This is a genomic window from Peribacillus cavernae (assembly GCF_003989135.1).
GTDB classification, from domain to species: Bacteria; Bacillota; Bacilli; order Bacillales; family DSM-1321; genus Peribacillus; species Peribacillus cavernae.
Genome location: NZ_RYZZ01000005.1, coordinates 1 through 230,686 on the forward strand (window position 1 = coordinate 1; position 230,686 = coordinate 230,686).

The 230,686-nt window shown below is 41.8% G+C and carries 209 protein-coding genes, 6 pseudogenes and 1 riboswitch (1 of these 216 cut by a window edge); of the genes and pseudogenes, 34 read left to right on the plus strand and 181 right to left on the minus strand.

Translation table 11 applies throughout. From position 1 onward, the window contains the following. Nucleotides 1–361: 361 nt before the first annotated feature. The 22 genes and pseudogenes from ELQ35_RS03235 to secA all read right to left on the minus strand — a co-directional run. Nucleotides 362–484 (minus strand): annotated as a pseudogene (locus tag ELQ35_RS03235) (ABC transporter ATP-binding protein); the annotation flags it as partial. Between the two features lie 101 nt (nucleotides 485–585). Beyond that, complete coding sequence (locus ELQ35_RS03240; RefSeq protein WP_126863402.1) at nucleotides 586–1,314, minus strand: cytoplasmic protein; 729 nt, start codon at nucleotides 1,312–1,314, stop codon at nucleotides 586–588. Between the two features lie 13 nt (nucleotides 1,315–1,327). After that, complete coding sequence (locus tag ELQ35_RS03245) at nucleotides 1,328–2,047, minus strand: polymer-forming cytoskeletal protein (protein ID WP_126863403.1); 720 nt, start codon at nucleotides 2,045–2,047, stop codon at nucleotides 1,328–1,330. Nucleotides 2,048–2,061: 14 nt separating this feature from the next. After that, nucleotides 2,062–2,685 (minus strand): YhbD family protein, encoded by a 624-nt coding sequence (locus ELQ35_RS03250; protein WP_126863404.1) that lies wholly within the window; start codon nucleotides 2,683–2,685, stop codon nucleotides 2,062–2,064. A 463-nt stretch (nucleotides 2,686–3,148) separates the two neighbouring features. Then, nucleotides 3,149–4,126 carry a glycosyltransferase gene (locus ELQ35_RS03255; RefSeq protein ID WP_126863405.1) on the minus strand — a complete coding sequence of 326 codons (978 nt, stop codon included), beginning with the start codon at nucleotides 4,124–4,126 and terminating at the stop codon, nucleotides 3,149–3,151. A gap of 498 nt (nucleotides 4,127–4,624) precedes the next feature. Next, nucleotides 4,625–5,290, minus strand: a complete 666-nt coding sequence (locus ELQ35_RS03260) for a membrane lipoprotein lipid attachment site-containing protein (protein ID WP_126863406.1) — start codon at nucleotides 5,288–5,290, stop codon at nucleotides 4,625–4,627. Between the two features lie 83 nt (nucleotides 5,291–5,373). Continuing rightward, entirely contained in the window at nucleotides 5,374–6,687 is a 1,314-nt protein-coding gene (locus ELQ35_RS03265) for an alkaline phosphatase (RefSeq protein WP_126863638.1), read from the minus strand. Between the two features lie 555 nt (nucleotides 6,688–7,242). Further along, the gene (arsC, locus tag ELQ35_RS03270; RefSeq protein WP_126863407.1) at nucleotides 7,243–7,662 is read right to left on the minus strand and encodes an arsenate reductase (thioredoxin); all 420 of its coding nucleotides are present in this window, start codon (nucleotides 7,660–7,662) and stop codon (nucleotides 7,243–7,245) included. Nucleotides 7,663–7,693: 31 nt separating this feature from the next. Next, entirely contained in the window at nucleotides 7,694–8,992 is a 1,299-nt protein-coding gene (locus ELQ35_RS03275) for an arsenic transporter (protein WP_126863408.1), read from the minus strand. Nucleotides 8,993–9,013: 21 nt separating this feature from the next. Then, nucleotides 9,014–9,361: an ArsR/SmtB family transcription factor gene (locus ELQ35_RS03280; RefSeq protein ID WP_126863409.1), complete on the minus strand. Its 348-nt coding sequence runs from the start codon at nucleotides 9,359–9,361 to the stop codon at nucleotides 9,014–9,016. Nucleotides 9,362–9,687: 326 nt separating this feature from the next. Further along, nucleotides 9,688–10,866: an MGDG synthase family glycosyltransferase gene (locus tag ELQ35_RS03285; RefSeq protein WP_126863410.1), complete on the minus strand. Its 1,179-nt coding sequence runs from the start codon at nucleotides 10,864–10,866 to the stop codon at nucleotides 9,688–9,690. A 22-nt stretch (nucleotides 10,867–10,888) separates the two neighbouring features. Continuing rightward, a complete protein-coding gene (locus ELQ35_RS03290) occupies nucleotides 10,889–11,461 on the minus strand; it encodes a DedA family protein (protein ID WP_126863411.1) in 573 nt (190 codons plus the stop codon). Continuing rightward, nucleotides 11,458–12,192: a polysaccharide deacetylase family protein gene (locus ELQ35_RS03295; protein ID WP_185861645.1), complete on the minus strand. Its 735-nt coding sequence runs from the start codon at nucleotides 12,190–12,192 to the stop codon at nucleotides 11,458–11,460. Before ELQ35_RS03295 ends, ELQ35_RS03290 begins: the two co-directional genes overlap by 4 nt. 728 nt (nucleotides 12,193–12,920) lie before the next feature. Then, entirely contained in the window at nucleotides 12,921–14,114 is a 1,194-nt protein-coding gene (locus ELQ35_RS03300; protein WP_126863413.1) for a PDZ domain-containing protein, read from the minus strand. Between the two features lie 158 nt (nucleotides 14,115–14,272). Then, nucleotides 14,273–15,751 carry a S41 family peptidase gene (locus ELQ35_RS03305; protein WP_126863414.1) on the minus strand — a complete coding sequence of 493 codons (1,479 nt, stop codon included), beginning with the start codon at nucleotides 15,749–15,751 and terminating at the stop codon, nucleotides 14,273–14,275. 290 nt (nucleotides 15,752–16,041) lie between these two features. Then, complete coding sequence (locus ELQ35_RS03310) at nucleotides 16,042–17,418, minus strand: murein hydrolase activator EnvC family protein (protein ID WP_307364693.1); 1,377 nt, start codon at nucleotides 17,416–17,418, stop codon at nucleotides 16,042–16,044. Nucleotides 17,419–17,518: 100 nt separating this feature from the next. Then, complete coding sequence (gene ftsX / locus ELQ35_RS03315; protein ID WP_126863415.1) at nucleotides 17,519–18,412, minus strand: permease-like cell division protein FtsX; 894 nt, start codon at nucleotides 18,410–18,412, stop codon at nucleotides 17,519–17,521. Then, entirely contained in the window at nucleotides 18,402–19,088 is a 687-nt protein-coding gene (ftsE, locus tag ELQ35_RS03320) for a cell division ATP-binding protein FtsE (protein WP_126863416.1), read from the minus strand. Before ftsE ends, ftsX begins: the two co-directional genes overlap by 11 nt. 660 nt (nucleotides 19,089–19,748) lie before the next feature. Then, complete coding sequence (cccB, locus tag ELQ35_RS03325) at nucleotides 19,749–20,093, minus strand: cytochrome c551 (protein ID WP_126863417.1); 345 nt, start codon at nucleotides 20,091–20,093, stop codon at nucleotides 19,749–19,751. Between the two features lie 54 nt (nucleotides 20,094–20,147). Then, nucleotides 20,148–21,011: a YitT family protein gene (locus tag ELQ35_RS03330; protein WP_126863418.1), complete on the minus strand. Its 864-nt coding sequence runs from the start codon at nucleotides 21,009–21,011 to the stop codon at nucleotides 20,148–20,150. A 311-nt stretch (nucleotides 21,012–21,322) separates the two neighbouring features. Then, nucleotides 21,323–22,424 (minus strand): peptide chain release factor 2 gene (gene prfB / locus ELQ35_RS03335; protein WP_126863419.1). Its coding sequence is split into 2 segments (ribosomal slippage): nucleotides 21,323–22,351 and nucleotides 22,353–22,424, totalling 1,101 coding nucleotides; the frame shifts between segments, so codons are not numbered across the junction. 246 nt (nucleotides 22,425–22,670) lie between these two features. Next, on the minus strand, nucleotides 22,671–25,187 hold the full coding sequence (gene secA, locus ELQ35_RS03340) for a preprotein translocase subunit SecA (RefSeq protein ID WP_126863420.1): 2,517 nt from the start codon (nucleotides 25,185–25,187) through the stop codon (nucleotides 22,671–22,673). Nucleotides 25,188–25,566: 379 nt separating this feature from the next. Between secA and ELQ35_RS03345 the strand changes: the two genes are divergently transcribed. Further along, nucleotides 25,567–25,908 (plus strand): helix-turn-helix domain-containing protein, encoded by a 342-nt coding sequence (locus ELQ35_RS03345; RefSeq protein WP_126863421.1) that lies wholly within the window; start codon nucleotides 25,567–25,569, stop codon nucleotides 25,906–25,908. 215 nt (nucleotides 25,909–26,123) lie between these two features. Here ELQ35_RS03345 and ELQ35_RS03350 read toward each other — a convergent pair whose 3' ends face one another. The 9 genes from ELQ35_RS03350 to flaG all read right to left on the minus strand — a co-directional run bounded on the left by ELQ35_RS03350 (nucleotide 26,124) and on the right by flaG (nucleotide 34,036). Beyond that, the gene (locus ELQ35_RS03350; RefSeq protein WP_126863640.1) at nucleotides 26,124–26,294 is read right to left on the minus strand and encodes an anti-repressor SinI family protein; all 171 of its coding nucleotides are present in this window, start codon (nucleotides 26,292–26,294) and stop codon (nucleotides 26,124–26,126) included. Between the two features lie 35 nt (nucleotides 26,295–26,329). Next, nucleotides 26,330–26,418: riboswitch (cyclic di-GMP riboswitch) on the minus strand. 828 nt (nucleotides 26,419–27,246) lie between these two features. Next, nucleotides 27,247–27,777, minus strand: coding sequence for a chromate transporter (locus ELQ35_RS03355; protein ID WP_126863422.1), 531 nt, complete (start codon nucleotides 27,775–27,777; stop codon nucleotides 27,247–27,249). After that, nucleotides 27,774–28,349, minus strand: a complete 576-nt coding sequence (locus tag ELQ35_RS03360) for a chromate transporter (protein ID WP_126863423.1) — start codon at nucleotides 28,347–28,349, stop codon at nucleotides 27,774–27,776. The genes ELQ35_RS03355 and ELQ35_RS03360 overlap by 4 nt, the downstream gene beginning before the upstream one ends. A 69-nt stretch (nucleotides 28,350–28,418) precedes the next feature. Beyond that, on the minus strand, nucleotides 28,419–30,029 hold the full coding sequence (locus ELQ35_RS03365; protein WP_126863424.1) for a gamma-glutamyltransferase family protein: 1,611 nt from the start codon (nucleotides 30,027–30,029) through the stop codon (nucleotides 28,419–28,421). Nucleotides 30,030–30,614: 585 nt separating this feature from the next. Continuing rightward, entirely contained in the window at nucleotides 30,615–31,166 is a 552-nt protein-coding gene (gene hpf, locus ELQ35_RS03370) for a ribosome hibernation-promoting factor, HPF/YfiA family (RefSeq protein WP_126863425.1), read from the minus strand. Nucleotides 31,167–31,397: 231 nt separating this feature from the next. Then, complete coding sequence (gene fliT / locus ELQ35_RS03375) at nucleotides 31,398–31,745, minus strand: flagellar protein FliT (RefSeq protein WP_126863426.1); 348 nt, start codon at nucleotides 31,743–31,745, stop codon at nucleotides 31,398–31,400. Continuing rightward, nucleotides 31,745–32,146, minus strand: a complete 402-nt coding sequence (gene fliS, locus ELQ35_RS03380) for a flagellar export chaperone FliS (protein ID WP_126863427.1) — start codon at nucleotides 32,144–32,146, stop codon at nucleotides 31,745–31,747. Before fliS ends, fliT begins: the two co-directional genes overlap by 1 nt. 21 nt (nucleotides 32,147–32,167) lie before the next feature. Then, nucleotides 32,168–33,676 carry a flagellar hook-associated protein 2 gene (locus tag ELQ35_RS03385; RefSeq protein WP_126863428.1) on the minus strand — a complete coding sequence of 503 codons (1,509 nt, stop codon included), beginning with the start codon at nucleotides 33,674–33,676 and terminating at the stop codon, nucleotides 32,168–32,170. A gap of 15 nt (nucleotides 33,677–33,691) precedes the next feature. Further along, nucleotides 33,692–34,036: a flagellar protein FlaG gene (gene flaG / locus ELQ35_RS03390; protein ID WP_126863429.1), complete on the minus strand. Its 345-nt coding sequence runs from the start codon at nucleotides 34,034–34,036 to the stop codon at nucleotides 33,692–33,694. A gap of 363 nt (nucleotides 34,037–34,399) precedes the next feature. Between flaG and ELQ35_RS03395 the strand changes: the two genes are divergently transcribed. Further along, the gene (locus ELQ35_RS03395; protein ID WP_126863430.1) at nucleotides 34,400–34,591 is read left to right on the plus strand and encodes a hypothetical protein; all 192 of its coding nucleotides are present in this window, start codon (nucleotides 34,400–34,402) and stop codon (nucleotides 34,589–34,591) included. A gap of 114 nt (nucleotides 34,592–34,705) precedes the next feature. On the opposite strand, the gene ELQ35_RS03400 is transcribed toward ELQ35_RS03395, so the two are convergent. After that, nucleotides 34,706–34,912 carry a hypothetical protein gene (locus ELQ35_RS03400; protein ID WP_126863431.1) on the minus strand — a complete coding sequence of 69 codons (207 nt, stop codon included), beginning with the start codon at nucleotides 34,910–34,912 and terminating at the stop codon, nucleotides 34,706–34,708. A gap of 308 nt (nucleotides 34,913–35,220) precedes the next feature. Continuing rightward, a complete protein-coding gene (locus ELQ35_RS03405; RefSeq protein WP_126863432.1) occupies nucleotides 35,221–36,165 on the minus strand; it encodes an Rpn family recombination-promoting nuclease/putative transposase in 945 nt (314 codons plus the stop codon). Between the two features lie 256 nt (nucleotides 36,166–36,421). On the opposite strand from ELQ35_RS03405, the pseudogene ELQ35_RS03410 reads away from it, so the two are divergent. Beyond that, nucleotides 36,422–36,670: pseudogene (locus ELQ35_RS03410) on the plus strand (transposase); the annotation flags it as partial. A gap of 493 nt (nucleotides 36,671–37,163) precedes the next feature. Here ELQ35_RS03410 and ELQ35_RS03415 read toward each other — a convergent pair. From ELQ35_RS03415 to ELQ35_RS03435, 5 genes are all read right to left on the minus strand, one after another. After that, nucleotides 37,164–37,457 carry an Rpn family recombination-promoting nuclease/putative transposase gene (locus ELQ35_RS03415; RefSeq protein ID WP_126863433.1) on the minus strand — a complete coding sequence of 98 codons (294 nt, stop codon included), beginning with the start codon at nucleotides 37,455–37,457 and terminating at the stop codon, nucleotides 37,164–37,166. Between the two features lie 266 nt (nucleotides 37,458–37,723). Further along, complete coding sequence (locus ELQ35_RS03420) at nucleotides 37,724–38,308, minus strand: tyrosine-type recombinase/integrase (protein ID WP_126863434.1); 585 nt, start codon at nucleotides 38,306–38,308, stop codon at nucleotides 37,724–37,726. Nucleotides 38,309–38,709: 401 nt separating this feature from the next. Further along, nucleotides 38,710–38,970, minus strand: a complete 261-nt coding sequence (locus ELQ35_RS03425) for a hypothetical protein (protein ID WP_126863435.1) — start codon at nucleotides 38,968–38,970, stop codon at nucleotides 38,710–38,712. A gap of 1 nt (nucleotide 38,971) precedes the next feature. Further along, the gene (locus ELQ35_RS03430; RefSeq protein WP_126863436.1) at nucleotides 38,972–39,283 is read right to left on the minus strand and encodes a hypothetical protein; all 312 of its coding nucleotides are present in this window, start codon (nucleotides 39,281–39,283) and stop codon (nucleotides 38,972–38,974) included. A 15-nt stretch (nucleotides 39,284–39,298) separates the two neighbouring features. Next, nucleotides 39,299–39,751, minus strand: coding sequence for a JAB domain-containing protein (locus ELQ35_RS03435; protein ID WP_126863437.1), 453 nt, complete (start codon nucleotides 39,749–39,751; stop codon nucleotides 39,299–39,301). A 667-nt stretch (nucleotides 39,752–40,418) separates the two neighbouring features. On the opposite strand from ELQ35_RS03435, the gene ELQ35_RS03440 reads away from it, so the two are divergent. Continuing rightward, nucleotides 40,419–41,834, plus strand: coding sequence for a tyrosine-type recombinase/integrase (locus ELQ35_RS03440; protein WP_126863438.1), 1,416 nt, complete (start codon nucleotides 40,419–40,421; stop codon nucleotides 41,832–41,834). A 255-nt stretch (nucleotides 41,835–42,089) separates the two neighbouring features. Here ELQ35_RS03440 and ELQ35_RS03445 read toward each other — a convergent pair whose 3' ends face one another. The 16 genes and pseudogenes from ELQ35_RS03445 to ELQ35_RS03520 all read right to left on the minus strand — a co-directional run bounded on the left by ELQ35_RS03445 (nucleotide 42,090) and on the right by ELQ35_RS03520 (nucleotide 56,185). Beyond that, the gene (locus ELQ35_RS03445; protein ID WP_126863439.1) at nucleotides 42,090–42,329 is read right to left on the minus strand and encodes a hypothetical protein; all 240 of its coding nucleotides are present in this window, start codon (nucleotides 42,327–42,329) and stop codon (nucleotides 42,090–42,092) included. A 454-nt stretch (nucleotides 42,330–42,783) separates the two neighbouring features. After that, a pseudogene (locus tag ELQ35_RS03450) lies at nucleotides 42,784–42,897 on the minus strand (flagellin); the annotation flags it as partial. A gap of 349 nt (nucleotides 42,898–43,246) precedes the next feature. Continuing rightward, on the minus strand, nucleotides 43,247–44,320 hold the full coding sequence (locus tag ELQ35_RS23395; RefSeq protein WP_126863440.1) for a flagellin N-terminal helical domain-containing protein: 1,074 nt from the start codon (nucleotides 44,318–44,320) through the stop codon (nucleotides 43,247–43,249). Between the two features lie 152 nt (nucleotides 44,321–44,472). Further along, on the minus strand, nucleotides 44,473–44,706 hold the full coding sequence (csrA, locus tag ELQ35_RS03460) for a carbon storage regulator CsrA (protein ID WP_126863441.1): 234 nt from the start codon (nucleotides 44,704–44,706) through the stop codon (nucleotides 44,473–44,475). Continuing rightward, nucleotides 44,706–45,155 carry a flagellar assembly protein FliW gene (fliW, locus tag ELQ35_RS03465; RefSeq protein ID WP_126863442.1) on the minus strand — a complete coding sequence of 150 codons (450 nt, stop codon included), beginning with the start codon at nucleotides 45,153–45,155 and terminating at the stop codon, nucleotides 44,706–44,708. The genes csrA and fliW overlap by 1 nt, the downstream gene beginning before the upstream one ends. A gap of 13 nt (nucleotides 45,156–45,168) precedes the next feature. Further along, the gene (locus ELQ35_RS03470; RefSeq protein ID WP_126863443.1) at nucleotides 45,169–45,744 is read right to left on the minus strand and encodes a DUF6470 family protein; all 576 of its coding nucleotides are present in this window, start codon (nucleotides 45,742–45,744) and stop codon (nucleotides 45,169–45,171) included. A gap of 46 nt (nucleotides 45,745–45,790) precedes the next feature. Then, nucleotides 45,791–46,654, minus strand: a complete 864-nt coding sequence (gene flgL, locus ELQ35_RS03475; protein WP_126863444.1) for a flagellar hook-associated protein FlgL — start codon at nucleotides 46,652–46,654, stop codon at nucleotides 45,791–45,793. A gap of 12 nt (nucleotides 46,655–46,666) precedes the next feature. Continuing rightward, entirely contained in the window at nucleotides 46,667–48,253 is a 1,587-nt protein-coding gene (flgK, locus tag ELQ35_RS03480; RefSeq protein ID WP_126863445.1) for a flagellar hook-associated protein FlgK, read from the minus strand. A gap of 110 nt (nucleotides 48,254–48,363) precedes the next feature. Then, a complete protein-coding gene (locus ELQ35_RS03485) occupies nucleotides 48,364–48,852 on the minus strand; it encodes a flagellar protein FlgN (RefSeq protein WP_126863446.1) in 489 nt (162 codons plus the stop codon). Between the two features lie 75 nt (nucleotides 48,853–48,927). After that, complete coding sequence (flgM, locus tag ELQ35_RS03490) at nucleotides 48,928–49,188, minus strand: flagellar biosynthesis anti-sigma factor FlgM (protein WP_126863447.1); 261 nt, start codon at nucleotides 49,186–49,188, stop codon at nucleotides 48,928–48,930. Nucleotides 49,189–49,788: 600 nt separating this feature from the next. Continuing rightward, a complete protein-coding gene (locus tag ELQ35_RS03495) occupies nucleotides 49,789–50,199 on the minus strand; it encodes a TIGR03826 family flagellar region protein (protein WP_126863448.1) in 411 nt (136 codons plus the stop codon). 69 nt (nucleotides 50,200–50,268) lie between these two features. Further along, nucleotides 50,269–50,970 (minus strand): ComF family protein, encoded by a 702-nt coding sequence (locus tag ELQ35_RS03500; RefSeq protein ID WP_126863449.1) that lies wholly within the window; start codon nucleotides 50,968–50,970, stop codon nucleotides 50,269–50,271. After that, the gene (locus ELQ35_RS03505; protein ID WP_246025956.1) at nucleotides 50,963–52,093 is read right to left on the minus strand and encodes an ATP-dependent helicase ComFA; all 1,131 of its coding nucleotides are present in this window, start codon (nucleotides 52,091–52,093) and stop codon (nucleotides 50,963–50,965) included. The genes ELQ35_RS03500 and ELQ35_RS03505 overlap by 8 nt, the downstream gene beginning before the upstream one ends. Nucleotides 52,094–53,184: 1,091 nt before the next feature. Next, nucleotides 53,185–54,030 (minus strand): DegV family protein, encoded by an 846-nt coding sequence (locus ELQ35_RS03510; protein ID WP_126863451.1) that lies wholly within the window; start codon nucleotides 54,028–54,030, stop codon nucleotides 53,185–53,187. 271 nt (nucleotides 54,031–54,301) lie between these two features. Then, entirely contained in the window at nucleotides 54,302–54,985 is a 684-nt protein-coding gene (locus ELQ35_RS03515; protein ID WP_126863452.1) for a response regulator, read from the minus strand. 57 nt (nucleotides 54,986–55,042) lie between these two features. Further along, nucleotides 55,043–56,185, minus strand: coding sequence for a sensor histidine kinase (locus tag ELQ35_RS03520; RefSeq protein WP_126863453.1), 1,143 nt, complete (start codon nucleotides 56,183–56,185; stop codon nucleotides 55,043–55,045). A 690-nt stretch (nucleotides 56,186–56,875) separates the two neighbouring features. On the opposite strand from ELQ35_RS03520, the gene ELQ35_RS03525 reads away from it, so the two are divergent. Both ELQ35_RS03525 and ELQ35_RS03530 read left to right on the plus strand, forming a co-directional pair. Continuing rightward, nucleotides 56,876–57,508: a YigZ family protein gene (locus tag ELQ35_RS03525; RefSeq protein WP_126863454.1), complete on the plus strand. Its 633-nt coding sequence runs from the start codon at nucleotides 56,876–56,878 to the stop codon at nucleotides 57,506–57,508. Between the two features lie 313 nt (nucleotides 57,509–57,821). Further along, nucleotides 57,822–58,634 carry an LCP family protein gene (locus ELQ35_RS03530; protein WP_246025957.1) on the plus strand — a complete coding sequence of 271 codons (813 nt, stop codon included), beginning with the start codon at nucleotides 57,822–57,824 and terminating at the stop codon, nucleotides 58,632–58,634. Nucleotides 58,635–58,769: 135 nt separating this feature from the next. Here ELQ35_RS03530 and ELQ35_RS03535 read toward each other — a convergent pair whose 3' ends face one another. The 14 genes and pseudogenes from ELQ35_RS03535 to ELQ35_RS23645 all read right to left on the minus strand — a co-directional run. Further along, complete coding sequence (locus tag ELQ35_RS03535; RefSeq protein WP_126863456.1) at nucleotides 58,770–59,453, minus strand: hypothetical protein; 684 nt, start codon at nucleotides 59,451–59,453, stop codon at nucleotides 58,770–58,772. Nucleotide 59,454: 1 nt separating this feature from the next. Continuing rightward, nucleotides 59,455–60,927, minus strand: coding sequence for an O-antigen ligase family protein (locus tag ELQ35_RS03540; protein ID WP_126863457.1), 1,473 nt, complete (start codon nucleotides 60,925–60,927; stop codon nucleotides 59,455–59,457). 83 nt (nucleotides 60,928–61,010) lie between these two features. Next, nucleotides 61,011–61,721 (minus strand): acyltransferase, encoded by a 711-nt coding sequence (locus tag ELQ35_RS03545; protein ID WP_126863458.1) that lies wholly within the window; start codon nucleotides 61,719–61,721, stop codon nucleotides 61,011–61,013. Nucleotides 61,722–61,739: 18 nt separating this feature from the next. Further along, on the minus strand, nucleotides 61,740–62,852 hold the full coding sequence (locus tag ELQ35_RS03550; RefSeq protein WP_126863459.1) for a DegT/DnrJ/EryC1/StrS family aminotransferase: 1,113 nt from the start codon (nucleotides 62,850–62,852) through the stop codon (nucleotides 61,740–61,742). Nucleotides 62,853–62,881: 29 nt separating this feature from the next. Then, on the minus strand, nucleotides 62,882–63,991 hold the full coding sequence (locus tag ELQ35_RS03555) for a glycosyltransferase family 4 protein (RefSeq protein WP_126863460.1): 1,110 nt from the start codon (nucleotides 63,989–63,991) through the stop codon (nucleotides 62,882–62,884). Nucleotides 63,992–64,016: 25 nt separating this feature from the next. After that, the gene (locus ELQ35_RS03560; RefSeq protein ID WP_126863461.1) at nucleotides 64,017–65,234 is read right to left on the minus strand and encodes a glycosyltransferase family 4 protein; all 1,218 of its coding nucleotides are present in this window, start codon (nucleotides 65,232–65,234) and stop codon (nucleotides 64,017–64,019) included. Nucleotides 65,235–65,252: 18 nt separating this feature from the next. Then, nucleotides 65,253–66,302, minus strand: a complete 1,050-nt coding sequence (wecB, locus tag ELQ35_RS03565; RefSeq protein ID WP_126863462.1) for a non-hydrolyzing UDP-N-acetylglucosamine 2-epimerase — start codon at nucleotides 66,300–66,302, stop codon at nucleotides 65,253–65,255. Between the two features lie 76 nt (nucleotides 66,303–66,378). Further along, on the minus strand, nucleotides 66,379–67,713 hold the full coding sequence (locus ELQ35_RS03570) for a nucleotide sugar dehydrogenase (protein WP_126863463.1): 1,335 nt from the start codon (nucleotides 67,711–67,713) through the stop codon (nucleotides 66,379–66,381). Nucleotides 67,714–67,742: 29 nt separating this feature from the next. Next, nucleotides 67,743–68,759, minus strand: coding sequence for a Gfo/Idh/MocA family protein (locus ELQ35_RS03575; RefSeq protein WP_126863641.1), 1,017 nt, complete (start codon nucleotides 68,757–68,759; stop codon nucleotides 67,743–67,745). Between the two features lie 111 nt (nucleotides 68,760–68,870). Beyond that, on the minus strand, nucleotides 68,871–69,782 hold the full coding sequence (locus ELQ35_RS03580; protein WP_126863464.1) for an NAD-dependent epimerase/dehydratase family protein: 912 nt from the start codon (nucleotides 69,780–69,782) through the stop codon (nucleotides 68,871–68,873). A 26-nt stretch (nucleotides 69,783–69,808) separates the two neighbouring features. Beyond that, complete coding sequence (locus ELQ35_RS03585; protein ID WP_126863465.1) at nucleotides 69,809–71,137, minus strand: oligosaccharide flippase family protein; 1,329 nt, start codon at nucleotides 71,135–71,137, stop codon at nucleotides 69,809–69,811. 12 nt (nucleotides 71,138–71,149) lie between these two features. Continuing rightward, nucleotides 71,150–72,382 (minus strand): glycosyltransferase, encoded by a 1,233-nt coding sequence (locus ELQ35_RS03590; RefSeq protein ID WP_126863466.1) that lies wholly within the window; start codon nucleotides 72,380–72,382, stop codon nucleotides 71,150–71,152. Between the two features lie 69 nt (nucleotides 72,383–72,451). After that, nucleotides 72,452–73,513 (minus strand): glycosyltransferase family 4 protein, encoded by a 1,062-nt coding sequence (locus ELQ35_RS03595; RefSeq protein ID WP_126863467.1) that lies wholly within the window; start codon nucleotides 73,511–73,513, stop codon nucleotides 72,452–72,454. A 283-nt stretch (nucleotides 73,514–73,796) separates the two neighbouring features. After that, a pseudogene (locus ELQ35_RS23645) lies at nucleotides 73,797–73,919 on the minus strand (hypothetical protein); the annotation flags it as partial. Between the two features lie 258 nt (nucleotides 73,920–74,177). Here ELQ35_RS23645 and secA2 point away from each other — a divergent pair. Together secA2 and ELQ35_RS03605 are read left to right on the plus strand one after the other, a co-directional pair. Continuing rightward, entirely contained in the window at nucleotides 74,178–76,565 is a 2,388-nt protein-coding gene (gene secA2 / locus ELQ35_RS03600) for an accessory Sec system translocase SecA2 (protein WP_126863468.1), read from the plus strand. Further along, nucleotides 76,549–77,442 (plus strand): accessory Sec system S-layer assembly protein, encoded by an 894-nt coding sequence (locus ELQ35_RS03605; protein WP_126863469.1) that lies wholly within the window; start codon nucleotides 76,549–76,551, stop codon nucleotides 77,440–77,442. The genes secA2 and ELQ35_RS03605 overlap by 17 nt, the downstream gene beginning before the upstream one ends. A 243-nt stretch (nucleotides 77,443–77,685) precedes the next feature. Here the strand turns inward: ELQ35_RS03605 and ELQ35_RS03610 are convergent, their stop codons facing one another. Beyond that, a complete protein-coding gene (locus ELQ35_RS03610) occupies nucleotides 77,686–77,946 on the minus strand; it encodes a hypothetical protein (protein ID WP_307364736.1) in 261 nt (86 codons plus the stop codon). A 471-nt stretch (nucleotides 77,947–78,417) separates the two neighbouring features. On the opposite strand from ELQ35_RS03610, the gene ELQ35_RS03615 reads away from it, so the two are divergent. Next, entirely contained in the window at nucleotides 78,418–80,295 is a 1,878-nt protein-coding gene (locus tag ELQ35_RS03615) for an LTA synthase family protein (RefSeq protein ID WP_126863470.1), read from the plus strand. 86 nt (nucleotides 80,296–80,381) lie between these two features. Here ELQ35_RS03615 and ELQ35_RS03620 read toward each other — a convergent pair whose 3' ends face one another. From ELQ35_RS03620 to ELQ35_RS03630, 4 genes are all read right to left on the minus strand, one after another. Then, nucleotides 80,382–81,491 carry a hypothetical protein gene (locus ELQ35_RS03620; protein WP_126863471.1) on the minus strand — a complete coding sequence of 370 codons (1,110 nt, stop codon included), beginning with the start codon at nucleotides 81,489–81,491 and terminating at the stop codon, nucleotides 80,382–80,384. Nucleotides 81,492–81,874: 383 nt separating this feature from the next. Further along, nucleotides 81,875–84,652 (minus strand): Ig-like domain-containing protein, encoded by a 2,778-nt coding sequence (locus tag ELQ35_RS03625; protein ID WP_185861646.1) that lies wholly within the window; start codon nucleotides 84,650–84,652, stop codon nucleotides 81,875–81,877. A 709-nt stretch (nucleotides 84,653–85,361) separates the two neighbouring features. Continuing rightward, a complete protein-coding gene (locus ELQ35_RS22500) occupies nucleotides 85,362–85,502 on the minus strand; it encodes a hypothetical protein (protein WP_185861647.1) in 141 nt (46 codons plus the stop codon). Between the two features lie 201 nt (nucleotides 85,503–85,703). Beyond that, nucleotides 85,704–87,035, minus strand: a complete 1,332-nt coding sequence (locus tag ELQ35_RS03630) for a hypothetical protein (protein ID WP_126863473.1) — start codon at nucleotides 87,033–87,035, stop codon at nucleotides 85,704–85,706. A gap of 453 nt (nucleotides 87,036–87,488) precedes the next feature. Here ELQ35_RS03630 and ELQ35_RS03635 point away from each other — a divergent pair, with 453 nt between their 5' ends. The 3 genes from ELQ35_RS03635 (at nucleotide 87,489) to ELQ35_RS03650 (ending at nucleotide 93,284) form a co-directional block, all read left to right on the plus strand. Further along, entirely contained in the window at nucleotides 87,489–88,595 is a 1,107-nt protein-coding gene (locus ELQ35_RS03635) for an acyltransferase (protein WP_126863474.1), read from the plus strand. Nucleotides 88,596–88,975: 380 nt separating this feature from the next. Further along, a complete protein-coding gene (locus tag ELQ35_RS03640; RefSeq protein ID WP_126863475.1) occupies nucleotides 88,976–90,025 on the plus strand; it encodes a C40 family peptidase in 1,050 nt (349 codons plus the stop codon). A gap of 418 nt (nucleotides 90,026–90,443) precedes the next feature. Beyond that, entirely contained in the window at nucleotides 90,444–93,284 is a 2,841-nt protein-coding gene (locus ELQ35_RS03650; protein ID WP_185861648.1) for a YhgE/Pip domain-containing protein, read from the plus strand. Nucleotides 93,285–93,641: 357 nt separating this feature from the next. Here ELQ35_RS03650 and ELQ35_RS03655 read toward each other — a convergent pair. Next, nucleotides 93,642–94,247 (minus strand): annotated as a pseudogene (locus ELQ35_RS03655) (DNA alkylation repair protein); the annotation flags it as partial. A 333-nt stretch (nucleotides 94,248–94,580) separates the two neighbouring features. Between ELQ35_RS03655 and ELQ35_RS03660 the strand changes: the two are divergent. Then, nucleotides 94,581–96,314 (plus strand): phospho-sugar mutase, encoded by a 1,734-nt coding sequence (locus tag ELQ35_RS03660; RefSeq protein WP_126863478.1) that lies wholly within the window; start codon nucleotides 94,581–94,583, stop codon nucleotides 96,312–96,314. A gap of 53 nt (nucleotides 96,315–96,367) precedes the next feature. On the opposite strand, the gene ELQ35_RS03665 is transcribed toward ELQ35_RS03660, so the two are convergent. Both ELQ35_RS03665 and ELQ35_RS03670 read right to left on the minus strand, forming a co-directional pair. Beyond that, nucleotides 96,368–97,795, minus strand: coding sequence for a PAS domain S-box protein (locus ELQ35_RS03665; RefSeq protein WP_246025958.1), 1,428 nt, complete (start codon nucleotides 97,793–97,795; stop codon nucleotides 96,368–96,370). A gap of 274 nt (nucleotides 97,796–98,069) precedes the next feature. After that, nucleotides 98,070–100,082, minus strand: coding sequence for a penicillin-binding transpeptidase domain-containing protein (locus ELQ35_RS03670; RefSeq protein WP_126863480.1), 2,013 nt, complete (start codon nucleotides 100,080–100,082; stop codon nucleotides 98,070–98,072). A 289-nt stretch (nucleotides 100,083–100,371) separates the two neighbouring features. Between ELQ35_RS03670 and ELQ35_RS03675 the strand changes: the two genes are divergently transcribed. After that, nucleotides 100,372–101,847, plus strand: coding sequence for a methyl-accepting chemotaxis protein (locus ELQ35_RS03675; RefSeq protein ID WP_126863481.1), 1,476 nt, complete (start codon nucleotides 100,372–100,374; stop codon nucleotides 101,845–101,847). Nucleotides 101,848–102,309: 462 nt separating this feature from the next. On the opposite strand, the gene ELQ35_RS03680 is transcribed toward ELQ35_RS03675, so the two are convergent. From ELQ35_RS03680 to ELQ35_RS23400, 3 genes are all read right to left on the minus strand, one after another. Beyond that, complete coding sequence (locus ELQ35_RS03680) at nucleotides 102,310–103,767, minus strand: magnesium transporter CorA family protein (RefSeq protein ID WP_126863482.1); 1,458 nt, start codon at nucleotides 103,765–103,767, stop codon at nucleotides 102,310–102,312. Between the two features lie 424 nt (nucleotides 103,768–104,191). Further along, entirely contained in the window at nucleotides 104,192–104,503 is a 312-nt protein-coding gene (locus ELQ35_RS03685; RefSeq protein ID WP_126863483.1) for a hypothetical protein, read from the minus strand. A gap of 250 nt (nucleotides 104,504–104,753) precedes the next feature. Further along, nucleotides 104,754–104,882, minus strand: a complete 129-nt coding sequence (locus ELQ35_RS23400; RefSeq protein WP_281278098.1) for a hypothetical protein — start codon at nucleotides 104,880–104,882, stop codon at nucleotides 104,754–104,756. A gap of 197 nt (nucleotides 104,883–105,079) precedes the next feature. On the opposite strand from ELQ35_RS23400, the gene ELQ35_RS03690 reads away from it, so the two are divergent. From ELQ35_RS03690 to ELQ35_RS03700, 3 genes are all read left to right on the plus strand, one after another. Then, nucleotides 105,080–105,967: a helix-turn-helix domain-containing protein gene (locus ELQ35_RS03690; protein WP_126863484.1), complete on the plus strand. Its 888-nt coding sequence runs from the start codon at nucleotides 105,080–105,082 to the stop codon at nucleotides 105,965–105,967. Nucleotides 105,968–106,231: 264 nt separating this feature from the next. Beyond that, nucleotides 106,232–107,848, plus strand: a complete 1,617-nt coding sequence (locus ELQ35_RS03695; RefSeq protein WP_126863485.1) for an SWIM zinc finger family protein — start codon at nucleotides 106,232–106,234, stop codon at nucleotides 107,846–107,848. Beyond that, complete coding sequence (locus ELQ35_RS03700; RefSeq protein WP_246025959.1) at nucleotides 107,838–110,801, plus strand: DEAD/DEAH box helicase; 2,964 nt, start codon at nucleotides 107,838–107,840, stop codon at nucleotides 110,799–110,801. Before ELQ35_RS03695 ends, ELQ35_RS03700 begins: the two co-directional genes overlap by 11 nt. Before the next feature lie 86 nt (nucleotides 110,802–110,887). Here ELQ35_RS03700 and ELQ35_RS03705 read toward each other — a convergent pair whose 3' ends face one another. Further along, complete coding sequence (locus ELQ35_RS03705) at nucleotides 110,888–111,364, minus strand: hypothetical protein (protein ID WP_126863486.1); 477 nt, start codon at nucleotides 111,362–111,364, stop codon at nucleotides 110,888–110,890. A 335-nt stretch (nucleotides 111,365–111,699) separates the two neighbouring features. On the opposite strand from ELQ35_RS03705, the gene ELQ35_RS03710 reads away from it, so the two are divergent. Beyond that, on the plus strand, nucleotides 111,700–112,098 hold the full coding sequence (locus ELQ35_RS03710) for a helix-turn-helix domain-containing protein (RefSeq protein ID WP_185861649.1): 399 nt from the start codon (nucleotides 111,700–111,702) through the stop codon (nucleotides 112,096–112,098). Nucleotides 112,099–112,260: 162 nt separating this feature from the next. Here the strand turns inward: ELQ35_RS03710 and ELQ35_RS03715 are convergent, their stop codons facing one another. The 9 genes from ELQ35_RS03715 to ssb all read right to left on the minus strand — a co-directional run bounded on the left by ELQ35_RS03715 (nucleotide 112,261) and on the right by ssb (nucleotide 123,372). Next, on the minus strand, nucleotides 112,261–116,013 hold the full coding sequence (locus ELQ35_RS03715) for a S8 family serine peptidase (protein WP_246025968.1): 3,753 nt from the start codon (nucleotides 116,011–116,013) through the stop codon (nucleotides 112,261–112,263). A 284-nt stretch (nucleotides 116,014–116,297) separates the two neighbouring features. Continuing rightward, nucleotides 116,298–117,206, minus strand: coding sequence for an ABC transporter permease (locus ELQ35_RS03720; protein WP_126863489.1), 909 nt, complete (start codon nucleotides 117,204–117,206; stop codon nucleotides 116,298–116,300). A gap of 11 nt (nucleotides 117,207–117,217) precedes the next feature. Beyond that, nucleotides 117,218–118,222, minus strand: coding sequence for an ABC transporter permease (locus ELQ35_RS03725; RefSeq protein WP_126863490.1), 1,005 nt, complete (start codon nucleotides 118,220–118,222; stop codon nucleotides 117,218–117,220). A 120-nt stretch (nucleotides 118,223–118,342) separates the two neighbouring features. Beyond that, entirely contained in the window at nucleotides 118,343–118,492 is a 150-nt protein-coding gene (locus ELQ35_RS22505) for a hypothetical protein (RefSeq protein ID WP_185861650.1), read from the minus strand. Between the two features lie 169 nt (nucleotides 118,493–118,661). Continuing rightward, a complete protein-coding gene (locus ELQ35_RS03730) occupies nucleotides 118,662–120,260 on the minus strand; it encodes an ABC transporter substrate-binding protein (RefSeq protein WP_126863491.1) in 1,599 nt (532 codons plus the stop codon). 56 nt (nucleotides 120,261–120,316) lie between these two features. Continuing rightward, nucleotides 120,317–121,285, minus strand: coding sequence for an ABC transporter ATP-binding protein (locus ELQ35_RS03735; protein ID WP_126863492.1), 969 nt, complete (start codon nucleotides 121,283–121,285; stop codon nucleotides 120,317–120,319). After that, nucleotides 121,266–122,270, minus strand: a complete 1,005-nt coding sequence (locus ELQ35_RS03740; RefSeq protein WP_126863493.1) for an ABC transporter ATP-binding protein — start codon at nucleotides 122,268–122,270, stop codon at nucleotides 121,266–121,268. Before ELQ35_RS03740 ends, ELQ35_RS03735 begins: the two co-directional genes overlap by 20 nt. Nucleotides 122,271–122,584: 314 nt before the next feature. After that, complete coding sequence (locus ELQ35_RS03745) at nucleotides 122,585–122,962, minus strand: hypothetical protein (RefSeq protein ID WP_126863494.1); 378 nt, start codon at nucleotides 122,960–122,962, stop codon at nucleotides 122,585–122,587. A gap of 47 nt (nucleotides 122,963–123,009) precedes the next feature. Then, nucleotides 123,010–123,372: a single-stranded DNA-binding protein gene (ssb, locus tag ELQ35_RS03750; RefSeq protein ID WP_126863495.1), complete on the minus strand. Its 363-nt coding sequence runs from the start codon at nucleotides 123,370–123,372 to the stop codon at nucleotides 123,010–123,012. 337 nt (nucleotides 123,373–123,709) lie between these two features. Here ssb and ELQ35_RS03755 point away from each other — a divergent pair, with 337 nt between their 5' ends. Further along, nucleotides 123,710–124,147: a YwpF family protein gene (locus ELQ35_RS03755; RefSeq protein ID WP_126863496.1), complete on the plus strand. Its 438-nt coding sequence runs from the start codon at nucleotides 123,710–123,712 to the stop codon at nucleotides 124,145–124,147. 121 nt (nucleotides 124,148–124,268) lie between these two features. On the opposite strand, the gene ELQ35_RS03760 is transcribed toward ELQ35_RS03755, so the two are convergent. The 8 genes from ELQ35_RS03760 to spoIIQ form a co-directional block, all read right to left on the minus strand. Then, complete coding sequence (locus ELQ35_RS03760; RefSeq protein WP_126863497.1) at nucleotides 124,269–124,598, minus strand: hypothetical protein; 330 nt, start codon at nucleotides 124,596–124,598, stop codon at nucleotides 124,269–124,271. A 174-nt stretch (nucleotides 124,599–124,772) separates the two neighbouring features. Continuing rightward, a complete protein-coding gene (gene fabZ, locus ELQ35_RS03765) occupies nucleotides 124,773–125,207 on the minus strand; it encodes a 3-hydroxyacyl-ACP dehydratase FabZ (protein WP_126863498.1) in 435 nt (144 codons plus the stop codon). 115 nt (nucleotides 125,208–125,322) lie between these two features. Then, a complete protein-coding gene (locus ELQ35_RS03770; protein ID WP_126863499.1) occupies nucleotides 125,323–125,574 on the minus strand; it encodes a DNA-directed RNA polymerase subunit beta in 252 nt (83 codons plus the stop codon). 52 nt (nucleotides 125,575–125,626) lie between these two features. Next, a complete protein-coding gene (locus tag ELQ35_RS03775) occupies nucleotides 125,627–126,472 on the minus strand; it encodes a flagellar hook-basal body protein (protein ID WP_126863643.1) in 846 nt (281 codons plus the stop codon). A 52-nt stretch (nucleotides 126,473–126,524) separates the two neighbouring features. Further along, nucleotides 126,525–127,361, minus strand: a complete 837-nt coding sequence (locus tag ELQ35_RS03780) for a flagellar hook-basal body protein (protein WP_126863500.1) — start codon at nucleotides 127,359–127,361, stop codon at nucleotides 126,525–126,527. Between the two features lie 152 nt (nucleotides 127,362–127,513). Beyond that, entirely contained in the window at nucleotides 127,514–128,515 is a 1,002-nt protein-coding gene (gene mreB / locus ELQ35_RS03785) for a rod shape-determining protein (protein WP_126863501.1), read from the minus strand. A gap of 306 nt (nucleotides 128,516–128,821) precedes the next feature. Then, nucleotides 128,822–129,091 carry a sporulation transcriptional regulator SpoIIID gene (gene spoIIID / locus ELQ35_RS03790; RefSeq protein WP_126863502.1) on the minus strand — a complete coding sequence of 90 codons (270 nt, stop codon included), beginning with the start codon at nucleotides 129,089–129,091 and terminating at the stop codon, nucleotides 128,822–128,824. Between the two features lie 514 nt (nucleotides 129,092–129,605). After that, nucleotides 129,606–130,580 (minus strand): stage II sporulation protein SpoIIQ, encoded by a 975-nt coding sequence (spoIIQ, locus tag ELQ35_RS03795; protein ID WP_126863503.1) that lies wholly within the window; start codon nucleotides 130,578–130,580, stop codon nucleotides 129,606–129,608. 202 nt (nucleotides 130,581–130,782) lie between these two features. Between spoIIQ and ELQ35_RS03800 the strand changes: the two genes are divergently transcribed. Beyond that, complete coding sequence (locus ELQ35_RS03800) at nucleotides 130,783–131,202, plus strand: VanZ family protein (RefSeq protein WP_126863504.1); 420 nt, start codon at nucleotides 130,783–130,785, stop codon at nucleotides 131,200–131,202. 36 nt (nucleotides 131,203–131,238) lie between these two features. Here ELQ35_RS03800 and spoIID read toward each other — a convergent pair whose 3' ends face one another. The 46 genes from spoIID to ELQ35_RS04030 form a co-directional block, all read right to left on the minus strand. Then, nucleotides 131,239–132,273, minus strand: coding sequence for a stage II sporulation protein D (gene spoIID, locus ELQ35_RS03805; RefSeq protein ID WP_126863505.1), 1,035 nt, complete (start codon nucleotides 132,271–132,273; stop codon nucleotides 131,239–131,241). Nucleotides 132,274–132,434: 161 nt separating this feature from the next. Then, a complete protein-coding gene (gene murA, locus ELQ35_RS03810; protein ID WP_126863506.1) occupies nucleotides 132,435–133,736 on the minus strand; it encodes a UDP-N-acetylglucosamine 1-carboxyvinyltransferase in 1,302 nt (433 codons plus the stop codon). Nucleotides 133,737–133,768: 32 nt separating this feature from the next. After that, nucleotides 133,769–134,518 (minus strand): YwmB family TATA-box binding protein, encoded by a 750-nt coding sequence (locus ELQ35_RS03815; protein ID WP_126863507.1) that lies wholly within the window; start codon nucleotides 134,516–134,518, stop codon nucleotides 133,769–133,771. Nucleotides 134,519–134,716: 198 nt separating this feature from the next. Next, nucleotides 134,717–134,953 (minus strand): DUF1146 family protein, encoded by a 237-nt coding sequence (locus ELQ35_RS03820; protein WP_126863508.1) that lies wholly within the window; start codon nucleotides 134,951–134,953, stop codon nucleotides 134,717–134,719. A gap of 145 nt (nucleotides 134,954–135,098) precedes the next feature. Further along, complete coding sequence (nuoN, locus tag ELQ35_RS03825; RefSeq protein WP_126863509.1) at nucleotides 135,099–136,613, minus strand: NADH-quinone oxidoreductase subunit NuoN; 1,515 nt, start codon at nucleotides 136,611–136,613, stop codon at nucleotides 135,099–135,101. A 6-nt stretch (nucleotides 136,614–136,619) separates the two neighbouring features. After that, a complete protein-coding gene (locus tag ELQ35_RS03830) occupies nucleotides 136,620–138,140 on the minus strand; it encodes an NADH-quinone oxidoreductase subunit M (protein WP_126863510.1) in 1,521 nt (506 codons plus the stop codon). Next, nucleotides 138,137–140,011: an NADH-quinone oxidoreductase subunit L gene (gene nuoL / locus ELQ35_RS03835; protein WP_126863511.1), complete on the minus strand. Its 1,875-nt coding sequence runs from the start codon at nucleotides 140,009–140,011 to the stop codon at nucleotides 138,137–138,139. The genes ELQ35_RS03830 and nuoL overlap by 4 nt, the downstream gene beginning before the upstream one ends. A 173-nt stretch (nucleotides 140,012–140,184) precedes the next feature. Beyond that, nucleotides 140,185–140,499: an NADH-quinone oxidoreductase subunit NuoK gene (gene nuoK, locus ELQ35_RS03840; RefSeq protein WP_126863512.1), complete on the minus strand. Its 315-nt coding sequence runs from the start codon at nucleotides 140,497–140,499 to the stop codon at nucleotides 140,185–140,187. Further along, on the minus strand, nucleotides 140,496–141,017 hold the full coding sequence (locus ELQ35_RS03845; protein ID WP_126863513.1) for an NADH-quinone oxidoreductase subunit J: 522 nt from the start codon (nucleotides 141,015–141,017) through the stop codon (nucleotides 140,496–140,498). The genes nuoK and ELQ35_RS03845 overlap by 4 nt, the downstream gene beginning before the upstream one ends. Further along, nucleotides 141,014–141,433: an NADH-quinone oxidoreductase subunit NuoI gene (gene nuoI / locus ELQ35_RS03850; RefSeq protein WP_126863514.1), complete on the minus strand. Its 420-nt coding sequence runs from the start codon at nucleotides 141,431–141,433 to the stop codon at nucleotides 141,014–141,016. The genes ELQ35_RS03845 and nuoI overlap by 4 nt, the downstream gene beginning before the upstream one ends. Nucleotides 141,434–141,529: 96 nt before the next feature. Further along, the gene (gene nuoH / locus ELQ35_RS03855; protein ID WP_126863644.1) at nucleotides 141,530–142,537 is read right to left on the minus strand and encodes an NADH-quinone oxidoreductase subunit NuoH; all 1,008 of its coding nucleotides are present in this window, start codon (nucleotides 142,535–142,537) and stop codon (nucleotides 141,530–141,532) included. Further along, nucleotides 142,537–143,637, minus strand: coding sequence for an NADH-quinone oxidoreductase subunit D (locus tag ELQ35_RS03860; protein WP_126863515.1), 1,101 nt, complete (start codon nucleotides 143,635–143,637; stop codon nucleotides 142,537–142,539). The genes nuoH and ELQ35_RS03860 overlap by 1 nt, the downstream gene beginning before the upstream one ends. 3 nt (nucleotides 143,638–143,640) lie before the next feature. Beyond that, nucleotides 143,641–144,252 (minus strand): NADH-quinone oxidoreductase subunit C, encoded by a 612-nt coding sequence (locus ELQ35_RS03865; RefSeq protein ID WP_126863516.1) that lies wholly within the window; start codon nucleotides 144,250–144,252, stop codon nucleotides 143,641–143,643. A gap of 2 nt (nucleotides 144,253–144,254) precedes the next feature. Beyond that, entirely contained in the window at nucleotides 144,255–144,767 is a 513-nt protein-coding gene (locus tag ELQ35_RS03870) for a NuoB/complex I 20 kDa subunit family protein (protein WP_126863517.1), read from the minus strand. After that, the gene (locus tag ELQ35_RS03875) at nucleotides 144,758–145,132 is read right to left on the minus strand and encodes an NADH-quinone oxidoreductase subunit A (protein WP_126863518.1); all 375 of its coding nucleotides are present in this window, start codon (nucleotides 145,130–145,132) and stop codon (nucleotides 144,758–144,760) included. The genes ELQ35_RS03870 and ELQ35_RS03875 overlap by 10 nt, the downstream gene beginning before the upstream one ends. Before the next feature lie 297 nt (nucleotides 145,133–145,429). After that, nucleotides 145,430–145,834, minus strand: coding sequence for a F0F1 ATP synthase subunit epsilon (locus ELQ35_RS03880; protein WP_126863519.1), 405 nt, complete (start codon nucleotides 145,832–145,834; stop codon nucleotides 145,430–145,432). Between the two features lie 25 nt (nucleotides 145,835–145,859). After that, the gene (gene atpD / locus ELQ35_RS03885; protein ID WP_126863520.1) at nucleotides 145,860–147,257 is read right to left on the minus strand and encodes a F0F1 ATP synthase subunit beta; all 1,398 of its coding nucleotides are present in this window, start codon (nucleotides 147,255–147,257) and stop codon (nucleotides 145,860–145,862) included. Between the two features lie 132 nt (nucleotides 147,258–147,389). Next, a complete protein-coding gene (gene atpG / locus ELQ35_RS03890; protein WP_126863521.1) occupies nucleotides 147,390–148,247 on the minus strand; it encodes an ATP synthase F1 subunit gamma in 858 nt (285 codons plus the stop codon). Between the two features lie 35 nt (nucleotides 148,248–148,282). Further along, nucleotides 148,283–149,791, minus strand: a complete 1,509-nt coding sequence (gene atpA / locus ELQ35_RS03895; RefSeq protein ID WP_126863522.1) for a F0F1 ATP synthase subunit alpha — start codon at nucleotides 149,789–149,791, stop codon at nucleotides 148,283–148,285. A gap of 25 nt (nucleotides 149,792–149,816) precedes the next feature. Further along, nucleotides 149,817–150,353 carry a F0F1 ATP synthase subunit delta gene (locus tag ELQ35_RS03900; RefSeq protein ID WP_126863523.1) on the minus strand — a complete coding sequence of 179 codons (537 nt, stop codon included), beginning with the start codon at nucleotides 150,351–150,353 and terminating at the stop codon, nucleotides 149,817–149,819. Then, nucleotides 150,350–150,871, minus strand: a complete 522-nt coding sequence (gene atpF / locus ELQ35_RS03905; RefSeq protein WP_126863524.1) for a F0F1 ATP synthase subunit B — start codon at nucleotides 150,869–150,871, stop codon at nucleotides 150,350–150,352. The genes ELQ35_RS03900 and atpF overlap by 4 nt, the downstream gene beginning before the upstream one ends. A 163-nt stretch (nucleotides 150,872–151,034) precedes the next feature. After that, entirely contained in the window at nucleotides 151,035–151,247 is a 213-nt protein-coding gene (gene atpE, locus ELQ35_RS03910) for a F0F1 ATP synthase subunit C (RefSeq protein ID WP_126863525.1), read from the minus strand. Between the two features lie 63 nt (nucleotides 151,248–151,310). Then, complete coding sequence (gene atpB / locus ELQ35_RS03915) at nucleotides 151,311–152,006, minus strand: F0F1 ATP synthase subunit A (RefSeq protein WP_126863526.1); 696 nt, start codon at nucleotides 152,004–152,006, stop codon at nucleotides 151,311–151,313. A gap of 22 nt (nucleotides 152,007–152,028) precedes the next feature. Continuing rightward, nucleotides 152,029–152,397 carry an ATP synthase subunit I gene (locus ELQ35_RS03920; protein ID WP_126863527.1) on the minus strand — a complete coding sequence of 123 codons (369 nt, stop codon included), beginning with the start codon at nucleotides 152,395–152,397 and terminating at the stop codon, nucleotides 152,029–152,031. Between the two features lie 473 nt (nucleotides 152,398–152,870). Continuing rightward, entirely contained in the window at nucleotides 152,871–155,093 is a 2,223-nt protein-coding gene (locus ELQ35_RS03930; RefSeq protein WP_126863528.1) for a S8 family serine peptidase, read from the minus strand. A gap of 203 nt (nucleotides 155,094–155,296) precedes the next feature. Continuing rightward, the gene (gene upp, locus ELQ35_RS03935) at nucleotides 155,297–155,926 is read right to left on the minus strand and encodes a uracil phosphoribosyltransferase (RefSeq protein WP_126863529.1); all 630 of its coding nucleotides are present in this window, start codon (nucleotides 155,924–155,926) and stop codon (nucleotides 155,297–155,299) included. A 236-nt stretch (nucleotides 155,927–156,162) separates the two neighbouring features. Next, on the minus strand, nucleotides 156,163–157,404 hold the full coding sequence (gene glyA, locus ELQ35_RS03940) for a serine hydroxymethyltransferase (RefSeq protein ID WP_126863530.1): 1,242 nt from the start codon (nucleotides 157,402–157,404) through the stop codon (nucleotides 156,163–156,165). 252 nt (nucleotides 157,405–157,656) lie between these two features. After that, nucleotides 157,657–158,250 carry a TIGR01440 family protein gene (locus tag ELQ35_RS03945; protein ID WP_185861651.1) on the minus strand — a complete coding sequence of 198 codons (594 nt, stop codon included), beginning with the start codon at nucleotides 158,248–158,250 and terminating at the stop codon, nucleotides 157,657–157,659. A gap of 36 nt (nucleotides 158,251–158,286) precedes the next feature. After that, nucleotides 158,287–158,733: a ribose 5-phosphate isomerase B gene (rpiB, locus tag ELQ35_RS03950; protein WP_126863531.1), complete on the minus strand. Its 447-nt coding sequence runs from the start codon at nucleotides 158,731–158,733 to the stop codon at nucleotides 158,287–158,289. 59 nt (nucleotides 158,734–158,792) lie between these two features. Continuing rightward, entirely contained in the window at nucleotides 158,793–159,236 is a 444-nt protein-coding gene (locus ELQ35_RS03955) for a low molecular weight protein arginine phosphatase (protein ID WP_126863532.1), read from the minus strand. A gap of 181 nt (nucleotides 159,237–159,417) precedes the next feature. Then, entirely contained in the window at nucleotides 159,418–159,963 is a 546-nt protein-coding gene (locus tag ELQ35_RS03960) for a manganese efflux pump MntP (RefSeq protein ID WP_246025960.1), read from the minus strand. 85 nt (nucleotides 159,964–160,048) lie between these two features. After that, nucleotides 160,049–161,095, minus strand: a complete 1,047-nt coding sequence (locus ELQ35_RS03965) for an L-threonylcarbamoyladenylate synthase (RefSeq protein ID WP_185861652.1) — start codon at nucleotides 161,093–161,095, stop codon at nucleotides 160,049–160,051. Between the two features lie 260 nt (nucleotides 161,096–161,355). Next, a complete protein-coding gene (locus ELQ35_RS03970; protein WP_126863534.1) occupies nucleotides 161,356–161,796 on the minus strand; it encodes a GNAT family N-acetyltransferase in 441 nt (146 codons plus the stop codon). A 159-nt stretch (nucleotides 161,797–161,955) separates the two neighbouring features. After that, complete coding sequence (gene spoIIR, locus ELQ35_RS03975) at nucleotides 161,956–162,753, minus strand: stage II sporulation protein R (RefSeq protein WP_126863535.1); 798 nt, start codon at nucleotides 162,751–162,753, stop codon at nucleotides 161,956–161,958. Between the two features lie 134 nt (nucleotides 162,754–162,887). After that, complete coding sequence (gene prmC / locus ELQ35_RS03980) at nucleotides 162,888–163,757, minus strand: peptide chain release factor N(5)-glutamine methyltransferase (RefSeq protein WP_126863536.1); 870 nt, start codon at nucleotides 163,755–163,757, stop codon at nucleotides 162,888–162,890. Next, nucleotides 163,750–164,820: a peptide chain release factor 1 gene (prfA, locus tag ELQ35_RS03985; protein ID WP_126863537.1), complete on the minus strand. Its 1,071-nt coding sequence runs from the start codon at nucleotides 164,818–164,820 to the stop codon at nucleotides 163,750–163,752. Before prfA ends, prmC begins: the two co-directional genes overlap by 8 nt. 84 nt (nucleotides 164,821–164,904) lie before the next feature. After that, nucleotides 164,905–165,360 carry a hypothetical protein gene (locus ELQ35_RS03990; RefSeq protein WP_126863538.1) on the minus strand — a complete coding sequence of 152 codons (456 nt, stop codon included), beginning with the start codon at nucleotides 165,358–165,360 and terminating at the stop codon, nucleotides 164,905–164,907. A 392-nt stretch (nucleotides 165,361–165,752) separates the two neighbouring features. After that, entirely contained in the window at nucleotides 165,753–166,373 is a 621-nt protein-coding gene (locus ELQ35_RS03995; RefSeq protein ID WP_126863539.1) for a thymidine kinase, read from the minus strand. 204 nt (nucleotides 166,374–166,577) lie between these two features. After that, nucleotides 166,578–166,724, minus strand: a complete 147-nt coding sequence (locus tag ELQ35_RS22510) for a hypothetical protein (protein WP_185861653.1) — start codon at nucleotides 166,722–166,724, stop codon at nucleotides 166,578–166,580. 230 nt (nucleotides 166,725–166,954) lie between these two features. Further along, entirely contained in the window at nucleotides 166,955–167,155 is a 201-nt protein-coding gene (rpmE, locus tag ELQ35_RS04000) for a 50S ribosomal protein L31 (protein WP_126863540.1), read from the minus strand. 145 nt (nucleotides 167,156–167,300) lie between these two features. Beyond that, nucleotides 167,301–168,578: a transcription termination factor Rho gene (gene rho, locus ELQ35_RS04005; RefSeq protein ID WP_126863541.1), complete on the minus strand. Its 1,278-nt coding sequence runs from the start codon at nucleotides 168,576–168,578 to the stop codon at nucleotides 167,301–167,303. Between the two features lie 363 nt (nucleotides 168,579–168,941). After that, nucleotides 168,942–169,904, minus strand: a complete 963-nt coding sequence (gene glpX, locus ELQ35_RS04010) for a class II fructose-bisphosphatase (RefSeq protein WP_126863542.1) — start codon at nucleotides 169,902–169,904, stop codon at nucleotides 168,942–168,944. A gap of 99 nt (nucleotides 169,905–170,003) precedes the next feature. Continuing rightward, nucleotides 170,004–171,287, minus strand: a complete 1,284-nt coding sequence (locus ELQ35_RS04015; RefSeq protein ID WP_126863543.1) for a UDP-N-acetylglucosamine 1-carboxyvinyltransferase — start codon at nucleotides 171,285–171,287, stop codon at nucleotides 170,004–170,006. A 227-nt stretch (nucleotides 171,288–171,514) separates the two neighbouring features. Then, complete coding sequence (gene fsa / locus ELQ35_RS04020; RefSeq protein ID WP_126863544.1) at nucleotides 171,515–172,165, minus strand: fructose-6-phosphate aldolase; 651 nt, start codon at nucleotides 172,163–172,165, stop codon at nucleotides 171,515–171,517. A 187-nt stretch (nucleotides 172,166–172,352) separates the two neighbouring features. Then, a complete protein-coding gene (locus tag ELQ35_RS04025) occupies nucleotides 172,353–173,213 on the minus strand; it encodes a class II fructose-bisphosphate aldolase (protein ID WP_126863545.1) in 861 nt (286 codons plus the stop codon). 308 nt (nucleotides 173,214–173,521) lie between these two features. Beyond that, nucleotides 173,522–173,893 carry a response regulator gene (locus ELQ35_RS04030; protein ID WP_126863546.1) on the minus strand — a complete coding sequence of 124 codons (372 nt, stop codon included), beginning with the start codon at nucleotides 173,891–173,893 and terminating at the stop codon, nucleotides 173,522–173,524. Between the two features lie 302 nt (nucleotides 173,894–174,195). Here ELQ35_RS04030 and ELQ35_RS04035 point away from each other — a divergent pair, with 302 nt between their 5' ends. After that, nucleotides 174,196–174,735, plus strand: a complete 540-nt coding sequence (locus tag ELQ35_RS04035) for a DUF2529 domain-containing protein (RefSeq protein WP_126863547.1) — start codon at nucleotides 174,196–174,198, stop codon at nucleotides 174,733–174,735. Nucleotides 174,736–174,931: 196 nt separating this feature from the next. Here the strand turns inward: ELQ35_RS04035 and ELQ35_RS04040 are convergent, their stop codons facing one another. The 9 genes from ELQ35_RS04040 to ELQ35_RS04080 form a co-directional block, all read right to left on the minus strand. Then, complete coding sequence (locus ELQ35_RS04040; RefSeq protein WP_126863548.1) at nucleotides 174,932–176,539, minus strand: CTP synthase; 1,608 nt, start codon at nucleotides 176,537–176,539, stop codon at nucleotides 174,932–174,934. A 329-nt stretch (nucleotides 176,540–176,868) separates the two neighbouring features. Further along, the gene (rpoE, locus tag ELQ35_RS04045) at nucleotides 176,869–177,456 is read right to left on the minus strand and encodes a DNA-directed RNA polymerase subunit delta (RefSeq protein ID WP_126863549.1); all 588 of its coding nucleotides are present in this window, start codon (nucleotides 177,454–177,456) and stop codon (nucleotides 176,869–176,871) included. 493 nt (nucleotides 177,457–177,949) lie between these two features. Further along, nucleotides 177,950–181,216: a fused isobutyryl-CoA mutase/GTPase IcmF gene (icmF, locus tag ELQ35_RS04050; RefSeq protein WP_126863550.1), complete on the minus strand. Its 3,267-nt coding sequence runs from the start codon at nucleotides 181,214–181,216 to the stop codon at nucleotides 177,950–177,952. A 74-nt stretch (nucleotides 181,217–181,290) separates the two neighbouring features. Beyond that, a complete protein-coding gene (locus ELQ35_RS04055) occupies nucleotides 181,291–181,923 on the minus strand; it encodes a TetR/AcrR family transcriptional regulator (RefSeq protein ID WP_126863551.1) in 633 nt (210 codons plus the stop codon). An 86-nt stretch (nucleotides 181,924–182,009) separates the two neighbouring features. Then, nucleotides 182,010–183,152 carry an acyl-CoA dehydrogenase gene (locus ELQ35_RS04060; protein WP_126863552.1) on the minus strand — a complete coding sequence of 381 codons (1,143 nt, stop codon included), beginning with the start codon at nucleotides 183,150–183,152 and terminating at the stop codon, nucleotides 182,010–182,012. A gap of 171 nt (nucleotides 183,153–183,323) precedes the next feature. Further along, on the minus strand, nucleotides 183,324–184,460 hold the full coding sequence (locus ELQ35_RS04065; RefSeq protein WP_126863553.1) for an acyl-CoA dehydrogenase: 1,137 nt from the start codon (nucleotides 184,458–184,460) through the stop codon (nucleotides 183,324–183,326). A 21-nt stretch (nucleotides 184,461–184,481) separates the two neighbouring features. After that, entirely contained in the window at nucleotides 184,482–185,336 is an 855-nt protein-coding gene (locus ELQ35_RS04070; RefSeq protein ID WP_126863554.1) for a 3-hydroxybutyryl-CoA dehydrogenase, read from the minus strand. A 34-nt stretch (nucleotides 185,337–185,370) separates the two neighbouring features. Continuing rightward, entirely contained in the window at nucleotides 185,371–186,561 is a 1,191-nt protein-coding gene (locus tag ELQ35_RS04075) for an acetyl-CoA C-acetyltransferase (protein ID WP_126863555.1), read from the minus strand. A 306-nt stretch (nucleotides 186,562–186,867) separates the two neighbouring features. Next, a complete protein-coding gene (locus tag ELQ35_RS04080; RefSeq protein WP_126863556.1) occupies nucleotides 186,868–188,979 on the minus strand; it encodes a heterodisulfide reductase-related iron-sulfur binding cluster in 2,112 nt (703 codons plus the stop codon). Nucleotides 188,980–189,301: 322 nt separating this feature from the next. Here ELQ35_RS04080 and cls point away from each other — a divergent pair, with 322 nt between their 5' ends. Continuing rightward, the gene (gene cls, locus ELQ35_RS04085; RefSeq protein WP_126863557.1) at nucleotides 189,302–190,504 is read left to right on the plus strand and encodes a cardiolipin synthase; all 1,203 of its coding nucleotides are present in this window, start codon (nucleotides 189,302–189,304) and stop codon (nucleotides 190,502–190,504) included. 234 nt (nucleotides 190,505–190,738) lie between these two features. On the opposite strand, the gene argS is transcribed toward cls, so the two are convergent. The 4 genes from argS to speE form a co-directional block, all read right to left on the minus strand. After that, nucleotides 190,739–192,409, minus strand: a complete 1,671-nt coding sequence (gene argS / locus ELQ35_RS04090; protein ID WP_126863558.1) for an arginine--tRNA ligase — start codon at nucleotides 192,407–192,409, stop codon at nucleotides 190,739–190,741. Between the two features lie 4 nt (nucleotides 192,410–192,413). Then, a complete protein-coding gene (locus tag ELQ35_RS04095) occupies nucleotides 192,414–192,854 on the minus strand; it encodes a YwiB family protein (RefSeq protein ID WP_126863559.1) in 441 nt (146 codons plus the stop codon). A gap of 276 nt (nucleotides 192,855–193,130) precedes the next feature. Then, a complete protein-coding gene (gene speB / locus ELQ35_RS04100; protein ID WP_126863560.1) occupies nucleotides 193,131–194,009 on the minus strand; it encodes an agmatinase in 879 nt (292 codons plus the stop codon). Nucleotides 194,010–194,028: 19 nt separating this feature from the next. Next, entirely contained in the window at nucleotides 194,029–194,856 is an 828-nt protein-coding gene (speE, locus tag ELQ35_RS04105) for a spermidine synthase (protein WP_126863561.1), read from the minus strand. 293 nt (nucleotides 194,857–195,149) lie between these two features. Between speE and ELQ35_RS04110 the strand changes: the two genes are divergently transcribed. After that, complete coding sequence (locus ELQ35_RS04110; protein WP_126863562.1) at nucleotides 195,150–197,219, plus strand: transglycosylase domain-containing protein; 2,070 nt, start codon at nucleotides 195,150–195,152, stop codon at nucleotides 197,217–197,219. 155 nt (nucleotides 197,220–197,374) lie between these two features. On the opposite strand, the gene ELQ35_RS04115 is transcribed toward ELQ35_RS04110, so the two are convergent. Beyond that, on the minus strand, nucleotides 197,375–197,899 hold the full coding sequence (locus ELQ35_RS04115; RefSeq protein WP_126863563.1) for a YwhD family protein: 525 nt from the start codon (nucleotides 197,897–197,899) through the stop codon (nucleotides 197,375–197,377). Nucleotides 197,900–197,936: 37 nt separating this feature from the next. Beyond that, nucleotides 197,937–198,605: a site-2 protease family protein gene (locus ELQ35_RS04120; protein ID WP_126863564.1), complete on the minus strand. Its 669-nt coding sequence runs from the start codon at nucleotides 198,603–198,605 to the stop codon at nucleotides 197,937–197,939. A gap of 221 nt (nucleotides 198,606–198,826) precedes the next feature. On the opposite strand from ELQ35_RS04120, the gene ELQ35_RS04125 reads away from it, so the two are divergent. Further along, on the plus strand, nucleotides 198,827–199,012 hold the full coding sequence (locus ELQ35_RS04125; protein WP_126863565.1) for a 2-hydroxymuconate tautomerase: 186 nt from the start codon (nucleotides 198,827–198,829) through the stop codon (nucleotides 199,010–199,012). Between the two features lie 215 nt (nucleotides 199,013–199,227). Here ELQ35_RS04125 and ELQ35_RS04130 read toward each other — a convergent pair whose 3' ends face one another. Further along, nucleotides 199,228–199,737: a YwgA family protein gene (locus tag ELQ35_RS04130; RefSeq protein ID WP_126863566.1), complete on the minus strand. Its 510-nt coding sequence runs from the start codon at nucleotides 199,735–199,737 to the stop codon at nucleotides 199,228–199,230. A gap of 67 nt (nucleotides 199,738–199,804) precedes the next feature. Then, nucleotides 199,805–201,112: an HD domain-containing protein gene (locus ELQ35_RS04135; protein WP_126863567.1), complete on the minus strand. Its 1,308-nt coding sequence runs from the start codon at nucleotides 201,110–201,112 to the stop codon at nucleotides 199,805–199,807. 339 nt (nucleotides 201,113–201,451) lie between these two features. Here ELQ35_RS04135 and ELQ35_RS04140 point away from each other — a divergent pair, with 339 nt between their 5' ends. Beyond that, nucleotides 201,452–202,204, plus strand: coding sequence for an RsfA family transcriptional regulator (locus tag ELQ35_RS04140; protein WP_126863568.1), 753 nt, complete (start codon nucleotides 201,452–201,454; stop codon nucleotides 202,202–202,204). 491 nt (nucleotides 202,205–202,695) lie between these two features. On the opposite strand, the gene lipL is transcribed toward ELQ35_RS04140, so the two are convergent. Both lipL and pta read right to left on the minus strand, forming a co-directional pair. Further along, the gene (gene lipL / locus ELQ35_RS04145) at nucleotides 202,696–203,535 is read right to left on the minus strand and encodes an octanoyl-[GcvH]:protein N-octanoyltransferase (protein WP_126863569.1); all 840 of its coding nucleotides are present in this window, start codon (nucleotides 203,533–203,535) and stop codon (nucleotides 202,696–202,698) included. 63 nt (nucleotides 203,536–203,598) lie between these two features. Next, a complete protein-coding gene (pta, locus tag ELQ35_RS04150; RefSeq protein WP_126863570.1) occupies nucleotides 203,599–204,576 on the minus strand; it encodes a phosphate acetyltransferase in 978 nt (325 codons plus the stop codon). A 349-nt stretch (nucleotides 204,577–204,925) separates the two neighbouring features. Here pta and hemQ point away from each other — a divergent pair, with 349 nt between their 5' ends. Together hemQ and gerQ are read left to right on the plus strand one after the other, a co-directional pair. Beyond that, nucleotides 204,926–205,669, plus strand: a complete 744-nt coding sequence (gene hemQ, locus ELQ35_RS04155) for a hydrogen peroxide-dependent heme synthase (protein ID WP_126863571.1) — start codon at nucleotides 204,926–204,928, stop codon at nucleotides 205,667–205,669. Between the two features lie 162 nt (nucleotides 205,670–205,831). Next, nucleotides 205,832–206,374 carry a spore coat protein GerQ gene (gene gerQ, locus ELQ35_RS04160; protein ID WP_126863572.1) on the plus strand — a complete coding sequence of 181 codons (543 nt, stop codon included), beginning with the start codon at nucleotides 205,832–205,834 and terminating at the stop codon, nucleotides 206,372–206,374. A gap of 72 nt (nucleotides 206,375–206,446) precedes the next feature. On the opposite strand, the gene ELQ35_RS04165 is transcribed toward gerQ, so the two are convergent. The 3 genes from ELQ35_RS04165 to ELQ35_RS04175 form a co-directional block, all read right to left on the minus strand. Continuing rightward, complete coding sequence (locus ELQ35_RS04165) at nucleotides 206,447–206,815, minus strand: DUF423 domain-containing protein (RefSeq protein WP_126863573.1); 369 nt, start codon at nucleotides 206,813–206,815, stop codon at nucleotides 206,447–206,449. A 41-nt stretch (nucleotides 206,816–206,856) separates the two neighbouring features. Then, nucleotides 206,857–207,171 (minus strand): YwdI family protein, encoded by a 315-nt coding sequence (locus ELQ35_RS04170; RefSeq protein ID WP_126863574.1) that lies wholly within the window; start codon nucleotides 207,169–207,171, stop codon nucleotides 206,857–206,859. A 201-nt stretch (nucleotides 207,172–207,372) separates the two neighbouring features. Further along, on the minus strand, nucleotides 207,373–208,053 hold the full coding sequence (locus ELQ35_RS04175; RefSeq protein WP_126863575.1) for a uracil-DNA glycosylase: 681 nt from the start codon (nucleotides 208,051–208,053) through the stop codon (nucleotides 207,373–207,375). Between the two features lie 161 nt (nucleotides 208,054–208,214). Here ELQ35_RS04175 and ELQ35_RS04180 point away from each other — a divergent pair, with 161 nt between their 5' ends. Beyond that, the gene (locus tag ELQ35_RS04180; RefSeq protein ID WP_126863576.1) at nucleotides 208,215–209,660 is read left to right on the plus strand and encodes a phospholipase D family protein; all 1,446 of its coding nucleotides are present in this window, start codon (nucleotides 208,215–208,217) and stop codon (nucleotides 209,658–209,660) included. A 134-nt stretch (nucleotides 209,661–209,794) separates the two neighbouring features. Next, nucleotides 209,795–210,124, plus strand: a complete 330-nt coding sequence (locus ELQ35_RS04185) for a YflT domain-containing protein (RefSeq protein ID WP_126863577.1) — start codon at nucleotides 209,795–209,797, stop codon at nucleotides 210,122–210,124. 328 nt (nucleotides 210,125–210,452) lie between these two features. On the opposite strand, the gene ELQ35_RS04190 is transcribed toward ELQ35_RS04185, so the two are convergent. From ELQ35_RS04190 to mobA, 4 genes are all read right to left on the minus strand, one after another. Continuing rightward, entirely contained in the window at nucleotides 210,453–211,472 is a 1,020-nt protein-coding gene (locus tag ELQ35_RS04190) for a thiazole biosynthesis adenylyltransferase ThiF (RefSeq protein WP_126863578.1), read from the minus strand. Nucleotides 211,473–211,509: 37 nt separating this feature from the next. Further along, the gene (moaD, locus tag ELQ35_RS04195) at nucleotides 211,510–211,743 is read right to left on the minus strand and encodes a molybdopterin converting factor subunit 1 (RefSeq protein WP_126863579.1); all 234 of its coding nucleotides are present in this window, start codon (nucleotides 211,741–211,743) and stop codon (nucleotides 211,510–211,512) included. Continuing rightward, nucleotides 211,736–212,200: a molybdenum cofactor biosynthesis protein MoaE gene (locus ELQ35_RS04200; protein ID WP_126863580.1), complete on the minus strand. Its 465-nt coding sequence runs from the start codon at nucleotides 212,198–212,200 to the stop codon at nucleotides 211,736–211,738. The genes moaD and ELQ35_RS04200 overlap by 8 nt, the downstream gene beginning before the upstream one ends. A 150-nt stretch (nucleotides 212,201–212,350) precedes the next feature. Further along, a complete protein-coding gene (mobA, locus tag ELQ35_RS04205; protein WP_126863581.1) occupies nucleotides 212,351–212,986 on the minus strand; it encodes a molybdenum cofactor guanylyltransferase in 636 nt (211 codons plus the stop codon). A 309-nt stretch (nucleotides 212,987–213,295) separates the two neighbouring features. Here mobA and ELQ35_RS04210 point away from each other — a divergent pair, with 309 nt between their 5' ends. After that, nucleotides 213,296–214,384, plus strand: a complete 1,089-nt coding sequence (locus tag ELQ35_RS04210; RefSeq protein WP_126863582.1) for an N-acetyltransferase DgcN family protein — start codon at nucleotides 213,296–213,298, stop codon at nucleotides 214,382–214,384. Next, a complete protein-coding gene (locus ELQ35_RS04215) occupies nucleotides 214,381–215,478 on the plus strand; it encodes an alanine/ornithine racemase family PLP-dependent enzyme (protein WP_126863583.1) in 1,098 nt (365 codons plus the stop codon). The genes ELQ35_RS04210 and ELQ35_RS04215 overlap by 4 nt, the downstream gene beginning before the upstream one ends. A gap of 9 nt (nucleotides 215,479–215,487) precedes the next feature. Here the strand turns inward: ELQ35_RS04215 and ELQ35_RS04220 are convergent, their stop codons facing one another. The 5 genes from ELQ35_RS04220 to ELQ35_RS04240 all read right to left on the minus strand — a co-directional run bounded on the left by ELQ35_RS04220 (nucleotide 215,488) and on the right by ELQ35_RS04240 (nucleotide 221,177). After that, on the minus strand, nucleotides 215,488–216,459 hold the full coding sequence (locus ELQ35_RS04220; protein WP_126863584.1) for an ABC transporter ATP-binding protein: 972 nt from the start codon (nucleotides 216,457–216,459) through the stop codon (nucleotides 215,488–215,490). After that, nucleotides 216,434–217,480, minus strand: a complete 1,047-nt coding sequence (locus ELQ35_RS04225; protein ID WP_126863585.1) for an ABC transporter ATP-binding protein — start codon at nucleotides 217,478–217,480, stop codon at nucleotides 216,434–216,436. Before ELQ35_RS04225 ends, ELQ35_RS04220 begins: the two co-directional genes overlap by 26 nt. Before the next feature lie 14 nt (nucleotides 217,481–217,494). Beyond that, nucleotides 217,495–218,502: an oligopeptide ABC transporter permease gene (opp3C, locus tag ELQ35_RS04230; RefSeq protein ID WP_126863586.1), complete on the minus strand. Its 1,008-nt coding sequence runs from the start codon at nucleotides 218,500–218,502 to the stop codon at nucleotides 217,495–217,497. Beyond that, entirely contained in the window at nucleotides 218,499–219,431 is a 933-nt protein-coding gene (gene opp3b / locus ELQ35_RS04235; RefSeq protein WP_126863587.1) for an oligopeptide ABC transporter permease, read from the minus strand. Before opp3b ends, opp3C begins: the two co-directional genes overlap by 4 nt. A gap of 96 nt (nucleotides 219,432–219,527) precedes the next feature. Next, nucleotides 219,528–221,177 (minus strand): peptide ABC transporter substrate-binding protein, encoded by a 1,650-nt coding sequence (locus ELQ35_RS04240; protein ID WP_126863588.1) that lies wholly within the window; start codon nucleotides 221,175–221,177, stop codon nucleotides 219,528–219,530. 381 nt (nucleotides 221,178–221,558) lie between these two features. Between ELQ35_RS04240 and ELQ35_RS04245 the strand changes: the two are divergent. From ELQ35_RS04245 to bshB2, 3 genes and pseudogenes are all read left to right on the plus strand, one after another. Then, nucleotides 221,559–221,917: pseudogene (locus ELQ35_RS04245) on the plus strand (bifunctional hydroxymethylpyrimidine kinase/phosphomethylpyrimidine kinase); the annotation flags it as partial. 366 nt (nucleotides 221,918–222,283) lie between these two features. Next, a complete protein-coding gene (locus ELQ35_RS04250; protein ID WP_126863590.1) occupies nucleotides 222,284–222,631 on the plus strand; it encodes a YojF family protein in 348 nt (115 codons plus the stop codon). A gap of 97 nt (nucleotides 222,632–222,728) precedes the next feature. Then, nucleotides 222,729–223,400: a bacillithiol biosynthesis deacetylase BshB2 gene (gene bshB2, locus ELQ35_RS04255; RefSeq protein WP_126863591.1), complete on the plus strand. Its 672-nt coding sequence runs from the start codon at nucleotides 222,729–222,731 to the stop codon at nucleotides 223,398–223,400. Nucleotides 223,401–223,679: 279 nt separating this feature from the next. On the opposite strand, the gene ELQ35_RS04260 is transcribed toward bshB2, so the two are convergent. From ELQ35_RS04260 to ELQ35_RS04290, 7 genes are all read right to left on the minus strand, one after another. Then, nucleotides 223,680–224,738: a PQQ-dependent sugar dehydrogenase gene (locus ELQ35_RS04260; RefSeq protein ID WP_126863647.1), complete on the minus strand. Its 1,059-nt coding sequence runs from the start codon at nucleotides 224,736–224,738 to the stop codon at nucleotides 223,680–223,682. A 114-nt stretch (nucleotides 224,739–224,852) separates the two neighbouring features. Beyond that, a complete protein-coding gene (locus ELQ35_RS04265) occupies nucleotides 224,853–225,722 on the minus strand; it encodes a Cof-type HAD-IIB family hydrolase (protein WP_246025963.1) in 870 nt (289 codons plus the stop codon). Nucleotides 225,723–225,976: 254 nt separating this feature from the next. Continuing rightward, entirely contained in the window at nucleotides 225,977–226,876 is a 900-nt protein-coding gene (locus ELQ35_RS04270; RefSeq protein ID WP_126863593.1) for an aldo/keto reductase, read from the minus strand. Nucleotides 226,877–227,023: 147 nt separating this feature from the next. Continuing rightward, on the minus strand, nucleotides 227,024–228,127 hold the full coding sequence (locus ELQ35_RS04275; protein ID WP_126863594.1) for a PRK06851 family protein: 1,104 nt from the start codon (nucleotides 228,125–228,127) through the stop codon (nucleotides 227,024–227,026). 148 nt (nucleotides 228,128–228,275) lie between these two features. Then, nucleotides 228,276–229,508, minus strand: a complete 1,233-nt coding sequence (locus tag ELQ35_RS04280) for a benzoate/H(+) symporter BenE family transporter (RefSeq protein WP_126863595.1) — start codon at nucleotides 229,506–229,508, stop codon at nucleotides 228,276–228,278. A gap of 170 nt (nucleotides 229,509–229,678) precedes the next feature. Continuing rightward, on the minus strand, nucleotides 229,679–230,413 hold the full coding sequence (locus tag ELQ35_RS04285; RefSeq protein WP_126863596.1) for an ATP-binding protein: 735 nt from the start codon (nucleotides 230,411–230,413) through the stop codon (nucleotides 229,679–229,681). After that, a protein-coding gene (locus tag ELQ35_RS04290) for an ECF transporter S component (RefSeq protein WP_126863597.1) crosses the window boundary here: on the minus strand, nucleotides 230,410–230,686 show its 3' portion. Its footprint extends 218 nt past the window's final position; 277 of the gene's 495 nt are visible here — the last part of the coding sequence; its start codon lies off the right edge, out of view; it ends in the stop codon at nucleotides 230,410–230,412. Before ELQ35_RS04290 ends, ELQ35_RS04285 begins: the two co-directional genes overlap by 4 nt.

Here is a 230,686-nt window from a genome sequence, read left to right on the forward strand (position 1 = left end):
CTTCCACACTCTATGCGACTGCCCGTCGCACAAATAGCTGCCTATAAACAGGCAGCTGGATTATTATTAAATATACTATTAGCTGAGTCAACCAGCATTTGCATCAACACCCTTTAAAGTGTTGGTTTATAAAAAAGTTTGATCATTTTCTGTCTGTGTTGTTCCCACACTTTACTACTTTAATACATGATTACGATTCCTGCGTTCTTTGTTTGATTTCTTCCCATATAGATCCTGCAAACCAACGAACATCCCAACAATGGTACTTACAGCGACAAACATAAATACAAGCCCCCCACCATTGGCGGAAGGAGGGGCGGTTCTGGAACAACACTCCGAGGATCTGCTACCACAGCCGGACGGAACCAAGCAGGGCAAAGATACTTCCCTTTTGCACAGTAAAATCGACTTTCTTAAGCACTTTCAGGTTTTTATAGGACTTTTCAAGACCATTGACAGAAATAGCTGTATCAGTTTGTATCATATTTGCATCCTCCTTGATTAAAAATGCTTGAGAATCCAACCCCAAATCCGATGACAATCATATAAATGATCAATAAGGCTCTGCCCGATTACGATCCTTCGCTACCATTTTGTATCGCTGCCTTTCTGTTTGATTTTTGTTTTCACGGTCGAACCGTCGCTTTGTGAGAAATCAACGGAGTATTCAACCAATCCAATTTCACAGCCAGGGCCGATTTTTACAGTATTTCCTCTGACGACTTCTGCTTTGGTATTTTCGAGGTAGATTTCATCACCCTCTATAACCTTGGCGGATAATGTCCCCTCTTCCTTTACAAATGGAATAAGCGATGCTTTTTTCTTTACGATTATTTTTCCTCCGCCAATTTCTTCTGCTGAGCTACAGCCATATCTGAGCCCAATTCTAATCGTCTCTGCATTTAGCAATCCTTTAATCTCAAAACTTCCTCTAGAATAAAAGGTGTCATACTCAACATCACCCTGAACTGATAAACTCCCTTTAATATCAGCCTTTTCACCCGTTAATCGTCCCCCTGCATCCAGCATCCCGCGCATCTTCAATTGTTTTATTTGCACTTTTCCAGAAATGGACATTGTTCCCAAAACATGTGCCTCTCCCGAATCGATATTACCCTTTATTTCGGCTTCGCCATATACACTAAGGCAATCGGCTTTCACATTTTCCAATGATTCGCTTGTTCCATATATTTTAAAAACAGAGCATTCCACATCACTAATGATGGTTCCTTCGCCCCTTATACTGATTTTGTCGTAACTCCCCCCTGGATAACTTCCAGAACCATTGATAATCAGGTTTTGATTTTTCACCATGAATTCCCCCTCCCTAAATCTTTCTGCTTTCTTCAATGATGGATTTTTTATCTTGTGTTAACGTTTCTGTATACTCTACAAGGCCGATTTTGCAATTTGGACCTATCGTTACATCGTTGCCTCGGACTACTTTCGCAGCTGTATTCTCCAATTCAATATGATCGCCCTCAATAAGCTCAGTTTCTAACATTGTTTGAAAAAGCGGCTTGAATAGCTGAGCAAACAAGGATGATTTTTGTTTGATCTTAATAGTTTGCCCGCCAATCTCTTGTGCATGGCATTCTCCATAGATTTTGACGTCGACCAGATCCACATTTAAAAGTCCCCCAATTGTAAACTGACATTCTGCTTTGAATACATCCGCTTCACAATCTTTGTCAACCGTCAGCCTGCCGTGCACCTTCATATCTTCACTTTTCACACATCCATTAATGGAGGCACTGCCTGAAACTCGGAAATTGCGAGCCGAAATATCCCCGTCAACCATTGCGCGACCTTCTACTTTTAGTGAATTTGAGGTGATCTTGCCAAAAAATTTCCCTTTCCCGCTCACTTTTGCATTTTTCGAATAAAGATTCCCGTTTACAAAACCTGTTCCGTTACACTCGAAGTCCATACATTCAACATCACTATTAATCGTTCCTTTTCCATTTATGATAACGCGATGAAACTGGCCGCCGTTCGATGCCCCGTACCCATTAATGGTCAAATCGCCTCTATTTTTCGTTTCCAATCGTCCATTCTCCTCTACCATAATTTCGCCTTTATTTCTTCTATACAATTCAGCAAAGAAAGCCGGGATACCATTCTTGTTCCTTTATCAAAATGAACAGCTTCCGCATTTACAAGCAATAAACAACTAGAAACACCCAGCTTTCGGACAATGATTAATTCACAATCTTTTTGTTTAATTAAGGATCCACTCTCTTTTAAAACCTGCAAAAGCATTTTCCCTTCATCCAAATTAATATCTCCTGACTGAAGAAGCTTTTCGAGAATAAATATCTCCAGGATTCTTGAAAAATCAAATTGCGGCCCACCTTTTTCATTTTCCAAATAAAAGGTCAACACTTGTTCTGAAACAATGTTACGTTTTATCAATTCATCTTGACCTAAGCTCAGCTCCGTTACATTCGGTGAAAACATATTTGCCAGCTCGTCTAATGAAAGGTTTTCCTTCATTGTTTGAATTTTATTGATTCGTTCAATGATTTTCTCTTTTGGAAAAAAGGTTTCTTGTCCTGTAAACGCCGATTTCCTGACAAACCATTCTTCCGGAATCAAATCCTTCCGTTTCCATCTATAAAGCTGGCCATAGGAGATCCCCATCAACTCTAACAGTTCTTTTTTCGAAATTAATTCCTCACTCATTTTGAAAAACCCCTTTTCTGTAACTAATGTAACATAACATTGTTATGCAGTAAAGTTACTTTTATAAATAGGCCGCTTTATGGGATTGTTGTGCCATTAATATGTAAAATGACCTGTTCACAAAAAGTGAACAGGTCATTTTACATTCTTATTTTACTCCTCTCTTTCCATTCCATCCGTTGGATAATGCTTGAGGCAATAAACAAGCGATTGCAGAAATGAAATTATAATAAAGGTAAAAAAAGCAGATCAGAAGAAGTCTCCCGAGGGATTTATATCTGTATCTGATTCACTGTATTAATCAAACGTTTGATTAATGGACTCTTTTCAAATATGTTTTCAAAATTTGCATCATACACGAAAGTGACTGTGTTATCATTTTCGTCAACGATTGACGGAAGAAGTCTTTATTCTCCGTCAATCTATACTCTTTTTTTATGATTTCAGTTATCTTACCGCTATATTATAAATGTTTGTACAAGTTTAAATAGCTATCGGCCTCTTTTTCTGCTGAATAATGTTCAGTAACCCATTCTTTTGCTTGATGAACCACCTTTTCCCGTAAGGAGACGTTCTCTACAATTGAGTGAACTCCCTCTGCAAATCGATCCATCGTTTCATAAAGCCAGCCTGTTTGTTCATGTCGAATTAAATCTCTATTCGCTTCATTTGCTCTCGCGATGACAGGCCGCCCTATCGCCATCGCTTCCATAAGAGCAAGTGACTGTCCTTCAGATTGGGAGGTGTTAATCACGATTTGGGATTGATCGTACCAGATTTTCATAACCTCATAAGGAACTACTCCAGCATAATTCATCCATTTACGCTGCCCAGCCTCTTTTTGTACCTCTCTATAAACGTCATTATCTAAATTCGCACCAAGAATCGTAAAACTCATATTCGGATATTCATAAATTAACCTATCAAGTGCAGGAAGAATATGTAGAACATCTTTAACCGGACGTAAACCAGCGGGGAGAAGAATACGCGGGCTAAATTCCTCTTTTCTGGTTGATATACTCCAAGGCAGCCAAATACCTTGAGGAATCACAACGGTTTTATCCATCCATTTTGCTGACAATTTTTCAACCTTCTCTTTTGCATCTTCCGTAAAAACGGTAATATAGTTGGCGTTATTTAAGAAGGTCAACATTTCCTCATCTATACTTTCCTGCAAATCCAAATTAATATCCGTACCGCCCATGGTAACTACATAGGGACGGTTTAAGCGGAAACTCTTTTCCTCGGCCCACTGTATAAATCGGGTAGCGTGCAAGATGTGAAATAGATCAGCATCAGGGTAATTCCAATTATCATCCTCTAGGTAAGGAATGACAGAAGTGCTTATACTTTGCTGTTGTAAATAATGAACGATTCGCTTGATCGTTGTTGAGTTCCCTCTGGGTTGATTAAAATAGGGAGCGAAAAATAAAATATGCATGGTAATCACCCTCTTCCTACCTTCTTAAAAGCTATTTCCGTCAAAGTATTATATGGACATTGTTATGTCAAACAACGAATTTTGAATGATTCGACTACCCCCTGCAGTATACCATCGTGGTACAACCCTTATGCAACGGGAGTTCTTCAGCAGTCGCAATCCCTTCCCGCTTTCCCCTGTATTAATTGCAATACAAACTAGCAATTATCGGCAGTCTAGTCATAATTAAGAGGTAAGAGTCTATTAATCAAACGTTTGATTAATTGGCTCTCTTCAAATTTTACTAGATAATTAGAGCATACTAGTGAATGTAATACTTATTTATGAAAGTAGGGACGAGTTCAGTTTCCTAAACAATGAGAAAGGCCCAAAAGAGATTCTTTCTCTTTTGGGCCTTCTTATCATAAAAAGGTAGTAAGAACACAAATGATCTAATCACAGTCAACACGAAATAATGACTAGTTGCTCCGGAATCATTTATACTTATTTTTACGACCATCAAAAATCAATTTTGATCTTTCTACCTTTTTCAATACTTTTTCCATTTTTATCAACAGCATCACTCGTTAACAGCTCTACACTTTTTATATCTTCTGTGTTTGTGTCAGTAAGAATGAAACCTATATTCCCTTTGTTATCGCCGTTTTCCGCAATTTCTCCATTTAGTTCCTCTAAATAAATGTCATCTTCCCACATTTTATGTTCGCCGCTGTTCATCTTTAATTGAGCGATAGGAGTAAATTTCACTTTCTCCTTTGAGGTATTTTTGAATTCAACTCCTATCTTTACAACATCAAATTCTTCTTCCTGGGTATAGGAATGGAAAAAGTCAATCATGCTGTAATCAGGTACAAAATGCATCACCTTTACTTCTTTTACAGTTAAGTCCATCGGTCCTACCTTAATCGGTTCGTTTACTTTTTTATACGCCTTTAAGGTAAGCTTTCCTTTATCATCCGAAATCGTTTGTCCTGCTTCCGTAAGCTTGAGGTCGTCTGTTATTTGCGGATTTGGGACATATACCTCATCTTTTACTTTAAGTTGCGGCTTTTCTGTTGCCACTTTTTCTGCATGTTCTCCAGAAGCCTGTTGTTCTCCACCGTTTCCTGAACTGCATCCGGCAAGGACATTCAGTAAAATAAAGATAAAGATAATCTTTTTCAAAGTAATCCTCCTTCTTTCACTCGTAATAAAAGCACCCGTTGCTTATCAAGCAACGGGACTATTATTTTTTCAATCGCATTCATTTATTTTCTTTTTTCATCTGCTAAAAGATCAAAGATAATTTCTGCGTGGTCCGTATTATCGACTTGGCCGGCAAATCGTTCTTTATTAGGGCCAAACGCGTATACAGGAACGTCTTCGCCAGTGTGGCCGCCCGTTGTCCATCCAGTATGGGAGCGCTTGTTAAAGATGTTTTCAATGGCATTATCAATATCTGTAACCTGTTTCTTCTGTGCTGCATCCTTCACGGACTGAATTTCTTCGTTTGTTAACGCTACCTTAGTTTGGTCGATATATTTTTTTAGCGTTTGTTCAACGTCTGCACCCTTTGCAATTTCATTAGCCATGAAATCCGGCGTGCGTTTTGCTGCTTTAATTGGCTCGCCGAACCAGTTATAAATGCCGTCTGCACCGATGGAGTATCCGCCGGTTGAGTGGTCGGCCGTTGCGATCACTAATGTATTCTTATCCTTTTTGGCAAACTCGATGGCTGCTTTATAGGCTTTCTCAAAGTCTTCCATTTCACTCATCGCAGACACAATGTCATTATCATGACCGGCCCAGTCAACCTGGCTTCCCTCGATCATGAGGAAGAATCCGTCTTTGTCTTTATTAAGCCGCTCTACTGCTGATTTCGTCATTACTTCTAAAGAAGGAGTATCCTCTGTACGGTCCATCATCTTCGGAAGGCCGCCAGGAGCAAACAGTCCAAGTACCTGCTCATTTTTATCCTTTAAAAGCTGCTGTTTATTGGTAACATAGCTGTATCCATCTTTTTTGAAAGCTTCAGGAAGATTGGCATCGGGACGCTCAAAGTTTGATTTTCCACCGCCGAGAAGAACGTCAATTTTATGTTTGCCGTTAATTAATTCTTTGTAATAGTCGTCTGCAATGGAATTCATATTCTTTCGGTTTTCATCGTGGGCTCCGAATGACGCAGGTGTTGCGTGGGTGATTTCCGAGGTAGCCACAAGCCCGGTTGCTTTACCCTTTTCTTTTGCAGCTTCTAATACAGTTTTTACCTCGGATTTATCATTATCCACCCCGATCGCTGCATTATACGTTTTTACACCGGCAGACATTGCGGTTGCTGCTGAAGCAGAGTCCGTAACGTTTTGGCCGGGATCTTCAGGATAAGTCATCTGCTGGCCGACCAGATATTTATCAAATTCCGTTTTCTCCGCAACAGGTGTGGATGGATTATCTTTCAAGTAACGATATGCGGAAGTATAAGAAACACCCATTCCATCCCCGATCAGAAAGATAACGTTTTTAACTTCTGAATCGTTGCTTTTTGCTTCTTTTGCTTGTACATCTTGAGTTGCTGCTGTCCCCATCAAGCTTCCAAACGCCACCGTGGACAATACCGCGATTGGCAAAATTCTTTTTTTAAATGTGTGCTTAAACAAAAGAATAACCTCCTCAAGTAGTTTACGATTCTATAAGTAAACTATAGATCGAAACTATTAAGCTGTTATTAAGGAAATGTTAAGATCCTTCAAGATTATACTGCATTTTGCAGAACTTCTGAATCGTTTCCCAACGATATAGTTATACATAGCCGGCACCAAATCTTTGGAAAAAATCCGCTCATTTCGTAAACGCCTGTCCATTCAAATAGTACAAGAAATCATACACTAGTTAATGGATGCTGCAGCAACCTTAACTTTTAAATAGAAGTAGATTTTATAAACACGATTAGTCTTAATTTTAGCTGGTTCCTTTTTTCTTAAAACTTGTACAGAAAAAAAGGGGAAAAGGATAATATAAACCTGCATTCCTTCCCCCCCCCCGCTTAAAGCAAGGAATGTCTCATATTATTTAGCGTTTTTTACCCATTAATATAAATACCCCCATAAAGAATAGCCGGTATTTCTCCCGGCATTTGTATGTTATTTCCCCATTTCAGCAAACTGCTTGATACGTTCTCCTATTTCATCACGTACACGCTGGAAGACCGTCCATTTCTCTTCATCCGTTCCTTCTGCTTTTGCAGGGTCGTCAAATCCCCAATGGTCACGTTTAACATGTGGAGGTGTCATTGGGCACTTATCCGCTGCATCTCCGCATAAAGTTACAACAAAATCAGCGTTGTTCAGAATTTCAGTATCAATGATGTTTGATGTTTGACTGGAGATGTCAATGCCTACTTCTTTCATTGCCTTAACCGCATTTGGATTTAGACCATGCGCTTCGATACCAGCACTTAGTACTTGCCACTCGCCCGCTAAATATTTCTTTCCCCATCCTTCCGCCATTTGGCTCCGACAAGAGTTACCTGTACATAAGAAGTAAATTGTTTTTTTAGCCATGTTGAATTTCTCCTTTGTTAGTAAAGTTAGTTTAATGAATAATCAGTAACCATATATATAATCCAACTAATGTAATAAACAATGTGGGGATGGTTAAAATAATTCCTGTTTTAAAGTAGGTGCCCCAAGAGATTTTCACACCTTTTAGTGATAATACGTGCAGCCATAATAAGGTCGCTAAAGAACCAATTGGAGTAATTTTCGGCCCTAAATCCGATCCAATAACATTGGCATAAATAAGTGCTTCCTTTATCACTCCGGTTGTATTCGTATCTGAAATTGCAAGTGCGTCAATCATCACTGTTGGCATGTTATTCATGACGGATGAAAGAATAGCTGCAATGAATCCCATACCTACCGTAGCGGTAAATAACCCTTTATCGGCTGTCAGTTGAATTAGATCAGCTAATATATTCGTTAACCCGACATTACGCAAGCTGTAAACAACTACATACATTCCAATCGAGAAAAAGACGATTGCCCAAGGTGCTCCTTTTATAACCGTTTTAGTGCTAACCGCATGACTTCTTCTAGCCATCAAAAGGAAGAAAATAGCGACAATACCTGCAATGATTGAGACAGGAATTCCTGTAAATTCACTAGCAAAATAACCAATAAGCAGAACTCCTAATACAATCCAAGATAAACGAAACATCTTTTCGTCACGAATGGCTTCAACTGGTTTTTTAAGGTGGGATACATCATAGTTCTTCGGAATGTTCTTACGGAAAAAGAGATATAAAACCAAAATACTAGCTCCAAGTGAAAAGAGGTTTGGAATGATCATTCTTGAAGCAAACTCGACAAATCCAATTCCGAAAAAGTCTGCTGATACAATATTCACAAGGTTACTAACAACTAATGGAAGTGAAGTTGTATCTGCAATAAAACCACTGGCTATGATAAATGGAAAGACCATTTTTTCACTGAAATTCAAGTTTCGAACCATAGCTAATACAATTGGTGTAAGAATAAGAGCAGCACCATCGTTTGCGAAAAAAGCAGCAACGATTGCTCCTAGAATACTTACATACACAAACATCCTTACTCCATTTCCTTTTGCTGCTTTAGCCATATGCAATGCTGACCATTCAAAAAACCCTATCTCATCTAAAATAAGGGATATAATGATAATTGCAACAAATGCTAAAGTTGCGTTCCACACAATGGATGTGACGTCTATAACATCTTTAAAATCAACTACACCAACAAGCAGAGCCAATATTGCTCCACCACATGCCGACCAGCCAATTCCTAAACCTTTCGGCTGCCAAATAACTAGGGTTAGTGTGGCCAAAAAGATAAGAATGGCTAAAGTAACAGAAATCATTATTGTTATACCTCCATGTTGTTAGTCACAAGATATACGTTTACCTTGTACTTCTAATTCTTCTAATTTATATTGTTGGCTTGGCAGCTCACTGATAATAGTTGTAACAAAGGAGTAGTATGGATGCATTGGATTTAACGAGTAAAAAATCCATTGGCCTTTTCTGGATTCTTTAACTATTCCACTATCTTTTAACTTCCTTAAATGCTGACTAATTGCTGGCTGGCTCATCTCGAAAAGAGCAACAAACTCACAAACACAACATTCGTGCTCAGCCATAATTTTAACCATCGTTAAACGCGTTTTGTCCCCTAAAAGTTTAAGGATGCTTGCGGCGGTTTCCACATCTATATCTTGTTTGGTTTCCATAAACAGACCTCCTGTTTTCATTATAAGGAAGGTAACTACATCGCCTGCTGTATTTCCTTCTTATCATCTTATAAGTATATTCTTATATATGCAAGTGAAAAATATTCACTAAAAAAGCCATCCTCATAAACAACAAGAAGATGGCTTTTTATAATGTTTGTATATACGTTGGAAAAAAACAATCTACGGCTAAAATCATCTTTCGGGCAATCATTTCAATGATAGCAAGAGATTATTGGCATTGCTCACAAGTTCAAGCGAAAAGCATAAGATTATCGCAGTAACGTTTTTTATTGGTAGTTAATGGATTATCGAAACTACTTATCCTAAATAGATAGCCCTTTTTGTTTAATCCTATATTCATGTGAAATAAGACTACTATTATGTTTGTATGTTTTGCCGTCAAGTAATGATTCGATAAGAACGAGTATACCCTGTTCATTGACTTCAAATTCCTTGTGATAGGATTCCATTTGTTTATGACAAATAGACAGCTGTTTTTGATTCGCGATTTTCTTAAGCAATTGAATTTCAATGGGTTGTTCATGATCAATTTCAAAAACCAGGCCTCTATTTGTTAAAAATGTTAAATTCACTTCTTCTTGGCCTGGCAGGGCTGAGTGAATAAAGATAGGAAGTTTTTTCTGGATCACTTCGCTGATTGTCACTCCGCCCGGTTTCGTAATGATCGCATCCACCTGCTCATATAAAAGATTCATTTCGCTTCTTGATGTAAGATATTGGATTGGTTTAATATGGGAAAGCTTCCACGAACTGATTTGGTTAAACAGCTTTTGATTGTTACCGCAAAGCACGAGATAGTCAAACCTTTTAGATTTCTTGAATTCTTCTAACAAACTGGAGATCTTTCCCAAACCACTGTTCCCTCCGGAAATTAAGATTCTCTTCCGGGATGAACGTATTTGATCTTTGGTTGTAAACAAAAACTCTTCATGAACAGGAATACCGGTTACATGAATGTTTCTTTCCGGAACTCCAAACTCATGAATTAACTCCCATCTGATTTCCTGATTAGGAACCAGATGTACATCAATCCCGTTTTTGCCCCACATATCATTAACGAAAAAATCTGTATAGACGTTGATAACCGGGATATCTAATTTGCTTTTCAGTTTTAGTTGATTAAGCAAAAAAGAGGGAAAACCATGGGTACAAATGATTAAATCGGGATTTTCCTCCTGTAATAATAGCACCATCTTTTTTATGAAAAGCTTTTTGTATAACTTTAGTAAACCTGATTGATCAGAATGGGAATTTATAAACCGTTTATAGACCTGTTCATACGTGCCGGGCGTATAGCGAATCCATTTTAAATACATACTTGTTACGATTTTTTCCAGGACATCGCTTGTATAACTCATGATATCCATTTTCTTGATCTCAACATTTTTATTTTGTTTTTCAAACATATTTATTAAAGCTTCGGCCACCTGATGATGCCCTGATGGCATTCTTAAGAGAGGCATGACTACTATTTTTTTCATTTTTTCCTCCGAATAAGAGTGACTATACTGCTTTTTTATCTTTGACCCATTTTACAAAAACGAACACTAATAAAAGTGCTGCAATCAATCCTATATAAGCAATGTCGATCTGATCTCCTAAGAAGTATCCCAGGGTAATAAATATCGTAACCCATAAACCGCTGCCGATTATGGAAAGGAATAAATAATAGTAGAACGGATATCGGCATGCTCCCGCTATATACGGGTTTAATTGTCGTAACCCAGGTAAATAAAATCCCACTATTAGTGACTTGGTTCCATGTTTACGAAACTTTTTATCGACTCTGTCCCATCGTTCAGGAGTAATTTTAACATAGCGGCCGTATTTATGGACGAAGGGTAATCCAACTTTTTTACCGATCCAGTAAGCGGTTAGCATACCGACTAATACCCCTATGATTGCCGCACCCGTACTGATTGAATAGCTTAACTGATGCTTGGCACACAAAATACCAATAAATAACAGAAAAGTTTCTTCTGGAGCAGGGATTCCGACAATCCCACAGAATAAGATGAAAAATACTAACCAATATCCGTATTGCTGTATATATGGTGTTACATTTTCTAAGCTCATATTAACCTCTTTAATCCTTGCTTATTACTCTTTTCAACAAGTAATTGATCAAGTGAAATGAATTGGTAACCTTGTTGCTTCAAGATGGGGATCACTTCCATCAATGTTTCTATCATTGTCCCTGGTGCTGCGGAATCAGCGCCCATCGTATCACCGTTATCGTGCAAAAGGTAGATGGTTCCATCTCCCGCATCACCTGCCAGCCGGCTGGCCAATCTCTCTTTTTTTAGCTGTTTCCAATCCTTGGAGATCGAAGACCAAAGAATAACTTTATAGGGTCTTATAAACAAAAAAGAAAAAAGGTTAAAGTGCCCCCATGGAGGCCTGTAATACAGTGGCTTATGATTTGTCAAAGCTTGAATCGTGTCCGAACAAGTTTGAATTTCTTTTTTTAATTGCCACGGAGATAACATCCAACTGCTCACATGTCTATTATGATGGATCCCAATATGGTGTCCCTCGTTAACCATACGTTTTAACAAATCAGGGTTCCGGGCAGCTAATTCGCCTACTACGAAAAATGTTGCTGGTACTTGAAATTTTTTTAAGATATTCAATAATTGTTCAGTGTATAACGGATGAGGTCCGTCGTCGAATGTGAGGGAAACACCACTTGGATGCTTTCCTCGTTTAATAATATTCCATGATAGTTTTCTAATGAACACGGTTGGAATCGGTCCGTAGAGCACCAAAAACAATAATAGGGATGACAATATAATGAAAGGGACCATGACCATTCCTCGCTTTTTTACCAAGCAATCCTTGTACAATTTTAGTATAGAGAGTGTAACTAAATTTCGATGTAAAAAACAGTAAAATATCTTTAAAACGAAACTAGTAGCAAGGCATTTCTACATTTCAGGCAAGAATAATTCATTACACCCCTTTAAGCTGGTTTTAGAATCTCCTGGCTTAATGACAGTATATTAATAGATTTGAGTTCAAGGATTCAAGGATATTTGCCTCTATACCTAATATCGTACAAAATGTAAGGATCGAAATCAATACATCCTTGGCAGATGTAATGCAGCATTTCAATGATTCAGCAATGCAACTAAGCATTGCTTAAGGGTAGTGACTCAATAATTCAAAATTTAACCCTAACCAACAGAACTTTTTGTATTATTTTTGTTTTTATAGTATCTTCTATAGTGATAGATTAGGATCACAGGAAATTAGGGAGAAATTATGATTAAAACCATAGTTGTTAATAAAAATTATGAGTTGATTACAAACCTGAAGATATCCGAATTAGTTTAAAGGAGACTATATATGGTTCTGGGTTGATCTTTATCAACCAAATAAGGACGAAATCAAATTGTTAAAAATGCCTTTAACTACATCATTTAGCAAAGGTGATTAACCGTCAGCCCCGATAAAGCCTCCTCAGATACTGTGTTGCTTCAGAGTAAAAAGGAGAGTGACTAGACCTCTCCTTTTCAATACTATATCTTTTCGCCTACACTGCCCATTCCTTCCCTGCCTTCATGCCCTCGACAAAAAGGATGCCGAGTTCATGATGCTCCCCTTCAAAAAGCGCGCGCTGGGCAAAGCGAATTTGGCCGTTGTTGCCAACGACTTCAAGTTTGCAATGGGCGCGGTTTTTTTGAAGCGCTTCATAGAATTCCCGCTCGTCGCGGACAACGACTCCGTTCATTTTTGTGACGACCTCTCCCATTTCAAGCCCCATCTTATCTGCTGGGGAGTATGGAATGACGCCTAAAATACGGACGCCGAGCTTGCTTCTTGAGAAATAAAAAGGCAGATTTTCATCAGCTGCGTTTGTAAAATAAGTGATCAGCTCTCTGCCGAGCATCGCGATTATAACAGCTATTATCGATAGAATGGGATACCAATTCCCGATCACTGAAAGGACGGTAATCAACGCTCCAAGGAGCAATACCTTCTTTCCATAGACCCTAATTTCCCGCTGAGGCAGCGTGCCCTTAATCTCACGGGAAAAGCCCAGTAAGAATGGTACAAATAAAGGGGACACATAGGTACTTCCCGCTGAAAATACGGGCCACCACTCAAATGGCGCAGGCAGACTGCCACCCGGGACAAGGACAAACATCGGAATCAGCCAGATCTTACTAGAAACATAGGAACCAACTGTAAAGCCCCGTTTGGAAACGGTCAGTTTGGGTGATACCTTCTCAGGGCCATTCCTGCCAATCAGTGAGCCTTCAGCAATCAGCAGAAGGCCGAGCAATAAGGAAAGCCCAGCATACACTGGCCGGTCGAGGTTCGCAAACATTTCTTTGAAAAAAGGAAGCTCGACATCACTGCCATGCAAAAAGAATAGGATAAAAAAGGCCAATCCAAAGCTATAGGCGGGTGAGAGCAGCCGGAAATGGAACGTGACGGCCAGCAAAATGGTTAAAACGCCAATCAACAGCAACGAAGCGAAGGGGATAACAAGGCCTGTCCCGATCGTAATCAGCGAAAGGATGAGCCCCCAGACAATTCCCTGCGGAAACAAAAAGCGCAACTCCTGAAACATATCATGGATTCGGACATGAAAATCGTTTCTCTCCCGTTTTATCCGAAGATACCCGGTAAGGATTGATAGGAAAACAGAAAAATAAAAAACAGGATGAAGAAAAATAGTTGCCAATCCCTTTAAACATGCCTGCAGCCAATCTTCAATCAAGATCTGTTCACCATCCTCTATCTATTTTCGGCAAGATTGCGTATGTTCTCTAAAAAGTTAGCTATCCTTTATTTTAACAAATAGACCGTGTCCTGCCTACGTATCTCTAAAAAAGAAAGAAAAAGTCTGACACAAAAAGCGAGTGCCAGACTTTTTCTTCATTTCATGGAAGCACTCGACTTGGCGATATAGAGGAGCGCTGTCTTTAATTGAACGTCGTTATCTTCATCGCGAACTTTCTCGATAATGGCATCTTCTAATTTTGCCGCCGTTTCTTGATCTATTTCTCCAGTAACTTTAAGGTTCTGGTCTTGCTGAAAGGCCTTAATGGCAATCTCGGTTTTAAGGTCATAATAGCCGTCATTTCGTCCCGGTTCAAACCCGAGACCCTTTAACATTCTTTGGGCATGCTGGATTTGGCCATTTGTCATATCACGCTTGAATGTTTTATCAACTTGCAGCGGATGGGCGTTGAAGTAATCTGGCTGATGTACCTCAATGGTCGGTTCTATTCCTTTTTTGTGGATCCAATTTCCCTCTGGAGTGAGCCACTTAAATAACGTCAGCTTGATGTTGCTGCCATCTCCCATTGGCACAGCCTGCTGGACCGTACCTTTACCAAATGTTTTTTCACCAATCAGTGCATAATCTCCTGCCTCATTCAATGCACCGGCAAGAATTTCTGCTGCTGAAGCGCTGCCCTTGTCGGTCAATACAGCAACCGGGTATTTCTTTTCTTCTTTTAAATTCGTAAAAAATGTCTGTGTTTCTCCGTTACGCTGAGCAATTTGCAGATATGGTTTATCTTTTGTGATGAATAGGCCGAGGATCTTTTCAACGCTTGAAAGCAAGCCGCCCGGATTGCCGCGGACATCGATTACAAGCCCCTTTATCCCTTTTTTCTCCAATGCTTTAAGCTGCTTCTTGAAGTCAGCTGCTGTCCCTTCTGAAAAAGTCGTTAATTCAATATATCCGATATTTTCACCGTTTTCTTCCTTTATAGAAGAATAGACCGTTTCAACCGGAATCTCATCGCGGACAACCTTTAGGGTAATCGGTTCAGAAGCTCCCGCACGTTTGATTTCAAGCGTTATCTTGGAACCCTTTTTGCCGCGTATTTTCAGGCTGGTCTCATTTAAATCGAGTCCTTCGACGCTTTCCCCATTTACCTTCAGCAACTGATCCTTAGGTTTCAGGCCGGCCTTCTCTGCGGGAGAATCTTTATAGGGAGCTACAATGATAATCTTGCCATCCTCCATGCCTATCTCCGTGCCAATTCCTTCAAAAGAAGAATCGAGCGTCTGGCTGAATTGCTTTGCCGTTTCTTCATTCATATAGGTCGAATACGGATCCTTTAGCGTGGACAGCATGCCCTGGATGGCCCCTTCCACTAACTGCTCTTTTTTCACCTTTTCGACATATTGATGACTGATTAGGTCGTAAGCTTGCTCTACTTTTTCCAACTTTATGTCTGTCGCAACGCTTTCCTTTCTGTCAGGATTCGCTTCGTTTTCTGTTCCCCACAGCAATTGCTTGAAATTATCACCCTGTGACTGCGAGGTTACAAATACTCCCCCTGCCGCTCCGGTTGAGAGCGAAAGGACCACGACCAAAGGAAATACCCATTTTTTACTCATCTTTTTATCTCCTTTTTCCTTAAGGAATCGCCATCGATTGGTATTCACTACTTGAGGAAGGCCAACCCCAGACCGTGCAATGCCTCTGTTTTACTCCATCATATGAAGAGCTTGTACGAAATATGCACTGCTCTTTTTTCAGAGTTCTGTTGTCAAATAGGAACAGGCTATTAAGAAGAAAAAAGACAGTAAAAAAACAGCCAGGTTAAAAACACCTGGCTGCCATTTAAATCTACGAAAATATGCTTATCACGCATATCTTTCTTATATTCCGGGTATAAATGAATAGATTACATAGAGATATAGTTTAATGGATTTGCAGCATTTGTTTTAGATACATTCCAAGGCCCTTTGTGAAGCTCGAAATGCAAGTGCTGTCCGAAAGAATTCCCTGTATTTCCCATATAACCAAGCTGTTGGCCTTTCGCAATAACTTGTCCGGTGCTCACATTATAGGATCGTAAATGCGCATACACGGTAGTATAAAGCTGACCGTCAATCGAATGGGTAATCATGACACAGTTGCCATAAGAACTGGATTGATAAGCGCGCATGACCACTCCATCAGCTGCAGCCACTACAGGCACGGTACCGCTTTTGGCAATATCGATTCCGGCATGGAATTTATTCCAGCGTGATCCGAGCTGAGAGGTTAGAACACCTTGTGTCGGCTTCGTGAAATTCCCAGATGAAACGGCAGGTGCCGCACTTGTGTTTTCACTCGGGCTGCTTTCGCCAGCGTTTGAACTCTGGTTGTCTACGGGAGCTTTGGTGCTTGAACTCTGGTTGTTTATGGGAGCTTCGATTACAGGAGCTTTGGCCTTGGCTTCTCGTGCTCTTTCTTTTGCTTCAGCCGCAGCACGCTTTCTTGCCGCTTCAAGCTCCGCTTGGCGTTTTTGTTCCAATTCAATCGCTTTTTGAATCGTTGCTTCCTGGGCTGCAAGTGTTTCTTCTTCTTCCTCGAGGCTCATTTTTTCGTTATGTGTATGCGCTTCTTCAGCCTCTAATTTTGCCATCAAAGCATCTTTTTGCTGCTTTTGCTCTGTAAGCTGCGATTTCATTTCTTCAAGCTCAGCAAGCATATTTTGTAAATCAGCCAATTTTTTCTCAACAGCTGTCTGCTTTTCTTCCAGCTCTTTTTTATCCAGTTCATGCTGTTTGAGGATTTCCTGGTCAGCTTCAACAATCGTCGCTACCGCATTTACCCGCCCGACAAAGTCACCGAAGCCTTTGGAGTCCAGCAGCACTTCCAGATAACTCACGTCCCCGCCGCTTTCCTGAAAGGAGACAGCACGTTCCTTAAGCAATTCGTTTCTTTTTTTTATTCTTTCTTTTAAAATAGCAATCTCTTTTTCTAATTGGCTAATCTCAGCTTGTGTCTCTTTAATTTGGATGTTTTTCTCCTGAATCTTCTGGACTGAATCATTAATCGCCATTTCAATGCGTGAAATCTGGTCTTCCAGGCTTTCCTGCTGGCCTTGTAATGTTTCAATTTCTTTTTCTGCATTATGTATCCCGGATTGGACACCGGATCGCTTCTCTTGGATTGCATCTTTCTTTTCCCTCATATCCTGGACAGATTCCGCATTGACACCCGGAATCGCAAAAACGCTGCTAAGGCCCAGCATAATCGTTGTGTTAAGCACTATTAGTTTTTTCTTCAACATGCCTTTTCCCCTTCCTTCTCCCCGTAACTTTGATAATACATGGCCTTCCCTGCAATGGTACTTATAAGAGCAGATGCAAAGCCGGGTATCCCGGCCTGCCTTAAATCTTTAAAAACTTTCTGACTGTCATCATGCTGCCCCAAACACCGATTAAAGCGCCCAGCAACAGCAGAATCGCTGAAACCTGGATGATAAATGGATTGACCGACAGCAACTCAACAAACTTAATATCAATACGCGGACTTACCGTTTCATATAAATAGTAATAGCCTGTCCCGATTAAGATAATTGGCAAGACAGCTCCAAGCATACCAAGCCATAAGCCTTCCAGGAAGAACGGCCAGCGGATGAAGCTGTTTGTCGCCCCTACTAGTCTCATAATCTCGATTTCTTTTCTTCTTGCGACAATGGTGATCTTAATTGTATTGGAAATGAGAAACATAGCGGTAAATAAAAGGCCAAGGATTAAGATAATCCCTATGTTTCTCGCTACATTTACGACATCGAATAACTTCTCCACGTAGCCCTGGCCATAATTGACTTTTTGGATATAATTAAGGCCTTCCACTTCCTTTGCTACCTTTATAACATCCTGCGGGTTTTTTGTTTTGATGATATAAACATCACGGAGCGGATTATCCTGTTCAAACAGCTTAAAAGCATCGCCATCTTCCCCTAAGTCTTGAATCAAATTGGTCAATTCCTTTTCTTTTGGGGAGAAACGGGAAGTGTCAACCTCGGGGATTTGCTCTATTTTCCTGCCGATCATTTCCCTATCCTGATCATTGGCGGCGGAATCAACATGTGCCCTGATTTCCACATCTTTTTCGACATTGCCGGCTATATGGTTCAAGTTCATCATGATGACAAAGAATACACCGACCAAAAGCAATGTTACGGTAACAGCACTGATGGATGCGAACGTCATCCATCCGTTACGGCCAAGATTTTTGCCACTTTCGCGAAAATGGCGGCGAAGTGTATTAAATTTCATAACCGTATTCACCTCGTTGCTCATCGCGAACGATTCTTCCATTTTCAATGGCAATTACACGATGTTTCAAATTATTGACAATATCCTTGTTATGCGTCGCCATAACGATTGTTGTATCCCGCTTATTGATTTCTTCTAGAGTGTTCATAATTTCCCAGGAGGTTTCCGGGTCGAGGTTTCCGGTTGGTTCATCAGCAATGACCACTTTCGGAGAATTCACGATCGATCGCGCAATCGATACCCGCTGCTGCTCTCCGCCTGAAAGCTCGTCAGGTAGCATGCGGACCTTATGTTTCAATCCAACTAAATCAAGAACCTCCATGACACGGCGCTTGATCTCGACTGGATGCTTTTCAATAACTTCCATGGCAAATGCCACATTTTCATAGACTGTCAGTGTGGGAAGCAATTTGAAATCCTGGAATACAACACCGAGATTTCTGCGGAACAAAGGCACCTTCGTATTGCGAATCTTGGAAAGGTTGATGCCATTGACTGTAATGCTTCCTGTCGTCGGCTTTTCTTCCCTGTACATCATTTTTATAAAAGTAGTTTTCCCGGAACCGCTGGGACCTACAACATAAACGAATTCACCTTGCTTGATTTTGACATTAAAACTGTTAACGGCAACTACGCCATTAGGGTATGTTTTACTGACTTCGGACATTTCGATCATTAAAAAACCACCTAATTAGCTTTTAAAAGTTCACATCTCTCAGAACGTCGATCTTAAAAGCTGGATTTCGACATTACTAGACAAAAAGGGCGAAAAAATAGCAGGTTTTTCACCCTGTTTAAGTACAGAAACATTATAACATCAAAATTTGTCAAAATAAGATTAATTTTATTACAGTTTCATTTCAACTAGATCAGAAAATTCAGAATAGTCATGAGGAAAAAGTTTTATTTTTATAAAAAAAAGTCTTCTATATAAATTGAATTAACCGGTTCCAATTTCGGTTAAAGTTTTGTCGTCTGTTTTTCTATTTTGTCGTCTCTTTTATCATTCAGGTTTAAAAGGTTTATATGTCTTGGTTAGACCTTGAACGATAAACTCACCAAAGTCCTCTAAAATGGCTGACACAGAGAGACAGGATATTTAGATGCAGTGGAGACCAAAGCCATCGCTTCCTCATTGGGGTATGCTTGAGTTATTAAATATGTTTTGTATCCTAGTCCAGCTTGATCTAGTAACTGCTTCCATGTCTTATCAACTAAAGTACGATGCGCTGCGAAGCGCATAAAAAATGCCGATATAAATATCGGCATTTTTAGCTTGTTCATATTTTAAATTGTCTTTCAGCGTCTTTCGGACGTTATTCGATCACTCAGGATATTATTTCTTTTGAGCCAGCCAATCAGCTACTTGTGAAGCTTCGTCTCCCTGTATTATACCTGCAGGCATTGATCCTTTTCCTTCAGCAATGGTTGTTTCGATTTCGTCTTTAGACAACCGAGATCCTGCATCGCTTAATTTAGGGCCGACTGCGCCTTCAAGGTTTTGCCCATGACAGCTTGCACAATTGTTTTTGTAGATTTCTGCTGCATCCCCGGCATCTGCGGTCGATGTTTCATTATTATTGTTCGCCGGCTCTTTATCAGCATTGTCGTCATCACCGCCACCGCAGGCAGCCAGTACAAGTGATGTTCCCATCAATAATGCCAGTAGCTTCTTCTTCATTCAAAAAACCTCCTTAAAGCTAATCTTTGAAGATACTTGGATATTATACCATTTTCATGCATGTTTAAAACCTTCACCCAAAACCTCTGAAGCATCCATAACGATGACAAACGCCCTTGGATCAACGGCTTTCACCAATTGTTTCAATCTGATGAATTCCGACTGGTCAATCACGCACATCAGGATAGGCCGGGTATCATCGGTGTATCCTCCAAAACCTGATAACCTCGTTACCCCTCGATCTATCTCATGTATAATAGCATGCCTTACTTCGGGTTCATTATTCGTAATAATCATCGCCATTTTCGAACGGCCTATGCCAATTTGCACCAAATCGATCGTTTTGCTGGTCACGTATAGCCCAATCAAGGCATACAATCCTCTTTCAATATCAAAGACAACAGCAGCGCTCAGCACAATCAAGCCATCGATCATCGCCACACATGTGCCAAGCGAAAGGTTCGTATACTTATGAATGATCTGAGCCGCCAAATCCGTGCCGCCAGTCGATGCTTTTCCTCTGAATACAAGTCCGAGTCCAAGCCCGATACCGATACCGCCGCAGATCGAACCAAGCAAGGCATCGCTTGTCCAAGGTTCCCAATGCTTTGTCAAAAATACGATGAACGGCAGGAACACTGTGCCAACAAGTGTTTTGGCACCAAACTGCATTCCCAGAAATAGCAGCCCGGCGATAAATAGCGGAATATTAAATGCCCACTGCACATAGGCGGGCTCAAGTCCGATCGTTGCATCAAGGATCGTACTGATCCCGCTTACCCCTCCAGAAGCAATCCGATTAGGCAGTAAAAACACATTAAATGAAACTGCGACGATCGCTGAACCGATCAGCACTATTCCATATTCACTCATCTTTGTTAAGATTGGATGCTTTGGCACCCTGTATCTCTTTTTCATAGAAGATCTCCTCTGGTGTATTGCTACTGTGGAAAAATGAGTTCCAGTCTCTTGTTTCAACGTGTCATAAACAACCCAAAGTAGTATAGCACCATAAATCATATAGTGTAAATGCCACTTAGATAAAGCATTAAAGCGAAACAATACCCATAAAATATTCTCGTTGCCTCACATGGTTATTTTTTGTATGTTTTGTCTGATTTACTCAAAGAAAGGGATTTGGGGTTGTAAAATGGAGAGATAATGATTTTAGAAAAAACAAATGGATAGTCTTTAATAGGAGTCAGACCCCTTTAAAGACTATCCTGCTTTTAGTTTAACCGTGAACGTAAGTACGCATCGATGAACGGGTCGATATCGCCGTCCATGACTGCCTGCACGTTACCAGTTTCCGTGCTTGTACGGTGGTCTTTAACCATTGAATAGGGATGGAACACATACGAGCGGATCTGGCTGCCCCAGCCAATCTCCTTTTGCTCACCACGGATTTCATCCAAATCTGCCTGTTGTTGTTCAATTTCTCTTTGATACAGCTTTGCTTTCAGCATATTCATTGCCTGAGCCCGGTTTTTAATCTGAGAACGCTCAGATTGGCAAGTTACCACGACGCCGGTTGGAAGGTGGGTAATCCGGACCGCTGAATCGGTCGTGTTTATATGCTGTCCGCCGGCACCGCTCGCACGGTACGTATCAATTTTGAGATCTTCTGTCCGAATGTCGATCTCAATCTCATCATTAAACTCCGGCATGACTTCACAGGACACGAACGAAGTATGGCGGCGGCCTGAAGAATCAAACGGGGATATACGCACCAAGCGGTGGACACCTTTTTCCGCTTTCAGATACCCGTAGGCATTGTGCCCTTTGAAAAGAAGCGTAACACTTTTGATTCCCGCTTCATCGCCAGGAAGGTAATCGAGTGTCTCCACTTTAAACCCCCGCTTCTCTCCCCAGCGGGTATACATACGAAGAAGCATCGAGCCCCAATCCTGTGACTCGGTACCGCCAGCACCCGGGTGCAGCTCCAATATTGCGCTGTTCTTGTCATACTCCTCGCTCAACAAAAGTTGCAGCTGAAAGTCATTCATCCTTTGGGAAAGCAGAACGATTTCTTCTTCTAATTCCGCTTGCAGCTCGGCATCGCTTTCTTCCTTTACGAGTTCATACGTTAAATCAAGATTTTCAAACGTTTCATTCAATTCTGTTAACTGGTCAACCTGTTCTTTCAGCGCATTTGTTTCATTAATGACCGTTTGCGCCTTTTGCTGATCGTTCCAGAAATCGGGATCCGTCATGACGTTTTCCAGTTCCGCAATTCGGGCTTCCTTCTCTTCTAAGTCAAAGAGACCCCCTAAAGTCAGCTAAAAGCTTAGCTGTTTTTTCAAGTTCATTCCTGATATCTGCCAATTCCATTTTCTTCACCTCAAAGTATTAGAAAAAATTGCTCATATAATTAGACTATTTTATTTCCCTTATAAAAGTGCAAGTATTTTCAATGTAATAAAACTCTGCTGCAACACCGAAAGTGTAGCAACAAAAACCAGGATCTCCGCTGCCAACTTGCAGCCAGCAGCCATTTATCTGATAAAAAACACGAAAAGAGGCGGTAAAACCAGGTGTTCTACCGGACCTCTTTCGCATGTCCTCTTTCCTTTTTATTTATCCTTCTAAGTGGCCATGACAGTTTTTGTACTTTTTGCCGCTTCCGCATGGGCAAAGGGCATTACGTCCGACATCGGCTTTTTTGCGGGCAGGCTTTTTCTTAACGGTTTCTCCATCTTCCTTTGGATTAACCGCCTGTCCTTTCGCGACTTCCTGGCGTTCAAGGTTATTGCGGATTTCTGCTTTCATGATATACATCGACACTTCGTCTTCAATCGAAGTGATCATCGCCTCAAACATCGCAAACCCTTCATGCTGATATTCCTGAAGCGGGTTGATCTGTCCATATGCGCGTAGATGGATACCCTGGCGCAGCTGGTCCATCGCATCGATATGGTCCATCCATTTGCTGTCAACAGCACGGAGCACAATTACTTTTTCGAATTCGCGCATTTGCTCATCGGAAAGCTGCTCTTCTTTGGCATCGTAGTGATCCTTGACCTTTGCCAGGATAAAATCAGCAATTTCCCCGGAATCCTTACCCTTGAGATCCGTTTCGGTAATGTCCCCTTCATTGAGAAGATTTCCGTTAATATAGTCGATGAGTCCCTGCAGGTTCCAGTTCTCTTCTTCCTCATGCATCGGAGCAAACGAATCGACGCTTCGGCGGACAGAGGAATCAAGCATTCTCTCGACAATGCTGCGAAGGTTCTCGCTGTCCAATACCTCGGAACGCTGTTTGTAAATGATTTCGCGCTGCTGACGCAATACATCATCATATTGAAGAAGCTGTTTACGTGCGTCAAAGTTGTTGCCCTCCACGCGTTTTTGCGCGGATTCAACTGCCCTGGTCACCATCCGGCTTTGAATAGGCTGGGAGTCATCCATTCCAAGCCTTGTCATCATCGCCTTCATATTGTCGGAACCAAAACGACGCATCAATTCATCTTCCATGGAAAGGAAGAATTGAGTGACACCCGGGTCTCCCTGACGCCCGGAACGTCCGCGCAGCTGATTATCGATACGGCGGCTTTCATGGCGTTCTGTACCGATAACGGCAAGTCCGCCAAGCTCTACGACACCTTCGCCAAGCTTAATATCTGTACCGCGGCCGGCCATGTTCGTCGCAATGGTAATCGAACCCTGTTCACCGGCATGCAAGATGATTTCTGCTTCACGTTCATGGTTTTTCGCATTTAAAACATCGTGGGGAATGCCTTTTTTCTGAAGATATTTTGAGATGACTTCAGATGTTTCGATTGCCACTGTACCAACAAGCACAGGCTGTCCTTTTTCATAGCGCTCGGCAATATCCTCGACAACCGCACGGAATTTCCCATCCATGGAAGCATAGATTAAATCAGCTCTATCATCCCGGACTATTTCTCTGTTAGTCGGAATAACAACTACGTTCATATTATAGATGTTGCGGAATTCTTCTTCTTCCGTTTTCGCTGTACCTGTCATGCCGGAAAGCTTTTCGTACATACGGAAGTAGTTCTGGAACGTAATCGTCGCTAACGTCATGCTTTCATTTTGGATATCGAGGCCTTCCTTCGCTTCAATTGCCTGATGCAGCCCGTCACTGTAACGGCGTCCCTTCATCAAACGGCCTGTGAATTGGTCAACGATAATGATTTCGCCGTCCTGAACTACATAGTCGACATCATTGAACATTGTAACGTGCGCTTTCAAGGCCTGATTTATATGGTGGTTCAGAGACACATGGCTGATTTCGAACAGGTTCTCAATATGGAAGGCACGTTCAGTTTTGTTGATGCCTTCTTCAGTCAGCTGCACGCTTTTCGTTTTTTCATCATACGTATAATCCGTTTCTTTCTGCAGCGTGCGTACAAAGGCGTTTGCCTGCATGTAAAGCTGCGTCGACTTTTGCGCTGAGCCGGAAATGATCAGCGGTGTACGCGCTTCGTCGATCAAGATCGAGTCAACTTCGTCAATGACGGCAAAATAAAGCGGACGCTGAACCATTTGCTCATTATAAAGCACCATGTTATCCCGCAGATAATCAAAGCCAAGCTCATTGTTTGTACTATAGGTGATATCAGCCGCATAGGCTTCCATCTTTTCTTCCTTGGACATGCTGTTCAAGTTAAGGCCAACCGTCAAGCCAAGGAACTCATAGAGCTTGCCCATTTCAACAGCATCGCGGCTTGCCAGGTATTCGTTGACGGTGACGACGTGAACACCCTTGCCGGTAATCGCATTTAAATAGACCGGCAGTGTCGAAGTCAATGTTTTACCTTCCCCGGTCTTCATCTCGGAGATGTTGCCGTCATGAAGCGAAATGCCGCCCATGAGCTGTACATAGAACGGATACAACCCGAGTGCACGCTTTGCGCCTTCGCGAACGACCGCAAAGGCTTCAACAAGCAAATCATCAACCGTTTCCCCATTCTGGTAGCGCTGCTTGAATTCTTCCGTTTTGGCACGCAATTCTTCATCCGATAATGCTTCCATTCCGGATGCCAGTGCCTCTATTTCATCAGAAAGCTTTTGCAGGCGTTTAACCTCACGCTTATTCGGATCAAACACTTTATTTAATATATTAAGCATTCACAAACGCTCCTCTTAAAAAAATAAACTCACAAATATCTGTCTACAGTCTGCAAAAAAACCAATAATTGCACATCTGCAACTTTAGAGTGTAAATTTATATATATGTGCATTCTTAATATTACCATTTCTAATGTATAGGTACAACTTCATCTCACTCGAAGGAAGGCCGGGTTCGACAAACAGGAAAATATCCTGATCGGGATGGATGATCTTTAAAAAGACTGTCTATACTGAGTAAGAAGGCACAATTTCTTTAAAGTGATAGATAAATGACTAGTAAAACTGGTAAAATGTAATATAGTACAGAAATTATACACATATCGTGTGTTTTGCCGATTCAATTATAATAAAAGAACAGATTCAGGATGTGGTATTGATGATAGGGGATCGCGTTAAAAAGCTTCGGGAAGAAAGAAAAATGTCGATGACCGAACTTGCCGATAAAGCCGGCGTAGCTAAATCTTATTTAAGTTCGTTAGAGAGGAATTTACAAACAAACCCTTCCATCCAATTTCTCGAAAAGCTTGCAGCCGTGCTGCATGTTCCGATGGATTCCCTTCTGCATAACCAGGTTGATAAAGAAAGCCTTGATGCAGACTGGCTAAAAATTGTTCAGGAAGCAATGGGTTCAGGAGTCTCCAAAGAAGAATTCCGCGAATTTATTGAATTTAATAAATGGAAATTAAAAAACCAGGAACCTCAAGACAAGGAGAGCTGATTTCTCCCTGTTCTAAGGTGTCTCTTTTCTAATCTTATAAAAAAATCCCCTTAAACAGAATGGCCTGCAAGCAAACAGCCAGGTTTAGGGGTTGACACTATCTAATGAATCCCTTCCCTTTTACACCTTACATCCTCATCCCTTCCTTTTTATCCTGGTACAAGATACAATCTCTTGGAAAAGAGGCTTGCCAACAAACCTCATTGTTTAAAAGATCACCCTTTTCTTTTTTGATTGTATGTATCCTCGTAGGTTTCGGTCACATCTCTTTGCCGCAGAGGTGATTGAAAGAACGCTCTGACTTCTTCTGCATGGATTCCAAGTTCCTTTGCTTGAATAATTAGCTTCAGCCATTCTTGGTCGAGTTCACGATTTACCATTTCCATAATCACCCTTCATCCTCCTAAAATACCAACGTATTTCAGGTAGTCCAGCCATCATAGTGAGATACCCAACCTTAGACCCGTGACTTTGCGTCCTTATTTTTCAATAAGTTTGCCTTTTTCTGTTCTTTCTATTAGAAAAGCTTGTGCTATATAGTGATTATAAAAGAAGGATATGGATATTTTTGCTGTTTCTTGTCAGACGAAGAAAAAAAGATTCGTGATTTATTTACATATTCAGACACCTTTTTGTCAATAGATAGCATTTGCATATTTTAAAGTCAATAAAAGGAGATTTTTGGAAGGGGGAAATTAGTAGCAATATAGAACCATTCAGAAATTACCTATTTCTTTTACCTTCCCCAAATTTATACAGTCCAAACGTCCTATTCATCTTTTCGAAAGCCATTGCGTCAAATATTCTCTGATTTGTTAAATCTGAGCCGCAGGTCGGGCACAGCCACTCTCTGCTCTCGGAACTGCTGAAAGAGGGCCTATGGCATTTATAACAATTTTTCCGAAACATAACATAGACTCCTTTCTACGTTTGAAGAGTACTTTAGACATCTTTTAGGAGAGTACTTACATAAAAATCCGAATATAGAAGACTGGATCTTATCAGTCACTTTGAATTTGTTGTTTTCTTTCAAGAACAGTTTATTTTTCAAAAGGCTTATTCGTTCTTTTTAAAGAACTTATAAATTGAGTATAGTACGGAAATTCGATAATTGGAAAACGCTAAATTGTGCTGTTAGTTCTATAAAAGAGACAATTTTCGTTCTTTATCTAGAATTATCTAGCTTATTCTCACTTTTATACTTTTTCGAGAACAAACTGTTCTATATAAGATAGCTAGAGAAAATGAAATGAATGCAGTAAATAATAGAAGGATCTTGTTTAGCGGACAGAAAAAAAGCCACCGATAAAATTGATATCGAAGACTTTCATTTAGGGACTATGCCAGTACAAACCCGCCGTAAACAAGGGCACCTGCTATTACGTATGCCGGATGGACCCTTGCCTTTTCCATCAAAAAGAAACTGATCACACCAATCAAAACCGTCTGCAGCCAGCCCACACTTTCATAAGAAGAAAATAAAAAGTCATACGTCATGATACCGAGCAGCACTGCAACAACAGGGCGGACGGCCATCGTCATTCTTTTCACCCGCGGTGACTCCTTATGCTTCATCAACAAGCTGAGCAGGGCAATCATTAAAATCAGAGAAGGCCCAACTGTAGCGAATTCGGCTACAATCACCCCCAGAATACCGCCCTGCTGATAGCCGATATACCCTGCCATTTTGGTTGCGATAGGGCCTGGAAGGGAATTTCCCAGGGCCAGAACCTCACTGAACTCGTTCACTGTCAGCCAGCCATACCGGTCTACCACTTCATTTTCAATTAGTGGAATCGAAGCAGGCCCGCCTCCATAACCGAGAATGCCAGGAATAAAAAATGCCCAGAATATTTGTAGATAGATCATGTTTTCATTTTCCCCTTTTGTGCCTCCCCTTTGAACGGAGAACTTCCCTTCACAAGTGCCCCCAGTAACAAGGCAAAAATAATGATCGCGGGATGAACATGGACCACTTCCATCAATACTAAACTGACCAAAACAAAAACAAGGCTCCAGGTCCAGCCCAGCGCAGACTTTGTCGATTTTTTAAAAAAGTCCCATGTCATCGTTAATAGCATGACCGCTACTACCGGAACCACAGCCGCAGCCATGCCTTTTACCCAGGGCTTATCTTTATAGGAGTTCAATACATTTAAGAGGACGATCATGAAAACGATTGTCGGGATCATTAGCGCAAAAAGTCCGTTTACCATGCCCCATAGCCCGCCGACACGAAATCCGATATATCCTGCCATTTTGGTAGCAATCGGCCCCGGCATTGCATTGGCAAGGGCCAGCACATCGCCAAATTCCTCCGAATCCATCCAATGGTATTTCTCTACCACTTCTTTTTGTACCAACGGAATAGCGGAAGGACCCCCTCCAAAACCAAGCATCCCAACCCTAAAAAAGGCCATAAAAATATCCGCCTGTTTCACCTGTTTCACCCTTTCTCACAAACACGATATAAATGCCTGTACGGCAGACACCATCTATTCATACTTTTTTTACCAGGCTGCAACGCTTCCGTCAGTTCTCGGCTCGGTTCCGCCCATCAAGACGCCTGTTTCCGGATTGCGCCAAACGATCTGGCCCCGGCCGAAGCCACCTGTATCAACCGCCACTTCCACTTGATGGCCTTTCCGGCTGAGGGCCTGAGCGATATGATTCGGAAAATGAGGCTCAACCTGTACCGTCTTTCCGCTGATCCATTGCCATCTCGGCGCATCGAGCGCAGCCTGGGGATTCAACTGGAAATCGACTGTATTCATGACAACCTGCATATGACCCTGCGGCTGCATATACCCGCCCATGACCCCAAATGGACCGACTGCCTGGCCAGCCTTTGTCAGGAAACCCGGGATGATAGTGTGATACGTCTTTTTCCCAGGCTTTAAGGCATTCGCATCGCTTGAGTCCAATGAAAAGTCATGGCCCCTGTTCTGAAGCGAAACCCCTGTCCCAGGCACGACAATTCCTGAACCGAAGCCCATATAGTTACTCTGGATAAAAGAAACCATGTTTCCCTCGCCGTCAGCCGTTGCGAGATATACGGTTCCCCCTCCAGGCGGCTGGTAAGGCCGGGCCTCTATTGCCGCTTCACTGATTTCATTGCGGCGTGATTCACCATATCCCTCTGACAACAATTCCTCTGCTGTAACCTTCATTTCAGACGGATCTGTAATAAACGCTTTGCCATCTGTAAACGCAAGCTTCATCGCTTCAATTTGTTTATGGTATGTATCCACACTTTCCTTTTCCGCAAAAGAAAAGCCTTTGGCAATGTTGAGGGCAAGCAGCGCAACAAGCCCCTGTCCGTTCGGCGGGATCTCCCAGACATCATAACCTCTATAATTCACGCTGATCGGGTCGACCCACTCTGCCTTAAAGCCAGCCAAATCCTCTTTTGATAAAAACCCGTTGTATTTTTCAGAAAAAGCCGCAATCTTATCGGCAATTTCTCCACGGTAAAAGCCTTCAGCGTTTGTTTCTGCGATTAGCCTTAACGTGTCGGCATGACCCTGCGACCGCCAGATTTCCCCAACTTTCGGCGCCCTGCCATCGGGGGCAAACGTTTCGAACCAGTGCTGGAATTCATCAGCAGTTAAAACCTGTTTATATCTTCGGTATGCATTCTCCCAATTCTTCCCCAGTATCGGCGTTAACGGATACCCTTTCTCAGCGTAGTCGATCGCTGGCTCAAGCACTTCCTTGAGCGGCAGCTTTCCGAATCTCCGGGAGAGCTCTGCCCAGGCCGACGGTGCACCGGGAACGGTTACCGGAATCAAGCCATGTACTGGCATCTTTTCGTATCCTCTCGCTTTCACAGCTTCAATAGAAATCGATTTCGGAGCAGGGCCGCTCGCATTCAAACCATACAGCTTCCCCCTTGTCCACACCAGCGCAAATGCATCCGAGCCGATGCCGTTTGAGGTTGGCTCAACGACCGTCAAAGCAGCCGCTGCCGCAATGGCTGCGTCTATTGCGTTACCGCCTTTTTTCATCATGTCCAATCCAGCCTGTGCTGCTAAAGGCTGCGACGTTGCAACCATGCCATTCCGCGCAATTACAGACGAGCGCTGTGAAGGATACGGGTGGTAATGATAGTCAAAGTTCATGAAAAACACCTCGTTTTTTAAGGATATCTATTAGTATAGTAATAGTATAGTAAAGTTTGCTATTTTTTTCAGAATCATGACTACTCCAAGGAGTTTCAACTGTATTTATTTAAACCAAGTAACGTATAATGAACCTGTGCCGGTTATCATTACTTTATTCTCATGAAATATCGAAACAAGATTGCTATAGTATGGGTAGTAATATTTACCATGATCGTTGTGATGTCAACTTATTTACTTTTTCCCAAAAACAGAAGAAAGGAATCCAAATGTTCTATCCAACTTTTGAAAGTAAAAACAACCATGTCGTACATATAGTCAAGGATCAAAACAACTGCTTATGTGAACTTAAACACAACTCCTTCTATGAACTGAACAGAAAAGACTTACGGAACATCGTGTTCAGACCGGTTAAGGACGTGACATGTGAAAGCTGTCTGGATAAGTTAGATGAGATCAAAGACCTCTTGTAATGGCGTTGACCTCGATTTATTCCTTCGGTTTAGGGATACCCGGCGGCCGGATAAAATAAAACGCAGTTCTGAAGTCCAGAACTGCGTCGGTGGGTTTTTATTTAAGCTGTATTTAGCTTGGCTCGATTAAACCATAACGGCCATCTTTACGGCGGTACACCACATTGGTTGTATTTGTTTCTGAATTTGTGTATACGAAGAAACTATGGCCAAGCATGTTCATTTGCAGGATCGCTTCCTCACTATCCATAGGCTTCAAGTCAAAGCGCTTGTTGCGGACAACTTCCAAATCACTTTCTTCTTCAAAAGGAACTACCTCTGGTTCTTCAACCGCCACGGCAAACATCTCTGCAGTGCTTCCGGTTGACCTGAATTTACGGTTTACTTTCGTCTTATGTTTACGAATCTGGCGTTCAAGCTTATCGGTGATCAAGTCAATCGCCGCATACATATCTTCATTTTCCTCTTCAGCACGCAGCACCAAATTTGTCATTGGAATCGTCACTTCTACTTTGGAGGTGTTGTTATTAACCTTCAAATTTACATTTGCATCAGCATTTGGCGTGTTGTTAAAATATCGTTCCAGTTTTCCGATTTTTTTCTCTACATACTCTCGAATTGCTGGAGTCACCTCAATGTTTTCACCGCGAACGTTGTAATTCATAAACGTAAGTCCTCCTTTGAATAAGACTATAACAGTAATATTCTACGATACCCTTTACAAACCCTTCACAAACAATTAATAAATTACCTCGAATCGTTGAAAAACAGGTCAAAAATCGGAAACATGGAATGGTATCGCATTTACATTATTATAACAATTCATATGACTAAAGAAAACCAATCATGCTTTGAAAAGGATGATTGGTTTCATGAAGGATTTATTTTTGTCTGCCTATTTCCGTTTATCATAAAACATTCCGTCGTTTGAAAGCGCTTGGTAAGAGTTCATGTACTTAGCTGTAGATGTCTTTTTTGCACTTAACTGTTTGATATCTTTCTGAATGTCTATTTTTTCCCTGTTTAAAAGGATTGTGACCTTTTGGTTTAACTCAATTAACTGCCTTCCAAACTCTTTCTCTTCATCTGAAAAGGGAGGCTGCATTGTGCTAAGCAAATTCTCCCGTTGAGAAAGCAGTTTTTCTACAATACGAACTCTTTCGTCCCGTTCCTGAGGCTTTTTGCACTCGAGCAGATCAATCAGCTTTACTGTAGTTTCATGAAAAGTTTGGACGGGGCTCACTATATTTGACCAGCCTGGGAATATTGCTTTTGGCGATTTAGCTGGACGACTTCCTTCCAGGTATCACGGAACTCCGCCACAAAGCCTTCAACCTCTTCAATGATTGTCTCATCATTTTGCAGATTGGCTTCTACCAATCTGCGGTATAAGTAATCATACAAAGACAGCAAATCCTTTGACACAGCGATATCCATATTTAAAGTAACCATCAGTTCCTGGATGATGTTTTGCGCTTTTTGGATATTTTTATTTCTTTCTTCAATGGAACCTGTCTCGATTGCCTTTTTAGCCTGTGATAAAAATTTTAAGCAGCCGTTATAAAGCATAAGGGTCAGTTCCCCTGGGGATGCGGTGTTTACAGAATTTTGCTGATATGCTTGATACGGATTGCCAGTTGCCATATAAAACCCTTCCTTCTTTTATTAAGCTCCGCCAAACTGCTGCATTAAATAATTCATTTGCTCATTAGAACGCTGGATCGCCTTTTCCATCGCGGTGAATTGGCGCCAGTAACGGTCTTCAGTAGAAACCAATCGATCTTCAAAATTAGTAATCTGCTTGTCAAAACCATCTAAGAGGCGTCCAATGGTAAATGTATTATTAACACTTGATGCCTTCCCTGCCTTACTTTCAATATCCGTCATAGTTGTTTTAATCGTATCTCTTAACCGCCGGGCCAAACCCTTTTCTTCTGTTGTTGCACCGTCTTTTTGAAACAGTTCATAAACAGCATTGGGATTCTCCGAAATAGCTTTACGGAGATCCTCTTCGTTAATAACCAGCTTTCCACCTTCCAGGTAATTACTCGAAGTAGTAATCCCGATATCGCCGAGCTGTTTCAATCCCTGGCTGCTTGTAACCGGGTTGTATAGATTCATGCGCATTTTATTAAGACTGCCGGACAAGATAGAATTATTTCTGAGAGTACCGCTCTTAGCCTTTTCCTCCCAAAGCTCAATATCTTTTTCATCCATGTCCTTTTTCTGCTCACTGGTCAACGGCTGAAAATCACGATATTTTTTCTCATCCAACTCACCTCTGATTTTTTCAATCGTCTCGTTATATTTAGCAACGAACTTTACAACCGTATCCATAATGGCATCGACATCCGGCGCGGAAGAAAAAGTAACATTATTACTTGTTTGCTGCTTTAGCGTTAACTCGACACCATTAATCTGGAATGTATTGGATGGACGAGTAAGATTAAGACCATTATAGGTGAATTCTGCATTGGCACCTAAAGAACCAGTCTTAGGTATTCTTGCATCTGCAGCGACGTTGTCTAAATCGACATTTAATACATTTGTAAAAAAGTCCCCGGTCAGTTTAATTTCAGGGCCGCCTGATACATCCCCTGTATTTTTCGCTGTCAAAGAAATTTGTTTAGTTGTATTATCATAAAACGCAGTGACTCCGGAGTTCGCATTAATCTTTGAAAGAATGCTGTCCAGTGTATCAGTACCTGGGACGATGGTAAGTTTAAAAACTTTGTCCGTTGCTTCCAAACTCCCATCTTTGGTAATGGTTTGGATCGTAATATCTTTCGAACCAGTAAAATCAGACAACACTTGTGATGAATCCGAAATGCTTGCTGGAGTGTAACTATATATCGAAGCCGCTGTCGCCAGCTTGCCCACTTTGACTGTCCCTGAAAAATCTATAGTAGAGTTAATGTTTTTTACAGAAACAGCATCGGGGTCAGAAACCGTAACCGTCTTTTTTATAAAAGATCCTTGTTTAGAAACCCCATCAAAAATAGACTTATCAAGATCAAACAATAATTTGTTCATTTCCCGAAAATCGTCCCGTTGCCACTCCGTGTACTGCTTCTTTTGACTCACCTTATCTAAGGGGATGCGTTCCGCTTTCATCATATCGCTTACCAATTGATCGATATCCATCCCGCTTGCAAGTCCGCCAATACGTACCATTTCTATATCACCAACTTATATCTTTTTATCGACCATTAATCCGACAAAATCAGTCATAGCTGCATACATATCAAGCATCTTCTTTGAAGGGATTTCCTTGATCACTTCATGTGTTACATCATCCACAATCGTTACGTAATACTCATTCAATTTTTCATGGAGCTCAAATTTCAGCGACGTGTTGGAAGGCTGAAGAAACTCATTCATGCTTTCGACAATCTTATCGAGCTTTTCTTTTTTGTTATGATCTGTATTTGGAAGAGTGTCCTGATTGTTGCTAGCGTTTATATTCTTGTTACCTTCTAATGGTGCAATTCTGGTTGAATAGGAGACAATTGGTTCTGAAACCCTTTCGATCATCAAGGTTCCCCCCTACTCTTTGGTTATCAATGTTTATATCGGATGTTTCAGTGGAATTTTCAGTGTTTATGAAATTATGTTAATACCTCTTAGGGAGTATAAGTATTTATTCAAAACTCTGATAAGCATTCATATGTTGGGGGCGAGGCCAACTTTTAAACCAATTCTTCCTTTTGCACTTATAAATGAAGAATCCGAGAAAGAAGAGTACTAACTAGTATTCCAATCTAATGATAATGAGATGAGAATACATAGTGCATATTTCCTTGCAATTAATCTCACTTTTTAAACTTTAAAAGGTAAAATGGTAAAAAGAAGCGAAAAGGAAGGTGCATATTACCGCTTTATAAAGGGGTAGATATTATGCTATGGGATGTTTCCAAGTTGATATTTGAAAACTATGGAGAAAAAAGCACATTAAGCAAGGAAGAGTTAAGTTCGCCAGATGATAGAAAATTCCCGATAAAGTACCCGAGAGAATTTGAAAACCGTGTCAATTGGGAGGATGTAAACGAATTGATGGCCGCAAAAATTGCGGTATTGTTAAAAACCTGAAGACTGTAAAAGCTAAATAACGTACCGGAATGGAAAAAGAGGCCGTTTAATGCTTAACTTCATTAAGCAATCTGATGCAGACTATGGAATTTCGGATGGGGATAGGTATGATGACTACTCTTTTCCCTTTAACTTTATCACTTCTTCAATAGAAAGTTTTACATATTTAGCCACAAGTTCTGCTGGCATACCGTCTTTTAAAAGTTCGAGAGCAACCAGCATTTGACCTTTTTCTCTTCCTTTTTCTCTTCCTTCTTCTCTTCCTTCTTTCAGTAACTCTCCGAAAGTAGGCGGCAAGTTTTTTCTATCTAGGTACATCATCTCAGTTTCCTCCTTTGAAAGGCTCATTCGTTTCTCAACTTTCTTGTCAAGTCGATTGGAATTTGTAGTAAATAGTCAATGAAGTAAATAAGTGTGGAAATATAGATGCGACGCTCTTCTTGGGGGAAGACATTTTTTTGTAGAACCAATCGCATTAAATTCCGCTTAAAGCGATAGCGTTTTACCGTATCACTTTTTGCCTCATTGGCAAATTTTGCAGCCAACACTGCAATTAGAGAGAGTGTGTATAGCGTATAGATTCTGGTGGCTGACATGCACCTTAAATCCCAAACTTACAGGTCCCATTCTTATGACTCCTTCAAACGCTGAATCTGCTCAACAGGTAAACCAGTCAAGTCCGCTATCAGACCAATATCCATTCCTAACGAAATCATCTTCTTCGCTACATCCGCTTTTCCTTCCTCTTTTCCTTCTGCTTTTCCCTTCTCCAATGCCATCTGCTCTCTTAACTCCGCTTCTCTCTGCGCTGAATACCGGTCAAGCACTTCCTTCAACCGGATTTCATAGGCAAGCCGCGTCTCTTTGTCGGCACTCAATTGTTCCCAATCTTGAAACGCTTCCCGCAAAATTGGATCCTTCACAGCAATCTCCTCCAGTTCATGATAAATATCTTCATACACATGATGATTTTTCCGGTCGACAATCCCGAGCATCAACAGCCATCTTGCAAGTACATCATCTCTTGGATTCAACTTTCCTTGCTTCCAGTCACTGAGAAGCTTTGGCATTTCCACAAAGTTCATCTCCAGCACGTTCGTCAGCTTAAATTGATCATCATCTTCATAAAGATGGAAGGTAGTATGGAACTTGTTTGTTTCCGTCTGGAAAAGATTAAAGTTGAGAATATTAATTGTGATGACTGGCTTAAGTTCCAGATAGCTTGATCCCGCACTCATCGGCTCTTTGTATAAATGCGACCAGTAAAAAAGAGAACGTTGGACCATATCATATTCATTAGAAAATTGAATTTCGATGTTGACGATTTCACCTTTATTCGTTTTTGCACGCACATCAAGCCGCGATTGCTTGTCACCGGGGTATTCACCGACGATCTCACTGTTTTCATAAGTGATCTCTTTAATCTTTTCCTCCCCTGTCCGTTTAAGAAGTGCATTCAAAAATACGATCGTCATATGTTTATTGCTGTCACTTCCAAACAATTGCTTAAAAGCAAAATCAATTTTCAAATCAATAAGTTCATTTAAAGGCAGTCGCTTGAGTAAACGTTCCATGGCCATCACCTGCTTCTTTTACCTTCATTATAGCACGCTCTACTCTGTTTTAAAGAATGAGCAAACATGCCTATGTGCAAAAAAGTTAATTGTCTTTTTTCGAAAAATGAAGCTGTAAAATTCGGATGATGACTGGCACGAGAATCAATGCATATTTCTCATTCTCTGAAATATATTCCTCGACAGAAACATAGCGAAACTCTGTGGAGCAGTTTTGTGAAACAAGATTATTCGGGTGGTGACAGGCACGGAGACTAACTGGGCGATTCGTTCTCAATTGGAACCTATAGTGAAGATGGCTAAAAGCTTAAAAAAGCATGAAGGTGGAATTTTACGCTGGTTTGAATCTAAGATGACCAATGGATTGTTGGAGGGAATTAACAGCCTCGTTCAAGCTGCCAAACGAAAAGCAAGAGGCTATCGTACAACCAAAAACTTTATCGCTATGATCTACGCAACAGCGAACAAGTTAAGTATCCGAGTCGAGCCCCATCGACTAGGGTAGGTCCTTCTTAGCTTACCGTCGCACTATTCATTTCAGGGGTAGGCTGTCAAGTGCTTTCCTTGACGGGCTATCCCTGTAATGAAACTCTATCAAAAGCTAAGAAGGACTACATCTTCACTTGGCCTGGGATTAGACTAGGACACTAACTTTCCCACACTAAATGGCGAGGAGCCAATCTCCACTTGTTTCTTCAAAACTTGTTGGTTTCTTAATTCGGTCTTTTTCATTCATCCCAGTACTCATAGTTTACCCCATATAAATAAAATGACCCACCGTGGTACGCATTGTTAAGAGACGTGGTGGGTACTGTTATTATTATAATACCTTTATATGGTAGCTAGTCAATGAGTATTTTGCAGGCAATTTGGATAATATCCAGTATGTAATACAGAACTATTTTGTATTCTGAAAATAGCATCACACATTTTCCCTAGAAAGTTACTCACTAAATGTCCTTTCCCATCTATATTCAATATACCATGGTTTGAAACCGTCAGTACACTGTTCGGGAGTGACAGGCACGGTAATTTAAAAGCTCTAGGGTGATCATAATCCTAGAGCTTTTTGGCTCTTTGTATAAATGCGACCAATAAAAAAGAGAACGTTGGACCATATCATATTCATTAGAAAGTTGAATTTCGATGTTGACGATTTCACCTTTATTCGTCTTTGCACGCACATCAAGCCGCGATTGCTTGTCACCAGGGTATTCACCGATGATCTCACTGTTTTCATAAGTGATCTCTTTAATCTTTTCCTCCCCTGTCCGTTTAAGGAGAGCATTCATACGATCGTCATCTGCTTATTGCTTTCACTTCAAACAATTGCTTAAAAGCAAAATCAATCTTCAAATCAATAAGCTCATTTAAAGGCAGTCGCTTGAGTAAACGTTCCATGGCCATCACCTGCTTCTTTTGCCTTCATTATAGCACGCCCTCCTCTGTTTTAAAGAATGAGCAAACATGCCTAGGTGCAAAAATTCATTTGTCTTTTTTCAAAAAATGAAGCTATAAAATTCGGATGATGATAGGCACGAGAACGAATGCATATTTCTCATCCCCTGATAATATATTCCTCGACAAAAACATAGCGAAACTCTGTGGAACAGTTTTGTGAAACAAGATTATTCGGGTGGTGACAGGCACGGAGACTAATGTCCGCTAACTTGATATTGATTAATTCCGATACACGAACTCCTGTGTACAACAACAGATAGCCGATTAACTTATTTCTGATGCTTACTTTTGTATGGTCCTCAATGTAAAAAAGAAATCTCTCAACTTCTTCTTCGCTTATAGCTGTAACCACATGCTCACTTCCAGCAGCTATTTTGATGCGATCACGTTTTAGATAAATGTAATTTTCTTCAACGAGCCTTTTCTTTTGTAAGAAATCGTTATAGACCTTTAAGCTGTTGATCTTTTTATTGATAGTGGCAACGGCAAAATTCTGATCAAGAAGGTGCTGTTTATATCTGACAAAAGAAAAGCGGGAAAGCGGCTGTTGTTCATTAGCTGCCTTCTCACTCAAATATTTCTGAAATCCCTTTATATCACTGACATAGGATTCAATCGTTTTAGGTGCTCTACCTTCTTCGAAGAGCCAGTTTTCAAATTCTTGTGCTAATAAATCATCCAAAACCCTCTCTCCTAACGAAAAAGAGCCATGAACGCTTGATTTGCATTCATGGCTCTTAATTTTTAATGATATCGATAATCCGTTTAATTGTGCATTGGATCGTACAAGGTTGATTACATGGACACGGACAAATTTTCATTGACGAATTCCTCCTTCCTAATTATTTATCTTTTGATAATTCTTTCACTACTTCGGTTGCCACCGCAATGATAACAGATACGATGATTTTCTCCAGCATCCATTTCACCTCCTTTCTAGTCAGCTCACGACAGTTATATAATTAAGGCGTGAGATTTTCGTGTCCTAAATAGGCTGGATTGTATGGTATTATTAGGTTTTACATTACTTTACTTTTCCTTATTTAGTTTTGCCGTAAGCTTCTAGAAAGAAATGTCGTGAGTTTATTCCAGTGACTCCACCACAGCCTCAAGATAGTTGATGTAGTTTTGGACCATCTCTCTTTGGAAACTGGAAGGGATGCAGTTAATCACTCGTTCAATCACTTCCTTATCGATTTCAATAATTGAACCTATCGCATCTTCTAGTAATCTTTCTACTAACTCCTTCTCTGTTAACATTTCATCCTCGTAATATCCCGTGGTTTCATCAAAACCTCTGTAATATACTTGACCATTCAAAATGATCTTATGGTAATTTGGCATCTTAAAATTCCTCCTTATCTAGTCTTTTTCTTAGTACGGGGTCGCCATTCTTAAGGATCACCTGCAAGTACCATTCCCTTGTATCTAAATCCATCGCCACCATTCCAAGCCATTCTGTTTGATCTTTTCCTTCAAACAACATTGTTTCAAAAAGAAGTGATTCAGGTAATCCTTCTACCATTTCAGAAGGAATTAAAGATTCATCAATTTCATCTAGGTAAAGCTCATTACCTTCATAGCTGATTTGATTTCGATCCACTTCTACCTTAAACTCATCTTCAAGCTTCTTTACAAACCAATCTAATTCCTTCACCTTTTCCAACTCCTTTCAAATGTAGCCCTTTTCCTTGAGGGAAACGTACTCCCCATCACCTAGCACGATATGGTCAAGAAAATCAATGCCTATGATTTTACCTGCTTCTACTAATCTCTTAGTCACTTCTACATCTTCCCTGCTTTCAGCACTTTTGCCGCTGGGATGATTATGACCGACAAGGATTGACGCTGCATTACTCAAAATAGCAGGCTTAAAGCATTCCCTTGGATGTACGAGACTAGCATTTAGGCTTCCAATGTGACAGATGTTGATGGCTGTTGGCTGAGTCTTTGTGTCTAAACAAACAACGACAAAGTATTCCCTATCCACGTCTCCTAAGAACTGCTTCAACAATTGATAGCCATCTTCTGGACTACGAACACAGCGATTCTTGTAAAGCATGCTCGATTCCTTCACTAGCTTTAGGCTAACGATGTTCACACGTTTTGCAGATTGATTTTTCATGATTACGATTCCTCCTCCAAAATAGAAAAAGGACTTCCCTCCGAAGAGAGAAGCCCTAATTTGATGAACATCATGTACATGTATGTTCAAGTATATAATATATACTCATATCTTTTTTCATTACCTTTATATGTAAAAGAGACCCTAGTAAAACTAGAGCCTCTTGTAAATAATCTAAAATTAACGAAGAAGTTGAAGAACTCCTTGTGGTAATTGGTTGGCTTGCTTTGCCGCTATGTCTTTCGAGCACAGAATAGACTATATTTTCATCCATGTTTTCATGGAGCTGGGCACTTCGAACAGCTTTTTTCTACCTTATGAGATTCATAGTCATGGCTTTCTCCTTAGACCGTATTCCTTAGTCTTTGAACCCTTTTCAGAGTTTCTTCACAGTAACTTGGCTATTGATTGCCAAAGAAAAGCATCATGGAACATTTTGTGAAACAAGTTTTTTCATAGTGTCACAGCAACACAGACTATTTAATAACAGTAGAAATTAAAGAAAAACTTTTTATAACATAAGTTAAACCGAGTTTTAATTATCTATTTCATCCCTATGCAAATAAGATAGATGATATAATATTCATTAAATGGTGATTTGAAATAAAGTTCTAACTATTAACATAAATGATGTAATAAATAATTATACTTTTGGCAGGTGTGCAAGTTGGATAAAAAGTTACAGGTATTTGTTTCTTCAACCTATTTAGATTTAATTGTAGAAAGACAAAAAGCTGTTGAGGGAATATTAAGATCAAGGCATATTCCAGCTGGAATGGAGCTATTTATCCCAAGCAATAAAACTCAATGGGAGATAATTAAAGAATGGATTAAAGATTCTGATTTGTTATTACTAATATTAGGAGGAAAATATGGATCGATTGAACCAGAAAGCGGAAAAAGTTATACCCAACTAGAATATGAGTTTGCGTTATCTAATAACATTCCAGTATTTGCAATTGTCTTAAACGACCAATTTTTGGCAAACAAAAAGGCTCAAGATATATCATTAAAAGTATATGAGCATGAAGTTGAACATCCTTCTTTAGAAAAGTACAATTCTTTTAAAAAATTAGTAATGTCAAATTTAGTTAGTAAAGTAGAGGATGTAAATCAAATATCAACTGAGGTTTCTTTAGCACTTCAGGAGTTTATTAGGAAAGATGAGAAAGAATATTATTTCAGAGGATGGATAAGAGGTAAAGAGAAGCCAAGCCCTAAAGAAATGTCCGTTGAAAATAATATTCTGAAATTCATTGAAGACAAGCAAAGACAAGGACTTGTAAAAATTACAATAGATTCATATATGGTTGAGCTTCGTATATTTCAAAACTATTTTAATGATATGATGATATCAGAGATTGATACAGCTAATATTAAAGAGTTCCTCCGATTTAGAGAGGACAATTATTCTGTTAAATCAACAAATACAATGGAAAGAGTGCGAAGTATTTTAAATTTATTTTTTGATTGGCTTGTGCAGGAAAATATTATTCAAAAAAACCCAGTTACTAAGGTGAGGCATTTTAAATATTATAAAAAAGGAAACGTTGGGTTAAATGATACTGAATTGCAAGAACTTCGAAATTTCTGCAAGACTACTAGAGAACGAGCTATAATAGAATTTTTTCTATCTACTGGATGTCATTTAGCTGAATTACAAATGATTCATTTACGTGATATTGATTGGTCTAATAAAACTATAAACATAAATTCCCAGAAAAGACCAAGAGTTGTTTTCTTAACAGAAAAGGCAGAAAAGTATCTAAAAGATTACCTTGATGAACGGAATGATAATTTGGATAATCTTTTTGTTACAGAAAGGAAGCCATATAGACCATTAGGTAATAGAGCTATTCAAGATGAAATTACTAAGATTACCAAAAGAACAAATATATCTAAAAACATATCACCACGAACTCTAAGAAATACTTTCGCAAGAATTATGTTTCAAAATGGAATACCATTGAATGTTATACAATGGCTATTAGGCTATCACTCTAAAAAAGTTAGATCTGAAGCATACTTTAACATTACAAATGACAATATTTGGGATATAATTCAAACACGTCCAAACTTTTAGGTATTTTACGATTTAAGAGCACTCTAATAATGTGTAACAATTGTAATCCACCAGCAACTTGATATGTTGTCACATACAATTTGGACATGTGGAAGTGTATGCAAAGATAGTGATAAAAAGGCAACTAACTTAAATTGTTGCCTTTTATGTTTCTCATAATAGATCAAAAAGATCAATTAAATATGGATAGCCCCTCATTAAAATTGCTGCTTTCCTAAACAGACAGTATTCATGAAAACGCCATCCTTTCTCCTTCTAATGGACAACGGAGTGTAGCTGCTTCTCTAAAAAATGAACTTCACTTTCCAATTCCTTTAATTGGTCATTCAACTGATTGATTTCTAGCGGAGTAAGTCTATATTCGAGAGAGTATTGGGCTATCTTTTTCATTTCACGAGGCTTCATTTCTATCTCTTCTAAAATACGATCCTGTTCTTTATACCACTCAAGCTGTTGTTCAAGAAACTTTTTATGATCTTGTTCGTCTTTATTCATCTAGCTCCTCCTCAAACAGCTTTATACCGATTTAATATGGAAAAAGACTCTAGTAATAAAACTAGAGCCTCTTTCATATCTAAAATTAACGAAGAAGTTGTAAAACTCCTTGTGGTTGTTGGTTCGCTTGCTTTGCGACTGTATCTTTCGAATACAGAATAGACTATATCTTCATCCATATTTTCATGGAGCTGGGCACTTCGAACAGCTTCTGCTGCCCTACGAGATTCATAGTCATAGCTTTGCCTTAGACCGTATTCTCTAGTCGTTGAACCTTCTCCAAAGTTTCCTTACAGGAGCTTGGCTGCTGATTATCCATTGTATCATCCTCATCATTTTCAAACCTTTACGCTTACCGTTTCCAGTTACGTTGTGGTTGATGAAGCTTTAGGAAGTTCCAGCAATTCACCCAGTTATACTCTAGCTCGTTACCAAGCTAGACGCCCTTTAATCATTATCTCAAAAGTTGTAATACTCCTTGAGGCATTTGATTAGATTGAGCCAACATTGCTTGTGCTGCTTGACCAAGAATTGAATTCTTAGTTTGGTTCATCATTTCTTTCGCCATCGTGCGAACATTTACTTTCATAAATGACTAGACTATATCTTCACCCTCTAGCAATCTAGTAGGGGTCGGGCACTTCGGATTCACAATGCTGATGTACATTGTTTCACCTATGGATTTCATCACCATAGCTTTCGCCTTAGATGGTCTATCCTAGTCGTTGAACCTTCTCCACTCTTTCGAGACAGGAGCTTGGCTGCTGATTGCCCAATCTTTTCTTTTTTCACGACCATCACGCTTGTCGTTTCCAACTACGTTGTGGCAAGAAAAGCTCTAAGGGGTTTCCAGCAATTCACCCGATAATACTCACTAGCCGTTACCAGCTAGGACGACTGTGCTTGTTACTGCTTTTTTAAGCAGCTAAAGCATAATCTACATCACGAACACGTGATTCTGCAGCAGTTAAGTTTTCAGAAGAAGTGCTTAGGTTGTTAATTGTATGCTCTAAACGGTTTTGGTAAGCACCAAATTTAGAACGTTCAGCCGATACTGATTTAATTGCATTATCGAATGCTTTAATTGCAGTTTCAGCATTACCTTGTGTCAATACTCCTCCTGTTGAAACAGCAGCAGGGTCAACTTTAAGGGTATTAAGCGCAACACCAGTTGCAGTACCAGATTGTGCAACAGCTACTGCTGCTCCACTAGTAGCAGCTCCAAATGCAGCTGCCGCTCCTGGAGTACCACCATCAGTTACTGTATAAGAAAATGCACTATTGCTAGTCATAGTAATGTTATTTCCGTTATTTGAAAAAGTAACTCCTTGGGATGATTGGAAAGCTGAGTTTAAATCGGAAACTAACTTATCCATTTTACCAGTATAATCCTCATTAAGAGCAAGTGTATTATCTCCAATTTGAATCGTACCTGTAGTAGTTGCAAAATTTGGTGCAATAGTTTTTGTTACTGTAGCAGACCCACCAGTACCCATATTTGCTGTTCCCATGGCAGTTAATTGAATATCCATAGTTTGACCATCATTAGCTCCAATATGCATTTTTAAAGTTTGGCTACTACCTAATAGTTTTGTTGTATTAAACTCAGTTTGTGTTGAAATACGGTCAACTTCTTCTAAAAGTTGATTTACCTCTTTTTGAATTTCTTTTCTATCATCTAGTGTTGCAGTATCATTCGATGCTTGAACAGCTAATTCACGAGTACGTTGAAGAATATCATGCGTTTCATTTAAAGCACCTTCAGCAGTTTGAAGTAAAGAGATGCCATCTTGAGCATTTTTAGAAGCTTGGTCTAATCCACGAATCTGTCCACGCATTTTTTCAGAGATTGCTAGACCAGCTGCATCATCTCCAGCTTTGTTAATACGAAGACCTGAAGCTAGTTTCTCCATTGATTTAGATTGCTGTGTTGAAGCACTATTCAACTGACGATGTGTGTTAAGCGCTGCGATATTGTGATTAATACGCATTAGTTTTTTCCTCCTTGATTTTCGATTCCCACATCCATGTGGTTATTGTTTGAACAGCTATAAAGTCGGCCGCCTTTATTCACTATTCAGCATTACAATAGTAATATCGACTTTTCAAGGAGTTACTTAATAGAGGAATATAACTTTTTCACTTATTTTTTGGATTGGAAGAACGAGTTTAGACTGTCAATTGCATTACTTTCAATTTTCACAGCTTCACTATTCTCATGCTGGATGGATAAATAGATTTCTTTCCGATGTATCTCAATATTTTTAGGTGCTTTAATACCCAATTTGATTTGTTCACCATCTACAGCCAGGACAGTCAGTTCAATGTCATCACCAATCATGATCGATTCATTTAGCTTTCTTGTTAGTACAAGCATTATTTTACCTCCTGTTGCTGACGGGCTGGAGGTTCGACAATAATATGCCTTGAAGTATAATTGCTGTTATTTATAATGTACTGTTTGCCCTGTTTGTTTTTTTGATTAATGATTATTGGAGCTTGCAAGTTAGCTGTTGTTTTATTAAATGGCTCTTTCACTGTCAAAATCACAAAGACTGCTACATCCTTTTCAGTTTGAATCTTCAATGATTCTTTTACTTCTTGCGACAAATCAAATTCATAATCCGTAAATAAGCTAAACGGATCCGTAATAATGAAAGCAACTTCCTTAGTTGCAATTGATTGCAGTACATTTAAAGGGGTATCCTCCAGCGGCAGTATGTAAAATTCCTTTTCGTCTAAAAAGCCCGGAATACCTGCATTAAACTTAATAATTTCTTCAACATTGATTTCTTGCTCACCATGAAATTTTGTCTGTATTTTCATCTAGGATCACCACTTATTCGTTGTTTTCCGGAAATAGATTGATAAAATCGATAACCAGTCTGTTCTTTTCTAAAACTTCTATACTGGTTTTTCCCGGGGTATATTCATGTATTGGTTTTCTAATTTCTGCGTCGATAATCGGTTTTTGCGGTTTAACGTTGATGTTGACCTTAGCGGGTTCATATTTAGTTTTCACACTGAAATGGGATGGAATCCAGCCTATGTTAAATGGGATCATAGGCTTTTCACTGTTTTCCTTTGCCTGTGTTGCAAGTGGATTTCCACCGTTTTCAATCTTCATTAATTCATTCCCTTGGGCGGCCCTTCTTTCAAGTCCTTTTAACCAATCCTGATAGCCGTTTTGAGCAAATTCTTCAATCCTTCTCCCAATGCTTTTCAAATCCATATCTTCACGGGCTTTTGTTTGGTCGATTGTCAGCTTTCCCGGAACCGTTTCAATTTCTAATACAGCGTGTGGCTGTTGGATGGATTGTTCAGCATGCGGCTGATCAATCTCCTGTATTGGCTTATCAATTTGCAGGCCTGTCCGAATGAAGTTCGATTGAAGCCTGATTTGCGGAAGTTGCATTTATTTCACCTCACTATAAAAATAAAGCTATCCATAAAAGATAGCTTTATCTCAAAAAGTCCACTAAACTCGGTTGAATGATTCTGGAACCGACGCTTAGTGCTGCACGGTGTACACTTTCCTGGGTTGTTAATTCCATGATCACTTTTTCAACATCAATATCTTCGTTGTCAGAGAGAATGCGAGTGGAGAAAACCTCTTGCTGGGAAAGTCGGTCTTCCATAAGGTCTACCCTGTTTTGTTTGGCACCAATTTGTGCCCGGGCCGAAAGGAAATTGTCGATGTTGCTGTCAATTGTATCGAGCATATCGCCGATGCCGGATTCATTGTTCTCCAGTTTAGTAACTAATTGTTGAATGTCTCCATTAGCACCAAGCATATCGCCAAAGAGTTTCTCTCCTGATGTATTCACTTGAATTTTAATTCCGGAGAATACTTCAAGATTAATCTCACCAGAATCGAAGACTCCGCTTTCTGACGGCCGGACATTGGTTTTCTGGCCGTTAAAAATATATTGTCCACCCACTTGTGTATCGCCGATATCCTGCAGATGTTCTTTTAATTGTTTGATCTCTTCGGCAATGCTCTTTCGCTGATCGCCTTCCAGTGTGCCGTTATTGGCTTGGACGGTCAGTTCGCGGATACGCTGTAGGGCAAGTATGCCTTTATCCAGTGCATCATCGGTGCTGTCGACCCAGTTTTTCACTTCGCCGATGTTCCGTGTGTATTGTTCAATACGATTTAGATCGGTACGGTAGTTCATCCCCATCATTGCCGATACCGGATCATCAGATGGCTTGGTGAATTTTTTCTGGGTGGATAACTGGTCCTGGAGCTTCCCCATTCTGTTATAGCTGTTGCTCAGGTTGCGGAGCATGTTATTTGATAGCATCGATTGCGTAACACGCATTCATTTCACTCCTTATCGTCCGACAACGCCCATGCCGTTAATGATTTTATCTAGCATCTCATCAATCACTGTGATATTTCTTGCCGAGGCATTATAGGCATGCTGGAATTTGATCATGTTCGTCATTTCTTCATCCAGGGAAACGGCGCTTACGGATTCACGACTTTTATTGACTGAATCAGCTAAAATGGCTGAGTTGCTGTTGTTTTTCTGAGCACTTTGAGAGTCGACACCGAGCTTGCCAATGATGCCTGAATAGAAAGAGTCTAAATTTCCGGTTAAACCATCTGGCAGTACAAAATTTTTCGTTGGGTTACTGCCCGGAATCGGTTTGCCGACAGATTCATAAGCAGTAAAATTTCTTTTTTTCAAATCAGCCAAAATTTGCGCATTGCCATTATCTCCTGAGGCTCCGCTGCTCAATCCTGCAGCAATAAGTTCCGGCTTATCAAGTATTGCTTGATTCATCGCTATCGTTTTTGCAGCGTTCCCTGTTGTGAATGAAAAAAACGGCAATCCTGATTTTCCTGTTCCTCCAAGTGAGTATCCCTGGCTATGAACGTAATTAAACTCATTTGCAAACGCTTCGGTCATTTTATTCAGGTTGTCGATCATCGCAGGGAAATGCCCCTTATTTCCATCTGTTGATTTGTAGCCGTAGCTTTCGATTAATCCAGCCAGTTGGCCGGAAAAATTTATTCCTGGTATAGGAGGGCCATTTTGGAGTTTTACTTCTGTTACTACTCCATCAGCTTTTACTACTTCAAGTTCATTCGTTCCGATACTTCCAGTAGTTTTATCAACTGATATCAGATTTCTGGGCGGGTCATAAGAAGTTCCATCTTCCTGGACAACTTCGATATTATATAACCCCTCGGCCATTGATTTGACGTTTCCATATTCTGCAGGGATCACATTTGTTACTTTTACATTGATTAAAGAAGACAAGTTATCGACTAGCAAATCTCTTTCATCGTAGAGATCGTTTGGCAGATACCCATGCGGCTCGACTTTAGCAATCTGCTTGTTAATGTTGTTGATTTGCGAAACAAGCGCATTGATCTCTTTTGTTTTTACGTCTATTTCACTGCCGATATCATCCTGCACCCGGTTAAGCGAGTTATAGTAATAATTGAGTGTATCCGCCACCATTTGTCCGGATGCTGCCACCACATCACGGGCACCGGAGTTTTCTGTATGGCTCGAAAGGTCCTGCAAGGATTTCCAAAACTTCTCCAATGTTGCATGCAAACCGCTGTCGGTAGGCTCATTCATAATCTCTTCCATCTTCGTCAGAGATTCGCTAAGTGTTCCATAATAACCAATTTTGTTATTTTCATTACGATATTGCGTGTCCAGGAAGCTTTCCCTGATTCGCTGTACCGACCCGGCTTCGACACCTGTTCCCGTTTGGCCGGGAAGGTAAGGGCTGTTCATGCCGATTGTAGGGTACGGAGTTGTTTGGGTAAAATTAACCCGCTGCCGCGAATATCCCGGTGTATTTGCATTGGAAATATTATGTCCCGTCGTATATAAAGCACTTTGCTGGGTAAACATCCCGCGCCGTGCTGTCTCTAGTCCCATGAAGGTTGAACGCATACTAGTTCCTCCGTTCGAAAAATGTTAGCGCCTCCTGTTTGCCCCGATAGTTTCCGCAAAAGGATTGGACTATGAATCCGAGCTCTAGCAAAGCGTTTATTTTTTATTGCCTAAGCTCTTGAATCAAACATACTGTTCGAGCCTTGCTGCTTCTGCCGGGCAGGTTTCTCGTAGTTGAACGGCTGGTTTTGCGGCCGTAGCATGTCCAATGTGATGTTGACGAATTGCAGTGATTGATAGACCAACTGCTGATTTAACAAATTTTGCTCTTTTAATTTCCCTGCTTCTTCGATAAGTTCATCTTTCAATCTATTTAAAGCTTCCGCGTCAGTTGGTGATGATAATTCTATGACTCTTGTAATCGACGATGGATCTGCTTGCTGACCTTTGTTTAGCAAGAAGGCTGTTACAGCTTTTTGCCTTTCTTTTTCCGTCGTCTCGATCGCTTTTATATGTGCTTGCTCGTCCATCAGCAGCTGGTTGAGGGCTTCGGTGTCTCCTTGCTTGACGATTTCCGTTTTTCTGTTTGCTAGTCCATTGAGGCTTTTATGAAGTGTGAGCAGTTTTTCAAGTGAAATACGTATTTGTTCGGCGGGCATTCCGTTACCCCCTCCTGGTTCGGTACCATATGAATGGACGGTTACTCCTTTTTGGATAACCGCCCGTTCTTTCAATTATTTTTTAAAATAAAAATCGATAATGCTTTTGGCTGTTTCGCGCGAATTCACTTTATAGTTGCCGTTCTCAAGCTGGATCTTCAATTCGTCGACCTTGGCCTGCCGTTGTGCAGGAATTTGCGACTGCTGCAGTTCTTTTGCGGTTGAGGAAATTTCAAGCTTATCAGTTTTCTTTTCGACCGCTTTCGTATTTTCAACTTTGTTGTATTGGCGATTGTAAGGGTTAACCCCTGAAGAACCAATGTTATTAATTTTCATTTTGCAACCCTCTCTTTCGACCGAATGACCTTCACTGTTTATTATATCGGTTGTGAATCAATTACTTTTATTTTTAGGTAATTTTTTTAATTAACAAGTTTTGCATGAAATTTGTCGATGCAGGGGCTTTTATACTATTTCGGAGTATGGCTGAACATTTATGGATGTTCAATGTGCATGAAAAAAAGTATGGAATACCCATACAGCTTTTTTATTTGACTTTTTCAAGTAAGTTCATAGGTCTTTTTCTCTGTTTCTTCGAATTCACTTGAATGATATGATGCATACCAATATAAATCTATTACTTTTAAAACTAATTATTCATCTGAAGAGGTGTGATTACCGCGAAAGCTCTTCATTTAAGCGAAAATATCGATAATTAAGCGATAACAACCATGATTTAAGCGAAAAAAAAGATAATCAAGCGAAAACTGTTCACATTTAAGCGAAAGGCTAAATTCTTAGACTATACACTAGGTTTTTTGATGAGTCACAACGAAACTATTGTACCTTATATTACCAAACGGTTTTTTGCAAAACAATAATCTGCTGCATTACATCCTTCAATTGTTTTATCTGCCTCACCATTCCCTAAGACAGCTAGCTTTTATGCGTAAAATACGTAGTCCTTTTTTCCTTTATTTCAATTTCGCGGCGGCGTGCTTCTTCCTGTTCATGCAAATTTAACTCAGAACGCAGGCTTGTGCTACAACTATTGCATAATCTGCCTTCGCGGGTAAGGGTTCCGCATTGCTCGCATAGTACTCCAAGGTTTGGGAATTGCGAGGTCCGTAGTTTCCCAGTTTTCACAAATTTAATGATTAAACTCTCATCGACACCGGTTGCCTCGACAACCTGCGATATCATCGCCATCCGGTTTTCCCGTTTCCTGATATATTGGTAAACTGTGTCGAATTTCTTTTCTTCTTCTTTATAACAAGCATCGCACACATCACGGAATTTTGTTTTCGCGAACAGTGCATCGCAATTCGGACAGTTGGTTAATTCCATTTGCTATTCCCCCTCTTATAGTCATTATATCGAACATAGAGCAGAGGAAATGAAGGGTTATTTTGAAAATTAGCGTGCAAGTGTCAAGGAGGTGATTTCTGTTGCACCTGATTGTTTAAGTGCTTTGGCCGCATGTCTCAAGGTGGAACCTGTAGTATAAATGTCATCAATTAAGAGGATCTTTTTTCCGTCAACTAATTTTGTATCTTTCACCTGGAAAACTTGAGCCAGGCTGATCCGCTCTTTTCTTGATTTCTTCGATTGCTTTTCAGTATGGATACGCAATAAGGCATCAAAGGTTTCCAAAGTCGCTGTTGCGGCTATTGCTTCGGCCTGATTGAACCCGCGCTCTTTTAACCGTTCATCGCTAAGAGGGATAGGGATCACTAAATCAAAATGGTCATCCCGCAATTTTTCCTTAACGAATGGAGCGAACACCTCGGCAAGCGCATAATCACCGCGATATTTAAATTTGGCGATTACTTCTTTTAAAAAATCATTATAGTGGAAAATAGAGGTATTCTTCTCCAAATACCCGCTCCATTCTTTGTCATTCTCCCACCTGACACAATCCAAACAAAGCGGACCCTGTCGATATTTATCATGGAGAACCCGCGAACAATACTGACATGCTTCACCGGTAATCAACGAAAGCTTGCCATTGCAATCTTCACAAACCTTCTCATCCTCCGTGCCCGTCCATATGCTTTTCCAGGTAAAAGGAGATTGAATTTCCTCATCGCAAATGATGCAATTTCTCCGCTTAAACATCAAGAAGCCCTCGCTTCCCTGCTTCTTCATTCATATTCTGAATATGCCTGATAGCCTCTACCATGTCGCTGCTCTTTCCATAATGAAAAAAAGTAACATTGCCCGTGGGATCATTTGCGCTCCTGCCCACCCGGCCTGCGATCTGGACAAGAGCACTTTCACTGAAAACTGTATGTTCCGCGCCAATTACCGCCACATCTAGCTTCGAAATTGTGACACCGCGCTCCAAAATCGTTGTTGTCAATAAACCCGGGAGCAGTCCTTCCCTGAGTGAAATCACCTTTTCTTTTCGCTCGGCATCCTGTGAGTGGACGGACTGCAATCCACTGTTTAGGTTTTGAAATAAAGGGAGGGCTAGGTCCATCACTTTAATACTCGGGAAAAATAATAATATCGGGATTTGGAGTTGGGTTCGCTCCTGTATCCAATCTGTAATGACAGGTGGAATGGTTTTTTTCTCGAATTGTTTTTTCCAGTTGCCACACCATTTCATGAGTGGCACCGGAATTGGCTGACGATGAAAGCGTGCGGGAATGGTGACAGCTTGAAGCTTGCCACTTTCATGGGCATGCTGCATTCTTTTAGAAGGAGTTGCGGTTAAATAAATCGTAGCGGAAATAGCCTTTTTTGCTTTTGTAACAGCGAATTGAAGCGACCTATCCATAGAATAAGGAAAGGCGTCTACTTCATCAATGATGATGGTATCGAAAGCGTTTTGGAATCGGAAAAGCTGATGAGTAGTGGTGACTATGAGAGAAGCCACGACATGCCGATCCTCGCTGCCGCCATAAAGGGCACCCACCTCAATTTTCGGAAAGGCTTTTTTCAAGCGCGGAGCAAGCTCGAGAACAACATCTGTACGCGGTGTGGCAATGCAGACTCTTTTTCCTGACAGCAGGGCAGCTTCAATCCCTTTAAACAGCACCTCCGTTTTACCGGCGCCACATACCGCCCAGACAAGCAGCTCTTCATTATCGTGAATAGCGGAAACCACCCTTTCTGAGGCTGTCCTCTGGCCTTCTGACAGAGTGCCTCCCCAGGCCATTACATCTTCAAGAACGTTAAAATCAAAGCCTGGGCCGTTCCAGGAATAAAGCAGGCTGCATTCGCTGACCCTTCCCATCATGATACACGCTCGGCAATAGGCGCATTTTTGCCCGCAGCGGCTGCAGGGAAAACGGTAAAAAAGCGAAGGTTCACTATTACCACATCGTGTACACTCGTATTGACCATCTATCTTTCTAATCCCGGTAGTGGTGGAAATATAGCCGCTTTGGAGATGTTCATCTAATAGTTCTTCTTCAAAGGGAATTTCTTCGGGAAGTAATAAGCGACCATACTGGAACTGCTGGAGTTCGGTAGAAAACGAATAGGAAGGGTTGATCGGTGCAGAAACAGTAGAATCGAAAACAGGTGAATAATTCTGGGGGGAGAAAACATTTTTTAATAGAGACAGGGTAAGAACCTCCTTTGTAAAGTTTTTCAGGATACCACTTTCAAGCTGGGAATTTAAATAATCACTTCCTTTCCTTTTACTAGATATTCTATAAAGAGTATGCCAACTCCTTCACGCATTTCTGAGCTGCTTTTTTAAATTTTTCAGCTAAATTTGGAAATGATCATCCAAACAAGGCTGTAATTCAACGAAACACGTTAAGAATTCAACCGATTACGAAGTGTTTTCAACCAAACCCGATAAGAATTCAATCAATTCATAAAGACCCGGAAGATTTCAACCAAACTTGAGTGTAATTCAACGAAACTCATATATAATTCAACCGATTACGAAGTGTTTTCAACCAAACCCGATAAGGATTCAACCGACTCATAAAGTTCCGGAAGATTTCAACCAAACGGAAGTGTAATTCAACGAAACTCATATATAATTCAACCGATTATGAAGTGAATTCAACCAAACCCGCAATAAATTCAACCAACTCATAAAGATCTGAAAGATTTCAACAAAGTAAAACTTCCATCAGTGGGGTTTTCTTTCCCCCACTGAAGATTAGTTGAACAAATCGGGAATTTCGGCGCACAGGATGTGCTAATGAAGACGTTGCGACAGAACAGGACGTCGCGTATTTAGTCTTCATTCCTCTTAGAGTCCCCCCATTCAGGATTTGAAGTCTCTTCCAAATCTTAAAGTGGAGCCTTACTGTTCATTAATGCGCAATAAAAAACGCTCCACCACAATGGCAGAGCGCTGTAAAACTACTTAACCTTATACCATCCCAACCCCATCGCGCCTTCACCGAGATGGGTGCCGATAACGGGTCCGAAATAGCCGATATCAAATTCTACGTTAGATAAGCCCGCTTGTATTTCATCTCTCCATTGCCTGGCTTCTTCTTCCCGTTTGGCGTGGATGATGACTGCTTTATACTGACCGTCGCCTACAGTTGCTTTAGTGAGCAATTCAACGATGCGTTTCATCGCTTTTTTGCGGGTGCGGATTTTTTCGAATGGGACAATCACTTTATTTTCAAATTGAAGCAGCGGTTTAACCTGGAGAAGGCTTCCGATCAGGGCCTGGGCGCTGCTAAGGCGTCCACCTCTCTGCAAGTTGGAAAGGTCATCTACCATGAAATATGCCTGTATAGTTTTCTTCATTTCATCAAGCCTCGTAATGATTTCCGCAGGCTCTTTTCCGTCCAGTGCCATTTGGGCGGCTTCGATGGCGTAAAAACCTTGGACCATACAGCTAATTTCCGAGTCGAACGCATACACTTCAAGTTCTTCGACCATCTCCCCTGCCGAAATCGCACCCATATATGTGCCGCTTATGCCGCTCGATAAATGGACAGAGATGACTGCATCATACTCCTTTGACAGCTCCTCAAACAATTCAGCAAACTGGCCGATCGACGGTTGCGAAGTGGTCGGCAGCTTGTCCGCTTTTTTTATCTCTTCATAAAAATCATCTGCTGTTAAATCGATTTCTTCCCGGTATGCCTCATTTCCGATGATCACATTGAGAGGAATCATATGTATATGATACTTTTCGCGAACTTCCTTAGGTATATATGCAGTACTATCTATTACGACTGCCGTTTTCATAAAGTAAAACCATCCTTATTTAGAGTATCACCTAGATACACAGTCTATATGAAAATACTCCAATTTGCATTAATTAGTTTATGACAAGCCATTTCATAAAGCAGCTACTCATATTTTTTAAAATACGCTACATTTCAGATATCGGGCATATATCCAAAATTGATTAGCTAATTAATCGATGTATATGCCTTTGCCATATTAATCTCTCCATATTTTTTTTAAAAAAAGAGAGAGTCTCGCAATAAAAATGTGAGGCTCTCTCCTTTTATGATTATTTGACTTCAACCCAGCCATTTTTGATTGCAAGCACGACGGCCTGGGTGCGGTCGTTTACGTTCATTTTTTGCAGGATGTTGCTGACATGGTTTTTCACTGTTTTTTCGCTAATGTATAAGGATTCGCCGATGCCGCGGTTGCTTTTTCCGTCTGCCAGCAGTTGAAGCACTTCACATTCACGGCGTGTCAGTAAGTGCAGCGGCCTTCTGATTTCTGGCGTATGCTGTGCATCGCCGCCCGTCTTTTCATCGGCCGCCAATCTGCGGTATTCCCGGACGAGGTTGTGTGTCACTTTCGGATGCAGGTAGGAGCCTCCGTCAGCGACAACTTTCACAGCTTCAATCAGTGCGTCCGCATCCATTTCTTTTAATAGATAGCCTGAGGCACCGGTTTTTAATGCATGCTGTACATAATTTTCGTCATCATGAATCGACAGGATGATTACTTTCGTTTCCGGATAACGTTCTACCAGCATTTTAGTAGCTTCGACACCGTTAATGTTCGGCATGTTGATGTCCATGATGACGACATCCGGGTTATATTGTTCAACAAGGTCCATTGCCTCGCTTCCATCATCGCCTTCTGCGGCGACTTCAAAAGATGATTCGAACTCCAAAATCCGTTTTACGCCTTCGCGAAAAAGTTGATGGTCATCGATAATGATGATACTTGTTTTCAACGAGTCCGCCCCCTAACTTCTCTAGTATCCCGATTTTTAGTTTTTAGAACTAATCCATTATTCCTTAAATGGTACTTGAATAAACACCAGCGTACCAGCCCCGGGATGGGAATCGATTGTCATTTCTCCATCAAGGAGTTCGACTCTTTCTTTCATCCCCATCAGGCCGAATGATCCTTCCTTTTCCATAGTAGAATCAAAGCCTTTTCCGTTGTCTTTTACCGTGACTGTAATCATTTCCTTCATCATAGTTAATTTGACCTGTATATGCTCCGGATTCGCATGTTTTAGGGCATTTTGCACAGCTTCCTGAACGAGCCGGAACAGTGCAACCTCCATTTCGGAGGGCAGCCTTTTTTCCTCGCCAAGATTCGTGAAGCTGAGATGCACGCCGCTATTATATTCTTCGGTCGTTTGCAGATATTTTTTGAGGGTCGGAATCAGGCCTAAGTCATCTAGTGCCATAGGGCGCAGGTCGTAAATTATTCTGCGCACCTCATATAAGGCATTTCGGACCATTGTTTTCAGGCTGCGAATTTCATCCAGAGCTTTGTTTGCGCCACGCTCGCGGTACACCCGTTCTATCAAATCGGAACGCATCATCACATTTGCCAGCATCTGGGCTGGCCCGTCGTGGATTTCCCTGGAGAGCTTCTTTCTTTCCTCCTCCTGGGCTTCGATGATTTTCAAGCCAAAGTCCTGTTTGCGTCTCGCATCTTCAAGAACCTCGCCCACCTGCCTAAAATCACTTGTCAGGTAATTTAAAACGACTGATATTTGCGAAACAAGATTCTCAGCCCGGTCAATCGTCTGCAGCAGTCCCCTTAATCTTCTTTCCAGATCATCCCGGCGCATCCTCAATTGTTTTTCAGACTGGCGATTCATCTGCAGGTCGATCTGCAGATTGTGAGCTCTTTCATAAGCAACACGGACCTGGGCTTCAGAGAATTGATTGAAATGCATACTCACTTCAGATAATCTCTTTCTGGCAAAGCGCCCTTTTACTTCAAGGGCATCTCCTTCATCAATAATGATGGCAACTTTTATCCTGATCTCTTCCAGTTCTTCTGTTAATTCTTCATAGTCACGGCGGCATTGCTCTTCAATTTCAAAGATTTCATACTTACTTTCGCCAACCGTGCTCACCATCGTTTCTAAAATAGCGTCCAGGGCCTTTGCATCTACTTTTTTAATGGCCATACAGATTCCTCCGTTTTGATCCAACAGGAGTCATGAATATAGTATGTTTTCATAGATTGTTGGTTTGTAAGGAGCACCAAGGGCCGCCAGCTTATGTATGCTATGGATCTGGACAGGACTCCCGTGCTTACAGCTGACTTTACACCAATTTATATATCAGATTGCAGGTAAAAGGTTTTCCCGCGTTATATGCAGCAAATAGTTAGGCAAGAAAAGTTTCTTGACGCCAGGCTGCAAAAACATTGATTTAAATAGTTAATTAGCTAGTATACTACTATCCTAAACAAAACATATCTCTTAAGCAAACGGCGGAAAGCTTCTTCTTCCCGCAAAAACGATACGGATACTTTGAGAAAGGCTTGCCAAACCCTCATAAACCCTGCAATAATGGTCTTTAGCGTATCAACACAGGGAAAAATACAAGCATTTCTTATAAAAAATATTCTTTTAAGCATATGTTACCATTATAAAATAGTTCTAAATACACCAAGAACAGTACCAATTATAGCATGAAGGTGGTTATTTTATATTAAGATTATTTTACAGCACCTTACTGTTTTGTTACGAAAGTTGAGTATACCCGATATTTCATTTATATCTAGGGTGACTTTTCCCTTAAAAGATAGCCGTTAGGCAATTTGTCTACTATTAGAAAGCAGCAATCCTTCGCGGTTGCAGAGGGGGTTCACGATGCTTCCAAGTTATTTGACAGTCAAGGGAGACGGCGGGCATGAAGTCATTATCCAAAAGTCCCGGTTCATCGCTCACGTGGCCCGTACAGAAACAGAAGAAGAAGCGCAGGGCTTTATCGCATCCATTAAAAAGAAACATCGTGATGCTACCCATAATTGCTCAGCTTATATGATCGGTGAACATGACCAGATCCAGAAGGCAAATGATGATGGCGAGCCAAGCGGTACGGCCGGGGTTCCCATTTTGGAGGTCATTAAGAAAAAAGGGCTCAAGGATACAGCAGTCGTCATCACCCGTTATTTCGGCGGTACCAAGCTTGGAGCAGGCGGCCTGATCCGCGCTTATGGAAAAGCTGCCTCAGAAGGAATCAATGCAGCTGGCATCGTCGAACGTAAGCTGATGCGTGTCATGCATACGAAGATAGATTATACCTGGCTCGGGAAGCTTGAAAATGAGCTCCGTTCCTCGGTATATGCCATGAAAGAAATCGAATACCTCGATAACGTAATCATCCAGACATATGCGGCAGAAAGCCAGAAACAGAAGTTCATCGACTGGATGACGGAAATGACAAATGGGCAGGCTGTCATTATCGAGGGAGATATGGTTTATTTGGAAAATGACTACTAGTTTTCTAAGTATATATCATTTACTTCAATATTGATTTCCCTTACAATTATTAAGTTGATTCGATTTTTAATTGTATGGATTTTTTGACATCTTAATTCAACCTATAAAAGTGAGGAATAAACTAATGCCAAAAACTCGGATAATAAGAACGAGGAAAAGGAAGAAAAATAGGGGTTTAAAAGTTTCCTTCCTTACAGTCCTTTTATTATTAATTGGGGGCTGCGGATATTTTGCATACGATGTTATTAATAGCTCGAAAAATATCTCGAATAATATATATCAGGAATACTTTCCGGGACACCGGGATGAAGAAGTGAAAATTTCAAAAGAGCCTTTTTCCATCCTCCTTGCTGGAATCGAAAATCAAGATGGCAGTAAAGGAAGAGCGGATGTTCTTTTACTTATAACTGTAAACCCCAAGACTGAACAAGTTTTTATGATGAGTATACCCAGAGACTCCAGGGTGTACGTTCCAGAAAAGGGTTATAACACGAAAATCAACCATACCTATGGCTATGAAGGCGGAATTGAAAGCACGATCCCGATCGTTGAAGAGATGATGGATGTTCCTGTGGATTATTTTGTAACAACAAACTTTGAAGGCTTTGAGGATATTGTGGACACTTTGGGCGGTGTTAAAGTTGACGTTCCGTTTACTTTTAGAGGCCAGTTAACCGGCTCTCATAGGTATAAAACCTTCAATAAGGGACCAATGGAGTTAAATGGTAACGAGGCTCTTGCTTTCGTTCGAATGAGGAAAAGTGACCCTAAGGGCGATGCAGGAAGAAATGAGAGACAGCAGCAAGTAATTAAAGCCATTATTGATAAAGGAACTTCCTTTGGCTCAATAACGAAAGTTGACGATTTAATGGATGATCTCGGCGAAAATGTCAAAACGAATATTCGACCTTCAAAAGTCGTTAACTTCGTTCGGCTTTACTCAAAGTTAAAAAACACGGAAGTACAAAATATTCAGATTGAAGGAACAAATGAAACAATAAACGGTGCGTCCTATTTTATTCCTGATGAAGAATCGATTCAGCAAAACGGCGATATTATGAAACAGGCATTACGTGGAGAAAAAGTAGACTTAAATAGTGAAAACAGCAGCAGTTCACCTGAATAAGGAATTTTTTAAAATCCGGTTCCAAAGCCTCCTCTCCAGCCGGGGCTCCCGGAGCGAAAGCACCGATGATAATACTTCAACAAAGGATTGAAAAAAGCACTTCTTGTCATGCAAAGACAGGAAGTGCTTTTATTATTATTTCCTGAAAATTTCAGGCACGACCAATATAGTTAGACTTAAAAATAATCCTAACAGGAAACCCAGAAACGCTTTGTTCGCAGGTGAAATTAAGCTTACTGGAGACGATGAAACTTCTTCTAATAAATAGGAGTTCTTTGAATCAGCCCGTTCCTTTCCTATTTCAAGTAATTCTTTTTGAGCAGTAGCATATCCAGGGTGTTCCGGTGGAATTTTGTCTAACTTTTCGAAACTCTCAATTTGCAAATTTTGTTTTTCCTTATATACCGTTGTTCCTTCACTGAGAAAGGCACTTGTTATTTTGTCTAAAGTTTTTTCTAGATCGGCGCTGTTTCTGCCATCTAAAGAAAAGACAATTGTTTTTTTCACCGCACCTTCTGTCACTGTAAGGCTGCTGCTGAGTTGTTCTGGGTTAATATCCAAATCATATTTATTATTTAAGCTTGTTAAATAAGGTTCTGATGGGATCTCATTACTTAAGTAGGCAGGGTCTGTGAATCCTTGTGTATTCTGAAAATTACCTAACTTTATAGTACTGCTCGTTTTATAAGAAGTCGGGGTATTTGCTGAAAGAAAATAGGCAATTCCCGCTGTTAAAATAGGCAATAGGATTAGTAACCATAATATTTTTTTTCCGCGTCTTCTAATGTTGTGTAAATATTGCTTGAATGAGTTATACATTCTATATAGCTCCTTCTGGTTTTTGTTTTAAATCATTTTTATAACGAAAGTTGATATAACCTATTGCAAAAGCCCAAAGAACCCATGAATAATTTAATGTCATAATAGAGCTTGGGCTGATGCTCGCTAGAGAGAAAACAACAATCGTTGTACATAATGCTTCCGATAATGAGCGGTCTTGATTGTTCGTTGATTTAAAAAATAGTTTCAATAAGGTTACAATCATCCATATGTAAGTAATCACATATCCTGCAAAAGCAATAAACCCATATTGAACTAGAATCTCAATCCACCAATTGTGGAGGTTTAAGGTTCCCATTGTAGAATATTTTGCATGAGAATTTATAAAATGTTCGATATTGCCTGCCCCGATACCAAAACCAAAGGTATTCGAAAGAAAAAGCAAGGCATTCTTAATTAAATTTACCCTAATATCGTTTGAATCGGAAGGATTTTGAGAGGGCTGAAATAGGCTAAGTATCGTTTGAAAGACATCATTGAATAGAATTAAGAATCTGTCTGCAAATAAGACCATTCCTACTATACCAACCACAGCAACTGCATACAAGGTGTATTGTTTTTCTTTTTTTGTTGTAAAAAAGAGAAACCAGAATAAAGCACCTATTATTACCGCAAGCAAATTTGCCCTCGACAAAGTCAGGTTAATTAAATATAAGCTTGACAGCAGCATGAAAACTGCAATTAATTTCAGCATCCACCTTTTGCTATAATGCAGGAATGGCAGAAGTAAAAAGACACTCAATGCAAGAAAGCTTGCAAGGTCATTTTCGTTCTTAAATACAGCTGTCGGTCTGCCGCGTATATAAAGGGGCGCATCATACATCCTCGAAACTGGTAAAGCCTGTTTCGTAAAATGGTTCCAAAATCCAAGCACAATGATGAATAATAAAGCTGTAAGCCATATGTATAAGACTATTGTATAATCTTTTCGATGATTGAAAAATGTTGTAAAAAGAAGAATCAGAAATATTCCCAGGCCCAAAAACACCAATTCTTTGATTCCGTCTATTAGTGATTCAGCCCAAAGTAAACTTATAAATCCAAAACACAACCAGCCTAATAAAAAGAGCAGTACAGGCTTTACTGGCTGCCTGTTTATAATGGAATGTTCTTCTTTTTTAAATAACCAATAGTAAAGTGCCGCAAGCATGGCAACCGGCAGTAATATCCTGTAAGGAAAAAGAGAAATTGGACCGACTCTAAAACTTATTATTCCAGGCCCTAAAAAGGAAGAAAAAACAAAAAGGTAAATAATTGGTTTGCCAAGAGAATACCTTTTTATCAATTGTTTAAAGGCAAAAGGGACCAATAGGAGCAATATCCCTGCTGCAAGTAAGCTGATAGATACGATTACAGCATCGAAGTGATATACTACACCCCATCCTAGTGCAATCGATAAAATGAGCGCCACGAACATCTGTTGTATAAATTTCATTGGCAGTACATTTCCCATGATCTTTCTCCTTTTAAAAAATACATAAACATTTTTATATCTTAAAATAGGAGGATGAATTATTCATCCTCCTGTCTTCGTTTTTATTGATTCCTCAGTAATTGTGTCTCAGGGACCTGGCGAAGTACCCTTGCAGGAGTGCCGACTACAAGTTGTTCTTTTTGGACATCTTTTGTTACAATACTGCCAGCACCGACTGCTCCATCTTCTCCAATCGTTTTACCTGGTAAAACTGTTGAGTTAGCGCCGATTCTTCCGCCATCTTTAATGGTAATTCCTTTAAACTTATCGTATCGTTCCTTCGAGCGTGCCATATAATTATCATTCGTGGTTACAACACCCGGTGCAACAAATACTGAATCACCAAGTTTGGAGTAAGCAGTAATATAGCAGTTTGTTTCAAGCTTACACTTTTGCCCAATTTCACAATCGTTTTCAACCGCTACTCCACGCCCTACAATTGTTTTTTCACCGATTGTAACCCGCTCTCTAACAGTAGCTAAATCTGCAATAAACACATCATTTCCAATATCCGCATTCGCATAGACAATGGACGATGTCCCTATGGTACAACCAGATCCAATGTTGGCAGGCGGTAAGGTTTTTACATCGGGAAGAATTGAATTTTTTGCTCTGGCTGGTTGTTTGCCAATCACAACATTGTCCTGAATCATCACATAATCACCTATTACCGTGCCATCATAAATAATGACATTATGTCCAATTGTTACGTTTTCTCCAAAGGTTACATTCTTTCCTATTACAGCGTTATTTCCTTTTACAGAAGGCTCCATGAAAGATAATCTCCCTTCTTATTTGTTATAGAACTCAGCAATTTTCTTCACAACATATTCCTGTTGTTCTTGCTTTAATTCTGGATACATTGGTAAGGAAATCGCTTCCGCACATGCTTTTTCTGTTTCAGGAAGGTCGCCCTCTTTATAGCCTAATTCTTCAAATACTGGCTGTAAGTGTAATGGCTTGGGATAATAAATCATTGTCGCTACTCCATGCTCTTTTAAGAAAGCTTGCAGCTCATCTCTTCTTTGAACTCTTATTGTATATTGATGGAACACATGCTCATTATGCTCCTCAATGAATGGAGTTACTACGTTATCTTTGAGGGCTTCATTCAACAGTTGTGTATAAGTATTTGCTTTCTCCCTGCGCAGCTTGATCCAAGTATCTAAATGAGGAAACTTCACATTAAGAACCGCAGCCTGAAGCTCGTCCAAACGGCTGTTATACCCTAATACATGGTGATGATATTTGGGTTTGCTGCCATGAACACGGATTACGCGCATTTTTTCTGCCAGCTCAGTATCATTTGTCACGATCATACCGCCGTCTCCATACGCTCCAAGGTTTTTGGTTGGGAAGAAACTGTAAGTTGCGGCGGTTCCTAATTCACCAACAGTTTTGCCTTTATATTTAGCACCGATCGCTTGTGCCGCATCTTCAATAACTGCAAGATTGTGTTTTTTGGCAACTGCTGCAATAGCGTCCATATCAGCCATCTGGCCATATAGATGAACTAAAACAATCGCTTTTGTTTTATCCGTTACCGCTTTTTCAATACTGGCGGGGTCAATATTAAACGTCCGTGGATCAATATCGGCGTATACAGGAGTTGCACCCGCCCTTGCGACTGCTCCAGCGGTTGCAAAGAAAGTAAAAGCTGGAACGATTACTTCATCACCAGGTCCCACTCCGGAAGCCTGTAAAGCAATATGTATTGCATCACTGCCGTTGGCAACACCAATGCCATGATTTACGTTACTGTATTTTGCTACATCGCTTTCTAACTTCTTAACATTATCGCCCAGAATAAAATGAGCCTTTGACATAACATCATCTAAAGCTTTTAGCATTTCATCACGTAAGCCTTGATATTGTTCGGTCAAATCTAACATTGCCACTTTCACGATAAAAAACCTCTTTTCAAATGTAATTGTTATAATGATTGATAAAGTTGAATTAATTTTTCACTTTCATTTTCCCAATTATAAATAGATGTAACCGCGTTTCGTCCGTTTTCGCCCATTATTCTGGCTTCTTCTGGATTTGAAAGAATCCATTTTATTGCTTCTGAGATTTCTCCAATGTTTAACGGATCGACACATAACCCGCATTGATTTTGTTCGATAATTTCCTTCCATAGCGGAAAGTTAGAAGCAATAACTGGTAGACCAGCTGACATGTATTCAAACATTTTGATAGGCATAGAAACGGTAAATCTCGGTTCAGGATGCAGTAATACAAGTCCCATGTTTGCTTCTGATAGTATTTTTTTTACCTGCTTTCGGTCTAAGAATCCAAGATAGTCGGTAAACTTAAATCCACTCATCCCACGTACTTCCGCTTCAAGGCTTTTTGGGGCAAATTCACCTGCCAGTGTCAGCTTGCAATCAAAATCCTCGTTTACCTTCTCCACAGATTGTACCATTTCTTTAATTCCACGGAGTATATATATCCCCCCAATATAAATGGAATTATTTTTGGAAGAATCACTCACATGGCTGCTATCAGCTGCCAGTTCATCTAGCAAAGGATAATTATGAAGGGTTACTGTCCGTTGGTTGTATGTTTGAAAACGGTTTGCGATATGGGGTGTCGCGGCTACTATAGCATCAAATTTTCCTGACGCATATTTCTCGTAGCGTTTTATCGCTTTTGAAATCGTTTTCCGCATTGGCTTAGGAATCCATTCCTTAGATAATATTTGTTCTGGTACATCTTCATGGACATCATAAATCACTTTTTTCCCATGTGACTTAAGTTTAAGTCCAATTGGAATCAATTCAGGATCGTGAAAATGGTACACATCCGCATCAACTTCCAATGCTTTTTGATATACCTTTTTGGTTGTATTCCGCATCCTGTCCAGTTGTCCGTTTATGTCGGAGATTACGTTTAGGATCTTGATATCATTTCGGACAGTTTCTTCAGTGTTTGGGACTACATAGTATACATCATGGCCTGCTTTACTCAGAGATTGGCTTTCTTTAATAAATATCCTTGTGTCATTTGCTGAATGTACAGAGGTAATATGACAAATTTTCATTTTTTCACTGCCTCTTTAAGAAAAGTTAATGATTAATATTTTTTAATAGATCATCCACGATAAGTTTCCAAGAGTATTCTCTTTCAACCCACTCACGTCCGGCAGAAGAGAGCTCATGATATTCATTTTCATTCATCGAAACACACTTTTTAAATGCTTCAGCTATGGAATCGGGATCTTCGGGTTTGGCAAGTACACCACAATGATTATTCTCGATAAGCTCTGCACTTTCACCTTCTCCACAATACACCACAGGAACACCGCTTGAAAGAGCAGGGAAGATCTTAGAAGGACGAGCCCCTTTAAATAATTCAATGTTTTTTAACGAAACAACGGAGAAATTAGTAAAGGAAAAGACAGTTGGCATTTCAGAAACAGGAACTGCATCATGAAAAACAAGGTTTTTGAGATTCAACTTTTCTTTCAATGCAATTAAATTTTCTTTTTCTGGTCCCTCACCAATTATTAAAAACTTCGCTTTAATATCTTCCATCTCGAGGATTTTCGCGGCCTTCAGTACAGAGTCTAGTCCCTGGGCATAACCAATCCTGCCTGCAAATGTGAAAACCATATGGTCTTGAAAACCTAATCGATCGATCCATCTTTGATCAGGTGCCTTGGGGGCAAAGGTTTCTGTGTTTACCCCATTAGGAAGCAGAAATACATCCTCTTGCTTTTTTCCTTGTTTAACCATATATTGCCCGATCCCATCGGTTGCACCAGCAATTTTCCAAGAACGTTTATAAAGCCATTGCTCAAGAATTTCAGCCATTTTTATGAAACGTTTATTAGTGACAATACCCAGTTCAACTGCAGATTCAGGCCAGACATCAGCAACATTAAAAACAAATTTGGCTTTCTTCATTTTTGACGCGAAATAACCTGTTATCCCCAGAAATAACGGTGGTGAGATACAAATAATAACATCGGTTTTTTTGGCCTTCAATACTGAATAAAAGGCACTGAAAGTGAAGGAAAAGTAAGAAAATAGCCTTTTCCAAAAGCTCCCTTTTGGACTTGGGTAAATCCACGATCTATGAACAGGGATTCCTTCATAGTATTCAAATTGATAGAATTTCCCCCGGTACACATCTGGGATAATCCCATTCGGGTGGTGGGGAAACGCTGTAAGCACTTCTACCTGGTACCCTCTATTAATCAGTTCTTTACTGACCTCATACAGTCTAATTTGCGGAGCACCCGTTTCAGGCGGGAAGTTCTCGCTTAAAAATGTAATTCTCATCTTATATCAACCCCATTATTAAAAATGCTCCAGTATTTTTTTGGAAGCAAAACCGTTGCCAAAATAGTCCTTATAAGACGGGGTTACATTTTTTTGCACAGCATCCATAATATTAAAAACATCTGTGCCAACTAAGATATTGGCGTTATCTTCAAGTGTTTCTATCCATTCGGTCTGTTCACGCAGGGTTATACAAGGTATTTGCAGGAAGTATGCTTCTTTTTGCATACCGCCAGAATCGGTTAATATCTTTTTGGCGTTGCCTTCTAAAGCTAAAATATCTAAATAACCGACAGGGTCTATTACCTGAAGTCCAGGTATTGATGCTAAATCAATGCCCATGTTGCTCAGAATTTGCTTTGTCCGCGGGTGAATAGGCCACACTTTTTTCCCTTCAATCTGAGAAAATGCACTCAATATATTTTTAATATTAGTTTCATTATCAGTATTTTCCGCGCGGTGGATCGTAATCAAATAATAAGAATCCTTTTCCAGCCCAAACTTGTTTAAGATATCAGACTTCTCTTCAGACAATGCCCTATTGTAGCTGACAGCGTCAAACATAACATCCCCTACGTTTATAACCTTTTCGTGAATGTTTTCATTATGAAGATTCTTCACGGCCGTGTCAGTTGGACAGAATAAATACTCAGAGATATGGTCTGTCATAATCCGATTTACTTCTTCAGGCATCTTTTTGTTAAAGCTTCTCAAACCTGCCTCTACGTGAATAACAGGGATATGAAGTTTTGCGGCAGCGAGCGCTCCTGCTAGTGTGGAATTCGTATCACCGTATACCATCAGGTAATCCGGTTTTTCGTCCACAATTATTTGCTCAATGCCATCGAGCATGGATGCAGTCTGCTTACCGTGAGAGGAAGATCCAACATTTAAATGATAATTCGGCTTTGGGATATTCAATTCTTCAAAAAAGATATCACTCATATTTTTGTCATAGTGTTGGCCTGTATGAACATAGATTTCTTTATGTAAGCTTCTTAATTCTCTTGAAACAGGAGCTGCTTTGATAAATTGTGGCCTAGCGCCGATTACGGTTAAAAATTTCATAACATCACCTTAACCTGTATAAGAATAAGCAGCATAGAAGAGTGTCTCCTATGCTACTCGATGACCCACTATTGTTTTACAGTTTTACGTATTTTTCTGGTTTTGTGTAGTTCTTCATGGCATTTCTCGTATCGAAGACCACTTTATTGCCCCTGCTAATTAATTCGTAATCAAATTCGCTATGATCTGTCGTGATTAAGATTAAGTCTGCTTCATTAAGAACTTCTTTAGTAAGGGCGGAAGTTTCCAATACTTTCCCATCCACTTTAAATGATTTAACATGCGGATCGCAGATTGTAAGATTGGCTCCTTCTTTAATAAGCATTTCAATAATCGGAAGTGCAGGAGATTCCCTTACATCATCAATATCCTTTTTGTATGCTACACCCAATACCGCAATTTTGGAACCGCGCAATGCAATACCTTCGCTATTTAAGCTGTACATTGCTTTATTAACCACGAATTCAGGCATTCCATTGTTAATTTCTCCTGCAAGCTCAATTAAGCGTGTGTGGTAGTTATATTCTCGGGCTTTCCAAGTTAAATAGAACGGATCGATAGGGATACAGTGTCCGCCCAGTCCAGGACCGGGATAAAACGGCATAAATCCGTAAGGTTTTGTTGCCGCTGCATCAATTACCTCCCATACATCAAGCCCCATTCTGTTACATAGAATAGCCATTTCATTTGCTAATGCAATATTGATATGGCGGAATGTGTTTTCAAGAATCTTTTCCATTTCTGCTACAGCCGGGCTAGACACCTGGTGTACATCGCCTTCGAGGACGTTCTTATAAAGAACGGCTGCGATATCTGTACAAGCAGGGGTAATTCCGCCAACTACTTTCGGTGTATTTTTTGTATTATACTGCTTATTGCCCGGATCAACCCGCTCAGGTGAATAAGCAAGGAAGAAATCAGTTCCCGCTTTTAAGCCGGTGCTTTCCAGGATTGGTTTTAATACTTCTTCTGTTGTTCCAGGATATGTTGTACTTTCTAATACAACAAGCATTCCTTTATGAAGATGTTTTGCAATCTCTCTTCCTGAGCTTTCTACATAAGAAGTATCCGGTTGTTGATACTTATCAAGCGGTGTTGGTACACAAATAGTTACCGCATCAACATCTTTAATTAATAAATAATCCGTAGTCGCAATCAATTGGCCTGACTCAGTGATTTCAGCCAACTCCGCATCAACAACATCACCAATATAGTTAATCCCTTCATTCACTTGGTCTACACGGCTTTGCTGAACATCGAAGCCAATTACTTTATAACCAGCTTTAGCCTTTTCTACAGCTAGCGGGAGACCAACATACCCAAGACCTACAACTCCAATGGTCGCTTGTCTGCTTTCAATTTTATTTAATAGTTCTTTTGCTGTTTGATTAAGTTCACTATTTATAGTCATCAGGTTATCCTCTTTTCTCCTATTCTTTCTTAACCTATTATTATAGGTTGCCGGGATGCTGCAGATTCATACAGAGATATGACGAGCTGCAGGGCCCTTTTACCATCTTCACCTGTTACAACCGGTTCTCTTTCTTCTTTAATGGCCAAGACCATATCTTCCATAATGGCTTGATGACCTGGTTTCCCAAACGGATCATCCTTAATTTCAGCTTTTAATGCCTCCACATCTTCTTCTGTAAAACCTTCCATAACAAGATGCTCTATAAAGTTTGCATTTTGTCCGCCGATCTTAATTGTGCCTTGTTCCCCAAAGATGCTTATAGACTCTTCAAAGTTTTTGGGATAAATGGTTACAGCCGCTTCCACGACACCTAACGCACCATTTTTAAAGCGAACGACTCCTGCGGATACGTCTTCCGCTTCAATATCCCGAAGGCGTGTTGCATCCATACTAAAGACTTCCTCAACATCACCCATTAACCAAACTAACAGGTCTAGGTTGTGGATAGCCTGGTTCATGAGGACACCGCCATCTAATGATTTTGTTCCTCTCCATGGAGCCTGTTCATAATAAGCCTGGTTTCTGTTCCAACGGACTGTCGCATTAGCATGGCTTAACTTGCCGAACCGTCCTTCTGTCATTAAATTCTTCAATTTAATAAGCGCAGGACGGAATCGATTAGGATGAACCACAGCCAATTTTACATCATTTTCGTTGCACGCGTTAATAATTCTATCTGTATCTTCAATTGTTAGTGCAATTGGCTTCTCAACAACGATATGCTTTTTAGCTTCAGCTGCCTGTACAGCTATATTTGCATGATAACCGCTTGGAGTGCAAATGTTGATCACATCTACCTCCGGATCTGCGAGCAGCTCGTCGAGGCTTGTATATCCCTTAATATTAAATTCTTCTATAAAAGGCTTCATTTTTTCTTCAATCGTATCACCTACCGCGATTAATGAGGCACCTTCACTATTCATAATTGCTTCTGCATGTTTTTTGGCAATGTGACCACATCCTACGATTGCAAAACGAATCATGTCTTTCACCTTTGCTTTCATGTTTTTTCTCTTAATTACAGGATTATCTTACACGAAACTTATTATAAGTTAATAATGTAAATATTGCATTCCCGTTAACATTCAATGGTTCTACTTCTCAATAAAGGCATCATATGTTTTTTTCAGCCCTTCTTCAAAGGAGTACCCAGGTCTCCAAGAAAGAGCTTTTGTAATTTGGCTATTGTCGAGACAACTGCGGTAGATGTCTCCTTTCCGCGGCTCGGTATACTGTTTAGAAATAGAGTCATTCGATAATTTTGTTAACACATCGACTAATTCATTTACTGATATTTCGGTATTCGTACTGACATTATATACGCCGCCAGAATGATTTAATGCTGCCAAATGGGCAGAAGCGATGTCCTCAACATAGATAAAGTCTCTTGTTTGTCCACCGTCACCATAGATCTGAAGCCTTTCGTTTTTGATTAGTTTATCTATGAAAATTTTAATGACTCCTCCTTCGCCATCATTAGACTGCTTGGGGCCGAACACATTGGCATAACGGAGGATTGTTGCTTCGATCCCATATTGCTTGCATAACAGTTGTACATATTGTTCCCCGGTCATTTTAGATAATCCATATGGCGAAGTCGGTGCTAAAACTTCCGTCTCCCTCAATGGGCAAGAAGGGTTTTCTCCATAAACGGCTGCAGAAGATGCAAATATAAACTTTTTAACATATAGACGATTGGCCAGCTGCAGCATTTTTACGGTTCCCTCAATATTTTCACTCACATCATAGACTGGGTCATCTACCGAAACCGGTACACTGGTTTGAGCAGCAAGGTGGATAATCGAATCAATTTGATAGTCTTTCAACTCCTCGTATAACCCTTCATCCCTGATATCTTTCTCAACCAGAATATCATCGTTTTTAATATTGTTTTTATCTCCGGTTACATAGTTATCGACAAGAATCACTTTATACCCATGCTCTTTTAATACATTTTTTGTAAACGTACCTATGAATCCGGCTCCCCCGGTAATCAAAATAGACATCGCTTGACACCTCAACTACATTTTATTTAAGCAGGTTTTCTTTTCATCTTTTTCGCTAAGTCCAATATCATTTTAATATCTGAGCCTTTAATAAGCAAAAATTCTTTAATTGGCTGCTTTGTAACATTCTTGTAGATAATGACTTTAATAATAAAACTGACAATATAAGTAAGAGAAGAAGCAACAGCCGCTCCTTGTACACCAAATTCAGGTATTAACAGTAAGTTAAGCACAACGTTTAATCCTACATTGACGAATGACACATACATATTTAGGTCTGGCCGCCCTCTGCCAGCTAAATCATTGGATAAAATTTTTTCTACTGCCAGAACGGTAAGTCCGGGCAAAAGCAATTGTAATATAAGGGAACTGGCACTATACTCTTCTCTAAATACAGAAAAAATCAAGTCTGAAAAAAAGTATATGGCAATACCCACACACAAAATAAACAACATCATTAACCGGCAGACTAGCGCTGTTAATTTATTACGGTCTTCTTCAAGGTTGGATGAAGCAATTCTCGGCAGCAAGACTTGCGAGAACGACTGTGAAAATATCGATATTTTTTCTCCGAGGTTAACCGCTACTGTATAAATCCCTACAGAAGCATCTGAAAGAAACATTCCTATTAACAATACCCCTAACCGATAATTTAAGAACGTCATGATATTACTTATATGTGCTTTAAGTCCGTATGAGATTGCCATCTTAAGGTATTTCCACGAAAAATAGCGCAATGAGAAATCCATTTTGTACACTCTAAACAGCATGATAATACTGTAGAGAACAGATAAAAAATAACCCAAAATAAATGAGAGTATGGCACCCTCCAACTCTAAGTTAAAGATAAATAGGAGTATAACCAGGGAAAACAGAGTACCAAATTGCTGTACAACAAGAACAGAATTAAACAATTTAAAATTTTGGATCCCCTGGAAGATTGTTTGTAAAAAAATCATTAGAAACATGAAAGGTAAAGCAAAAAGGCTTAGATAAAGCAAACTGGAATCTATGGCTGAAAATTCACTGTCTCCCATAATGAGTACAGCGAGGATTCCTATTCCCACACTAATAAGGGCAAGAAAGACCGCTGATAGTATACTGGTAACGAAAGCCTCTTTAAGTTCTAGTTCCTTTTTACTAACAAAATATATGGTAGATGTATTTAAACCCAGGTTTAGAAATGTCATAAGCATAAGCGGCAGGTAAGTGATTAATGTATATTTCCCCTGCCCGCATGGCCCAAGCGCATTCGCTATAATAAGGAGCAAAAGTATCCCTATCACAATACTTACAACCTGTCTGGTTAAGGTAATAATGCTGTTAGATAAGAAAGTATTTTTCTTTTCACTCATTCAGGAAAACCTCTAATCCTTTAGCAAAGTTGCAAACTTAGTATAATTCTTGTCTGCATTATAAGAGTTGTTCCATGTCGAATAAGCCATTTTTCCTTTAACGGCCTTTTCTTCTATTTGCATGCTGTAAAAGTTTGTTAACTGTGTCGCTATATCCAATGGCTCAATATCTTTTTGCAATAAAATCCCATTATCAGCATTCACAACCTCAGAAGTACCGCCAACATCTGTTGCCAATACTGGAATTCCAAAGCTAAACGCCTCCATGATCGTTACCGGAATTCCTTCGCTTTCACTAACGTTGACAAATAAATCGAACTCATGTGTACGGTATAGCTCCATTATTTCATCATTTGTTTTATTTCCCAACATTTTTACTTTAATCTGTTCAGGAATAGTTTTAACAACTCCTTCGATTTGTTCACGTTGCGGTCCATCCCCTATATGTGTCCATTCAACCGGAAAATGGCAATGTTTCAATGCCTCGGCTAATAAGTGAATCCTTTTCACAGGTTTTAAGTAAGAACAGCTCACCACCCTAAGAGAGTCTGATTGTTTATTCCAGTTGATTTGGGCAAAGTCCAGCGTAGGTTCCGTCCCCAGCCTCTGGACTAAAAGTTTATTTTCCATCCCACTATGTTTTTGAGCCAAATATTTCAAACCATTTTCGGAAATGGGATAAGTACGATCAAGAGCCGAAATGACCTTACCCTGAAACGGAATATAGGCAGGGCTATGCCGTTCAGCATATAAATCACCGCCATGAACCCTTGAAATCGCTCTTGTAATCTTCCCTTCCTCTTTTAGTATTGCCAAAGCCAGTGCGGAAGGAGTTAACCAGTATGAATAATAAATAAAATCCTGGTTTCCACCGGTTATGTTTTGAAGTTTGTTCTTAATCTCACAAGCAAGGGCAAGGCGATTCAGCATAATTAATGGAGCTTTTATTCCATGATGCAAAGAATGGGACAATTCAGCTCTAAACCATCTCATATTTATGGGACTCTTCAAAATGTCCATAACCCTTGAGAATGAAGTCCGGTTATCCCCTTCAAACAAGTGTATGACTTCAACATTTTCAGGAATATCCCTGCAGTTTTTTTGATCATATATAATATCACGATTTGTCGGTATTAGAAGAATCTTCTCGAAATGGTTAGAAAGTACATCCAATTCCGCCTTAAGAAATTCCTCACCAGGGATATATGGATATCTGTTAGATAGAATAACGAGAGTTGAATTCATAATAACTCCTTATTGTTTCTCCAAAAGTTGTTTAAATAAAAAAGCTGTAGGTGATTAATTACCTACAGCTCAATTGTTTCTGCCTCCAAATTTCTTGTAAGCCTTAAGGAATGGTTTATATCTTTCGTTTACCAAGCCTATTGTTTCAGCTATTAACGATGTGACAAGCAGCAAGCCTACGATAATAAATATCGAACCCCATAATGTTGCTTTGGAAAATATAAGCGCACTTGCACTAAATATTATTCCCAAAGCATAAATATATAGCACGGTTGCGCGATGGGAAATGCCAAGCGCCATTATTCTATGGTGAAGATGTGATTTATCCGGTGCTGAAATCGGTTTTTTATTCACAATTCTTCTTATTATGGCAAAGCTTGTATCAAAAACCGGAACACCGAGTATAATAATAGGGACTACAAAACTAAATAAAGTAACACTTTTATAAAGTCCTAATAAAGACAGGATTGAAATGATATATCCAAGGAACAACGACCCGGCGTCTCCCATAAATATCTTCGCCGGATGAAAATTGTAAAATAGAAATCCAAGTGTGCTTGCTAAAACAACCATCGCAATTGTAAAGATAAGTATATTTCCATTCATGGCTGCCATAAAAGCTATTGTTCCAATACATATGGAAGAAATTCCAGCTGCCAGGCCATCCAACCCATCAATTAGATTGATTGCATTGGTAATGCCGACAATCCAGATAATTGTGAGCGGAATAGATAAAAAACCGACATCGATTTTATCTACAAAAGGTATATAAAGAAAATCGATGGTAAGCCCGGATTGTGCGATAAGAAAAGCCACTATAATCTGCCCGGCCAATTTTATCCTAGCGGATAATTCATATTTATCATCGAGTATACCGAGGGCAATGATAAGAACTCCGCCCAAAGTGATGGAGTATATATGTTCATTGTATAATCCTGATATAAAGTAGCCTACAGCAACACCAATGAAGATGGCTAAACCACCTAGTCGCGGCATAAGTTTTGTATGAACTTTCCTGGAGTTCGGTTTATCAGTGGCTCCGATTTTTACAGCTAATTTCATCACAAACGGAGTTACAAGAAGGACAGTGATAAAAGATGCAAAAACCGCAATTATTAAATTCTTGTCCATGCTTAAAACTCCTTAATTTTTAATAAAAATCATCTTTTTTTAGTGTAACACAAAAACAACAACATTCAACAAAATTTATTGTAACTAGCTGTGTAAGATATTGGTTATCTGTAGTTTGTACTTCTTCCTTATTTAATTCGACGTTAAAAAATGACAATAAATTTTGTTTTTTTACAAAAAATGCAACGGACATGCCATTTACTTTTTATTCATTCAATAATTTGCTAAGTGCGTTTTGAGTCATTATTTCAATTTTAAGCCTGATAAGTATTTGTAGCGATTACTACCCCAATCTTTTGCGTAGGTTCAGGATCTTCAAAACAAATGGAACATAACTCTTCTTCAAATCCGTATTAACCATTTTGACCACATAGAAACCTGATTCCCAATTCTCCGGAACTTCAAACTCATATGACTCCTTTCAGCCTGCATCCAGTGTTTCGGGATTTAATTTTTTTCTTGTATGGAATCCGGTACAGGACCAAAATATTTTTTAGATTCTGCACTTTTTCATAATAATATCCCAAACAATAGATTTCCAGATATAAAGATTTCAAAATATTTTTAATAGGAAAAAACTGTTTCCGGAATAAAAAAATAGTAGTTATGTTATAATTTATCTGGTTAATAGATTCATTTAACTACGGAAACAGGGGAGAACAGAATGATATCCAAAGTGAAGAAAATCTTTGATGATAGTGCGAAAGATTTAAATCGGCTCACTAAAATGGCAAATAGAGTTAATGAACTGGAAATAAGGTATGAAAAGCTTTCAAATGAAGAACTAAAACATATGACTATTTCTTTTAAAAATCGATTACAAAACGGGGAAAGCCTTTCGGATATCAAAACAGAAGCCTTTGCAGTAATCCGAGAAGCTTCTAAACGCGTATTAGGGCTTAGACAATATGATGTTCAGTTGATCGGCGGTTTTGTCCTCCATGAAGGATCCATTGCGCAAATGCAAACCGGGGAAGGTAAAACTCTTGTCGCCACCCTCCCCAGCTACCTCCATGCTCTGGAGTGCAAAGGTGTTCACATCATTACAGCTAACGAATATTTAGCGCGACGTGATAAAGAACAAATGGGGAAAGTTCATGAATTCCTTGGACTAACAGTGGGATTGAACATTTCTGAAATGCAGCCGGATGAAAAACAATCCGCGTATGCATCTGATATTACCTACGGAACAGGAACTGAATTTGGTTTTGATTATTTGCGCGACAATATGGTCACAACCAAAGAGGATAAAGTACAGCGGGGCCATCATTATGCAATTGTGGACGAAATCGATAGCATTTTGATCGACGAAGCAAGAACCCCGCTTATCATTGCAAGCAAATCCAACCAAGGCGCCGAGTTGTCAGAAATCACTGCCCAATTGATAAAAACCTTTAAAAATGAAAAAGACTGCGAATTATTCCCGGAAGTGAAGCAGGTCAATTTAACAGATCAAGGAGCTTCAAAAGTCGAGGCAGCCTTCGGAATTGACAATCTATATAATGAAGAGAACCAAGTACTGCTTCATAATGTCATGCAAGCGCTAAGAGCTCACGCGGTCATGATCAGAGATGTCGACTATATTGTAAAAGGAAACAAAGTACTGATCATTGATAAGTTTACCGGGCGGGTAATGGAAGGAAGGACATTCAGCGATGGCCTTCATCAGGCGATTGAAGCAAAAGAAAGTCTGGAGATCACGGAAGAAAACGAAACCCAGGCAACGATCACGATCCAAAATTACTTCCGAATGTATAAAACGCTTTCTGGCATGACCGGAAGTGCCACGCCTTCCAAAAAGGAATTCTATGATACATACCATCTGCCCGTAATAACAGTACCAACAAATCGTCCAATTCAGAGGGTTGATATAGAAGACAAGGTCTTTTATGATTATGAGTCCAAGGTCCGGTATATCGTTTCAGAGGTCAAAAGGCTTCACAAAGAAGAAAGACCCGTTTTAATAGGAACAATTTCAATCGAGCAATCAGAGAAACTATCAGACTACTTAACAAAGGCCCATATCAAACATCAAATCTTGAATGCAAAAACGGAAGAAGATGAAGCCCGGATCATCTCCATGGCTGGACAAAAAGGCCAAGTTATGCTGGCGACCAACATGGCAGGAAGAGGAACCGATATCCTTCTTGGTGAGGAAGTCCGTGAATTAGGCGGCCTTCATATTATCGGTACCGAGAGACATGAAAGCAACAGGATTGACATGCAGCTTAGAGGACGTGCAGGCCGTCAGGGCGATTCCGGATCATCTCAATTCAGTATTTCGCTTGATGATGATTTGTTCACCTATTATGACGAAGATGATTTCGCACGATTCAAAAAGAAGGTAAAGATAAACGAAGAGGGAATTGTTATTTCTCCTGATCCTTTGAAATTTGTGGAAAAGGTACAGGAAACGATTGAAAGCAATCATTTCTCTGCCCGAAATCATCTGCTAAAGCTTGATAACACAGCTGACCAACAAAGCAAAATCATCTATTCAATGAGAGACCGCCTTCTTGAATTAGAAGGTCCTGAACTTTTCGCTGAATTACATGGATATATGCATAACTTTTTTACAAAAACGATGGAGATATATTGTACTGCTAATGAAGAGGAATGGAATGTTAAAGGCATGATTGAGGAATTACCATTTCACGATTGGCGTGAAGAGGAAATCCAGGAAATGGAACGCGAAGAGATTTCCGATAAAATTATTACGGAATTTGAAAAACTGAAAACGAATACCTTGGAGCTTAAAGATGACGAAACCATTGTCTATCAGCTAAAACGTTTAATGCTGCAACAAATAGATAGTAATTGGATTCAATACCTCGATGCAATGACTGAATTAAAAGAAGGAAACGGTTTGCGCGGCTATGCACAAGAGGACCCTTATCGAATATTTGAATTTGAAGCATTGGAAGGATTTAACCAGCTGCTTCATAAAATCTATTCAAAAATAAGTATTCAGTTTATCGAGAATATAAGAAGCCAACATGAACTTAATATCACTACTGAGGAGGAACTCTTCAATCATGGCACTATTTCGTAGGGGAAAAAAAGATCAGCAAGACCCAATTGCTGTGACCATAGAGGAATCAGTAGAACAAGAACTTACTCAAGCAGGGGTTACTACCGTTCTTTCCTTTCATCCCGAATGGGAAGAGGAGCCTCAAGAACGGTTTGTCTATCAATATCACCACCAACAACTTCCTAAATTGAAGCCAAATCAGATATCTATCAGTGGAATTAAATTAATAGATTATGAGGAAGGGTTTGTTGTGGTTGCCTTTTTACGAAATACGCTTTCAAAGCCGATAAAGTTTGAAGCTGTAGATCTTTTTCTTTTAGATGATAAAGGCAACCCTTTTGCCAAACGCCAATTCGAGCTTGATGAAATAGGAGAAATTCCTCCCTTTTCCTGCAGACCATGGAGGTTCTTGTTTGAGAAAGAAGATAAGTTAACAGAAACAATACCTGTTAACGATAACTGGAAAATTGCGTTTGAACTACAATCACACTCATCAGAAGACACTACCCATAATCTCGATTTGGAATCTACTTGGGAGAACAAAATATCTCCTGCACAGCGACAGCATCTTGAGCAAACTGTCCATAATCTTCCTAAGTTATCTCATGGAGAAATTAACTTTATGGGGATTGAAGCAACCTTCGTTCAGGATGGGGCTTTTGCGGTAACCATATTAATTAGAAATGGAAGTAATAAAAATATTCAATTGGAACAAATTCCATTAGTTGTCGAGGATGGAGATGCAGACATCATTTGTCAGGGTGGGTTTCAGCTGAATAACTTTGAAGTGAAAGCAAATACAAGTAAACCATGGACATTCATCTTCCCTGCGGAGCTTGTCCAAAAACCTGAACCTAATATGTCAAGATGGAAAGTATACCAACCAACGCAACAATAATTCAAAACAACAAAAAAGAGCTGAAACAGTTTAAGCTCTTTTTTCTTCTTCTTTATATACAAATTTTACATATGCTATCCACATTTGAATCCTACTAATTTCAAAAGCTAGGCTGGGAGCGTGCTCAATGAAATACATGAGCCGTTGACAGCTTAGTTTTTATATGTCGATCAGATAGGATAAGGTTAGTAGGAGTAAGGTTTATTCCATTATGAAAAATCAGGCCAATTTTGCTAAAATTCGTCACCCTTCAAGAGTACGGTATTTAAAAGGAATCAAATCATTTTCTGGTTTCCGGATAAATTCCTTAGCAATCTCATATGGGATCAAGCTAAACTGATCTTCTTCCCCTACAATAAGATATGCTCCTGCAAGTTGGCCATTATTGTTCATGTCCAATGTTAAAAAGGACGGATAATAGATCCCATCACTAGCCTCAAGAACTGCTTTTGCTGTAATAGTATCATTTTCGGCCTCAATCGATTCATTACTGCTCTTATCCAAAACTTTTACGGCCCACCCTTGTTTTTTTTATAACCTCCAATAATCTTTGGAGAAGTTTTTTTAAGACTTTCAATTATTCTATTAAATTCTACTTCATTGTTCATGATACTTACAGACTCCCCCCAAGCAGTTAATAGCAGTAAACAATGTATATGAATTGTTCATTTTTACAAATATATACAATTTATTGTTCTTATATATTATCATACATCCAACTATCTCTGCAAATTTCCGCCATTTTTAAGCCCAAAATTCTAATAATACTTACATTCGAATTTTTAGAAAGTTAGTAAGTGGAGCTTTAAATATGAATATATAAATGCTAATGTTAAAATATTGTTAATTAATTGAAAATTTTTTGTTAAAATAAAGTAAGGAATTTTACAGTTTCCTATAGAATAATAATTCTATGACTGACTATATAACCTAAAGTTTTCGCTAGAAGCCATTTGTTAAATGAGGTGAAAAAAATTGTTACTTCCATTTTCGAAAAATCAAAGACATACGATTCTATTATTTTTCTTCACTGTAGGATTTATTAGTTTATGTTGGGTTTTAAAAACGCTGTATTTCATTCATGAGATAGAGTTAGCGCCGCATAAGAAATTATTGCTATTTTCTTCAAGCGGCCTTGGCCTTCTTATAGGGGGGATCCTGGCTTCCGGAAAATCTAAGTTTAAGTTGAGTTTTGCTTTTCTGCTTTATTTAATAGTTTCATTCCTTTTATATGCGGATGTTCTTTATGAGCGTTATTATGATTCTATTCTACACATCGAATTATTGAGCCAGGCAAATCAAGTGGGAGATGTAAAGGACTCAATTGCTACTCTAGTATACAAAACGGATTATTGGTATTGGATAGACATTGTTCTTGTGGCGATGGTTCTCGTTCTTTTCTATAAGAAAAAAGACAAAGAGAAAACTCCGATAAGAAGTCTTACCGCTCTCGTTGTAGGTATGGCGTTTATTTTAACCGCTGCTTTTTATCCATTAAAAGACAACTTCTCAGACCAATATAAAGTCGCTCTAACTGGTATCCTTCCTGCCCATATTCATGATTTATCGAATACTATCTCGAAAAAAGTCGAAGCGGAAGAAAATGCTCTCCAGCAAACAGGAGAACTGAAAGAAATAAGAAAATATTTAAAAGAGAATCAAATATATCAAAAAAGCTCCCCTTATTATGGGAAATTCAACGGAAAGAATATTATAATGATTCAAGCGGAATCGCTGAACACTTTTCCATTAGGACTGGAAGTGAAGGGTGAAGAAGTGACTCCCAATATAAATAAGCTGATTAAGACGAGTCATTACTATCCAAATACTTACCTGCAAATAGGTCATGGAAACACTTCAGATGCAGAGTTCGTTGCCAATAACTCAGTGTATCCTATGGCGGAAAGAGGGATTTATAAGCAATACCCCACGAATGATTATCTGTCTTTAGCGAAAGTATTAAAAGGAGAAGGCTACAGTACAAGTGCTACCCATGGGAATAAACCTGACTTTTGGAATCGAGAGCTAGCTTATCCGAAGCAAGGGTATCAAGCCTTCTACCATATTAATCATTCAAAGCTGAAACGAGATGAAATCATTGGTATGGGTATATCAGATGAAAGCATCTTCAAACAAATGGTCAATATATACAAAGAAGACAAAAAACCTTTTTATAGTTTTATTGTTTCTTTAACAAACCATAGACCTTTCGAGATGCCAAAGGATTATCAATTCATGAATTTGCCTGATTCATTAACCGGTACACCAACAGGGAATTATCTACAAAGTATACGCTATTTTGACCAGGCTCTCGGTATATATATCGATTTGCTGAAAAAAGAAAATATTTGGGATGATACTATTTTCATTGTCTACGGAGACCACTATGGTTTATTGCCGAAGGATAAATCAGAAGTGAAGAAACTGCTTAATGTTACCTTTGAAGAAAAAAGTCGCTTTAATATTCCTTTGATTATTCATCATCCTAAACAAAAGACGGGTGAAACTCATGATATTGTTGGCAGCCAAATGGACATTTATCCGACTTTAACGTCGCTGCTCGGTATCGACCGCCCTCTTGTCCAATTTGGAAAGCCTCTAGACATTGAACGAAAAGGGTATGTTGGATTTGCTTATGAAACAACCCGTTACTCATTTTATTCAGATGATTACGATTATATCGCATCTCATGATGGTATCTTTTCGTCAGGTAAGTGCATCAATAACGAAACGAAAAAACCAGTAAATGTAAATGCCTGTCAAAAAGGTTACAATAAGGTTTTAAAAGATACAGAGATTTCTTCGTTTCTACTTAAAAACAACCTCCTGCCTCAAGTTTTCCCGCAACAATAAAACTGTCCCTACCTGGGACAGTTTTATTTTTTAAAAAAAGCCTAATATTCTTCATTCTTAATTGTTGAGTTTTGGCTAGTTTTTTCCTATTTTACTTTAAATATTTTGGTTATATCTCTACCAACATAGACATTCCCTTTGCTGTCAGCAACAGGAAGAGTTACATTGTTTCCTGAATAGGACCATTTCGTTTTCCCATAACTATCAATTAGGGATAGTTTTTTATACTTATAATATTTATGATCCTGGCGTTGCTCTCTTAAATAAAGCTGGTTATTTTGCACTGTTAAAAGACCTTCCATATAGCCTGGAGAGTATCCTTTATGCCATTTTTTCTTTCCATTATTGAAGTAGGATGTGATCATTTTATTTTCCTGGTTATTAATAAAAAACGTTCCCGCACCGACTGTTAAAAAGGTATTAACCTCGATACCATACATTTCTGGCGTCTTACCAATTACTTTTCCGTCATAACCAATATTTACAATCCTGAAATAATGTCTTTTATTAATATTCTCTTCCCTTAATAAAAGGTTATTCCCCCTTCCCTGTGTAATCTCTGAAAATTTCCCAGGGTATGTCCAACGGATTTTCCCAGCTTTAGTGGTTGACTCTATCTTTCCATTATCTAGCTTATAATAATTGTTGTCTTTGCCCTCAATTTGGTTTATTTTAGCGGTCTCTGAAATCTTTTTACCTGTAGTACTATTTAACGTGACTGTCTTGTAATCAGAATACCAATTGTCCGGGTCTGGGTCGTTCCCGTTCCCTGTCTCCGAGAATAATACATTTCCTGCGTTAGTAATAATCGGCTTGGAGATTCCTTCCCTGTGATGATTATAAACCCAACGTACCTTACCGGTATTCGTTATTGAATGGATAAAATACCAACTGTCTGCATATATGTTTCCTGCCTTGTCGAAAGTCACATTGCTTATTTCGCGGTAAGGAGTAGCATATCTCCATTTTTTCTTGCCTGCCCATGAAATAGCTTCTAAATCTCCACTTTCATTTGCATACACATTACCACTTGGATCAGTATAAATTACGGGTTCATTTAGCCACTTAGAATTCGTGTAAAAAGGGGTCTCAATGACTCTTGCTTCTGCACTTTTCTGACCCGGCAACAAAATTAGTAACATGATAATAAACGTAGTACTAATTAAGATAGTAATATGATTTTTGTTTGTCATCATCTTCTTATCCTCCTCTTTTTCCTAATTATACTATGCCTAGGTTTACCTTTCATGGTATTTTATTCCTATTTTATTTTTCGGCACAAATATAACTACTTAACACCTGGATGGCACCAAGTATTTATTAGCGTAGCAATTTACTATTTTAATCAATCGTTTGATTAATTTTAAAACAGGGATAGCGTCTTATTTCGTTGCATTTTTATCATCTTACCCTCTTTGCACTTCAAACTTTTTCAGCAGAAAGCTCCCGGCGAATCGCCGGGAGCTTTCTCAACAAATTTTGTATAACTTACAGTAACTTTTTTAGAGTAACTACAGCATTAGCCTTTACATATTTTCGCTAGAATACTAGCTTATAAAGTAACGTTTCGTTTATTTTATTAAGGAGTTGTAACAGGTACTTCTACTTCAATTACTTGAGTAGCAACAACTTTACCACTTGAATCTTTAATGGAGTAAACAAGTGTACCCTTTGAACCAGCAGCTACTGTATATGTAGTACCCACTGGAGCTCCAGCTAAGTTTTCTGTAATACCTATAGTACCTATTGGAGTTTCTTTATCTTGTTCAAACGTTCCAACCATACTTCCTGTACCAGCTGGATTATCTAAATAAAGCTTTCCTGTAGCTTCATCTAAACGAACAACATTTGTAGAAGATGTAGTTAAAGTAAGATTTTGAACAGCTCTATCAATGTTTACCCCTTCAGAAGGTTTTAATGAGAGTACGTCATCTGCCTCAACAGCTCCAGCTCTAGTTACTTTATTAACTTCTTTTAAAGTTATAGTTTTAAGAGTTGGAGTTGAATCAGTTACATTAACAGTTACTCTTGCTCTTTCTACAGAACCTTCTTTTACAATAATATTAGTTGAACCATTATTTACTCCAGTAACAGTGATAGTACCATCTGCTGTTACTCCGACGCTTGCTGCAGCTGGATTGGAACTAGAAACTTTATAAGTTCCGTCGCCATCTGCTTCAGTAATGTTATCTTCTGCACCAAGTAGATAGCCGGATGCATTATATTGATTATATTTAAACATAACAGTAGCGTCGTCTTTTTCTGTGAACAAGTCCAATGTAGTATCTTTTGCAGAATCAGCTAATTCAAATTTACGATTAGCGACAGCTATTTCTTTAGATACAGAAACAGTTATTGTTTTTAGTACTGTATCTCCGGATTTAATTTTTACAGTTCCAGTTCCTGCAACCTTTGGAGATAATGTTAAGGAGGCTTTTCCTTTTTCATCAGTTGTTCCGCCTACTACTGCTACAATTGGTTTAGCTTCGCCATCAACAGAAACAGTTGAAGCTTCATATGATAGATTAGCAAGATTAAAACTATCAACCAATTCGCCATATTGGTCTTTTACAACTACACCAACAGTTGCATTAGAACCTGCTTCTACTAATCTAACGGAAGAAGTGCTTAATGTTAGGTTTGAAACTTCACGAGCTTTCGAAGCTATTGTTAATGTAAATGTTTTAGTTGCTTCACCAGATTTAATTGTGATTGTAGTTGTACCAGGTGCTACCGGTAAAATAACACCCATAGAATCTACAATAGCAACATTTTTGTTAGATGAAGAGTATTCTACTAAACCAGTTATATCAGTATTGTTAGTACCATCTGCTTTGTCGCCGACAACACCTTTAATCTGTACTCCTTCTTCGCTCGCTACTACTGTGTTGCTGCTTAATTCCAAGTCACCTTTTACTAATTTAAAGCTATCAATCGATTTAATTACATTTGATTTGTCAACAACTTTTACCTCAGTAAGGTTTGATTCAGCTACCTTTTTTCCATCCATATCGGAAATAACAACTTTGTAAGCAAATTTTTCTGGTAAATCACTGCTTGCTAATACACCAGTATCAGAGTTACTGTTACCGTTAGCAAATACTGCACTTGTAGCTTGGAATTCAACTGTGTATCCAGCAGCTTTTACATAAGCTAAATCTGCATCAGAAACATCTTTGTTAAGTTTGAAAGTTAATGATTGGTTGGCAGTGTCGTTATCCACTATTAATGCATTAGCTGAAATAGCTTCGATTGCTAATGTATAAGTGAATTTGAATTCTATAACTTTGTCAGCTTCGCCCTCTACTTTTTCAGTTAGCTTAAGAACTTGCTCTTTTCCAGATGGAACGACAGATTCAAAAGTCAGCGTTCCTTCACCAGTTTCAGCGTTGACCGTAAACGCAGTCACTTTGTTCCCTTCTAATGAGAAGTTTTCAGCTTTTAACTTATCAAGGAAAGTACCAGTTACTTTAACAGTTTTAGAGTTAATCGCACTTACATCAGTTACTTGTGGAGCAACTGATTTAACTTCAACTTTCACAGTAGCTTCTAGGTCTGTATCATCTATATCGCCTTTTGCTTCGTATTTACCAGCTTTTTTGGTATCTACTTTAGATGTGTCCCACTTAACAGCTTTTTGAGCCTTTTGTCCGTTAACAAGAGTAACTTCAACTGTTTCAGGAAGAGTTAAAGTTTCGCCTTCGTTGATTGCTTTATCAGCACTTGCGCTTACTTCTTTAACTTTAAGTCCTTTTTGCAACTCAGCGATACTTTCATCAGCTATTACAATTGCATCGTCGTAAGCATTTTTAGCTTCACTCTTGACATGGGCTTTAATGCTGGATTCAACAACCTTGCTTAGCTCTCCTTGTTGGCCATCGTATACTTTTTTCAACTCTGCTTTTGCGGCATTAATCGCTTCTACTGAAGTAGCTTTTTCTACATTATTTACTAATTTTGCAGCGGCAGGTTCAACTACTAGCTCAAGAGCATTCCATGACTTTATGTAATTCAATGAGCGTCCAAGCAAGTACTTAGTGCGTACATTTGCAAGTTCAGTTAAAATTCCAGTTCTTTCTTTAGCAGGAGCATATTTTTTCACATAGTTGACTGCATATTTGTATTGTGCTTCACCCTTTTTATATGCAGCATAAGCTACAGTACGGTCTACAAGTTCATCGGTAGCAAGCCATGGTTTGCTGTATGCATACATTGCGTCATACATAACTGTTTTTGCTCTGGCAACTTCACCTTTTACGTTGACAGCAGCATCTGTTTGAGTAGGAGCTGCAGCTACAAAACCTGTAGCAGCGATTGCGGAAGCAGTAGCGATTTTAATTGCTTTCTTTTTGTTCATCTTTTTAAAGTTCTCCCTTCGATATCTAAAGTAGTCCATCGAATGTTTGACAATTGATGACAATTTTCGATAGCTATCAAACTATAGACTATTATACTAGTGAGTGTAGGAAATAACAGCCTTTTTTGCCATTTATTTCTTATCAATAGTAATTAAGTCTCCATTACACAAGATTGCATTGAAAAATTTCCAAGTCTTTCTTGTAATACCTATATTATTATATGTAATTAGGAAATTCTAGCTTTTTTTGCAATTATTTCGTAATTTATTTTTGTAATAGTTTCTATTTTTGTATAAAAGGTGAAGTAAACCTTTCATTTGTAATAAAATTGAAATCATTAAGTAATAATCGGCATTGATAATATATGTAAAAATAGCAATAAAATTGTATTTATTAGTTAAATAGTTTGTAAAACTTTAGTTTCATTATTTTTAAAAGTCATTCAACCATTTGTAAAATTTATATACAGCATGAGATCCTCGATTAGATCACTGTATACTATTAAAAAAGCTTTGGACGATCATACATTTGGAAATTGCAAACAAAAAAAGGATACGCCTATGTACGTATCCCTTACTATATTTGAAATTGGATGGGTTTTATGTTCTTCTTATCTTGTTAAACATTTTGAACAGTGATGCTTGATACTTCAGATATTAAAGTTTCAGAAGTCCTTTTATGATTGATTAAGCAGTAAAGTAATATCCCTTATTCCTTTTCAACTAAACCGGTTAATTCTCCTTTAAGTTCCTGCATAACATCCTTTAGGCTGACATTATTACCAGCTGTACCTATTTCATAATACTTTTTTAACACTTTATAAAATTTTTCTTTTTGTTCTTCACTCATTATGAAATTTCTCCTTATGCTAATACACCCATAGTCGTTTTCCCTGCATAATAAAATACTACCTGGTCCCATATTCATCATATTAGTATTTTTGAAGACTGTTTACAAATCTATTTATCTCTAACTTTCACTTTATTTTCTAATACAAAAAATAATAAGAGGCGTTCAGCCCAAAGGGTTGAACGCCTCTTATCCATTTTTTTACTGCTCATTTATGGTTATTGTCGTATTCGCTTTTAATAAGTTGCGGTTTGGTGATTTGTCTACAGACACTGTTGTAGCATTTGTTCCAACAGTAAATTCATTTAATTGGGCAAAGGAATCGGAAAAACCCAGTAAAAGATCCCGATCACCGAATCCGTCTACCCTGTCCATTTCTATGTAATATTGATCCCAGATATCCGCTTGTTGATGAATGGTAGAATCTAAACTAACAAGATCTCGTCCTGTCGCCTGTCCTGACTCATTGAGCTCGGGAGTTACACGAATTTTTGATGTAGGGATTGTTGTACCATAGACCGTCATCTTTATATCAGACTGTTTAATTGGAGTTGCTAGAGGCTCACTATACGAAAAGATCAATTGGTTTGGTTGGGATTCATTAATTTTCACTTCTTTTAGGACAGGACTGACATTATCAGTCAAATTCACTTCATTCGTTCTTGTTTCATTCATAACAAAACCATATTTATCCTTTAAGCTTGAAACAGCTATAGAATAAGGCTTTGTTTCCAATATAGTTTCTTTCGGCAGGGTTATTTGAACGGTAGACTGATGTTTACCTGATTGTAAAACTTTAATTACAGAGTTGGTTGGAATCACTTTCCCGTCAATTTTATAATTATTTTTATTCATTGCCACGGCAGTATTTAAGCCTGAAACATCGAATAAAATGATGTTCATTACGTTATACTTAGTTTCTGTAACATCTTCTACAAGTGGATATAACGTATCGTCCAGTATCCGGTGCAATTCATCTGAAAAGAAGTACACGGACAGATACTTATTCTCAAGATCATATTGCACTTTGCTACTATATAGTTTATTAATGGCATTTCGCATAACTTCTGTCAAACTTTTCAGTTTGGTCAACTCGGTTCTTAACTGGTTTCGATTTAGGGTATCTCTTTTTAATATCTCTTCTAGATAGCCAATATGCTTATATACATTCGAGGCAGCATAAAGCGCATTATTAAAGTTCGTAGCGCGATCTAAATATCCTTTCACCTTTTGCAAGCGTTTGAGAAGGTCTGTTTTTGTGCTAGATGAGGGGAGGCTATTAACGGCCTTTAATGCGGATGTATATTGGGATTTGGCAGCCGTAAACTCAGTGGTTATCACATGATACCTTCCTACGGTTGTATAAAGAGTGTGTAAACGGTAAGCAGCACTTTCCGCTTTGGAAACAAGACTTTTAGCGGAACTTGTACTAACAGCTGCAGATGCCGGCTGTGGAGCTATTGAAACGAACCCACTGGAAACAAGAGTAGCCGCGGACATTGCTGCAAACATTTTCTTTTTGTTGATGCGCATTTCGGATATTACCTCCCGCTTTTTATGAAAAATTTTTATCAATACAATGATTCTCTCTTATTGTTTATTTTTCCTGTAATAGATTTAAAAATAGGTAATATGGAAGATATATATTTGTACCTTTCTTGTTCCTCATCATAATGCCCCCTTTAAATTTCTTATCTTCTAATAATTTCTCTTAATTATTGTAAATCCTTCTTCAATAAAGTTTGTTAAATATAAAGTAATAGGATTAATTACATATAAAAACGTAATTATTTTACAATAATTGTATTCATCTTTTAATCCAAGGGTTCTATCACTCCTCTTTTAAAAATGGTAAGATAGTAAAGGTGTTCAAATCTACATTTCTCGAAGTTCTTCAGCATCTTTATAGTTTATTTATTTATCTGATGCATACAGAGCTCGCTGAAAGATAATTTTTCTAGAAAAATTATTCAGGAGGTGTATTTTATGAGTAATCAAAGAAAACATATAACTGAGATTCATTATCTCAGGGCTCTGGCGTGTTTAATGGTGGTGTTAGTCCATGTATCAGCAGCTTTCTATAATAATCAAGGAAAGGTATGGAATGACTTTACTTTTTTTATTAATCAAATCAGTCGCTTTGGAACTCCAATCTTTGCGTTGATTAGTGGATTTCTTCTATTCTATCAAGTAAGGAATAAAGGATTTAAATTTAATAAGTTCATTACTTCTCGTTTTACCAAAATCGTCATTCCTTTTTTCTTTTGGAGTGTTTTTTATTTAGTGTTTATGTATCTAATGGAGGGACAGAACCCCCTGCAAGCCGGGGAAAAACTGTTTTTGGTGAATTTTATATTTGGTAATTCGTTTTATCATCTTTATTTCATGTCGATTGTTTTTCAGTTTTATTTAGTTTTTCCTATCTTTCAGCTAGCTCGTTCACGAAAAAGCTGGGTTGTTTTATTAGGGCTGGCTATTATTGTTAACCTCTACTTTTTAACCTCTTATACAACTGGCCAGTTTGAAAGCTTGTGGAGAACAATTCTTAATCAGAGAGCCTTTTTACCGAGCTGGATCTTCTATTTCACGTTCGGAGGATTCCTCGCTTACTTTTGGGAACCAATAGCTAGGCTTTCCAAAAAGTATGTTCATGTTTTTAGTGTTCTTGTTGTAATAATAATCGCCCTTGCAGTATATGAGTACAAAATTGTAGGTTCCATTCCGTCTAACAGGGCTACAAACATGTTAAATATACCATTGCTTACATTATTCGTAATAGGTATTACCGAGCAAATAGTAAAGTTTAAGTGGTTAAAAGGGTTTTTGACTAGTATCGGGACACTTTCGATGTCTATTTACCTCGTACACCCGTTTGTACTTTATTCCTTTCAGCAGATCGCACCTGACTTTTTCTGGAATACAGTTCTTTTTCCAGTCGTTTTTCTTATAATTCTTGGAGGTTCAATTCTAACAGTTCGAGTCACCCAATTATTGCCTTTTAATCAATATATTTTGACGATACCAAAAGCAAGGACTCAAGTTAAACAAATTAATCAATCTACACAACACAAACAAAGAAGTATCACTCAATAGGTGAAGGCGAACCGACCCATACGATTACACAAAGTAATTTATGGTGTCGGTCTTTTTTTATTTCTTTCAGAAGTATGAAATTTATCTGATACATCGTTACGGCCATCATAGCAATATTTAGAAAATTTCACATATGAGGCACTACTTTCGCATCCTGAGCTCCACTTTTAAACTTGTTGATATAAGAAAATGAAAATGGCTAGTCTATAAGGAAGTTGTACAGCAATTGATCATCGGCTGTACAACTTCCTTATTTCTATGCAAAAGCCCCTATTTTTCAACAAATTAACTAGTTTATCGCGTTTTGTAATGAAACTGTAATATTGATAGAGGATATATTTGGTAGAATGGTGACAAAAGATGTATAGAGGTGAAAGATTTTGAAAAAACATATTGTCACTATTTCGACAGCAGCAATTCTTTCTTCAGCATTTGCTTCATCCACCATGGCCAGTACATACACCGTTAAAAGCGGAGACAACCTCTCAAAAATAGCAAACACGCATCATACCACTGTCAGCAAGCTAAAGCGGCTGAACAATCTAGCTTCCGACTTAATACATACCAATCAAAAATTAACCATCTCGGAGAACGCCAAAACAGCTGCTTCACAAATTACTGTCGAAAAAACGAAGACAACGACCTATACCGTAAAAAAAGGCGATTACCTCATTAAGATTGCAAATAAGTACGGCATTAGCCTTGCGGAATTGCAGAGCTGGAATAAGCTGAAAGGCCATCTAATCTATCCGGGACAAAAACTCACTGTTTCCAAAAATGGCAACAAGACGATAATTGAACTTCCTAAAAATGACGCTCCAACCATAAACAATGAAACGTCAACAACACAGACCCCTGCTGCAGTAAGTACATATATCGTCAAGAATGGCGACAGTCTATGGGCAATTGCCAACAAATCAAGCGTTTCTGTCACTGACTTAAAATCATTAAACAACTTAAAATCCGATGTAATCTATACCGGGCAAACTTTAAAAATCGGCAAATCTACATTAAAGCCTTCAGAAGCTGTTGCAACTTCTGATAGAACAGAAAACGCAGATAAGCGAGTAGACAGGGTAATAAGTGAAGCAAAAAAACAAATCGGCGTCCCTTACTCTTGGGCTGGATCATCACCTTCCGGATTCGATTGCAGCGGCTTTGTTTATTACGTATTTAAAAACGCAGGCTATCAAATTTCAAGACTATCATCCTCGACTTATTATGATCTTGGAAAGAAGGTAACTTCCCCAAGACCTGGAGATCTGGTTTTCTTTTCACCGAACGAAGGCAGCAAATCGGTCATCTCACATATGGGGATTTATCTTGGAGACAGACAGTTTATCCACGCCAGTTCAAGCAAAGGCGTGAGAATCAGTTCAATTGATGAATCATATTTCAAAAAAAGGCTTATTGGTTTTAAACAATTATAATTTGAAAGAACTCATCATCTTCCAAAGGTGTCAGCATCGCGAGCCTTAAAAATTCATATTGGAAACCGAGATTCATTGGTTCTAAAACGCTATAATCATATTTACCCAAATTACTAGTAAAAGAGCAATTCTCCTGTAAAAGGCGGATTGCTCTTTTCTATTATTTTACTGTCAAGGTAACACAATTAACACGGCTGTAACTATTTTCGCTTATTTATCCTAACCTGCTGATTGCTTCCCAAGCTGATACTCCATATTTACTCTCTTTTCGTCAAAACCAAGCAAATTTTTTAAATTTAGTAATAAATAAGCAGTAGTTTAGTAGTGGATATCAAAATATATAGAATAGTAAAATGACTGAAGCTTCATTCAGCCATTTTTTATATAAATTATTATGAAAATGAACAGGAGGAAACATATGAAAGGTCTTGGTTTACGTACTGGCCGCATAGGTGAGAGGAGAGGATTCATCCTTGCGATTATTGCTGCTTTATTAGTGCCGCTTATCTACGCGGTAATCATCCTTACCGCAGACTGGGGTCCGTATGACAATTTGGACAGCCTGCCAGTAGCCGTGGTCAATAATGATGCAGGAGGAATGTCTGGGGGAAAAGCAATAAACGTCGGTGATGATTTAGTTACTGATTTAAAGAAGGGCAAAACGCTTGGTTGGGAGTTTGTTGACTCTAAACAAGCACAAAAGGGATTAAAAGATAATCACTATTATATGGTCATCGAAATTCCGAAAGATTTCTCACAGAAGGTAACTACTGTAATGGACGAGAATCCACAGAAGCCTGAATTGAAATTCACCCAAAATGAAGGCTTACACTTCATGGCGGCGCAGGTAACAAACAATGCTGCTGAAAAGATTCGCTCACAATTAGCTGATAAGATTACCGAAACCTACACGAAAAATGTGTTCACAAGTCTTGGAGATGTTGCAACCGGCTTCAAAGATGGTGCTGACGGCGCTGAAAAATTAAATGAAGGTGCCAATGAGCTTCATAAAGGAACAGGCCAAATATTAGGGTCACTTGAAGAAAAAGCGCCCGATATTGACAGGCTCGCTAATGGCTCTAAAGAATTGAAAGCGGGTACAACTACGCTTTATGGTTCTTTGATTGGCAAACAGGCAGATATTGCAAAGTTGGCAGATGGTGCGAATCAGGTAAATGCAGGCACCCATACAATTCTTCAAAATCTACAGCAAAAATCTGGAGATATCACTAAGCTTGCTAACGGTACAGGTCTTCTTTATAACTCTTTACGGGGCGGCTCGGGTAGTATTCAACAGTTGGCTGTCGGCTCTAAAACTGTGGATGATGGTGCAAAAAAGCTCGCTGCCGGTTCTAATAACCTGAATGACGGAGCTAGAAAGCTGGCTGACGGAACTAAAAACGTGGATGATGGTGCCAAACGGCTCGCTTCCGGCTCTAAAACCCTGAATGACGGGGATACTAGGCTTGTTGTTGGCTCTAAAAGTGTTGATGATGGTGCTAAACAAGTCGCTACTGGGGCACAAGGAGTAGTTGATGGAGCCGACAAACTTTCAAAAGGATCTTCAAAAGTACTGGAAGGTCTGAACTCTGCAAAAGCAGGTAGTGAGAATCTCAAAAACGGACTGGTCGAAAAGCTTGAACCGGGTAGTAATGAACTTGCATCCGGTCTAGCTACAGCAGATGATAGTGCAAAGAAGTTATCTGTAGGTGCCCAGCAGGTGGCAGATGGGATAGATAAACTTGCCAAAAAGATCCCTTTACTTCAGGCGGATCCTGAGTTTCAGCAACTAATGAAGGGCAGTAAAGAGCTATCTGCTTATATGGCTGAGTTATCCAAAGGAACTGGACAGCTTAAAGAAGGTGCTAACAATCTTGCGGGAGGTTTGGATCAGGCGGCCCCAGGAGCTACAAAAATTGATGAAGGACTTAATGAATTAATAAAAGGGCAAACTGAACTTAATACTGGCGCTTTAGCGTTGGCTACAGGAGCAGGTGCTCTATCTAAAGGTGCAAATACTCTATCGGCAGGTGCAAGCGAATTAGCCACAGGCAGTAATTCTTTGGCTGCTGGTACGAATGAATTAGCCACAGGGAGTAACTCTTTGGCAGCAGGCACTGACCAATTAGCTGCAGGCAGTAATTCTTTGGCGACTGGTACGAATGAATTAGCCGCAGGCAGTAATTCTTTGGCTGCTGGTACTGGAAAAATAGCTGCAGGGAATGCTTCTGTTAATTCTTCATGGGGCAAAGTAACAGACTCTGTTGCATCCATTAACGGAGGAAACCAATCTGTTGAAGAGGGCTGGAAAACTCTGACCTCAGGCGTAACCAGACTCTCAGATGGAACAAACCAAGTAGCAGCCGGGAACCAAACCGTTAAAACTGGGTGGGGCACACTAACTGACGGTGCCAACAAACTTGATAACGGTATGAATCAGGTTAGTGACCGTACTCAAACGGTAAAAACAGGATGGGGTTCGTTAACTGATGGCTTAGGCAAGGTGGATGACGGCGTCAGCAAAATTGAAAGCGGTTCCAATGAGTTAGCAAGCGGTCTTTCAGGCGGTGCTGAACAGGCAGGGAATACTAATACAGGGAATGATAATCTCTCCCAGTTCTCCTCCCCTGTGAAATTAGCCGGTGAAACAATCAATAAGTTCCCGGAATATCGTTATGCGAACGCACCTTATATCTTATCATTGGCACTTTTTGTTGGTGTATTAATAGTATCGCTGCTCTTTGATCTGAGAATACCAGCTGTGATAGCTGTTTCACCGTTCAGATGGTATGCTGGGAAATTCGGCTACATGGCCGGTGTTGCCACAGCACAGGCATTAATCGTTTCATTCTTTGCTTCGTTCTTTTTAAAGTCAAATTTCACAAACGGTCTCAGCCTGATTCTTTTTTCTGTATTTGTTAGTTTAACGTTCCTGACGATTATATTCTTCCTGGTAGCATCGGCTGGAAATATCGGCCGGTTTGCAGCTTTTGCATTCCTTGTGCTTCAGTTGTCAACGACAGGATCTGCCCTGCCAATCCAAATGCTTCCGGATAATCTGCAATCGCTAAGCAGGTTCTTGCCATTGACATATTCAATTAGCGGCTTTAAGTCGATTATTTCGTTAAACGATTATAGCTCGCTATGGGCAAACGTTGGAGCATTACTTATGTTCCTGATCATTTTTGCTGGCTTGACTTTAGCTGTAATTTTGATCCGTTCCAACAGACGTGTGCAGCAGGCAGATGCTGCGGCTTAATTAGCCGGAAGCCTCTCAGGGAATTTTCCTGGGAGGTTTTTATTTCAACCTTGTTTTCGCTTGATGATGCCGTCTGCTTCAAGGGGGTTCCAGCTTTACTCCTATCTTTCGCTTAATTTAGAGCCTGTTTCGCTCGATTCCCAGTTTTTTCGCTTGAATCCCTATCGTTTTCGCTCGATTATCTGTTTTTTCGCTTGATTCCAGGATTTTTTCGCTTAATGTCTACATCTGTTTCAAATAAGGTTCCAGCTAACGTCCCTCCCTTCGCTTGATTCCCAATTTTCCCGCCTAAATCAGCTTACAACCCTATTGTTTCCACTCGTATTTTGGCTTCTGTCCCTGTTGTTGCGCAAATCGTTACAAATATTTACTGCCTTCCCTCACACTCAACCTAGCAAGCGGGTTGCTAGCGATAAATTCCCTCACTGATTCCGGGTTTGTTTTCGAGTATTCCCGCAATGACCAGCCGATTGACTTTTGGATGAAAAATTCCTTGCTGTCAGCATTCCGTAAAATGTACTTATAAAGGAGGTTTTCATCTGTGCTTTCCTTATACTTCAACTGAAACAGAATCGATGTCCGGCGGAGCCAGAGATTATCGCAAACACTCCAGTCTTCTATTTCCTCAATGATCACTTCGGGGTGGTCTTCCGCAATTTTACCAACTGGCTTCGAGGCCAGCATATCGACTGTATCCCACCAAGATTTGGTTATTATTAATTCCTTCATTAAGAAAAGATCTTTCTTTTGCAGTTTTTTGAGGGACCTTTCTAGATAATCCAGTGCAACATATTGATACTCCCTTTCCCTCTTCTTCCAGAGCATTGTGACAAATCCCGGCTGAAAATCTTTCTTTAAAATACCGCTCTCCAGGAAAAACTCTTTCGTTAACTCTTTTCTTAGCGGTGACTTGATGCCAAGAAACAGAAATAAGTCTTTCATGTATTTCTGCATTGGCTCTGCTTGGTCTTTATTTCAATGACTTTCAAATTTTCTTTTTAAAAGTTCGATATGCATTCAATCTCACTCCTGTTGAATTGGACTGTTTCATTTTTTATACCAATGAGAAGAAAGTACATAAAAACAGGAACCAGAACATCAATCGCCGGTCCCTTGTTTCATAGTATTATAATTTAACAGTCGTTGCTATCTGATTCCGTTTCTTCTTCTGCTGGAATTCCACTTTTCTCATATTCTATCTCCCTAAAAAAATGATATAATCAAAATTATCTATAGCCTATACTCAAAAGGCTGACTTAACTAAAATGATGTTCAGACTAAGGAGGGGTTTATTGTATGCATTGGAAAGATGTGTATCGTTCATGGAGTGACTATAAAGATATGGATGAGGAACTTGCATCTGCCTTGAAACAGATGAGCAACGATGAAAATAAAATCGAGGATGCCTTTTATAAAAACTTGGAATTCGGAACAGGCGGTATGCGCGGAGAGCTGGGAGCCGGAACAAATCGGATAAATATTTATACGATCCGAAAAGCTACAGCTGGTCTTGCAGGATACGTTGACTCATTTGGAGCAGAGGCAAAGCAGCGCGGGGTCGTTATTGCCTTTGATTCCAGGCATAAATCGGCGCAATTTGCTATGGAGGCTGCCAAGACCCTAGCTACAAACGGCATTAAAGCTTATCTGTTTGATGAGCTTCGTCCGACGCCGGAGCTATCATTTGCTGTACGTGAATTGCATGCATTCGCCGGTATTGTCATTACCGCCAGCCATAACCCTGCTGAATATAACGGATTTAAGGTATACGGGAAGGATGGAGCACAGCTTGGTCCAGAAGCAGCCGACGTTGTCATTAGTTTTGTAAACAAGATTGATGACGAACTGCAGATTCAGGTCAATGATGAAGACACTTTAAAACAAAATGGATTGATCACAATAATTGGTAAAGAAATAGATGCAGCCTATAATAATAGATTGCTCACGCTCCCTCTTAATCCATCTCTGCCAAATGAAACCGAAGTATCAATCGTCTTTACTCCCCTTCATGGTTCGGGTAATAAACCTGTACGTCGGGCGCTTAGTGATTTAGGTTACCGTAATGTCCATATCGTCAAAGAGCAAGAACAACCAGATCCGGACTTTTCGACTGTTGCCTCTCCCAACCCTGAAGAGCGTGCTGCATTTGAAATGGCCATCAATTTGGGCCGCCAGGCAGGGGCTGATTTACTGCTGGCAACCGACCCCGACGCAGACCGTTTAGGGATTGCTGTTAAAAATAATACCGGGGATTACATTCTTCTTACCGGAAATCAGACGGGGGCCTTACTTTTAGAGTATTTGTTATCCCAACAGCAAGAACAAGGGAAACTTCCTTCTAACGGGGCCGTTCTAAAAACAATCGTAACCTCTGAAATAGGCCGGGCGATCTCGGAATCTTACGGCTTGCAAACGATAGATGTTTTAACGGGATTTAAATATATCGCTGAAAAAATAAACAGCTTTAACGAAACGGGCGAGCATAGCTTCCTTTTCGGCTATGAAGAAAGCTATGGCTATCTGATCAAAGATTTCGCTCGGGATAAGGATGCCATCCAGGCCGCCATTCTAGCGGCAGAGGTTTGTGCATACTACAAAAAGAAAGGTAAGACTATGTATGAGGGCTTACTCGAAGTTTTCGCCAAATACGGGTTCTATCTAGAAGGTCTGCAATCCCTGACACTAAAAGGGATTGAGGGATCAAGAAAAATCACTGGCATCCTCAATGAAATGAGGGAAAATCCCCCTCAGCAAATTGCTTCACAAAAGATTATCACAATTGAAGATTATAATACTCGTATCCGTCACGATCTTGTCTCAAATACTGAAGGACAAATTACATTGCCTGCCTCCAATGTGCTTAAATACTTTCTTGAAGATGACACCTGGGTATGCCTGCGCCCATCTGGAACAGAACCGAAGATTAAATTCTATTTTGGTGTCCGGGGCAGCTCAATGGCAGAGGCGGAAAAAAAACTTGCAGCAGCCATCGACGATTTTATGAAGCATATAAATCAGCTGATCGGATAATTAAAAAAGCCCCTCTGATCCGTTTTATCGTTGCGGTACAGGGGGGTGATGTGCTATTTTTCATATAAAGGAAGGAGAATTATTAAAGTTGTACCTTCATTTTCTTTACTTTTTATATGCAGGTTGCCGCCATGGTTTTTTATAATCCTGTTACATATCATTAATCCTAAGCCAGTTCCTTTTTCTTTTGTACTAAAAAAAGGCTCCCCAATCTTGGATAACCGCTCTTCAGGAATTCCAACCCCTTCATCTTGAACTCGTATTAATGCGAAATTTCTGTCCTTTTTAACACTGACTATGATTTGTCCTCCTTCCGGCATTGCCTCAATTGAATTCTTTAGTACATTAATAATCACCTGTTTTATTTTATCAATTTCGCAGCTTATAATAAGTTCTGACTGGTCATGTTTTACATCAATTGTAATATTAGAAATCAAAGCTTCAGAGTTAAGGAGAACGACAACACTTTTTACGACGTTTATGAGATTTACCTGTTGTAAATTATTTGATTCCGGTTTTGCTAACACCAATAAGTCATTAACAATTCCTTCTATCCTTTCCAGTTCATTTAGAATAACTTCACCATAATGGCTGGACTTATCCTCCGTTAGAAATTGAGCAAAACCTTTTATCGCTGTTAAAGGGTTGCGTATTTCATGTGCGATACTAGCAGCCAACTGGCCTACTATAGATAACTTTTCTGCATTTTGCAATTGTTCTTCCGTTTTCTTTTGCCCTGTAATGTCCTTAATGATGATCTGAAAAATCTTTCTGTTTTTGAAAACAGTGGGGATTAGCTGAATTTCCACTTTTCTCATATCCCCATCACTTCGGGTCAAGTTTTTTTCAAAATTGATACTTTGTTTGGCATTGAGAAAGTTTCTCAAAACAGTATGATCAGAGGGGGAGATATAATCATATAAGGACGTCCCCACTATTTCGTTGCTGCTTGTAAATCCTAAAAGTTTCTTCCCTTCATCATTAATATACGTCCATACCCCTTTTTCAGTCATCATCCCGATCGTGTCTTTCGAGAACTCCACTAATAAACGATATTTCTCTTGCGTCTCCAGTATTTCTTCCTCTGTTGTCATTTGCTCCGTAATATCCCGGGATATGCATATCATTTGTTGTCCATTATTGATGCTGGAACAATTCATTTCCAGCCAAATATAATCCCCTTCTTTTCTTCTAAAACGGAATCTGATTCTCTCATCGCCACTTTGTGCATATTGCTCAAACCTCTTCTTCAATTTCTCTTTATCAATGGGATGACAGAATGTAAAAAGGCTGGTTTTATGTAATTCATGCTGGGAATATCCAAGCATTGAAGTAGTCGAGGGAGAAACGTATGTAAAAATACCATTTTTATTATGTATTGAAATTAAATCTTTAGAATAGTTGAGAGCCAAGTGAAGATTTGTATCTTCGTTTTCGTCAAGAAATACGTCTAAAGAGTTGTCGTTACCAGTGAAGAGCACTAGCTTATTCCTCCCTTGTCCCCTATTTACGCCTCTACTCATTTCCATTATTATACTTAATCTCATTGGTTTTCAAAAGGGAAAAGACCTATTTATTTGAAAACTGAGCGTTTACTCATAAAGTTTGCAACCCCAAGTAACGGTACGATGAAGAAAGCAATAAGCACCAATTCACAAATAAAACCCAAACACAATTTAAAAGACACATTTCTTGTAGAATGAAAGGAAAAGCAATCCATTCAAAGAAAAGTGTCTTCTATAACAAACTACTATTTTATTTCTTAAGATAATTCTTCAACACCGGCTCCATTTTTTTCACTACATAAGGAGAGCCGCCTTTTCCCTTGATGTCTTCCATCATCCACGCCATCAAGAGGCGGGGATTTTCCGTGTTATAAGCTACAAACCAGCCGTTTTCGACCCCATTTTCATCTTTCGTTTTTTTCAATTCTGCTGTCCCCGTCTTGCCGGCAAGCGGGATCCCGAGCTTGCTTGCGGAGTGCGGTGTTCCATTTGGATCCGAGACAACCCGCGTGAGCATGTTTGTGATCTGTTTGGCATGGTCAGCAGATACAGCATTTTCCTTCCATACTTTCTTCTCCGTTTTGTCGCCGATAATTAACGACGGGGCAAGCACGTTTCCTTCGTTCAGGAAAGCTGTGTAAGCAGCGGCTGCGTGCAGGGTGCTCATTTGCGTCTGACCCTGTCCGTAGCCGCTGTCGGCGAGTCTTCCTTCGCTCTCAATCGTACCAATATTAGAAGGAGTGATTGGATAATCGAACGGGATCTTTTCTTCATAGCCGAAAGCCTTCAGACCGTTCGAGAATTTTTCGGTTCCCAGCTCGAGCGCTCTCTGCGCAAAGTAAATATTGTCGGAGTAAATGAGCGCCTCGGCCATACCAATCGGTTTGCCAGGATCCTGTACCCTTGTGATGGAGTGATCTTTCCAGTTTTTCTTGCTCCATTGCTTTCCGGAGATGTCCATTGTCTTCTTCGGGTCTATCCCGTTTTTCAAAGCTATCGCAGCTGTCAATGGCTTCATTGTTGACCCCGGTGCGTAAACAGAACTGAAACGATTCAGCAGCGGTTTTTTCGGGTCGTTTTCAAGTGCTTTTCGTTCCTCGCCCGAGAGGCCGAGGACGAATTTATTCGGATCAAAGGACGGGCTGCTTACAAGTGCAAGTGTTTCTCCAGTAAGCGGGTGGATGGCTGCAGCCGTTCCGCTGTCTTTCTTATATTGGGCAAAAACATTTTTCTGCAGCTCGGCGTCAATCGTCAGCATGATTGTATCGCCTTCTTTGGCCGGTATTTCAGCCACAACCGTATCTCGGCCACTTTCTCCTTTGATGAAGATCTTAGTTCCTGATTGCCCTTTCAGGCGTTCCTCTAGCACCTGCTCAAGGCCGCGCTTTCCGATTACATCGCTGGCACTGTAGCCTTTGCCTTTTAGCTTTTTCAACTCTTCCGCGGATACTGGTCCGATGTATCCAATCAGGTGGGCTGCTGCTTCTTTATAAGGGTATACACGTTCTTCAATGTCCTGGACCGCTACAGAAGGAATTGCTCCAAGCTTTTCAGTCAACGCAGCTTGAGCTGGATCCACCTTTTTAATCGGAACGCTCATATTGGGCTGTACCCAAGGCTGATTGAGCTTCTTTTCTATTTCTTCTTGGGACATATTTAGTAGTTTGCCAAGCTGCGAGAGTATCGCAGCTTCATTTCCTGACATTTGTTCGGGCACAAGCGAAACCTCGGCAACACTGCCGTTCATTGCCAGGCCGCGTTCGAAACGGTCCACGATTTCACCGCGGATCGCGGGCTCGGTTGTGATACCGATTTTATCGTTTTCCTTCATTCCGGCAAATATGTAGCCAGGGTTCCATTGGACGTACCAGTTTGTTTTATCATCTCGCTCTTCTTTTACGAGCTTCGCCTTCTGGTCGAAACTGACGGATCCAGCCATTGTATCCATTTTAACCGAGAACGGCAGGCTCACATCCTTTGCGTCATTGTGATCTTTAGGCTCCTCCGGTTTTTTATAGGTCACCTTCAGGTTATTGACCTCGACATCGTTATAGATTTTTTTATAGCGTTCCGTGAAGTCCTTTTTACTCAGTTTTTTCTTTACATCGGCTGACAAGTAACCATACATTTGATCGAACTTTTGTTCATTCCAGAGCTTCGTATAGGCAGCAAGCCGATCCTCCGGTGCTGGTTCTTTCTCACACCCGGCCAGCAGAAGTACACCAGCTAGCAAAATACTAAAAACCAAAATCAGTTTCTTCATACTTCCTCCCTCTCTTTTTCCCTATTATTTTACCAAAATGAATGGATAAGAGTTGTATATAGGCAAAAAACCGCCATTCCCAAAAAATTATCGCGGTACGTGGTTCCTTTTTCCATTATATACAACCATCGAAAAAAATGAAAAGCATGTTGACCTAAAAAGAGGTGATAATGTCCTATTTCTTAAATGATAAAGTTGAGTTTTCGCTCCCAGATCCATCCTCGATGTGCTATTATTGGTAAATAGGACAGTTCTTATGAACTACTAAATCATAAAAGGGGAATTACTCATGCCTGCCACTACTTATGAAAAATTAAGTTCGAAGATTCTTAGCTACATCTTAATGGGATTGCTCATTACCTGCGTTCCCCTCGTTCTGATTCTTGCCTTCATCCATATGGTGACAATGAAACAGGCTGTTACATTATGCATCATTATTCCGTTTCTGGTCGCCGGGATTTATTTCATTTACCGCAAGACACATCTATCAAAAAACGGGAAACAATACCTATCAACGGCTACCTTTTTTATGTGTTTTATTTTCATGTGGTTTGTCCCAACCTATGAAATTTGGGTTGTCAGTATTCTTTGTCTGATTCTCTGTTTAGCCTATCTGGATTCAAAAGTGATCGTGCTGGTAACTGGCTTTGCACTTTTGGTGCATACTGTTCACGTGTTATTTAACCCCTATTTCCAGATGACAAGCTTGATCGACTATATCGTGACATACATCGTCATTACAATGATCGGGATTGTTTCGTATGGTGTAACCATGCTTGGCAAAAAAATGCTGCAGGAAGTAACGGAAAAGGAACAGCAGGTGAAAAACCTGCTGCAGGATGTTTCCAAGTCCGTCGAAGTAATCGATGAATTTGGGAAAAGACTAACAGCAAACATTAATCAGACTAACGGAATATCGCAGCAAATTTCAGCAGGATATTTTGAGATTACCCGCGGGGTCGCAGCTCAAGCAAGCGCCATTTCCGAGATCAACGAAAAAATGTTTGGTTCAAATGAATCCGTTCTCGCCGTAACAAAGCATGCTGGACATATGAAGGATCTGTCCATTTCTACCGTAGACCTTACAGACCAGGGAAATGAAAAACTTAAGAATTTGCAGCTGGCCATGAACAGTGTCAATCACATTCAGCAAGAGACGATGAATGTCATGAGTGACCTGCAGGAACATACAGCAAATATCAGCAGAATTGTTGCTGCGATTGAAGAAATTGCCAATCACACAAACCTGTTATCGCTCAATGCCTCCATTGAAGCAGCCCGTGCCGGTGAGCATGGAAAAAGCTTTGCTGTCGTGGCAGGTGAAATCCGCAAGCTTTCTTCAAATGCAGGCGCAGCGGCCCAGAGCATTGGTGAAATTCTAAAAAATATCGAGGAAAAGGCGCAGGCTGTATCGGTTCAGCTGGAGAGAGGGAAGGAAGCAATCGGTTATAGCAGCAAAGATGTACAAGGCTCTGGCGCATTGTTTACTGAGATAACCGATAATATGACCGCCCTCATGTCAAAAGCAGCCGAAGTTGAAAATATGCTGCAACAGGTTGAGCGAAATTCGATTGACACTTCAGCTGAAATATCCAATATTTCAAGCATAACCGAAGAATCCAGTGCCTCATTGGAGCAGATGACGGTTGCACTTGACAGCCAAAGAGAGCGAATTGAAGCGATTGCGGAGCATTTTGGTGATCTGGAAGGGAAAGTCGTCTCCCTTCACTCGCTGGCGAATTCCGGCTCAGCAATAGCAGAATAAATAAAACCTAACTCATAGCAAGAGCAAGGAGCAGATATGCATCCTTGCTTTTTTGTTGTTACTAGTGAATGACCACAATCAATCATTTTCTATTTTTCATAGATTACTAATGAGCAGTTTTTCTAAAGAATTTTAATGATGTGGAGGTGAATATATACTGTTTTATCCACCAAATCGAAGACAAAGACCATTCAATAGAAGATCCTCTGGACGGCCCGCCAATTTTATGCCACGCCCGCAGCCGAGAAAAAGTCAGTCTCCCTCTTCAAACAAGGGATTTGATCTTTCAGGAAATGCAAACAAAATCATGTCGCATGTAGGCACTGTACAGAAAGGGATCAATATGGCAAGACAAGTCGGCTCCATATTATCTATGTTTAAGTAATCATGGCCTTTAATATGGAAATTTCATACAAGCCCTTTCCCTAAGAAAACCCTGAGCGCAATCCCCAGGGTTTTCTTTTATATAATCTTCTTTTTTTGGTTTCGATGCTCCTTGATCCAGTTCCGCAGTGCTACAAATCCTAAAATGGACGAAATAAGAATGCCGGAAAGGGCAACAAATAAGGAGATATATTCAAAAAAACTGTAATCAGGAATTTTGGACCAGCGGGTTTTCCCCTTCCAATCTTCAATCACCAGGTTCATTCCGTAAATTCCGGATACCACGGTATAGATGGTCAAAATTTGCAGCAAATAGTTATTCCGGTTCGCCGACATATTATCCTGATTCTGATATAGGCTTGACAGTGTTTTTTTGACATCCTCATAAAGCCGGTCGATTTCAAACACTTCCTTGATGATCTTGAAAATCTCTTTTCCGGAGGTTGAGCTGTTTACTTCCGGGAATAGATATTTCGATGAGAATACCGTAATCATCATGATTAACTGCTCTGTATCAGACTGATCTTTATCAATATCGATCTTTGAGTGCTCGTGCGTCAGCTTCAACAGGACAATTTTATAGTAGAAAAAAAGCAGCAGACCATAATAATGCTGGCCGTACATCTGGTTTGCGAGCAGCTCTTCCAGCTCGCCGGATGCCTTCGTCACACAGGCAAAGTTATACTCGCTTGTGACATAATACGTCTCGTCCCCCCAGCGGTCATAGACGTTTTTTTTGTAATAACGATCGATGTAATCAGGATTCAGCGCTCCGGCGAATGGCTTGCCATCACGGTCATAGCCATTCAGCTGCCCTGCACGGTACAGATCGGTTTTTGTAATCGTGCTGTTTTCAGGAACGGAGATATGGCTAACGACATACATCCGCTCATCGATAAAGAACGGCAGACTTCCAAAATAGGAGGAATCTGCTTTCTGCTGGTCAATGAAATCCTTCATAATCGGCGCCAATGCTGAAAAGATAAAATCTTTTACTTTGGTGTAGGAACCCTTTTCGCAGCTAATTTTGGTGTTTTCCTCTTCCTGAACAATCGGTTCCATTACACGAAAGGTATCGGCAAAGTAGAGGACATCTGTATAGTCGAGCCCCTCAGGCAGGGTCACTCGTATATTCATCATCCCAATATTGAAAGGGCAAAATAGAATATCAAACGAGTTGATTGTAAAATCTGTCGTTAAATGCGGCGATTGAAAAGCTGCCGTCAAATCCATACTTTTTGTGAAACGGCGGAAGCCTTCAATCGATCTTGGGCTGCCCGGGAATAAAATCGGTTCGATATTCGGCAGAAAATATTGTTCAAGCGTCCTGTGATTAATCTGCGAGCCCCCGTAAAAGGCATCTTCCTGTTCCATATTCTTTAGATCGAAGAAAACAAAGTTGTCATCTAAAAGCCGATGTGCAAACTCCTTTGTCTTTTTATTCTCCAGCATAAAAGGAAAAATGAACTGCAGCATCGACCGTTTTGTTTTCAAGCCGTGTGTTAAATTTCTGTTTTCTTCTTGAAAATTAGTCATGCTTCCATTCCTCCGCAACCAAGTACTGCGCCCCAGCTTCATGTAATCATTATAAATGGTACCCTACTTACGAACTTTTCAAACAAAGTCTATCAGGTCGAAAAAAATCCCACAGGCATATGTCCCGCCTGTGGGCCATCGGGAACACACCTACCAATGTGTCCGCCAATTTCGGTACTAGATACTGAGGATTTTGTTATAACGAAATGACTTTCTCTTTCCGATATAACATAAGCTTAGTTCTATTTAACCATAAATTATGCTTTGCATAAAACATTTGAATCCGGCATATTTCTTGAAAAGGGCCGCTTAATCCCTATTTTACTAAAATTATAGGTCTATGTCATATCAAAATATAACTATAGGAATATTTTTGTCTTCCGTATGATAAAGTGAACCTTCCATCAGTGGAGGTTTTTTGTATTCAATTCATGAGATTGTCGAGGTGCATTGTCTGAGTGATGCACTTCTTAATGCCAATAACATTCAAAAACTCTTTTATTTTCTTAAGTGAGACATCTTGATATTCTTTCACAATCGAAAACTCTTTGACGAAGGCGATTTTTTCCTTATTCAAGCTGTTGCCGCCTTGCAGCGTCACCGGATTTTTTTCCTCACATGTATAGACGACTGCTTCGCCAACCTCCCCTACTGCAGCATCAAAATAGAAGGAAAACACAATGGCACATTCTTTATCAAAAAAAGAGGGCTGGACCTTCATGTTAACATCGACCATTTATTAACACCTCTTTCCAATTGTTATTTACACTATAACAAAATAGAGAAAGAATCAAATTCCTGATTACAGTCTGAAAACAGGCGAAAAGCGGACTTTTCCATCTAATTATCACGAAAATCACCAAAAATATAACTATAGGAATATACCCCTGGAATTATTGAAACAGAAAGAAATATACCTCTATTGCTAGAAGTATATAAAGGTTGAAGTATTTGAGTTAATGATAAAGGGTATAGTGAAGTAAGTCTTAGAATAAAGTTGGTAATTCCGTTGTTCCAACATTTCCAAATAAGGTTGGTAATTCTGTTGTTCCAATTAATGCAAATCCGGAAATTAGAAAAAAAGCGACTATAAATCCAGATAATCTCTTTTTCATAGGTAAATCCTCCTTTCTTTTGAAAAAATATTGGATTTAATAGAAATAAATTCTATATTTATATTTAACCATAACCTACCTATACGTTAATCTCTAGCTATAGACGTCTGCGTTTATTTACAAAGGGATTAATCAACTTTTTCTTTGCTTTTAAACAAAAATTATAACTATAGGAATATTTTTTGAGGGGAATTTGTATGGATTTTTCCTTAATAGGACAAAAAATTAAAGAACTTCGTAAGCAAGCAGGCCTTTCTCAGGGTGAACTAGCGAAGGGAATATGTACACAGGCACAGATTAGCAAAATAGAAAGAGGTGACGTGTATCCGTACGCTTCCACTCTTTATCTGATTTCGCAACGTCTCGGTGTAGACGTTAACTATTTCTTTGATCTTGGCATGACACCTCGGCTTGATTATGTCCAGGAAGTAAAGAACCAACTTACGATAGCTCGTTGGAATATGAATTACACAGAAATGGAAGAAATCGTTGAGACGGAAGAAAATAATCCACTTTTTAAGCAAAATAAACGTAATTACCAACTGTTGCTCTGGCATAAAGGAATATATGAATATACGATATATAAAAAAGCCCAAAAAGCGATGGATACCCTTAAGGGAGCGATTTTATTAACCCAGTCGACGGATAAGATTTATTCCGAACGGGAAATAGAGATTCTACTTAGTATCGGTTCCATTTACTTTGAGGAAAAGATGTATAAAAAAGCTTTTGTTACATATAAAACGTGCAATGATTACTTGTCGATGCTACCTTATCTTACTGAAGGCACTGTAAAAACACATATTTACTACAATATGGCCCGTGCTTTAACAAGGTCAAACCAGTACAGAGAGTCTAACACTTTCTGCGAAGAAGCAATAAAATGGTGCATTCATAAAAGTAGTCTTTATCTATTGGGCGAGTTGCATTATCATATCGGCTATAATTTCGAGCTAACCAGCGATTTTTCATCCGCTAAAGAGTATATGGAAAAAGCGAAGATGATATTTGAACTCCAAAATGAAAAACGCTATATTCCTTTCATCGAGAAAAAACTCAAGAAGTGGGGTTACAAAACAAAATAAGTAGTGAATAATGATAACCATCTCCTTCTAAAGGGATGGTTTTTTTATTTTCCCTAACGAGATGTACTTGTTTTTACAAAACCCCGGCGTGCTATTCAAATTTACCGGCTAAATGAAGTATAATAATAAGATGGAAAAAATTCTGCCAGGGTGATCCCCTGTTATAAATATCGTGAAGCATCCATCAGGGGGGTTGTCCCCCACTGATGAATAACCTAAAGATGAGTATATGTTCATGGTTTTTCTGGCTTTGGGAGGTTAATTATGAGTAATGAGTTGATATTTTTTTCCGAACAGCTAAATAAGATGTTAGATCCAAACGTTAAAGAGGAACTGGAGAGCGTTCAAAAAGGGCTGATGCTGTATCGGCAGGAGCTTGTATACCAGAAGCATGAAACAGAAAAAAGGATTACGGCTACTGTCCAGGATGTCGTTCCTGTACAGGTCGAGCTGGATCTGCTGGCGGTTGCCTTTAGCACCTGCGGGTGTAAAGAAGATTTTTTCTGCCGCCATCGGATGGCCGTGTTTTTTTCCTCCTATGCCGACGTCGCCAGTGTAATCGAGTGGGTTCAAAACTGGAGAAAAAAAAGACCGGTCGTTGAAACACCGCCGCCAATCATGCTTGCAAATGACCTTTTAAAAGCGAAGACAAATACTGTCCTGGAGAAAGACTATTCTGCCTGGAAGACATTTTTCACTTCTGCCTATGAGGAAGTTATTGAAGCTAACCTTCATCTTCCTCCCTACTTAGTTAATGAAAAAATCAGGTTGTATCTGCAAAAAGTCAGATCGAAATCGCCTCTGGAAAGAGAATGGAAAAACCTATATTCATTTGTAGCGGACTTTACGAGCCTGCTGCTTACTATGAGGATGATAAGGGAAGACAAGATGAAATCGGAGGTTATCCGGTTCTTTCATTCGCTGGCAAACGATCTTGCCGAAGAACTTCATACGTCGGTGCAGCATCTGAGCAGACAGGCCCGTCCCTTTGCTTTTGACCCTTTTTTGGAAGGCATTCGTGAAGATGTAACGGACCTGCTGGATGGGATGGACGTGCTTAAATACGAAAAGATTGATGTCTATCGAGCCATCTGGAGTTTCTTGTTGACCAATCCCGTTTGGAGACGGCATGAACTTGAACGAGTCCAGGAAAAACTGGCCTCTGCAACACTGCAGCCCGCTGAGGAATCATCATACCAGATTGCTGATATCCACCTGTTGATCCTGACCAATCATGATGGAGAAGCAGCAGCCCTTCTCAACCGCCTGGATATCAATGTCATTCCTTATTTGTTTTATTGGCTGAAAATGTTTTCAGACCATGATATGGATAATCGAGCCGCTCCGTACATCGATTTCCTGAATCGCAAAGTCCGCAGCTTTCTAAAGGATCTTTCTAGCTATTACCAGGCTTCTGACTTTGTGAGAACCTTTTCGGGTCCGGTAGGCAGATACTGCTATAAGATGAACCGGATGGATGTGCTGGAAAGGTTCTACCGTGAATGCATGCCCTACAGCTACTGGAATTATGCCAACTTCCTGTTCGAGCAGGAGCAGTACAAGAAATGGGTGGAGATGCATATTTATACCGATATCAGCATCGATGTCATTGGCACGGAAAATCTCAAAAGAGTAGCCGCTCAGGATCCAGCTTTGGTGCTGCCGCTGTACTATCATGCTGTCCAGCAGACGATAAGCCTAAAAAACCGTTCAGCCTATAAACAGGCAGTACGTTATTTAAAGAAGATGCGGACCCTGTATAAAAAAATGAAAAAAGAAGACGTATTCCTCGAATACATGAAGTACGTTACGGAATCGACAAAACGATTGCGCGCTTTTCAAGAAGAATTGCAAAGGGGCAAGCTAATCGATGCAAAATAAAGGAAAACTCAAGGTCAACACGACTGCATTAGAGAACGGAACATATGCCATTGCCGTCTCTGATGAGGATAACCAATATATGAACCCGCAGTCCATCGGCAAGCTGCTCTTTACCTGGGATGAAGCAAGTTTTTATGGGACCCGGTTCGTGACGGACACCCTCGATGGCGTTCCCGTATTCGTTCTTGATGCCTGGGGGCTGCTTAACTTGTTTGCGGCAGAAGGCTTTAATTCTTTCATTGATTGGGAATGGTCTGAATTATCTTCACTTTGTTTATCGGCAGCGCCCATCCTCCATGAAATGATTAGTAGCGGAGTCCAGGTGCCTGATTTTGAAAGCTTACAGCAAGGACGCGTCGCCTGGAGGCTTCCTGCCGAAGTCGAAGATGAATTTTCTCCTTCCTTTTGGGAAGAAATGATTCAATCGACCGAAAACGGCGATGAAGATGTAACCGTTCGATCATTTATCGGTGATTGGTATAACAGTGCTGCCAATGTGTTTCTTGAACGCTATTCTCCGATGAAGGAAAATTGGCAGAATGCTGTCAATGCACTGAGAGAAACCAGACTATCTCCAGAGGAACTGCAGGCCTTTTTCGACCGTGACAGCTGGCTTTCCTGGCTCGGGATAAAAAAAGATGCCAGGCCGTTTACGATTGGGCTCAGGTTATCGGAACCTGTCGACGGAGAAGGACCTTGGAAACTCGAAGTTATCCTTCGTTCAAAGAAAGATGAAACAGAAATTGTCACACTTCCTGAAAAAAGGCTGCCGCGCGGTTGGAATAAACATGCAGGCGAGATAGAGAAAATGATGCAGCGATGGCTGACTGTCGTTCCATGGCTTGCGGAAAACAACTCTTTCAAAGAGGAGCTCTCTGAATTTGAAGCGTGGGAATTTTTGACCGAGGCCAGCGAGAAGCTAATGTTTCTCGGTGCTGAAATCCTATTGCCTTCATGGTGGCTGGCACTCCGGGAATCCTCGATGAAAATCAAGGCAAAAGTGAAAAGCCAGTCTACTCGCGGCCAATCCTATGTCGGCCTGCAGGCACTGATGGACTTTGACTGGAGGTTTTCCATCAACGGCGAGGAGCTTTCTGAGGATGATTTCCAGAAGCTTGTCGAGGATAAACGAAGGCTTGTGTATATCCGCGGCCAGTGGGTAAAGCTTGACCCAACATTTATCAAGCAGATTCAAGAGTTGATGGAGGAGGCCAATAAAAAAGGACTGCAGTTGAACGATCTGCTGCATCAGGAATTCATCGGTGAAATCGATGAGGATGACGAGGCCGATGAAGGCAAAGACATGCTGAAAGTTCAGTTTGAACTGAACCGGGATTTGAAGAGAATGATCGCCCGACTTCGCGAAACAAGGGATATTCCGATTCTGGAAACGCCGGCATCCCTTCAAGGAGAATTGCGTCCTTATCAGTCACTCGGTATGAGCTGGCTTCTGTTCCTGCGAGAAAACGGTTTTGGCGCCTGTCTCGCCGATGATATGGGGCTTGGGAAGACGGTGCAGATGATTGCCTACTTGCTGTATGTAAAGGCGCAGGAAAAGCCTGGGGCTTTCCAAGCTATAGACCATGTGATTGTCGGAGAAGAAGACGACCGCGGCACGCCTCTGCCATATGACAAAGACAGCAGCAGCGAAACCATTTCCGGTGATGGTTCCGCTCAACCGGCTGTAGGGGCTTCACTCATCGTCTGCCCGACTTCCGTACTCGGGAACTGGCAACGCGAGCTCGAACGGTTTGCACCCGATTTGAAGGTTCACCTTCACTACGGTCCGAACCGCAACAAGGGGGAAAAACTTGCGAATCTTGTGACAGATTATGATGTTGTGCTTACGTCATATGGCCTGACCTATCAGGATGAGGATCTGCTAATGTCAATACACTGGAACAGCGTCATTTTGGACGAAGCGCAGAATATCAAGAACGCTCAAACGAAACAGTCTCGGGCCGTCCGCAAGCTAAAAGGCAGGCATCACGTAGCACTGACCGGTACACCAATGGAAAACCGTCTAAGTGAATTATGGGCGATCTTTGATTTCATTAACAAAGGGTATCTCGGCACGCTTGGGAAGTTCCAGGAAAAATACGTGACGACGATTGAACGTGAAGAACAAAAAGGGAAAATCAAAGAGCTGCAAAGCTTGATACAGCCGTTCCTGCTTAGAAGAACGAAGCGGGACAAAGAGGTTGCCTTGAACCTGCCTGATAAACAGGAGCAAAAAGAGTTTGTCCCGTTGACGGCTGAGCAAGCGTCGCTATACGAACAGCTGATCAAAGACACCTTTGCTAACATCGAACAGCTGTCTGCGTTTGAACGGAGAGGCATCATCCTGCAGATGCTCGGAAAATTAAAGCAGCTTTGCAATCATCCAGCCCTTTATTTAAAAGAAGGTTCCTCCGATATCCGCGAGGCGCCGAAACGCTCCGGGAAACTCGAGAAGCTGGCTGAGCTCGTGGATGCGGTGCGGGAGCAGAATGAAAGCTGTCTCATATTCACCCAGTATATCGGCATGGGCAATATGATGAAGGAGCTCCTCGAACAGCGTTACGGGATAACGGTTCCTTTCTTGAACGGAAGTGCCGGAAAAAAACAGCGCGATGACATGATTGCAAAATTTCAGAATGATGAATTCCCGATTTTTATCCTATCCTTGAAAGCAGGCGGAACAGGTCTAAACCTGACTGCTGCGAACCATGTGATTCACTTCGACCGCTGGTGGAACCCCGCTGTCGAAAATCAGGCGACCGACCGCGCCTACCGGATTGGCCAGAAACGGTTTGTTCACGTTCACAAGCTAATTTGCACTGGTACGCTCGAAGAAAAAATCGACGCAATGCTTGATAAAAAGCAAGCATTGAACGACGAAATCATCTCAAGCGATAATTGGATTACCGAGCTCTCTACAGATGAAATCAAGGAATTGGTTGCCCTTCACTAGAAAAGAGCAAGCGCCTAGATAGCAGTACTCATTGAAAAAGTTATCCTTTTATTTCTTTTAAAAAAGTGCGAGTTATTGCAAAAGGATCACCGTTTTGGCTCTCGTTTTACCCGGGCAGCCAGATAACGGTGGTTTTTTTCCTTTACAGGAACTTTTGATTTCTGCGGAAAAACGGTAAAGAAAGAGAATGTGTTTCCTTTGATCACTCCAAAATTCTGCAATACATCAAAAAGATTATCCGCATTGGCAGTATAGTTGCCTGCTTCTTCTTGAATGGTGATTTTGTCCCGGCTTGAGGCAAAATTGATTGTGATTACTTCTGAGGTGGAGGATGGATTTAACGTAAAGCTTATATCTTCGCTGAGGGAATATTCTTGGTAGGCTGGCTTAGTAAAAGACAGGGCGGAAACTTCTATATTCTGTGTATACTGAAGAATGTCATGGAAGGAAATTTGCGACAGACTAGCATACCCGGTACTCTTATCTTCCGTGCTTATAATAATGCGCGGTTTTTCTTTTTGCATCCTTCCCTTGGATATTGCTTTCAAATAATAACGTTTCATGTCTTCCTCCTTTTTCAATCTAGGAGTATATCCCTATATTTTTGGCTTACTTTATTTTACAAAACCCCTTTCCTTTCCTGTAAGTGTTTTTTTTGGAAACCTTGTAGTTTTTACGAAACTTGTCATGTTTTCATTTTTCCCCTTTTCCCAAATGTTCTCTATAAAAGCTTATATAATCATAATTAATTCACTTTTTGAACGAAAAAAAATAGTTTTACGCCATTCATAATGTGCTAAATAAGATCACTATAAAATGTTCTCAATCATTGCATTGCCTCTTTTTTTCTTCATGTAGTTGTACGTTTAAGTAAATGAGAGAAAACGAGGAATTCGTGATGGCCCTACCAAATACATTAAAAAAGCTGCGTATCCAGAAGAACTGGACACAAGATTATGTCGGCAATAAACTGAACATCAGCCGGACAACGATCAGCAAATTTGAAACCGGGAGGCAGGTTCCGGCGATTGAAGTGCTGATGAGATACGCAGAGCTTTTTCGAATCGAAGCAGATTATTTAATTTCGGAGTTGACTCTCCCCGGCCAAAGCATGGAGAAAAAGACCCCCTATTTAGTGAAGGGAAAAGATGATGACTTTCATCTTTTACAGGATTTATTCAGAAAGAATCCCAAGCTGAAAAAACTTCTTTTGGAAATAGATAAGCATCCGCCCAAAGAGCAGCAACGAATCACTGATTTTCTTGAAACGTTCATCAAGGGGCTGAAAAAAAGATGAGAATGCCTCCTGCCAAACACCGGTTGGAACCAGGTCAGGCATAAGCACAGATTATGATGCTATTATGTAAAGACATCGTCCAACGTTATAGTTTCATATATAGTCGCTCCGTTCCAAAAAGGCAGCCTCCGAGTTGACGGAAGCTGCCTATTATTTCATGTGTTATTTTCTACTTTTTCTCTCTTTCGTGATTGTCACTTCTTTTGTTGTTTTATGGCCGCCGAGGTCCGTTACTTCAAACAGGAATGTATTTTTTCCAGGCAGCAGCGGCAATTCAAGATCTTTGATTGTTTTCTTGAATCCTCTCATCGCGAAAGGTTCTTTGAATTCGTTATAGAATACTTCGTTTCCATTCAAGTAAAATCGGATGTCATCAAAGTTATCAGCAAGAGTGACATCGACCAGCGGATTGGCTCCCTTTGCAGGAACTGTATTTTTCTTAGGAAGCCCTGTAACAGTTAATGTTGGGCCCTTTCCATCAACCATGAATGTACGCTTGAATGAAATGCTGTTTCCGGCGGTATCTGTCGCTTTTACGATAAAAGTTTGGACACCGTCTGCAAAGTTTTTCGTTAGCGAGAATTCATAGCGCTTTTTTTCGGCATTGTAAGCAGCCGTTACAGTCTTGCCATCGATCGTGAATTCCCGCAGGCCTGATGGCTCTTCAATATAGCCGTTGATTGTGATGTTGTTTGCGCTTGAAACGCTTAAGGCTTCCGGGCTTTCAAGATAAACGGAAGGAACTGTTTTGTCTTCTTCCGGCGTATCGGCGTTCAAGTCATATTCCGCTGATTTTTTATTGCCTGCAAAATCTACAGCAATTACTTGAACTTTTTGTCCTGTGGTATCAGGAAGTGTATATTCCTTCGTTGTCGGGGCAAGCGGGCTTTCGATTACCGATTTGCCGTCGATTTGCACATCATAATAAGCAAGTCCCGACCCGTTTGCATTGTCTGAGCCAGTAAGCGCCAATACTTTGCCTTTTTTGGCGAATTTCACGCTAGGTACTGTTGTATCCAGCTTTACAGGAATTTTGAAGGTTTGCCATTCAGCACCCTCGTAATCGACCATCGCTTTGATCTGATAGAAATACTGTCCGTCTTTTGCCAGGGCATTGTTTAGTTTTCCATCCCATTTGCGTGCAGGCTGGAGTGAATATTTTGCACTTTTTCCGCCGTCAAAGTAGTTTTTTGTGACATTGTTTTCGGTGCGCAGTTTGCGGAGCTCTTTCCAGCTTGAGTCCACGACACTGTATTCCACTTTTTTCGCGTTTCTCAGGAATGATGGCAACGGAATGAAATCATCCTGAGTTCCATCCCCATTTGGCGAGAATGCAATCCAATCCTTATTCGTTTGCGTTCCGGTAACCGGATCGACTCCTAAGTAAGCGAAATCTTCACCTTCTGTAGATAAAGCACCAGCCGCTCCGTAGAAGGAAGAATTGTCATAAATCGTTCCGTCGAGGATAGGCGCCTTGTCCCATTTCCCTTTAAAACCGACATACGGCACATGCAGCTCAGGATTCGTATCACTTGGATCCTTCAATGTTATATACCCTTCGACAAAGTAGCCGTTCGGGAAGACAGTGTCGACAGCCGCCGGTGTTTTTAGGTCATCTGCCAGCACTTTTGCATTGGAGAGGTCGACAGTCACTTCAAATGTGACAGAACCTTTTGCAGGTACTGTAATAATAGTAGAATCAGAGCCTTTTACTTTAATAGAAGCGTCAAGAATTTTCTGGGCTTCCAGTATGTTTGCGCTGTAGCCAAGCCGTCCTTTGGTCGCAAAATCAGTTTGTATATTGCCTTTTACATCATAGTCTACAGCCTGGTCACTGAAGTTCTGCGCTTTCAATGAAAATGCGAACGTATTGCCTACTTCCTTTAAGGCAACCTTCGCTTCGTTCTTAAATGCCTCCGTCACCACTACTGGTGTTTTCAATGCAGAGTGAAGCTGCACCACACCTGATCCCTGGCGTCTCGGAGAATATGGCAGGTCCCACTTGTTCGCATTATTGGCGGTACCCTTATCAATTAAAGGCTTCGATGTATTCATCATGATATTTTTCGCAAGGTTTACACGGTTAAAGCCGGTTAAACCAAAATCTTTATCGACTCTTTGCAGAACAAGCGCCGAACCGCCGGAGACATGCGGAGCGGCCATCGATGTGCCACTCATCATCCCGTATTGGTCATCGTTCAAAGTAGAGTAGATTTGTCCGCCTGGTGCCGTGATCTCCGGTTTAAAATCAAGGTTTGGAGTAAGGCCCCATGAACTGAAGGCGCTCATTTTGCCCGCTTCCGGGTTAGCGACTTTCGCTTTTTCTCCATCATTAAACGAAACAGTTACCGGTTTACCTGCAGAAACAGCCTGCTGCAGTCTGTCACCATCAGACTTTAGCATCGATAGCTGTGGAATCGTGATGCTTGGCTCTGTCGCCATGGAAAAGATTCCATCGGCATTATTATAAATGATGACCCCGATCGCACCGGCAGCCTGGGCATTCTTCGTCTTATCGACAAAGGTAAGCGTGCCGCGCTTAATCAATGCGAACTTACCCTTTACATTTGCATTTGTAAGCTCCTCAGGCATACCGAGGCCTGCGTATGCAATTTCATATGGTTTCTTGTCAAGGTCTTTAGGATGAACGCTGCTTGCGGACATAAACGGAGCTTTGCCTGCTGTCCCATCGATATTATAATCAAGCGCCTCCAAATCTAAGAAACTATTTTCAAGGGATGCTACCTGGACGGAATCATAGGAAAGTCCAGGTGCACCAGAAACGCCTATATCCGGGTTCGTTGCAAATGGATTAGCTGCACCGTTCCCGAAGTGGGCAGAGTTCCCTGCAGAAATGGACATTACGATGCCATTATCTACTGCACGGGAAACTGCCTGCTGCTCCGGATCATTAGCGCTGACGAATCCAGCAGTTGAACCCAAGCTCATATTAAGGACATCCGCGCCAAGAGTGATGGCTTCATCAATTGCTTTTACATAAATATCCCCCCAAGTGGAAGGCATGTTCGGATCGTTCCCAAATACCTTCAGTGCCAGAAGCTGAGCTTCAGGGGCAACCCCTTTGATGCCTTTGCTTTTGTTTGCTTCATCACCGTTAGCACCTACTGTACCGGCAACGTGCATGCCATGCATGGATGCACCAGGTCCTAAATCGCGGATTTCTTCGTTATCGTCCATATAGTTGTAGCCATATGGAACTTTTTCCGTGTAAAATTTACCGCGGAGGTTGTTTGCCGTTTTTAAATCGGCAACCATCCCCTGTGTTAATTCATCATTTGTATCTCCACCAAGCACCATGTCACGATGCGTGGGATCGATGCCTGTGTCGATGATTCCGACAATCATCCCTTCCCCCTTATAGCCGTAATCGCGCCAGGCTTCCTGAGCTTGTACAAGTTCTTTGCTGTAAATCATCTCCGGCTTTTCTTCAGGACGCTCATATTCATTAACGACGTGGACGGCTGCCACTTCAGGAATTGCTTCGAAGCTTTTGATGTCTCCGAAGGCAATCTTGGCACTGAAGCCGTTGACCACAGTCGTGAAGTTTTCCAACTCTTTGAATGTAATATTCTTCTGTTTTGCTTTATCTTTAACCTTTTTATGGCTGGTGAGCTTTTCTGCCTTCAGCTCTTTTTTCTTGCTGTTCGGCAAGTCCTTGAACCTTTTCTTCTGTTTTTGCGCATAGGATATCGCTGGATCTTCCTTTAACTCTACAAGAACACGGACTTGGTCATTGCTGTCATATTTCTTGTCCAAAGACTGCTTCTTCAATTTTGTTAGACTTTGCTGACTTTTCTTGCCTCCGCTGCCCTTCTGCGAATCGAGCGGTGCTGCTGAGATAGCTGCGGTAAAGGTAAGTAGAAAGATACATAGAATGGCCAGGCTGCGTTTCATTAACAAAACTCATTTCCCCCTCTAACAATTCAGAATATTCCTGTTTAGAATAAAAATAGCATATTCCCTTATTTTTACACGAGGGAAAATAGTCTTTATTATCGAAGGAAATGATAGGTATAAATAACCGTATTTTCATAAAAAAAATACTTTTCTTCTTGTATCTGCAAATTGAGAGAGAATGCGAGTTTTTCTGCATAAGGATGGGAGAATGAGAGGAATAAAAATCCCTGCCTTAATTAAATTTGAATGGCAGGGATCCAGAACACTTTTTCAATAAAGTATTAGTTTTTCATACGCGGATCAAGTGCATCCCGGAGGCCGTCACCCATTAAGTTAAATCCTAGTACCGTAAGCATGATGGCAAGGCCAGGGAATAAAACGGTCCACGGGGCTTGCAGGATGAACGCACGGGAGTCTGCCAGCATTTTTCCCCATTCCGGAGTCGGAGCCTGAGCCCCCATTCCGAGGAATCCAAGTGCTGCACACTCAATGATCGCTGTCGCAATTGCCAGCGTTCCCTGGACAATGATCGGTGCCAGGCTGTTTGGCAGGATATGATGGATTAAAATCCGCGAATCTTTCATGCCGATTGCCTTTGCAGCTGTTATGTACTCCTCTTCTTTAACGCTTAATACACGGGAGCGGAGCAGGCGGCCAAAGGTTGGAACGTTAATAATTGCAATCGCCACAAGGGCGTTCTGTAAAGAAGGCCCTAATACTGATACTACTGCAATCGCAAGCAAAATGCTGGGAAAAGCGAGGATGATATCAAAAACCCGAGAAATGATGGTATCGACCCACTTTCCGTAATAGCCGGCGATGATGCCAAGAAATGAGCCGGCAAATACAGAGCCGGCTACCGAGATAAAGCCGACCCAGAGGGAAATTCTTGATCCGTAAATAATACGGCTCAAAATGTCCCGGCCGAATTCGTCTGTTCCGAACCAATGCTCTCCCGAAGGAGCAAGATGTTTATCTGACAGCTTTTGATCCGCAAATTCGTAGGGAGCGATCAAAGGGGCTACGATTGCAAGCAAAACGAAAAATGTGACGATCGATAAGCCTACAATGGCCAGCTTATTCTTTTTAAAGCTTTTCCATGCCTCTTTCCAGGGCGATATGGCTGTTTCCTCTGCCACCGGTACCTGCTCGGGCAGTATGGGAGGTATGTTACTTGCGATTTCTGCCATATTTCTTCCTCCTATTTATACTTGATCCTCGGATCAATTGCTGCATAAAGCAAATCGACGACCAGATTAATCAACACAAAGATCGTTGCAATCACAAGAATTCCCGACTGAATGACCGGATAATCCCGGGTGCCAATCGCATCATAAATATAAGTACCAATGCCCGGCCAGCCGAAGATCGTTTCTGTCAAAATCGCGCCGCCAAGCAAGAGCCCTGTTTGAAGACCGATAACTGTCACCACTGGAATCAGGGCGTTTTTGAGAGAATGCTTGTAAACAACCCAGAACATTCTCATCCCTTTGGCACGCGCTGTCCGGATAAAGTCAGAGCGCATAACCTCAAGCATCGACGAACGTGTCATCCTGGCAATGATCGCCATTGGAATTGTTCCGAGCGCAAACCCGGGCAATATCAAATGCCTGATGACTTCGATGAATTGATCGAACCTTCCTGTAATAAGCGTATCAAGCAAATAAAGATTGGTGATCGCTGTGACAGGATCACGGATATTATCCCGTCCCGTTGTTGGCAACAGATCCCACTGGATAGCCACTACATACTGTTCCATCAAACCCAGCCAGAAGATCGGCATCGAAACGCCAATCAGAGCAAGGACCATAGCTGAATAATCGAACCAGGAGTTCTGGAACCACGCGGAAATAATCCCAGCATTCACTCCCACTATAACCGCGAAAAGCATCGCAACCAGAGACAGTTCAAGCGTGGCTGCCAGATACGGCCAAATTTCCTCAGCAATGGGAGTGCCTGTTTTCAACGAAACTCCTAAATCCCCCTTTACAATGCCACCCAAATATTCAAAGAACTGTGTAAACCATGGCCTGTCCAGCCCGAGCTCAGCAGTGAGCGCTGCTATTGCTTCCTTCGATGCCTGCTGTCCCAGCATAATTTGGGCAGGATTCCCGGGAATCGCACGGATCATCATAAAGATGATGAAGGCCATTCCCAGCAAAACCGGAATCAGCGATCCCAACCGCCGTACCGTATATGAAAACATAATGTCACCTGCTTCCTTAGTCTAAGCTTTCAGAACAAAAGCGCAAGCGCCTAAAAGGAACGTCGACTAACATCCGCCACGTCCTGTGGCGAACGTCGACGTCAGCACATCCTCGAAAAGCTATCGCTTTCCTTCGTGCGATGTAATGCTGACGAAGCGTTCCTTGTCCTGTGCAAGTCCGACAAGCATAAGACGAGCAGCTGTATGGGGAGCGGTTTTCTCCCCATCAGATGATTGGCTTATGACCTCGAGTCCGACTAAAATTGCCACGTCCTCATGTCTTCGTCGGCACTAGCACGTCCTGTGCGTCGGGGCTAGGCGCTGGAGCTGGATGCAGATAATCAAAATTAAGTTATCTACATAAAATTCAATCTATAGCTTCCTTTACAGTAAAAAACGGGAGTATGCATGATCCATACTCCCCTTTTTGTACCGGCGATTAGTCCAAGGTCACATCCTGGAATGATTGTGATCCCTTTGGATGCGGGACAAACTCTTTAATTTTGCTGGTGCCAGCCAGCAACGGTGTTGAGTGTACAAGTGGAACCCATGGTGCATCTTCATGGATGATCTGCTGTGCTTGTTTATATAATTCATTACGTTTAGCTTCATCAGGAGTCGTCTGCGCTTCAATCAACAGCTTATGAACTTCATCATTGCTGTATCTTGAATAGTTATTAGATCCGATGTTATCTTTATCGAGCAATGTGTACAGGAAGTTATCGGCATCACCGTTATCCCCTGTCCAGCCCAGCATAAACATTGGTGCTTCACCAGCTTGAACCTTTTCAAGGTAAGTACCCCACTCAAAAGTAACGATTTTCGCTTCAATGCCTACCTCTTTCATGCTTGCCTGTAAAGCTTCTGCCACTTTTTGTCCGTCCGGCATGTATGGACGCGGAACCGGCATGGCCCATAGATCCATTTTAAATCCTTTTTCAAGTCCAGCTTTCTTTAGCAATTCTTTTGCTTTTTCTACATCGTATTCGTAATCTTGGACGCTGTCATCATATCCGGCGATAGAAGGAGGCATCGGATTCTTAGCTGGTTCTGCCGTTCCTTCATAGAAGTTTTTGATGATATCGTCTTTATTCACCAGATGGTTAATCGCCTGGCGAACTTCTTTTTTGTTGAACGGTTCTTTTTCAACGTTAAAACCAAGATAACCAACGTTCATGGAAGGACGCTCAAATAATTGAAGCTTGCTGTTGTCCTCCACCTTGCTTTTATCGCTTGGGTTTACACCGTCTACTAAGTCGATTTCACCCTTGATTAAAGCATTAAGTCGGGCAGAGTTGTCTTTAATAACTTTGAAAGTAACACCGTCAAGCTTTGGCAGCTCTTTATTCCAGTAATCATCATTCTTTACAACTTCGATCGTATCGCCTTTTTTCCAATTTTTAAATTTGAAAGGTCCTGTACCAACTGGATTTTCACCGATTGCATCAAATTTCGCAGGGCTCGCAATCGCGAACGGGCTCATCGCCAAATTTTTCAGAAATGGCGCCTGTGGACGGAACAGGGTAAATTCAACTGTCTTCGGATCTACCGCTTTCACTTCTTTAATGACGTGTCCTTCGTCCCCTTCAAAGCCTCCGAACATGGAAGCATAATAGGCGAATTTCGCTTCATCTTTGCTCTTTGCCCAGCGCTCAAAGTTCTTTACAACAGCATCTGCATTAAATTCTTCACCGTCATGGAATGCAACACCATCACGAAGGGTAAAGGTGTATTTCAAGCCGTCTGGTGTAACCTCCCACTTTTCGGCAAGGGCCGGTACAATTTCCGTGCTATCCTTTTCAAATTCTACGAGCGTTTCATACATTTGTTCTGTGACAATATATGATTCCCCATCTGTTACAATAGCCGGATCAAGCGATACTGCGTCCCCGCCCTTTCCGTAAATCATAACATCTCCGCCTTTTTCACTGCCGCCACCGCTGCTCCCTTTTTCAGAAGAGCCTGAGCACCCGGCTAGGACGAGAGAAAGCACTAAAACACAACTTAAAAATAGCCACAACGACTTTTTCTTTTTCATGTCTGTTCCCCCATTAATCTTTTTTAAATTTTCGCCTTATTTATTTGTACGCACTGTCACTCATATAAATGACAAGCTGCGTAGTGGCCTGGTTCAATTTCTTTCAGAAGCGGTCTTACCGATACACACGTATCCATTGCCTTTGGGCATCTTGTATGAAAAGGGCAGCCCTTTGGTGGATTGGACGGGCTTGGTACTTCTCCTTGCAAGATGATTCTTTCCTTTTGATACTCCACATCAGGAATCGGAACGGCCGACAGGAGTGCTTGTGTATACGGATGCTTCGGGTTTTTATAAAGCTGTTCACTGTCTGAAAGTTCAACAATATTTCCAAGGTACATCACGCCAACACGGTCGCTTATATGCCGGACAACACCCAGGTCATGGGCGATGAAAAGATAGGTTAAATCAAATTCCTTCTGAAGATCCTGCAAAAGGTTCAAAACCTGTGACTGGATTGAGACGTCCAAAGCAGACACCGGTTCATCCGCGATTATCAATTTCGGATTGACGGCCAGGGCCCGGGCGATCCCGATCCGCTGACGCTGCCCACCGCTAAATTGGTGCGGATACCTCTTCGCGTGATAGCTGCTTAGCCCGACAACCTCAAGTAATTCCTTCACACGTTTTCTACGTTCTGCCCTGCTCTTCACACCGTGAACTAACAGTGGCTCTTCCAATATTTTCTCGACAGTATGCCGTGGATTCAGCGAAGCAAACGGATCCTGAAAGACCATCTGCATTTCCCGGCGCTTTTTTCTCATTTCTGCAGATGAAAGAGTGGTAATGTCTTCTCCTTCAAAATAAATTTTGCCTTCACTCGGTTCCAAAAGCCGGAGAAGGATCTTGCCGGTTGTAGATTTTCCACAGCCGCTTTCGCCGACCAGCCCCAAAGTTTCTCCTTTGTTAATGAAGAAAGAAACACCGTCTACTGCTTTTACTTCACCGACCGTTTTCCCGAGTAAGCCTCCCTTAATCGGAAAGTGCTTTTTTAGGTTCTCTACCTTAACTAAGACTTGAGTCATGGAAGGTTGCTCCTTTCCCGTCTTCATAGAGCCAGCATCTAACCTGCTGTCCGTTTTTGAATGCCGAAAGATGCGGATCTTCACTCAGACAGCGCTCATGCACATGGGCACAGCGAGGGGCAAATTGGCAGCCAAGCTTAAGCGCCCCCGGCTTGGGTACGTTACCCGGAATCGAGTATAGCCGATCCACTCTCACTCTCATATCCGGCACGGATTGAATCAGGCCGACTGTATATGGATGTTTCGGGTTTTGGAAAATCGTTTTAACATTGCCTTCCTCAACCACTTTTCCAGCGTACATGACGACAACCCGCTCACACATTTCTGCGACTACGCCAAGATCATGAGTAATCATCATGATTGCGGTATCAGTCTCTTTATTTAACTTTTTCATTAGTTCCAAAATTTGTGCCTGTATCGTCACGTCCAGGGCGGTTGTCGGCTCGTCAGCAATCAAAAGCTGTGGCTCACAAATCATCGCCATCGCAATCATGACCCGCTGCCGCATTCCGCCTGAGAGCTGATGCGGATATTCGTTCACCAATTCCTCTGCCCGCGGCAGCCCGACCAGCTTCAGCATTTCCACAGCCTTTGCAAGCGCTTTCTTTTTGTTCCACTTTCTATGTATCCGTAAGGATTCTATCAGTTGCTCCCCAATTGTAAAAACAGGATTTAAGCTTGTCATTGGCTCCTGGAAGATCATCGCTATTTCATTTCCGCGAATCTTGCGCATTCTGGCTTCGGATGCTTGTACCAGATTTTCTCCCTTAAAAAGGATTTCCCCTTCCACTTTGCCTGTTGCAGTTGGAACAAGCCCCATGACCGACAGCGCCGTGACACTCTTTCCACACCCTGATTCCCCAACGATTCCAAGGACTTCACCGGGTTTTATATGAAAGTCAATATTGTTTACGACCGGTATTTCGTCATCATCCGTCAGGAAACTTGTCCGCAGGCCTTTAACATCGATAATTCGACTGTTCATAGAAGACACTCCTCTCTTGATGGTACCCTGATTCGTCTTGAGGTCATCTTGAATTATGCCATTTATCTCATAATATTACAATATGTAATTCTAAAAATAGTATGAATACTGAATCTTCTTAGAAGCAGGAAGAGTATCCCCCCTCTTAAAAGAAAATGGCTGCCGGAGCGGCAGCCTTATAATGAGGTGGATGTGAGGAATGATTCTCTTTATATTGGGGCACGCAGGAGGCTTTTCAAGCGAGGTTCTTTACTTAATAGCAGCGTTAATAGTAACAGTACATCCCTTATTTGCATAAAAAATAAAATAGTTTGTCAAGGTGAAGGTTGCAGAAGCGCCGGTGTAATCTGGGGAACCCTTTTCCCACCCTCCATAACAAAAGATTGCTTTCTTCCCGTTTTATCATCCTGACGGCTTTCCAGATAGGCCAGCCTCAAAAGGATGGATTCATTTTTTTCCTGCAAAGATTTGTATTGAAACTCCAGGCGGGCGAGGATGAGCTCAAGCTCTGCTAGCTGAGTCTCTCCATTTGCTGTCTTTACATTCGTTCTTGCTATGAAGCGGATAAGGTCACCGAGCAACTCCTCCATTTTTTCCAGACGCTGATACGCTGCGCTCTGATTTGCAGTCGAACATACCACGGCCACATCCCTCGATCCGCAGCGGGAACAAAGACTTTCTCTGTCTCCCATGCCTTCACCTCCTTGATATTTAGACAGTACTGATAAATTGCCATACGTTATATTCCGATGGGACTGAATTCCTCCTCTTTAAGATTCGACTGTTTCGGGCCTACAAAACGGACAGATTCAGCTACGACTTCCGTTACATACACTCTCTTTCCTTCCGAATTGTCATAGCTCCGCGTCTGGATTCGCCCTGTGACCCCAATAATGGATCCTTTCCGGCAGTATTGCACAGTGTTTTCAGCCGTTTTCTTCCATAGGGTGCAGTATACAAAATCAGCATCATATTGACCTTCATTATTGCGGAAGTTCCTGTTTACTGCTAACGTTATATTTGAGACGGCCTTTCCCTCAGGTGTATAACGCAGCTCAGGGTCCCTGGCCAGCCTGCCGACCAGTGTTACTTGATTTATCAAATAACCAGCTCCTTTCTGTCTTCATCATACTGAATCGGCTCCATACAGTAAAACAGACAAAATCATAAATGACTCGGTATTTTTAGCAATAAAAACTTTCTAATCCGCCAGTAAAATTGTCATTTTGTACACACATTTTCATTCATAAAACCCATTTGACTTTTTTTTATCTTTTTTCTAATTATTTTATTCTTCATAATTTGGTCCATATGCACCCAGCACTTTTTACTTTCTTAACTGGATCTATTTCAGTTATGCTATTAAGTAGAAAATAACGGAGTAAATGAGGATTACAGGAAACGGTATGGGTAAAAATAGGTAGAATGGAGGGATCCGCATGAAAACATTTAAATTAATATCACTGCAAATTGTGACAGAAAAAAAAGATCACGTTGATATCAAATTGACAGATGGACTCATCATTAACAAAGAAGATGACAGCAATACATGGATTATCGAGGCTTTTGTTTCAAACAGCTGTTTCAGCACCTTTGAAGGGTTTGTCGCTACAGGTAAAGAAGTTAATGTTCAGGCAGTCATCACAAAAAAAGAGAATGATCCAGCAGCCTTTAAAACAGTAGTCAATACGCTAAAGAAAGTGGATGGCCATGTTATCCTCCTTCTCGAAGGACATCTCCAAAAAACGCGTAGTAAATATGCTGAACTTCTCCTTGAAGATTTGGTTCAGCAGGGTATGGATGGCAGCTCCTTAATTGAGCAATTTAAAGATAAAATGCGATCCCGCCCAAAGCTTGTCACGTCGAACAAAAAATAGAATAAATAAAAAAGGCTGGCCTCTAAAAAGTTGGAAGAACAAGAGGAAAAACTATTTCCTATACCTGTTCAATCATCTTCCATTAACCAGTCTTTTTTATATTTGAGATGTTCGCTGTTTCTTACTTATTCTTATCGTTGTCATCGTCTAAACCTGTATCATCATCAATCATGTTATCATCATCCGTATTGTTATTGTTATCTGTTGGATTGCCATCTTTGACATCGTTCATATCAGCATCGTGATCGACACCGTCGTTTTGATCGTTCAGGTCGTTTTCAGCACCATTTTGGTCCTGATTCAGATCTTGATTTCCATTATCTTGCTGGTCTTCTACATTATTATTATCTTCCGGCGGTGGATTGTTATCATCATTATTCATGTTACATCCAGCCACTAACATCGCAGACAATAAAGAGCCACCAATGAGAGCCATTAACCGTTTTTTCATGGAAAGTAACCTCCCTTCGCTATATAGTGGACTATAAATTGTGTCCTGTTGGTATTTTGCCCGGAACGGATGAATTATTGCATTATTAGTAAAAACTTTTAAGATCTATCCTAAAAAACCAGCCAGGCAAAATGCCTGACCGTTCAGAAAAGATAATAAAAAAGCGGTTTAAGGTTATGATTCTTTATCGCCAAATGCAAACATGATTTCCGTTTCACATGCCAGTTCCCCGTCGACCGTAGCCATCGCTTTGCCTTTACCGACGGAACCGCGCATGCGAACGATTTCGACTTCAAGCCGAAGCTGGTCTCCAGGCTTTACTTGTCTTTTAAAGCGGCAATTATCAATTCCTGCAAAAAAGGCAAGCCGGCCTTTATATTCTTCTTGCTTTAGCATGGCAACCGCACCAACCTGGGCAAGTGCCTCCACTATCAACACACCCGGCATTACCGGGTAATCAGGGAAGTGTCCATTAAAAAACGGTTCATTTACTGTCACATTTTTAATGCCGACAGCCTTCTTTCCATCCTCGACCTCGATAATCTTATCCACCAGCAAAAATGGATAACGATGCCGGATAATTTCCTTAATTTGCGTTACGTCAAGCATATTTTTCCCTCCAGTAAAATCATTATGTAACCAATGATACCATGAACTCTTTGAAAGATACTATTAAGCATGAAACATGACAAAGGGCCTGACTCGGCGTTCAGACCCTTTTAAATCATATATCTTTATTCACAAGGTCAACGATATGAGTCCATGTTGACTTTTTAAAGACATCAGACGCTTTGCCGCCGCCAATGACACTGTAGCCGATCATAGCACCTGCTGATATACTGGCGGCAATCAGCACGATTACAATAACTAGTCTTAGCCAGATAGGCAAAAGCCTGATACGTATCCGTTTTTTTACATTTTCTGTCTGTTTTCCCTGCTGCCTGTATTCTTCCCTGGTTACTTGTTTTTCTTCCATGCTAATGTGCGAAAGCCCCTTTTACTGTGTATTAATTGTCCGTAAGAATTATTTAACGGATCCCATTTATCAATCCAAGCATTTGGTCTGCCATTGTCACTGATTTAGCATTGAACTGGTATTGTCGCTGCGCATTCATTAGATCTGTCATTTCTTTGGACAGATCTACGTTTGAACTCTCCAAAGCTCCCTGATTCAAGGAAATTCCTTCCCTTAATCCACCGGTCAGAGATGTTAGTATATCCTCTTCCTTTATTCCAAGCTGATCGAAATTAGCCGGCAGCCCTAAAAGGTTCTCGCCGATTTGTTCCAAAAGTTGCGGCTTTTTTACGGATATGATGCCTAGATTAAAGATTTGTCTATTTCCATTGTCCGCTTCAGCCGTAAGCTGACCTTCTTTTGAAAAAGTAAGGTTCTTGATACTTCCATCGATGATGATTGGATTATCATTTTCGTCAAGCACCGGATATCCTTTACCAGTAACCAGCATCATTTGCTCAGGATTATTGGAAACCGGATTTAAGTGAAAAGCACCATCCCTTGTGAAGCGAGTGTCTTCTCCTTTGTCATCGGAAACACGGACACGGAAGTATAAATCCTCTTTCTCCAGCGCATTATCCAGGTTGCGGCCAGTACTTTTTATGCTTCCCTGGGAGTTAATCAGCTGGGACTGGCTTATTCTTGCACCTGTTCCCTGCCTGATACCTAATGGGGTTAATCTGCCTGTTTCGTTTTCCTGCTTTTGGTTCTTGAACTCCTGGACGAGCAGATCATTGAAATAAGATTCTTTCCGTTTATACCCATTCGTTTGAATATTGGATATATTATGGCCAATGATATCCATCTTATGCTGAAGCTGGCCCAGGGTATTCGTTGCGGTGATCATCGTTCTATTCAGACTTATTCCTCCTCTTGAAGGACTTGCAAAAGACAAGGAAAGGCTTCGGGCTCTAGCCAATCCGGCCGATTTCATTGACTGCCTTTTCCATGCTTCTGTCGTATGCTTGCAAAACTTTCTGGTTTGCTTCAAATGAGCGGTATGCTGACATCATGTCTGTCATGGTCCGTGAAGAATCAATATTCGATCCTTCTATGAAGCCTTGCTGCAGTTTGAAGCTTACATCTCGTTCATTATAAGCATTGATAAGCGGTTCACCAGCCTTACGAAATAGGCCGTCACCTTCTTTTAGAAGCGTATAAGGATTATCGGAAAATCCAATCCCAATACGGGCAACCGACCGGTTATTCTCCATGATCATCCCATTCTCGTCAACTGTGAAATTCTCGCTGTTTAGCTGAATCCGCTTATTGTTTTCATCAAGAATATAATAGCCCAGCGGAGTTGTCAAAAAACCCTGTTCATCTATTGTAAAGTTGCCATTTCTTGTATAGCGAAGCTCTCCTGCCGCATTTAATGCCGTAAAAAGTACCGTTCCTTTCAAGTCCTTTTCTTGTCCGGAAGGCATACTTCCATCAACAAGCGCAATATCAGTATTCCGTTGTGTCTGCTGAATGTCACCCTGCAAGAACTCAGGTGCCGCTTCCTGCATGTATACCCCGGTGTTCAAGGAACCCACTCGGGAATGGATTGGCAGATGGAGCCCTTTTTCAGTAGGAATGGACTTTGAACCGATCCGATCCAACAGCATTTCCGGGAATGCCCTCACGCTGGACTGATCTGCTTTAAACCCCGGAGTATTGGCATTGGCCATATTATTTGTCAGCATTTCCGTCCGCCTTTGCTGAGCAATCATTCCGGAGGCAGCCGTAAAAAACCCTTTAAACATATTCTTCACCTCTATTAAAAGCGTAAGCGCCTCGTGATAATGTAGAATTAAGGAGTATGTTTGCTTTGATCCATTTGAAGAAGCACAGGAATCCTATTAAATAAACACTGCTCATTATTTTTAAGACTGAAGTGTTTGCGCGGAGAACCCGCTCAGCTAAATTTCCTTCTCGGAAGTCTGTCCATATTGTCGAGCATGATTCCGGTGCCGATCGCAACGCAATCCATCGGCTGCTCTGCAACCAATACTGGTACCTTCAATTCCTCAGCAAGTAATAGATCGACGCCGTGCAATAATGCGCCGCCGCCTGTTAGTATAACGCCCCGGTCGATAATGTCGGCAGAAAGCTCAGGAGGAGTCCGCTCCAGAACACTTTTTGCAGCATGAACTATCACAGCAACCGATTCACGAAGTGCTTCTTCAATCTCCTGTGAGTTAACAGAAATGGGCCTTGGCAAACCTGAAACCATATCGCGTCCGCGGATTTCGATTTCTACGTTTCGGGAACCCGGAAACACAGTGCCAACCTTAATTTTTACGTCTTCCGCTGTTCGTTCACCGATCAACAGCTTATATTTACGCTTGATATAATTAAGGATTTCATTATCGAACTTATCACCAGCCATCTTGATGGAAGATGAAGTCACAATGTCACCCATGGAAAGCACCGCGACATCCGTTGTTCCGCCACCGATATCGACAACCATGTTACCGGACGGCTGGAAAATGTCCATTCCGGCACCTATTGCTGCTACCTTAGGCTCCTCTTCAAGATAGATTTTCTTACCACCGCTCTTTTCAGCTGCCTCCTTGATTGCCTTTTGCTCGACGCTGGTGATGTTCGTCGGACAGCAAATCAAAATACGAGGCTTGGAAAGGAATCCTTTTACATTCAGTTTATTAATGAAATGCTTCAGCATGGATTCCGTCACATCAAAATCTGCAATGACCCCATCCTTCAAAGGACGAATGGCCACGATATTTCCTGGAGTACGCCCTACCATTTTTCTGGCTTCTTCACCGACTGCAAGGACGCGGTTAGTATTCTTGTTAATGGCCACAACGGATGGCTCATTTAATACGATTCCTTTGCCTTTGACATGTATCAACACATTGGCAGTTCCGAGATCGATTCCAATATCTCTTGCAAACATTTTCCCTATTTCCTCCTTGAATACCTCTCATTAAACGTACTTCTGTCCTAATTGTTTATTTTACCATACGGAATAGGCCCGAAGTAAGAGCGAATCGTAATTTAAGTAGAATTTTGCATATTCCTGTCGAAATGTAGAAAAAAGCAAGAAACAACATTGGGCTTAAGAGACGCTTATGATAAAAAGTCATTTTTACAAATTAAAACCGGGACAATCAGTGAAGGCTGGCCGTTCCAATCAGGATGCCCATTTCTTCACTGTAGAAGCCCGGTTTTTTCGCATTCATTATTCTTTTGTAGCGACGGTCTATTTCACAACCTCTTCTCTTTCTGAACGCTTGTATTTCAACTTTGTAGCTTCCCCGCCCCGCAAATGGCGGATTGATTTATGATAATCCAAGATATCCTTTACTTCATTTGCAAGATCGGGATTGATTTCCGGCAGTCTTTCTGTTAAGTCTTTATGGACAGTACTTTTGGAGACACCAAACTCCTTCGCGATAACGCGAACCGTTTTTCTTGTTTCCACGATATACTTTCCTATCTTGATAGTTCTTTCTTTGATGTAATCGTGCACACTACTCGCCCTCCCTAAATTGGATGTGAGAAGTGTGAAATGAGATTCGCTTCCGGCTTAAATACCGCTTCCCCAGACAAAAAGAAAATATATTCACAACTAAATGTATGATAAGTAATAAACGACCACTCACCTCAAACACTCTCTTAAGTATGGTTTTGTAACAGTTTATTAGCTTGGATCAAGATATATGCACAAATTACTGAATAGGGGTATATATTTCCTTAATTTTCTGAAAGGTTATTAGTATTCTTTGATTTCAGACAATTGTGCTGTGGCTTCTTCAGCCTGAAATATACATCTTATCCTATCCTCAATATTTCCTGAGAAATATGTCGAGTTCCCAGGAACTTTGTAGAGTAGAAAACAGGAATTAGATTAGGGACTTTCATCCTATAGCGTAGCGTGCTGCCACACACAAAAAAAAACCCGTGCAGAGACGGGTTTTTTTGCCAAATTTTCAGTTGTTGTTAATGGGCACGTAACATGATTTATTTGTTTTGTATAATTTGATTTAATTTTGTGCAGGCTGCTGGTAATTATTTTGCATATCACTGTTTTTTTCATCCTGCATGCCGGAATCTTCAGGCTGATCTGCATTTGTGTCTGACTCTGTACCTTTTTCTTCATCTGCCGGCTTATCAGATTGCTGATCGCTCTTTTCTTCCTTGGCTTTGTTGTCGGATGAATTAGCGGCATCATCATCTTTAGCTTTGTCACCTGATTGAGCACCATCTTCTTCGGCTGCTTTGTCAGGATCCGCTGCATTCTCGTTTTCAGTGCCAGTGTTATCTGTTTGCTCATTTACTGCTTCGATTGAAGAAAGCTGCTTGTCAATCAAGTCAATTGGATTAAGGGCAACATTATCTTTTCTAATTTCAAAGTGGACATGTAAACCTGCTTCTTCATTCAACAAGCTTTGACCAGCCTTTGCAAGAGCTTGTCCTTGTTCGACTTTATCGCCCACCGCTACTGCTACATCTTTTACGGATTGATAATGTGTAACGACGCCATTATCGTGCTCGATTGTGATTTCATTTCCAAGCAATGCGTCTTCTTTTACGTTCTTAACAACTCCGCTTAAGGAAGCTACTACATCAAACGTCTTGCCATCTTCCATTGCAATGTCGATCCCTTTGTTTGGTTCGTATCTGTTATTGTAAGATACAAGAGCTGCTTCTTGCTCTTCCTTTGTTCCGTTGACATCATAGAATTGCTTTTTGATCACTGTTGCTTCGCTATCTGCTGCAGGCATTTTGATATTTTCAAGCTCGCTGTTTACTTCCACAGCTGGATCTTTGAAATTCTTGCCTGTTTCTGACTCCTTGGCAGGGTTCGCCGAATCATCAAAACCGTTTTGCACGAACAGAGCTGCTGTCAAAATGATTGCTGCACTTGCGATATAGATGGCTGGTAATGCCCAACGCTTCTTTATTATGCGTCGGAATGTAGATTTTCGAGAAGTTTGTTTCTTTTCTTCCTCTCTCATGATTATCACCTCAGCAATCATTCTGAACACATCGCAGGAATTATATACCTTAGAAAAAAATTTTTTTAGAATTATCCTTTGTTAAGAGCTCGCTTTTTATGCATTTATCTATCTTAGCAGATGAAGATCGGCCTCTCCGGCGTTTTCCTTTGCCTTGTTTCCTGTTAAAATAAGCTTATCTTACCTGAAAGAAGTTGTACCGATGAATAAGCTGTTGCGCATCATTGTTTTTGTTTTGCCTTTTATTTATATGGCTGGTGTCTGGATTTTGTCCAGATTACCGGATACTGCTGTAGTGGAGTTGCCGGATCGTTCACTGGACAGCTTTTTTAAAGAAGCGATGCATTTGGTGGAATTTGCGATTCTTTATATGCTGTTTGCTGCGGGCTTGGCTGCTGCAGGAAAGTTAACACCGGCTCTCAGCCTCCTGGCAGCTTTGGGTGCAGGCTTATACGGCATCACTGATGAAATTCACCAGTCCTTTGTGCCTTACAGGAATGCCAGCTGGATTGATATTTTAAAAGACTGGATCGGTGTCGCAGCCGCTTACTTCCATGTCCGATATCATTATTTCAAACATAACCGGGGCTTTTTGACACAGATCAGTAAACTTGTCCGATAATAGAAAGAGATGGAGCCTGGGCCCCATCTCTTTCTATTATCGCTTGGCGGTAGTGGTATTTAATAGATTATTGGAAGATTGAATTGTTACTCCCTTATAATAATATTTAACGATATCCTCGTAGTTCTTGCCTTCCAGGGCCATACCGTTTGCCCCGTACTGACTCATTCCCACTCCGTGGCCATAACCTTTAGTAGAGATGATGATGTTGTTTCCTTTACGTTCCCAGCTAAAATCGGCTGATTTCAAATCAAGCGTTTCACGGATTTCTTTTCCGGTTAGCTTTTTACCGCCGATTGTGATGGTCCCCACCCGTTTTCCGGGCGTTCTTGCTGTCACCGTTCCAATACTCTCCTCGTTTGAAACCTTGACGCCAAGCTTTCTTTCAAAGTCAGTAATGGAAAGGACGGTTGTATTGTAAAACTTCGGCGAGATTTTATCCCATGGGCTCGAAACACTTTTTAAATAAGGCCTCACACCTCCCCAGTACGCTTCAGAGTTTTCCGTGTAGCCGTTGCTCGTAGAAAAAAAGCTAGCCGTTATTGGTTTTCCATCATATGTTAAAATCTGGCCGTTTGTATCTTCTACCGCCTTGGTAATCTTTTTGATTTTCCATTTATAATCGGAACCCCATATTTGCTTTAGTTCATCATTGTTTTTATATACCTGGTGATTGACCGTATCTGTGACATTAGCACCATTTGGCAGTTCTTTGGCATCCTTGGCCAGCAGCTGATTTACAATGTATGTGCGTGCCGTCAGAGCTTGTGCTTTTAAAGCTTCCAGTTTAAAGTCTGCCGGCATTTCAGCAGCAACTACGCCAACAATATACGTTTCCAGCGGCAGCTTTTGAATGTTCTTGCTCACAGAGCGGTAAACGGCCACCTCAACAGCCGGGGAAGGGATCGTTTCCATTTGTTCACCTTTCTTTTTAGCTGGTTGTACTAGCTTTTCTGATAATTTCCCATCTGCTTTATCCGTGGAAAATGGAAGCACAAGCATTGCTGGAATCATTATGATGACAAATGATGTTACGATAAATAGTGTGATTATCGGTTTAATCGTTTTCAATACTCCAGGGCCTCCCTATACGATTTTTCTACCAAGATGTAATTGGTATCTCTATAAAAATGTATGGGAGCGGACAAGCATTTATGACTGAGTGATAAAAAAACCGGCTCCCGAGACAGTAAATGTTACTGTACAAGGGAACCGGTCTTATAAATGTTTCATTATGCATTTAAATCAGCTGCGATTGTTTCTTTTTCAGCTGTTTCTTCATTAATACGTTCCACATCGGCTCCAAGAGCGGCAAGCTTTCCGTGAAAATTTACATAGCCCCTGTCAAGGTGCTTCAATTCGGTGACGCGTGTGATGCCTTCTGCAACCAACCCGGTCAGAATCAATGCTGCAGCTGCCCGCAAATCAGTAGCCGCCACTTCGGCACCCTGTAAATCAGACGGTCCGTTCATGATGACAGAGCGTCCTTCAATTTTGATGTTTGCATTCATGCGCCGGAATTCTTCCACATGCATAAAACGGTTTTCAAAAACGGTTTCGGTAATCATGCTTGTTCCTTGTGCACGGAGCAATAGTGACATCATTTGCGATTGCATGTCTGTCGGGAAACCAGGGTGAGGCATCGTTTTGATGTCTACAGCCTTCAACTTTTCCCGTCCAATGACACGCAAGCCGTCTTCTTCCTCCGTGATTGAAACACCCATTTCTTCCATTTTTGCAATTAAAGAAGTTAAGTGCTCAGGAATTGCGCCTTTCACAAGGATATTACCCTTTGTAAGCGCTGCGGCTACCATGAATGTACCTGCCTCGATCCGGTCAGGAATAATCGAATGCTCAGCGCCATATAATTTATTTACACCTTCAATTTTCAGCGTACCTGTTCCTGCACCTTTAACTTTTGCACCCATTTTATTCAGGAAGTTAGCAAGGTCGACAATTTCAGGTTCTTTTGCGACATTTTCAAGGATGGTTGTTCCTTCGGCAAGGCTTGCTGCCATCATGATATTTTCAGTGGCGCCAACACTTGGGAAATCCAGGTACACTCTTGCACCTTTTAATCTTCCATCTACTTCTGCTTCGATAAAGCCGTTTCCGACCTTAACCTTTGCACCCATGGCTTCAAAGCCCTTTAAGTGCTGGTCAATCGGACGGGAGCCAATTGCGCATCCCCCTGGCAAGGCTACGCGAGCCCGGCCGTTTCTTGCCAATAGTGACCCCATAACCAAGACAGAGGCACGCATTTTGCGAACATATTCAAACGGTGCTTCATCCAATAGCTCTTTTGATGCATCTACAGTGACTGTATTATCATGAAAGGCAACCTCAGTGTTAAGGTTACGCAGAACTTCATTGATTGTATATACATCGGAGAGCGTAGGCACGTCTTTAATGATGCTTTTTCCATCACTTGCTAATAATGTTGCAGCGATAACCGGCAAAACGGCGTTTTTTGCGCCTTCGACTTTAACTGTTCCGCTCAGCCTTCTTCCGCCACGGACAATGATTTTTTCCAAAAGTATTCCCCTCCGCGTCCATTTTCTCTATATTAATATTCAATTGTGATGATTGGTGTGCCAACTACAAAGGCTGTCTTTTCACCCAATCCTTCTGTTCTCATGGCAAGTTGCAGGTTCAACGGTTCATTTGTAAACGTTTGGTCAAACAATGCTGTCTGCGCAGAAACGGATTTGAAATTCTTTTCTTCTATACTTTCCATTTCCTGCGCTTGAAATAAATCTAATAATCTTGCAGTCTCTTTGCTTAAAACCGTATCAATATTACCATTGAAAACGCCTTTAATACAAGAAAAAATCGAAGGATTTCCTCGAAATATGTCCTTTATCCTGTTTTGAAAAGCATTTTCAAAAAAAGAAGAATACCGATTGTCCCATAAGCGGCCTTTTACCTCATATATGATATACGAAACAGGTTCCGTTTTTTCGTGGGTCATCATCAAATTTATTGACTCTGTCAATCCGGTATCAACGTTCGTAAATACGGTATGTGCCTTCCATTCATTGCCCTGTTTCTCGATTTCCCATTGAGAGCGAGGAAAAACTTCACGTAGTTTCCTTACTGCTTTGTTTAAATCATTTTCATTTCTTATTTCACTGTTCTTTTCTCTTGCGTAAACAGACCATTCTTCTATATTTACGTTCTTATCATGCTGTAAGAGCTCGGTCATTGTTACTATATCAGCCTTGCTTTTTGCCACAATCGTACTATTCCCAAACATAAGCCCGATGAAACTAATCAATGCTATGTACGGCAATAACTTTCTCATTTTATTTTTCATGTGTACAGCCCTCCCCTATCTTTATTTTTTCCAGATAGGCAGGAAGCATACTCAAACTTTTTCGTCAGTAAGCGACAGAATTCACGCGCACGCATACAAACGGAAAAATAAATGAAAAACAGGATGATATCCCTATTAATCTTTCGTTCGTTACAAATTTCACAAACCATCTTAATAAAAAAGAATCAGCAGCTGTCGTTAATTAAACATAAGCGGTAACTGTCCTGACCAAGAGAGGTAATCCAGGAAGAAACTGCTGACAGCCGAACCAATGGCAATCGTAAGCAGAATGTATAGTACTCTAGCTTTCACCACTGAATTAGACCTTAGCAGTTTATCAAAATGCAAGGCCTGCAGTGCCCACCAGGTGACGGCGATAAAAAACAAATGTGCGACAATCCCGGTAAGTGCCTGTTGGCCGATGGTTGAAAACATAAAATGACCTCCTTAAAAAACAACCCAACGTTTATTTTACCACAAACCCGACTATAAATTGGTATAAAAAAGAGGAAATATTTAAATAAAACTCTCAAACTAAAAAGGAGCTAAAAAGCCCCCTTGGATTAGCTGGTTCATTATTTCATTCAAAGAAGTCTGAGAAGTCCCCGAAATGCCCATGAAGAAAATCGAGCGGCAGGTTTGGCGCAATCCCGAATAGTACGGTACCAGCAGCACAAACAGTCAGCACAACAGCGATTCCTCCAGGCACCTTCATTTTCTCATTAGTAGCGGACGGCCTGAAAAACATCTGCGTCATGATGCCGAAATAATAAAAATAGGAAACGACCGTCACCCCCATCATGATCGAAGCTAAAACGTAATGGCCTGGTTCAGCAGCAAAGGCTCCAAGGATAATGTTCAGCTTTCCGATAAAGCCGGCGGTCCCCGGAATTCCTGCAAGGGAAAGAATGAAGATTGCCATCGTAACCGAAAGCACCGGCGAGCGTTTATAAAGGCCGGAGAATTCCGAGACATCCTCTGATCCGGACCTATCAGTCAGCAGCTGGATTACCGCGAGCGCTCCCAGATTCATCAGCAGATAAGCCAGTAAATAGAACCAGACAGTATCGAATAAAAACGCCCCTCCGCCCAGGGTGGCTACTGCGACAAGCACATAACCGGCCTGAGCAATGCTTGAATATGCAAAAAGACGTTTTATATTCCGCTGCCGAAGTGCAATTACATTCCCGGTTATCATTGTGATTCCGGCAATGAATGCAAGATATACTCCGTTTTTTTCAAGGAAAGTAAGTGCTCCGATACTATCGCCAGGTGCGGTGATGTATAGCGAAATGAGGATGCGGTAGATGATTACAAAACCGGCCGTTTTTGAAATGACGCTTAAAAAGGCTGTGACTGGTGTTGGTGCTCCCTGATATACATCCGGTGCCCACATATGGAATGGGGCCGCAGCTATTTTAAAGGAAAGGCCGACCAGGATCATGAAGAAGGCCAAGCCGAATAAATATTGAAATTGGCTGTCAAAGACACCAACCATGCCTTCACTCATTTCCTTTAAATTCGTCGTACCCGTCAATCCGTAGAGATAACTCATCCCAAACAGGGTGACCGCCGTAGAAATACCGCCATTAATGATATATTTCATCGCTGATTCATTTGATTGGAGATTCTTTTTTCTCATACCAGCCAATATGTAAGAAGAAATCGAGAGCAGTTCGAGTCCGACGAACAATGTAATTAAATCGCCGCTAGAAGACATGATCATCGCGCCAAGCAAGGCCGCCAGGAATAGATAGTAAAATTCTCCGCGATACTCCTGCATGCCTTCTTTCGGTTCATAGCTATGGGCTAGCAAAATCACCAGTGCGCTGCCTGCCAGTAAAAGCAACTTAAAAGCGATTGCAAAAGAATCAAGTTTAAAGGTGTCATAAAGAATGCTGATTGTCTCTTGGCCCATTAAGCTAAGCAGACTGACAAAAGCCAGAATGATGCCTGTCAGGCCAAGCAGGGCCAGCAAACGCCTGTTGAACTGCTTAGGAGCGAATAAATCGAAAATCGAGAGCAGTACGGCTGTGCCGAAGATGATGAACTCCGGTGTCATCGCTCCCCAATCATAAGAAAGCATTGTTTCCATCTTTCATCACCCTCCTATTCCCAGCATAATGGCTTCCAGCGTTGCTTGCAGCGGTTCACTCAGGATTGCCGGATAAACACCAATGCCTACAATCAGTCCAAGTAAAACTAATACCGGCGCAAATTCAATTCCTTTTATTTCAGAAATCCCTTCAAATGACATGCTTTTTGTCTTTCCGAATGTCATGCCCAGGACTGCCCTCAGCAAGTAAACTGCGGTTAAAATGATGCCAAGTGCACCAACGGCAGCAAGGACCGGCTCTTCTTTAAACAACCCCAGGAAAGCCATGAACTCGCTGACAAACCCGGACATTCCAGGCAAACCGAGGGACGCCATCGCTCCTGCAAGCAGGAACCCCGAGGTGACCGGTAAGATTTTTGCCAGCCCTCCCAAATCATTAATTTTCGACGTTCCGAACCGTTCGTGCATAACACCGACCAAAAAGAATAGCAATGCGGCAATCAAGCCGTGCGATACCACTTGAAATATCGCTCCTTGAATACCCGCTTCATTCAGCGCCCCCAACCCGATCAGAACAATGCCCATGTGGGAGATGGATGAATAAGCGAGGACCATTTTGAAATCTGTTTGAATCAGCGCTAAAAAGGCACCATACAGAAGATTAATGACGCCAAGAACCGCAATTATAAATGCTATATCACGGAATTGCTCAGGAAATATCCCCATCCCAAAACGGATCAACCCGAATGCTCCTATTTTCAACAGCACGCCCGCATGGATCATAACAATCGAAGGTGGGGCCTGAACGTGTACCCGCAGCATCCACGTATGGAACGGAAAAATGGGAAGTTTAATACCGAATGCCGCCAAAAGGGCAATGAGAAGCGCATATTTCATGGGATCAGAAATCGGTGCAAACAATGAAACGCCGCCAACAGTCATGATATGCCTCAAGGCTTCAATGTTGCTGGTACCTGTACGGGCAAAAAGAATCATGATAACAATCAACAGGATCGCCGAGCTCAGTCCGTTATAGATTAAGAAGCTGTACGCCGCTTTTTCTTTCTCCAAATAGCCCCATTTTCCAATCAAGAAAAACATCGGAATCAAGGTAATCTCAAAGAAAATAAAGAAGAGAATGAGATTTTGCGCAGTGAAGACGCCGAGCATGCCAATTTCCAACAGGAGGAACAGCATGAAGTAGCCCTTCCATTCCTTCTTGATATACATCGAAGCAATTGCCGCAAGCGTCGCAAGTATCGAAGTCAGCAGCACCATAATCAGCGAAAATCCGTCCACGGCAAGTTCATAATCCACCGCAAACAAATTAGGATCATAACTTTTCAGATTTCCAAATCGAAACCAATCCACTTTGATTGAAAATCTTGAAAGATCTGTTCCTGTTGCATATTGAATATACAGATACAGCGAAATCAGCAAGGCCGGTACGGTGCTGAGAAAGCCGAGCATTTTCAGGTTTTTTTCATCCGTTTTTGGGACAAGGAACATAAGCAGCATTCCTAGGAGGGGGGAGAATACCAACAGTGTCAGTAATATCGTGTTCATCCGAAATACCCCCCTGTTAAGGCAAATATGGCCATCAAGACGGCTAACCCGAAGAAGGCAATGGTGCCGTATAGCTGAACCTGTCCGCTCTGGAGCCTTGAACCAATCTTGCCGAGACTTTGTACCGTTGCCGTCACAGCACTTATAAGTCCGCCAACTATGAATCTATCAACATACGATAAGAACAGGCTGATCCACCTGGTCAGTGCAACAATCGAAAACTGATAGGTTTCGTCGATAAAATACTTATTATATAAAACTGTATAGACGGTTGAATTTGCCCCGCTTAATCCTTCTCTTGAAATCCTGCGATTGCCGTATATGAGATACGCAAGCAGCATGCCGGCCAGCGAAACGGCTGTTGCGGCAATCATGATCCAGCCAGGCGCTTCCATATGGCCTGTGGCAGCAAGGTATTCATTCCCCTCCGTCAGCCAATCACCAAGGAATGTCCCGAACCACGGAGTGTTCACGTACCCGCTGAGAATTGCAAGGATTCCGAGGATAACCATTGGCAACGTCATGACCGCCGGTGCCTCATGTACCTTCGTCTGCTGACTTCTCGATTCCCCTGTGAAAACCATGAAAAACAAACGGAACATATAGAAAGCCGTGAAGAAGGCTGCAATCAATGCTACCCAGAATAGTCCATGGTTTCCGTGTTCCCAGGCAGCAGTAAGGATTTCATCCTTACTGAAAAAGCCAGACAATAACGGAACGCCGGAAATGGCCAATGTACCAATCAAAAAAAGTGGTCCAGTAATCTTTAGCTTCTTCCAGAGTCCGCCCATTTGTTCAAGATCCTGCGTATGGACCGCATGGATGACACTGCCTGCTGCCAAAAACAGCAACGCCTTGAAGAAAGCATGCGTCATCAGGTGGAAGATACCGGCCACATACCCTGCAGAGCCTAGAGCAAGCATCATATAGCCGAGCTGGCTCACAGTCGAATAGGCGAGGACACGCTTGATATCCTTCTGTACCAGTCCAATGCTTGCCGCAAAGATAGCCGTGAAGCCTCCCGTTACCGCCACTACAGTCATTGCTGTTTCACTTGCGGAAAACAGCGGGAACATTGCAGCAACCAAATACACCCCAGCGGCTACCATTGTAGCGGCGTGAATTAAAGCGGATACTGGCGTCGGTCCTTCCATGGCATCAGGAAGCCATGTATGAAGCGGGAATTGCCCCGATTTCCCGACAGCCCCGACAAAAATCAAGATCGCTGTCAACGTGATCATTTCCGCCGATATGCTTCCTGACTGAACAGCCTGAAAGATCTTATCATATTCAAAGCTGCCCACCTGCCAGAATAAGAGAATTATTCCGATCAATAATCCGACATCCCCGATTCTTGTCATAATGAAAGCCTTTTTTGCAGCTCTTTTTGCTTCTTCTTTATAAAAGTAAAAACCAATCAATAAGAAGGAACCTGCCCCAACAAGCTCCCAGAAAAAGTAAAGCTGCAGCAAATTAGGGGCCATAACAAGCCCGAGCATGGCAAATGTAAAGAAACCTAGGTATGCATAGTAGATCGGGAGCCGCTCATCGCCCTGCATATACCCTTTGGAATAGATATGTATCAACAAACTGACCAGCGACACGACCACTAACATTAAAGCATTTAGCTGGTTAATTTCGATTCCCGCTGTTAATTGTACATCCCCTATTGTCAGCCAGCTGACTTCAGATTTATAGGTCGGTGCCTGAAAGCGATCAAGCAAAGTAAACACAGACCAAACGAAAGAAGCAAATGTGAAAACCATTCCCATATATGAACTGCCCGCTTCTTTCAAACGTTTACCGAATAGAAGAAGGAACAAGAACGAGACAAGCGGGAAAAGCGGTATTAGCCACGCACTCTCCATCATCGTATCAATCCCCCTTAGAAAAGCGTAAGCGCCTTGTTCAGCCCCGACAAGCATAAGGCAAGCACAGAAAGAAGGCGTTCTTTCCTTCTTACTGTGATTGACTTATGACCTCGAGGGGCTAGGCTGCTTGCGCTAGACATCATAGAAAAGCGTAGGCGCCTTATCTCTCTAAATTAATGCTTCATGGAATCCATTTCATCAATATTAACCGTTTTGCGGTTACGGTAAAGCGCCATCAGGATGGCCAAACCGACCGCTGCCTCCACCGCTGCTACTGTGATGGCGAACAGGGAAAAAATTTGGCCGGTTATCGATGGGGTCATTCCATATTTACTAAAAGCAACAAGGTTGATATTCACAGCGTTCAACATCAACTCGATGGAAATCAGGACGATGATCGTATTTCTCTTGGTTAAAGCTCCGTATAGCCCAATGCAAAATAGCACGAGTGCCAGGACGAGATAGGCTGATAAAGGTACAGATGTCACGAATTATCACCCTCTTCTTCATGGTCCTTTTTCGCCAGTATGATCGCTCCCACCAGGGCAACCAACAAAATCACAGAGGTGACCTCAAACGGAATGATATACTTGGAGTATAGCTCTATCCCGATTTGCTCCGTATTTGCTTCATGCAATGTGGTCGGCTTTTCAGGTATATCCAAATTATAGATTCCGATATATACAACAAATCCGAAACCAACAATGGCCAGAAGCAAAATCAGTCTTTTCCAAGTATTCGTCTTTATATCCTCTGTATCATGATGGCGGGTAAGCATGATCCCGAACAGCATAATGATGGTAATCGCACCAGAATATATCAAAACTTGCACAGCGGCGATAAATTCGGCAGAAAGCAGCACATAAATCCCGGCAATGCTGATAAACGAAAATACCAGCGCGATGACCATGTGGACGACCTTTGTCAGATTCAATAAAAGCACACCGCCGATAATCGCAACAAGCGATAGAACGATAAATGCTAAAAATTCGCCAGACAGGCTCATACTTTGTTCACCTTTCGAATATTTTCGTCGTTTTCATCAAGCCACTCCAGATTTTTGAATAGCTCATCACGACTATATTCAGCAAGCTCAAAGTTATTCGTCATCACAATCGACTCCGTTGGACAAACCTCTGTACAAAGGTCACACAGAATACAAATCTCAAAATTGATATCGTATGTATCAATGAGTTTACCTCTTTTCGTCGGATCCGGATGTTTTTTTCCGGTTAATTGAATACAGTCCGTCGGGCAAATATTTACACATTGATTACAGACAATGCATTTTTCAGGATAAAACTTTTGGATTCCGCGAAACCTGTCCGGTAGCGGAAGCGGCTTGTTCGGATAGTCATAGGTTACTTTTTTCCGGGTCAGGTTTTTCATCGTATATCCTAACCCTTTCATTAAACCAAGCATTCCCTCACCCCTTCTTTCAGTAAAATCAATTTTCTTATAAAGAAAACAATACTGACCCTCCACCCTCCGTATTTCCAAACAGTTCTTTCTTGATGTTTAAAACATACTGAACAGTTCTTTTAAAAGTGCAGTTACGAATATATTTGCAAGTGCAACCGGCAGCAGCACCTTCCAGCCAAATTCCATTAGCTGGTCAGCCCGGAGACGCGGAAAGGTTACACGGATCCAAATCAACAGATAAATAACCAGGCTGAATTTAAGGGCGAACCAGACTGCTGCCGGAATGAAGCCCAAAAACGGCAGTGGGTGCCATCCCCCTAAAAATAATATGGTAGTTAACGATGCCATTGCAAACATATAGACATATTCCGAAAGCATGAACATCGCCCAGCGAAAGCCCGAGTATTCCACATGATAACCGGCGACGAGCTCGGATTCAGCTTCAGGAAGGTCGAACGGCACCCTGTTCAACTCAGCTACAGAGGCAATCAGAAAAACAATAAAAGCAACAGGCTGCAGGACGATATACCAGATGTTCTTTTGGGCCTCAACAATCTCATTCAAATTAAGGCTGCCAGTTAACAGTACGATGCCGACTACCGACATGACCAGCGGGATTTCATAAGAAATCATTTGCGCTGCGGCACGCATCCCCCCAAGCAAGGCATATTTATTATTCGATGCCCAGCCGGCTGTCACAATTCCAACTGTCGTGATGCCTGAAACGGCGATATAATAGAGCAGGCCAATGCCCATATCGGCAAATTGAAACTTATCAGTAAACGGAAGTGCCGCGAGAACCATGAATGCCGGCGCAAAGGCGATGACCGGAGCAATGATGTAAAGCGGTCTGTCAGCGACCTTAGGAATCGTATCTTCCTTGATTAATAGCTTTAGTACATCCGCTACCGTTTGCAGAAGCGCCCACCTGCCGCCCACCTGGTTGGGCCCAATCCTCATTTGCATAAAGCCCATTACTTTACGTTCGGAGAGAATCCCGTACGTTACAAAGCCTAAAACAACAAAAAGCAGAAGGACAGCAAGCAGAGAAAAAATTCCAAGGTTTAACAGTCCGGGAGAGGATTGCAACAATTCTTGGATCATCAACCGTCCACCTCCCCTAGTACAATATCAATGGCGCCCAGGATGGTAATTAAATTAGCCATATTTTCTCCCTTCAACAGCTTAGGAAGGATTTGCAGATTATAAAAGGACGGTCTGCGGAATTTCAGACGATACGGCTCTTTCTTTCCATTGCTGGCAATATAGCAGCCAATCTCGCCCCGGGGGGATTCGATGCGGACGAATGACTCCCCCTTTGGCGGCTTAATGATTTTCGGAACTTTGGCGAGGATCGGCCCATCCTGGGGGAATTGCTCCACTGCCTGTTCCAGGATTTTAAGAGATTCCTCTATTTCTTCAAGACGGCAATGATAGCGTGCCCATGCATCACCATCCTGCCGGACCGGAATATCGAAATCGAAACGGTCATAAATCGAGTATGGTTCATTTTTGCGCAAATCCCATTTTACTCCTGTACACCTTAAGTTTGCGCCGCTTAATGAGTAATTAATGGCATCCTCCTTTGTGTAGGAACCGATTCCTTTTACACGGCTCATGAAAATTTCATTTCCGGTTACAAGCTGATGATATCCTTCCAGTTGCTCTCTCATGTATGGGACAAAGTCGTGCACCTTCTGTATCCAGCCTTCTGGGGCATCCCACTTCACACCTCCGACACGCATGTAATTAAAGGTGAGCCGGGCTCCTGACAATTCATTCAGCATGTTGATAATCATTTCGCGCTCCCTGAATGCATACAGGAATGGGCTCGTTGCCCCAATATCAAGCAAATACGTGCCCCACCACACGAGGTGGGAGGCAATTCGCCCCAATTCCATCGCAATCACCCGCAAGTATTCGGCACGATCCGGTGCGATAATTCCTGCCATTGTCTCCACTGCATGGCATAATACATAGTTATTGGTCATTGCTGCTAGATAATCCATTCTGTCTGTATACGGAATGATTTGTGTATATTGCAGATCCTCAGCCAATTTTTCCGTTCCCCTGTGAAGATAACCAATGACGGGTGTAGCTTCCTTGATGATTTCTCCGTCAATTTTAATCACCAACCGAAAAACGCCATGTGTACTCGGGTGCTGCGGACCTACATTGAGAAGCATTTCTTCTGTCCGAATCATATGCTACACCTCCACATCATACGGCTCGTAATCTTTTCGGAGAGGATACCCAATCCATTCTTCCCCAAGCAAGATTCTCTTTAGATCAGGGTGGCCGGTAAATCTGATCCCGAGGAGATCGTATGTTTCGCATTCGGGCCAATTCGCTCCTTCCCATAGTGGAACTAGGGAAGGAATTTCCAGGTTACTTCGCTCTATCTTCACTTTTAAAGCGACAGCCTGCTGATTAGTAAATGAATATAAATGAACATATACTTCCATATGCGTTTCAAAGTCGCCGCCATGCAGCTCCGATAGATAATCAAAGGCAAGCTGTTCATTATACTTTAATAATTCAGCCACTTTTCGATATGTATCCGGCTTTGCAACCAGGGTTGGGATATCTTTTGACAGTCTATTAATATATGAGTCTTCAAGGATTTCTTTGCCTAGATGGTTTTCAATTTCCTGTACGTATTTATCGAGGATGTGCTGATTAGGTGATGGTTTAGCTTTTTCTGCCGGTTCTTCCTTCACTTTGGCCGAAGCAGCCCCTTTTTCCCTCGCGGCAGCGGCCGCTTTCGCTTTTTCAGCTGCTTCTTTTTTTAGTTGTTCGAGACCTTTTTCCTCAGCCACGCCTAGATCACCTTCTTCCCGGTTTTAGCTTCATGGCGAATCTTTTCTTTCAATTTATTGATTCCATAAATGAGAGCAGCCGGGTTTGGCGGACAGCCGGGTATATAGACGTCTACGGGAACGATCTGATCAACGCCTTTGACCACCGAATACGATTTGACGTACGGCCCGCCTGCAGTGGCACATGATCCCATCGCAATCACCCATTTAGGTTCAGGCATCTGATCATACAGCCGTCTTAAGATCGGGGCCATCTTTTTCGTAACCGTGCCGGAAACGATCATGACATCCGATTGTCGCGGGGACGTCCTGAAGAATGAGCCAAAACGGTCTAAATCGTAATGGGAGGAACCAACACCCATCATTTCGATGGCACAGCAAGCCAGTCCAAATGTCATCGGCCATAAGGAATTGCTTCTGGCCCAGGCCTTGACCTGCTCGAGGGTCGATAAAAAAACACTCCTGCGCAGTTCTTCCATTTCTAAGCTTGAAATTTCGTCTAATTTCAATTCCATTCTAACACCTTCTTCTTCCATGCATAGATTAATCCGATCACTAGCATAAGTACAAAAATCAGCATTTCAACCAGTGCGAAAATCCCAAGCTTCTCGTAAGCAACCGCCCAAGGATATAAAAACACGGTTTCTAAATCAAAAATGACAAACATCAGGCCAAAAATGTAGTAACGTACATTGAATTGAACCCTGGAATCATGGAATGGTTCAATTCCGCTTTCATATGTGGTGTACTTCGCTTCAGTCGGCTTATATGGCCGAAGCAGTTTGCCTAGAGAAACAGCTACCACTGGCAATAATATCCCTAAACAAAGAAACACAAAAACTATCAGATAATTATTCTGATACATATGTAATGCTTCCATGCCCATTCCTCCCTGCCGGATTTAAAACGCTAATTCCGATCAATAAAGCCTCTTCGATAATCCCTCGTCCGTTGGCGGCCGCAGATGATAAAAATATTGATATTAAGGCTATGTAAACGTGTTCATTATATCATTGTATACCGATAAAGTGTAGGGATTGTTTGGAAAATCTAGCTTTTTTACACTATTATAATATGTTAAGAAAACGAATAATATTTTTGTTTTCTGAAGCTGGGATAGAAATAAAAAGAAAAAGCACTATCCAAGAGATTTTCATCATGGATAGTGCTTTAAAGTTTAAAAGTTATTTTCCGCAATGGAGATGCGGTTGACGGCACGTTTTAAAGCAAGTTCTGCTCTTTTCGCATCAACACTGTCTTGTTGATCCTGCAAACGTTTTTCAGCACGGACTTTAGCATCCTTGGCACGCGCTACATCGATGCTTTCTGCTCTCTCAGCTGATTGAGCAAGTATGGTAACAACATCAGGGCGTATTTCAAGAAAGCCGCCGTTTACTGCAAGATATTCAGTTTGTCCGTTGTTTTTCAACCGTACGGCTCCAATTTGCAGTGGAGCAACCATCGGGACGTGGCCCGGTAAAATACCAAGCTCTCCGCTTTGTGCTTTTGTGCTTATCATTTCGACTTCAGCATCATATACTGGGCCATCGGGAGTAACAACACTGACTTTAACGGTCTTCATTTAAATACCCTCCTTGGTCCCTTCATTAAGCCAACTTTTTTGCTTTTTCAACAACTTCTTCAATTCTTCCTACCAGACGGAATGCATCTTCAGGAAGGTCATCGTGTTTACCGTCAAGAATTTCTTTAAATCCATTAATCGTTTCTTTAACAGGTACATAAGAACCTTTTTGGCCGGTAAATTGCTCAGCTACGTGGAAGTTCTGCGATAAGAAGAACTGAATACGGCGGGCTCGTCCAACGACAAGCTTATCTTCGTCACCAAGCTCATCCATACCAAGAATCGCGATGATGTCTTGGAGCTCTTTATAACGCTGTAATGTTTGCTGTACTTGACGGGCAACTTCATAATGCTCTGCGCCGACAATTTCAGGAGACAACGCGCGTGATGTTGAAGCAAGCGGGTCAACCGCTGGATAAATACCCATTTCAGAAAGCTTACGCTCAAGGTTCGTTGTCGCATCAAGATGCGCGAAAGTTGTTGCTGGAGCCGGGTCAGTATAGTCATCCGCAGGAACATAAATCGCCTGGATGGATGTTACGGATCCTGCGTTTGTTGATGTAATACGCTCTTGTAATTGTCCCATTTCTGTTGCAAGGGTCGGCTGGTAACCTACCGCTGAAGGCATACGCCCTAACAAGGCAGAAACCTCGGAACCAGCTTGTGTGAAACGGAAAATGTTATCGATGAAGAACAATACGTCCTGCCCTTGCTCGTCACGGAAATACTCAGCCATTGTTAATCCAGTCAAGGCAACACGCATACGTGCGCCAGGCGGCTCATTCATTTGACCGAAAACCATTGCCGTTTTCTTGATAACGCCAGAGTCACTCATTTCGTAGAAAAGGTCATTTCCTTCACGGGTCCGTTCTCCAACCCCGGCGAATACGGAAATACCGCCGTGCTCTTGTGCGATGTTGTTGATAAGTTCTTGGATTAGAACGGTTTTACCAACACCCGCTCCGCCGAACAGGCCGATTTTCCCACCCTTTATATATGGGGCCAGAAGGTCTACTACCTTAATACCAGTTTCAAGAATTTCTACTTCAGTAGATAGATTTTCGAAAGTTGGTGCCTGTCTGTGGATAGGATCTCTGCGAGAATCAGCCGCAAGTGGTGTATCAAGGTCGATGTTTTCACCAAGTACGTTGAATACACGTCCAAGGGTAACGTCACCTACCGGTACAGAGATTGGGGCGCCGCTGTCAATAACAATGGCACCGCGAGTCAAGCCGTCAGTGGATGACATTGCAACAGTACGAACTGTATCATCGCCTAAGTGAAGGGCTACTTCAAGAGTTAAACCAGTACCAGACGCTGTTTTTTCGATTCTTAACGCATTATAGATCTGAGGAAGTTGACCGCTTTCGAATTTCACGTCAACAACCGGACCCATAACCTGGGTAATGCGTCCTTTATTCATCTTGTTCCCTCCTAACATTACTTGTAAATGATGTCTATAAAATCGGCATAGAGAGACTGTAACGACTTTGCCTCCACTAGCCTCTATATTTATAAAATTATTAACTTTTACAGGGCACTTCCGCTTCTCTAATTACTCTAACGCTGCGACACCGCCGACAATTTCGGTGATTTCCTGCGTAATTGCAGCCTGGCGGGCCCGGTTATAAACCAGTGACAGGCTGTCGATTAGGTCAGCTGCATTATCCGATGCATTCTTCATTGCTGTCATTCGCGCAGCATGCTCACTTGCTTTGCCATCTAATAATGCACCATAAATCAGGCTTTCGGCGTATTGAGGAAGAAGCACTTTCAAAATATCTTCTGCAGACGGCTCAAATTCATACGAAGTGAGCTTACCGGAAGTCGCAATATCGGTTAAAGGAAGGAGTTTCTTCTCTGTAACATCCTGCTGAATGGCACTGACATAGTGGTTATAATACATGTAAAGTTCGTCATATGTTCCTTGTGAGAACAAACCGACCGCAGACTTTGCAAGTTCACTGATATCAGTAAAGGACGGTTGGTCAGAAACACCGACGATTTCAAGTTCTACATTCATTTTACGGCTTACAAAGAAGTCGCGGCCTACTCTTCCGATGGCAATGACTGCGTATTCATCCTCGGATTTATGGCGTTTCTTGATTGTTTGGAAAACATTGCGCAGGACACTGCTGTTATAGGCTCCAGCCAGGCCGCGATCCGATGTGATTACCAGATAGCCGGTTTTTTTAACAGGCCGTGTTGCCAGCATCGGGTGTGAAGCATCCGTGCTGCCGCTCGCGATACTGGAAACCACTTCCTGGATTTTTTCCATGTACGGAACAAATGCCTTTGCATTTGATTCGGCACGGCTCCACTTCGAGGCGGAAACCATCTGCATCGCTTTCGTAATCTGGCTTGTTTTCTTTGTCGAGTTTATACGGCTTTTAATATCACGTAATGATGCCATTCGTTTTCACCACCCTTTTACAAATTTTAGACCGATTACTCAGAGATAACGAAAGACTTTTTGAATTCGTTAATTGCAGTAACAATTTCATCGCCCTTAGGCAAGTCGCCCTTTGTACGGATCTGGTCTAATACTTGCTGATGGTTACGGTCTAGCCAGCTCAGGAATTCTTCTTCAAAACGGTTAATGTCCTTAACAGGAATATCATCTAAATGGCCGCGGGTCAATGCAAAAAGAATCATAACCTGCTTTTCTACCTTAATTGGCTTGTTCAAATCCTGCTTAAGCACTTCAACTGTACGTGCACCGCGGGCGAGCTTAGCCTGAGTAGCCTTATCGAGATCAGATCCGAATTGGGAGAATGCTTCCAATTCACGGAAAGAAGCCAGGTCAAGACGAAGAGTACCTGCAACCTTTTTCATCGCTTTAATCTGTGCGGACCCACCTACACGGGATACAGATAGACCGGCGTTGATCGCAGGGCGCACGCCTGAGAAGAACAGATCGGACTGCAAGAAGATTTGTCCATCAGTGATGGAGATAACATTTGTTGGAATGTAAGCAGAGATATCCCCGGCCTGAGTTTCAACGAACGGAAGAGCTGTAATAGAACCTGCGCCGTGAGAATCGTTCAGCTTAGCCGCGCGTTCCAATAAGCGGGAGTGCAAGTAGAAAACATCCCCTGGGAACGCTTCACGGCCTGGCGGACGGCGAAGCAATAGGGAAAGTTCACGGTATGCAGATGCTTGCTTAGAAAGGTCATCATACACAACTAAAACATGTTTGCCGTTGAACATAAAATATTCGCCCATCGATACACCTGCATAAGGCGCTAAATACAGAAGCGGTGCCGGTTGGGAAGCAGATGCTGTTACAACGATTGTGTAATCTAAAGCACCATGCTTACGAAGAGTCTCGACAGTACCGCGAACCGTAGATTCTTTTTGGCCGATTGCCACATAGATACAGATCATGTTTTGGTCAGCCTGGTTCAAGATCGTATCAATTGCAACGGATGTTTTACCGGTTTGGCGGTCCCCGATGATTAACTCACGTTGTCCGCGCCCGATTGGAACAAGTGCATCGATTGCTTTAATCCCTGTCTGCAATGGCTCATGAACAGATTTACGGTCCATTACACCTGTTGCCGGGCTTTCAATTGGACGGGTTTGCGTAGTGTTGATTGGGCCAAGGCCGTCTACCGGCTGTCCAAGCGGGTTCACTACACGCCCGATTAATTCGTCACCTACAGGAACCTCCATGATGCGTCCTGTACGGCGGACTTCGCTGCCTTCACGAATCTCCTGGTATGGTCCAAGAATAACGATACCGACGTTATTCTCTTCAAGGTTTTGTGCCAAGCCCATGCTGCCATTAGAGAATTCGACCAGCTCTCCAGCCATGACGTTATCCAGACCATGAACGCGCGCGATACCGTCACCGACAACGAGTACAGTACCAACGTCGTTTACCTTAATTTCCGACTGATAATTCTCAATCTGCTTTTTAATCAGCGCACTGATTTCTTCAGCTTTGATGCTCATGAATTTCACCCCTATCTAAAGAATGTTAACCTAACAGTTCTTTTTCCAGGCGTTCAAGCTTGCCGCTCACGCTTCCGTCATAAATACGGTTGCCGATGCGAAGCTTAATTCCGCCCAAAACACTGCGGTCTACAATATTTTCAATTCGTAATGTTCTTTTTCCAACTCTCGCTGCGAATGCAGAAGAAACGGCTTTCCGTTCTGAATCGTTTAACAGGCGCACAGAATACACATGCGCTTCAGCAACCGATCTTTCTTCATTGGCAAGCTCAATAAAATCAATTGCCATCTGTGAAATGACATCTGTACGATGGCGGTCAGTCATCAGCAGTAATGTATTTTTGACCTGAGTTGAAAGACTTGCGAACGCTTCTCCAATGACCCTTTTCTTCTCTTCTACTGATACCTTCGGATGCTGCAGGAAAGATTGAAATTCATTGTTATTTGAGAATACTTCTTTGATTGCACGGAGCTCTTCTTCTGTAGAGTCCAGAAGATTCTGCTCTTTGGCAATTTGAAAAAGAGCTACCGCATAACGCTTAGCTACCGACGTATCGCTCATCGCTCTTCTCCTGCCTCTTTAATGTACTCACTGATCAATTTTTCCTGATCCGCTTCGGAAAGTTCCTTTTCGATTACTTTAGATGCAATCAGAACAGATAAGGAAGATACCTGTTCGCGCAATGCCGCAACCGCTTTTTCCTTCTCCTGAACGATTTCACGTTTTGCTGATTCTTTTAAGCGATCAGCTTCTGCTCGTGCCACTGTGATAATATCTTCACGCTGCATCTCGCCTTGTTTCTTTGCGTTTTCGATAAGTTGTCCCGCTTCAGTACGTGATTGTTTTAACAATTCACGCTGTTCTTCCAGATAATTGCTGGCTTCTGCTCTTCTCGCTTCAGCTGCTTTAATTTCATTTGCTACATGTTCTTCACGTTGTGTCATGATCCCCATTAACGGACCCCACGCATATTTCCTAAGTAACGCTAACAAAATGAGGAATATGACAAGCTGGAATAAAATATCTCCGCCATTAAATCCTCCGCCTGCTGCACCCAGTACCAAACCACTTGTTAACACATCATTCACTCCCTTCAGAAGCTATTTATACACCGATTAAAGGCTACCTGCTATCGGCTGTTTATTAAATACTGTAATAGGATATACAGTGATTAAGGGCATAAAGGAATGGCGAAGGTTCACATGGAACGCACTTCGCCATTTTTGAACTTTTAAGGTTCTATTATTGACCTAATACTATGAACGCAATAACTACCGCGATGATAGGCATCGCCTCTACTAAACCTACCCCGATGAACATTGTTGTTTGAAGCATGCCGCGAGCTTCTGGCTGGCGGGCGATCCCTTCCACTGTCCTTGAAACGATAAGACCGTTACCAATACCTGCACCTAGTGCTGCTAAACCAATTGCGATTGCTGCTGCAATAAGACCCATTATAAATTTCCTCCTTAAGTTGCTTACATTTTTTTATTTTACAGTTCTTAAATGAACTTATATTTAATGGTCATCACTGACTTTATGAGCCAGATAAACCATTGTTAACGTAACAAAAATAAACGACTGGATAGCGCCTACGAAAACACTGTAGCCCATCCAAACTATTGTAGGAACAATCGCCCCTATCAAGCCAATAATTCCGCTCGCAGCCAATGTTCCTGCCAGTAAACTTAACAGGACTTCACCAGCATAGATATTACCGTATAAACGCAAACCGAGAGTCAGGGTATTTGAAAACTCCTCGATTAATGTCATCGGATTTTTATAAGCTTTTGCGTAACCTTTGAAGCCTTTCATTTCTATACCGTAATAGTGCGTTAAACCCATAACCAAGACTGCAAGAGTCAATGTTACAGCCGGATCGGCTGTTGGTGATTTCCACCAGAGATAATCATCATAAACAACCGCAAATGGAAGCCCCAGCATATTCGATACGAATATGTACATGAGCAAGGTCATGCCAAGCAATTGGAAACGGCCACCTGTTCTCCAATCCATCGAATTGCTAATCATGTTTTTAACGAAATCCATGACCCATTCCATGAAATTCTGCATGCCGGTTGGTTCCATCGCAAGTTTACGTGTGCCAAGGACAGCGATTAAGAAAACGACCGCACTTGCCACAGTTATCATTAAAATATTACTTAAATTAAAGGTTAAACCCATGAAATCAACTGTTGGTGCTAAATGATTCAACTATATTCACCTCTCTTCCCCACTATCGACGTTTTAAGTGAATGAGAAAATCTATAACAATGACAATATAAGCTGTCATTAGTCCCAATACTACACTAATGAGATTGAATTGTTCGGGGTACTCAAGGGCAATAATCGCCGCAAGGGCAGCGGACGCCAATCTGGACATCGTACCTAATGACCTGAACTTCTCCCCCGAGTTAATAGCCGCTTCAAACGCACGCATCCTCCGGTTGATCAACCATAAATTAAACACACCGAAAGCGGTGCCGAGCGCCAATCCTGCAAAAACATCCTGATAATCGGTAAAACCCCAGCCGAAGGCGCAAATCGCCAAAAAGTAAAGAAGATATTTAAGATGTCTTTTATACGTAGTTTGCAAATCTGGCATTTTACGGTTAGTCTCCCGAGAAATATTGTTGGACAGTACGGAGCATAGATTCCTACTGCAAGTCCTATGAGAAGGCCGATTATTAAAGATATCGGCTCGACATCAAGTGTTCTGTCCTGTCATCAACAGTAATTATGCCAATCAAAACTTGATCCGATAGTTGGGAAATAATGGCAGACATTAAAGCCGTGGTCTAAAAGGGGTTCCGATTTTTTTGACGCATATAGCATCCTCGCGGTTGATTAGTAGAGGATATAAATTATTACTTTCATTGTGCAAAAGTAGTAAAAAAAGATGTAGCGAGGATTCTGAAAACCCTCTCATTTATATCCTTTGTTAGCATACAATAGGCTCCCTATTAATGTCAACGAATCCACCGTGAAATTTGCCCCTTTTGTGAAATAGTTAACTAAATGTTCACATTTAATCTATGATCCATGTTTAATCGATATTTTTACAGACCCAAACCTTCTTCATTCGAGCAAAATACTTGTTTCGATCCTATCCTCTTTTCCTGCCTTCTTCGCAAAGATTACCGCTTTGTATATTCCCTTAGAAGGAAGCCCATCTCTTGGAATTTCCTTTTCGACCATTCCGCCTGTCTTATTCCTTCCCCAGTCCATGAATCCTGCAAATTGCAGGCTATCGATGTCGTATAGAGCGATCCCATATTCATCAGCTCCGCGCGGCAAATACATTTCATACCGGTAAAACCCTTCTTTATCGCCTTCTCCAAAATCAAAGCCCATCACGCGCGGATAATCCGGCTCTTCTTTTACATACAGAAATGGCATGCTAATGCGGTTAGTTCCTTCCATAAGTGTAAGGTAGCCATCGTAAATCCCTTTTTTCATTACTTTCGGGTTGGCCTGCAGTCCAATAGAGAGATGTTTTTTCTCTCCCGGCTTCAGCGTAAAAGACGAGGGAAGATTCCAGGTAATTCCTTGTTCACTTCTGGGAATTTCAAACGAATAATGCTTTGGCACTTTTCCGCCATTTTCAACCGTCACTTTATCCTGATGCTCATCAATTCCTTCCTTTTTTTCATACATGCCAAAGGATAATGAGCTTGGAATCAACAGGGAATCCGCCTTAATCGCTTGTTCTATTTGCAGCCTTCCTGCTCCCTGCTCAAAGGTCCGGTATAATTCCCGGCTGTTTTTTTGCAGCGGTTTGGAGGTAGACATCAGCGCGGCTTTAACCTGCTCCGGCTTCCAGTCAGGGTGTGCCTGCAAAATCAGTGCACAAGCACCGGCGACATGGGGTGCTGCCATGCTGGTCCCCTGCAACGATAAATATCCCGAAGGAACCGTGCTTTCGATCGCTACTCCCGGAGCCAGGAGATCGGGCTTTATCCTCCAGGTAACCGTAACCGGTCCTCTTGAACTGAAATCGGCTAATTGATCCTCTTCCTTCCTGTGAATAAATCGAACGTTGTGAATTTTTTTCATAGTGATTTGCTCTTTTAATGCTTCCCCTGCTTTTTGATGGATCGATACAGCAGGGATTTTTGTTTTTTCCTCAAGGGAGCCAGTGAACCCGCCCTTTGTATTGTTATAGATGATGACAGCTTTCGCCCCAGCCTTTTCTGCGTTTCTCACTTTCTCGGCAAAGGTAAGTTTTCCGCGTTTAAGCAACACTACTTTATTTTTGGCTCTTCGCAGTTCATCCCTGTTTCCGATTCCGCCGTATGTCATATTCTCTGAAAAGCTGAGGTCCCACTTTTTTGAACCCTGAAGAGGGAACAGTCGGACTTCCTGTCTATGGCCGCCCAGCCCTGTCAGAAGAAAGGGGATTTCAAGCGGCGGGGTTGAAGCTCCTACTGAAATCGCTTTTTCCGCCGTGCCTGGAGACCCGACCGTCCAGACATCCGGGCCTGAGTTTCCAGTTGATGTTACGGCGACAATCCCACTTTTGACCGCTTTGTTTAACGCCTGGGAAATGGGAAGGTCAGGCCCGTTGATGTTATTGCCTAGTGAAAGATTCAAAACATCGACTTTATCTTTAATGGCTGTATCAATAGCAGCCAGTACATGCTCGGTGTTACCAACACCGCCGGGGCCTAAGGCACGGTAAGCAATAATCTCTGCTTCCGGCGCCACCCCTTTCATTTGTCCATTGGCCGCGATAATGCCTGCGACATGGGTCCCATGGACAGTGGACAATCCGCCGCGTCCCTTTGTTTCCATCGGGTCAGTATCTCCATCTACAAGATCGCGCCCATAACGGTAAGACCTGCGAAGGTCAGGATGTTCATAATCTATTCCTGTATCTATCACTCCTACCTTGATTCCCTTACCGGTAATCCGCTGATGTTTTTTGTCAAACAAATGGCGTATTTTATCGCCGCCGATAAAAGGAACGCTTTCGTCTATCTCAGCGTGATAAAAAGCCACTTTCGAGACATAGCCGATGGCGCTTTCTTTTTTAAGCATGGCAATTTCTCTGGATTTTCCCATGACCGAAAAACCAGATAAAGCATATTGATAAATATGACGAACCTTTAAGGAAGGGTATTTCTTAACAAGTTGTTTGATGGATATTGGATCAGCCGGCCCTTTTAAAGTAACGATGGCTGTCGTTGTTTCCGATGGAGTGATCTTCGGAAGCGGAGGAATGCGAACAGCCGAAAACGTCGCTGACATCGGTGCAATCAATAACAATAACAATAAAAAAAAACTGATTTTTCCTCTCATACTGCTCACCCCCTTTTCTTACTAGGTTTTCACAGCCGTAATAAGCTATGCAACAAACATGAGAAAAGGAGAAAACCGCCCATAACGGACGGCTGAAAGATCAATCTTTTAATGGATTATACACGTTGGCGGAACATCAGTTTGTTATAAAAAGCAACGGATTGTTCCTGCAATATGGTTCTCTGATTTACCTCACTTCAGGCTTATTTTGTTCCAAACAATCGGTCACCCGCATCACCGAGGCCTGGGATGATGTAGCCGTGGTCATTCAGCTTTTCGTCAAGTGCTGCAATATAAATATCTACATCCGAATGCGCAGCTTGTAACGCTTCGACTCCCTCAGGGGCGGCAATTAAGCACATGAATTTAATATTCACTGCCCCGCGCTTTTTAATGGAATGAATCGCTTCAATCGCCGATCCGCCTGTTGCAAGCATTGGATCCACTACAATACATTCCCTTTCTTCTAGATCGTTTGGAAGCTTTGCATAATATTCGACGGGCATTAATGTTTCAGGGTCACGGTAAAGGCCGATATGTCCAACTTTCGCTGCCGGGATCAACTTCAGGATGCCATCAACCATTCCGATTCCGGCACGAAGGATTGGAATGACTCCAAGTTTTTTTCCGGAAAGCATTTTTACAGTCGCTTTTTTGACCGGTGTTTCAATTTCCACTTCCTCGAGCGGAAGATCTCTTGTAATTTCAAAAGCCATCAAAGTTGCGACTTCATCCACCAGTTCGCGGAATTCCTTTGTTCCTGTATTAATATCTCGTATATACGCCAATTTGTGTTGAATTAATGGATGATCAAACACATATACCTTTGCCATAAGAAGGATCTCTCCTTTTTCCTTTATTATTCTTTTCCTGCTGGAAACGACTTTTCATTCCAATCACACTTCACTCATTTTACAGAAAAAGAAATCATAGTTCAATAAAGAAAAGCGGAAGCCCTTTTATTAAGTAGCTTTATATCCTGTGCGATGCTGGAGCTAAACGCCAGTCATGCTCTATTTAAAATCTATTATATAAAAAAGCCGTCTCCACACCGGGAAACGGCTTTTGTTTAGAATGATGGATACAGTTCGTATTTCCCTGAAAGAGCTTCTACACGCTGTCTGGCTTCCTCCAGTTTTGATTCATCCTCATGGTTTTTGAGAACCAGCCCAATAATCGCTGCTATTTCGTCCATATCTTCCAACCCGAAGCCGCGCGTGGTCACAGCTGCGGTACCGATACGGATGCCGCTCGTCACAAACGGACTTTCCGTGTCGAAAGGAATGGTATTTTTATTAACAGTAATTCCGATATCATCTAGTGCTTTTTCGGCTATTTTGCCTGTCAGTTCAATCGAACGAAGATCCAATAATAGCAGGTGGTTATCTGTACCGCCGGAGACCAGGTCCAGACCTTCCTTTGTTAAGGCTTCGCCCAAACGGTTTGCGTTCTCGATGATCTGCTGTGAATATTGTTTGAAATCGTCCTGTAAAGCTTCGCCAAACGCGACAGCTTTAGCGGCAATTACATGCATCAATGGACCGCCCTGGATTCCAGGGAAAATCGATTTATCAATTTTCTTTGCGAATTCTTCTTTGCATAGAATCATTCCACCGCGCGGGCCGCGCAGAGTTTTATGAGTGGTTGTCGTCACAAAGTCGGCAAAAGGCACTGGGTTTTGATGAAGACCTGACGCGACAAGTCCAGCAATGTGGGCCATATCCACCATTAGATAAGCGCCGACCTCATCCGCAATTTCCCGGAAGCGTTTAAAATCGATCTCACGCGGATAGGCGCTAGCTCCGGCAACAATTAGCTTAGGCTTATGCTGGCGCGCTTTTTCCAGCACATCGTTATAGTCGATTAACTGTTTTTCCTTGTCTACCCCGTATTCCACGAAATTATATTGAACGCCGCTGAAGTTAACCGGGCTGCCGTGTGTTAAATGGCCGCCATGCGAAAGATTCATGCCAAGAACCGTATCCCCAGGTTCAAGAATCGTAAAGTATACGGCCATGTTTGCCTGTGCGCCTGAGTGAGGCTGAACATTGACGTGTTCTGCACCGAAGATTTTCTTTGCACGGTCACGGGCCAAGTCTTCAACGACATCGACATATTCACAGCCGCCGTAGTAGCGTTTGCCGGGATAACCTTCTGCATACTTATTTGTTAAAACAGATCCTTGAGCTTCCATTATGGCTTCACTTACAAAGTTTTCAGAAGCAATCAATTCGATCTTGCTTCGTTGGCGGCCTAATTCATCTTGGATAGCTTTAAAAACTTGTTCATCTTGCTTTGCTAAACGATTCATTGGAATCCTCCTTCTGGTTTTCAGGTTTTTTATGTATATTTTTTAAAGGGAAAATACGTTGATAACCATTTTCCGAAAATTCTTCTCTATTTTAACACGTTCGTTCTGGTAACGGTAGTGGAAAAATGATGATTTATTCGAACATTATAGGAGAGTTATTTTTAAATCGTTCGTTTTTAGCGTGTATAAAATCATTTTCTGAGCGTCAATTGTGTTTTTTTTACTAAAAAACCCTCTTCAGGAAAGGGCTTTTTACATACAGCTTTCGTTATCTTTTTGTTTTTCATAGACAGCCCTTAATCCGCCAATCAATTTCGGCCGCGTCTTCGCCATTGTCACATGGGCATGCCCAACTTCTTTAATCGTACTTCTGACCGGAACAGCTACCTGTTTGAGATGCATCCCGATGAAGGTATCGCCGATATCAATGCCGGCATCTGCTTTAATATGCTCTACTACGACGGCATCTTCAATATGATTATAAGCATAAGCAGCCATCGCACCCCCGGCTGTCCGGACTGGAACGACCGATACTTCCTCATATCCCCGGTTTTCTGCGATTTTGCGGGGAAGCACTAACGCCCGGTTGATATGCTCGCAACACTGAAAAGCAATTTGCACCCCTGTTTCCTTCTGCAACGAGATCAGTTCTTCGTAAATCATCCCCGCTACTTCCAGGGTTCCGTTTGTACCAATACGTTTTCCAGCCACTTCACTTGTACTGCAGCCGATCACCAACAACTTCCTGTCCGTTAATTGAGCTTCCGATTGAAACTCATGCAAAAGAGCATGAAGTTGTTCCTTCCATACCGCCAGTTCATTTGAAATAGATGTTTCGATCTCCATGAAAAACTCATCCTTCCTGGGATCATGTATAAAAGTTTACAGATTCTTTTCCTCATAATCAGCTATTTTGCCGATCCGATTCGCATGCCGGCCAGCCTCGAATTCAGAAGTTAGCCATGTTTGGGCGATCTCTCTGGCAAGGCCTGGTCCAATGACCCGTTCACCCATCGCAAGAACATTGCTGTCATTATGCTGGCGCGTTAATTTTGCGCTATAAACATCATGGACAAGCGCACAGCGGATTCCCTTTACCTTATTTGCAGAAATGGACATGCCGATTCCTGTTCCGCAAATTAAGATTCCTTTATCAAACTCGCCTCGAGCCACTTTTTCAGCTACTGGCAGTGCATAATCCGGATAGTCCACTGAGGTTTCACACTCACAGCCGAAATCCTCATATTGAATGCCAAGCTCGTCCATCAATTTCTTGATTTCCTCACGAATATTCATCCCGCCATGATCAGATGCAATCGCTACCTTCATAGATATGCTCCTCCTTTTGAACCCGTCCAGTTTATTTTATCATACCTTATTTAGCTTCTTCAAAACGTTAACTTTTTAATTAGCTGGTTAATCAAACCAGTAAGCTCTACGAAAGTTTCATTATAGGTTTTCTGGGATCCTCCAAACGGATCGGAAACGTCTCGATCTTTTATATCAGGAAAAATAAATTCTTTTAAGGTAAACATTTTTTCAATTGCTTTTGGATAGGAAGCCATAACCAGCGATTTGTGCGCTTCCGTCATTGTAAATATATGGGTAGACCAATCAATATTGTTTTCTGTTAAGGGCAACGATGAGTGATGGTGCCTGATTGAATTCTCCGCTAACACGTTTTTTGCATATAGCGAGGCATCCTGGCCGACTGCCGCGAACACGCCAGCGGATTTCACTTCAATGCCGGGAATATTCCTGTTCTTCAAAATCGCTTCCGCCATCGGACTTCTGCACGTATTTCCTGTACAAATAAATAAAACTCGAATCATGAAGTTCTGCCTCCTTTCTGCCCATTATAATTCAAAAGCTGCAAATTCTATAGCCATCTTTTGTTGTTCCGATCTAAAGGATCAGATCATATCCTTCATGACTCAAGAAAATTTCCGCAACGGCCTTTTCCTGTTGAAAAAAACTAACCTATGGAAAAAACCCCAAAAAGGGGCCTTAAAATTAAACAGTAAATAACAGCTTCAGCCCGAATGCAAAAAGGATACTTCCGCCCAGCACTTCACTGTACACACCGAAAAGTCCTTGTACCTTCCTGCCGGCCAGTAGCCCCAACCATGTTAGAATAGTCGCTGCAAAACCAAAGCACGCGATCGAAAGTACCGTTTTTGCTCCATAAATCCCAAGCGTTAAACCAACCGAAAAGCTGTCCAAGCTTACACTAAGGGCAAAGATAAACAAGCCCATTCCGACTGGAGCAAGCAGCGAGCCTTCATCGCCCTTGATACCCGAAATAAACATTTGCAGCCCAAGGATTAAAAGCAAAATACCGCCGGCGTAAGACGCAAAGGTTCCAAACTGGCTTGAAAGAAAGCGGCCGGCCACGATCCCAAGCAAAGGCATCCATATATGAAAAAAGCCGACTGTCAATCCAATGAAGAAGACCTGTTTAAGCCTTAGTTTAAACATCCCCATTCCTAGTCCAACAGAAAAGGCATCCATTCCAAGCGCAAACGCCATCAGCATTAATGTAAGCAATTCTCCAGCCATGTACTAAAACCTCTCTTCCCTTGGACGTGCTCACTTCATGTTATGCATGTCCACTGGGAAATAGAAGTTGATGGAAGAAAGTCGACTACATCTGTTTTACCACCTCGTGTCCCGCTGCCTTTAGCAGTCTGTTCATGATCGCCTCACCGATACCCGTCACCGGGAAAACCTCGCCAAAAATGAAATCCGCCTCGAGTTCATCGAATTTCCGCAATGTATCGTATAAGCCCGTAGCTACTGTGTATAAATCACTCGACGTACCGGGTGCTAAAATATAATCTGCCTTGATCTCATTTTCATGTTCTTTTGCGATAAATACTCCGACCTTTAAGCCTTGTAATTTCTTTTCATCAATCAATTCCTGCATGAAGGATAGATTTCCATCCACTAATATAAAGGGCGCCTTTGGTGCATAATGGGTGTATTTCATGCCGGGCGATTTTGGAGCGGCGGCCTTATTTTTTAAAGCTGCATCTACTCTAACCTCGCCAATCACCGCCTCGATTTCTTCCCGGGTCACACCGCCTGGCCGAAGGATGACCGGGGTATTCTCTGTACAATCCAGCACGGTCGACTCGACCCCGATTCCCGTTGCCCCTCCGTCTACTATCGCCGCAATTTTGCCGCTTAAGTCATCCTTCACATGCTGGGCAGTTGTCGGGCTTGGCCGTCCGGATGTATTGGCACTGGGAGCGGCAATTGGAAGGCCGCTTTCCTGTATGAGACACAAGGCCACCGGATGATCCGGCATCCTGATAGCGACAGTTTCAAGGCCTGCTGTTACCAGGTCCGATAACTTCCCTTGTTTTTTATTAAAGATCAAGGTGAGCGGTCCCGGCCAAAAGGCCTCAATTAATCTCTCAGCTTGTCCGGGAACATCCTCTACCAATTCATCAAGCTGTGTTCTGGATGCAATGTGGACAATCAACGGGTTATCGCCCGGACGCCCTTTTGCCATAAAGACTTTTTTTACCGCTTCATCACTTTTCGCGTTTGCGCCAAGTCCATATACCGTTTCTGTCGGGAACGCAACCACTTCATTTCTTATTAACATCTGTGTGGATTGTGTAATTTGCGGGTAATTTCGTAAGTTATCCACATTTTTATCCACTGTCCAGAATTCCGTTTTCACTATAGACACCTTCAATCACTTTCATGTTACTGGCGGACCAGAAACCCTATATTATCATAACAATATAATCCTTATTCGATATATCGCAGAAAGCTTCTTAGGAAAGTATAAAATAAGGAAAAAGTGAAAACAAGTTTTATCCACAGATTGTGGGTAAAACAATACATTCTGTGGATAAATTTGTGGATATATTAATTGTTTTTACTTAAACGGAAAGATATCTCCAACCTTTACCTTTTGTGTCAAAAGATAAGTAGTCATCATAGCGGGCGGTACAGAAACTGACAGTCATCCATACCTATCAACTTCTTTCCGTGCTCAGAAGCGTAAAAGACTGTCGGCAGCTCCAGTGGCTCTACCTTCTTGAAACCAAGTGCTTCAAAGAGTTGAAGAGAACTCTGTTTCGTGGCTAAATAGACGCTGTGAAGCTCATGTTTTTTCGCGACCAGCAAAATCTGCTGCAGCAAGGCAGGGATTTTTTCATACGGAAAAGATGGATTGAAAACGAACGACCTGAGCAGCCCAATATTTTTAATTGGTTCAATGCCTACCGCAGCAACCATCTTTCCTTCCGCATCACGGGCCAACAAGTAATATTCAAATTTACTTTTTACTCCTTCTGTGCTCACATTCGCTCCTGCCAAAAACTGCACCAGTTCATGAACATCCTTTTCTTCCGCTTGTTGAAAATCAGATGCCATAGTCTATCATCTCCCCTATTTTCTATCATCTCTAGTAATAGGTATATGAGAGAGACTGTGGTCTAGAACATTTTTATTGACGGAATTTGTGGATAAATTGTGGATAAATATACTCATTAATTAATGAAATGCTCTTGTTTACTAAAAAGTGACATTGCATTAAAAAATCTCGGAAAATAGCTCCGCCACGAATGACTTCACGACGACTGGCGATTCATCTCGGCTTACATAAATCTGTTTTTCCTTTTCTGAATTCCGTTCTAAAATCCGTTCTGATTCCAGTTCCGCTTGCTTCGCGTTTGAGACTATTACTGGTTCACTGTTTTTTTTACTTTTTACCGTTTTGACCTTTGCTTCATCTTCTTTAATAGCGTTTTTCTTTTCTCCGTTTTGTTGCTCTGAGTGGATTTCATTTGTATTTTCCTCCTCATACGGGCTCTTGCTTACTGCTGTTCCGTTTGAAAAATCCAGGAAGCAAAGGGGCGGGAACAATACACACCACCAATTGGCGCCTTCCCCTTTACCGAGGGTTATCACGATCGCTTCATATTCACCAGCCGGATAAAGATATTGCCCGTAGAGCTTTGTCGGGAACTCCGCTTTGCCGAAATTCACTTTCACCTTCTGGTCAATACCCTGTTCATCAACAATTTTTTCCGCTGTTTGCTGGATATCTGGCAGATGGGATTTAATGACTTTTTTGGCTTCTTTCAATGAAGTCAGGTCTTCCACCCAGCCTGTAATATTTTGATTCACTTCATCCCTGATCAGGCGTTTGACATCCTGATCTGCTTTTTTATCGCTGTTTGCGAGGATGCGAAGCCGGATTGCTTCTTTAGGAATGATTACTGTCTCTTCCGTTTTTGCGGCACTTTCAACTTTTGGCATATATATACTTAAAATCGTCCCGATTGTTAAGATTAATAGATAGGCAATCGATAAATACTTTTTATTCATGTCAATTCTCCTCCCCTGCACAAATACAGTCTCGCCAGCTTGCCTGTATCCTAAACTAGTAAAATCATTTATTTTAAGAAAAGCGGCCTAATAAAAAAGGATTTGGCCCCCGAAGAGGACCAAATCCTTTTTCATCATCTTATCTCTGCAAACACCATGCGGTCTTTTCCATTTATGTCAAATTCAATCGACACAGCCGCACCTGGAAAAGTATCCTGGAGCATATCGGCGACAGCCTCTCCTTGCCCTGCTCCTATTTCAAATCCTATCAAGCCGGGCTGCTTGACCACCTGCGGCAGTTCTACCATGAAACGCCGGTAAAAATCGAGTCCGTCTGTTCCGGCAAATAAAGCCATGTGCGGCTCATGCCCGGTAACCACGACAGACATTGATTCCTTATCAGAATCAGGAATATAAGGCGGATTGGACAATATGATATCTAGCTTACGGTTGCTTTCGATAAAAGGCTGCAGCAAATCACCCTGTACGAAAGTCACGTCAGCTTCAAGCTTTCTTGCATTAAGCCGGGCGACATCAAGAGAAACTTCGGCAATATCTGTTGCCATGACAGTCAACAAATCCGGTTTTTCAAGCTTCATCGTAATTGCAATTGCTCCGCTCCCTGTCCCTATATCGGCTAATTTCAGTCTTTTTTTACTGGGCAGTTTTGAAACTTTCTTAAGCGTATGGTAAATGAGCTCTTCCGTTTCCGGACGCGGAATCAGTACTTGTTTATTCACGATAAAAGCACGTCCGTAAAATTCTTCTGTGCCAATAATATGCTGGACAGGCGTACCGGATACATGGAGCTCTACCGCCTTTTGAAATTCTTCGGCGGTTTCCGCAGGAAGGATGGTCTGTAAATTAGCAAATAGCTGTGACCTGTTCATGTTCAATAAGTGCTTTAACAAAATCTCTCCTGCATTTTCATCCCTGTCGTTTGCCATTAAAAAAGAAGAAGCCCATTTCAGGGCTTCGTATACCTTTGTGAACGAATTATTCATCCGCGTTTTGCAGCCTGGAAGATTGATCTTCAACAATTAAGGCGTCAATGATTTCATCAAGCTTCCCTTCGATAATCTGATCGAGCTTTTGGATCGTCAGACCGATACGATGGTCAGTCACGCGGTTTTGCGGGAAGTTATAAGTACGAATACGTTCCGAACGGTCTCCTGTCCCAACAGCAAGCTTGCGGTTTTGGTCGTATTCTGCCTGGGCCTCCCGCTGGAACTTATCGTAAACACGGGCGCGCAGGATCTTCATTGCTTTTTCTTTATTTTTGATCTGTGATTTTTCATCCTGCATGGATACGACCGTCCCGGTCGGAAGATGCGTAAGACGGACGGCAGACATCGTTGTATTAACACTTTGGCCGCCCGGTCCGCTGGAAGCGAATGTATCCACACGGATATCCTTTTCATGGATTTCCACTTCCACTTCCTCAGCTTCAGGAAGCACCGCTACTGTCGCTGTCGAAGTATGAATGCGGCCGCCTGATTCCGTTTCCGGTACACGCTGAACACGGTGTGCACCATTTTCGAACTTCAGCTTAGAATAGGCACCGTTCCCGTTTATCATGAAGATGATTTCTTTAAATCCGCCCAAACCGGTAGGGTTCGAATCCATCACATCAATTTTCCAGCCCTGTACCTCCGCAAAACGGCTGTACATTCGGTAAAGGCTTCCTGCAAAAAGGGCTGCCTCGTCCCCGCCGGCTGCTCCGCGAATTTCCATGATTACGTTTTTATCATCGTTAGGGTCTTTTGGAATAAGAAGGATCTTTAGCTTTTCTTCGAGCGAGTTGATGTTCTCCTGGAGCTCATTCAACTCTTCCTTGACCATTTCACGCATGTCCGGATCCAGCTTTTCTTCAAGCATTGCTTTGGCATCCTGGTATTGGTCGTGCACTTCCTTATATTCCTTATACGTTTGTGCGGTCTCCTGGATATCAGATTGCTCCTTGGAGTAATCCCTTAGCTTTCTGGAGTCGTTAATAATCTCAGGATCACTCAATAATTCATTCAATTTTTCATATCTATCTTCTACAGCCTGTAAACGATCTAACACGTTATTCACCTCGTCGGTTTAAAACTTATCCATAACATGTTAATTATAGTATAGGTGAATGAACAACGTCAAAGCCATTCAAGATTAATCTTCACCAGCAGGTTCCATGTTGACTTCAATGTTATACCTCGGAAGCGCTTCCGTAAGCATGCGCTTTATCCGCTTTCTCTCTTGTTTTCTTTGTTCATCGGAATCAATTTTTCCATTGTCATGGATAGTGACACTAAGGCTATTGCCCTTCTGCCAGACTCCTCCTGCTTCATATTCTGTATTCGCCTCAATAATCTGTCTGGCCTTCTGCACTTCAGATCCGGTGTTTGGCGTGACATTCGAATTGCTTCCAGGAGTATTTAACAGCTGGTCAGACGGTTGTTCGACAGCATCGTTATTGTCGTTTACTGCCCTTCCCGGTTTATTGGAAATGAGAGTTGTCCCATTTTTCGTTTCCTCTCCATAGCCTGCTTCTCTATCTTCGTTCGTGCTACAGCCTGCTATCACAGTTAAAATGACAGCCGCACAAAATAGCATCCCTTTTCTCATATGGATTGCACCTCCTGACATTAGCATTCCCTATTCAAAAAGGATGTTGCAAAAATGTCAGGTCCGGATAAACTTCCTGCATCTATTCTGGACTTCGAGCAGCGGCCTCAGGTTATGGTGGGTTCTTGATTTCGGTGACAAAAAACAAAGTTTCGGTGATAAGAACAAAAGCGCAAGCGCCTTGTTCAGCCCAGACAAGCATAAGACGAGCATCTGTATGGGGAGCGGTTTTCTCCCCATCTGATGATTGGCTTATGACCTCGATGGGCTAGGCGCTGGAGCTGGATGCAGATAACCACAATTAAGTTATCCACATAAAATTAAATCTGTAGTTTCCTTAGTTTTCTATAAATAAAAAAACTGCTTAAGACAAGGTCCTCAAGCAGCATGCATTACAATTCGGATAACTTTAACGCTTCTTCATTTATATTGCTATTTTTCCCCGGTACCTCATGATGATGTCTGCAGCGGGGCTCATATGATTCGGAAGCTCCCACGAGAATGACGGGATCATCATAGGAAGCGGGGGCTCCGTTGATTAACCGCTGCGTCCGGCTCGCAGGCGACCCGCACACGGCGCACACCGCTTGCAGTTTTGTGACTGATTCAGCCAATGACATTAGAAAAGGTACGGGGCCGAATGGTTCACCACGGAAGTCCTGGTCCAGCCCTGCCAGGATGACGCGATAACCGCTGTCCGCAAGATGCTGGGCAACTTCTACAATTTCCTCATCGAAAAATTGCACCTCATCGATCGCAATGATATCTAATTTCTCATCGAGATATTTAAAGATATCTGTAGAATGCGAAATGGATCTCGCCATTATCGAGGTGCGGTTATGCGATACAACAGCTTCTTCCGCATAGCGATTATCTAAGGCAGGCTTAAAGACGGCTATTTGCTGTTTCGCAAATTGAGCACGGTTCACCCTTTTAATCAATTCCTCGGATTTGCCGGAAAACATGCTGCCGCAAATAAGCTCAATCCAGCCTGATTGTTTCATTTCGTACATTGAAACAGCCTCTCCCTTCCACAAATCGGTCCTTCTCATCGACAAAAAGGACATTCTTATAATTACAGGATACGTCAAAACATTTCCGATTGTTCCCCCACTGGATACCAATAACGTCCCCAACAATAGAAAAACAAACCTAAAAAGGCATATGCCTGATAGGCAACAAAGAACAAAAGCGCAAGCGCCTAAAAGGAACGTCGACTAACATCCGCCACGTCCTGTGGCGAACGTCGACGTCAGCACATCCTGTGCAAGTCCGACAAGCATAAGACGAGCAGCTGTATGGGGAGCGGTTTTCTCCCCATCAGATGATTGGCTCATGACCTCGAGGCCGACTAAAATTGCCACGTCCTCATGTCTTCGTCGGCACTAGCACGTCCTGTGCGTCGGGGCTAGGCGCTGGAGCTGGATGCAGATAATCAAAATTAAGTTATCCACATAAAATTCAATCTATAGTTTCCTTTACAGTAAAAAAAACAGGCAAGGAAATATGCTTGCCTGTTTTTTTAGAACACTTCAGCAGTGAGTGAAGGATAAATAAAACTCCCATCCAGAGATGGAAGTTTCATCTAATCAAATTACTTTATGCCGTATTTTTTGTTGAAGCGATCAACACGTCCGCCAACTTCAGCGAACTTTTGACGTCCAGTATAGAATGGGTGGCATTCAGAGCAAGTCTCAACACGCACTTCATTTTTCACAGAACCTGTTTCAAAAGTATTCCCGCAAGAACATGTAACTGTTATCTTTTTATAATTTGGATGAATTCCAGCTTTCATTCTTTTCAGCTCCTTCTGCCCTGAATCATTCGAAACAGAGTTATATACTTCAAGGGGGGAAATAATCCCTCACCTATTTTGTAAAAACACATTGTGCTAATTATAGCAATTAGAAAATGTTTTTGCAACAACTTGTTAGACATTACTAAGCGCGCTTTGCTGTTGCACCTTTTTTCATTTCTTCTTCCAGCTTGCTGAAAAATTCTTCATTGCCACTAGTTTGTTTTAAGCGGCGCAGGAATTTCTCGGCAAAATCCGGGGAATCAGACATTGTTTTACGAATCGCCCATAGCTTATCAAGATGTTCTTTTGGAATAAGCAGCTCTTCCTTGCGCGTTCCGGAACGCCTGATATCGATGGCAGGGAAAATACGTCTCTCCGCCAATGAGCGGTCCAGATGAAGTTCCATATTACCTGTCCCTTTAAATTCCTCGTAGATGACATCGTCCATACGGGAACCTGTATCGACTAGGGCTGTCGCCAGAATCGTCAGGCTTCCGCCTTCTTCAATATTCCTTGCTGCCCCAAAGAACCGTTTTGGCCTATGGAATGCAGCCGGATCAATCCCTCCGGAAAGCGTTCTTCCGCTTGGCGGAATTACCAGGTTATAGGCACGTGCCAGCCGGGTGATGCTGTCCATCAGGATGATGACATCACGCTTATGCTCAACAAGGCGCATCGCCCTTTCTAGCACTAGCTCGGCCACTTTAATATGGTTTTCGGGCACTTCATCAAACGTCGAGCTGACAACATCACCTGCAACTGAACGTTCAATATCCGTTACCTCTTCCGGACGTTCATCAATCAACAGAACGATAAGCTCTGCTTCTGGATGGTTTGTTGTGACTGCGTTGGCAATCTCCTTTATCAGCATCGTTTTACCCGCTTTTGGAGGGGCCACGATCAAACCGCGCTGTCCAAAACCGACCGGAGCCAAAACATCCATGATCCGCGTAGATAAGTTTTTGTGGACGGTTTCCAATTTAATTTGCCTGTCAGGATACAAAGGAGTCAGTCCTGGAAAGTGAACCCGTTCTTTCGCTGATTCAGGGTTATCCCCATTTACCGCTTCCACATGAAGTAATCCGTAATACCGCTCGTTTTCTTTGGGCGGCCTTACCTTGCCTGAAACCTTATCTCCGTTTCGCAAATCGAATCTGCGGATCTGCGAAGCTGAAATATAAATATCCTCTGAGCTTGGAGAATAGTTAATTGGACGCAGGAACCCGAAGCCCTCGGATGGGATGATTTCCAGTACCCCTTGCATGAAGAGCAATCCATCTTGCTCTGCCTGCGCTTTTAAAATCGCAAAAATAAGTTCCTTTTTGCTAAGTTTGCTGTAGTAGGATACTTTATATTCGCGTGCGTGCTCATATAGATCCTTTAGTTTCATGTTTTCTAAATTTAAAATGGTTAAATTCATTATGACACCACACTTTATTTAATTAAACGTTTTCACCCATACTGAACAAAAGAAATAGGATATGGACGAAACCATATATCCGGACAAGGGTATTCTTTTTTAGAAAGGATGATACATTCTTTGGGTAAAGAGAAAATAGTTGAAGGCTTCCTTGAAGTTTTGGAGTAGTATTGCAGAATGATCTCTCTATCTTTTATTAAAACAAGCTTAATTGTACTTTTTTTATAAGAAATATTCAACTTAAATTTATTTATAGCGAAAGCGAGCGATTATCGCCCGCTTTTAGGGCCTTGTAAAAAGGTACCCATCATTCCAAATTCACAGTGCTAAACTTTTTAATAATGAATAAAAAGAAAAGCTCTTCTACCTGATAACCAGGTTTGGCTTCTTCTTCAGGCTGTGCCGGCCTTCAATGAATCGGACGGTTCCCGATTTTGCACGCATGACAAGAGAGTGTGTCTCTCCATAATTACCTTTAAACTGGACGCCTTTTAACAATTCTCCATCTGTCACACCAGTCGCGGCAAAAATGGCGTCATCACCACGGACAAGGTCTTCCATTCTAAGAACGCTGTTCAAATCTATGCCCATCTTATGGCAGCGCTCCGCTTCCTGGTCATTTTGCGGAAGGAGTTTGCCCTGAATCTCACCGCCGAGGCATTTAAGTGCCACCGCAGCAATCACTCCTTCAGGTGCCCCCCCTGTGCCGAACAAAATATCCACACCGGTCTGGTCAAAGGCTGTATTGATGGCACCGGCGACATCGCCATCATTAATTAATTTAATTCGTGCGCCTGCTTCACGGAGCTCTTCGACTATTTTCGAGTGGCGCTCGCGGTGTAATACCGTCGCGACAACATCCTGGATATCTTTATTCTTTGCCTTTGCCACTGCTTTCAGGTTGTCCAAAACAGAAGCGTCAATATCGATTTGCCCGACTGCCTCAGGCCCAACTGCAATCTTATCCATGTACATATCCGGAGCATGAAGGAGGTTGCCGTTATCAGCGATGGCTAATACCGCTAAAGCGTTCCATCCTCCTGAAGCAACAATGTTCGTTCCTTCCAGAGGGTCAACCGCAACATCTACACGAGGGCCATACCCGGTACCAAGCTTTTCGCCGATATACAGCATCGGCGCTTCATCCATCTCGCCTTCCCCGATCACGACAGTCCCTTTCATCGGTACTGTATCGAAGACATCCCGCATAGCCGAAGTAGCCGCATCATCTGCTTCTTCTTTTTTTCCTCTTCCCATCCAACGCGCTGAAGCCAAAGCGGCTCCTTCCGTTACGCGCACCAGCTCCATAGATAAGCTTCTCTCCATTATTGGTTCCCCCTCAGTGCTACTTAACTATAATTACATAATAATTAGTATAACACAATCTCTTCATTATCGTAACACATTAAGGCACTGGGACTATATTCAATTTTTCAACTGCTCTACTTCCTCTTCGGACATCTTTTCTCTCCAGATCGTTGCACCAAGACCGGAAAGTTTTTCGGCAAGATGGCTGTAACCCCGGTCAATATGTTCCAGGCCGGTTACCTCCGTGATTCCCTCTGCAATTAACCCAGCTATGACAAGTGCAGCTCCTGCACGGAGATCACTTGCTTTTACCTTGGCTCCCTGAAGCTGGATTGGGCCGTTGATAATCGCGGATCTGCCTTCTACTTTAATATTGGCATTCATCCGCCGAAGCTCGTCTATATGTTTAAAACGGGCCCCGTATATCGTATCGGTTACAACACTGGATCCTCCTGCCCTGGTCAATAATGAAGTGAATGGCTGCTGCAGGTCGGTAGGAAAACCAGGATAGACGAGCGTTTTTATATCAACGGACTTAAACTCAGCACCGGGAGAAACGAAAATCTGATCATCCCCTGCTTCGATGTTGACACCCATTTCCCTTAGTTTAGCTGTTAGAGATTCTAGATGCTGGGGAATGACATTATCAATCAAGATGCCTTGTCCGACAGCTGCAGCCAGAATCATGAACGTCCCTGCTTCTATCCGGTCAGGAATGATTGTGTGTTTGCACCCGCTTAAGTTCTCAACGCCGTCGATGCGGATGACATCTGTTCCGGCCCCTTTAATTTTCGCTCCCATATTGGTCAGCAAAGTAGCTACATCGATAATTTCCGGTTCTTTTGCAGCGTTTTCAATGACTGTCCTTCCTTTTGCCAAAACAGCTGCAAGCATGATATTGATTGTAGCGCCTACACTGACAACATCGAGGTAGATACGCGCGCCCCTAAGCTCGTCCGCACGCAAATAAATCGCACCCTGCTCATTTGTCACCTGTGCACCTAGTGCTTCAAACCCTTTGATATGCTGGTCGATTGGACGCGGCCCTAAATGGCACCCTCCTGGGAGACCAATCACCGCTTTTTTGAATTTCCCAAGCATGGCACCCATTAAATAATAGGAAGCACGGAGCATCTTGACTCGTCCATTCGGCAATGGCATTGAAATCATCTTGCTGGGATCGACCGTCATTTCTCCATCATGAAAAGAAACCGTTCCGCCTATCTCTTCAAGGAGGCCCTTTAAAATTTGCACATCCGAGATATCAGGCAGACCCTCGATTGTAACCGGAGAATCAGCAAGTATAGTAGCAGGTATAAGAGCAACTGCGCTATTTTTCGCACCGCTTACACGGATGCTGCCTTTCAACGGATAGCCGCCTGCAATTTTAAGCTTTTCCATAATAAACTCCCTTCTACTCTGAGCAGTTAAAAAGACATCTTTGACATACACCCATTCATTTAGGAATTATTTCCCAAGACAAATGTATATAATCCGACATTATTTTCTTTCCATTTTATTAGTTTACACAAAAAGAGAAAAGTCATGTAAAAATTTTGAAAAAAATTTAAAAATGGGCGAATAGCCACAGCTGTTCTTTGTATGCAGAAGTAGGGAGAAAGTTCAGATTATGCTTCCTCGCGGGCATTCCAGTCAGCAAGGAAAGCCTCAATGCCTTTATCGGTCAGCGGATGCTTGAATAGCTGCATCAGCACCTTATATGGGATCGTGGCAATATGCGCCCCATTTAAAGCAGCTTCCGTAATATGCATAGGGTGCCGAATCGAAGCCGCGATAATTTCTGATTGAATATCGTGAATCGCGAAAATATCGGCGATATCCGAAATCAAATGCATGCCATTGAAGCCGATATCATCAAGGCGGCCCAGAAACGGTGACACATACGTCGCTCCCGCTCTTGCAGCAAGCAATGCCTGATTCGCACTGAAAATTAACGTAACGTTTGTTTTAATGTTTTCCTTTGTTAAAGCCGAAACAGCTTTAAGCCCGTCTGGGGTCATCGGAACCTTAACGGTAATGTTCGGCGCAATCGCGGAAAGCACTTTCGCTTCCTTCATCATCCCTTCAAAATCAAGAGATATTACCTCTGCACTGACTGAATCCTGCACCAAGCTCGTGATTTCTTTCAAACGGTCATGGAAGGAAACGTTCTTTTCCTTTGCGACAAGTGACGGATTCGTTGTTACGCCAGCGAGAACGCCAAGTGCGTGGGCCTCGCGAATTTCATCAATATTAGCGGTATCAATAAAAAATTTCATCTTAAAACCTCCATCTCTTTTTCAACTATATAAGCATACTTTTGTGAATGGTGTAAATGGCGAATTTGTAATTGTCAATAAATATAAGAGAAAAGGGCCTTTACCCATGACATAATGCCGCCTTTTCTAGGGTGGGCATTTGCTTTATGGAGAATCAGACCCTTATTGGGATATATCTAATTTTAGATTACTCAGCTTTTCCGTTTGAACCAAATTCGCGGATTTTGCCGACAACCGTTTCCTTAATTGCATCACGGCCCGGTCCGATATATTTACGGGGATCGTATACGTCAGCATCTTTGTTCAGGACCTCGCGGACAGCCTTTGTGAAAGCGATCTGGTTTTCCGTATTTACATTGATCTTGGAAGTTCCCAGTGTTACTGCCTTTTGAATATCCTTAGTTGGAATGCCTGTACCACCGTGTAATACTAACGGAATTCTTGTTAAATCACGTACTTCTTCCATTTCTTTAAAGCCGAGGTTAGGCTCGCCTTTATAAGGTCCATGGACAGAACCCAGGGCAGGTGCAAAGCAGTCAACACCTGTGCGTTTGACTAATTCTTCACACTCTTTTGGATCAGCATAAATAACACCATCGGCTACTACATCGTCTTCCTGTCCGCCAACAGTACCTAGTTCAGCTTCAACAGAAACTCCTTTAGCATGGGCATATTCGACAACTTTTGAAGTTGTTTCGATATTTTCTTCCAAAGGATGGTGAGAAGCGTCGATCATAACGGAAGTGAAGCCCGCATCAATCGCTTCCTTACACTTGTCAAGGCTTGAGCCATGGTCAAGATGGATTGCCACAGGGACAGTGACCTTCATATCTTCCAATAAACCTTGAACCATCATGACAGTTGTTTTAAAACCGCCCATGTGACGTGCTGCACCTTCTGATACACCAAGGATGACCGGTGATTTTTCTTGCTCTGCAGCAGCTAAAATCGCCTGAGTCCACTCCAGGTTATTAATATTGAACTGGCCGACTGCATATTTACCCTCAAGGGCTTTATTAAGCATATCTTTCATTGATACTAAAGGCATTTAATTTCCTCCTAGCAAATGTTCTCCTGCAAATGCAGATTCTCTCTAGAATTTCCCCTTAAATATGCAGTTACATACCACATGGATTTCCGGGAAATTTCAAAATCACTCTTAGCATATCAGGACAGAAAAAAAACAGCAACAAATTCAAACGAAAGTCGAAATGACCCGTTCTCTTAAATCATAAAAAAATACGGCTTATATTTCAGGAGATAAGCCAGTCCTGAAATACGGCCGCAGGGTTATATTCAATATTTGCGAGAGTACATTTCATTAATATGAATTACAAGTATGAATGACCATTATTATCATGACTTTCGCACGAGCAAATAATCTTTAACCGCTTTTCGTATATCATCAATATCAAAAGGTTTAGCAAAATGAGTCATGGCCCCTAAGTCCTTGGCTTTTTGAATCATATCTAATTCGCCATAGGCAGTCATTATAATGACTCGAATATCCGGATCAAGCTGCTTCATGCGTTTCAAAATTTCTATGCCGTCCATTCCCGGAATCTTCATGTCCAACAGAACTAAATCAGGAGAATGTTTTGTCACAATATCCAGCGCTTGCACACCGTTAGCGGCTTGGAACGTATTATACCCCTCTTTGTTAAGCACTTCATTGAGCAAAATTCTGATTCCAAATTGATCATCTACAATTAATATTTTTCCTGCCATTCTCGCACCTCTTCCTAATCTGAAGAAATAAATAGCTGTACACTTGAAAAACTATCATGACTACCATCTGCCCAGTCTATGTATGTATGGTATATAACCCTGAAGCCAGCCGTGTTTCCCCTGTCAAACACATAAATAAAGCTATTTTTATATATTCGCTAAATATTTCCCGAAATCCTGCTTGCCGGGCGGAAACAATTTGCAGATTTTATTTCCCGGCAAGTGTTCCCCTATCGTTCGCTTTCGGGAATTCATTGATTTATACTAAACGGTGACGATAATTTTTAAAGGAGTAAAACAACATGTTAAAAATGTTTTCGACCCAGATAAGCGGGTTGTTTAAAAAGATAATGGACGGAGAAGAGTTTTCGTTTGAGGACTGTGCCCGATTGCTGGCCCAAGCTTCCATCGGAGACGGTACCATTTACATACATGGTTTTGGAGAAATGCAGGGAATCCTTGCAGAAGCATTGGGAGGTGCGGAACCGTTCCTGTCCGCTATGCCTCTATATGATGCTGGAAATGAGCTGGCTGCGATTACAAGCGCGGACCGGGTTCTGGTTTTTACCCGGCATTCGAACGACAGCGGAGCTTTGCAGCTTGCCCGGCAGCTTCAGGAACAAGGGATCCCTTTCACCGCAGTGTCCACCCTCGTTCCATTTGCCGAACACTCACTGGACAAACTGGCAGATGTGCATATGGATTTACGCCTTCAAAAAGGGTTGCTTCCGGATGATAGCGGAAACAGGGTTGGCTTCCCAACGTTGATAGCGGCTTTGTTTGTTTATTATGGGATCAAATTTACTTTGGATGAAATACTACAGGAGTATTCGGAAGAATGATCGACAGTAATTGATTTAGTCTGGATAGTATACGGTGCGTTTTAGAAAGTAAATCGTCCGGGTTGGGTAGTAGTTGAAATGATTTGGATTGTAAACCATAAAGTCCGAAAAAAAGTTGAAAACGCCTGGATGGCTATTCCTATCCAGGCGTTTTTTTTATCCAAATTACGACATGTTTGTTTCAAAGCTGATTCATTTAAAGTTTTTCGCTGCACTTTAGAGAGGCTTCAACAAAGTCACGGAACAACGGCTGGGGCCGTGTCGGTCTTGAAATAAACTCCGGATGGAATTGTGAAGCAACAAACCATGGATGATCCTTGATTTCAATGATTTCCACAAGACGTCCGTCCGGGCTTGTACCTGAGAAGGCAAAGCCTTCAGCTTCCAAAGCCTTTCGGTAGTGGTTGTTGAATTCAAAACGATGGCGGTGTCGTTCATAGACTACTTCATCCTGATAAGCAGCATGGGCTTTTGTCCCTTCCACTAGCTTACAAGGATATAACCCTAGCCGCAGTGTTCCCCCGAGATCTTCTATATCCTTTTGCTCTGGAAGCAAATCGATAATTGGGTAAGGAGTCTCCAGATCAATTTCTGTTGAATGGGCACCTTCAAGCCCCAACACGTGGCGGGCATATTCTATGGAAGCAAGCTGCATGCCCAAACAAATGCCGAAGAACGGTTTTTTATTGATACGCGCATATTCGATAGCGGAAATTTTCCCTTCAATGCCGCGGTCACCGAATCCGCCCGGTACAAGGATTCCGTCAGCATCCCCTAGAAGATCTGCCACATTTTCACGGGTAACATCCTCTGCATTGACCCAGTTGATTTTGATATCGGCGTCAAATGTATAGCCTGCATGCTTCAGTGCTTCTACTACAGAAATATATGCATCCTGGAGTTCAACATATTTTCCAACTAATGCAATGGTGGTAGTTTTTGAAAGGCTGGTAACTTTTTGCACCAACTCTTTCCACTCATCCATATTCGCTTCACGGCAGTCAAGCTTTAGATGGTCACAAACGATTTGATCCATCTTTTGCTCTTGCAGTGCCAGTGGAACGGAATACAGCGTATCGGCGTCCTGGCATTCGATTACAGCTTTCGTATCTATATCGCAAAATAATGCGATTTTGTCTTTCATATCCTGGGAAATTGGCATTTCCGTACGGACGACAATGATGTTCGGCTGGATGCCCAGACTGCGCAGCTCTTTCACACTGTGCTGTGTCGGCTTCGTTTTCATTTCGCCGGCTGCCTTAATATACGGGACAAGCGTACAATGAATATACATCACATTATCCCGGCCAATGTCACTTTTGATTTGGCGAATGGCCTCAAGGAATGGCAATGACTCTATATCGCCTACTGTTCCGCCGATTTCCGTGATTACAACATCTGCATTCGTTTCATGCCCGGCACGGAAAACACGCTCTTTGATTTCGTTGGTAATATGGGGGATAACCTGTACCGTTCCTCCTAAGTAATCACCGCGGCGCTCTTTTCTTAAAACAGCAGAATAGATTTTACCCGTTGTTACGTTACTGTGTTTTCCGAGATTAATGTCAATGAACCTTTCATAATGGCCCAAGTCCAAATCGGTTTCAGCACCATCATCCGTTACGAAAACTTCTCCATGCTGATACGGACTCATCGTTCCTGGATCGAGGTTAATATACGGATCGAATTTTTGAATCGTTACATTCAGCCCCCGGTTTTTCAAAAGCCTTCCAAGCGAGGCAGCAGTAATCCCTTTGCCTAATGAAGAAACCACTCCGCCTGTCACGAAAATATATTTTGTCATGTCTTTTCCCCTTTTTTAATCTTTTTATCTAACTATCACCCAGGCCGAACCATTAAAAGTCCAAACCTGATCTGTTTCCCCATGTAGTTTTTCCCTTTAACGAGAAATCATTACAAGGTTAGCATTAAGGAATAAAAACAAAAAAATGATGTCCGTTTTGAATGTGGCATCCAAAATTCATCATTTTCCCTGTTATCTCTACAAAAAAACAAAAACGCCCCTCTTACAAAAGTAAGGGAGCGTTGTATTTTATCAACGTGTCCATGTTTAAGGAGCCCAAAAATGATTTTACAAATTCCGCTTTAAAAAGTCAAGCATGGATCAGGAACTTATCGATTTTCTTCCTTGTCGATTTCTTCCTCGTCCTCTTCCTCTTCAAGCTCATCGTCCTCTTCGATTATATCTTCTTCAAGGTCATCCTCGAATTCTTCTTCATCTTCATCCTCATCATCATCGGCGTCAGCATCAAGCAGATCGTCATCATCGTCATCATCTGGATCATCGATAAGATCCTCTTCTTCCTCTTCTTCATCAAGATCGTCGAGGTCCTCATCTTCAAATTCATGATCCTCGTTTTCAAGATCTTCCAAGTCCTCTTCGACCGCTTTCTTCGCTTTCTTCTTCTTCGGTTTAGCAACGTGTACAACTTCCTCTTCAATCTGATCGACAGGGTACCATGTTTTCAGGCCCCAACGGTTTTCTCCAAGGGAGGTAAACCGGCCGTCGACATTCAGGTCTGTATAAAATTGAGAGATTCTCTTTTTCATTTCTTCATCTGAAAAACCCTGCAATTTTCGGATTTCATTCATTAATTCTTTAAAAGAAACTGGTTGCTTTTTCTCTACAAGCAATTCATAAGCAATTTCAAGCATTGACATTTCTGCTAATTGCTCTTTTGAGTATTGTTTTAAACTCAAGGCCCGCACTTCCTTTCTCTATTCCAAACACTTCATAATCGGCATTTTTTACATAAAAAAATAATCTAAACAAGTATTCCGCATGACAAAATGCAATTCCTGCAAGACATATTCATTATAAACATTTAAAATAGGTTTATGCCAGCCATATCTTAATCTTATGAAATATCAGTGTCGCCTTTTTCACTAATAATTATAAGCGAAAAAAGCTATTTTCCTGGAAAAGTACTTTTTTTCTACACAAAAAAGGGTATTGAACTTGCTTTTCAGTCAGCTCAATACCATTTTTGGCGGCGTTCCTTTTTTCGTTGTCTAGCTCCAGCGCCTAGCTCGCTGTGCAAAAGACCACTTGACCGCAGAAGGCAAAAAGCGCCTTCTGGGTCAAGTGCCTATTTGCTTCACGAGCTGACCAAGGCGCTTCCGCTGGGCCAACAGGATGCGGGTTCTGGCGGCGTTGCCACAGGACGTGGCGTCCAAAGCCTGAGTTCCTTAATTACATATTCCTTCTGTATTGTCCTCCGACTTCGTAAAGTGCATGGGTGATTTGCCCGAGGCTTGCCACCTTTACGCACTCCATTAATTCCGCAAAGATGTTTTCCCCGTTCACTGCTGCTTCCTTCAAACGTTTGATCGCTGGTTCGTATTGAGGCTGGTTCCGCTTTTGGAATTCGCGGAGGTTTTGGATTTGTCCTTCCTTTTCTTCTTTCGTCGCACGGGCGATTTCCATTGTGTTCAGTGCTTCCTCGGAAGGGGGATTTGGATTCAAATAAGTATTCACACCTATAATTGGCAGCTCTCCTGAATGTTTTTTCATTTCATAGTACATCGATTCATCCTGAATTTTACCTCGCTGGTACTGCGTTTCCATGGCACCGAGGACACCGCCGCGGTCATTGATGCGGTCGAATTCCTGAAGCACCGCTTCTTCCACTAAATCAGTCAACTCCTCAATAATGAAGGTTCCCTGAAGCGGATTTTCATTTTTGGATAATCCGTGTTCCTTTGTAATGATCATTTGGATCGCCATCGCTCTGCGTACTGATTCTTGTGTAGGCGTGGTAATTGCTTCATCATATGCATTCGTATGGAGCGAATTACAATTATCTTGAAGTGCCATAAGCGCTTGAAGAGTGGTGCGGATATCGTTAAAATCAATTTCCTGGGCATGCAGGGAGCGCCCGGAAGTCTGAATATGATACTTCAGCTTTTGGCTGCGCTCGTTGGCACCGTATTTATCACGCATGGCCGTAGCCCAAATTCTTCTTGCAACACGCCCGATTACACTATATTCTGGATCAAGACCATTAGAAAAAAAGAATGAAAGATTCGGTGCGAATTCATCAATATTCATCCCGCGGCTTAAATAATATTCGATATAAGTGAATCCATTGGCGAGTGTAAAGGCCAGCTGCGAAACGGGATTAGCGCCTGCTTCGGCAATATGGTAGCCAGAAATAGAAACAGAATAATAGTTTCTCACTTTATGATCAATGAAATACTCCTGAATATCACCCATCAACCTCAAGGCGAATTCCGTAGAGAAGATACACGTATTTTGCCCCTGATCCTCTTTTAAAATATCAGCTTGGACGGTGCCGCGTACGGTTTGAAGCGTATAGGCGCGAACTTCCGTAAATTCTTCCGGTGTCAATACCCTGCCGAGCTCCGCCTCTTTATTTTGCACCTGCTGGTCAATGGCCGTATTCATGTACATCGCCAAGATGATTGGTGCAGGTCCATTGATTGTCATCGAAACGGATGTGGAAGGCTGACAAAGATCAAAGCCCGTGTAAAGCTTTTTCATGTCGTCCAGTGTGCATATGCTGACTCCACTTTCGCCAACCTTTCCATAAATATCCGGTCGGTAATCCGGATCTTCCCCATATAAGGTTACCGAATCAAAAGCCGTGCTGAGACGTTTTGCAGCATCATCCTTGGAGAGATAATGGAAGCGGCGGTTCGTCCTGTCAGGCGTTCCTTCTCCCGCGAATTGGCGCTTTGGATCCTCGCCCTCGCGTTTAAATGGGAATACTCCAGCCGTATACGGAAAATGTCCTGGAACATTATCACGGTACACCCAACCTAAAATCTCGCCATAGTCAACAAACTTTGGCAGCGAGATTTTCGGAATCATTAATCCGGAAAGGCTTTTCGTTTTCAATTCAGTTTTGATTTCTTTATCCCTGATTTTCGTGACGAATTTCTCGCCCGAATATTTTTCCTTAAACGCTTCCCATCCATCAAGGATTTTTTTCGACTCCACTGACAGCTTGGAAGCAGTTTCGTCTTTTAATGCCTGAAGCGAAGACAGAATTTCTTCATTTATTTCTTTTTCCTTAACTGCCTCAATTGCTCCCTCAAGCTGGAACAGCCTCCTGGCAAAGCGGACTTGATCTTCGGCGTTTTTATGATAATTACGGACCGTATCCGTAATTTCGCGTAAATAATAACGGCGGTCGTTTGGAATAATGATATTTTGTTTCTTGACGTCTGCCTCTTTCGAGAACGACGTTTCCCACTCCGTGCCGGCTTTTTCATTTATCTTTTCAATCAGTGCTGCAAATAAAGCATTGGTTCCCGGATCATTGAACTGTGAAGCGATTGTGCCGTATACAGGCAGCGCATCAGCATCCTGTTCAAACAGCATATGGCTTCTTTGGTATTGCTTTTGAACCTGCCGTTTTGCATCTTCTGATCCTTTGCGTTCGTATTTATTGATGACAATCAAATCGGCATAATCGATCATATCGATTTTTTCCAGCTGGGAAGGGGCCCCGAATTCACTTGTCATCACATACATGGACACATCACAAATATCGGTGATGCCAGCATCTCCCTGCCCGATTCCGCTTGTTTCAACAACAATCAAATCAAAGCTGGCCGCTTTCACAACGGAAATGGCATCCTTAATCGCAAGCGATAGCTCACTCTTGGAAAGCCGGGTTGCAAGGCTTCTCATATACACCCGGTCCGAAAAAATCGCATTCATCCGGATACGGTCACCCAACAGCGCCCCGCCCGTTTTTTGTTTGGTCGGATCAACGGAAAGGACGGCGATTTTTTTTCCCGGGATTTCATTGATAAACCGCCGGATTAATTCGTCAGTCAATGAGCTTTTCCCCGCCCCGCCTGTGCCCGTTATCCCGATAACCGGTACATTCTTTTCAGATGTCTTGATTTGTTCAAGAAGAGTTTCAACCGCAGCCGCAGCTTCATCCCCTATATCAAGCCTGTTTTCGGCTAGTGTAATAAATTGCGCTACCGCTCCCGTTTCTCCGGAAAGCAAATATTCGAAACGTTCCTGAATCGATGACTGCACCGTCGAGAAATCACATTCCTCGAGCATCAAATTGATCATACCCTGGAGGCCGTTTACCCTTCCATCCTCCGGCGAAAAAATATGCGAAATCCCATAATCATGAAGTTCCTTAATTTCGCGGGGGATGATGACTCCGCCTCCACCACCGTAAATCCGGATGTGGGTTGCCCCTTTTTCTTTCAATAAATCATACATATATTTGAAATACTCTACGTGGCCGCCTTGATAGGACGATATCGCAATACCCTGGACATCCTCCTGGATCGCTGCATTAACAACATCTTCAACAGAACGGTTATGGCCCAGATGAACCACCTCAGCCCCGCTCGATTGCAAAATACGGCGCATAATGTTGATCGATGCATCATGGCCGTCGAACAAGCTGGAGGCGGTTACAAAACGGATGTGATTTTTGGGTTTATACATCTCCATTGTGCTCATTTCGCTCCTCCTTTTACCGTAATTGTGTCGTCTTTTGATTGCTATATAAAGTGAAACTTCCATCAGTGGCGGGCTTACTGTCCGTTAATACGCGGCAAACTGATGACCAGCAACTCTGTTTGCAGTTGGATATATTCGTCAAGCGTATACATTTTTTGCAGGGCCCAGCGGCGGAAGCTCCACATTTGGCCCTGCACAAAAATGTTATGCGCGACAAGGCCGATATGGTCCTCTGATAAATCAAATTCCCCATTTTCCACACAACGTGAGATTACCAGCTCAAACATATGAACCATTTCCACTTCTTTTTTCAATACATAAGGAAGAGCATCCTTTGTCAGTGACTTGGCTTCCTGATACATCACCAGCACTTCATCCTGCATGTCGTCCATTACCTTGAAAAAATAGGAAATCGTAAGCTTCAGGCTTTCAAGAGTGCCGCTATTCTGTTCCAATTCCATTTTCAGCCTGTCTTTTACCTCGTCGTAAATAAAATCGCAGACTAAATATAAAATATCATCTTTGGTGCGGATGTATTCATAGAGCGTTCCAATGCTGAAACCGGCTGCCCTGGCAATTTCCCGGGTCGTTGTCCGGTGGAATCCCTTTTCTTTAAATAAACTCACGGCTCCTTTAATCATTTGATTACGCCGCATGCTGACAAGCTTCTCATCTTTTACAGAAGCATGGACCTCTCTTTTTTCCATACATCACCATCCTATAAGAAAAGTGCAAGCGCCTTGTAAAAAGGAACGTCGAACCAAAACTTAATCGTTCGTTTGGATTCTAATTTTTAATCTTTTGTAATCATTCTGGAGATAACCAGTTTTTGAATTTCCTGAGTTCCTTCATATATTTGCGTGATTTTTGCATCTCTCATATAGCGTTCTACCGGATAATCCTTGGTATAACCGTAACCCCCGAATACTTGGACTGCTTCTATCGTTACCTTCATCGCCGTGTCACCGGCAAAAAGTTTCGACATCGCAGATTCTTTTCCATACGGAAGCCCGGCAGATTCCAGCCATGCAGCCTGATAAGTCAATAATCTTGCGGCTTCCACGCTTGTTGCCATGTCAGCAAGCTTAAAGCCAATCCCTTGCTGTGCGGCAATCGGTTTCCCGAATTGGACACGTTCTTTCGCATAACCCACTGCTGCATCAAGCGCCCCTTGAGCAATTCCAACAGCCTGCGCCGCAATGCCATTCCTGCCGCCATCGAGGGTCATCATCGCGATTTTGAAGCCATCTCCCTCTTTGCCAAGCAAATTTTCTTTTGGAACCTGGCAATCTTCAAAAATAATCTCTGTGGTTGGCGATGAACGAATGCCCAGCTTCTTTTCCTTTTTTCCTACGCTAAAGCCTGGAAAGTCTTTCTCAACGATAAACGCGCTCGTGCCCTTTTGTTTTGATTCCGGGTCTGTCAACGCAAAGACAACATACGTATCGGCCACTCCACCGTTTGTGATGAATATTTTGGAGCCGTTTATTAGATAGTGATCCCCTTCTAATCTGGCAGTTGTTCTCATCCCGCCTGCATCGGAGCCCGAGCTTGGTTCTGTCAGACCATAGGCGCCAATTTGTTCGCCCTGTGCCATCGGTTTCAGATACTTCTGCTTTTGTTCTTCTGAACCGAATTTATAGATCGGCCAGCCTGCCAGGGAGGTATGGGCTGATAAAGTCACCCCTGTTGATGCACAAACCCGCGACAATTCTTCAATCGCGATACAATAAGCTAGATAGTCGCTGCCAATGCCGCCGTATTCTTCCGGCCAAGGGATGCCTGTGAGGCCGAGTTCAGCCATTTTATCAAAAATGACCCGGTCGAAGCGTTCTTCTTCATCCCGTTCGGCGGCTGTCGGAGCCACTTCATTTCTGGCAAAATCACGAACCATTTTCCTGATCATTTCATGTTCTTCGGTAAGTTTAAATTGCATGATTGATTACCCCTGTCTCTTATTAATAAATGTACTTGACGATTCGAGCGAAAAAAACGGTGTTTTAAGCGAAAACTTTCATAATTAAGCGAAAAATCACCGAATTAAGCGAAAACACATAGTATTTAAGCGAAAGCCCGGATTCCCTTCTACAAGGACATGTCACAAAGCCTAGTTATAAAGATGCTTACTGATGACGATTCGCTGGATTTCGCTTGTGCCTTCATAAATTTCTGTAACCTTGGCATCACGGAAATAACGCTCCACCGGGTATTCCTTTGTATAGCCGTAGCCGCCAAACACCTGGATTGCTTCTGATGATACTTCAACAGCCGTTTTGGAAGCCATTAACTTTGCCATCGATGCTTCTTTACCGCACGGAAGCCCCTCTGATCTTAAAAAAGCGGCCTGGTAAACTAACAATCTGGAAGCTTCGATTGCCGTTGCCATTTCCGCCAGTTTAAAGCCTATTCCCTGCTGGGATGCAATCGGCTTTCCAAACTGGACCCTTTCCTTTGCATAGCGGACAGCATGCTCAAAAGCGCCTTCAGCAATGCCAAGGGCCTGCGCCGCAATTCCGATTCGTCCCGAATCCAGATTGGCTAACGCTATCTTGAAGCCTTCCCCAACGCTACCAAGCAGGTTTTCAGCCGGAACCATCATATTTTCAAATGTCAGTTGTACCGTTCTTGAACCATAAAGGCCCATTTTGTGCTCATCCTTGCCAATGATTAAGCCAGGTGTATTCTTTTCCACGATAAAAGCCGATATGCCTTTACTGCCAGCTCCTGGATTGGTTGAAGCAAAAACGATGTAGATCTCTGCTTCTCCGCCATTGGTAATGAACATTTTCGAGCCGTTTATTTTATAAAAATCCCCTTCCTTAACAGCCCTCGACTTCATGCTTCCAGCATCCGATCCGGAACTCGATTCAGTCAGACAAAATGCGGCTAGATACTCTCCAGAAGCAAGTTTTGGGACATACTTTTGTTTCTGTTCCTCTGTGCCGAAATAAAGGATCGGATTCGTTCCTACCGATGTATGGACGGAAAGAATAACACCAAGAGCAGGGCTTACCTTTGAAATTTCGTGGATGGCAATTATATAGGACATAAAGTCCATTTCCGAGCCGCCATATGCTTCAGGAACCGGAATTCCCATCAACCCGAGCTCGCCCATTTTTTCCAGTAAAGTCCGTGGAAATATCCCCTCTTCCATTTTTTCGACAAAGGGAGCGATTTCGCTTTCTGCAAAATCACGTACCATTTTACGCATCATCTTTTGCTCGTCATTCAATGTCAGTTTCATAGAGTGGCCTCCCGGATGTTTTTACAAGCTGTATTCGTAGAAGCCGCGGCCGGATTTCTTCCCGAGCCAGCCCGCTTTCACATATTTCCTAAGCAGCGGGCAAGGCCGGTATTTATCATCACCGAAGCCTTCGTGGAGCGTCTCCATGATATAAAGGCATGTATCAAGCCCGATGAAATCAGCAAGCGTCAGCGGTCCCATCGGATGGTTCATGCCGAGCTTCATCACTTCGTCGATTGCTTCTTTGGAAGCCACACCTTCATATAACGTATAAATGGCTTCATTGATCATCGGCATCAGAATACGGTTGGAGACGAAGCCCGGAAAGTCATTCACTTCTACCGGAACTTTACTCAATGTCCTGGACATTTCTGCAATCACCGCATACACTTCATCTGCTGTAGCAAGCCCACGGATAATTTCAACAAGCTTCATAACAGGAACTGGATTCATGAAGTGCATACCGATCACTTTTTCCGGACGCCTGGTCGCCGCTGCAATTTCAGTGATTGGCAGCGATGAGGTATTGGAAGCCAAAATCGCATGTGCCGGCGCAATTTCATCCAGTTCACTGAACAGCTTTGCTTTGATGTCCATGTTTTCTATGGCTGCTTCAATCACCAGATCTACGTCAGCTGCATTTCTCAAATCAGTGGACGTTGTCAATCTTGCCAGTGTACTGCGCTTATTTTCTTCTTCCATTTTCCCTTTTTCCACCTGGCGGGAAAGATTTTTGTCAATGATTCCAAGGCCTTTGTCGACAAACTCTTGCTTCAAGTCATGCAATATAACCTCATAGCCGCTCATCGCACAGACCTGGGCGATTCCTGAACCCATTTGCCCGGCACCGATCACCATTACTTTTGCAATGTTCATGAAAGCTCCTCCAATCTGCTGCCCATATAATCTATTAAACTTGTTTTGGAACTTCGATTAAAACGGCATCTCCCTGGCCGCCGCCGCTGCAAATCGCCGCAATGCCCAGACCGCCGCCGCGCCGTTTCAATTCGTGCATCAGCGTGATGATAATCCGTGCACCGCTAGCCCCAATCGGATGTCCAAGTGCTACCGCCCCGCCGTTCACGTTTACTTTTTCAGAATCTACGTTAGCCAGTTTTCCGCTTGCAAGGGCCACCGCCGCAAACGCTTCATTTATTTCAAATAAATCGATTTCTTCTATCGATTTTCCCGTCTTTTTCAGAATCCTGTTAATAACAAGTCCTGGAGTCTTTGGAAAATCCTTTGCTTCCACGGCAACTTCGGCATGTCCGATCATATAGGCAAATGGGGTTTTCCCTTCTTTTTCGGCTCTTTCCTCACTCATAAGCACAAGCGCTCCTGCCCCGTCATTTACTCCTGGGGCATTTCCGGCCGTAATCGTTCCTTCGTTGTTGAATGCGGGACCTAATTTAGCAAGCTTTTCAATGGATGTATCTTTTCTCGGAGCTTCATCGTGTTCCACGATTACCGGTTCCCCTTTACGCACAGGAACCTCGACAGGAATGATTTCCTCGGCAAACACTCCGCCTTCGATAGCGGCTATTGCTTTTTGTTGGCTTCTAAGTGCCCAGTTATCCTGGTCTTCGCGTGAAAGTTCCAATTCTTCAGCTGTACTGTTCCCATATGTGCCCATATGTGCTCCTGTAAAGCTGCAGCTTAATCCGTCATGAACCATTACATCTTTCATCACCGCGTCACCCATGCGAGCTCCCCATCTCGCTTTTGGCATAATATAAGGAGCATTGCTCATGGATTCCATGCCGCCTGCAACAATGATTTCCTCATCGCCTAAGCGGATGATCTGGTCAGCCAGCGTTACACTTCGCAGTCCAGAGGCACAAACTTTATTGATCGTTTCTGTTTTCACTTCCCACGGAATGCCCGCATGTCTTGAAGCCTGGCGGGATGGGATTTGTCCCTGGCCTGCCTGAAGCACATTTCCCATGATTACTTCATCTACCTGGCTGCCATCTATTCCGGCCCTTACCAGAGCTTCCTTGATTGCAACCCCGCCAAGCTGAGATGCAGACAAACTGCTTAACCCTCCCCCAAATTTCCCAAAAGGTGTCCTTACTCCACTAACAATGACTGTTCTAGCCATAAAGCTCCTCCTTTTATTACCTTTTTATAGATTGCTGTTTAATTAAATACACGCAAATCAAGTTGACTGAACGCTCGCTCATAATAAGGGCATAAAAAATGCTCATCTAAATAATGTAAGCGCTTTACTATATCTTACATGAAAAGGCGCAAAATTTTAAATGTTATTTTTACTTTTTGGAAATTTTTCATAAGAAAAGGTTAAGCTTTCTTTTTAAAAAAGGCCTGCTCCCTTCAAATAAATATTTTATTTTGGAAGCAGGCTTTATAGTATTATGCAAGTTCTATGAGGTGGCTGATTGGATTCTTAAGAGGCAATTGCTGGTTTTTCACCATATATTGATTTTTCCAATAGCTCAGCCACATCATATGTCTTTACGTCTTCTTCCACTTCTTTTGCTTTTGTGCCGTCTGTAATCATCGTCAAGCAGTAAGGGCAGCCGGAGCTGATTACCGAAGGACTTACAGCTAACGCCTGCTCTGTACGAGCTACGTTAACCCGGTGTCCGGTTTCTTCTTCCATCCACATGAGTCCGCCGCCGGCACCGCAGCACATTCCATTTTCCCGGTTGCGTTCCATCTCCACAAACTCCGCGCCCGGAATCGCCTTCAGGATATCCCTAGGAGCGTCATATACTTCGTTGTAGCGTCCTAAGTAACAGGAATCATGAAATGTAATCGTTTCGTTTACAGCGTGCTTCGGAACCAGCTTGCCTTCTTTAACAAGCTTGGCCAACAATTCGGTGTGATGATATACTTCCGCTTCCAAACCGAAATCGGGATACTCATTTTTGAAAATATTGTATGCGTGAGGATCGATCGTTACAATCTTCTTTACTTCGTTTTTCTCAAACTCTTCAATGTTCTTGGCTGCAAGCTCCTGGAAGATAAACTCGTTGCCCAGACGTCGCGGAGTATCCCCGGAGTTCTTCTCTTTGTTTCCTAAAATCGCAAATTTCACGCCAGCTTCGTTCATCAGCTTAGCGAAGGATAAGGCGATTTTTTGGCTTCGGTTATCATAGGAACCCATGGAACCGACCCAGAATAAATATTCAAATTCCTCGTCCGTCTTTTTCATTTCCTTGACGGTTGGAACGTGAACATCATCGCGGATTTCTCTCCAGTCTTCTCTTTCTTTACGGTTAAGGCCCCAAGGGTTGCCCTGGCGTTCAATGTTTTGCATCGCGCGCTGTGCATCCGGGTTCATTTTGCCTTCTGTCAGGACCAGGTAACGGCGCATATCGATGATTTTATCAACGTGCTCGTTCATGACTGGACATTGATCTTCACAGTTACGGCAAGTCGTACAGGCCCAGAGCTCCTCTTCAGTGATGACTTCGCCGATTAACGCCTGGTTGTATTCAACCGCAGCCGCAGATTCCTGTGCACCTTGTCCGGCGCTCGCAAGTGCAATCTGGTTGCCCTGTGTATTACCGAATACGAATGTTGGTACCCAAGGTTGTTTTGCGGTAATCGCAGCACCTTTATTCGTCAGGTGATCACGCATTTTGATGATGATATCCATTGGAGACAGCATTTTCCCTGTTCCTGAAGCAGGACACATATTTGTACAGCGTCCGCATTCTACACAGGCATATAAATCGATCAATTGAAGCTGGGTAAAGTCTTCTATTTTTCCTGCTCCGAAGGATTCCTGCGACTCATCTTCAAAGTCAACCGGCTTCAGTTTTCCGGGATTATCCAATCTGCTGAAATATGTGTTAGCAGGGCCTGCGATTAAGTGAGCATGCTTCGATTGCGGGATATACACTAGGAAAGTAAATAAGAAAATCGTGTGAATCCACCAAGCAATATAGAATACTACAGTTGCTGCGGTTGCGCCCATCCAGCCGAAAAGAGCGGCAATACCTGAAGCAACAGGCTCGGTCCATGTAGCTTCATGTCCGTGCCAGATCATGCTCATTCCATTTCCTAAAAGAACGGAAAGCATTAATCCGCCGAGTAAAATTAGGACTATGCCGGATTTAAAGCCGCGCTTTAAACGGACAAGCTTTTCAATATAGCGGCGGTAAAAGGACCACGCAACCGCGACAAGAATGGTCAGCGTGATGATTTCCTGGAAAAACGTAAACGCAGGATACAAAGGTCCGAATGGTAAATGGGCACCCGGTTTGATTCCCTTTATAATAAAATCAATCGCACCAAACTGAACGAGAATAAAACCATAGAAGAACACAACATGGATGGTTCCGCTCTTCTTATCCTTTAACAGTTTCTTCTGGCCAAATACGTTGACCCATATCTTTTCGAGCCGTTCTTTGACACGGTTATCGAATTCCGTTTTTTTACCAAGCTTGATATAAGCCACTCTTGTCCTGATCAAATAGACAAATAAGCTGATGGCGTAAGCGGTTACAAGCAAAAATGCAATTAAGTTAATCCATAGCAACCCGTTCATATTACTTGAGCCCCTTTCTGATTTAAAGTGCTAAAATGTCTATCTCCATTTTAATGTGAAATACAATTAGAAACAATGACATTTTTCTGAATTTGTTTAATTCTATTATATAATGAATGAGCATTCAGTCAACTTTTTTCTTTGTATTTTCTCTATTTCCCCCCACATTCTTACCTGTCTTACCGGTTTTTACGAGTCTCCACCCTGCAATATGTAAAAATTACCACACTTATCTTGTTGCGGTTTATAGTGACAACAAGGATTATAACAGAGACTTTGAGCAAAAATAACGGAATAAACCATAGCTGAGGAGAGGATGAACATGATAGTTGCAGTGACGATCGGAATCGTTATTTTATGTCTCCTCATCTGGTTGCCCATCGATTTTTATTTCGGGCGGAGAAGCCATATAAACAATGTTTTCAAACGGGATTATCCCAAGCGCAATAGCGACATTCAACTATACACGAGCGGAAAAGCACTTTTTCGGGATTTATTTACAGAAATTCAAAATGCAGAAAGGCATGTACATATCCTTTTCTTTATTGTTTCCAATGACCGTTTTAGCCAGGCGTTTCTCCACCTTTTGAAAGAAAAGGCGCAATCCGGTGTTGAAGTGCGGTTAATGGTCGATCGGATTGGAAGCCATAAGATAAATAAGAAAACAGTTCTCGATCTAGAAGCATACGGAGTGAGTTTCAACTTCGCACGCAGATTAAAATTCCCCTATCTATTCTACTCTCTTAATGAACGAAATCATCGCAAGATCACGATTATTGACGGAAAAGTCGGTTATATAGGCGGCTACAATGTCGGCAAGGAATATATCGATCAAGACTCGAAGCTAAATCCATGGCGGGACTATCATTTAAAAGTTGAAGGAGAGGGTGTCCGGGATCTTCAAGACGAGTTTTTGGCGGATTGGTACCATTCTTCAGGGGTTGATGACCGAAGCAATCGTCAGTATTTCCCTCCGTTAAGAAAAGGAAAATGCCTTCATCAGCTCATCCCCACGGAAGGCATCTTCCTTGAAAAGACCTTTTCCCGGCTCATCTCAGGAGCAGGAACAAGAATCATCATCGGAACCCCTTATTTTATTCCAAGCAGGCAGCTTTTTCTGGATTTAAGAACAGTGTTATCCCGTGGTATTGATTTGACTATTATCGTTCCAAAAATGGCAGATCATCCTTTCGTTCAAGAAGCGTCCTACCCATATTTTCGTCTCCTTTTGAAGGAAGGCGCAAAAGTGTTACAGTACGATAGAGGCTTTTATCATTCCAAAATTATGCTTATAGATGATAAGATCTGCGATATCGGAACCGCTAACTTTGACAGGCGTTCTTTATTTTTAAATCACGAAATGAATTGTCTGATCTTTGACCCATTATGTATCGAGATGATAAAGAAGGAATTAAAAAGCGATATAGATGATTCCACTCCTTTAACGCTTGAAATGCTATCAATGCCGAATCCCATTCGCAGGATCAAAGAGTCGATTGCCTTTGTGATCTCGCCCTTTTTATAAAATTGACACACCTTGGGAAAGGTGACGAATGTAGTAGCGTTAATCGGATTAATTGTTCAAATAATCGTTGCAATAACAAAAGGTAACCCACCTCGTCGACCAAAACAGAGTGGATTACCTTTTTGTTAAAATTTCACTTTAGAAAACAATCGTTATTCCGATTCTGCAGTTAAAGTGCTGACCGATATTAATACGAGATTTTTGTTTTTACCTTTTTCAAGCAAATCAAACTACTTACATCCTCTCCGGTGCCGATACACCGATTAAGGCCAGTGCATTTTTCAACGTGATTTGCACCGATTTTACTAAACCCAGGCGCGCTATGCTTCTTTCGGGGTTTTCCGTATCCAATACTTTGTCAGCGTTGTAGAAGCTGTGGAAGACGGATGCCAGGTCAAAAATATAGTTCGTTATCCGGTGCGGCATGCGTTTTTCAGCAGCTTCCGCAACTGCCTGCGGAAATTCCCCTAGCTTCTTCAAGAGCTCGATTTCTTTTTCTGAAGAAATCTGCGAGAAATCCGCTGTGCCTTCATAACTGATATTTTGTTCTTCACCCTGGCGCAGAATGCTCGAGATGCGGGCATGGGCGTATTGGGCATAGTAAACCGGGTTATCATTGGACTGTGATACCGCCAGGTCAAGATCGAAGTCCAGATGTGTGTCCGCACTTCTCATCGCAAAGAAGTAACGTGTTGCATCGAGTCCTACTTCATCAATCAGGTCGCGCATCGTCACCGCTTTTCCGGTGCGCTTGCTCATTTTCATCTTCTCGCCGTTCTTATACAGATGCACAAGCTGAATAATTTCCACTTCTAATTGCTCACGCTGATAACCGAGCGCTTCAATCGCTGCTTTCATACGCGGAATATAACCGTGGTGATCCGCTCCCCAGATGTTGATCAGCTTCTCAAAACCGCGCTCAAGCTTATCTCGGTGATACGCGATATCAGGTGTTAAATAAGTATAAGAGCCATCCTGCTTAATGAGGACACGGTCTTTATCATCACCCAATTCGGTGGACAGAAACCATGTGGCACCATCCTGCTCGTAAATGTGGCCGCGCTCTTTTAACGAAGAGAGAGCCTCATCGATCTTTCCATTTTGATAGAGGGAAGTTTCGGAATACCAGACATCAAAGGGAACCCTGAAATTTTCGAGGTCTTTTTTTAGCTTTTCCATTTCATATTTCAAACCGTACTCACGGAATAAGTCAAAGCGCTCTTTTTCATCGGCGTTAACATATTTGTCCCCATGTTCCTCTGCGAGCTTTTTGCCGATGCCAATGATATCTTCGCCATGATAGCCGTCTTGCGGCATGTCTTTTTCGAGACCGAGTGCCTGGAAATAACGGGCTTCGATAGATAAGGCAAGATTGTTAATCTGGTTTCCGGCATCGTTGATATAATATTCACGGGACACGTCATAGCCTGCTTTATCAAGCACATTACATAAAGAATCACCTACTGCGGCGCCGCGGGCATGACCAAGATGAAGGTCGCCTGTCGGATTGGCAGAAACAAACTCAACCTGGACTTTTTGATTATTGCCAAAATCACTTTTGCCATAATGGCTGCCAGCTTTTAAAATCGCTGGAATCAACTCTGTTACATACTCATTGTTCATATGAAAATTAATAAAACCAGGGCCGGCGATTTCAATTTTTTCGATAGATGCTTTTGAACGGTCAAAATGTTCAATAATGCTTTCTGCAATCGTCCGTGGAGCTTTTTTAGCGACTCTCGCAAGCTGCATCGCCATATTGGTCGAATAATCACCGTGGGATTTCTCCTTCGGCAATTCTAAAATCACAGCCGGAATCTGTTCTTCTGAAGCCAACCCTGCCTTGATCACAGACGCTTTGATTTCCTGTTTTATTTTTTCCTGAACCTGCTTCACTACGTTCATCGTATTATGCTTCCTCCTTATAGGCTATCACCATTTCATATTGTCCAAGCAAGTCTCCCTGCATGAAAAGATCATAGTCAAATAAAAATTTCCCTTCGCGTTTTTCCACATTCCATATATGGCTGACTAACTTTGTTCTCGTTTGCATGGCCATTGTGCCGTACATGCTTTCATAATGCCCATTCGTGATTTCCGCCAGGCTAAAAACCTGTCGCATTTTCACTGCACCGCTGCGCATCAACAGCGTTTCCGATTCTTTATATTTAATAGTTGTCTGCGTTTTCCCGTTCTCGCTTTCTTCGGTATATTGCAGATAAAGCGCATTTCCTTTACTGAATTTCGTTCCAAAAGCCGTTAATTCAAACGTATCTGTTTCAGAACCATTATCTATTGTCGTACGAAGCATCACTTTAATATTTTGTTTTTCAGTATTTTGTAGAGACAAATGCCACACTTCCTTACATACGTCCTATAACTTTATAAGTATAAGTATTCTTATCTTAAGTTTCAACTTAACATACGGTGGGAGCAAAGTTTTTTTGTTTCAGAGCATGTCGAATGAAGTGCTTGACAGGAAATTAAACTGAATTGAGGTGGAATTCACCATTTTTGTTGAGAATTCAACCAAAACGAGTGAGAATTCAACGAAGCCGAACAAAATCCTCTTGAATGAAAAAGAGACTGTCCCCATAAATTCTGGGCAATCTCTTTTTCACGCTTTTTATCGTTTTTGAACCCAACCTAGAATCATCTCGCGAATCAGTTTGCTTGCGGTATTGGCTGTTTGTTCGGATACATCATAGATTGGAGCGACTTCCACTAAGTCGCAGCCGACAACCTTAATGTCCGATTTAGCGATTTCATGGATGGAAGCGAGCAATTCTTTCGAAGTAATTCCTCCAGCGTCCACCGTACCTGTTCCCGGTGCATGGGCCGGATCCAGGACATCGATATCGAGCGTCACATAAACCGGGCGCCCAGCGAGCTTCGGCAACACTTTTTTAAGCGGCTCCAGCACTTCAAATTTGGAGATGTGCATTCCATGTTCTTTCGCCCATTGAAACTCTTCCTTCATGCCTGAACGGATCCCGAAAGAATAGACATGCTCCGGTCCAATATGCTCGGAAATTTTTCGGATTGGCGTGGAGTGGGAAAGCGGTTCCCCTTCATAGCTCTCACGCAGGTCAGCATGGGCATCCATATGGATAATCGCAAGATCCGGATATTTTTTATAAACGGATTTCATCACCGGCCAGGAAACAAGATGCTCACCCCCTATTCCAAGCGGAAACTTGCCCGCGTCAAGAATCTCGTCGACGAATTCTTCAATCAAATCCAGGCTGCGCTGGGCGTTTCCAAATGGGAGCGGAATATCTCCAGCGTCATAGTATTTTACCTCTTCCAATTCACGGTCAAGATAAGCACTGTATTCTTCAAGGCCAATCGATACCTCACGAATTCTGGTCGGGCCGAAACGGGAGCCGGGACGATAGCTGACCGTCCAATCCATCGGCATCCCGTATATAACTGCTTCAGAATTTTCGAAATCAGGATGGCTGTTAATAAACACGTTGCCTGAGTAAGCTTCTTCAAAGCGCATAAAATGGTCCTCCGCTTTTTTATTTTATTAAATCCTGAACAAATTTTGGTAGTACGAAAGCAGCTTTGTGGAGCTCCTTCGTGTAATACTTCGTTTCAATCTCATAGAACCGCTCATCGCTCACTTCAAGCGGATCATATTTTTTAGATCCGATCGTAAATGTCCATAAACCGCTCGGATAGGTCGGGATATTTGCCAGGTACAGTTTTGTGATCGGGAAAATTTCTTTGACATCTCTTTGCACTTCTGTGATCAAATCTGCTTTAAACCATGGGTTATCAGTCTGAGCAACAAAAATGCCGTCTTCCTTCAATGCTTTGGATATGCCGGCATAAAAGCCTTTTGTAAACAAATTGACGGCCGGACCAACCGGTTCAGTGGAATCAACCAAGATCACATCGTATTCATTCTCGCTGTTGGCAATATGCATAAACCCATCATCGATCTTTACTTCGACACGGGGATCCTCAAGTTTACCGGCGATTTCAGGAAGGAATTTCTTTGAGTACTCAATTACCTTTCCATCAATATCCACTAATGTCGCCTTTTTAACGCTCGAATGCTTTAAAACTTCACGGATCACGCCGCCATCCCCTCCACCGACAACAAGTACATTTTCCGGATTTGGATGCGTGAATAACGGAATATGGGCAACCATTTCGTGATAGACAAATTCATCTTTCTTAGAGGTCATGACCATATCGTCCAGAAGAAGCATATTTCCCCATTCTTCTGTTTCTACCATATCAAGCTTCTGAAACTCGGTTTGTTCTGTATGTAAAGTACGATTCACTTTCATCGTAATTCCAAAGTCTTCTGTCTGTTTCTCTGTATACCAAATACTCATTCCTATCGCTTCCTTCCTCTTTTCCTTGCCCTACTCTTTGTTTCTAAATTAAAAAAATAACTTTTTCAACATGAACTGGTGTCTAGCGCAAGCAGCCACGCCCCGATGCACAGGAAGTGGCGATCTTAGTCGGGCTCCTGCTCTTAGAGTTCCCCAACAACTAGAAAAAGTATAGTCGAATCACGCGAAAATGCAAGAAAAATATTTTCGTTTTTTTCCTGGGGGATGTTTAAAACGGAGGATTTATTTTCATACTGAATAATAATATCTTCCAGGGGAAAGAGGTGTAAACAGTGGAATTGATTACAGGCCAGCGGTTTAAAAGAACGTCAAAATATATACGGGCAGTCATCATCTTAACGGGACTGGCGGTGTTACTGGTTTTTTTATTGTTTGCTTCCCTTGTACTATTCTCAAAGGTACTTGGAGCTCCGCCATTGGCTGTTCCTCAATCTACCCTTTTTTACAGTGATGATGGAGAAGTAATCGGCGAAAATGATAATGGCCAGAAAAGGTACTGGGTGAATTTAGCCGATATCTCCCCTGCTTTGATAGATGCGACCATTGCCGTGGAAGACCGCCAATTCTATACACACAATGGTTTTGATCTGAAACGGATTGCTGGTGCTGTTGTCGCAGATATACGAGCGATGTCAAAGGTCCAGGGCGCGAGCACGATTACCCAGCAATACGCCAGAAATCTTTATCTGGGCCACGATAAAACATGGAACCGAAAATTCAACGAAGCCTTCTATACGATTCGACTTGAAACAAATTATTCAAAAAAAGAGATTCTCGAAGGCTATTTAAATACGATTTACTACGGCCATGGGGCATACGGGATCCAGGCCGCCAGCCAGTATTACTTTGGGAAGGATGCCAAGGACTTGACCGTATCAGAGGCCAGCATGCTTGCCGGAATCCCGAAAGGGCCGTCAAGCTATTCCCCCTTCTTATATATGGAACACGCGAAAAAGCGTCAAAAAGTGGTGTTGCTGGCGATGGCGAACGAAGGGATGATTCCAGAGAAAATGGTGAATAAAGAAATCGGGCGCCAGCTGGTTTTTAATCGAGGGCACAAGACGTCTGATAGAAAAGCGGCCCCCTATTTTCAGGATGCCGTTAAACAAGCGCTAAAAACGCAACTCCATCTGGATGAAAGCACCGTTGAGATGGGCGGCTTAAAAGTATATACCACCCTCGATACAAAGGAACAGGAGATTGCAGAAAAGACATTCAGCGATGTGATCACGGAAACATCAGAAATACAGGCCGCATTGGTCGCCATGAACCCAAAAACGGGAGAAGTCAAGGCGCTGGTTGGCGGAAGGGATTATGAATTGACCCCTTATAACCGCGCCATCCAGGCCATCCGGCAGCCTGGATCGACGATTAAGCCGCTGCTTTACTATGCTGCACTCGAAAAAGGGTTTACCCCTTCTTCGACATTGAAAAGCGAGCTGACTACTTTTTCATATGATAATGGCAAATCTTCCTATACACCGCATAATTTTAACCATCAGTATGCCGATTCTGAGATAACCATGGCTCAGGCAATTGCATTGTCTGATAATGTGTATGCTGTGAAAACTCATTTATTTTTGGGTGAAAAAGCATTGATTGACACAGTCCGCCGCTTTGGCTTGGAAACGAAAATGGCACATGTCCCATCGCTTGCACTCGGTACGTCAGGCGTGCGGGTGATCGAGATGGTTAACGCCTACAGTATGCTTGCAAATGGCGGAAAAGAAGTCAAACCCGTATTTATTAAAAAAGTGGAGAACCACAAAGGCGAGGTTATTTTTGAACAACAGACAGAAAACAAGCAAATTCTCGACCCGGCGCCGGCTTATGTGATGACCCAAATGCTCACGGGCATCTTTGATAAAAAACTAAACGGCTATACAAAGGTTACCGGGAGTTCGATCGCTTCACAGCTGACGAGGAAGTATGCCGGTAAGTCCGGGACAACGGAAACGGACAGTTGGATGATTGGCTATACGCCCCAGTTGGTAACCGGGGTTTGGGCAGGATATGATAACCCCAAAAACATCGCCGTGCCCGCTGAAAAAAGATATGCTAAAGACATCTGGGCACAGTTTATGGAAAACAGCCTGGAAGATAAGCCGGAAAAAAAGTTCAAGGAATCCAAAAACGTAGTCGGCGTTTATGTCAACCCGGAAAACGGCAAGCTTGCCACTGAATATTGTCCTGTCAAAAGATTGACCTATTATGTAAAAGGGACGGAACCAACTGAGGTCTGCACTGAGCATCTGGCGGAAAGCAAACCTCACAAAAAAGCACCAAAGAAAAGCGAAAATGGAACCTGGTATAAACGGCTGTTGAATCTTTGGGGAGACTGATCCTGCAGACAAGAAAAACCTCGAGACTTCCTGTCTCGAGGTTTTTCTTGTCCTAGCTTTATAGCGTTACATGCTGTAAGCAGTTTACTTATTTTATGAACGATGAATAAGTAGTCTCTACTACAGCTTGTAATGTAGCGGAAAAGGCGTACACTTTACTTGCCGGATCCGTCCACCTTCAATCCCTGTTTCAATTCATCTGCTGAATTATTCCACATGTCAACGTTATGATTTTTCAAAAAATCAGCGAGCACTTTCTTGGATTTGTCGTCCATATGATCAACAATGATATGGCGTTTCATTGATTTATCCATACGGTTTACATGTTCAGGCAATGATTTATAACCTCTTCGGATCGAACGATCAACCGTCATTTCACAGGCTGTTACTCCGGCATATAGCGGCCCTTCCTGGGTCGTTTCGATCGTCACCCATACGAGCCAGTACGGTTTTCCATTGGGAACCTCTTCTTTCGTTTTGAGGAATTTGATTCCGCGCTCAACCGCGCTTCGCGCATGCAGGGCACCAATCTCAACAGTTGCCTCTCCTGCGTCCACGTCAACAATGACAGGCGATATATTATCCAGCGTTAATACGCCTGAGCCAAAACCTCCGTGTCCTTCCGTGGGATCATTTTTTATGATATTAAAACCAAGCTTTTGTTTAGGCTGATTCTCCATCAGCTTTTTCCCTCCTTTAAAACTATACGTTTATTTATTAAAGAAATAATTGAGCAAAAAAATCATTCAGTCCGTTTATCACAAACGGCAAAACAATCTGGAAAATCGGCTGGATCGTGTACTGATACAGGGGTGTAATGATCAAGATTAAAAAAATCAGCACCCCGTACGCTTCGTACTGTGTCATTTTTGCCCTGACATTAGCAGGCACGAGATCCTGCAAGATACGATATCCATCCAATGCGGGAAAAGGAAGCATATTAAACACAAACAAAACAATGTTTATCTGGATAAACATATCAATAAAAGTATATACATAGACCGGCATATTCACACCTAGCCCCGCCGCAACCAGGCTGTACCAAATAATCAATCCGGCGATCGCAAGAAGCAAATTGCTCAAGGGACCGGCAAAAGAAACAAGAACCCCTGCAAGTCTGGGCCTTTTGAAATGAAAACGATTCACCGGAACAGGCCGGGCCCAACCGAAACCCGCAATCAACAGAAGCAGCGTACCGAGCGGATCGATATGGTGGATCGGGTTTAACGTAATCCGGCCCTCGTTCTTGGCAGTCGGATCACCAAATCGATAGGCAACATAGGCGTGGGAAAATTCGTGTACCGTAAATGCAATTAATAAAACAACTATCACATATGGTATCTTTTCCAGGTCATACGCTAAATAACGGTTTAAAAAGTTCTCCACTTTGCTTCTCCCCAATCAGTTACTACCGTAAGTATACCTGAAAATGCAGCATAAGTTAAAATAGGCTGCGTTTCAGGATCCTGTACCTTCTATTTCTTCGGTTATTTTAGCCAATCTTCTTCCCATATACGTCAAGGATAGCAAAAGGTTTCGCTTATCTTGCAATTTTCCTGTCCTTATGAAACACTACAATCAAAGAATATGAATGGAGGTTGGGAGACATGCCATATATTACTGTAAAAATGCTTGAAGGAAGATCTGATGATCAAAAAAAAGCGCTTGTGGAGAAGGTCACCGAAGCAGTGACTGAAACAACCGGTGCATCAAAAGAAAAAGTTGTTGTTTTCATTGAAGAAATGACAAAAAACCACTATGCGGTGGCTGGAAAACGCTTAAGCGACGAATAAACTAAAATCCATAACACCGAAATTTGATTTGGATAGTTTGGTTTGGTTTGGAATAGTGTGTGAGGCAATAGTAAATGGACTGACTAAGTCAATAATCACTGCTGCTCGAATAATAAACCCAAGCTTATCTATCTTTTTTCTACAGAATCATCACAAAACGCTTGGATAAAGAAAATAATCCAAGCGTTTTTACTCTACTTTATTTTAGCCTATCATTAATTCAGCTTGGCTTTCTCTTTTAGCTGCTCAATGTATGCATATGCTTCATCGATCTCTTCATGTGTATATTTCTGTTTACTTTTTAGTGTGAAAATTTTTTCAACCACTTCTTCTTTTTCCAGTGAATCAAAATAGAGAACTGTCGAAACCAGCTCCAGAAAACGGGCATTCTGCATATTCATATCTAGCAGACAACCTTGAAGCGCAGGCATTTCCAACTCATGCATCGACAAAAAATCGATGCCGGGATCAGTGATTGTATAGCAATACTGGTAATATCCGGACTTCTTTTCGCGTACTTCGTTCAGATATCCCATATTACACAGTTCTTCGATTCTTAGTGTTAACTCTTCCGAATACGGTCCATAAAAATGGAAAGCGAACTTTTCCTGAAAGGGAAAGGACAGCTTCTTGGCAATAAAAATAATCTTTTGCAGCTTTTTTCTCCCTGCAACTTCACCGGCAACCGAAATCGCCTTGATAATTTTTGCATGATCCTTAAACAAGGCTCGTCACTCCTCACCCAAAATGTTCCTTTTTCTGTACCTCGATTGCCTTTTCATTAATAACCATTCATCTATCAAGATCCAGGAGCTGGCGGATTTGTCTTTTGATATTCTTTTTCGTTGATTCATCCCGTAGCAGATCTTCGGGGAAATATAGTTTATGGTCGGTTCTTCTTTTACCTGATATCGCATCGACAATTTCCGATTCCCGTGATAATTCGCGAATCTCACCATTGTTTTTAAGCAAATGGATCGGAAGCCGCTCTTCTTCTTCACCAGGACGGTAAAAATCGTATGGCAGGTCCGAAGAAGAATCCACGACAAGATAGTATTCCGGATCAATGCCGGCCTTTTTAAAGAGCCGGTTCAATTCCATTAATTTATTCATCTGATCGTTAGATGGTTGAAATTCGGCATATTTAAACAGTTTACGGTTTACGAAGCGGTCGCAAAGGTCGCTGAGAATCGGATCCTTCTCTTCCTCCCAGATTTGAAAATAGTAGAGGATAACCGATTCATCCATTTTCAAATAATCCGCTAAGGCAACATCTCCATTAAACAGCGAGTAAAAATGATGCGGTTCATGTTGAAATCCATATCCCGATTCATATAAATACTTGGCTCTATGTAGTATTTTCGTAAGAATGACTTCGGCACTCCGCGTTACCGGATGAAAGTATACTTGCCAGTACATCTGATATCGGCTCATAATATAGTCTTCCACAGCGTGCATCCCGCTCTGTTTAAAAACCACCTGATCCTCGCGCGGCCTCATCACACGCAAAATCCGTTCCATGTCAAAATGGCCGTAGCTAACCCCTGTAAAATAGGCATCTCTCTGCAGATAATCCATACGGTCTGCGTCAATCTGGCTAGAAATCAGGCTGACAACCAGTTTGCTTTCATATGTTTTTGCGATAACTTCAGCCACTTTTTTCGGGAATGTCTTGTCAACCCGCGAAAGTACGCTGTTCACTTCTGTATCTCCTAAGATGATCGCCTGTGTAAAATGCTCATGGTCGAGGTCAAATACTTTTTCAAAAGAATGCGAGAAAGGGCCATGCCCTAAATCATGAAGAAGGGCTGCACATAAACACAAAAGACGTTCTTGTTGATTCCATTCCGGTCTCCCTGCAAAAATATCGTCAATTATTCTGCGGACGATTTCATAAACACCGAGCGAATGGTTCAACCTGCTATGTTCCGCGCCGTGGAAGGTCAAGAAAGTAGTTCCCAGCTGGCGGACACGGCGCAAACGCTGAAATTCCCTGGTTCCTATTAAATCCCAGATCACCAGATCGCGTACATGGACATACCGGTGAACCGGGTCTTTAAATACTTTTTCTTCACTAAGTTTTTCGGCGGAATATCCCATTGGCTACCCTCTTTTTTAAAAATCTATCATTTTTTCATTATAACTTGTTTACGGCATTAATCATACTTTTCCCAGATGGCTTTATCAAGCCGAATGAGGTAGAAACAAGCGAAATGCGACAAAAACTGACTTTTTGGGCAGGAAAACATTTATTTTTTAATTTACCCGAATCGACTAGCTCGAAAATCTGAAATAAGCATAAGATCTTGCTTGGCTATTCAACAGCAACACTTATAAAAAACTACTATCCTGTTAACTATTTGTATAAAAAATCCGGTTCTTGTCCAAGATATAAGTAGAAAAGCAATATTTAATGTTGAAAGAAAGGGAGTAGGTAGTATGAAAATCCGTCAAGACGCTTGGACAGAAGAAGATGATTTACTATTAGCAGAGACTGTACTGCGGCATGTCCGTGAAGGCAGCACCCAATTAAATGCTTTTGAGGAGGTTGGAGATAAGTTAAACCGGACATCAGCGGCCTGTGGATTCCGCTGGAACGCAGTTGTGCGCCATAACTATGATAAGGCCCTCCAATTAGCAAAGAAGCAGAGAAAGCAGCGGCAACGCATTCTCGGAAAGGACCAGGGAGGAAAGAAAAAGCTCCTTTATACTCCTCCAGCCCCTACGATCCAGGATATTGGGACCTCTCAACACCAAACAGAGAATTTTGAATTTGAACTAGCAGAACTAGCATTAGAACCAGAAACTACTCATCACACGCCGGAGCCCCTTGAGCCTCTTGAATCTCCGGAGCCCGTCCGCAGTGTTGTCCTGGACAGCAACGAGCTTACGCTTGATACTGTTATCTGGTATTTGCAATCTATGAACAACAGCATGCTTCAGGCAGAAGTGCTAAAATCTGAGAACGAAAGATTGAAGCTTGAATTGGCAGAGGTCAAAAAACGGAGTCATGAGCTCGAAAATAAGGTCGGCAGTCTGGAACAAAATACGGGCATGATCCAGGAAGATTATGAGACATTGATGAACATCATGAACAGGGCGAGAAAACTGGTCCTATTAGAAGATGACGAACGCCCGGCCACTAAATTCAAAATGGACCGGAATGGCAATTTAGAAAAATTGGCCGAATAGTTTACACTTTTCAGCTGTTTGATTGAATTAATCCCAAAATCGGTTGAAATCACCCCTAGTAGGTTGAATTCTCCTGCAATTTGGTTGAATTAATCTCAATATTGGCTGAATTATCCGCAGTTTAGTTGAATTCTTTTTTTAAAAAAAAGAAAATGTTGTTTGTGGAGAAGTGATAGGCATCAGCCCACCTTTCACATAGATACGATTACTTGTAAAAGAAAGAAAGAAATCTGTTTCAAAGCCCTAGGGGTTGAAACAGATTTTTTGTTTAAAGAAAGTATATCTTTTTCAATGTGTATTGGTGTCTAGCTCCAGCGCCTAGCCCCTCGAGGTCATAAGGCAATCCCAGTAAGAAGGAAAGAACGCCTTCTTCCTGTGCTTGCCTTATGCTTGTCGGACTTGCACATGGATGCGCTGACGTCGACGTTCGCCACAGGACGTGGCGGTTCTTAGTCGACGTTCATTATTAAAGGCGCTTGCGCTTTTCTTATCTACGGTTTAATCACCTTTTGATTACGCTCTGTTACTCTCGCAAAGTAAGCTTCATATAATGGCAGTTCTTGTGGGGACAGCTGGCTGGCATAGATAGTGCCGCCCATTTTTTTTAAGGTTTGCAAAAAGCGAAGCATCACATCTTGGACCGTAAGCGGTTCACCCAGCAACTCCGATAAGGAAGCCATTACCTCCGGACGTATGTCAGGGTATGAAAACTTGGTTTCTGCCTGGCCTTTTGCAGCTTGATAAAACATTTTCACCAGCTCTGCCCGGCTTGGTCCGCTTCCGGTGACACACAAATAAATTTGTACAGCTACCCCTCCGCGGATTCTCCGCTGTGAAATCCCGGCAAACTTTTTCCCACCGATGCTTAAATCATAGCTGCCCGGACAATAAGAACCTGCAATTTCTTTGGCCTCGATAAAAACCCCGAAATCAGTAAAGATAGCTTTAACTAGAATCCACATCGCATCGTAGCCGCGATTAATATCAATCTTCCTCTCCGTTTCCGGGAAGATCAAGGAGAGATTTAACACCCCTTCATCCAGGACAACGGCAAGCCCGCCAGAATTCCTTACGATTACCTGATATCCACTTTCTTCAAGAAGTGAAATCCCCTTCTCCAGGAATGGAAGTTTACTGTCCTGTATTCCAAGTACAATCGTACGATGATGCACCCAGGCCCGGGCCACAGCAGGAGAATCACCTTTTCCAACCGAAGCACAAAGCGTATCATCCATCGCGAATGACTGTGTGGCATGAAACTGCGGCCCCAGTGAAGACTGATCGATAATCCGCCATTCTGGCTGTATTAATAAAGAATCGTTATCATTCATCTGCTTTTTTCTTCCTTCTTTAAAAAATCCATATCCATTATAGCACACACACCCTGAGTATGGTTATCTATGAAGAACCTGTGCGGCAGTGATCAAGGCCAACTTATAAACATCTTCCCCATTACAGCCACGGGATAAGTCGTTTACCGGGCGGTTCAAACCTTGCAGGATAGGTCCGACTGCTTCAAAGTTCCCTAATCGCTGTGCAATTTTGTAGCTAATATTCCCGGCTTCCAGGCTTGGGAAAATAAATACGTTCGCATCTCCCTGAAGCGGTGAATCCGGGGCTTTCTTACCAGCAACGGAAGGAACGAATGCAGTATCAAATTGAAACTCCCCGTCCAGTACCAGCATAGGATTGAGCCTCTTCGCTTCCTGAACAGCCTCAACCACCTTTTTCGTTTCCAGAGATTTAGCCGAGCCTTTTGTTGAGAAACTCAGCATCGCGACACGTGGTTCAATATCAAACATTTGCGCTGTGCGTGCGCTTTCGATCGCAATTTCCGCAAGATCGCTGCTGTCAGGAGTGATATTGATTGCGCAATCAGCGAACACATACTTTTCTTCTTCGCGAACCATAATGAACACACCGGAAGTTTTGCGTATGCCCTCCTTCGTTTTAATGATTTGAAGGGCAGGGCGCACGGTGTCAGCCGTAGAATGCGCCGCACCGCTTACAAGTCCGTCTGCTTTATTTGTATGGACAAGCATCGTTCCAAAGTAATTTTCATCAAGCAGGATTCTCCGTGCCTCCTCCTCGGTTGCCTTCCCTTTACGGCGCTCAACAAAAGATGCAACAAGCTCGTCCATCATAATGTAATTGTTAGTGTCATAGATTTCAGCAGCTTCAACGGAAACCCCCAAAGATTTAGCCTTTTCCTGGATTTGTTCGATATTGCCGATGATGACAGGTGTAACGAGTTTCTCCTCTGCCAGCCTGGCTGCAGCTGTGAGAATACGTTCATCCAACCCCTCAGGAAAAACAATTCTCAGATTATTCCCTGAAATTCTTGCCTTTAATGATTGAAATAAATCACTCATTTTATCTCCTCCTCGCAGTGTATCCTTTTAGGATACCTGTCCTTCATGAAGATTTCTATTGCCTGAGCTAGTTGTTGACGCTTTCAAGATCAATGTTCTTTTATTCTGAAAATAGTAACGACTCAATGAAGGCTCTGTTAAAATGATTTCCTTTTTTCCGCCTGCTAAACCTTTTCTTATTATTCCGCTTCTTTCTTCTCTTTATGTTTACAATTCCAAAGCTGGGGTAAGCTGAAAAAGTATGAACATTTATTGAACAGTGGGTAAATCGGGTCGTTAGAAATTTCCTTTACATAGAACTATGGTATAGTATTGTGGTATTATTTAATGACATTTAGGAGTGATCGCAATGAGTGAACCTGCACAAACACTGGACGGCTGGTATAGCCTGCACGATTTCCGCCTCATTGACTGGACTTCATGGAAAATGCTTTCTAGCGACGAGCGCCAGTCTGCTATCTCAGAATTTAACGGTTTATTGGAAAAATGGAATAAAACACAAGACAAAAAAGAAGGCAGTCATGCCCTATATTCGATCGTCGGCCAAAAAGCTGATTTTATGCTGATGTTTGTTCGCCCTACAATGGAAGAACTCAACGAAATCGAGATGGAATTCAATAAATCCAAACTTGCTGAATATACAGTTCCTGCCTACTCCTATGTTTCTGTTGTAGAATTAAGCAATTACCTGCCAGGTGACGAAGACCCTTACCAAAATCCGCAAATCCAGGCCCGGTTGTATCCGATTCTTCCAAAAGCTAATCATATTTGTTTCTATCCAATGGACAAGCGCCGTCAGGGTGAAGAGAACTGGTATATGCTTCCGATGGAAGATCGCCGCAGCATGATGCGTTCTCACGGGATGATTGGCCGCCAATATGCAGGGAAGGTTAAGCAAATCATTACCGGTTCTGTCGGCTTTGACGATTATGAATGGGGAGTAACCTTATTCGCGGATGATGTCCTTCAATTTAAGAAGCTTGTATATGAAATGCGCTTTGACGAAGTAAGTGCCCGCTACGGTGAATTTGGCGCCTTCTACGTTGGGAACCTGCTTCCAGAAGAAAGAATTGAATCCTTTTTACACATATAATAATAGAAGCTCCCTCATTGGGGGCTTTTTTTTATTTCCAATATCATTAGCATAAATCTTAACCACACTCCATACATTTGAAATAGTGATGACTTCAAATTATTCAATGCTTAAAGATGTTATTTTCACTTAATTGATCAATAAATTTGGAGGGAAATAATAATGAACCAACAAAACAGCAGCAACAACAAGAACCCTTATGGAAATTACGGGTACACAGCCCCCTACTATCCTTATGCAAATGTAAATCCTGCCCCGCGCCAGGAGCAGACGTACACGCAATATTCTCCTTCTGGCTATCCGCAGAATCAGATGCAGCAGGGAGGGATGCAAGGAAACATGCAGGCGGCCCCTGGATCTCAGCCCGCACCCCCGGGATCCCAGCCCTCACTCCCGGGATCCCAGGTTCCGGGAATGCTTCCTGCCGAAGCTTCGTACATTGAAAACATCCTTCGACTCAACCGAGGTAAGCTGGCCACTGTTTACGCTACATTTGAAGGCAATAAAGAATGGAATGCCAAAGTTTTCAAAGGCATCATTGAAGCAGCCGGCCGTGATCATGTGATTCTAAGTGATCCGCAAAGCGGGACCCGCTACCTGATTCTTATGGTTTATCTGGATTACGTTACGTTCGATGAAGAAATTGAATATGATTACCCATACAACGGTGGAGCAGCGAATCTTGCTGCTTATCCTCCAAGGTAGCAGATGCACTTACAAAAAGAGGATGGCTTACAGGAATCCCGATCACTTCCTGAAAGCCATCCTTTGCTTTTCTTATAAATGCTTATTTACTGCGATAATTAGCAATACCCATGCCGCCAGAAAGGAAACTCCACCTAAAGGAGTAATCGCGCCCAATATTTTGATTTGCGTGACACACAATATATATAAGCTGCCTGAGAATAAAATAATGCCGATGAACATTAACCAACCAGACCAGGTCATGAGCGGCCCGCTTATTTTACTCGAAACAAGGCCGATGATCATCAAGCCTGCTGCATGGAACATTTCATACGTAACCCCAGTCTTCCAGGTTTCTAAATATTTATCAGGAACCTTCCCCTCTAGCGCATGTGCTCCAAATGCACCCAGGGCAACAGCGATAAAGGCGTTTATTGCTCCTAAAATAATGAACAGCTTCAAAATAAAAACTCCTCTCGATTAGTTATAATCTCTGCTATATGTTAAAAGTCAAACAAAGAATCACCGTTTGCGTCATCTATCTTAACCGGTTTTGATTGTGGCATCGATGTGATGACAGGTTGAGGATTTACCATAGTGTGCTGCTGGACAGGCTGGCTATTTGCAGAAGGCTGCTGGATGGCAGAACAAACTCCTGCCGGATATATCTCCGCTCCCGCTTTTTCCTCAAGCAATAAATCACATAAGGTTTGAATTGCCGTGACATATCCGCTAAGCTTTTCAGGGGACTCCGTATGTTTGGCTTTGTTTACAAGTTCCCCCATCTTATCTATGACGTTTTTTGATGATATATCCATTTATACACCTCATCAGTTCTAACTTTTAATTAAAATCCCCTGTTCAATCATATCAAAAAAAGCCTTTACAAACAAAAATGGCTCCTTAGTTAATCCTTACTTATTAAAAATTTGCCAACTTTGATTACTTACGTCAATCCTCTTTAGTCTTTTTGTCAAATATCAATGTTTCATGTGGAACATTAGCGCCCTTTCCTTTTTTTATCTATTAGAAATTTGCCAATCAATCTCTTCTTCTCCCCATTCTCTTAAACAGGAATTAACACTGGAAAAGGGCCGGCTTCCAAAGAATCCTCTTCTGGCTGAAAGAGGGCTGGGATGCACTGAAGTAATGATCCGATGTCTTTTCGTGTTTATTAACGGGATCTTGCTTTGGGCAGGCTTACCCCAGAGTACAAACATCATTGGTTTTTCCCTTTCATTCAAACTAGTAATCACTTTATCCGTAAAGACCTCCCAGCCTTTCCCTTGGTGGGAATGGGCTTCCCCCTCACGTACAGTTAATACGGTATTCAACAGCAGCACACCTTGTTCCGCCCATTCCACCAGATACCCGTTATTCGGGATCATGCAGCCAAGGTCATCGTGCAGCTCCTTGAATATATTTTTCAATGACGGCGGCAAGCGCATGCCGGTTTTAACGGAAAAACTCAAACCATGAGCCTGATTGGGGCCATGGTAGGGATCCTGTCCTAATATTACGACCTTTACTTTTTCATACGGTGTAAAATACAGCGCGTTAAAAATATCATTCGCATCCGGATGGATTGTGTGATTGCTATATTCTGTTTTCAGGAATTCGCGCAGCTGCTTATAATAATCCTTCGTAAATTCATCTGCCAGCAGCCGTTTCCAATCGTTGTGCAAAATTTCTTTTACCATCGTGAAGCCATCTCCTCTTTCGAATATATTTACTGGATTGATTATACAATAACGCAAAGTTTTTCCTTAATATGAAAGACAATGCTAACTTGCCAGGTTTCTATTTTCCCCTCCTTGGGATATATATAAAGGTAGGCATATTCTTATCCGGAGGGGTAACTATGAGAAAAGGGAAGAAAAAATGGTACACAAGAAAAAGCATTTATATAACTGTTATCGCTTTAATGATTGTCTCAATCGTCATCGTATACAATCAATATAAGCCGCTGCCAGAAGGCGTTTCTTACCAAAGCAAGGTCCACCATGTAAAAGATGTCCAATTTATCTATGATCTTTCTTATAAAGACAATAATGAGAAAATCATACATGAGCGGAGAATTTTTAACGAGATAAATAAGGCGATAGAAGACGCTGAATCTTATCTCGTAATCGATATGTTCCTATTTAATGGTTATTATGATGAAAAAGCTAACTTTCCGAATATAAGTGAAAACTTGACCCAAAAAATTATTGAACAAAAGAAAAAAAAGCCAAATTTAGAAGCCATTTTCATTACAGATGAAGTGAATACGACGTACCAATCGTACAAGTCAAAAGAAATCGAAAAGCTGAAGAAAAACGGAGTCAAAGTCGTTGTCACGAATCTAGACCGCCTGCGCGATCCGAATCCGCTTTACTCAGGGGTCTACCGAACCTTTTTTCAATGGTTTGGTGAAAACGGCGATGGCTGGATCCGCAACCCGATGGCAAAAGAGGCCCCGAAAGTTACCTTTCGTTCCTATTTGCGGCTGTTAAATATTAAAGCAAACCATCGAAAGCTCCTGGCGACCGAAAAAACAGCCATCGTATCATCAGCCAACCCGCATGATGCAAGCGGCTTTCACTCCAATATCGCCTTCCAAATGGAGGGCAATATTATCGGAGATTTAATCAAAGCTGAGGAAGCCGTCGGAGAATTCTCCAAAGGCCCTGGAGAATTTCCAGACTATAGAGAGAAAACGGAACAAAAAGGGCCGATAGATGTACAATTCCTGACCGAAGGCAAGATCAATAAGCATATGCTCAAAACGATCAGTGAAACAAAAAAAGGGGATCAAATCTGGCTCGGCATGTTTTATATAGCTGACCGCCATGCCGTCAATGAATTAACAGAAGCTGCAAAGCGCGGAGTGAAAATCAACATGGTGCTGGACCCTAACCAAAATGCCTTTGGTACTGAAAAAATGGGACTCCCCAATCTGCCAGTTGCTGCCGAGTTCCATGAATTAGGCGAGGAAAATATCCATATCCGCTGGTATAAAACTGAAAAAGAACAATTCCATACAAAGCTGCTGTTCATCCAAAAACCCGGAAAAGACGTGATCCTCGGCGGCTCAGCAAACTACACGGCACGTAACCTTGACGATTATAACCTTGAAGCTAACGTTGAAATCCATGCCCCTGACTCTGCGCAAGTTACAAAAGATGTCGAGGCCTATTTCAACCGCATCTGGACGAACAAAGATGGCACATATACAGCTGACTACAAAGAATATCAGGATAAGCTGCCGGCCTTTAAATATGGGCTGTATCGAATCCAGAAGTTATTCCGGTTTACAACCTATTAAGCGAAAATTATAGAACCTGGTAAAAAAAGGATGTTTGCAGGACGGCATATTGGGCTAAATATAGAACATAGCCGTACAGCATCCCATGTAACGACATTAAACCAAACTAGCAAACCATTCAAGGAGGAATTTTTATGTATCAAGTACACGTATTAGAAAATGGAATTCAAGCCAAGGAAAAAGTTGATTCTTTATTAACATCAGGTTATACAAAAGAGAACATTTATTTATTCGCCCATGACAAGGACCGTTCTGAGCACCTGACAGAAAATACAGGTACAGAAGGAATTGGAATGAAAGAACAAGGATTCCTTGATTCTGTAGGAAACATGTTTAAAGCCCGCGGTGACGAGCTTCGTTCCAGAATGGGCTCTCTTGGACTGACAAAAACAGAAGCAGACCAATATGAAAAAGACCTCGATCTAGGAAAAGTTGTTCTTGTCGCGAGCAATGAAGTAAAGTAAATGATAGACAGAACAAAAGCGCAAGCGCCTAAAAGGAACGTNNGCAAGTCCGACAAGCATAAGACGAGCAGCTGTATGGGGAGCGGTTTTCTCCCCATCAGATGATTGGCTTATGACCTCGAGGCCGACTAAAATTGCCACGTCCTCATGTCTTCGTCGGCACTAGCACGTCCTGTGCGTCGGGGCTAGGCGCTGGAGCTGGATGCAGATAATCAAAATTAAGTTATCCACATAAAATTCAATCTATAGTTTCCTTTACAGCAAAAAAGGCGGGCCTTATCGGCTCGCTTTTTTCGTATGACGAATACCCTCTATTTTGCGCCCGCTTTTACCCTAATATTCGCTGGTACAACACTTTGGCATGGACCATATCTTTTGTACCATGGATAAGGGCGCGTCCATCGCTGAATATGACCATGCGCTCGCCATCCTTCTCAACTGACAAAAGAAACGGGTTTGATTTCACAGTAAATCCGCTTCCGCCTAGGTCGCTCCCCAGCTTTTCAAGCTGCAGCTTCCGAGGAGCCGGTGGACGTACTTGAACTGTATCCCTTCCACAAAGAACCGTCGTCTTCGTTGCATTTTCCAGTGTCAAAAACGGATAAGTCGGCGCCTCCCCGCAGGATAAGCAGTCGCTTTTCTTTGCTCTGCCGACTTTCATGGTCTGATATTGGTTTCGCCACAGATCGAACGTTGAGAAGCCCGGGCGGACGGCATCATAATCCTCGACCAGGATTTTCAAGGCATCTGCGGCTTGATGGGCAACGACCATTTGCACGGCAGGGAATATGATCCCACCTGTATCACATGTCATTCCCTGGATTGGGATTGAGCGTAGCAGACAATTAAGGCATGGTGTCACTCCCGGGATGATTGTAAAACTCATTCCTACGCTCCCCACGCACGCACCATAAATCCAAGGAATCCGATGCTTCTGGGATAAATCATTGATAACCATCCTTGTCTCGAAGTTGTCTGTCGCGTCGATGACCAAAGAAACACCAGCGAACAGCGGCTCGAGCGACAGCGCTGTTCCGTCCATGATGATTGCTTCAACTTCGACTTCCCCATTGATGTCCTGACAATGCCTCTTTGCTGCCTCGGCCTTTGGAAGCTTCTCAAGCACGTCTTTTTCTGTATATAACTGCTGCCTCTGCAAGTTGCTTTCCTCCACATAATCGCGGTCAACAATCGTGAGCTTGCCGATTCCCGCCCGGGTCAAAAATTCTGCATTGGCAGATCCGAGCGCGCCCGCGCCTATTAACAGAACATGCTTGCTGCTTATTTTTTTCTGACCTTCTTCTCCGATTGGAGAAAACAACGTTTGCCGTGAGTAGCGTTCACTCATGATTGAACCTCTCCCATTGTGAGTTTCGATGTTGATGTCACCCGCCGCTGACAGGAGGAATAAACGCGATCGTATCTCCTTCTGAAAGAATGGTTTCGTCATCCGCAAATTCTTCATTAACCGCAGTCATGACAGATTCCAAACCTTCTAATCCATAATCAGCTGCTATTTTTTCCTTTAGCCTGGCAACGTTCCATTCATTTCCTTCTACAGAAACTTCCTCTTTACCGACAACATCCTTTAAATGAGCAAAAAAGAGTACATTAACCATTCATATCCTCCTCTCGAGGCTTTCCGGATGGATAGCTTACCGTTTCAAGTTGATTGCCGATCCACTTTTCCCCTTCTTCCCAATGCTCTTTTTTCCAGATTGGTACGATTTCTTTAATTCTTTCAATCGCATAGCGATTTGCTTCATATGAATCGTTACGATGCGGCGTACTCACCGCAATCACCACGGCTACATCTGTGATATCCAGCTTCCCGACGCGGTGGGTAATGGCAACATGCGTATTCGGCCAGCGTTCTCTGATTTCCTTACCAATTTGCTCGAGCTTTTTCACAGCCATTGCTTCGTAAGCTTCATATATGAGGAAAAGAGTCTTCTTTCCATTAGTAAGCTCTCTGACCGTTCCGATAAATGTTGTAATCGCACCCGCTTCCCTTGCAACAACCTTATCGATCACATCCTCAATGCGGATGGGGTCTTTTGAGATTTCGAAATCCATCGTCTCACCCTTTGTAATGATTATATTCTGAAAAAAGGTCTTGTTGTATGAAGGTAATTATGCTTTCCTGATCATATCCTAACACATCAAGAAGAATAATTGGAATTCGATTGGCTTGGGCTTGTCCAACGAATTCTAGTGACCGAGATTTTAAGAATACTCCCCGTCTTTTTTTAATAAAACAGCAAATTCCTTTTCGATTATTTTTGCATTTTCATAGTCAAGCGGAGTGTTCATGTTAAAAAACAAATACGGAAACAGCTTATTCTGTTTTGTATAAACTTGAAAATCTGTTTCTTTCATTACTTTCACATTCACCTGTTCAAGAAAATGTATCATTCTTAGCTTTCGATTCTCTAGGCAAGAGGCAAGAAGCGGCAAGCAAGACCTTCGATAAACGGCAAACAGGGGTTGAAGCTGGCCATTAATCTCGGGTACAAGTGCCTCGAAATCTTCAAGGTTTTCCAGCATCTCTTTCATTACAGCCGCTTTTATAAATGGCATATCACAAGCCGAGACGAACACCACTTCCGTTTTGGATGCAGATAGGCCTGCATGCAGGCCTGCAAGCGGACCAAGTTCTTTGAATTCATCCTGTACTGTCGGCATACCGAGAAATGCATAATCAGGCGGTGCATTTGTAACCAGCAACACCTTGCCAACAGCTTTTTTTAATTCAGAAGCTATGTTTTGAATATTTATTCCCTCTGACATTGGAAGCATCGCTTTGTTGGTTCCCATTCTGCTGGATTTTCCACCCGCTAGCAGCAATCCCGTTGCATCCATTCACAACTCACCTTTCCTTCATCTTTATTTTGCCAGTTCGTCTTTAGGGATTCAATGCCCTCCGTGGACGAGAAAATGTATTGTATTCAGTAAAAGGACAAATAAAAGTAGGAAGGACAAATCTTTAGTCCCTAAACTATGATATACTTATAAATGATCTTCAAAAAATTGTATATTCTGAAAAAAACAGGTCCTTATTATTTTGAAGTTGTTCTCTATGGTAATACATTTTTTCACTTGGCCAAAGGTATAACATCTCCTTTAACAAGGAGGTAGGTCAGGAAAATTAACTTTGGGAGGAAAAGCCTTATGAAAGAAACTGCAATCGTTTATTGTGAAAGTAAGTTCGGGACAATGGATGGGAAGACGGCAAACGGACTCGTTAGAAGCTCAAGGAAATTTGAGATAGTTGGAGTCATCGACAGTACAAAGGTTGGTATGGACGCCGGTGAATACCTTTTAGGAGAAAAAAACGGGATCCCTGTATTTAAAAGCCTTGATCACGCATTAGAGAATTTACAAAAGGTTCCTGATCAATTCATATACGGAATAGCCCCCTCTGAGGCATTCCTGAAAAAGGATGAGAGAAATCTTCTTTTTAAAGCGATGGAACATGGAATGAATATCGTTAACCCTCTTCATGAATTTTTTACAGATGATGAAGAATTTATGAAGCACTCTAAACAGTTTGGCATCACAATCCATGACGTTAGAAAACCCGCACAAAAAAAGGAAATGCACCTTTTTTCAGGACGGATTTTAAACATCGAAACACCGATCGTAGCCGTACTAGGAACGGATAGCGCGATTGGCAAGAGAACAACATCGGTTCTGCTCGAGGATGCTTTATTAAAAAAGGGATTAAATGTTGCTTTTATTGCAACTGGACAAACCGGGTTAATACAAGGCGCGAAATACGGAGTTGCCATTGACGCCATTCCCTCTCAATTTATGACAGGTGAAATTGAAAATCAGATTATGAAAGCTTATGAAAATGAAAATCCTGATATTATCATCGTAGAAGGCCAAGGTGCATTAAGCCATCCTGCGTACATTAGTTCAGGTGGAATTATCAGGGGCTCAAGACCCGGAGCAGTTATCGTTCAACACGCTCCGAAAAGAGAACATTTAGGTGATTTCAGTTATATGAAAATGCCAACGGTCCAAAGTGAAATCGATCTCATCGAAAGTTATTCAAAAGCAAAAGTGATCGCTATTACCATCAATCATGAAAACATGTCGGATGAAGAACTTACTGCTGCGATTTCAGAATACGAAGATGAGCTTACACTCCCAACGACGGATACCCTCAAATTTGGATGTAACAAACTTGTTGCTGCCATCTTCGAAAAATACCCTCAATTGAAGAGTGAACAAAAAAAGGTGCTTGTTAATTGACCCGCCTTCCTACTCCTAGGATTGAAATCAACTTAGCTAAAATTGCACACAATGCAAAAAAACTAGTCCAATTATATGGCTCTAAAGGTATAGAAATTATGGCGGTTACGAAAGGTGTCTGCGGATCTCCGGAAATCGCAAAGATATTTTTGAATCAAGGCATTCAGATGCTAGCAGACTCGAAATTAATAAATCTCAAGAGAATGCGGGATGCAGGCATTTCCGCACAATTTGTTTTATTACGATCACCCGCTTTAAGTGAGATTGAAGCTGTCATTAAATATGCTGATATTAGCATTAATACTGAACTTTCTGTCATTAAAAAGCTGTCAGAAACCGCTAAGAGTTACAACACTGTACAAAAAATTATTCTGATGATCGAAATGGGAGATTTAAGGGAAGGGATTATGCCCGAGAATCTAGAGATGTTCATTCAAGAAGTCTTGAAACTATCAGGCGTTAAAATAGAAGGTATCGGCGCAAATTTTGCTTGTTTTGGAGGGGTCAAACCGAGCGAAGAAAAAATGGATGATTTATCTACTCTGGCCAGCGAAATTGAAATGAAGTTTTCGCTGCCTCTTTCTTACGTTTCAGGCGGAAACTCGGCTAATTACAATTGGTTTATGGCAACTAAAAGTATTGGGAAAATTAACAACTTAAGGGTAGGAGAATCGTTCTTTTTGGGACGTGAAACCCTCAACCGATTGGCAATTCCCGAACTATACACTGACGCATTCACCTTTGTGACAGAGGTCATTGAATCGAAAACAAAACCATCCGTACCCTTCGGAGAATTAGGACAGAATGCTTTCGGCGACTTTCCCCAATTTGAAGATCGTGGCCAAATAACACGTGCTATCCTTGGAGCCGGTAATCAGGACGTGCTTGTGACTGGACTACTGCCCATATTAGACTTTGAAATTCTTGGATCAAGCAGTGACCATATCGTTCTCGATGCCAAGAAAATGAACTTTAGCGTCGGCGATGAAGTCACTTTCAACCTTACCTATGGAGCACTCCTTTCTACAATGACCTCACCTTATGTATTCAAAAAGTATATCCATTCTATAGAAATGACCCCTTCCTCGCCATAGACTCCATTCTTACTGCTTATAAAGGTGACAAGCAACAAAATGGTTTGATGAAACTTCCTGCCATTCTGGAACTATTTCTGTACAAATCTGCATAGCTTTAGGACAGCGTGTGCGGAAGCGGCAGCCGCTTGGAGGATCCATTGGATTTGGGACGTCTCCTTTTAAAATAATGCGTTCACGTGTTCTTTCAATCTTGGGATCAGGAATAGGAATAGCTGATAACAAAGCTTGTGTATAAGGGTGGAGAGGATTATCATACAAATCCTCACTGCCAGCTAATTCTACGACACCCCCTAGATACATGACGGCGATGCGGTCACTAATATGTTTAACCATAGATAAATCATGAGCAATAAATAAGTACGTTAACCCTTTTTTTTGCTGTAATTCTTGCAATAGATTGACGATCTGAGCCTGAATGGAAACATCTAATGCCGCGATAGGCTCATCAGCAATGATAAATTCAGGTGCTACAGCAAGAGCGCGTGCAATTCCTATGCGTTGACACTGCCCTCCACTAAACTCATGTGGATAACGATTGGCGTGCTTTTTATTTAAGCCAACCGATTCAAGCAAATCATAAACTCTAGCTTCTTTTTCCTTACTTTTTAGTTGAACTTCATGATTGCCAATTCCCTCTGCAATAATTTCTAATACAGTCATTCTCGGGTTAAGAGATGAATAAGGATCCTGATAGATCATTTGCATTTTCTTTTTCATACTTTTTTTATCTACAGCTGACTTTTTCACCTGAGTATCTTCGCCATCATAGATCACTTGGCCTGAGGTAGCATTGTATAATTGAATGATAGTTCGCCCTGCTGTCGATTTCCCGCAACCAGACTCTCCCACCAAGCCCAGGGTTTCCCCCTTATAGATATCAAAAGAGACGTCATCTACCGCTTTTAAAATTTTCCCTTTGCCTACATTGAAATATTTCTTTAGATTTTTAACTTCAATCAACTTTTCTTTTTCGCTCATCTATTGAACCTCCTGCTCCATCTATCCATTCTACTTGGGGTGCACGCTCGTCTTCTAACCAACATGAGACTGAGTGCGTCTCTGATACTTCAGTCTTACTTGGTGAAAAACTGTGGCACACTTTCATGACATATGGACAACGAGCTGCAAAAGGGCAGCCCTCAGGCAATTGGCCTAAGTCAGGTGGAATCCCTGGAATTGGAATCAACTTTGTTGAACGAGCTGCATGCAATTTCGGCATGGATAAAAGTAATCCACATGTGTAAGGGTGTTTTGGTTCATAGAAAATCTCGTCTACTGTTCCTGTTTCAATAATTTCTCCTGCATACATAACCGCCACACGCTGAGCCATACTAGCGACCACACCTAGATCATGGGTAATAATAATAATCGCTGTTCCAGTTTTCTTCTGTAAATCCTTCATCAAGTCTAAAATTTGTGCTTGTATAGTTACATCAAGGGCCGTCGTAGGCTCATCAGCAAGCAGAACTTTTGGATTACAGGCCAGTGCCATCGCAATAACGACTCTCTGTCTCATTCCACCTGAAAACTGATGAGGATAATCCTTCATTCGTTCCATTGGGCTTGGAATTCCAACAAGTTCAAGAAGATCGGCTGCCTTTTTAAACAACTCTTTTTTCCTAAACGCCTGATGCTTTCTTAATCCTTCCATGATTTGCTTACCAATCGTCATCGTCGGATTGAGGGAAGTCATAGGATCTTGAAATACCATTGATATTTCCGAGCCGCGTATCTTTTGCATTTCTTTAATACTATATTTTAGCAAGTCTTTTCCTTCATAAAATACTTGACCATCTTTAATCATGCTATTTTGCTTGGGTAAAAGTCTCATTAAGCTTTTTGCTGTCACTGACTTACCAGAACCCGACTCGCCAACAATAGCTAACGTTTCCCCTTTTTTTAACTCAAAACTCACTCCGCGTACTGCTTTTGTCTCCCCATCATTGTGCGTTTTAAAGGAAACATGAAGATTATCTATCTTTAATATAGTATCTTCCATTGTTGTCTCCTCTCTTATTTCCTCATTTTAGGATCTAGTGCATCACGCAATCCATCACCCAATAAGTTAAAGCTAATCATAATGACACTAATGACAATGGCTGGAAATATTAGTTTATATGAAAAAAAACGCATCGATTTGTAGCCATCCTCAATTAATACACCTAAAGAAGCTAGAGGAGGTTGTAAACCCAAACCAATAAAACTTAGAAATGCTTCAAAGAAGATCGCCGTCGGTATAGTAAACATCAAAGTAATAATGATGGAACCCATCACATTAGGAACCAAGTGCCTCCAAATGAGTTTGGAATTGGAGGTTCCCAAAGTTCGGGCTGCGAGGATATATTCTTGGCCCTTCAGCTGTAATATTTGTCCTCGAACCACACGTGCCATGCCGACCCAGCCAGTGATAACCATAGCTAAGATAATCGAAGTAATTCCAGGTTCAAGAATAAGGATAAATAAAATGATGACAATCAAATTGGGAATCCCTATTAAAACTTCAATAATACGCTGCATCACGTTATCGACACGTCCGCCATAGAAAGCAGATATACCGCCATAAACTACACCAATGATTAAATCTAACAGGGCCGCGATTATAGCGATAAATAAAGATATCTGAGTGGCCTTCCATACTCTGGTCCAGAGGTCACGGCCAAATTCATCTGTTCCAAACCAAAAGCTTTCGTTGATCCCTCTCGCAGCATATTGGTCTATTCCGTTGACATCAGAGCCATCAAAGCCAAGCCATTCTAATCCGGCTGCTTTTGGCGGTAAGTTGGAAAGAGCTAAGTCCTGGTCCATATATGAATTTTCAGTTAGAAACGGACCAATCAAGGCCATAACTGAAAATAAAATAATCGTTATAAGTCCCAGAAAAGCTCCTCTGTTTTTTTTCAACCTTCTCCAAGCCTCACTCCAAAACGTGACTGGTGTTCCTGGAAGCTCCTCACTTTTCCCTGATTCCAGCGGGGCATGTACAAATAAATCTTTTGTAATTTCTTGCTTTGGCAGACTCATAGTTTATGCTCCCCCTTTATACTAATGCGTGGATCTATAACTCCATATAGGATATCGACAATAAAGACAACCCCAATAAATAACGCACTGTACATCAAAGTAACTCCCATAATGACGCTATAATCATTGACTAAGACAGACTTTGTAAATTGTTCGCCGAGACCAGGTACGGAGAAGATTTTCTCAATCACCAATGTCCCTGTCATAATCGCTACTGCTAAGGGGCCTAACATCGTTACGACAGGAATGATAGCGTTGCGTACGATATGTCTGAAAACGACTGCTTTTTCACTAATTCCCTTTGCTCTAGCGGTTAAAATATAATCTTGCCCCAGCACTTCAAGCATCTCTGTTCTGATAAACCGAGCGACTGTCGCTATTACTGTCACCGATAGTGCCAATGAAGGCATAATAGTATATTCGTATCCTTGCCATAATGCTGCGGGCAACCATCCTAGTTTTACCCCAATAAAATATTGCATGAGTGCGGCAAAAACAAACGATGGGATCGACATTCCCAGTACAGCAATGGTCACAGAACCATAGTCTAGAAAACTATTATGATGCAAGGCAGAAATAATACCCAGAGCCAAACCTGCCAGCGCTCCAAAAACAAGCGCTTGAAACCCAATCAGGGCAGATGGACCAATCCGTTCGCTAAGAATTTCATTAACTGAACGTCCTTCGTATTGATAAGAAATCCCCAAATCTCCTGTCACTAGACTTCTTACATAGTTTACATACTGGATCGCCACTGGCTGATTAAGTCCATATTTCTCATTCATTAGCTCTAATTGCTGTTCGGATAACTTTTCTGGATCAGTAAATGGTGTACCTGGAAGGAGTTGCATGAGGAAAAAGGTGATCGAAACAATAACAAAAAGTGTAATCAACATATAACCTAGACGTTTAGCGAAATAACCTTTCAAAACCGCACCTCGTTTCGCTTAGCTTTCAAATCGCTGCCCAATTCAACAAAGAAAAAAGAAAGCCTGCTGAATGATACAGGCTTTAGACCTGCTGCACTATTTACCTTCTATGCGCGTCCACTTAAAGCTGAAATCCGGACCACTTGGGTGACGAACCAAACCTTTGATATTACTGCGTTGCAGGACAGCCAAACCTCGTTGATATAAAGGGGCAATAGCTGCATCTTCAAATAACATTTTTTCGGCATCCAGCATCATTTGATACCTTTTCGCAGGATCATTTTCATTATTGATTTTCTCTACAAGGGCATCATAATCAGTGTTAGAGTAATCCATACGATTAGCTGAACCGTCTGTTACCCACATTCCAATATAGGTCATTGGATCAATATAGTCTGGTCCCCATGCTGAGATAACCATGTCATATTCCTTCGCTGATTCTAATTCATATCTTTGCTCTACGGGTACAAGCTTAATATCAACTGATAATTCTGGTAAATTCTTTTCTATTTGGCTTTTTAAATATTCAGCAGTCTTATCATTGCCTTCAACAGCAGAAACGGTTAGCGTAACCTTTACAGAATCCTGGCCAATTTCTTCTAGACCCTTCGCGAGGTACTTTTGTGCTTCTTTAATGGTCCCGTGGTTAAAGTCCCCATTTAATTCGCGGAAACCTTTCCCATCCGGAGAAGAAGAGAAATCCTTTGGCACTAATCCATATAAAGGTAATGAGCCGTTGTTCAGAATTGTTTCAACATGGGCTTTTTTATCCCAACTCATGTCAATTGCACGCCGAATATTTTCATTGCCTAGCGCTTTATGGTTATGGTTGAAGCGCAGGAAGAAAATTTCTGAATCTGCTATAGACATAAAGTCTTTGTTGTCTTGATACTGATCTACGGAAGCAGAACTAAGATTGATACTATCAACCTCCTTGGTTTCATACAGATTTAACTGTGTTGCCGCTTCTTTGACTACAAATACATTAATTTCTGCTAATGTTACGTTGTCAGCATCCCAGTAATCAGGATTTTTTTTATATTTCCAGCTTGTATCATGTTTCCATTCCGAGAGCATAAATGGACCATTATATATTACATTGCTTGCTTCCAAAGCATATTTTTTTCCTTGACTCTCAACAAACTTTTGATTTTGCGGTAAGAAGGTGGGAAATGTTAGGAGTTGTCCGAGAAGAGGCGCAGGCTTAGCCAAGGTAACTTCAAGTGTCTTTTCATCAAGAGCCTTGACTCCCAGTTCTTCAACTGGCTTTTTTCCTTCCAGGATTTCAGTTGCATTCAGAATACTCGCTGTTTCAAACATACTTGCATAGTGTCCGGTTTCCTTAAAAACTCTCTGCCATGCGTAAACAAAGTCAGCAGCAGTTACAGGCTCACCATTACTCCAATTAGCATCACGCAGAGTGAAAGTGTGTACTAATCCATCTTCACTAATCTGATCATCACTGGCCATGGCTAACTCTGGTTTATGCTCTTTTCCTAAACGATATAAGCCTTCATTCACGTTGCTCAAAACGGTAAAGGAAACATTATCGTGGGCATGCGCAGAGTCCATAGTTGGAATTTCAGAAGCTTCGACCATGTTTAATACTTGCTTCCCTTCAGATGTTTCTTTATTCTTGTTACTGTTTGAATCTGTCTCTTTCGCTGAATCGAAGTTACAACCAGTTAGTACCAAAACCACCATTGCCATTACTAGTAATACCTTCTTATTTAGTTGTTTGTTCATAAAATCACCCCTTTTTTCAAACTTTTCTGAAATCTATTTGTACTTACATTCTACCACATAACCTTTAAGTAAAGTGCTTTAATTCCCAAATATTAGATTTTCAAAATAGTAAATAGGGTATAATAACACTTCCTCTACCCATGAAGTTGACAATCGGTTGTTTTGCTTAACAAATGATCATCCACATTCGCTTCCCCTTCTTATTTGCAGATACCTTCCTATTATTATTTTCCATGATCCTCTCCTGGAATATATACTGGCTGTCCACCTGAAATATTCGCTCTTTTTTGAGAGGGCTTACAGGTTTTAAAGATTTTTCCGAACGAGAAAGCCCAATGTTAGAGAATATAACTTTAGTAAATACCGGAAAGTAAAGCATGAAAGTCATCTGCTGAGAAGATCCATGAATTAGGGACAAAGTATGTGCTGATTAAAGGCGGAAGCAAGCTTGAACATGAACTGGCAATCGACCTATTGTATGATGGGGAGACCTTTGAAATACTTGAATCTGAACGTATTAATACAACATATATACATAGAGCAGGCTGCACTTATTCAGCAGCAAGCACTGCCGAACTGGCTAAAGGAAAGCCTGTCCGTGAATCGATTTATCTCGCAAAGGAATTTATTACAGAAGCAATCCGCCATTCCTGGAAATTAAATGAATATGTCGGCCCACTATGCACAGCGCTTATCGTACTTACGGTGCAGGCAGATTAGACTCGTCGGACAAATTGTAAAATAGAAAAACACAGGCTGTATTAAAAAAGTGAAAGTTATTCTGGTCTTAAGATGCTGGTATAAATGCCAGCCTTTTTTTCAGGATTCGCCTTTTTTGGAAAGCCTCTTTGTTGTTGGCTTTCATTTTTACAAAGGAGGATCGGCTCAACTTTTCGCTTTTTGGTCAGCTTTTTAGTAAGATTGTATAGAGATTGTTCTATCGCGTATTAACGGACGATAATGTCCCTACTTCAATACTTAGAAGAGGCTGCGAAAGTTTTGTGGGGACCACTGACCGTAAATTCCCGATTTGTTCAACTAACCATCATTGGGGCCCACAGATGGAAGTTTCACTTTATTTGGTGTCAGCAGAGGAGGAAATTTAGATGAAAGCTATTGACCGTGCGGAGGTGCAGCAGAAAATTAATTCGTTTGCCGAAGCCGATGTGTATTTGCATTTGGAAACGACAAACGGCGCTTACGCCACCCATAATGATGAATCCTTTTTCTCGGCGGGTGCTTATATCCGTAATGCACTGATCCGTTATGAGCATGGCAAGATTGTCGGCGACGGACCCTTTCGAGTCGGCTTGAAGCTCGAAATCGGCTGGGTTTATGGAGAAGGCCTGACCCATTTTGAAATAGATGACCAGGGTAGACTATTGCTTGCAGGATTGGATTTTACCGGGAAACTCGCGGTTGCCCTGCAAATCAGTCCAAGTCCTTTTGAATAGAAACGCGGAAGCGCCCTGTAAAAAGGAACGTCAACTAACACCAGTCCTATGGAAAAAGTTGAACTTTTATTCAAAGTAAGAAAGGAGCACAACCGGCATGGAAAAAGAACGTCATGTCTTAGTTATCTTCCCTCATCCGGATGATGAGGCTTTTGGAGTTTCAGGTACAATTGCGTTAAATATTGAAAACGGAACGCCTGTCACCTATGCTTGCCTGACATTGGGTGAAATGGGACGCAATTTAGGGAACCCTCCGTTTGCGACAAGGGAGAGCCTGCCAAAAATTCGCAGGCAGGAGCTTGTTGACGCAGCCAATGCTCTTGGCATCCAGGATCTGCGAATGCTTGGACTGCGTGATAAAACAGTGGAATTTGAGGATGATGAAGAGCTGACAGGAAAGATTTCGGCCTTTATCGACGAACTAAATCCTTCACTGATTATCACCTTTTATCCGGGATACAGTGTCCACCCTGATCATGAAGCCACCGGCAGGGCAGTAGTCCGCGCCGTTGAACGCATTGCCCCGGAAGAACGGCCAAAGCTGCATTGCGTCGCCTTTTCCAACAATAGCCTGGCAGAGCTGGGTGAACCGGAAATTATTAATGATGTAACAGCTGTCGAGGATAAAAAGATTGCCGCCATTAAAGCCCATCGATCACAAACAGAATCGATGGTCGCAACCTGGGCGGAAAAAATGCAAAGCCAGGATCCAGCAATGCTTACCTGGATTCGAAAAGAACGATTCTGGCCTTATAAGTGGAAAAGGTAATTCAGGTTTTACCAGGCAATATGGAAGAGGGAGGAAACCTGCCTCTATCCATATTGCCTTTTAATTTTTATGGATTGTGCACTAACGGACAGTAGTTAGCTATTTTTATTCATTACAGTTCAGCTTATTAAACCCAACTTTTATTCCACTTTTTCCATAAAAAAATCCACCTGCCTAATAGCAAGCGGATAAAAAGGGGGATTACTATGGAAAAATCATCATGGTTATAGTATGTCCCCCGTTTTGCTTCTCTATACTTCTTTTTAAAAAGTATTTTTCTTACAGAGATGATAACGGAATCCTGTAAAGTTTATCATCTTTTTGATCCGGGTTTCCTCTTCCATCGGTGTTATTGCTTACAAAATATAAATAGTCCCCATCCATTAAGACATCGCGGATTCTACCTGCACCTGTAAATACATTCGATACTTCTCCTTTGTTGAGATCAAAGGCCTTAACTGCTTCTCCTCTTAACGCCGCTGCATATAGAATGCCTTCATGATAGGCAATTCCAGACGGCGCCCAGGTAGTTGACCCAGAATGGAAGATTGGGGTTTCCATCCCGGCTTTCTTTTCATCCCCTGTGATAAGCGGCCAGCCATAGTTATCTCCGGCGGTGATTTTGTTGATCTCATCGTGGGCTGAGGGGCCATGCTCGCTGCTGTACAGTTGGCCCTTCTCACCCCAGGCAAGCCCCTGGGGATTTCGATGGCCAAGTGAGTAAATATAAGAATTCGGGAACGGATTATCTTCAGGAACGCTGCCATCCAGGTTCAGGCGCAAAATTTTTCCGCCAAGAGAACTTTTGTCCTGGGCGATTTCATCTTCGCGGGCATCACCTGTTGTAGCGTATAACTTGTTATCAGGACCGATCTTCATCCTGCCCCCGTGGTGGTAATCTCCGCTTGGGATTCCGTCCAGGAGCAGTCTTTTTTCAATCCACTGCTGATTATCGTGTTGCAGCACGACAATCCGGTTTACTGATTTTCCGTTTTGTTCATACGTATAATAAGCAAAGGCTTCTTTGCTTTTTTCAAAATCAGGCGCAAGCACAAAGCCAAGCAGGCCTGCTTCCGGTTTATCTGATAGTTTTTCCTTCAAAGCCACCTTGTTACGGGTCATCTTATTATTTTCCCATGTCACAATGGCCCCGACTCTTTCAGACATATAAAAGGTATCATTGATTTTTTGTATCGACCATGGAACATTAAGCTTGGTCAGCAGTACCTCTGCATTACCTTGCTTTGCCGAATCTCCTGATGTTTCAACAGATTCCGACTTACCCTTCTCCATCTCATTTTGTGGATTTCCTGAGCACCCACTGACCAACATAAACATAAAAACCGGAACTAGATACTTCCTAACCACAAAACTCACTCCTTTATATTTTGGAAGCGGTATGTGATGACCACCTTAAGCTGTTTTTTATCTGCCGCTTTCTATGCCTACAGTCTAACCTTTTAAAACTTTATTTATTGCATTGGCTACGCCATTTTCATCATTTGTATCAGTAATAAATTCACATATATTTTTAATTTTCGTTGGTGCATTGCCCATTGCAACCGAACGCCCGACCCGCTCAAGCATGGAGACATCATTGAAATTATCGCCTATTGCCATGGCCTCGGTTAATGAACCACCACGTTCTTTTACATACTTTTCTAAAGCGATTCCCTTCTGTGCATCCCTGCTCGTAATTTCAAGGTTTTCCCGGCCCGATGAACTGACCGCTAGATGATTATTCTCCTTTAATGCACTTGCCGTATCTCCAAGTTTTTGAAGATCATTTGAGAAAATTAAAAACTTGTAATATTCGATTTCAGATATACTTAAAAGCTTTTCATAGTCTTCAATCGATTTAATATGGCTGACAGTCACCCGCTGCCGTGCCTGCTCGGTCACCTTCAGAGGATCTAAGTCAGGATTTGCTGTCAAGAGAATGTCAACCAATGTGGCCAGCGATTTCTCGTAGTTTTTTGTATACGTCCCATCGTTTGTATAAATTTCGAAATAAATGCCTTCATTCTCCAAGTACTGTATCACTGATTTTACGGTATCCGGATCCATGGGGTTTGAAGCTGCAAGCGCCCCGTCTTTTGTATACACCACTGCGCCATTCACGCAAATAACGGGACACTCTAAGTTTGCCTCATCCAGGGCAAAGCGCGCCTCCTGAAAGGATCTTCCTGTCGCAATGATTACTTCCACGCCTTGATTCTGGGCACGTTCGATAGCCTCTTTATTTTCTTTACTTACCTTTTGATCTTTATTTAACAATGTTCCATCCATATCACTGACAATGTATTGAACCAACGGTAACACCTCTATTTCTTTGCATTTGAACTCTCATAGTTTAGCCAACCTGCTATACAGCTAAACTTTTTTGCCTGTTTTATAGGCCGCGTTTAAGTTGTAATCATATCACAACGAATCGTTGTTCATAAAACAAGAAACTTTTATGTTTTACTATCCAAGATTTAATTTTCACTATCCAAACTGGAACATTTACTATCCAAATCGGCTTTGCCCCCATTAAATGAAAAACAGCCTGAAGATTTCAGACTGTTATTATTGGTTTAGTCAACATCTTTCCCGCGGGAACTTACCCAGATTTCATACCATTGTTCACGATTCATTTGAAGTGATATCGAATTCACTGCGCTCTGTATCCGCTCTATTTTTCCGGAACCGGCAATCGGCATGATATTTGCAGGATGATGCATTAACCATGCATACATCACTTCATCTATAGTTGATGTACCCAGTTCTTCAGCGACTTTTTGTAAAGTGGACCTCACCCGGGAAGGATTTTCTTCCTGGTTGTTGAAGACGGCTCCACGATTGAGGGGAGACCAGGCCATTGGCGGCATTTTCTTCTCGATACACTGGTCAACCACACCATTCTCAAAATGGTCGCGATACATGACAGAAAGTTCCACCTGGTTTGTCACAAGCGGCACATCTAAATAAGCCTCCAGCATATTCACTTGAGATGGCAGAAAGTTCGAAACGCCAAAATGTTTAACCTTACCATCCTTTTTCAAGCTTGAGAATGCTTCAGCCACCTCTTCAGGATTAGTCAAAACATCAGGGCGGTGAATGAGCAATACGTCTATGTAATCTGTTCTAAGCTTTGTCAAAGAACGTTCTGTGGATTCAATAATATGTTCCTTGCTTGAATCATAGTGGTTTAAGCGGAAACTATTTTCATCATTGGCAAGCTTGATACCGCATTTGGTGACAATCTCTATTTTCCCGCGAAGCTCCGGCTTTAAGGAGAGCGCGTTTCCGAAAAGCTCCTCACATGTATATTTGCCGTATATGCTTGCTGTATCTATCGTCGTGATTCCCAATTCAAGGCATTGTTCAAGCAGTCCGAGCGTTTGCTGACCTGTGTAATTCCAATCAGCTAATCTCCAGTGTCCATGAATGATCCGCGAAAATTGCAAATCATCGTGAAGCTGAATTCTCTCCATGTAAGCACCTCTCCTTTTTCTATTATCTTTGGCTCATCTTTTATTTTATCATAGCGAAAACCAAACACATAAGCGGAGCAACCTTGTATCGGGCAAATAAAAAGAAAAGCTGACCCCGGTTTAATCGGCTGTCAGCTCTATACAATGTTATTTGGAGGAAACACCAGCTATTTGTTCAATCGCTGCCTTTATTCTTTCTTGTATTTCTTGGATTTTGCCAAAATCCATCGCAGAGACATAGATCGCTTCCAGATCATCGTGCAAAGCTTTCGCTTGCGCTAAATATGAAGTAGCCTCGTTCATTTTTGCCCGATATCTCCCGGAAATATCTTTTAATTCTGAGGCATAGTTTTCATCAGTTCCCAGGGTAATCGCCACTTTATACATATCTATAATTTCATCGCCTTCACGGTTGGGGAAGTATTCATGAGGAGCCGTGCTGTCAAAAATCGCAAGACCGATCTCCCTGACAATCACCATATCCAGGCTGTTCGGATCGAAACCGCAATGGTAGATTTCCACATCAAAGCCTCGTTGTTCTGCAGCAGCGGCCAATTTCTTGAGCATCGTTGACTTGCCTGATCCCGGGCGTCCTTTAATAAAATATCGTTTCGTTAAATCCTCAGTGAGGTTCGGTACAAAATCGACGGACCCCTGGGGAGTGGCGGCCCCGAGAAAACGGTGGCGGATGTTAGCTGGCTTATTAATAAACATCTCACCGAAAAATAGTTCCTTCAATTTCATCGTAAGCTGGTTTACTTTGTTGAAGTCCATATTTTCAATATAGATTTTTTCCCATTCATCGTGAATCGCTAGCGCCTCTGCAAATCTGGCATAGGCTGTTGCAAAGGAACTGCTGATTTCTTTTGTAAGCCTGACTATGGCTTCTTTTTCTGCAGCCAGACTGTTTGAATCCCAGGCTTCTCCGAGGTTTACATATTCCTCAACGGCACCCGGGGCCTGTGGTTCAATTACATGGGGTGCCGTGCCGTCTACAATTCCAACCTTAAACTTGGGGATGATGACTCCATCGATGGATTGGTTGTCTGAAGAACAATGCAAAAATTCAATATCAAATCCTTTATTGACCCATTCCTGGCCCACTTTCTTCATAAGTGTGGATTTGCCTGTGCCAGGTCCGCCTTTCAGGATAAATAATTTATCAAGTCCTTGAAGATTTGATTCATATAAACTGTGAAACCCGCGCGCTGTATTTCCGCCTGCATAATAATTTCTGATTTTTCCCGTCAAGTTATCAACACTCCCTTTTTGAAATGTTAAGTATCGTTTCAAATTAGTTTATGCTGGGTTCCCTTTATGGGTGAATGCCTACCGTTTTATTTATGAATTTTTAGCAATCAAACCAAATACAGCTTTTTTATCCCTCAAAAGAGTATTTTTAAGTATTAGTAGTTTCCACCGTCCGGGCTATCACCGCTCCCGCAACGAGCGCCCATACCGGTGCACTGATATGAAGGAACGATACGTTTGACAGCGCCACAATAAAAGCAGCGAGTGCACTTAAGCGATATTTACTTCCGGAAAACCCCATCTGTAAGCTCGACTGCAGGACCCCGATCAGGGCAAATCCAGCCAGCAGGGCAACAAAAGCCTGTGGCAGAGATTGTATGAACGGGACGATCTTCCAGGCAAATGCGCCAAACAATAAGGTGACGGCCCCTGAAACAACAGCAGCCATGTATCGCTTGGATTTAGGCCCCGAATCCGGTCCTGCACTGATCGCGGTCATCATGCCGGCGATATTGGCGGATTGCCCTCCGAAAAAACTGGTGATGATTGAAAAAATCCCGCTAAAGGAAACGATTTTGCGAATAGGTGGATGAAAGTTGGAGCTTTCCAATGCCCCGATTCCCGGGGCTGCATCGTTGCTCAGGATTAACATCGCCAGCGGAAGCGCCAGGGTCAGCATCCCCATCCATGTGAATTCCGGTGTTTGCAATGATGGAAGGAAAAAGGCAATTTGCTGCGATTGGCTACCGAGATTCTCTGTCAAAAACAGAGCCAGGAACGCTGAAGCCACAGCCATCATAACGGGCGGGAAACGTTTGCTATATTTCGTAAAAATAAAAAAACTGATCAGGGCTGCTCCTCCGACCAGAGGCATTTCCTTAGTAGACGGAACCAGTTTGACGACGTAACTGGTGACCAGCCCCGCCAGCATCGCGGCAATAATCTCTTTTGGAACCCATTTAATGATTTTTGTAAAAAGGCCCGACATCCCGACAAGGAAAATCAACACCCCGCTCATCACGTAGCCGCCGATTAACTGGGAATAGGTAAATTGGGACGTCATCGTTGCCAAAAAGGCCACACCAGATATTGAATGGCCTCCAGTGATCGGAATCCGGAATAAGAGCGGCATTAAAATGCCGAAGAGGCCGCCAAAAAAGTAGACAGCAAACATCCAATTAATCGTCTGCCTGTCGGTAAAATTGCCAGTTGCTGCCGCTTCCAGGATGATTAATGCTGGACCAGTCATCACTAAGGTACTGGAAATTAATCCAGAAGATACGTTTTGAGCCGTTATATCCTGGAACAGACTAGTTTTTTTAGATTTCCCTTCTGAACTGGATCCTCTCTGTTTTTCCTCCATACTATCTGGTAAGCCCATCTGATCTACTCCTGCTGTTGTGACTTTTCTAAATAATATAATAATTGGGGCAAGAGTGGATTTTTGTCAAGTTTAATTAAAACGATTAAAGACACTCGGTTACCCTATCTTATTACCTCGACAACTTTTGCTTCAGTTGATCGGACTAAATCGGACAGCTTTCAGCCTGGTTATAATCCCATCTTATCACAGCGATCATGTTGGCTGGATAGAGTAACGCCGTAAAACAAATTCCCAGTGACCCTCTGAATCGCTGTCTTCAAGTCGACTGGGTAGGAAATGACAAGGCATGTCGATGGGCCTGCTGATTTATGTATGTCTAAATCTGCCTGGATGTCTTCCAGTTTGATTTCTGGCAGCAGCTGCCTTACTTCATGGGCAATTCCCTTTGATCCAACTGGAAGGACAGTGATTTCGTCTTGCTCGCAAAGCCATTTAAAAACAGCTAGCGGAACAATGGACTGAGGATATTCCATTACTTCATTTCCCACCAGTGGTTTTCCAATGACAGCCAGTTTATCTTCGCTTAGATTGATCATTTCATAATTGGGAAGATGGTTGCTAATTCCAATTACATTCATCCCCACTGCCGACTGAAGCAGTTCCATGTTGCTTTCCGTACTGCCGGTAACCGGAATATCGATCCCCAATTCTTCCACTCCCTGCTGTATCCCTCCATTTAACGCACTCCACGCCTCTTCCCCGCAAAAGTTTTGCATAACGATGGAAACGGGGTCAGCCCCTGCCGCGATGCATTCCATGACCGCTACTCGAAATGAATAGTAAGCGACAATATCATAAGGAACTTTAACAACATCCTTTTCCTTGAGACCGATGCCCCCGCTGTTATCGCTGGCTATGACAAGAAATTGATGGTTATACGGGATGATCAACGGATCCCTCATCGGTTCATCTCTTTATCGGAAAACAGCTTTTCTATAATAGGAGTAAGTCTTGGAGCCAACAAATGTGCAATCACTAGATTAATAACCGATGCTGCCAGCAAAGACGGCAGCATCGCCATGTAAAACTGCGGACTGATCAAAAATACAAACGGAAGAGGCGCGATTAAAACATTCCCAATCAAGAAAAGCACAGCAGCACTCATTCGTTTTCCGGCAAGGTATAACGTACCGTACCCCCAGGCTAATATAGCCATTTCAAACATAATTAAAAAA

Excerpts from the sequence above, each read along its gene's own strand:
- secA2 (WP_126863468.1), top strand. The coding sequence starts at position 74,178 with ATGATATCCAAAGTGAAGAAAATCTTTGATGATAGTGCGAAAGATTTA.
- ELQ35_RS03250 (WP_126863404.1), bottom strand. The coding sequence starts at position 2,685 with ATGAGTGAGGAATTAATTTCGAAAAAAGAACTGTTAGAGTTGATGGGG.
- flgL (WP_126863444.1), bottom strand. The coding sequence starts at position 46,654 with ATGCGTGTTACGCAATCGATGCTATCAAATAACATGCTCCGCAACCTG.
- ELQ35_RS03400 (WP_126863431.1), bottom strand. The coding sequence starts at position 34,912 with ATGATGTACCTAGATAGAAAAAACTTGCCGCCTACTTTCGGAGAGTTA.
- ELQ35_RS03470 (WP_126863443.1), bottom strand. The coding sequence starts at position 45,744 with ATGCAACTTCCGCAAATCAGGCTTCAATCGAACTTCATTCGGACAGGC.
- ELQ35_RS03815 (WP_126863507.1), bottom strand. The coding sequence starts at position 134,518 with ATGAAAAATAAAATGAGAAAGTTATTGCCGTACATAGCATTGATTAGT.
- upp (WP_126863529.1), bottom strand. The coding sequence starts at position 155,926 with ATGGCAAAGGTATATGTGTTTGATCATCCATTAATTCAACACAAATTG.
- ELQ35_RS22500 (WP_185861647.1), bottom strand. The coding sequence starts at position 85,502 with ATGAGTGAAGAACAAAAAGAAAAATTTTATAAAGTGTTAAAAAAGTAT.
- ELQ35_RS03830 (WP_126863510.1), bottom strand. The coding sequence starts at position 138,140 with ATGAACACGATATTACTGACACTGTTGGTATTCTCCCCCCTCCTAGGA.
- ELQ35_RS03875 (WP_126863518.1), bottom strand. The coding sequence starts at position 145,132 with ATGGAAGCATTACATATGTATCAGAATAATTATCTGATAGTTTTTGTG.
- ELQ35_RS03705 (WP_126863486.1), bottom strand. The coding sequence starts at position 111,364 with ATGAAACGTTATTATTTGAAAGCAATATCCAAGGGAAGGATGCAAAAA.
- ELQ35_RS04225 (WP_126863585.1), bottom strand. The coding sequence starts at position 217,480 with ATGGAAGATACTATATTAAAGATAGATAATCTTCATGTTTCCTTTAAA.
- secA (WP_126863420.1), bottom strand. The coding sequence starts at position 25,187 with ATGCTTAATATATTAAATAAAGTGTTTGATCCGAATAAGCGTGAGGTT.
- ELQ35_RS03675 (WP_126863481.1), top strand. The coding sequence starts at position 100,372 with ATGCCTGCCACTACTTATGAAAAATTAAGTTCGAAGATTCTTAGCTAC.
- moaD (WP_126863579.1), bottom strand. The coding sequence starts at position 211,743 with ATGGTTAATGTACTCTTTTTTGCTCATTTAAAGGATGTTGTCGGTAAA.
- ELQ35_RS03960 (WP_246025960.1), bottom strand. The coding sequence starts at position 159,963 with ATGGCTGGAGAATTGCTTACATTAATGCTGATGGCGTTTGCGCTTGGA.
- glyA (WP_126863530.1), bottom strand. The coding sequence starts at position 157,404 with ATGAATCGTTTAGCAAAGCAAGATGAACAAGTTTTTAAAGCTATCCAA.
- ELQ35_RS03955 (WP_126863532.1), bottom strand. The coding sequence starts at position 159,236 with ATGATTCGAGTTTTATTTATTTGTACAGGAAATACGTGCAGAAGTCCG.
- ELQ35_RS03700 (WP_246025959.1), top strand. The coding sequence starts at position 107,838 with ATGCAAAATAAAGGAAAACTCAAGGTCAACACGACTGCATTAGAGAAC.
- hemQ (WP_126863571.1), top strand. The coding sequence starts at position 204,926 with ATGAGTGAACCTGCACAAACACTGGACGGCTGGTATAGCCTGCACGAT.
- ELQ35_RS04115 (WP_126863563.1), bottom strand. The coding sequence starts at position 197,899 with ATGGAGAATCAGCCTAAACAAAAGCTTGGTTTTAATATCATAAAAAAT.
- ELQ35_RS04175 (WP_126863575.1), bottom strand. The coding sequence starts at position 208,053 with ATGGTAAAAGAAATTTTGCACAACGATTGGAAACGGCTGCTGGCAGAT.
- ELQ35_RS03900 (WP_126863523.1), bottom strand. The coding sequence starts at position 150,353 with ATGAGCGATACGTCGGTAGCTAAGCGTTATGCGGTAGCTCTTTTTCAA.
- arsC (WP_126863407.1), bottom strand. The coding sequence starts at position 7,662 with ATGGCTAAAAAAACAATTTACTTCTTATGTACAGGTAACTCTTGTCGG.
- ELQ35_RS03545 (WP_126863458.1), bottom strand. The coding sequence starts at position 61,721 with ATGGAGCCTTCTGTAAAAGGAAATAACGCTGTAATAGGAAAGAATGTA.
- rho (WP_126863541.1), bottom strand. The coding sequence starts at position 168,578 with ATGAATTTAACCATTTTAAATTTAGAAAACATGAAACTAAAGGATCTA.
- ELQ35_RS03500 (WP_126863449.1), bottom strand. The coding sequence starts at position 50,970 with ATGTTTAAGCGGAGAAATTGCATCATTTGCGATGAGGAAATTCAATCT.
- ELQ35_RS03820 (WP_126863508.1), bottom strand. The coding sequence starts at position 134,953 with ATGTTTTCAACCATCGGCCAACAGGCACTTACCGGGATTGTCGCACAT.
- flgM (WP_126863447.1), bottom strand. The coding sequence starts at position 49,188 with ATGAAAATTAATAACATTGGTTCTTCAGGGGTTAACCCTTACAATCGC.
- ELQ35_RS03725 (WP_126863490.1), bottom strand. The coding sequence starts at position 118,222 with ATGTTTTCATATACGGTACGGCGGTTGGGATCGCTGATTCCGGTTTTG.
- ELQ35_RS03555 (WP_126863460.1), bottom strand. The coding sequence starts at position 63,991 with ATGAAAATTTGTCATATTACCTCTGTACATTCAGCAAATGACACAAGG.
- ELQ35_RS03680 (WP_126863482.1), bottom strand. The coding sequence starts at position 103,767 with ATGACTAATTTTCAAGAAGAAAACAGAAATTTAACACACGGCTTGAAA.
- ELQ35_RS03685 (WP_126863483.1), bottom strand. The coding sequence starts at position 104,503 with ATGGTCGATGTTAACATGAAGGTCCAGCCCTCTTTTTTTGATAAAGAA.
- ELQ35_RS03290 (WP_126863411.1), bottom strand. The coding sequence starts at position 11,461 with ATGAGCTTAGAAAATGTAACACCATATATACAGCAATACGGATATTGG.
- ELQ35_RS04040 (WP_126863548.1), bottom strand. The coding sequence starts at position 176,539 with ATGACAAAATATATTTTCGTGACAGGCGGAGTGGTTTCTTCATTAGGC.
- nuoL (WP_126863511.1), bottom strand. The coding sequence starts at position 140,011 with ATGATGGAGAGTGCGTGGCTAATACCGCTTTTCCCGCTTGTCTCGTTC.
- ELQ35_RS03590 (WP_126863466.1), bottom strand. The coding sequence starts at position 72,382 with ATGAATTCAACTCTCGTTATTCTATCTAACAGATATCCATATATCCCT.
- ELQ35_RS03710 (WP_185861649.1), top strand. The coding sequence starts at position 111,700 with ATGGCCCTACCAAATACATTAAAAAAGCTGCGTATCCAGAAGAACTGG.
- ELQ35_RS03715 (WP_246025968.1), bottom strand. The coding sequence starts at position 116,013 with ATGAAACGCAGCCTGGCCATTCTATGTATCTTTCTACTTACCTTTACC.
- lipL (WP_126863569.1), bottom strand. The coding sequence starts at position 203,535 with ATGAATGATAACGATTCTTTATTAATACAGCCAGAATGGCGGATTATC.
- bshB2 (WP_126863591.1), top strand. The coding sequence starts at position 222,729 with ATGGAAAAAGAACGTCATGTCTTAGTTATCTTCCCTCATCCGGATGAT.
- ELQ35_RS03510 (WP_126863451.1), bottom strand. The coding sequence starts at position 54,030 with ATGAAAACGGCAGTCGTAATAGATAGTACTGCATATATACCTAAGGAA.
- cls (WP_126863557.1), top strand. The coding sequence starts at position 189,302 with ATGATAGTTGCAGTGACGATCGGAATCGTTATTTTATGTCTCCTCATC.
- ELQ35_RS03620 (WP_126863471.1), bottom strand. The coding sequence starts at position 81,491 with ATGATGACAAACAAAAATCATATTACTATCTTAATTAGTACTACGTTT.
- ELQ35_RS03525 (WP_126863454.1), top strand. The coding sequence starts at position 56,876 with ATGCTTCCAAGTTATTTGACAGTCAAGGGAGACGGCGGGCATGAAGTC.
- ELQ35_RS03695 (WP_126863485.1), top strand. The coding sequence starts at position 106,232 with ATGAGTAATGAGTTGATATTTTTTTCCGAACAGCTAAATAAGATGTTA.
- rpmE (WP_126863540.1), bottom strand. The coding sequence starts at position 167,155 with ATGAAAGCTGGAATTCATCCAAATTATAAAAAGATAACAGTTACATGT.
- ELQ35_RS04180 (WP_126863576.1), top strand. The coding sequence starts at position 208,215 with ATGAGAAAAGGGAAGAAAAAATGGTACACAAGAAAAAGCATTTATATA.
- ELQ35_RS04220 (WP_126863584.1), bottom strand. The coding sequence starts at position 216,459 with ATGAGCGAAAAAGAAAAGTTGATTGAAGTTAAAAATCTAAAGAAATAT.
- opp3C (WP_126863586.1), bottom strand. The coding sequence starts at position 218,502 with ATGAGTCTGCCAAAGCAAGAAATTACAAAAGATTTATTTGTACATGCC.
- ELQ35_RS04270 (WP_126863593.1), bottom strand. The coding sequence starts at position 226,876 with ATGGAGAGAATTCAGCTTCACGATGATTTGCAATTTTCGCGGATCATT.
- ELQ35_RS03970 (WP_126863534.1), bottom strand. The coding sequence starts at position 161,796 with ATGGCATCTGATTTTCAACAAGCGGAAGAAAAGGATGTTCATGAACTG.
- ELQ35_RS04070 (WP_126863554.1), bottom strand. The coding sequence starts at position 185,336 with ATGAACATTGCAAAAGTAATGGTGATCGGTGCCGGGCAAATGGGTTCA.
- ELQ35_RS03445 (WP_126863439.1), bottom strand. The coding sequence starts at position 42,329 with ATGAATAAAGACGAACAAGATCATAAAAAGTTTCTTGAACAACAGCTT.
- speE (WP_126863561.1), bottom strand. The coding sequence starts at position 194,856 with ATGAGTATTTGGTATACAGAGAAACAGACAGAAGACTTTGGAATTACG.
- ELQ35_RS03735 (WP_126863492.1), bottom strand. The coding sequence starts at position 121,285 with ATGACTCAAGTCTTAGTTAAGGTAGAGAACCTAAAAAAGCACTTTCCG.
- ELQ35_RS03265 (WP_126863638.1), bottom strand. The coding sequence starts at position 6,687 with ATGGGGACAGCAGCAACTCAAGATGTACAAGCAAAAGAAGCAAAAAGC.
- ELQ35_RS04260 (WP_126863647.1), bottom strand. The coding sequence starts at position 224,738 with ATGTTTATGTTGGTCAGTGGGTGCTCAGGAAATCCACAAAATGAGATG.
- ELQ35_RS03540 (WP_126863457.1), bottom strand. The coding sequence starts at position 60,927 with ATGGGAAATGTACTGCCAATGAAATTTATACAACAGATGTTCGTGGCG.
- ELQ35_RS03800 (WP_126863504.1), top strand. The coding sequence starts at position 130,783 with ATGAATAAGCTGTTGCGCATCATTGTTTTTGTTTTGCCTTTTATTTAT.
- ELQ35_RS04030 (WP_126863546.1), bottom strand. The coding sequence starts at position 173,893 with ATGGCAGGAAAAATATTAATTGTAGATGATCAATTTGGAATCAGAATT.
- fsa (WP_126863544.1), bottom strand. The coding sequence starts at position 172,165 with ATGAAATTTTTTATTGATACCGCTAATATTGATGAAATTCGCGAGGCC.
- ELQ35_RS04280 (WP_126863595.1), bottom strand. The coding sequence starts at position 229,508 with ATGGGCTTACCAGATAGTATGGAGGAAAAACAGAGAGGATCCAGTTCA.
- ELQ35_RS03345 (WP_126863421.1), top strand. The coding sequence starts at position 25,567 with ATGATAGGGGATCGCGTTAAAAAGCTTCGGGAAGAAAGAAAAATGTCG.
- rpiB (WP_126863531.1), bottom strand. The coding sequence starts at position 158,733 with ATGAAGGTAGCGATTGCATCTGATCATGGCGGGATGAATATTCGTGAG.
- ELQ35_RS03730 (WP_126863491.1), bottom strand. The coding sequence starts at position 120,260 with ATGAAAAAGAAAAAGTCGTTGTGGCTATTTTTAAGTTGTGTTTTAGTG.
- ELQ35_RS04200 (WP_126863580.1), bottom strand. The coding sequence starts at position 212,200 with ATGGATTTCGAAATCTCAAAAGACCCCATCCGCATTGAGGATGTGATC.
- ELQ35_RS03385 (WP_126863428.1), bottom strand. The coding sequence starts at position 33,676 with ATGGTACGTATTGGCGGACTTGCAAGCGGGATGGATATCGATCAATTG.
- fliS (WP_126863427.1), bottom strand. The coding sequence starts at position 32,146 with ATGGCAACTGGCAATCCGTATCAAGCATATCAGCAAAATTCTGTAAAC.
- icmF (WP_126863550.1), bottom strand. The coding sequence starts at position 181,216 with ATGAGCACAATGGAGATGTATAAACCCAAAAATCACATCCGTTTTGTA.
- ELQ35_RS03930 (WP_126863528.1), bottom strand. The coding sequence starts at position 155,093 with ATGAGAGGAAAAATCAGTTTTTTTTTATTGTTATTGTTATTGATTGCA.
- ELQ35_RS04140 (WP_126863568.1), top strand. The coding sequence starts at position 201,452 with ATGAAAATCCGTCAAGACGCTTGGACAGAAGAAGATGATTTACTATTA.
- ELQ35_RS03535 (WP_126863456.1), bottom strand. The coding sequence starts at position 59,453 with ATGTATAACTCATTCAAGCAATATTTACACAACATTAGAAGACGCGGA.
- ELQ35_RS03505 (WP_246025956.1), bottom strand. The coding sequence starts at position 52,093 with ATGGGAAGGGTCAGCGAATGCAGCCTGCTTTATTCCTGGAACGGCCCA.
- ELQ35_RS03580 (WP_126863464.1), bottom strand. The coding sequence starts at position 69,782 with ATGTCTATTTTGATTACCGGGGGAGCCGGATTCATAGGTACGTTTACA.
- ELQ35_RS04035 (WP_126863547.1), top strand. The coding sequence starts at position 174,196 with ATGTTAAAAATGTTTTCGACCCAGATAAGCGGGTTGTTTAAAAAGATA.
- ELQ35_RS03435 (WP_126863437.1), bottom strand. The coding sequence starts at position 39,751 with ATGAAAAATCAATCTGCAAAACGTGTGAACATCGTTAGCCTAAAGCTA.
- mobA (WP_126863581.1), bottom strand. The coding sequence starts at position 212,986 with ATGGATGCAACGGGATTGCTGCTAGCGGGTGGAAAATCCAGCAGAATG.
- ELQ35_RS03670 (WP_126863480.1), bottom strand. The coding sequence starts at position 100,082 with ATGAAGAAACTGATTTTGGTTTTTAGTATTTTGCTAGCTGGTGTACTT.
- wecB (WP_126863462.1), bottom strand. The coding sequence starts at position 66,302 with ATGAAATTTTTAACCGTAATCGGCGCTAGGCCACAATTTATCAAAGCA.
- ELQ35_RS04055 (WP_126863551.1), bottom strand. The coding sequence starts at position 181,923 with ATGGAAAAAAGAGAGGTCCATGCTTCTGTAAAAGATGAGAAGCTTGTC.
- ELQ35_RS03745 (WP_126863494.1), bottom strand. The coding sequence starts at position 122,962 with ATGGGAGACAGAGAAAGTCTTTGTTCCCGCTGCGGATCGAGGGATGTG.
- ELQ35_RS03280 (WP_126863409.1), bottom strand. The coding sequence starts at position 9,361 with ATGGAAACCAAACAAGATATAGATGTGGAAACCGCCGCAAGCATCCTT.
- ELQ35_RS03995 (WP_126863539.1), bottom strand. The coding sequence starts at position 166,373 with ATGTACGAAATGAAACAATCAGGCTGGATTGAGCTTATTTGCGGCAGC.
- ELQ35_RS03990 (WP_126863538.1), bottom strand. The coding sequence starts at position 165,360 with ATGAGAAAAGGGATGCTATTTTGTGCGGCTGTCATTTTAACTGTGATA.
- ELQ35_RS03405 (WP_126863432.1), bottom strand. The coding sequence starts at position 36,165 with ATGGAACGTTTACTCAAGCGACTGCCTTTAAATGAACTTATTGATTTG.
- ELQ35_RS03740 (WP_126863493.1), bottom strand. The coding sequence starts at position 122,270 with ATGAACAGTCGAATTATCGATGTTAAAGGCCTGCGGACAAGTTTCCTG.
- ELQ35_RS04285 (WP_126863596.1), bottom strand. The coding sequence starts at position 230,413 with ATGAGGGATCCGTTGATCATCCCGTATAACCATCAATTTCTTGTCATA.
- mreB (WP_126863501.1), bottom strand. The coding sequence starts at position 128,515 with ATGTTTGCAAGAGATATTGGAATCGATCTCGGAACTGCCAATGTGTTG.
- spoIIQ (WP_126863503.1), bottom strand. The coding sequence starts at position 130,580 with ATGAGAGAGGAAGAAAAGAAACAAACTTCTCGAAAATCTACATTCCGA.
- nuoI (WP_126863514.1), bottom strand. The coding sequence starts at position 141,433 with ATGCTTGGTTTAATGAAAGGGTTAGGATATACGATGAAAAACCTGACC.
- ELQ35_RS03285 (WP_126863410.1), bottom strand. The coding sequence starts at position 10,866 with ATGAAAAAAATAGTAGTCATGCCTCTCTTAAGAATGCCATCAGGGCAT.
- ELQ35_RS03720 (WP_126863489.1), bottom strand. The coding sequence starts at position 117,206 with ATGGCAGAAATCGCAAGTAACATACCTCCCATACTGCCCGAGCAGGTA.
- ELQ35_RS03330 (WP_126863418.1), bottom strand. The coding sequence starts at position 21,011 with ATGAAAAAGAGATACAGGGTGCCAAAGCATCCAATCTTAACAAAGATG.
- ELQ35_RS03760 (WP_126863497.1), bottom strand. The coding sequence starts at position 124,598 with ATGAAAAAACGGTTAATGGCTCTCATTGGTGGCTCTTTATTGTCTGCG.
- ELQ35_RS04065 (WP_126863553.1), bottom strand. The coding sequence starts at position 184,460 with ATGAAACTGACATTGAATGACGAGCAAAAGATGATGCGTAAAATGGTA.
- ELQ35_RS04015 (WP_126863543.1), bottom strand. The coding sequence starts at position 171,287 with ATGGAAAAGCTTAAAATTGCAGGCGGCTATCCGTTGAAAGGCAGCATC.
- nuoH (WP_126863644.1), bottom strand. The coding sequence starts at position 142,537 with ATGATCCAAGAATTGTTGCAATCCTCTCCCGGACTGTTAAACCTTGGA.
- ELQ35_RS03355 (WP_126863422.1), bottom strand. The coding sequence starts at position 27,777 with ATGATCTATCTACAAATATTCTGGGCATTTTTTATTCCTGGCATTCTC.
- ELQ35_RS04185 (WP_126863577.1), top strand. The coding sequence starts at position 209,795 with ATGTATCAAGTACACGTATTAGAAAATGGAATTCAAGCCAAGGAAAAA.
- ELQ35_RS03585 (WP_126863465.1), bottom strand. The coding sequence starts at position 71,137 with ATGAGTGAAAAGAAAAATACTTTCTTATCTAACAGCATTATTACCTTA.
- glpX (WP_126863542.1), bottom strand. The coding sequence starts at position 169,904 with ATGGAGAGAAGCTTATCTATGGAGCTGGTGCGCGTAACGGAAGGAGCC.
- ELQ35_RS04080 (WP_126863556.1), bottom strand. The coding sequence starts at position 188,979 with ATGAACGGGTTGCTATGGATTAACTTAATTGCATTTTTGCTTGTAACC.
- ELQ35_RS03690 (WP_126863484.1), top strand. The coding sequence starts at position 105,080 with ATGGATTTTTCCTTAATAGGACAAAAAATTAAAGAACTTCGTAAGCAA.
- ELQ35_RS03605 (WP_126863469.1), top strand. The coding sequence starts at position 76,549 with ATGGCACTATTTCGTAGGGGAAAAAAAGATCAGCAAGACCCAATTGCT.
- ELQ35_RS03395 (WP_126863430.1), top strand. The coding sequence starts at position 34,400 with ATGCTATGGGATGTTTCCAAGTTGATATTTGAAAACTATGGAGAAAAA.
- ELQ35_RS03310 (WP_307364693.1), bottom strand. The coding sequence starts at position 17,418 with ATGTTGAAGAAAAAACTAATAGTGCTTAACACAACGATTATGCTGGGC.
- atpA (WP_126863522.1), bottom strand. The coding sequence starts at position 149,791 with ATGAGCATCAAAGCTGAAGAAATCAGTGCGCTGATTAAAAAGCAGATT.
- ELQ35_RS04250 (WP_126863590.1), top strand. The coding sequence starts at position 222,284 with ATGAAAGCTATTGACCGTGCGGAGGTGCAGCAGAAAATTAATTCGTTT.
- ELQ35_RS03945 (WP_185861651.1), bottom strand. The coding sequence starts at position 158,250 with ATGGAGATCGAAACATCTATTTCAAATGAACTGGCGGTATGGAAGGAA.
- fabZ (WP_126863498.1), bottom strand. The coding sequence starts at position 125,207 with ATGCTTGACGTAACGCAAATTAAGGAAATTATCCGGCATCGTTATCCA.
- ELQ35_RS03495 (WP_126863448.1), bottom strand. The coding sequence starts at position 50,199 with ATGGAATTAACCAACTGTCCGAATTGCGATGCACTGTTCGCGAAAACA.
- argS (WP_126863558.1), bottom strand. The coding sequence starts at position 192,409 with ATGAACGTAGTGAAGCAGGTTCAGGAAAAAATAAAACAGGAAATCAAA.
- ELQ35_RS03650 (WP_185861648.1), top strand. The coding sequence starts at position 90,444 with ATGAAAGGTCTTGGTTTACGTACTGGCCGCATAGGTGAGAGGAGAGGA.
- ELQ35_RS03255 (WP_126863405.1), bottom strand. The coding sequence starts at position 4,126 with ATGCATATTTTATTTTTCGCTCCCTATTTTAATCAACCCAGAGGGAAC.
- ftsX (WP_126863415.1), bottom strand. The coding sequence starts at position 18,412 with ATGAAATTTAATACACTTCGCCGCCATTTTCGCGAAAGTGGCAAAAAT.
- ELQ35_RS03780 (WP_126863500.1), bottom strand. The coding sequence starts at position 127,361 with ATGTTTAAAGGGTTTTTTACGGCTGCCTCCGGAATGATTGCTCAGCAA.
- ELQ35_RS03870 (WP_126863517.1), bottom strand. The coding sequence starts at position 144,767 with ATGGAATTGAAATTAGACGAAATTTCAAGCTTAGAAATGGAAGAACTG.
- ELQ35_RS04170 (WP_126863574.1), bottom strand. The coding sequence starts at position 207,171 with ATGGATATATCATCAAAAAACGTCATAGATAAGATGGGGGAACTTGTA.
- atpD (WP_126863520.1), bottom strand. The coding sequence starts at position 147,257 with ATGAATAAAGGACGCATTACCCAGGTTATGGGTCCGGTTGTTGACGTG.
- ELQ35_RS03845 (WP_126863513.1), bottom strand. The coding sequence starts at position 141,017 with ATGAGCCTGTCTGGCGAATTTTTAGCATTTATCGTTCTATCGCTTGTT.
- pta (WP_126863570.1), bottom strand. The coding sequence starts at position 204,576 with ATGAGTGATTTATTTCAATCATTAAAGGCAAGAATTTCAGGGAATAAT.
- ELQ35_RS03365 (WP_126863424.1), bottom strand. The coding sequence starts at position 30,029 with ATGAACTTTGACTATCATTACCACCCGTATCCTTCACAGCGCTCGTCT.
- ELQ35_RS03630 (WP_126863473.1), bottom strand. The coding sequence starts at position 87,035 with ATGCGCATCAACAAAAAGAAAATGTTTGCAGCAATGTCCGCGGCTACT.
- prmC (WP_126863536.1), bottom strand. The coding sequence starts at position 163,757 with ATGAATAATTCGTTCACAAAGGTATACGAAGCCCTGAAATGGGCTTCT.
- ELQ35_RS03860 (WP_126863515.1), bottom strand. The coding sequence starts at position 143,637 with ATGATTCGGACAGAAGAAATGCTTCTCAATGTAGGTCCGCAGCACCCG.
- ELQ35_RS03425 (WP_126863435.1), bottom strand. The coding sequence starts at position 38,970 with ATGCCAAATTACCATAAGATCATTTTGAATGGTCAAGTATATTACAGA.
- ELQ35_RS03660 (WP_126863478.1), top strand. The coding sequence starts at position 94,581 with ATGCATTGGAAAGATGTGTATCGTTCATGGAGTGACTATAAAGATATG.
- hpf (WP_126863425.1), bottom strand. The coding sequence starts at position 31,166 with ATGAATTACAACGTTCGCGGTGAAAACATTGAGGTGACTCCAGCAATT.
- flaG (WP_126863429.1), bottom strand. The coding sequence starts at position 34,036 with ATGATCGAAAGGGTTTCAGAACCAATTGTCTCCTATTCAACCAGAATT.
- spoIIR (WP_126863535.1), bottom strand. The coding sequence starts at position 162,753 with ATGAATAAAAAGTATTTATCGATTGCCTATCTATTAATCTTAACAATC.
- ELQ35_RS03485 (WP_126863446.1), bottom strand. The coding sequence starts at position 48,852 with ATGCCCGCCGAACAAATACGTATTTCACTTGAAAAACTGCTCACACTT.
- ELQ35_RS03625 (WP_185861646.1), bottom strand. The coding sequence starts at position 84,652 with ATGAACAAAAAGAAAGCAATTAAAATCGCTACTGCTTCCGCAATCGCT.
- ELQ35_RS04240 (WP_126863588.1), bottom strand. The coding sequence starts at position 221,177 with ATGAACAAACAACTAAATAAGAAGGTATTACTAGTAATGGCAATGGTG.
- nuoN (WP_126863509.1), bottom strand. The coding sequence starts at position 136,613 with ATGGAAACAATGCTTTCTTATGATTGGGGAGCGATGACACCGGAGTTC.
- ELQ35_RS03570 (WP_126863463.1), bottom strand. The coding sequence starts at position 67,713 with ATGACTATAAATAGTGAACTTAATCAAACAGCAAAAGAACTATTAAAT.
- ELQ35_RS04060 (WP_126863552.1), bottom strand. The coding sequence starts at position 183,152 with ATGCAATTTAAACTTACCGAAGAACATGAAATGATCAGGAAAATGGTT.
- ELQ35_RS04190 (WP_126863578.1), bottom strand. The coding sequence starts at position 211,472 with ATGAGTGAACGCTACTCACGGCAAACGTTGTTTTCTCCAATCGGAGAA.
- ELQ35_RS03275 (WP_126863408.1), bottom strand. The coding sequence starts at position 8,992 with ATGATTTCTGTTACTTTAGCCATTCTTATCTTTTTGGCCACACTAACC.
- ELQ35_RS03560 (WP_126863461.1), bottom strand. The coding sequence starts at position 65,234 with ATGAGAATTACATTTTTAAGCGAGAACTTCCCGCCTGAAACGGGTGCT.
- fliW (WP_126863442.1), bottom strand. The coding sequence starts at position 45,155 with ATGAAAATACAGACAAAATTTCATGGTGAGCAAGAAATCAATGTTGAA.
- ELQ35_RS03770 (WP_126863499.1), bottom strand. The coding sequence starts at position 125,574 with ATGGAAGAAAAACAAGTAACCAGGGAAGAATACAGGCAGCAGGGAAAA.
- ELQ35_RS04125 (WP_126863565.1), top strand. The coding sequence starts at position 198,827 with ATGCCATATATTACTGTAAAAATGCTTGAAGGAAGATCTGATGATCAA.
- ELQ35_RS04025 (WP_126863545.1), bottom strand. The coding sequence starts at position 173,213 with ATGCCTTTAGTATCAATGAAAGATATGCTTAATAAAGCCCTTGAGGGT.
- csrA (WP_126863441.1), bottom strand. The coding sequence starts at position 44,706 with ATGCTTGTACTAACAAGAAAGCTAAATGAATCGATCATGATTGGTGAT.
- atpG (WP_126863521.1), bottom strand. The coding sequence starts at position 148,247 with ATGGCATCATTACGTGATATTAAAAGCCGTATAAACTCGACAAAGAAA.
- flgK (WP_126863445.1), bottom strand. The coding sequence starts at position 48,253 with ATGCGTTCAACCTTCATGGGACTAGAGACAGCACGGCGCGGGATGTTT.
- ELQ35_RS03920 (WP_126863527.1), bottom strand. The coding sequence starts at position 152,397 with ATGCCAGATTTGCAAACTACGTATAAAAGACATCTTAAATATCTTCTT.
- ELQ35_RS03295 (WP_185861645.1), bottom strand. The coding sequence starts at position 12,192 with ATGGTCCCTTTCATTATATTGTCATCCCTATTATTGTTTTTGGTGCTC.
- ELQ35_RS23395 (WP_126863440.1), bottom strand. The coding sequence starts at position 44,320 with ATGCGTATTAATCACAATATCGCAGCGCTTAACACACATCGTCAGTTG.
- ELQ35_RS04075 (WP_126863555.1), bottom strand. The coding sequence starts at position 186,561 with ATGGCTAGAACAGTCATTGTTAGTGGAGTAAGGACACCTTTTGGGAAA.
- ELQ35_RS03635 (WP_126863474.1), top strand. The coding sequence starts at position 87,489 with ATGAGTAATCAAAGAAAACATATAACTGAGATTCATTATCTCAGGGCT.
- ELQ35_RS03350 (WP_126863640.1), bottom strand. The coding sequence starts at position 26,294 with ATGGAAATGGTAAATCGTGAACTCGACCAAGAATGGCTGAAGCTAATT.
- ELQ35_RS03595 (WP_126863467.1), bottom strand. The coding sequence starts at position 73,513 with ATGGACAAGAATTTAATAATTGCGGTTTTTGCATCTTTTATCACTGTC.
- ELQ35_RS03880 (WP_126863519.1), bottom strand. The coding sequence starts at position 145,834 with ATGAAGACCGTTAAAGTCAGTGTTGTTACTCCCGATGGCCCAGTATAT.
- ftsE (WP_126863416.1), bottom strand. The coding sequence starts at position 19,088 with ATGATCGAAATGTCCGAAGTCAGTAAAACATACCCTAATGGCGTAGTT.
- atpE (WP_126863525.1), bottom strand. The coding sequence starts at position 151,247 with ATGGGTCTTATTGCAGCAGCAATCGCAATTGGTTTAGCAGCACTAGGT.
- ELQ35_RS04135 (WP_126863567.1), bottom strand. The coding sequence starts at position 201,112 with ATGGGATATTCCGCCGAAAAACTTAGTGAAGAAAAAGTATTTAAAGAC.
- ELQ35_RS03575 (WP_126863641.1), bottom strand. The coding sequence starts at position 68,759 with ATGATTCGTTTTGCAATCGTAGGATGTGGTCACATTGCCAAAAAACAT.
- ELQ35_RS03240 (WP_126863402.1), bottom strand. The coding sequence starts at position 1,314 with ATGGTGAAAAATCAAAACCTGATTATCAATGGTTCTGGAAGTTATCCA.
- ELQ35_RS03755 (WP_126863496.1), top strand. The coding sequence starts at position 123,710 with ATGAAAACATTTAAATTAATATCACTGCAAATTGTGACAGAAAAAAAA.
- ELQ35_RS23400 (WP_281278098.1), bottom strand. The coding sequence starts at position 104,882 with ATGAAAAAGAGATTATCTGGATTTATAGTCGCTTTTTTTCTAATTTCC.
- gerQ (WP_126863572.1), top strand. The coding sequence starts at position 205,832 with ATGAACCAACAAAACAGCAGCAACAACAAGAACCCTTATGGAAATTAC.
- cccB (WP_126863417.1), bottom strand. The coding sequence starts at position 20,093 with ATGAAGAAGAAGCTACTGGCATTATTGATGGGAACATCACTTGTACTG.
- speB (WP_126863560.1), bottom strand. The coding sequence starts at position 194,009 with ATGCGCTTTGAAGAAGCTTACTCAGGCAACGTGTTTATTAACAGCCAT.
- ELQ35_RS04210 (WP_126863582.1), top strand. The coding sequence starts at position 213,296 with ATGAAAGAAACTGCAATCGTTTATTGTGAAAGTAAGTTCGGGACAATG.
- ELQ35_RS03520 (WP_126863453.1), bottom strand. The coding sequence starts at position 56,185 with ATGGCCATTAAAAAAGTAGATGCAAAGGCCCTGGACGCTATTTTAGAA.
- ELQ35_RS03415 (WP_126863433.1), bottom strand. The coding sequence starts at position 37,457 with ATGAATGCTCTCCTTAAACGGACAGGGGAGGAAAAGATTAAAGAGATC.
- ELQ35_RS03305 (WP_126863414.1), bottom strand. The coding sequence starts at position 15,751 with ATGAGTAAAAAATGGGTATTTCCTTTGGTCGTGGTCCTTTCGCTCTCA.